This window comes from Streptomyces sp. NPDC014733, from assembly GCF_043083385.1.
Classification (GTDB): domain Bacteria; phylum Actinomycetota; class Actinomycetes; order Streptomycetales; family Streptomycetaceae; genus Streptomyces.
Window position 1 is genome coordinate 680,793 of record NZ_JBIBYO010000001.1, and the last position, 228,450, is coordinate 909,242.

Consider the following 228,450-nt stretch of genomic DNA (forward strand, 5'->3'; position numbering starts at 1 on the left):
GGCCGCTGCCGCCGACGCACCGCACCTCCCAGCCGCCCTGCTCCCGCTCGCGCGCGGCACAGAAGACCGGGCCGCCCGTGCCCAGGATCTCCGGGTAGCGCTCCCGCGCCCGCCACGCCTCCTCCTCGGACAGCTCCGCCACCGGGCCGTCCTGCGCGGTGACCCTGATGGTGCGGTACGCGGGGACTTCCTCACCGTCTTCCGTCATGCCCGCAGTGTGGGCAGCGGCCCGCCCGCGGGGCGCCGGGTCGGCGGACAAACCACCTGTGGGGGTGGTGCCGGTGCCCGGCCGGAAAGCGTCCGCCGTCCGTGCGCCCGTCGCCGCCCCGGCGCGTACCACGTCGGCGTGGTGCCGCCCGGCGACGGCGGGCCCGGGACGACAATCCGGGCATGGCTGACACCGAGACGAAGGCAGTGCTGAGCGGCGGACCCGCCGACTTCCCGGAGCGGATCGTGCCGATCGAGCCACCGGGACCGGAGATCAAGATCGCCTGGCGCAACGGCTACGAACACTTCCGCGCCAGCGGCCGGCACGAGGACACGGAGGAGGGGCGGCTGCCGGTCTACGAGTGGTGGGAGCGGACCGAACTCCCGGGGTGAGGGGCCGTCCGCCGGCAGCCGGGGGGCCGGGGCGACCCGGCCCCCCGCCGGGCCCGCCGGACGGCGGACGGGCCCTCAGGTGTGCGGCGCGGGCGCCTGCGGGCCGCGCCCCTCACGCATGCGGCACGAACGCGTTCAGCGCGGCGCCGAGCGTCGTCTCCTGCTGCGGCCAGTCGGTGGCGGGGCCGCGGACCAGGACCGCGAACTGCCGTCCGTCGTCGGTGCTGAACGCGCAGTCCACCACCTGCACCCGCTCGCCCAGCTGTGCGCTGTCGTACGCGTAGATCAGCTTGGCGGCGTCCGGGGAGGGCGCGCCGGGGCCGAAGTCACCGCGCTCGATCTCGGTGTAGCCGGGGTTGCCCGCCAGGTTCTTCGCGGCGGTCGCGAGGGAGTGGCGGGGCGTCTCGTCCGGCTCGCGTATCTCGAAGACCTGCACCAGCCCGCGCTCGTCCGGCGAGGTGTAGAACTCGCCGTCCGTACGGGAGTCGTGCTGCCAGTCCTCCGGTACGGCGAGGGTGAAGTCCTTCTCGGCGTTGTGGACGAGGTGGAAGCCCTCGGGCAGGCCGGTGCCGGTCGGCGTCGGCTCCGTGGGTTCCGCGGGCAGCTCCGGGTACGACGTCCGGGTGCTCGCCGCCGTGGTGGGCGTGGCGGGCTTCGCGGCGGGCGCGCCGGCCCGGCCCCACAGCAGCCAGCCGCCGCCGAAGCCGAGCCCGATGACGGCGACCGCGGCGCCCGCCGCCAGCGCGGCGGTCCGGCGCGAGGAGCGGCGCCCGGCGACCGTCGGCCGCTCGTCCCAGGCCACGCTCCCCGGGAGCGCGTCCAGCGCGGCCTGACCCGCGTACGGAGCGGGGTCCGGGGCAGCCGGCGGCGGGGCGGCGGGCGCCTCCGGGGTGGCCGCGGGCGCGGCGGCCGGGGCCGCGGGCGTCCCGGCGCCCGGGGCGTCGCCGCCCGCCGGCGCGGACGGCGACGTGGCCGGAGCCGCCGACGGGGTCCGGGCCGGGCGGGGCGGCGGCGGTCCGGTGTACGGCGCGGGCGGCGGCGCGCCGTCGTCCCACTGCTGCGTCTCGCTGTTCCAGCGGGCGGCGCCACCGCCGTGTGCGGTCATCCGCCCACCAGCGCGGCGACGGCCTCAACGGCGGCCGCCCCGGAGCCCAGCAGTCCGACGACGGAACTGGCGTCGGCGAGCGCGGCCCGCAGCCGGGCCAGGCGCCCGGGGCTCGCCGCGCCCTGTGCCGCGATCTCCGTCTCGGTGTCGTCCAACTGCCCGCCCAACTCTTCGACCTGCGGGGTCGCCACCATGCGGGCGAGGTCCTGACGCAGTTCCCGGACGGCGCGCAGCAGTTCCTCGTGCGCCGGGTCGATGGCCGGGCCCGCGCCGCCGCTGTTCTGGATGACGGTGTTGTGGTCTCCGACGGAGATGACCCCACTGTTTGTGCCGATCCGGATGTTCCTGCCCTGGCCGTCAGCGGTTGCCACGTGTGGCTCCTTCCGTGGGCGCGCCACCGCGCCGGTCGTTGTGGGTGACGGTGTTGTGGTCGCCGATGCCCACCGCGCCCTGGGCGGACTCGATGTAGACGCCGCCCTCGGCGACGTTGACCACGCGCTGTTCGAACTCCTCGGTGACGTACCCGGCCTCCCGCAGCGCGGTGGTCACCCCGGCGGTGACCCGCTGCTGGACGGTCTTGAGGTACCGGGCGGCGTCCATGCCCTGGAAGAGCGACGCGTCACCGTACGAACCCAGCTCCCGGACCGCGAGGCCGGGGCCCTCGGGCAGCGCGGCCGCATGGCCGCCGGTGGCCAGCCGCCACACGGAGCGCAGCCCCCGCGCGAGGGTGGCGACCGCACGCCCCCCGGCGCGCGGGGTGTCGACCAGCGCCCGGAGCCCCCGGACGACCGGGTGGAGGTGCGCCTCCTGGTGGGCGAAGCGGTCGGCGTCCTGGAACTGCTGCCGCACCGGCCACAGCACATGCGGCGCGACCTCCAGCATCAGCATGCCGCCCTGGGTGTGGACCCGCACGAAGACCGTGGTCACCACGCCCTCGTGCCAGCCGCCGATCCGTATGCGCAGGAAGTGCCGACGGGTCTCGCCGCCCTCCTCGACCGCCTCGGCGCGGTGCCGAGCCAGCTCCACGGGGGCGTACGGGGCCGCGGCGCGCGCCGGGATGCCGTCCGCCGGGAGGAAGACGCACTCGTCGGTCTCCAGCTCCCGCAGCCGGTCCCGGACCACGGCCCTGGCCTGCGGTGTGCGGTGCGCCGAGGGCACCCGGAGCGCCTCGACCAGCGGGACGATGCGCTCCAGGAACGCGGCGTTGTCGAGCGGCCGGACCTCGGTGTCCTTACGGGGCCGCAACTCCACCGAGAGCGACCAGGTGCCGTACGCCTCCCCGGCGCCGCGGAACGGGTCACCGGGCCGGTACATCACCAGCTGACCGTGCTGTTCGGTACGGATCCGCTCGCGCAGCCGCTGGAAGCGTTCGCCGGTGTGCGCCTCGGCCGGGTCGCGGTGCAGGTCCGGGAAGCGGGGGCGGGACAGCTCCTCCTGGAGGACGCGGGCGGTCCGGCGGCGCTGGAGGGCGACGAGCGCGGTGACCGCGATCGGCAGCACCAGCGTGACCCATGCGTGGAAGAGGTTCGGGCCCGAGGAGGAACTGCCGTCGAAGGCGCCGGAGTCGGTCCAGCCGCTCGCCTCGGCGCCCTCGGCCCCGAAGCTGGAGTAGCTGCTGCCGGACGACCACGGCAGCAGCCATTCCACCAGGGACGCGGTCGCGCCGAACGCCGCGACCACCAGGAACACCACGATCACGGCCGCGCACATCCGTCCGTACCAGCGGAGCAGGAAGGCGGCGCCGGCCGCCAGCCAGTACGGCAGCGGCAGCCGCCGGACCAACCGGGCGAGGCCGAGGAAGATCACGGGCCAGGCGTAGAGCATGGTCATCCCGTACGAGAGCGGGAGGGAGACGATCCACAGGCCCAGGAGGGCGGCGGCAAAGCCCAGTTCCATGCGGCGGGCGCGGAGCGCGTGGGCGAGGACGCGGGCCGCGTCGATGCCCAGGGACGGCGCCGCGAACCGCTCCTCGTGGACGTACAGCTCCTCGATGACGGCGTCGCGGTAGGCGCCGTCGAGGTAGGTGCCGGCGCACAGCAGGCGGGTGGCCTCGCTGGCGGCGGGCGGGACGGAGGCGGGTGGCGGCGCCCCCGGGGGCGGAGGCGGCGCGGCCGGCCCCTTGTCGAAGGATGTCCGGTCACTGCTGTCGCCCGGCTGGGCAGGCACGTTCGTCTGACTCACCGCTCTTCCCCCCAAGCGCGGTCCGGAGCCGAGGCCCGGGCCCTGGACAGCCCCTCCGCCGCGCGGTCTACGGAGCGGCAGCATAGGGGAGGTGGCTCGTTCCCGGCCAGCGTGTTCACCGGGCGCGGACGGCGCAACGGCCGGGCCCGCGCGATCCCTTGGGACCGCGCGGGCCCGTGGCCGTGCGCCGGGTGCGTACGCCGGGGCGGTCGGCCGCCGGCGGCGCGGATCAGAGCAGGCCGAGACCGCGGACGGCGTCGCGCTCCTCCGACAGCTCCTTGACGGAGGCGTCGATGCGCTCGCGGGAGAAGTCGTTGATCTCCAGGCCCTGGACGATCTCGTACGCGCCGTCCTTGGTGGTGACGGGGAACGACGAGATGAGGCCCTCGGGGACGCCGTAGGAGCCGTCCGAGGGGATACCCATGGAGGTCCAGTCGCCGTCGGCGGTGCCGTTGACCCAGGTGTGGACGTGGTCGATGGCGGCGTTGGCGGCGGAGGCGGCGGAGGACGCGCCGCGGGCCTCGATGATCGCCGCACCGCGCTTGGCGACGGTCGGGATGAACTCGTCGGCCAGCCACGCCTGGTCGTTCACGGCCTCGGCGGCGTTCTTGCCGGCCACCTCGGCGTGGAAGATGTCGGGGTACTGGGTGGCGGAGTGGTTGCCCCAGATCGTGAGCTTGCGGATCTCGGAGACCGGGGCGCCGGTCTTCTTCGAGAGCTGCGAGAGCGCACGGTTGTGGTCGAGGCGGGTCATCGCGGTGAAGCGCTCCCGCGGCACGTCCGGCGCGGCGGCCTGGGCGATGAGGGCGTTGGTGTTGGCCGGGTTGCCGACGACGAGGACCTTGATGTCGTCCGCGGCGTGGTCGTTGATGGCCTTGCCCTGCGGCTTGAAGATGCCGCCGTTGGCCTCCAGCAGGTCGCCGCGCTCCATGCCCTTGGTACGGGGGCGGGCGCCGACGAGGAGGGCGACGTTGGCGCCGTCGAAGGCGACGTTCGGGTCGTCCGAGATGTCGATGCCCCGGAGCAGCGGGAAGGCACAGTCGTCCAGCTCCATGGCGGTGCCCTCGGCGGCCTTCAGGCCCTGGGGGATCTCCAGGAGGCGCAGCTTGACCGGCACGTCCGCGCCGAGCAGGTGACCGGAGGCGATGCGGAAGAGGAGGGCGTAACCGATCTGGCCGGCGGCGCCGGTGACGGTGACATTGACGGGAGTGCGGGTCATGGCGATCTCCTGCGCGATGTGTTCCGGGGGCAAGCCCCGGTCCACCTTGGGTGGCGGTGGGTGTCTGCCCGTTTTCGGGTCTCATCGACGACTCTCGACGAGTCTCTTGGTATCGAGAGACCTGTCCGCCAGGCTATCGGACCCCGCCCCGGCCCCGACGACGGGCCGGTGTGGCGCGGCTCACCGGGGCCGCCGGGGCCGGCCTCGGCGGCGTTCCCCGTGAGGGCGGCGAGGGGGCTCCGGGGCGTCCCGTGCGGGCTGCCCGTAGGGGGCGGCGCGGGGCGCGTGGTGCCTTGTGTGCCGCGCCCCGGCCGTACGACGCGGCGGCCGCCCGCTGGTGGAGGGGCGCGGGCAGCCGCCGGGTCGGACACACCCGTGGGGGGTTGCTGTCCGCCTGCCCTGGATGGGCGGTGACATGCCCCGCGGTACGCGCCACCAGGGGCCCGTCGGCGATTACCGGCCAGTTCACCGGGCGCCCGCCCCGCCCCCGCTCACGGCCGCGCACCGCCGGTACCTGGGGGACCGTCACGGAGCCGCGGGTTCCTGGTGTGTTGCCAGGGGTGCGTGGGTCGGCTGGGATACGGCGGCCTCCGGCGGCGCCGGGTGCGCACCGTACGGCGGCGGGTATCGGCGGGCGCCCCGTGAGGCGTGTCGCGCGGGAACGCCGTACGGGGTGGGCCCTGGGAGGGCGGGCGCCCCGTACGGCGAACCCGGAGCGAGACGTACGGGCGCGTCGGTGCGCCCCTGGGGGACGAGCCCCCGCCCCCCTACGCCCCGGCCCCCGGCGACCCCACCGGCACCGGTGTGGCGAGCGGCTGTGCGCATCCCTGGGCGCCCCGGGCGGTGGTGCCGCACGCGGTGGCCGTCCCGGGGGTGCCCGGGACCGTGACCATCGGGGTGGTGGCGCCGCCGCCGCGCCCCGTGGTGGCGCGGGCGCTGTGGCCGTGCGCGCTGACGCTGACCTGGCTACCGGGGTCGGCGCCCACCATCCAGGCCCAGGCGGCCCGGCAGTCCGCGCTGTAGCGGACCTCGATCAGGACGTCGCCCGCCGTGCCCCGGGCGGTGGTGACCGCCTTCGCCGCGCAGCCGGCCGTCTCCGGGTCGCGCCCCATGCAGCCGTCGGCCGTGCACCGGACGCCCGGTGGCGGGGCGGGGCGGGCGCTCCGCCCCGCCGACCGCGCGGACGCGGACGTCCGGGGCGCCGCGTCGCTGCTGCCGGGCCGGGCCAGCAGTACCGCGGCGGCCACCAGCAGCAGCGCACCGCCCGCGCCCGCCGCCAGCACGGCCCGGCGACGGCGGCCGGACCGCGCGCCGTCGCCGGGCGTCCCGGGCGGACCGTCGCCGCGCTCCGCCCGGTGCGCCCAGGCCGCGGCGGCGCCGTCCCCCATGGCGGTCAGGTGCGCGGCGGACACTCCGGCGGCCCGGGCGAGCGCGGCGACCGCGGCGCGCGGCGGCGGCTGCCGTCCGTCGAGATAGCGCACCCAGTCCGCGCGGGGCGTGCCGGTCCGCTCCGCGACGTCGGACACGCTCAGCCCGCCGCGGTCCACCACCCCGCGCAACTGCCGGACGAACTCCCTGATCTCCGGCTCCAGTTCCTCCGGAAGCGCCCGCCAGCGCGGCATGCCTTCCCCTCTCCCCCGTACGCTGCGTCGCGCCGTACGGTCGCCGTCCGTCCCCGGGCCGCCCACCGGCACCGGCCACCCATCAGATCCCCCGGCCCCATCGAACCAGGCGCCCCCGCTCGCCACGCACGCCCCCGGCGCGCACGGCCCCCGCGTGCGCCGCTCCCCTGCGGGATCCTGAGGGATCGGGCCGCTCCCCAACTCGGCTGCGGGGCACGCCGTTTCGGGCCCTTACGGGTTCCGTCCCCGGCTCCGGACGGCTGCGGGCCGGCCGCGCCCGCCACGACCGGCACCGGGACCGCGCCGGTCCCGCCGAGGGGTCCGGCGCCGCACCGGACGCGGCGCCGGACCCCTCTCCTGACGCACCGCCGGACGGCGCGCCGCAGGCGCCTCCCGCCGGTACGCCGTCCTCGGGCGCCGCCCCGCTCCGGCGCGCCCGTCGGCCGCCGTCCGGTGCGGAGGGCGGCCCCTGGCTCACCGGCGCAACGCCCCCCAGGTGTCCGGTCCGACGACGCCGTCCGGGGTCAGCCCCGACGCCCGCTGGAAGGCGCGGGCCGCCCGCTTGGTCCGCGGGCCGTAGACGCCGTCGGTGGCGCCCGGTTCGTAGCCGCGGTGGCGCAGCAGGCACTGCGCCTCGACGACCTCCCAGCCGGTGCTGCCGACATCCAGCAGCCGGACCTCGGTACGGCTGTGCCCGGCGTGCAGGAAGCCGCCGCTGCGGGTCACCGCGCAGCCGCGCTCCTGGCCGCGGCGGACGGTGAACACGCCCTGAGCCACATCGGCCGGCTCCGGGCCCAGCCAGGGGCGGCCCGCCAGCAGCCCGGCGACGAACGTGGCCAGCACCACGCCGCCCAGCACCCCGACCACCTTGGGCCGGACGCCGCCGTCGCCGCCGTCCACCCCGCCGTGGACCGGCTGCGGCGCCCCGGGGCGGGGCAGTTGGGCGGGCACCCTGGGGCGGTCCGGCGCCCCGTGGCGGGCGACCGGCCGGGCACGCCGCTCCTCCCACGCCTCGGCGGCCGCCCGCCACAGGACCAACAGCCCGGCGGGATCGGCCCCGCACACCCGGGCCAGCGCCTCGACGGCACCACGCGGCGGCAGCTGCTCGGCGCCGAGGTAGCTCTCCCAGGACGCGCGGCTGTACGGGGTGCGCGCCGCGAGCGCGGTGAGGCTCAGCCCGCTGCGGTCCTTGAGCGTCCTCAGGCGTACCGCGAGTTGTCGCACCCGATGGTCCGGAGGGACGGGCAGTTCCTGCCAACGCGCCATGTTCACCCCACAGGCATGCGGTGTCTCCCGGCAAGGAGGCGCCTCCATCTGCCTACAAATACCAAGATTTCCATGCCGGGTGAGCGGCGGAAACGGGGGTGGTGAGGGCCTTCCCGGCGCGTTCGGGGCCCCACGCGCCCGCGCTCCGCGCTCCCTCCCCCGGCCCGCGCCCGCACCTCCCGCGGGCCCGCGCAGCAAAACGGCGGGGCGCCCTTCCCGAGGGAAGAACGCCCCGCCGAGCGCGGCACGGCAACGCCACAGCTCCGCACGGCCGGCCCGGAGGCCGGCCCCGCCTACCGCACCGTCAGATGGACCAGATCGTCGAGGAACGGCAGATGGAGCCACGGCTTGGGCTGCACCATCAGGGCCAGGATCACGATCACGAAGCCCAGGACGCCGTAGGTCAGCATGTCCGTGAAGCGTGAGCGGACCGCCAGCATCCCGACCTCGGGCAGCGCCCAGCGCAGTGCGGCGCCGCCCAGCAGGGCCAGCCCGATCACGATCGCGCCGAGCCGGAACACGTCCACCGCGACCAGCAGCAGCCCGAGGCCGACGCCGCCCATGACCGAGAGCAGCGGCCACTGGCGGGCCGGTGCCGGGGAGCCGCCCGGTGCCGCCCGGCCGCCGCCCTGCGGGCGTGCGGTGTCCCTCGTCAGCTGCGGGAAGCGGCGCGTCAGGCGCCGGGGCCCGGACGCGCCGTCCGGATGTGCTGCATCGCCCATGGCCGCCTGTGCCTCCGTGTTCATCGTCGTGCCGTCTTCATCGTCGTGCGGTCCTCGGTCGTGGGTGTCAGCCGGCCGCGCGCTCGGCCGCCTCGACGACGTTGACCAGCAGCTGCGCGCGGGTCATCGGGCCGACGCCGCCCGGGTTCGGGGCGACCCAGCCGGCGACCTCGGCGACGCCGGGGTGCACATCGCCGACGATCTTGCCGTTCTCGTCCCGGCTGACGCCGACGTCGAGGACGGCCGCGCCCGGCTTGACGTCCTCGGGCTTGACCAGGTGCGGCACACCGGCGGCGGCGACGATGATGTCCGCCTGCTTGAGGTGCGCGGACAGGTCACGGGTGCCGGTGTGGCACTGCGTGACCGTGGCGTTCTCCGACTTGCGGGTCAGCACCAGCGGCATCGGGCGCCCGATGGTGATGCCGCGGCCGACCACGACGACGTGCGCGCCGTTGATCTGCACGCCGTGGCGGCGCAGCAGCTCCACGATGCCGTACGGGGTGCAGGGCAGCGGGCCGGTCTCGCCGAGGACGAGCTTGCCCAGGCTCATCGGGTGCAGGCCGTCGGCGTCCTTGGCCGGGTCCATCAGCGCGAGGATGCGGTTGGTGTCGATGCCCTTGGGGAGCGGCAGCTGGACGATGTAGCCGGTGCACTCGGGGTTGTCGTTGAGCTCCTGGACGACCGCCTCGATCTCCTCCTGCGTGGCCGTCTCCGGCAGCTCGCGCTGGAGGGAGGCGATGCCGACCTGCGCGCAGTCGCGGTGCTTGCCGTTGACGTACCAGCGGCTGCCGGGGTCGTCGCCGACCAGGACGGTGCCGAGGCCGGGCTGCACGCCCTTGGCCTTCAGCGCTTCCACCCGCGCGGACAGTTCGGACTTGATCGCGGCGGCGGTGGCCTTGCCATCGAGAATCTGGGCGCTCATACCCCCATCCTCCCGGATGGAGGCGGTCGCGTTCCAATCAGGGCCCGCCGCTCCCGGTCGGTGCGGGCCGATGCCCGAAAAACGGAATTTGATCATTGCACTTGCACAACACCTTCCCTCCGCGACTGGACAACGTTCATCGACAGCTAGAAGGATTGTCGGCCAGTGCCGCAGGCACCATCGGGGGCAAGCCAAGTGAAACAACCTGTATTCCTCCGAGGTCGCACCGCGTCCCCCACTGACCCAACGGAGGAAAACACCACATGAGCTTCGGCGACCCGAACAACCCGTACGGCCAGCAGCAGCCCCCGCAGGCCCCGTACGGCCAGCAGCCGCCGGTCCCGCCGCAGGGCGGCCAGCCCGGTTACGGCTACCCGCAGCAGCCCGCCGCTCCCCAGCAGCAGCCCTACGGCTACCCGCAGCAGCAGGCCGCGCCGCAGCCGGGCTACGGCTACCCGCAGCAGGGCGGCTACCCCGGCCAGCCCGGGATGCCCGGCATGCCCACGGGCTACGCGAGCTGGGGCGCCCGCGTCGGCGCGTACCTGATCGACGGCCTGATCGTCTGCGTCGTGCCGTTCGTGCTCTACATCATCGCGATCATCGTCGCCGCCTCGTCCGCCAGTTCGGTCCAGTCGGACATCAGCAGCTGTGCGCCGGGCGACACCCAGTGCGCCGACGACGCCATCAACTCCGCCTCCACCGGCATGCCGATCTTCGCGATCCTGCTGATCGTCCTGGCGATCCTGGCCGGGGCCGCCGGTGGCATCTTCCTGATCGCCAAGGAAGGCAGCACCGGTCAGACGCCCGGCAAGAAGGCGCTGAACATCAGGCTCGTCAGCGAGGCGACCGGCCAGCCGCTGGGCTTCGGCATGGCCTTCCTCCGGAAGATCTGCCACGCCCTGGACAGCATGCTGTGCAGCCTGGGCTACCTGTGGCCGCTCTGGGACGAGAAGTCCCAGACCTTCGCCGACAAGATCGTCAGCTCGGTCGTCGTCAAGACCCAGTGAGCGGGTGCGGGGCCGCTCCCCGCGTCGCCCCGAAGGCCCTCGCCGCCCCGCGGACGGGGGCCTTCGCAGCGCCATGCGGCCCGGCCCCCGCGCCCCGGACCATCCGGCCACCCCGCCTGAAGGACAGCGCTCGTGAGTTACCCGAACCAGAACCCCTACAGCCAGCCGCCCGCCTCCCAGCCGGGCTACGGCTTCCCCCAGCAGCAGCCCGCCCCGTACGGGCCCTACCCGGGCGGCGGGATGCCGCCGGGCGGGATACCGGGTCCGCCCACCGGGATGCCCGGCGGGCTGAAGGCCGCCCGGGTCCTGCTGTTCGTGCTCACCGGGCTGAACCTCATCGGCCTGCTCCTGGCGGTGACCGGCCTCGGCGCGGCCAACAAGGCATCGCACCGGGCCGTCAAGGAGGACGACCTCCTCGCCGCCAACATCGGCAAGGGCCTGGCGATCGCCCTGATCGTGTTCATCGCGATCTTCACCGTGCTGGCCGTCGTGCTGGCGCTCCAGTTCACGAGCGGCGGCAACGGCGTCCGGGTCGGTGTCACCGTCTTCGGTGCGGCGACACTGATCGTCAGCTTCCTCGTCTTCCCGTTCGGCCTGGCCCACACCGTGATGGCCATCATGGTCATCGCCTTCAGCTCGAAGGCGGAAGCCAGGGCGTGGTTCAACCGGCCGCGGTACTGACCCGGCACCGCTCCCCGCAGGCCCCCTCCCACCGGTACGGGAGGGGGCCTGCGGGCTGTCCGGCTCGACAACGCCGGCTCCGGCCGGGGCCGGACGTGCGCGGGCCGCGCATCCCACGGGGGATGCGCGGCCCGTACCGGTCCCGGATCAGTGGAAGAAGTGCCGCGTCCCGGTGAAGTACATCGTCACGCCCGCCTTCTCGGCGGCCGCGACGACCAGCTCGTCGCGGATCGAACCGCCGGGCTGCGCCACGGCCTTGACGCCCGCCTCGGCCAGCACCTCGAACCCGTCGGGGAAGGGGAAGAAGGCGTCGGAGGAGGCGTACGCGCCGCGCGCCCGCTCCTCGCCGGCGCGCTGCACGGCGAGCTTGGCGGAGTCGACGCGGTTGACCTGGCCCATGCCGACGCCGACGGTGGCGCCGTCCTTGGCGAGCAGGATCGCGTTGGACTTCACCGCCCGGCCGGCGCGCCAGGCGAAGGCCAGCTCGGCCAGCTCGGCCTCGGACAGCGCCGCGCCGGCGGCCAGCGTCCAGGTGGCCGGGTCGTCGCCGTCGGCCTGGAGGCGGTCGGTGACCTGGAGGAGCGCGCCGCCGTCGATCGGCTTGACCTCGACGGGCGCCGCCGGGGCGCCGGGCACCCGCAGCACCCGGATGTTCTTCTTCCTGGTGAGCGCCTCCAGCGCCCCGTCCTCGTAGCCGGGCGCCACGATGACCTCGGTGAAGATCTCCGCGACCTGCTCGGCCATCGCCTTGCTGACCGGGCGGTTGACGGCGATGACGCCGCCGAAGGCGGAGAGCGGGTCGCACTCGTGGGCCTTGCGGTGCGCCTCGGCGACGTCCGCGCCGACCGCGATGCCGCAGGGGTTGGCGTGCTTGATGATCGCCACGCACGGCGCCTCGTGGTCGTACGCGGCACGGCGCGCGGCATCCGTGTCGGTGAAGTTGTTGTACGACATCTCCTTGCCGTGCAGCTGCTCGGCGTCGGCGAGGCCGCCCGGCGCGGCCGGGTCGAGGTAGAGCGCGGCGCCCTGGTGCGGGTTCTCGCCGTAGCGCAGGACGTTCTTGCGCTCCAGGGCCGAGCCGAGGAAGTCGGGGAAGCCGGAGTCGTCGGCGGCGGCGTAGTCGGCGGCGAACCAGGAGGCGACGGCCACGTCGTAGGCGGCGGTGTGCTGGAACGCCTCGGCGGCGAGCCGCTTGCGGGCGGTGAGGTCGAACCCGCCCTCGGCGGCGGCCGTCAGGACCTCGCCGTAGCGGGCGGGGTTGACGACGACGGCGACCGACGGGTGGTTCTTGGCGGCGGCGCGGACCATCGAGGGGCCGCCGATGTCGATCTGCTCGACGCACTCGTCGGGGGTGGCGCCGGAGGCGACGGTCTCCCGGAACGGGTAGAGGTTGACGATCACCAGGTCGAACGGCTCGACGCCGAGGTCGGCCAGCTGCTTCTGGTGCTCGGTCAGCCGCAGGTCGGCGAGGATGCCCGCGTGCACCTTGGGGTGCAGCGTCTTGACCCGGCCGTCCAGGCACTCGGGGAAGCCGGTCAGCTCCTCGACCTTGGTGACCGGCACCCCGGCGGCGGCGATCCTCCCGGCGGTCGAGCCGGTCGACACCAGCTGGACACCGGCCGCGTGCAGCCCCTGCGCCAGCTCCTCCAGGCCGGACTTGTCGTAGACGCTGACCAGAGCCCGGCGGATCGGTCGCTTGCTGTCTTCGGCGGTGGCGGTCAAGAGATACGTACCTTTCGTCCCTCAATGCGGTAGCCGTGACGGGCCAGACGCCCCACGACCTCGACGAGCAGAGTGCGCTCGACTTCCTTGATGCGCTCGTGCAGCGCGGCTTCGTCGTCCTCGCTACGGACCTCCACCACGCCCTGCGCGATGATCGGCCCGGTGTCGACGCCTTCGTCGACGAAGTGGACGGTGCACCCGGTGACCTTCGCGCCGTACGCGAGTGCGTCGCGGACGCCGTGGGCCCCGGGAAAACTGGGCAGCAGGGCGGGGTGGGTGTTGACCACCCGGCCGCCGAAGCGGGCCAGGAACTCCGGGCCGAGGATCTTCATGAACCCGGCGGAGACGATCAGGTCCGGCGCGTACGCGGCGGTGGCGGCGGTGAGCGCGGCGTCCCACTCGGCGCGGGAGGCGTGGTCGCGGACCTTGCAGACGAAGGTCGGCAGCCCGGCGCGCCCGGCGCGCTCCAGACCGGCGATGGCCTCACGGTCGGCGCCGACGGCGACGATCTGCGCGCCGTACGCGGCGGGTCCGGCCTCCTCGATGGCGTCCAGCAGCGCCTGGAGATTGGTGCCGGAGCCGGAGACGAGAACGACGAGCCGGGCCGGGGACGCCGGGGCGTCCGGGCGGCGCGGGGGGAGAAGGGGATCCACGATGGGGGTCTTTCTCGCGTGGTGCTGCTGCGGTGCGGTGGGCGTGCGGTGCTGCGGGCCGGTGCCCGCACCGCCGCCCGACGGCTCGTCCGGCGTTTGTGCGGTCGTACGAAGCCATGGGTCGCGTGAATACGGGGAACCCTACGAAGGCGCCGACCGTCAGCAACGATACCGGCACACCGTGCGGCCCCCACGGGACGGGGGCGGGCACGGGAGGTAGCGTCAGGCGCAGGAACGCACGCAGTTCGTGGTGCTCGTCCCCCCGGCCCCGGGCCGGAAGGGCGGCCGAGACAAAGGGAAGACTCACTCCAGATGCCGGACCGACGCCGCCGCGCGGCCCCCCTCCTCCCGCTGGCCGCGACGTCCCCCGGGGCGGCCCGCCTGCCGGGAGAGGGCGTCCTCTCCTCCGCCGCCGTTGCCTCCTCCGCTCCCCTCCCCCTGCGATTCCCGGCCGCCTCCGCCCCCGGTCTCGCGCTGCGGTCGGGAGAGCCCGGGGGGTCCGGATCAGGTACGGGGCCGGGGTCAGGCTCGGGTGCCGACGACGGCTCCGGTGCGGGCGCGGGCTCCGGTACGGAATCGGACTCCGGCTCCGGCTCCGGCCAGGAGGAGCGCAACCCCTTCGCACCGCCGCCCGAGGGCGCTCCGGACCAGGAGTGGCGGCCGCGCCGACGGGCCGGGCAGGACGGCTCCCAGGGCTCGCAGCCCGAGGGCGGTCAGGGCGAGGACACCCCGCCGACCTGGGGCAGCCAGTGGAGCAGCCGGCAGCCGGGGCGGCAGAGCGGCGGCTTCGGCAACCGCCCCGGGCGCCCCACCGGCCAGGGCGGTCCCGAGGGACGCCCCGGCGGGCTGCGCTGGGACCCGACCGACCCGGCGCAGCGGCGCGCCCGCTACGCACTGCTCGCCGGTATGTGGGCGTTCTTCTTCGCCCTCTTCAGCCTTCCGGAGGTGGCGCTGCTGCTCGGTGCGCTCGCCCTCTACTGGGGAATCAGCTCGCTGCGCGCCAAGCCGCGCGCCGCGAAGCCGTCCGCCGCGGCGACGACGGCGGCCATGGAGGGCCGCCCGGCGCCGTCCGCCGCCCCCGCCGGTACCGGCCCGGCCGCACCGGTCCCCGGCCGGCGGCCGCAGACCACGGCGGCGATCAGCGGTGTGGTCGCGGCGTCCTTGGCCCTGCTGATGGTGGCGGCGACGTTCTTCGTGAAGCTCGCCTACCGCGACTACTTCACCTGCGTCGACGACGCCCTGACCCGCGCCTCCGCCAAGTCCTGCGAGAAGCTGCTCCCCAAGGAGTTCCGCCCGCTGCTGGGCTCCCAGGAGGAGTGACCGCCGCGCGGTGACCTGCTCGCCCCGGTGACCCGGGAGCGTGCCGAGCCCCCTGAGGCGGCCGGATCCCCGGTCGCCTCAGGGGGCTCGCCGGTGCTCCGCCGCCGGGGCGACCGGTACCCCGGCGGTCGCGGGGCCCTCCGCCGGACCGTTCTCCCCGGCGCGGTCCGCCGGCTGCCCGTCCGAGCAGACCCGTGGCTCCGCCCACCGCGCCGACCGGCTGTCCGCCTCGTGCCAGGGGTCGAACCTGTTGAGGAGGATGTCGAGCCCGTAGGAGTCGTCTGCGGGAGCCCGGTCACGGGCCTGGCGCCCGGCACCCGCCCTCGCCGCCCCGGCCGCCTTACGGTCGGCCCGCGCCGCCTTACGGTCGGCCTTGGCCGCCTTGCGCTCCGCCCGCGCGGACTTCCGGTCCGGCGCCGCGACGGACTTCCGGTCCGGCTCGGCGGCCCTCCGCCCCGGCGTGACGGTCGCGAGCCCCGGCGGCGGCGCCGCGGCCTCCGGCTCGGCGGCCTCGCGCTCCGCGCGCCGGGCCTTCCGTGCCGGGCGGCGCTCCGCCCCGTCCCGCGCCCGGCCCCGCTTCCGCCGGGCGTGCAGTCGGCAGGCGCGCAGCAGGAGGGCGACGGGGAGACCGGTCAGGGCGGTCCAGGCGGTGGCGGCGAGACCGGTGAGCCACCAGGACGGGCCGAAGAGCGCGAGGCTCCCGGTGCCCAGGGCGCCGCCCGCCAGCGCGGCCAGTGCCGCCGTGAGAGCGCCGCACGCCCCGGCCGCGAGGACGGCCACGCCCAGGGTGGTCCGGCGCCGCCAGGGGCGCCCGGCGTCCGGGCGCACCGCGGCGTGGGCCACGTACCGGCCGAGCAGCACCCCCGCGAGGACCGGACCGGCGGCGACGGACCAGGTCAGCGGGGTGCCGGGGCCGGGTGCGGGGAGGGCGGCGAGGAGCGGGAAGTGCGGGAGGACGGCCGGTGCCGTGGTGCCCAGCGGGGCGGCGAGGGTGCCCGCGCCCGCGGTGAAGCCCGGCCCCAGGGCGTAGGCGGCGCCCCAGACGGCCGCGTTGGGGAGGAGGGCGAGGCAGAGCAGCAGCACGGTGCCGCGGCCGACCCAGTCGGGGGCGAGGACGAGGAGGTCACGCCGGGCGGCTCCGGCGTGCAGGACCAGACCGGCGAGGGTGAGCACCGCCCCGGAGCCGAGCAGTGTGAGGGTGGCGGCGGTCGCCGCCCGGCGCACGGCCGTCCCCCGCGCGCCGCACAGGCGGCCGCGCGCGCCCGGCGGCCGCGCCGCGTCCCCTCCGGGCTCCCCGTGCCCGTACCACACGCTGAGGGCGAGCGTGCCGGCGACGACGGCGGGGATCCAGAGTGCGGCGCCGATCGGGTCGACGCGCAGCGGGCCCGCCGAGGCGTAGCCGACGGCACCGGCGGTGACCAGCAGATATCCGGCGAACAGCGCCGCCAGCCGGACGGCGGGCGACGGGTGGGGGGAGGCGGACGGGGCGGTGCCGAAGCCGTCGTCCGGGGCGCGGAGGAGGTGGCGGGCGGACCGGTGGAGCAGCCAGACGGGCAGCGCGGCGAACAGCAGCGGGGTGAGCGCCACCGGGACGGGTGCACCGGTGAGCGCGACGGTGCGGACCAGGCCGGCGCCGTGCGCCAGGAGCCACAGATCGGCGGCGAGGTGCAGGGCCTCCGCGGGATCGCCGCCGGGGTAGGGCGAGGCGACCCAGACCAGGAGCACCGCGACGGTGACCGCGCCGAGGCCGAGCCCGGCGGCCGTCATCCCGCCGAAGAGGGCCGCGCCGAGCGCGGAAGGGCCCCGCGCGGCGGGGCCGAGCGCGGCGGGGCGGCCGTGCGGGAACGTTCCGGTGCCCCGGTCGGTCAGCTGGCTCACGGCGCCATGCTGCCAACAACACCCGTTTCATCCGCGTAGTGACCAAATGACCGACGTGTCGCACATGATCCGCTTATCTGGTTTTTCACACTGTTCTTGTGTCCGGATATCCCCGATCCCCCGACCCCCTGACCGCCCCCGGGGCCCCTTCGCCCGGCGGCCCCCTTGTGCACCACGTACCGCGTACCGCCGGAGCGCCGGGACGCGTGGAGAGGACGGCATGAGTCACCGCAGACGACAGCAACCGGACCGACGGGCCCCCGAAAGCCACCCGCGGCGCCCCCCGGCCCGGCGGAACCCCGACCCGGCGGCGCCCCCCGGTCCCCCGCCCGGCGCCGAGCCGGAGGAACGGCGCCCGCGTCCCGCCCCGGACCGCCCGGCCCCGGAGCCCCACGCCACCCGACCGGCCCCCGCCGCCGACCGCCCCCGCCCCGAGCCCGACCCCGCTCTCGACGACACCGCCGAGCTGCCGATCCTCACCGGCGACCCGGCGGACACCATGGAGTTCCCGGTCGTCACCATCACCCCGCCCCGGCCCGGCGTCCGGACCGGTCCGGGCCCGGGCCCCGCGCAGGACCCCGGCGCCGCCGCCGTCGCCGCGTTCGACACCCTCTACGCACGCCATGCGGAGCCCCTGGTCCGGCAGGCGTATCTGCTCACCGGGCGGCCCCGGCGCGCACAGGAGGCGGTCGAGCGGGCGTTCCGGCTGGCGTGGCAGCGCTGGCCCGAGGTGGCCGTCGACCGCGACCCGGTCAGCTGGGTACGGGCCGCCGCCCACGAGTACGCGCTGTCGCCGTGGCACGGGCTGCGGACCGGCACCCGGACGGCGGAGCGCCCCACGCCCACCGCGCCCGCGCCACCACCCGCCGACCCCGCCGACCGGGCGCTCCTCGGCGCCCTGCTGGAGCTGCCCGCCCCCTACCGGCGGGCCCTGGTCCTGCACGACGGCGTCGGGCTCGGGCTCCGCGCGACCGCCGCCGAGGTCGAGGCGAGCATCCGGGCGGCGGCAGGCCGGCTGACGCACGCCCGGTCGACGGTCGCGGAGCGGGTGCCCGAACTGGAGCTGTCCGGCCGGTCGCCGGACCGGCAGGGCGCGATCCTGCACGACCGGCTCACCGCGCTCGCCGCCACCCAGCCGGTGGCCCCGCCCGCCCCCGAAGCGGTACGCGACGGCAGTGATCTGAGCGTGCGCCGACTGACCTACGGTGCGCTCGGGCTGACCGGTCTGCTCGCCGCCACCACCGTTTTCGCGCTGGTCACCGCCGTATGGCACGAACAGCCCGCGCCGCCACCGCACCCCCGGGCGTCCGCCCCCGCCCGGCCCGCCTCGGCCCCGGGCACCCACCGGCCGCCCCAGGACGCCGCCCAGGCCCCGCCCGGCAGCCCGGCGCCCGACGCCGGTGCGGACGGACCCGGGGACGACCCGGCCGCCCGGGACGACGGGTCCGACGCGGCGGACGACGGCGACGGCAAGCCCGTCCGCCCCTCCCCGCCGCCCGGCGGCCACCCCGGCCCCCGGCCGGCCCCGGGCACCGTCCCGTCCGCCGCCGCGCGGAAGGGCGCCACACCCCGCGCGGCCCCACCGCCCGGACCGGCCCCATCCGGACCGGCCGCGCCGCCGTCGCCCGCGGCGGCCACGCCGAAAGCGGCCGCGCCACCGGCCGTCCCCGGGCCCGCCACGCCCCGGGCCGTCCCCCCGCCGGCGGCCCAACCGTCCCCGCCGTCGCCCCGCTGACGGGGAAACGACACCGGGCCCGCACCCCCCGGAGGGGTACGGGCCCGGTGTCACCGGAAGGCTGCCGTCAGCCGACGAGGATCTCGCGGGCCAGGCGGGCGGTCTCCGAGGGGGTCTTGCCGACCTTGACGCCGGCGGCCTCCAGGGCCTCCTTCTTCGCCTGGGCGGTGCCGGAGGAGCCGGAGACGATGGCGCCGGCGTGGCCCATGGTCTTGCCCTCGGGCGCGGTGAAGCCCGCGACGTAGCCGACGACCGGCTTGGTGACGTTGGCCTTGATGAAGTCGGCCGCACGCTCCTCGGCGTCGCCGCCGATCTCACCGATCATGACGATCAGCTCGGTCTCCGGGTCGGCCTCGAATGCCTCCAGAGCGTCGATGTGGGTGGTGCCGATGACCGGGTCGCCACCGATGCCGACGGCCGAGGTGAAGCCGATGTCACGCAGCTCGTACATCATCTGGTAGGTCAGCGTGCCGGACTTCGACACCAGACCGATCTTGCCGGGCTTGGTGATGTCGCCCGGGATGATGCCGGCGTTGGACTGGCCGGGGGTGATCAGACCGGGGCAGTTCGGACCGATGATCCGGGTCTTGTTGCCCTTGGTCTTGGCGTGCGCCCAGAAGGCGGCGGAGTCGTGGACCGCGATGCCCTCGGTGATCACGACGGCGAGACCGATCTCGGCGTCGATCGCCTCGACGACGGCGGCCTTCGCGAACTTCGGCGGCACGAAGATGACGGAGACGTCGGCGCCGGTCTTCTCCATCGCCTCGGCGACGGAGCCGAAGACGGGCACCTCGGTGCCGTCGAAGTCGACCTTCTCGCCGGCCTTGCGGGGGTTCACGCCGCCGACGATGTTGGTGCCGTCACCGAGCATGAGCTTGGTGTGCTTCATGCCGGTGGCGCCGGTCATCCCCTGGACGATGACCTTGCTGTCCTTGGTGAGGAAGATAGCCATGGTGGTGTCTGACCTCGTCCCTTACTTCGCAGCCGCGAGCTCGGCGGCCTTGTCGGCCGCGCCGTCCATGGTGTCCACGCGCTGCACCAGCGGGTGGTTGGCGTCGCTGAGGATCTTGCGACCCAGCTCCGCGTTGTTGCCGTCGAGGCGCACGACCAGCGGCTTGCTGACGTTCTCACCCTTGGACTTCAGAAGCTCCAGGGCCTGGACGATGCCGTTGGCGACCTCGTCACAGGCGGTGATGCCGCCGAAGACGTTGACGAAGACGGACTTGACGTCCGGGTCGCCGAGGATGATCTCCAGGCCGTTCGCCATGACCTCGGCGGAGGCGCCGCCACCGATGTCGAGGAAGTTGGCGGGCTTGACGCCACCGTGGTTCTCACCGGCGTAGGCGACGACGTCCAGGGTCGACATGACCAGACCGGCACCGTTACCGATGATGCCGACCTCGCCCTCGAGCTTGACGTAGTTCAGGCCCTTGGCCTTGGCGGCGGCCTCCAGCGGGTTCGCCGCGGCCTTGTCCTCCAGGGCGTCGTGCTCCGGCTGGCGGAACTCGGCGTTGGCGTCCAGGGACACCTTGCCGTCGAGGGCGAGCACGTCACCGGAGGCGACCTTGGCCAGCGGGTTGACCTCGACGAGGAGCGCGTCCTCGGCGACGAAGGTCTTCCAGAGGGTGACCAGGACGTCGGCGACCTTGTCGGCGACCTCGGCCGGGAACTGCGCCGCGGCGACGATCTCCTGGGCCTTCTCCTTGGTGACGCCCTCGTTGGCGTCGACCGGGATCTTGGCGAGCTTCTCGGGCGTGGTCGCCGCGACCTCTTCGATGTCCATGCCACCGGCGACGGAGGCCATGGCCAGGAAGGTGCGGTTGGTCCGGTCAAGGAGGTACGAGACGTAGTACTCCTCGGCGATCTCGGGAGCGGTCTCCGCGATCATCACCTTGTGGACCGTGTGGCCCTTGATGTCCATGCCGAGGATGTTGGTCGCGTGCTCGACCGCCTCGTCGGGGGTGGCGGCCAGCTTGACGCCACCGGCCTTGCCGCGGCCGCCGACCTTCACCTGCGCCTTGACGACCGACTTGCCGCCCAGACGCTCGGTCGCCTCGCGGGCTGCCTCAGGCGTGTCGATGACTTCACCGGCCAGCACCGGTACACCGTGCTTGGCGAAGAGGTCCCTCGCCTGGTACTCGAACAGGTCCACGCGCGTCCGTCCCTTGTCTTCTCAGAATCGCCGTAGTGATCGCGGGTCGTTCTCTGCGATGGGCGTGCCGCGAAGGGCAACGTGACGGCGCTGTCACAGGGGAGGCGTACACGGTGACCGAATACGCGGCATGTCCGTCTCGCAGGTTATCGCCGCAGGCCGTGCGGCCCTAAATCACAGCTCACGCTGGAGCGGTGATTACGGTCACAGAATCCCAGGCAGCACCCGTACGGAGCCCTTGGACCGGCGGTTTCCCGGCGCCCGGCCACGTCGCTGTGGAACGCCTCACGTCACCGCCCGAACGGCCCCCGCCACGAAATCCGCACCCGATTCCGGCCACCTGCGCCTTCCTGGGGGGCAGGTCCACAGGGACGGGCCCGTACGGCGTCCGGCGCCCGGCCCGGTGCGGACGGCGCACAACCGTCCGGTGCACTACCCACCGCCCGCCTGGGTACAAGGGGAGTGCCCGGCCCGGGGCCGGGTGCCCGCGCCGTCCGGCCGCTTCTCCGAGTGGCCGACGCGCGGCCGCCGGAACCGGCCGCCGCACCTCGCTGCGACGGCCACATCCACTGCATGGGGGAGATCGATGGCGACACCGCTGACCGCGTCCGGCCTGCTCAAGGCGTTGCGCGACGAGGGGCTCACCGTCCACGAGGTGCGCGACTGGCGCACTCACAACCGCAACGCGAAGGGCGCCTGGGGGCCGCTGAACGGCGTGATGATCCATCACACCGCCACGGAGGGCACCGACGACTCCGTCGCCCTCTGCTACGAGGGCCGGCCGGATCTGCCCGGTCCGCTGTGCCACGGGGTGATCGACAAGAAGGGGGAGGTCCACCTCGTCGGCAACGGCCGCGCCAACCACGCCGGGCTCGGCGACGGCGACGTGCTGCGCGCCGTCGTCCGCGAGAGCGACCTGCCGCACGACAACGCGTCCGACACCGACGGCAACCCGCACTTCTACGGCTTCGAGTGCATCAACCTCGGTGACGGCGACGACCCGTGGCCCGAGGCGCAGATCCGGGCGATCGTCCGGGCGTCGGCGGCGCTCTGCCGCGCCCACGGCTGGGGCGAGGGCTCCGTCATCGGCCATCTGGAGTGGCAGCCGGGCAAGGTCGACCCGCGCGGCTTCTCCATGGACACCCTGCGCGCCCGCATCCGCGCCCGTCTCGCCCGGCCGGCCCACGCCGACGAGACGGAGGACGGCGGGGAGACCGAGGGCGGCGGGCGGCCCGCGTCCCACGCGCCGTTCCCCGGGGCGGACTTCTTCCGGTCCGGCACCAGCAGCCCGGTCGTCACGGCGATGGGCGAACGGCTGGTGGCCGAGGGCTGCGGTCACTACCAGCAGGGCCCGGGCCCGGAGTGGACCGACGCCGACCGCGACTCGTACGCGGCCTGGCAGCGGAAGCTCGGCTTCAGCGGCGGTGACGCGGACGGCGTCCCGGGGCCGGTGAGCTGGGAACGGCTGCGGGTCCCCGCTTCGTAACACCGGTCGCGCGGGCCCGGACGCAGGGCCTGGCTCCGGCCCCGGGTCCGCGCGTGGCTCCGGGGCCGGGGCACCGCCGTCGGCCCGGCCCTGGACATGACGATGCCGGGTGGCCCTCCCCCACAGAGGGCCACCCGGCTGTTCATGGCGCGATGTCACCCGCGCAGGGGCGGCATCGCGGTGTTACCGCCGTCAGACGCCCTGGGCCGGGAGCGCGGGCACACCCGGGAGCGAGGGCACGGCGTCACCGGTGGGCACACCGGGGACCGACGGCACACCGGCCGGGACACCCGGGACCGAGGGAACCGAGGGGACGCCCGGGACGGAGGGAACGGCCGGGACGCCCGGCAGCGCCGGGATGGCGGCCGGGTCGGTCAGGTCGGCGGGCACGGTGCCGGCGGGCAGCAGCGTCACGATGATGTTCTGCACAGCGGCCGGGTTCACCCCGTCGACGGTCCGCTCGGCGGCCGGGAGGACGAGGACCGACGCACGGTCGAGGACGGCACCGGAGGCACCGGGGAGCACGGACGTGCCCGGCAGCACGGACTTACCGGGCAGCGCGGGCTTGCCCGGCAGCGCCGGCACGGACGGCACGGACGGCACGGTCGAGGTGGCCGGAACGGCCGGGACCGAGGGAACGGCCGGGACCGAGGGGACGCCGGGGACCTTGGGCAGGCCCGGCTTCGCGGGCAGCGCCGGAACGGACGGCACCTGACCGGTCAGCCGGGTCAGGTCGGCCACGTCGGTCAGACGGGTCAGGTCGGCGGCGCCGGCCACCCGGGTGAGCTGCGCCGGGTCGGCCAGGTTCGTGAGCTGCGCCGGGTCGGCCAGGTCGGCGCCGGGGAGGGCGCGGGTCAGGTCCTCCTGGAGACGGCCGTACTGGTCGCCCTTGGCGATCGTGGCGTGGATACCGCCCAGGGCGTTGAGCACCGGGCCCAGACCGTCGGTGGCGGGCAGCGCCGGGACGCCCGGAACGGTGGGCAGGTCAGGGGTGGCCGGCACGCCCGGGGTCGCGGGGAGGGAGCCCGTGGTCTTCTTCGCCGCCTTCGACAGGTCGGCCGGGACACCGTGCACCGCGGGGACGGAGCGCGGCGCCTTCTTCGCGGCGTCCGACAGCTCGGCCGGAACGCCGGGGGTCGCGGGCAGGGTGTGCCGGACCTTCTTCGCCGTCTTCGACAGACCGGCGGGGAGGTCCTTCCCGGCGGGAACGGCCGGAACGGTGTCCGACACCTTCTTCCCCGCGTCGGTCAGCGAGCCGACGGCGGGCAGCTCCGAAGTGGCGGGCAGTTCGGCGGCGTTGGCGGAGACGGCACCGAGGGCCAGCAGACCGGTGGCGGTGGCGGCGACGGCGATGGAACGACGGATGGCGATACGCATGGAAGGGTCCTTCGAATTCAGGGGTGTACGGGCAGACCTGTGCCGCCCCCGCGCGGCAGGTCGGAAGAGACGCGGAACGGTCTGCCCTAGCCCGGGAATTCGAGGATGTCGTGGGGACGGTGACGCGTCGGCGCGCCCTCCGCCCGGTGCGCACCGCCGGGCATCCGCCCGGTGTACGCGGTCTCCGCCACGCATGCGGCATGCTGATCGCCACGGGGACCGTGACCGTCGCCCATGCTCGACGAGGAGGGGACGAACGCCCCTCTGGAAAGCGGCGCCACGGCACCGTCCCGGCTCGGCGCACCCGGCGCACGAGCGGCGCTGCGCGCCCCCTCGGCGCCCTTCGCCCACACCTCGTCGGCGCCTGAAGCGTTCGCCTTCTTCGCAGGTCCGACGCGATGCGCCGGGCTCTGCGGGATGCCGTGCGGAGCGCCGCCGTGCTGCGGCCGGCCGCCGTCCCCGGGGTGCCCCGGGTGCGTACCGGACGGCTGCGGCAGCACGGCACCCGCCGCACCGCCCACCTGCCGTACGAGGCCGGTCACCGGGTCGACGACGTGGACGGCGCGCTCGGCGGCGGGCCGTACGGCGTCGGCGAGTTCACCTGCCGCGGCCCGTGCCTGATGTTCGGTCGCCGCGCCCGCCTGGGCCCCCTGCCGCTCGACGGCGGCTTCGGAGGGCTCCAGCCGGTCCGGCGACGCGGTCCGGGTGGCGGCCCGGACCGGTGCCGCCGCCTCGGCCGTGGCCTTGGCGGGCGAGACCGTCGTCCGGTCCGCGGGCACGGCCCGGACCTGCGACGACGGCTGGTCGACGGTCGCTCCGGCAGCCGCCGGGGAGAGCGCCCCCGGCAGGCCCGCCGTGCGGTCGTCCGCGTGGGCGCCGGGGCCGAAGGCGAAGCCGAGGGCCACGAAACCCACCAGGAAGAGCCCCGCCAGCAGCGCACGCCGCACGGCCACGGTGCGCGGCAGGCGCACGGCGGCAGGCAGGACGAACGCAGCAGACAAGGGAGAAGACCTTCCCAGAAGGACGGAGACACCGGGCAGGGGCCACGGCGTCGCTCTCGTCACGGGTGATCAAGCGATGAACTGATCCTTGCACGAGAGGCCAGGGCCCCCGCAAGTCCCCTCGGCACTCCTGTCGCGTTCCTCCGCCATGTCCGGTATGACGTGCGAACGGCTTTCGATTTACCGGTGAATTGGCGTCGACGCGGGGAAGGGGCCAGGGGTGACGCTCCCTCACCTGTGCCACGGAGTGCGGGTCGCAACCGTCGGGCGCCGGGGAGCTTCCGGACCGGGGTCACCCAGCTCCGGACACACCGAAGCCGGGTGATCCTCCCCCACAGAGGACCACCCGGCGGTTCGGGGCACCGGTGCGCTCAGACGCACCGGCGGCAGGGCGGCACGGCGTCACCGGCGTACCGTGGTGGTGCCGCTGCCGGCACCGTCGGCGACGAAACGCCGCCGTGCGGGCTCAGCTGTGCCGGGCGGGGATGCCCGGGATGCTGGGGACCGTGGGGTCGAGACTGCCTGCCTCGCAGTTACCGTACTGGTCGCAGAGGACGGGGCCGCTGCCCTCTTCGGCGGGGATACGGGGAATGAGCTCCCCCTCGTCACCGGAGCGGGGCGACGCCTGCTGCGTCACGAAGAAACCGGTCGGCTCCTCCGGGTCCGTACGGCAGACCTCGCCGGGGGCGGGGTCGCAGTCGTCGCTCGACGGCAGGGCCGCACGGCCGCCGTCGGTGGCGGTGGCGACGGAGCTCCAGACACCCCGGTTGGTCTTCTCCGCGGGGGTCAGGTCGCTGTCGGCGTGGGCGGCGGTCGCGCCGAAGGCGACCAGGCCGGCAGCGGCGGCGGTGAGGGCCAGGGAACGGCGGACGGGGTGACGCATGGTGACGTTCCTTCACTTCTGAAGCTGACGGGGCGCCCTGCCCGTCCCGTGCGCCGGATCGCCGGCGAGCGGGTGGTACAGGCACACAACCGGCCTCCCCCAGCAGCCCGTTGGCGACGGCCACCGACGAAGTCGGACGTGCGTGGTGCGGGTGCGCCGTATCCGTCGGACACCGATCGCCCTTGCACCGTGCGCACACGGGCAGGGGTGACGGAGGTGACGGAGACGGGGAGTGCTTCCCAGCGGGACGGGGGCGGTCACGGTCCGGAACCGTGGTGCCGCTCCCGTCGTGGGCGATACGGCGACCTTGCCCGCCCCGGCAGCCGCGCCGCAAGGACCCGTGGGACGACCCGTCACCGTTGCTCCGGCATGTCCGGTATGAATAGGGGGCGCTTTTCGATTGCGGCGGCCATGACATCGGGGAAGCGATCAGGTGTGCAGGCGAAGGCCGGTGCGCCCAGGGCCGCCAACGCCGCCGCATGCTCCCGGTCGTAGGCGGGCGCGCCCTCGTCGGACAGTGCCAGCAGACAGATGAACTGGACCCCCGACGCCTTCATCGCCGCCACCCGCCTGAGCATCCCGTCGCGGATACCGCCCTCGTAGAGATCGCTGATGAGGACGACGACGGTGTCGGCGGGGCGGGTGATGCGGGACTGGCAGTAGGCGAGCGCGCGGTTGATGTCCGTACCGCCGCCGAGTTGGGTGCCGAAGAGGACGTCGACCGGGTCGTCGAGCTGGTCGGTGAGGTCGACGACGGACGTGTCGAAGACGACCAGCCGGGTGTCGAGGGTCCGCATCGAGGCGAGCACCGCGCCGAAGACCGAGGCGTGGACGACGGATGCGGCCATGGAGCCGGACTGGTCGACGCAGAGCACCACGTCCTTCCGCACGGACCGCGCGGCACGGCCGTAACCGATCAGCCGCTCGGGGACGACCGTGCGGTGCTCGGGCAGATAGTGCTTGAGGTTGGCGCGGAGGGTGCGGTTCCAGTCGATGTCGTGGTGGCGGGGGCGGGCGGTCCGGGCGGAGCGGTCCAGTGCGCCGGTGAGGGTGGCGCGGGTCCGCGTCGCCAGCCGCTGCTCCAGCTGCGCGACGACCTTGCGGACGACGGCCCGCGCGGTCTCCCTCGTCGTCTCGGGCAGGGCCTTGCGGAGCGTGAGCAGGGTGCCGACCAGGTGGACATCCGCCTCGACCGCCTCCAGCATCTCCGGCTCCAGCAGCAGCCCGGCCAGACCGAGGCGGTCGATGGCGTCGCGCTGCATGATCTGGACGACCGGGGAGGGGAAGTACGTACGGATGTCGCCGAGCCAGCGCGCCACTCCGGGGGCGGACGCGCCGAGCCCGGCGGCGCGGCGGCCCCCGGCGGCCCGGTCTGCGCCGTCCCGCGCGGCACCGTCCCGTCCGTAGAGCGCACCGAGCGCCTCGTCCATCGCCCGGTCCCGGCCGCGGAGTTCGCGTCCGGTGCCGTCCGCCGCTCCCCCGCCGAGCACCATCCGCCAGCGCCGCAGCCGCTCATCGGCGGGGAGGGTGGGAGAGGTGCCGGTGGAGACGGCATCTGTGGGCGGCGTCGCGGGGGCAGGGTGCGGGTCCGTGCGGTCGGTGGCGTTCAACATGCCTTCCCCAAGGGATCGTTGACGTGCAGGGCGGGGTCGAGCAGCAGGTGGAGGGTGGGCAGGACGGCGGCGGCGCGGTCACGGTCGAGACCGGGGCCGAAGCCCGGTACCGGCACGGCGTCGTCCGGTCCCGCGGTCCGGCCGGACCCCGGCGCCTGCGGTACGAGGGCGGGGCCGCGGCGTATCTGCTCGCCGAGGGCGCGGCGCACCCCGGGCCCGTACGCGGCGAACGTCCGGCGCAGCAACGGGAGTACGTCCGTGAACGCCTCGGGCGATACCCGGGTCAGCCACCCGTCGACGAGCGCCAGCAGCCGCTCGTCGTGGACCAGCACCATGCCGTCGCCGTCCCTGCCCCCGGCGAACCCCTCGATCCAGCCGGCCGCGTCCGCGGGCGGGGCGGCGGACGACAGGGCGAGGCCCATCAGCCGCTCCGCGCCACCGTCCCCGAGCCGCCCGTCGTCGCGCAGCAACCGCACGGCCCGCCCCCGGAGCAGCCCCGGGACGCGCTCCCGTTCGGCGACGGCGCGCAGCGCCCCCGCCCAGCGGTCCGCGGCGGTGGGGGCGGAGCCGGCGGCGGAGTCCCCCGTTTCCTCTTCGGTCCCGGCTCCCTCGGCGGGCTCCGGGCGGCTCAGCAGGGTGACCGCCCGATGGGTGGCGTCGAGGTGGTCGCGCATCTCGGTGGCGGCGCCGGCGTCGAGACCGGCGCAGGCGGGTGGCAGGCCGACGAAGATCCGCTCGGCCAGGCCCGCGGCCACCTCGCGCAGCGCCGCGCCGTCCGTGCCGCGTACGTCGCCGTACCGGACGGCGCGGACGAGGGCGGGGAGCGCCCCGGCCAGCCGGCCGACGTCCGTGTCCAGTGCGGCGCGGTCCGCCAGTGCCCGCATGACGTGCGGCAATGCCTCCGGTAGCGCGGCGAGCAGACAGCGCTCGGCGACGTCGGTGACCTCGGCGAGCGCGGTGGCGGACGCCGCGTCCGCTGCGGCCTTCGCGGTGGCCGCCGACCGCACCGTCGTCCCCCAGATCCCGGCCTCGGCGACCTTCACCGACAGTTCGGGCTCCCAGCGCAGCCGCCAGGTCTCGCGGAACGTACCGGTGGTGGCGCGGGACCGGACCGGCTCACCCCAGGGGATGCCGAGGAGCCGCAGCCGGTGCAGCAGGCGGCTGCGCCCGGCGTCGGTCTCCTTGCGCAGATCGAGCTCCACCTCGCGCTCGGCCGCCGCCGGTTTGAGGCGCAGGGTGCGGGCGGTGCGGTCCAGATCGCGTTGCAGGGGGACGGCGGGTGCGTCGTCGGGCACCTCGCCGAGGGCGTCCCCGATCACGAGCCGGTCGTGGATCAGCGCGGTGGGGACGTCGGAGCCGTCGCCCAGCACGGCGCGGATCGCGTCGGTGGTCTCGGCGAGCCCGGGGAGCGGCCGGCCGCGGACCGCGGCGAGCCCTTCGGCGAGGCGTACGGCCTCGATGACATGGGCCGGGGAGACGGCGTAGTCCTCCTCGCGGAGCAGCCCGGCGGCCCGGGTCAGCCAGCGCTCGACGGGCCGGTCGGGCACCCGGAAGAGGTGGCCGTACCAGCCGGGCGAGGCGATTCCGGCGCCGTATCCGCTGTGCCGGGAGAGGCGGCGGTGGGTCCAGGGCACCCAGGTCAGCTCGGTCTTGACCTTGGGCAGGCCGGACAGGAGCCGGCGGTCGGCGGCCACCGTCGTACGGCGGGTCAGCGCCGGGACGTGCCAGGCGCCGCAGACGACGGCGACGCGGTCCCCGAACTCCCGCCGGGCGGCCCGGACCCGCAGCCGCATATGGGCCTCGCGGACCGGGTCGTGCGGGTGCCCGCCGTCGCCGTACGTCTCGCGCAGGGCGGCCATCGCCTCGGCGACCGCCGCGAACGGCGCCAGGGCGTCCGCCGCCCCGGACCCGCCCGCCGTACGGTGCTCGACGACGTCCTCCCACCACGCCTCGGCGTCGTCGTACCCGGCGGCCCGGGCGAGCGCCCCCAGCGGGTCGGTCCGCAGCGCGGCATCCGGCGCGGCGGGGGCGGGCGCGCCGCCGAGCGCCTCCTCGGGACCGGGCTCCGGCTCCTGGCCGGGCACTTGGCCGGCCTCCTGGCCAAGCTCCGGCTCCGGGCCGGGACCTGGCTCCTGGCCGGGATCTGGCTCGGCCATCGCCAGGGAGTGGGCGGCCGGGAGGTCGATGAAGCGGACCGGGACCTCCCGCTCCAGGGCCCAGCGCAGCGCCACCCACTCCGGGGAGAACTCCGCCAGCGGCCAGAACGCCGACCGCCCCGGGGCGTCCCGGACATGGGCGAGCAGGGCGACCGGCGGGCGCATCCCGGGGTGCCCGGCGAGCGGCACCAGGGCGTCCGCCTCCGGCGGCCCCTCGATGAGCACCGCGCACGGGTCGCTCTGCTCCAGGGCGGCGCGCACCGCCCGCGCCGAGCCGGGGCCGTGGTGCCGCACGCCGAGCAGCACCGGCTCCGCGGGCGCGGTCCCGCGTCCGCCGCCGGGCCCACCCGCGCCACCGGGCCCGTTCATCCCGCCGGACCCGCTCATGCCGTCACCTCCCGGCAGGCGCGGTAGAAGTCCTTCCAGCCGTCCCGCTCGCGGACGACCGTCTCCAGATACTCCTGCCAGACGACCCGGTCCGTGGCCGGATCGCGGACGACGGCACCCAGCAGACCGGCGGCCACATCACCGGGGCGCAGCACCCCGTCCCCGAAGTGCGCCGCCAGCGCCAGGCCGTTGGTCACCACGGAGATCGCCTCGGCCGTGGACAGCGTCCCGGACGGCGACTTGACCTTGGTGCGTCCGTCCTCCGTCACCCCGTCGCGCAGCTCGCGGAAGACGGTGACGACCCGCCGTATCTCGTCCAACCCCTCGGGGACGGCCGGGAGATCCAGCGAACGGCCCAGCTGCCCGACCCGGCGGGAGACGATCTCCACCTCGGCGTCGGGCGTCCCGGGCAGCGGCAGGACGACGGTGTTGAAGCGGCGGCGCAGGGCGCTGGAGAGGTCGTTGACCCCGCGGTCGCGGTCGTTGGCCGTCGCGATCAGGTTGAAGCCGCGGACCGCCTGCACCTCCTCGCCCAACTCGGGGATGGGCAGGGTCTTCTCGGACAGGATCGTGATGAGGGTGTCCTGGACGTCGGCCGGGATACGGGTCAGCTCCTCGATGCGGGCGGTCGCACCGCACGCCATCGCCCGCATCACCGGACTGGGCACCAATGCCTCCCGGCCGGGGCCGTCGGCGAGGAGGCGGGCGTAGTTCCAGCCGTAGCGGATCGCCTCCTCGGGGGTACCGGCGGTGCCCTGGACGAGCAGCGTGGAATCGCCGCTGACCGCGGCGGCCAGATGCTCCGACACCCAGGTCTTCGCGGTCCCCGGCACCCCCAGCAGGAGCAGCGCGCGGTCCGTGGCCAGCGTCGTCACCGCCACCTCGACGATGCGGCGCGGCCCGACGTACTTCGGCGTGACGACCGTGCCGTCCGGGAGCGTGCCGCCGAGGAGGTAGGTCGCCACCGCCCACGGCGACAGGCGCCAGCGCTCCGGCCGCGGCCGGTCGTCGGCGGCGGCCAGCGCGGCGAGTTCGTCCGCGAACGTCTCCTCGGCATGTGGACGCAGCACCGCTCCCCCGGCGCCGCCGTCCGCCCCCTTCGGCATCCGCTCGCGCGGCTCCTGACGCGCTCCGCCCGGCGTCTGCGCCGCCGCCTCTTCCGTCGTCTTCCACCCGTCCGCGGACATGGCTCCCCCTCATCGAACGAACTGCCGCCGACGCCCGGCAGGCGGTCGGCCGCTTGCGGATCCCACTCTGCACCCGACCACTGACAACGCCTCCGAAACCGCCTCCGACCTGCGCCTTCTCTCCGCGCCGGGGCGATTGTCAGTGGCGGGTCGTAGCGTCGGTGACATGAATCCGCAGGGGGAACGCTGGACGACGGATCAGGTGCTCGCGCTCGCGCCTGACGAGGCATCACGCACGGCGGGCGGCAGGCTCGCCGGGCCCGAGCCGTGGTCGCGGGCGGGCGCGGACGGCGACGCCGTGTGGGGGCTGTGCGAGGGCAGCGGCCGGACGCCGTACCACACCGTCGTCGACCTCACCGGCCCCGCGTACCGGTGCAGTTGCCCGAGCCGGAAGTTTCCGTGCAAGCACGCGTTGGGGTTGCTGCTGCTCTGGTCCGGCGGCGACGCGGTTCCCGCCGGTGCGCCGCCGCCCTGGGCGGACGAGTGGCTGACGGGCCGCCGGGAGCGGGCCGCCGGCGGCGCGGCCGCACCACCTGACGGCGGAACGTCCGCCCGCCCCACCGCCGGCACGGAGCCCGCGGCCCGCCGCGCGGCGCGGCGGGCGGCCCGGATCGGCGCGGGCGCGGCGGAGCTGGAGCAGCGGTTGGAGGACCTGCTGCGCACCGGGCTCGCCGCGGCGGAGGGCGCCGGTTACGCCTCCTGGGACGAAACGGCCGCCCGCATGGTGGACGCCCAGGCCCCCGGACTCGCCTCCCGAGTCCGCGAGTTGGGTGCCCTGTCCGCTGCGGGCGGCGACCGGCCCGCCCGCCTGCTGGAGGAATGCGCTCTGCTCCACCTCCTCGACCAGGGCTTTCTCGCCGTCGAACGGCTGCCGCCCCCGCTCGCCGCGACGGTCCGCGCCCGGGTGGGCCTGACGACGGACACCGCCGAGCTGCTGACCGGCCCCGAGGCGTCACCGGTCCGGGACCGCTGGCTGGTGCTGTCCCAACATGACAGCGACGAGGGCAGGTTGACCGCCCGGCGCATCCACCTGCGGGGTGAGCGGACCGGCCGGATGGCGCTCCATCTCTCCTACTCCGGCGGCGGCCGCCCCCTGGAGCCGACGCTGCCGCCCGGCCTGCTGCTCGACGCCGACCTCGCCTTCTACCCGGGGGCCCGGCCGCTGCGGGCCGCCCTGGGCACGCACCACGCACCGCCGGTCCAGGGTCCGACGCCGTCCGGGTGCGGCATCGACGCGGCGTTGCGTGCTTACGGCGAGGCGCTGTGCGACGACCCCTGGCTGGACTCGTGGCCGGTGGTGCTGGCGGACGTCACGCCCACACCGGGAGACGGCGACTCCGGCTGGCAGCTGGCCGACGCGGACGGCGAGTCCGCGCTGCCGCTCGACCCGCGCGCCCTGGCCCGACCGGGCCTGTGGCAGCTGATCGCGATATCGGGCGGCCGCCCCGTCACGGTCTTCGGCACCTGCGGCCACCGCGGCTTCCTCCCCTTGACCACCTGGGACCCGGAGCCGGTTTCCCTGTGAGGCGGGGCCTGGAGACGGTCCCCCTCGTGAGCGGGGAGCCTGCGCCCGTCACCGCGCAGGACGAGGCGGCCCCGCGCCCGTACCGGAGCGCACCCGAAGCGCCCCGGGCCGCCGCCCCGCCCTCCCTCTCCTCTCCCCACCCGCCCGACGGCTCCGGCCCCACGCCCCGCCCGATGCCCTGGAGTACGGCATGACATCCGCAGATTCCCCTTCTTCGACCGGCTCGGCCGACACCGTCACTCCCCCGCCCGTCCCCTGGTCCGCCCTGGTGAGTGCGGCGTTGCTGGGGACGGAACGGCGGACGCCGCCCGTGATGGTGCGGCCCGGGCGGAGTGCCGCCGCCGCGCTGCTGGACGCGGCCGCCGTCAGCACGGTGCGCCGCCGCGCCGCGCTGCGGCCCGCGCTCGCCGCCGACCGCCCGGCGCCCGCCCCGGACGACCCTCGGCCGGTGATACCTCCGGCCGCCCGCCGCCGGCTGTCGCTGCTGCTCGCGGACCGCGGCGGAGCGGGCGGGAGCAGCCGTCGCGGCACCGCGCCCGACCTCACCGAACTGCTGCCCCAGTGGCTGGCCGCCGCCCAGGCGCACGGCTACCGCGCCCCCGAGGCGCTGCTGCCCGCCCTGCTCGACGCCGCCCGCGCCCGGACCGACCTGCGCCCGGCGGCGCTGGCGCTGGCCGGCCCGCGGGCCCTCTGGCTGGCGCGGTTCCACGCCGACTGGAAGTTCGCCCTGCGCGCCACCGGCAGCGGGGCGGCACCGGGCGCCGAGGACCCGGAGGCGGTGCGGCGCCTGTGGGACGAGGGGCTGTTCGCCGAGCGGGTGGCCCTGCTGACCGCGGTACGGCGGAGCGCACCGGACGCCGGGCGGGAGCTGCTGGCCGGCAGCTGGTCGGCCGAGCACGCCGAGGACCGTCTGCTCTTCCTCGACACGCTGCGCGAGGGCCTGGCAGCGGCCGACGAGGCTTTCCTGGAGCGGGCGTTGGCCGACCGGAGCCGCACGGTCCGCGCCACCGCCGCCGAACTCCTCTCCACGCTCCCGGAGTCCGCCTTCGCCGCGCGGATGGCGGCCCGCGCCCACGCCTGCGTCAGCCTCGCCCCCGGTGCGGCCGGTCCCGCCGACCCGGGCATCGGGGTGACGCCACCGCGCACCTGTGACGAGGGGATGCGGCGCGACGGCGTGGCCGCCAAGGCCCCCTCGGGGCGGGGCGAACGCACCTGGTGGTTGGCTCAGTTGGTGGAGGCGGCGCCGCTCCACCGCTGGTCCGAGCGGTTCGGTGGCCGTGCTCCGGAGGACATCGTCGCCCTCCCCGTGGCGGACGGCTGGCGCACCGAGCTGCACGACGCCTGGTGCCGTGCGGCGATCCGGCAGCGGGATCCCGCCTGGGCGCGGGCCCTGCTGGGCGCCCCCGGTGCGGCATCCGAGGACGCCGAGGGCGGCTCGGGCGGCTCGTCGCGTGACACGGCGAAGCTGCTGACCGTCCTGCCCGCCGGGGAACGCGCCGCGTGGGTGGCGGGGTTCATCGCGGCGCACGGTCTGGCCGATGCGTTCCGGATGCTGGGGGTCTGCGCCGTGCCGTGGGCCGAACCGCTGGGCCGGTCGGTGGTCGACGCGTTGGACATCGCACGGGACGCCGGCAGCTACCCCTGGAGCTTCAGCGGCGTGATGGGCCTGGCCGAACGTTGCCTGGACCCGGCCGCGGCGGACCGTCTGGACATGCTGACGGCGGTCACCGACGAGCCGGAGGGCGCGTCCCCGGGCTCCGGGGGCTACTGGGCCGAGGCGTTCCAACGCCTCGTCGGCACCCTCCGCCTCCGCGCCACCATGCTCGCCGAACTCGCCGACGCCCCTGCTGCGGGGAAGCCCGACGGTGCCTCGGCCCCCGACGGCCGTCCCGCAGCCGGAACGGGGTGAGCAGCCGTGCCCGACACCCCGCGGTGTCCCGTCCGGCGGCGGTCGTACCGCCCACCCCAGCCGGGACGCGTCGCCTCACCTGCCGGGAGGCCGGGCCCGCGCGCGGCCTCAGGCAGAGAGGGACCGCACGTTCGCGGTCACCCACTCCACGATCGCGGTGGTGGTGGCGCCGGGGGTGAAGATCTCCGCGACGCCCTGTTCCTTCAGCGGCGCGATGTCCGCCTCCGGGATGATGCCGCCGCCGAAGACCTTGATGTCGTCCGCGTCGCGCTCCTTGAGCAGCGCGATCACCTTGGCGAAGAGGGTGTTGTGGGCGCCGGAGAGGATCGACAGGCCGATGGCGTCGGCGTCCTCCTGGATCGCGGTGTCGACGATCTGCTCCGGAGTCTGGTGCAGACCGGTGTAGATGACCTCCATACCGGCGTCGCGCAACGCCCGTGCGATGACCTTGGCGCCCCGGTCGTGTCCGTCCAGCCCCGGCTTGGCCACCACGACGCGGATCGGCCCCGCCGTACCGGCCGTGCCGCGGGCGTCCGCCTGCGCCTCGTCATGCCGTGCCACACCCATAACCGCCTCCAAGTCATGCACGGCACGTCGTGTGTGCCGCCGAGCCGACAACCGATCGCGCGGCCGTCCGGTCCGGTGGCCGCAAGTGAACGAACGTTATCGCCAGCATCGCGCACCCGGCGGTCCCGTGACATGCGGGGAGGGGGAAATCACACGCGAACACCCCTGCCGCGGCCCGATGTCCGGCCCCCCGCGCGGAACGGGCGCGCCGCGCGGCCCCCGCACGCCGTCCGCACCCGCCCGCGGCGCCGACACGGCACCCCGGCGGAATGCACCCGGCATTCACGGAACCCTTCGCCCGCACCGTTCCCGGAGCACCATCGCCACCAAAAGATCGATATCAAGCCATCCCTTGCCATTCCGTGGCGCGATATCCGCATTCGATATCGCCACGAACGGCATGCCCGGAACGCGCCGGATACGGCAAGGGAATTCCGGCCCCGCCGGCCCGGTCACCGCACGTGCGCCGGGTTCCACGCCCGTGCGCTCTCGAACGGGACACCAAGAGAAGGCATGGATGCCCCCGAAAGGCGACCAAATGCCCACCCCGGTCCCACCCGAAACCTGAGGAAGATTGTCGGCGTCGCGTACCGCCGGGTACAGTCGCCGCTAATTCTCCTGCTGCCGAGGCGAAAGAGAAGCTGGTGGTGAACGACCGTCACCCGTCGGAGGGTCCGCTCCCGACAGGCCCCGCTCCCGACGCCTCGTACGGGCACTCCGCCGCGTACGACTCATACGGGCAGCAGCATCCCGCGGCCGGTTATGCCGGTTACGACGGCGGTGATCCGCTCTTCGGTTCCCTGCCCGCCGACTACGGCACCGGGCCGTATCCGACGGCCGGTTACGGCGGCGAGCCGTACGGCACCGGCGCCTACGACACCGGTTCCTACGCCGCGTCCTCGTACGGCACCGGCACGCACGACACGGGCGCCTACCCCACCGTCGGGTACGACACGACCGGTTACGACACCGGCGCGCACCACACCGTGAGCTACGGGAACGGCTACGGCACGGACGCGCAGGCCGGCGGTTACGACCCGTACGCCCACACCGGCCACGAGACGCCCGGCGCCGGCACCTCTGCGTACGGCTACGACGACGGGTACGGCACCCACACCGGCGCCTACGCGACCGGCACGCACCACGCCGGCTACGGAACCGGCACCTACGACACCGCCGGACCCGTCGCGGACGCACCCGGCACCGGCACGTACGACTACGCCGGTGACCCCCTCGGCAGCGGCGGCTTCTCCATCGGCGCCGGCCGTTACGACACCACCGGGTACGACGACCGGACGGCCTACGGCACCGGCGGCTACGAGGCGACCGCCACGGCCGCGCAGCCCGTCCTCACCGAGGACATCGGGCACGGCGCGGCCGGGCACGACGCCACCGCCGTGTGGCCGGTCCTCACCGAGGACGCCGGGCACGACGTCGCCGGGCACGACGCCACCGCCGTGTGGCCGACGATCGACCAGGCGGCCACCGCGATCATCCCGGCGCAGAGCGGCCCCCCGGCCGTCGACGCACTGCCGCACGAGCCCGCCGAACCGCCGCGGCCCGAGGCCGGGTCCCCGGGGTCCGGTTCGGGGGCGCGCGCCGCCGCGGTCGCCGACGCGATGACCCAGGCGGTCCCGGTCGTCCCGTCCGACCTCACCGACGACGCCCCCGACCACGGCCGGGCCGCCGCCCCCTCCGGGCGCAGCCGCAGCCGCCGCCGGACGGCGAAGCGCTCGGCGCTGCTGACCATCGCGGTGCCCTCGGTCGCCGCCCTCGGTGTCTGCGCCGCCGCGGCGGCCACCGTCGGCAGCTTCGGCGGGGACGAGAAGGACGAGGCGGCGCAGGCGGCGCCGGAGGCCGGGGGCGTCAAGCCGTCGACGGCCAACAGCAAGCTCGACACCCAGCTCGCCGGACTCAGCGCCGGGGCCGACGACTTCGCCGACCGGGCGAGCCGCACCCAGGAGCGCATCGACCTCAAGGCCCGGCAGGTCGCCGAGAAGAAGCGCAAGGAGGATGAGGCGCGGCGCAAGGAGGCCCTGCGCCCGAAGTTCCTGCTGCCGGTCTCGCAGCACGGGCTGAGCGCGCTCTTCGGTCAGGCGGGCGTCAACTGGATGTCCGTCCACACCGGCATCGATTTCCCCGTCCAGTACGGCACCCCCGTGATGGCCGCGACCGACGGCACCGTCCGCACCCAGTGGAACTCCGCCTACGGCAACATGGCGATCGTGACGTCACCCGACGGTACGGAGACGTGGTACTGCCACCTCAGCAGCACCAAGATCCGCTCCGGCTCGGTCAAGGCCGGGGACCAGATCGCGTACTCGGGCAGCTCCGGCAACTCCACCGGCCCGCATCTGCACTTCGAGGTGCGGCCGGGCGGCGGCTCGCCGATCAACCCGCTGCCGTGGCTGCAGAGCCACGGGCTCAACCCCAACTGACGTCCGGCGCCCGCCGGTCACTCCGGCAGGCGCCCGCGTGGTGGCCCGGCCCCCTGAGGGCCGGGCCTTTTTCACAGCTTCTCGACCGGGGCGTACCGCAGCAGCAGCCGCTTGGGCTTCTCACCGCCGAAGTCGATCGTCGCCTCGGCGTTGTCCCCGCTGCCCTTGACGCCGGTGACCGTGCCGAGGCCGAAGCTGTCGTGGGTGACGCGGTCGCCGACGGTGAGCGCCACCGCCGGGCGGTCGTTGCCCCGCCGGGTGGCGAACCCGCTGGGGCCGCTCTTGGCCCGCGGTGTACCGAAACCGGAGCTGAGACCGCCGCCGCCCCCGCTGCCGCCGGAGCGCATACCGCCCATCGTCGCGGACGGGGTCGCCGGGCCGGTGCGCCGCCAGTCGACGAACGACGCGGGGATCTCCTCCAGGAACCGCGACGGCGGGTTGTACGACGGCTGTCCCCAGGCGCTGCGCATCGTGGAGCGGGTGAGGTAGAGGCGCTCGCGGGCGCGGGTGATGCCGACGTAGGCGAGGCGGCGCTCCTCCTCCAGCTCCTTGGTCTGGCCGAGGGCGCGCATGTGCGGGAAGACGCCGTCCTCCATGCCGGTGAGGAAGACGACCGGGAACTCCAGCCCCTTGGCGGTGTGCAGGGTCATGAGCGTGACGACGCCGCTGCCGTCCTCGTCCTCGTCGGGGATCTGGTCGGAGTCGGCGACCAGTGCGACCTGCTCCAGGAAGTCGGCGAGCGTGCCACCGGATACGGGCTCCTCCGCATCGGCGTCCGCGCCCTCCGCGGCGGGGCCGGCCACGCGGTCCTGCTCGAACTCCAGGGCCACGGCGGCGAGTTCCTGGAGGTTCTCGATCCGGGTCTCGTCCTGCGGGTCGGTGGAGGACTGCAGCTCGGCCAGGTATCCGGTGCGCTCCAGGACCGCTTCGAGGACGGTGGCCGGTCCGGCGCCGGACTCGACGATGGTGCGCAGCTCTTCCATCAGGGTGTTGAAGCGCCGGACGGCGTTGGCGGAGCGGGCGGCCATGCCGTACGCCTCGTCGACGCGGCGCAGCGCCTGGGGGAAGCTGATCTTCTCGCGGAGTGCCAGGGCGTCGATCATCGCCTCGGCGCGGTCACCGATGCCGCGCTTGGGGACATTGAGGATCCGGCGGAGCGGGACGGTGTCCTCCGGGTTGGCGAGCACCCGCAGGTACGCGAGGATGTCGCGGACCTCCTTGCGCTCGTAGAAGCGGACGCCGCCGACGACCTTGTAGGGCAGTCCGACGCGGATGAGGATTTCCTCGAAGACGCGGGACTGGGCGTTGGTGCGGTAGAAGATCGCGACGTCTCCGGCGCGGGCGTCCTTCGCGTCGGTGAGGCGGTCGATCTCCTCGGCGACGAACTGGGCCTCGTCGTGCTCGGTGTCGGCGACGTACCCCGTGATGCGGGGGCCCTCGCCGGCTTCGGTCCAGAGGTTCTTGGGGCGGCGGTTCTCGTTCCGCTCGATGACGGCGTTGGCGGCGGAGAGGATGGTCTGGGTGGAGCGGTAGTTCTGCTCCAGCAGGATCGTCGTGGCGTCCGGGTAGTCCTCCTCGAACTGGAGGATGTTGCGGATCGTGGCGCCGCGGAAGGCGTAGATCGACTGGTCGGCGTCGCCGACGACGCACAGCTCGGCGGCGGATTCGGCCGGACCGACCAGCTCGCGCACGAGGGTGTACTGCGCGTGGTTGGTGTCCTGGTACTCGTCGACCATGACGTGGCGGAAGCGGCGGCGGTAGTGGGCCGCGACGTCCGGGAACGCCTGGAGGAGGTTGACGGTCGTCATGATGATGTCGTCGAAGTCCAGGGCGTTGGCCTCGCGCAGCCGCGCCTGGTAGAGCGCGTACGCCTGGGCCAGCGTCTTCTCGAAGCCGTCGGCCGCCTGTCCGGCGAAGGTCTCCTCGTCGATGAGCTCGTTCTTGAGGTTGGAGACCTTGGCGCTGAAGGACTTGGGCGGGAACCGCTTGGGGTCGAGATCGAGATCGCGGCAGACCAGGGCCATCAGGCGCTTGGAGTCGGCGGCGTCGTAGATCGAGAACGACGAGGTGAAGCCGAGGTGCTTGGACTCGCGGCGCAGGATGCGGACGCAGGCGCTGTGGAAGGTGGAGACCCACATGGCGTTGGCCCGGGGGCCGACCAGCTCCTCGACGCGCTCCTTCATCTCACCGGCGGCCTTGTTGGTGAAGGTGATCGCGAGGATCTGGCCGGGGTGGACGCCGCGGGCGGCGAGCAGGTGCGCGATGCGGTGGGTGAGCACCCGGGTCTTGCCGGAACCGGCTCCGGCGACGATCAGCAGCGGGCCGCCGGAGTGCACCACGGCGGCCTTCTGGGCGTCGTTGAGCCCTTCCAGGAGCGTGGCCGGGTCGACCGCGGGGCGGGCGGCGCCGTCGCGGTAGTGCGCGTCCCGGGGTACGGGGGCGTCGAACTTCCCGCTGAAGAGGTCGTGCGGGACCTCCTCCGGGGCCGGGCCGTGCTCGTCCTCGGGGGGCGGCGGGGGCTCCTCGTCCTTGGGGGCGAGGTCCGCCAGGAAGCTGTCGTCAAAGAGGCTGCTCATCGCCCACCGAGTCTAGGCCGCCCCACTGACAGTCGGGGCCGGAGCCGGGGAAAGGCCGGAAGTCCGGGGCGTTCCGCTCCGCGTCGCCCCGGGAACCCGGCATTCCACGCAGAAGCCTCGCCCTGCCCACACGAACGTCACCTCATGCACACAGGCCACGAAAAGGTTTCGGGCAAATCGAACATCTGCCTTCACAGGAGCCACACGAGTTGGCTAGGTTCACGCTCGGGCTGCCCGCATCCCGTGGACGACAGCGTCCGCACGGGCCGCCTCCGCCGAGTCCGGCCCTGCCCCACGGCACCCGGAGCCGGGGACCCATCAGCACCACCGGGGTGAATCGGTCGGTACGGCCGCGCGCGTGCGCACGTACGGACCGTAGGGCAAGCCTTCCGTCTGCGACACCGCCCGAACCCGACAGCTAACCCGGTAGGCGGTCCACGGAAGGAGTCGTCGGCCTTGCCGTCGCACCGCAAGCCGCGTACCCGCGTCCTCATCTCGCCCGGCAGCCGCCGGACGGCCGCCGGCCTGACGACCGCGGCCCTCGCCACGGTCACCCTGCTCTCGCAGTCTGCCGAGGCGTCCCCCCGCTCCCCGAAGCCGACCGTCGAAGAGGTCAAGAAGAAGGTCGACACCCTCTACCGCCAGGCCGAGGTCGCGACCCAGAAGTACAACGCCGTCAAGGAGCGCGTCGACGCGCGGCGGTCCGAGGTCAGCGACCTCCAGGACGCCGCGGCGCGCCGCACCGGCAAGCTCAACGAGGCCCGCCGGGAGCTGGGCACCTTCGCCGCCGCGCAGTACCGCAGCGGCGGGGTGAGCACCACCGCGCAGCTGATGTTCTCCAAGGACCCGCAGCAGTTCGCCGACCGCAGCCATCTGATGGAGCGGCTGACCGGGCGGCAGCAGCAGGCCGTCGACGCCTACCAGGAGCAACAGGCCGCCGCCGCCCACCAGCGGGCCGAGGCGACCCGCAGCCTGGACCGCCTCCAGGAGTCGCGGTCCGAGCTGGCCGGCTCCAAGCGGACGGTCCAGGGCAAGCTGGCCGAGGCCCGCCAGCTGCTCTCCGAGCTGACCGCCCAGGAGAAGGCGCGGCTGGCGGAGCTGGAGCGCCAGAAGGAGGAGGCGGCCCGCCGCAAGGCCGAGGAGGAGGAGCGCAAGCAGCACGAGCAGCCCGGCGGCGGCGCGGACACCGGCTCCCCCGGTACGGGCACGACCGACCCGGGCCAGGGCGGCGGCCCGGCCGACGGCTCGTACCGCACCAAGGCCGAGAAGGCGCTCGCGTTCGCCCGCGCCCAGATGGGCAAGCCGTACGTCTGGGGCGCCACCGGCCCCAACTCCTACGACTGCTCCGGGCTGACGCAGGCCGCGTGGAAGGCGGCCGGGGTGAGCCTGCCGCGTACGACGTGGGACCAGGTCAAGGTCGGCCAGCGCGTCGCCACCAAGGACCTCGCCCCCGGTGACCTGGTGTTCTTCTACAACGACATCAGCCACGTCGGGATGTACATCGGCGACGGCAAGATGATCCACGCCCCGAAGCCGGGCGCCAGCGTCCGCATCGAGTCGATCTACTACATGCCGATCTACGGCAGCGTCCGCCCCGCGTGACGCCCCTCGGGGAGGCCGTCGCACCGCGCGCCTCCCCGGTTGCACGGCTCCGGCCCGGTCCCTCGGTGAGGGGCCGGGCCGGAGGCGTACGCGGAGTGTGCCGGGGGCGCGGGGGATGCGGCCGCGCGCCCCGGTCGGGCTCAGGTCCAGAGCACCGCGATGAAGATGTTGACCATGGTGAGCAGGCCGACCGTGCCGAACAGCGGCTTGGCGATGCTCTCCTCGTCCCGCTTGACGTAGACCAGCCCCAGGATGACGACCAGGACGGCCAGCTTGACGCCGATCTTGATGTTGTCGACGGAGCTGCCCTGGGCCTGGTTCAGGCCGACCAGCGCGACGCCGGTGACCAGCATCGTCAGCGCACCGTGCAGCATCGCCGGCACGAACCGGGCGGTGCCCGCGCCCATCGCCTTCATCTGCGTGAGAAAGCCCCCCAGCAGGGAGGCGATACCAATGATGTGCAGACCGACGAAGACATTGATTACTACGTCCATACGACGGATCGTAACGGTCTCCCCCATAACACCTTCGGGGGGCCTCGTCGCGGCTGTTCCTGGCCTGTTCGTGGCCTGTCCGCGCCGTGGGGCCGGTTCTAGGCTGCGGCGCATGGAGCTGGGGAACGGCAAGGGCGCCGGTTCAGGGGGCTCGGTGGGCATCGCCGACCGGGCCGGTCTCGTACGGGTCATCGAGGTCTGGGCACACGGGTGGGCGCGGGCCCGCACCCACCCGGCGCCGCGGGCGGTCCCGGGCGGCTTCCGCATCGAGCTGGGATCTCCGCGGGACGCCGTGCGGTACATCGTCCCGGCCCCCGACCCCGGGGCGCTGCGCGACCTGGCCCGTACGGTGGCGGCGCCGCACACCTGGCTCAAGATCTTCGCGCCCCGTGCCGAGGTCGCGCCGCTGCTCTCCGACGCCTGGCGCCTCCACGGGCCGCAGTACCTCATGACGGCCCCGCCGCCACCGTCCGACCAGGTCACGCCCGCTCCGCCCGGCTACCGCCTCGACACCGAGGAGTGCGACGGGATCCTGGACGTACGGGTGTGGGCCACGGGCGACGCGGCCGGCGTACCCGCCGCGAGCGGCCGGACCGCGCTCACCGGCGGCACGGGCGGCGCCCCGGTCTCCGCCGTCTACGACATGATCACCACCGAACCGGCACACCGCCGCCGGGGCCTGGGCCGCCTGGTGATGACGACGCTCGGCGTCCACGCCGCCCGGCGGGGCGCCACCGAGGGCGTACTCGTCGCCACCCCCTCCGGCCGGGAGCTGTACACCGCCCTGGGCTGGTGCCTGCGCTCCCCGGTGACGGAGATGGTCTGCGAGGGGTGAGGGGCGTGGGGCGCGGGAGGCTCACGGGGCGTGGGCGGTCCGCGGGGCGCGGGCGGCGGGGCGGCACGGCAGGCCCGGGTGCGCGGCGCGGGCGCTCCGCGGGCCCGGTGCGTCAGCTCCGGACCTGGTGGCTCAGCCAGCGGAAGATCTCGGGGACCTGTTCGCGCCACACCGCGCTCGTGTGACCACCGGCGTCCTTGCCGATGTGCTGCACGGTCACCGTGGTGGGGCGCCGGGCCTCCCGCTGCAGTCCGAGACCGGCTTCGTAGCCGTCGCCGGAGGCGCCGGAGAGGAAGAGCGCGGTGCGCGGCGGGCGGCCGGCCAGGTTGGCCTCCCGCAGCTCGTGCAGCGGGTTGCTCTCGATCCGCAGCTTCGGGTCCTTGCCGGCGAGCGAGGTGGCCTCGCCCGCCGGGTCGTTGTACCCGGACATGCCGACCGCCGCGTGGTAGCGGTCGGGGTGGGCCAGCGCGAGCCGGGTCGCGCAGTGCGCCCCGGCGGAGTAACCGGCCAGCGCCCAGGAATCGGCGCGGTCCTCGGCCCGGAAGGTGTCGATGATCATCTGGCGTACGTCGACGGTCAGCCAGCTGTCGGCGTTGACCTTCCCGGGGATGTTGACGCAGCCCGTGTCGGCGCCCTGGTAGATGTTGGTACGCGGTGCGACCAGGATGAACGGCTTGATCTCCCCGCGCTCCATCAGCGGTTGCAGCTGCCGGCCGGCCGCCAGCGTGCCCAGCCAGGACTTGGCCGAGCCGGGATAGCCGGGCAGCAGCTCGACCACCGGGAACTTCTTGGTCCGGTACGCCGGGTCGTGGTACTGCGGCGGCAGCCAGACATACACCTCACCGCTGACACCGGAGATACGGCCCTGGAGCTCCGTCACCTGCACACCGGGGCCGACCACCGGATCGTCCGCGGGGCGGAACGCCTGGGCCCGGCGCGGCTCGGCGGAGATCTGGCGGCCGCCCAGCCCGTCGGGCCCGAGATCGTGGGCCGCCTCGATGTGGCTCCCGGTGCCGAGCAGGTCGTCCCAGGTGTCGTAGAGGTTGTTGGCGTTGTTGACCAGTACGAAGACCAGGGTGATGGCGGTGGCCTGGGCGAACAGCAGCATCGCCAGACGGACGGCGCCGCGTACCGGACGCGGCCCGGCTATCCGGCTCCACAGCGCCAGCGGCAGGACGATCGCGACGACCAGCAGCAGAAGCGAGGTGAGGAAGAAGGGCGTGCCCGTCAGGCTCATCGGGATCTCGCTTCCAGGACATGTACGACGTGTACGCGATCGACGGGGTGGTGGCCGCGCCGACGGCAGCGAGCCTTTCCGCGCCGTTAGACGGCGTTCCACGACGTCCTGGTTGCCCCTCTTCGCGAGCTTCTTTCCTCCTGTCGCCGGACGGATCTCCGGAGCGGCACCCGGGCCCCGGCCCCGGTGGGCCGGGATCGCCCTCCTCGGCGGGCCTGGCGCCCCTCCGGCGTGCTCCGGGGCGGCCCGGCCCGGAGCACGGCCCCGTGTCAGACCAGGCGGCGGGCGGCGGCCCAGCGGGTCAGTTCGTGGCGGTTGGAGAGCTGGAGCTTGCGCAGCACCGCGGAGACATGCGACTCCACCGTCTTGACGGAGATGAAGAGCTGCTTGGCGATCTCCTTGTACGCATAGCCGCGGGCGATCAGCCGCAGGACCTCGCGCTCCCGCTGGGTGAGGCGGTCCAGGTCCTCGTCCACCGGCGGGGCGTCCGTCGAGGCGAACGCGTCGAGGACGAACCCGGCCAGCCGGGGGGAGAACACCGCGTCGCCGTCGGCCACCCGGAAGATCGCGTCGATCAGGTCCTTACCGGTGATCGTCTTGGTGACGTAGCCGCGGGCGCCGCCCCGGATGACGCCGATGACGTCCTCGGCCGCATCGGAGACCGACAGCGCCAGGAAACGGACCGGCCGCTCCGGGTCGGCCATCTGCGTCACGCTGCGGCGCAGCACCTCCACACCGCCGCCACCGGGCAGATGGACGTCCAGGAGCACGACCTCGGGACGGGTGGCGGTGATGACCGTGATCGCCTGGTCGACATCGGCCGCCTCGCCGACCACCTCGACACCGGTCCGCTCCGTCACCCCGATCTCCGCCTGGACGCCGGTACGGAACATCCGGTGGTCGTCGACGAGCACCACCCGTACGGTGCGCTGCTCCTCGCCCGCCCCGTCACCGACCGGGGAGCCGTCCACCGGCCCCAGCGTCGCGGGCCCGTCGGGTGCCGTGGCGGCGTCGGGGGCCGGTGTGCCGGTGCCGACCGGTGTGCTCAGGGGGGCGTCGCCGCCGCTCGTGCCCTGCTGTGCGCCGTCGCTGTTCATCTCTTCCGTCCGTCCCTCGTGGTCTGCGTCGTCATCATCGCGCGGTGCGGCGGGCCGTGTCGCCGCCGCGGCGTATGCGGCGCCCGGTGGGCGCGGTGCCGGTCATGGGGGTGCCGGTCATGGGGGTGCCGGTCATATGGGTGCCGGTCGCCCGGGTGCTCGTCGGGGCGTTCGCGGGGAGGGCGTTGGGGGCGGCCGTGGTGGCGGGGAGGGACGGGGCGTGGGGCGAGCCGGGGGACGGCGTCATTCGGCGCGCTCCATCTCCAGCTCGACCTCGGTGCCGCCGCCGGGCACGGACCGCAGCCGGGCGGTGCCGCCGTTGCGTTCCATCCGGCCGATGATGGACTCGCGGACGCCCATCCGGTCGTCGGGGACGGCGTCCAGATCGAAGCCCGGCCCCCGGTCGCGTACCGAGACGAAGACCGTGCGGCCCTCCACCTCCGCGAAGACCTGCACCGGCCCGCCGTCGCCGCCGTACTTCGCGGCATTGACCATCGCCTCGCGGGCGGCCTTCATCTGCGCGCCCAGCGCCTCGTCCAGCGGGCAGTCGCCGACGACCACGACCTCGATCGGTACGCCGTGGTGGTCCTCCACCTCGGCCGCCGCCTGACGCACCGCGTCGGCGAGGGTCGCCGGCTCCTCGCCCTCCTCCTGGGTGCGGCCCTCGGGCCGGTACAGCCAGGCCCGCAGCTCCCGCTCCTGGGCGCGGGCGAGCCGGGCGACCTCGCGGGAGTCGTCGGCGCTGCGCTGGATGAGGGTGAGGGTGTGCAGTACGGAGTCGTGGACGTGGGCGGCCACCTCGGCCCGCTCCTGGGCGCGGATGCGCATCAGCCGCTCCTCGGAGAGGTCCTGTATCAGGCGGACGAGATAGGGGCCGACGAGCAGGGCGATACCGACGACGACGGCGAGCGCGGCCTGGAGCACCGAGCTGAGGTGACCCACCGAGCCCTGGAGCACGACGATGCCGGTCACTCCGACGCAGACGAGCACCACCCCGGCCGCACCGCGCAGCGCCGGGAGGACGCCCTTGCGGCGGCCCAGCTCCAGCCACTGTGCGCGGCGGGCGTTGTCGGCCTGCCGCCAGACGAGGGCGACACCCGCGGCTATCAGCAGCACCGGCCACAGATAGCCGCTGCCGAGGCCCAACTGGAACCGGGAGGCGACGAAGGCGGACCCGGCCAGCAGCGCGATCAACGCGATGACCTGGCCCGTGTCCGGTCTGCGGAACCCGGCGCGGCGGGCCCCGTCGGCCGTGGCCCGGCGGTCCTCCACCCCGCCGACGCCGAGCGGGACGAAGAACCAGAACGCGGCGTAGAGCAGCGCGCCCATGCCTTCGGCGAGGAACAGCGCGACGAAGACGACCCGGACCCAGGAGACGGGGAGTCCCAGATGCCCCGCGAGTCCGCGCGCGACGCCGCCGAGCAACCGCCCGTCGGCGCTGCGGTAGAGCTTGCGCACGGGCGGCTCGTCGGATTCCTGCGCGGACGCGTGGTGCGCTCCGGCGCGGGGCGGGGCTGTGGTCATGCACTGATCGTCACACGCGGCGGGCCGGGGGACATCAGGGTGGACCCTGACTCGGTCCCTGAGATTTACGGATGCCGCCGACGGCATCCTGCGCCGGTGCGGGTGCCGTGCGACCGCGCCTCGGCGGTCCCGGCGCGGGCGGGCGCGGGGTTCAGCTCGCGTCCCCGCTCTTGCGGAAGCCGTCCTTCACCTTGGAGAAGAGGTCGCTGAACCTGGCCCAGTCGGCGCTCGGCGCGGAGACGTAGATCGCGTACTCCTTCTCTCCCTCACGGCCGAACCCGAGGTCGATGCCGTGGTACTCCCGCACCTTTCCCTGGAAGGTGAACTCCCAGATGGCGGCCGGGTCGTTCTGGTACATCGTGTCCTGCAGCCGCTTGCGCGAGTAGCTCGGATACTGCTTCTGCAGGTCCGCCTCGACCTGCTTGAAGTGCGCCACCTGGTCGCCGGAGGAGAAGTCCAGCACGCTGATCGTCAGCTGGGCCAGCGAGGCCTGGGAGATGTAGACGATCTGCCGGCCGCCGTCCTTCACCTGCCGCGTCCAGCCGTCCGGCACCGGGTAGGAGACCCCGAGCTGCCGCTCCTCGACACGGTGCATACCGTCCGGGGTGCGCGGGGGCGGCCCGATGGGGTGCTCGGACACGGGAGGCTGTGCGGGGGTGCTGCTCTTCGCCGGTTGCCCCAAGCCGCCGCCCGTCCCGTGGAGCGCGTACCAGGCGCCGCCCGCGCCGCCGCCGGTCGCCAGCACGCCGAGCGCACACCAGAGGGCGACCCGTCCGCGCCGCTTACGGGGCGGTGGGGTCAGCGCGACCGGGCCCGTCTCGTCGGTCCCCGCCAAGGCCGCTCCCCCGGCGGCCGGGAGGAGCGCGCCGCCCAGGGAGCCGGTATCCGCCTCGGCGACCCGTCTGGCCTCCGCCTCCGTCTCGGTGAGGCCACGCGTGTCCGCCACCGCTCCGGTGACCCGGCCGGTGGTCGCGGAATCGGCGGTCGCGGTGTCGGTGACCGCGGCGGCGGTGCCCGGAGAGGGGGCTACCCGGGGGTCGGTGAACGCTCCGGTGCCGCCCGCTCCTCCGGTGAGGCCGGTGGTGGCGCCCGTACTGCTGCGTGCCTGGTCGGACCGTCCGCCGCCCGCGGTGTCCGACGGTACGACCGGCCGGGTCGGCGCCTCGGAGCCGCTCGCCGTGTCGGAGCCGCCGCGCCCGACGGTGCCCAGGGCCAGCGTCGGCCAGCCGATCAGCGCGGTGTCCACCTCCGCCTCGGCGGTGCGCAGCGCCTGCTCGACGACCTCGGCCGTCGGCCGGTCGCCGGGCTCCTTCTCCAGCAGCGCCTCGATCAGCGGCGCCAACGGCCCGGCGTGCGCCGGGGGCTCCAACGGGTCGACGGCGATGGCGTACGCGCTCTCGACCGCCGTGGTCTTACGGAACGGGGGCCGCCCCTCCACGGCCTGATAGAGCGTCGCCCCCAGCGCCCACAGGTCGGACGCGGGACCGGGGGTGCCGCCCTTGACCCGCTCGGGCGCCAGGTAGTCGATGGATCCGACCAGTTCGCCGGTCTTGGTGAGGGTGGACGTGCCGGAGGCGACGGCGATCCCGAAGTCGGTCAGGACGACGCGGCCCTCGTTGCCGAGGAGGACGTTTCCCGGCTTGACGTCACGGTGCAGTACCCCGGCGGCGTGCGCGGCGCGCAGCGCGGCGATCATGCCGCGGCCGATCCGGGCCGCCTCCCGGGGGTCCACGAAGCGGTTCTCCCGCGCCGCCTGCTTGATGAGGTCACCGAGCGTCCCGGCCGGGACGTACTCCATGACGATGCACGGCAGCCCGTCGTCGAGGACCACGTCGTGGACGCTGACCACGTTGGGGTGGTTGATCCGTGCCGCGGCCTGCGCCTCGCGGGTGGTCCGCTCATGGCGGAGGGCCAGCTCTTCCGCGTCCAACTGGGGCGAGACGTGCAGACGCTTGACGGCCACTTGGCGTGCGAGGACCTCGTCCCGGGCCCGCCATACGGTGCCCATACCGCCGCGGCCTATCCGCTCGATCAGGCGATATCGCCCGGCGACCAGTCGCCCCTCGTCCACCGACGCCGCCTCCGTCACCGCACGCCCCTCCGGAAACCCGTACGTATCCAGGGCGCAACGATAGTCTCCGACCCGGCCGATCCGGCCCTCGCCTGCCGCGCGGGTGCACGGTCCGTCCACCGCGCCGAGGCATCTCGGGGGGATATGCGAACCCGCGGGTGATATCGGGGTTGCTCGAGGTCGATCTCAGGGTTCGACCAGGGTTTCCACGGATGCCGGGACTCCGTCGCGCTTGTCACCATGGGTTCATGAACGAAGCAGCCCCCGCCGAGGAATCGGCAGCGCCCGACGGCACCGCCCCGCCGCGCCCGCCGCTGCGCCGCAGCCGACGGCACAAAGTCGTCGCGGGCGTCTGCGGCGGCCTGGGCCGGCAGTGGGACCTCGATCCGGTGATCTTCCGGATCGTCCTCGCCGTGCTCTCCGTCACCGGCGGCCTGGGGCTGATCTTCTACGGCTTCGCCTGGCTGATCATCCCGCTCCACGGCGAGGAGGAGAACGAGGGCCGTCGGCTGCTCTCCGGCCGGGTCGAGGGATCGGCGCTGACGGCGCTGCTGTTCGCGCTGGTCGGCTGCGGGCTGTTCCTCACCACGCTGGGCAAGGGCAGCGTCATGTCCTTCGCCGTCCTGCTGACGCTGGCGGTGGCCGGCGCCGCGTACTGGTCGCGCCGTCACCGGGGCGGCGGCATCGAGGGCCCCGGCCCCCGGGACGCGGCCACCGCGCAGGCCGTCGCCGACGCGCCGCCGGAGACCAAGGCGCCGCCCGGCCCGCAGGCGCTGTCGTGGTGGCGGGGGCCGCTCGGCAAGGAGCCGGCCGGGCTGATGTATCTGTGGGGGCCGGAGCATGCCGACCTCACCTATGAGGGCGGCCACGGTGTACCCGGTGGCCCCGTGTGGCCGCCCGGTTTCCGCCCCGGCGGAGCGGCGGCCCGTCCGGACGGTGCGGCTGCGGCGCCACGGCGCCGGGCGCGGTCCGGGCCGCAGATCGGTGGCCTGGTCTTCCTGCTGGCCGCGCTCGGCGGCGCCGGTACGACGTTCGGCGTCGAGCGGCACGCGCCGTTCTCGCACGCGCTGCAGGCGGGTCTGGCGTGTGCGCTGGTGGTGTTCGGGCTGGGGCTGGTGGTCAGCGCCTGGCTGGGGCGGACGGGCGGCGGCACCGTCTTCATGATGGTGCTGACCGCCGCGCTCCTCGCGGTGTCCACGGTGTTGCCGGACAACCTCAGCGCCGAGTGGCAGAACCGTCATTGGACCCCCACCGAAGTCGCCGCCGTCCAGCGGCATTACGAACTCGGCTCCGGAGAAGGCAGGTTGGACCTCGGAGAGCTGTCCGTCAAGGACGGTCGCACGATCCGTACCGGCGCCGAGGTGGGCGCGGGCCGCCTGGAGGTGACGCTTCCGCCGGGTGTGGAGACGACGGTGCATCTGTCGCTGGGGCTCGGCGATGTGCGGCTGCCCGGCGAGCCCGCCGACGACGTACGGATCTCCGCGGGCGGCCGGCCCCGCACGGTCACGCTGCCCGCCAAGGGGTTGGGGAAGGGGGAGAAGCCGCGCGGCTTCCTCGACCTGACGCTCCGGGTGGGCGCCGGGCAGATCGACGTCCGTCACGCTCCGCCGCCTTCGCCCGCGGAGCCCTCGCCCCCGCCGTCGTCCGGCGCGGCTTCCCCGCCGTCGGCCGGTTCGCGGACCGGGGCGCTCCCCGCTGCCGCGGCCCTACCGGTCGCCGCGCTCGCTCCGGTCGGCCCGCCGGTGCCGGCCGACGAGCGCATACCCTCCGCTCCCCGCGCCGTCACGCTCGTTCCCGGCCCCCGGCCGTCCCAGGGAGGCACCTCATGAAGCGTCACCCCTTCGAACCGGCACGGTTGATCTGCGGGCTGGCCGCGGTGACCGTCGGTGTCGGTTACGCCCTCGACGCCCTCGATGTCTGGCGCGCCCCCGGGCCCTGGCTCTTCCTGGCGATACCGGCCGGTCTGCTGGTCTCCGGTGTCACCGCCGTGATCTGGGCGGTCGCCCGCCGGGGGCGCCCGGGCGCGGAGCGGTAGCGACGAGCCGGCGCCACGACCACGGCGCAGCCACGGCGCGAGGGGGCGGGCACAAGACGGGACGGGGACACGGGGCACAGCCCGATGCCCCGCCTCCTGGGAGGCGTCGGGCCGTTGCCTACTCCCCCACCTCCACGACCCGGACCGCCGACTCCGCGCCGGAGGCGGTGATCACCCGGATCTCGGTGGGGCCCGGGTCGATGTCGGCCGGTACGGGGACGGTCAGGGCGGCGTCCGCCGGGCTGGCGAAGCCGCCCGGTCCGGGCACCAGGGGCACCGGCACATGCACCGTTCCGATGCGTACGACGATGCGGGACAGCAGGTCAGGGGTGCGGGCGCCCGGCGGGACGAAGCCCGTGCCGCGGATCTCGATGTCATCGCCCGGGCGGATCGGCGCGGGCAGATCGCCCGGCTCCCGGGCGCGGACCACCGACAGGATGACGGGCCGGCCGCCCTCGTCGCACTTGGCGGCCAGGTAACCGGCGGCCGACACCACGACGAGCGCGGCGACGGCCCAGCCCGCGGACGGCCGGACAAGTCCGGGCGGCCCGCTCACCACGGTCAGGGCGAGCGCCGCCACCACCACGTTCACCAGCAGATACTGCGTGGCGGCGAGGTCGGCGCGGCCCGCGTCGTCGGCGAAGAGGTCGACGGCCCGGGGGCGTTCGGCCGCCGGCTTCTGGAGCCGGCCGGTCCGGACCCGTGCGGCCACCACGGCGCGCGCCGCCACCGCCGTACCGCCCACCGTCAGCAGGACGAGCAGCATCGGCGGGGCCAGTGCGGCCCGCCCGGACAGCGCGCCGTCCGCCGCCACCGGGGGCGGTACGGCCCCGCCGGGCAGCACGTTCCCGGTCACGGCCGTCAGTACCGCGAAGACCGCCACGCCGAACCAACCGGCCGCGACCGTACGGGAGGTGGACAGCCGCTGGTCCTCGCCGGTGAGCGGCGCCAGTACGCCGCCGTGCCCGCGGTGCCGCCATGCCGTCACGGTGCCGCCGAGCGCCAGGGCGACGGCGGCGGTCAGCGTGGCCGTACGGTGCGCGGTCCAGCCGCCGCCGACCGCGGTCAGCGCCTGGCCGAGGAGGAGCGCGGCGACCGCGCCCCACAGCGTCCGCAGGGTGGAGCGGTGCACGGCGTCGAGCCAGGCCGTGCGGGTGGCGGCGGCGTGTGCCGTCAGGCCCCGGGCGGAGAGGGTGAGTTCGTCGGAGATCCACTGACGGGCGGCCCCGGCGGAGCGGGTCAGTCCGGCCGGTATGCCGCGCCCGGCGGCGTACTCCTCGCGCAGCGCCACGAACGCCGCGACCGCCTTCCGGTGGGCGGCGCGCGCCCCGTGCCCGCACCGGCCACAGCGGCACCCCTCCCCTCCGGCGCCGTCACTCGTCCCCGGAGTCATTCCCGCACCGGGCGCCCCCATCGCCCCGTCTGCCGCTTCCACCGCTACGTCACCGCCGCTCGCCATGACCCCGCGCCGCCCTCGGGCCGCGTTCGGTGTCAACTTCCTTCCCCCGTAAGGGATTACGTCCGGAGGCAGTGTGCCGCAGGTGTCGGGTGGTGCGGGGAAACGTCCAGATGGCGGCGGGTGAAGGCACCGTGTCCGGGTTGACGCCCCGGCGCGCGCCCGGGGCGGCCGGGTATCCGCCGGCGTACCGGCTCTTCATTAGTCGGGCCGCGCGGCCGATACTGCCGCCCTGTCCCCGCACGGTGGAGGTGGCCGGTGCCGAAGGATCCGCTGATGTATCTCGCGCGGCGGGACGCGTACGCCGCGTTCCTCACCGCGAGCGACGCCGAGGGCGCGGTGATCTGGCGCCGCCTGGAGGGCGGTTACGGCTCCCTCGACGCCGCCCTCGCGGCGACCCGGGAGAGTTACGCGGCGACGCAGGCCGCGTTCAACATGCTCGACGTGGAGGGCGTGGGCCCGGTCGAGCAGGCCCGGGAGCTGATGGACCGGCTCCGGGCGCTGCACCGCGTCGATGCGGCGCCGGACGGCGCGTGGGAGACGTACACGGCGGCGCGCACCGCGTTCGTCACGGCGGCCCGGGGATTCCTCGCACGCAACTGACCACGGAGGGAGCCCCCTCGACCAGGCCGGCCGGCGGAGCCGGACCGGAACTCCGCCCCCGAGGCCGACCCTGGACGACGCCCGGGAGCGGGCGGTGCGCCATCGGCTGGAGGGCGCCCACCTGGACGGCGAGCCGGTCGGCTGCTCCACCGTCCGTCCGCCGGTGGACGGCGTGACGACGGTGATCGCGCCGGTCCTCGCCGCGTACCGGCGCCGGGGGTACGGCGCGGAGCTGTACGCCCGCGGGCTGGACCGGGCGCGGCAGCTGGGCGCCGAGGCCGTCGAGACGGTGGTGCTGTCGTCCAACGAGGACGGCTTGCGGTTCACCCTGTGGAACGGCTTCACCGAGACCGAGCGCTATCTGCTGCCGGGCGACACCGTCCCCTGGATCGCCCTGCGGCTGACCTGACGGACGGGGCGCGGGCGCGGGCCGGGCGCCCGCCACGGACACGGACCGGGCGGCGGGGCCCGGCGCGCACACCCCGACGGCCCGCGGACCCGACCCGCCCCGCCTCACCACCACAGCTACACCAGTGGCCCGCGCCCCCTCGCCCCTTCGCCCCCTACCGCCCGCTGAGCAGCTCCACCCCCCGCAGCAGCCCGGAGTGGTCGAGCCCGCCGTCCCCCCGGGCGACCGCCGACGCGATCAGCTGTGCGGCGACCGCGCCCACCGGGAGCGGCACCCCCGCGGCCCGGGCCGCGTCCGTGACGATGCCCATGTCCTTGTGGTGGAGCTCCAGCTTGAAGCCGGGGGTGAAGTCGCGGTCGCGGAAGTTGGCCCGCTTCCTGGCCAGCACCGTGGAGCCGGCCAGGCCGCCACCCAGCACCTCCAGGGCCGCGTCCAGGTCGACGCCGGACTTCTCCAGGAAGACCACGGCCTCGGCGACGGCCTGGAGGTTGACGGCGACGATCAGCTGGTTGGCGGCCTTGACCGTCTGCCCGGCGCCGTGCGGGCCGCAGTGGACCACCGTGGTGCCGACCGCGTCGAAGAGCGGCCGGGCCGCCTCGAAGTCCTCCGCCGTCCCGCCCACCATGATCGACAGCACGCCCTCCACGGCGCCCGCCTCACCGCCGGAGACCGGCGCGTCCAGGACCCGTACGCCCTTGTCCGCGGCGGCCGCCGCGAGGTCGGCCGAGGTCTGCGGGGTGATCGAGGAGTGGTCGATGAACAGGGTGCCGGGCGCCGCATGCGCCAGGACGCCGTCCGGTCCGTAGGCGACCGCCTCGACCTGCGGGGACGCCGGGACCATGATGATCACCACATCCGCCCCGCGCACCGCGTCGGCGATCGACGCCGCCTCCTGCCCGCCGGCCGCCACCAGCGCAGCCGCCCGGCCGGGGCTGCGGTTCCAGCCGCGGACGGTGTGCCCGGCCCGGGCGAGGTTCACCGCCATCGGGCTGCCCATGATGCCGAGTCCGATGAATCCGATCGTGCTCATCGCGCGCCGCTCCTCACTGCTCCACCGGTGCGCCACCGCCCCGCGGCCCGCACCGCCACCTTCGATTCACATTCCGCATCACGGAGATTCAATACCGTCATACGAAATCTTCGCCGCCATCATGCGAGCCGGAGCCTCCGACGTCAACGCCCGCGTCGCCACGTACCGGGGAGCCCACGGCACGTACACCGCCCAGAAACGCGCCGACGCCGCCGCTCACGAGGAGCGACGGCGTCGGCGTCGGGCGTGCGGGAGGACCGGCGGACCGGTCAGCGGGTCACTCCCACTCGATGGTGCCCGGGGGCTTGCTGGTGACGTCGAGGACGACGCGGTTGACGTCCGCGACCTCGTTGGTGATCCGGGTCGAGATCCGCGCCAGGACGTCGTACGGCATACGCGTCCAGTCCGCGGTCATGGCGTCCTCGGAGGAGACCGGGCGGAGCACGATCGGGTGGCCGTAGGTGCGGCCGTCGCCCTGGACGCCGACCGAGCGGACGTCGGCGAGCAGCACGACCGGGCACTGCCAGATCTCGGCGTCGAGACCGGCCGCGGTCAGCTCCTGGCGGGCGATGGCGTCGGCCTCGCGGAGCAGGTCGAGACGCTCCTTGGTGATCTCGCCGACGATGCGGATGCCCAGGCCCGGGCCGGGGAACGGCTGGCGCTGGACGATCTCGTCCGGCAGGCCCAGCTCGGAGCCGACGAGGCGGACCTCGTCCTTGAAGAGCTGCCGCAACGGCTCGACCAGCTCGAACTCGATGTCGTCGGGGAGACCGCCGACGTTGTGGTGCGACTTGATGTTCGCGGTGCCCTCGCCGCCGCCGGACTCGACGACGTCCGGGTACAGGGTGCCCTGCACGAGGAACGCGACCTCGGGGCCCTCTTCCTGGAGGATCTCCAGCTGGGCCTGCTCGAAGACCCGGATGAACTCCCGGCCGATGATCTTCCGCTTCTCCTCGGGGTCGGAGACCCCGGCGAGAGCGGCCAGGAAGCGCTCGGAGGCGTCGACGACCCGCAGCTGAACGCCGGTGGCGGCCACGAAGTCCTTCTCGACCTGCTCGGTCTCGCCCTTGCGCATCAGGCCGTGGTCGACGTACACGCAGGTCAGCTGGGAGCCGATGGCCTTCTGGACCAGGGCGCCGGCGACCGCGGAGTCCACACCGCCGGAGAGCGCGCAGATGGCGCGCTTGTCGCCGACCTGGGCGCGGATGGCCGCGACCTGCTCCTCGACGATGTTGCCGGGCGTCCAGTTGGGCTCGATGCCCGCGCCGCGGTAGAGGAAGTGCTCCAGCACCTGCTGGCCGTGCGTGGAGTGCATGACCTCGGGGTGGTACTGGACGCCGTAGAGCTTCTTCTCGTCGTTCTCGAAGGCGGCGACCGGGACGACGTCCGTGGACGCGGTGACGGTGAAGCCCTCGGGCGCGGCGGAGCAGGCGTCGCCGTGCGACATCCAGACGGACTGCTCGGCGGGGGTGCCCTCGAAGAGGGTGGAGCCGGGCCGGGAGACGGCGAGCGGGGTGCGGCCGTACTCACGGGCGCCGGTGTTGTCGACCGTGCCGCCCAGAGTGGTGGCCATGAGCTGGAAGCCGTAGCACATGCCGAAGACCGGGACGCCGGCCTCGAACAGGGCGCGGTCGACGCTGGGCGCGCCGTCGGCGTAGACCGACGAGGGTCCGCCGGAGAGGATGATCGCCTTGGGGTTCTTGGCGAGCATCTCGGCCACCGGCATGGTGGACGGGACGACCTCGCTGTAGACCCGGGCCTCGCGAACGCGGCGGGCGATGAGCTGGGCATACTGCGCGCCGAAGTCGACTACGAGGACGACGTCCGGGGCGGCGGCAGGGGGCGCTGATGGCACTTCGGCGGCCTTCCGGCGGTGTGGAGCAGGGGTTGGACTTTCGATTCTAACGGGCTCATACTGAGCGCCATGTCCAAGCAGCTGACCTTCGAGTTTACCTATGGCACCGGCCCGGCCGGCTGCCATGGACGTGCTGCTTGATCAACTGACCAGCGACTTCCCAGGCGCCCCGGGCCGACAAGGCCCGGGGCGCCTGTGTCGTTCCCGGTCCGCCCGTCGGCTCCGGGGGCCACCGGCCCTCAGGAGAGAAACCGAACATGAGCAGCGACACCACCACCACTCCCGCCCCGACCGCCCCCGCCGCCGGCACCGGGGCGCGCACCCCGGAGGCGGTCGGGGTGATCACCGACGCGCGCGGACGGATCGACGATCTCGACGGCCGGATCATCGGCCTCGTCCAGGAGCGGATGGCGGTCTCCGCCGTGATCCAGCGCGAGCGCATCGCGTCCGGCGGGCGCCGGGTGAACCTCTCCCGCGAGATGGAGATCCTCGACCACTACCGCGGGCAGCTCGGCCGGTCCGGGACCGCGCTGGCGATGACCCTGCTGGAGCTGTCCCGCGGCCGCGTCTGAGGGGCCGGACGGCGGGTGCGGACGGCGTGCGGGCGGACCGCGTGCGCCGGGCGCAGCGGGCGGATCTGAGTTCGGTCGGACTCTCACCCGTACGGCGCGTGACCGGCCGCGGAACCGCTTCGTTGTGCCGTGTGCCGCGTCAGCCAGGCGCGGGAGGCAGGAATACGCGTAGACGCCGCCCCCGGGGCGGAACGCCGGAGGGATGAGACGCCGGCCGCTCGGCGGCCCGCGTCGTGGGACCTCACTCCGGTGAGGTGGCCGGTCAGCAGGGGACAGCAGCCCGGTCACGTCGATGGGTGGCCGGTCCTGGGGACGCCCGGGACCGGCCGCATCCGGCTCGCACGCGTCCCATCCGGCACTCCCGCCCCCGGCAGCCCCGTTGCCCAGTCGCTCAACTTCTCCGTACCGCTCCACCGAACCCGCGGCGCATCCCCCCGGCGCCGCTCCCCGGTGCCCGCGCCGCCCTGACGCCGGCACCGGCGGCAAGGGCCCCGTCGCCGTCCGCCCTCCCCTCTTGCGGACGGCGCCGCGGGGCCCTTCGCACGCCCGCGGTCAGTCGCCGTCCGGCTCCGGGCGCGCGCCGTCGGTGCGCTTCGGCGGGACGACCGGGACGGCGAGCAGCGGCAGCTTCAGGGCGCCGAAGGCCGACGGCGGGACGGCGGGGGCGACCGGCTCGACGGGCGTCAGCCGCCGGTACGCCTCGCTCTGGCGGGGCCGTGGGTCCTCCTCACCGTTGTTGGGCCAGAACGCCATCGCCCGCTCGGCCTGGGCGGTGATCGTCAGCGAGGGGTTGACGCCGAGGTTGGCGGAGACCGCGGCGCCGTCGACGACGGAGATGCCGGGGTGGCCGTAGAGGCGGTGGTACGGGTCGATGACGCCGTGGTCGGCGTCCTCGCCGATGGGGCAGCCGCCGAGGAAGTGCGCGGTCAGCGGGGTGCCCATCAGCTCGCCGACGTTGCTGCCGGGGAAGCCGTTGATCGCCTTCGCGAGGTGCCCGGCCGCCTCGTACGCCTCGGGGATCTGCTCCGGGTTGGGGGCGCCGTGGCCCTGGCGGGCGGTGAGCAGGCCCTTTCCGGGGCCGGAGGGCTTGCGGTACGTGGTCAGGGAGTTGTCCAGGGACTGCATGACGAGGCCGATGATGGTCTTCTCCGACCAGCGGCGGTTGGAGAGCGACTGCGCGGTCTGCACCGGGTGGCGCAGGCTGCGCGCCGCCCAGGCCAGGGCGCGCCGGCCGCGGCGGGCGGCGAGCGGCACCTGCACGATGGAGAGCGACCCCATGGCGTTGGAGCCCTTGCCGTAGCGGACCGGTTCGATGTGGGTGTGCTCGTCCGGGTGGATGGACGAGGTGATCGCGACGCCGCGGGTGAAGTCGGGCCGGGTGCCGTACTTCTTGCGGTAGCGGCGGTCGCTGGTCTGCGAGCCGACCAGGGCCTCGGAGTTGGTGCGGGTCAGCTCGCCCAGCCGCGGAGAGATGCCGGACAGCAGACCGCTGTCCTTCATGCGGTGCAGCAGCGTCTGGGTGCCGTACGTGCCGGCGGCGAGGACGACGCGGCGGGCGGTGAAGACCCGGCCGCGGCCACGGCGTTTGTCGTCGGTGGGCAGGGTGCCGAGGGCGTAGCCGCCGCGGGAGTCCTCGGTGACGGTGACGACGGAGGTCATCGGGTGGATGACGGCTCCGGCCTGTTCGGCGAGGTGGAGGTAGTTCTCGTTGAGGGTGTTCTTGGCGCCGTGGCGGCAGCCGGTCATGCACTCGCCGCACTCGGTGCAGGCGGTGCGGGCCGGGCCCTTGCCGCCGAAGTACGGGTCGTGGACCTGCCCGCCGGGCTCCGCGCGGGTGGCGCCGTCCGCGTCCTCGCCGTCGCCGAAGAAGACGCCGACGGGCGCGAGGTGGAAGGAGTCGCCGACGCCCATCTTCTCGGCGGCTTCCTTGAGGTGGACGTCGGACGGGGTGGTCGTCGGGTTGAGCCGGACGCCCAGCATCCGCTTGGCCTGGTCGTAGTAGGGCGCCAACTCCTCCTGCCAGTCGGTGAGATGACCCCACTGCTGGTCGCGGAAGAACTGCGGCGGCGGGACGTAGAGGGTGTTGGCGTAGTTGAGGGAGCCGCCGCCGACCCCGGCGCCGGCCAGCACCATGACGTTGCCGAGGAGGTGGACGCGCTGGATGCCGTAGCAGCCGAGGGCCGGGGCCCACAGGTAGTTGCGCAGGTCCCAGGAGTTCTTGGGGAGTGTCTGGCGGCTGAAGCGGCGTCCGGCCTCCAGGACGCCGACGCGGTAGCCCTTCTCGGTCAGCCGCAGGGCCGAGACCGCGCCGCCGAAGCCGGAGCCCACGACGAGCACGTCGTAGTCGTAGGGGCGGTCGGACTCCCGGCGCTGCCCGGGGAGCGGGTGGTGGGCGGAGTTCTTCTGCGGCACGGGCTCTCCTGGGGGGTGGGCCGGGCGGGCCGCGTGCGCCGCGGCCCGCCCGGAGGATCAGCGCAGCCGGAGCGCCTTCATCGCCTTGAGGCTGCGGGTCATCAGGTCGGCGTACTTCTCGTCGGTCAGGCCGAAGGACGGACCGAGCGGCATCACCCGCTGCTGGGCGATGGTCTGCGCCTCGGTGTACTTCAGGACGCCCTCGGAGCCGTGGCGGCGGCCGAGACCGGAGTCGCCCATCCCGCCCATGGGCGACTGGGCGCTGCCGTACCCGGCGGCGTACGCCTCGTTGACGTTGACCGTGCCGGCGCGCAGCCGGGCGGCGACGGCGCGGCCACGGCGGGCGTCCCGGGTCCAGACGCTGGCGTTGAGGCCGTACGGCGTGCCGTTGGCCAGGCCGATGACCTCGTCGTCGTCCTCGAAGCGGTAGATCGAGACGACCGGGCCGAAGGTCTCCTCGGCGCAGACGGTCATCGCCTCGCCGACGCCGTCGAGGATGGTCGGCTCGTAGAAGTACGGGCCGATGTCGGGGCGGGCGCGGCCGCCGGTGACGACCCGGGCGCCCTGGGCGACGGCCTCGTCGACGTGGCGGGTGACGGTCTCCAGCTGGCGGGGCCCGGCCAGCGAGCCCATGTCGGCGCCGTAGGCGAGCTGGGTGCCCAGCCGCATGGCGCGGGTGCGGGCGGCGAAGCTCTCCAGGAAGGCGTCGGCGACGGAGGCGTGGACGTAGAGCCGCTCGATGGAGATGCAGAGCTGGCCGGCGGAGGAGTAGCAGCCGCGGACGGCGCCGGCGGCGGCCTTCTCCACGTCGGCGTCGTCCAGCACCAGCATGGCGTTCTTGCCGCCGAGTTCGAGGGAGACGCCGACGAGACGGGCCGCGGCGCCCTGGGCGACCTCACGGCCGGTGCGGGTGGAGCCGGTGAAGGAGACGTAGTCGGCGTGGCGCACGACGGCGGGGCCGACGACCGGGCCCTCGCCGATGACGACCTGCCAGACGTCCTCCGGCAGCCCCGCCTCGATCATCTGCCGGCGGGCCCACAGGGCGGTCAGCGCGGTCTCCGTGTCCGGCTTCATGACGAGCGCGTTGCCCGCGACGAAGGCGGGCAGGGCGTCGCCGACGGACAGCTCCAGCGGGTAGTTCCAGGGGGCGATCTGGCCGACGACGCCGCGCGGCTGGCGCAGCTCGCTGACCTTCGTCAGGACCGGGACGACACCGGTGTGCCCCTTGGGGCGCAGATACGCGGGTCCCTTGCGGCCGTAGTGGCGGGCGGCGACGGCGACCGCCTGCACCTCTTCGTGGGCGTGCAGCCGGGCCTTGCCGGTCTCCAGCTGGATGAGGTCGAGGACCTCCGCCTGGCGCCGCAGCACCAGGTCGTGGAAGCGGAGCAGGACGGCGGCACGCTGCTTGAGCGGGACCTCGGCCCAGCGCTCCTGGGCGGCGCGGGCGCGCTCGAAGGCGGCGGCGACGTCCTCGGGGGTGGACTCCGGCAGATCGGCGAGCTTCTCGCCGGTGAACGGCGTGTGGTTGGCGGTGCAGCCGCTGCCGCTGACGCCTCTGACCAGCTGGGCGACGCTCTCCGGGGTGACGACGTCGGCCGCGGTGCGCGCACCGGGCACGGTGGCGGCGACGGGGTTGCCGCCCTCGGGTGCGGCGGGCGCGGGCGCCTCCGTCGCGGGCGCGGGCGCCTGCACGGCGGGTGCGGCCGTCCCGGGGGCGGCGTCGACTGTTCCGGTGTCCTGCGAGTCCGTCATGCGGGCGAGCGTAATGCGGCCGCGGCCGCTTTGTGTACCCGGCGGTAATACCTTTTCGGCGTCCTCACAACGTGCCAGTGGTTGCTGGCTGCAACGCTGCTGTTCAGCGGTGACGCGGGGGGCGGGGCCGGGCCCACGTCCGTCAGGCACCGTCGATACGGAGCCGGTCGCGGGCGCCCTGGAACACCGCGCGGCCGATGTGCTCGGCGGCCGGGACCCGGGGCATCTCCACGTACAGGTCGTAGGAGCGGCCGCCCGCCGTAGTGGTCAGCAGCTGGAGCCGACGGGTCCTGGTGGGCGTCTGCGGCGAGAAGGTGTAGGTGGCGTCCAGGAGGAGCGCGGGGCGGTCGCGGAAGTGGACCGGCTCGGTGTGCACCTCGGCGTCCGGCCAGTACTCCCGCAGCCGCGCCGCCTCCCGGGCGCCCCAGGCGCTGAGCGACCGGGGGCGGTGGGCGTAGGTGGTGAGCCGCAGCCGGTTGCTGTCGTCGCCCGGTACGACGTACTCGACGATCCGGCTGCCCCGGCGGCGGTACGAGGCGTCGCCGTCGTCGTGCACGACCGTGGCGTACGTGGTGGGGACGGCCGGCCAGGCGCGGAGCTTGCGCTCGTGGTGGACCTCCCAGTCGAGGACGACGGGGGTGGTGGGCGAGGGTGTGGGGGTGGCGCGCGGCGGACGGGACACGCCGGGGGCGGCCCGGCGTGCGCCCTCCGTGCCGAACGGATCCACCGCGCTGACCAACACCGCGGCGAGCGCCGCCGCGACGCCTGCGGCGAGCGTGCCCACGGCGATCCGGCCGCGCCGGGTGAGGCGGACGCCGTCGCGGTACGCGCCCCGGCCGCCCGGTGCCTCCCCCGTTTCCGTCATGGCCGCATCATGCCAGCCCGCGGCCGGAGTTCGCCGTCCGCGGCGGCTGCGGACACCGGCCCCCGGGAAGCGGTGCCCGCGCCCCGACACGGCAGGGAACCTCCCCCGCCGCTCCTGCCGTCCTTGGCACAGTGAGGCTGCGGTACGGGACGGTCCGGTTATCGCGGCCGGCGGGCGGAGCGGGGGGTCTGGGGCATGGCGATGCAGGACGACGGCGCGGTGGACGTCCGCCCGGATCCCGAGCCGGGCCGGGCCGATCCGGCGCACCGGGGCCGGTACCGCGCCGCGGGGGTGTGCCTGGGGCTCCTGGGGCTGGCGCTGGCGGGCTGGACGGTACGGGGCATCGCCCAAGGGGGCGGCGGCCTCTGGGACTTCGTCGAGGAGCTGTTCCACCCGGCGCTCCCCGGGGCGGTGACCGTGCTCGGGCCGTACGAGTGGGCGTTCGCGGTGGCGTTCCTGGGCGTCGCCGGCCAGGCGCTGGCCGGGCGGCGGGCGGCGCGGGCGGCGGCGCTGCTGCTCGGCTGGGTGCTGCTGGCGGCCGCGCTGCGGGAGGCCGTCGGGCTCTGCGACGAGGCCTACCGCGCCCGGTACGTGACCGCCCCCGAGTGGGGCTGGCTGCTGGCCACCCGGTGTCTGGGGCTGGTGACCGCCCTGGTGGTGCTGGGGGCGCTGCTGCCGACCGGGGACGGGCGCCGGGGGGCGTACGACGGTCCGGACACGCCCCCGGGCGCCTGGCGGCGCCGCTCCTCGCGGATCTGCGGGGTGCTGTTCCTGGTGATGGGCGTGGTCCAGCTGGCCTGGACGGTGCAGGGGCCGCTGCTCGGCTCCGGACACCCGGGGCAGTTCCTGCGCGCGGTCGTGGACGCGTCCGCGACGGGGACGGTGGGGCTCGCGGCGCCCCCGGAGTTCACCGCGGCGGGCGCGGCGCTGGTCCTGCTGGTCCTGGGGGCGCTGGCCTGGTGCGGCCGGTGCGACGTGCGCAGCGCGCTGCTGGCGTACGGGGCGGTGCAGCTCTATCTGACGGTGCGGTCGGTGGTGCAGCTGGCCGTGACCGACTACTTCAACCGGTCGCTGGAGACGCCGCAGGGCGTGCTGTGGCTGGCGACGACGGCGTACGGCCTGGCGGCGATGACGTCGGTGGTGGTGCTCTCCTCGGGGCGGCCGGGCGGGCCGTACGGGGCGCGGGGCGAGAGCCTGCGGGCGGCGGCCGCGGAGCGTTGAGAGGCGCGCGGGCGGGCGCCGGGGCGGACGGCGGCCCGCGCAGAGGCGGCCGCCGCGTGTGGGGGCCGCGGCGGCCGTCGCTGTGAGCTGCACCGCCTCCGGTGCCGGTGGCCCGGTCGGTGGTGCAGCATGAAGGCACTCTGCCGGTGTAGGCCCCGGTGAGGCATCGTCCCGAGGTCCCGGGCACACCCCCGCCGGTCGGCGGGGGTACGGGCCCACCGCGGGGCGGCCTCCCCGGGGTGGGCGCGCCCGGTGGGAACGCACGAGGAGAAAGGGGCGTCCGGTGATCCGTGTCGCTGTGGTGGACGACGAGCGGCTCGTCAGGTCGGGGCTGCGGATGATTCTGGGCACCGCCCCGGACATCGAGATGGTCGCCGACTGCGGCGGCGGCGAGGCGGTCGGGACGGTGCTGGGCAGTGGCGCCGAGGTCGTCCTGCTGGACATCCGGATGCCGGACGTGGACGGGCTGACGGTGCTGCGGCAGCTGCGCGCCGCCCCGGAGCCGCCGGTGGTCGCGATGCTGACCACCTTCGACGCCCAGGAGTACCTCACCGCGGCGCTGCGCGAGGGCGCCGCCGGATTCCTGCTCAAGGACTCCGAGCCGGAGCAACTGGTGCGCGCGGTGCGGACGCTGGCGGCGGGCGGCAGCGTCCTGGACCCCGGGGTGACCCGGGCGGTGATCGGCGGCTATCTGACGGCCGAGGACCAGGCCGCCGCGGCGCGGGCCGTCCAGGGCCTGACGCCACGGGAGTCGGAGGTGCTGGCGCTGCTCGGCGAGGGGCTGGCCAACGCCCAGATCGCGGACCGGATTGGCCTCGCGCCCAGCACCGTCAAGGACCATGTCCGGACACTGCTCGGCAAGTTGGGCGGCCTCAACCGCATCCAGGCGGCGATCGTCGCCGACCGCGCGGGCCTCGTCGCCCGTATACCCCGCGGGACGTGCTGACGGTGGCGGGGGACGCCCGGCGGACGCCGGGGGCGCGCGAGGACGACGGCGCTCCGGGGGCGCCCGGCGACCGGCTTCCGGCGGCGCCCGGGGCGCGGGCGCACGAACCGGCACCGGGGACGCGGGCCGGGACCGTCGCGCCGGGGGCGCGCGGGGGGCCGTTCACGCGGGTGCCGCGGTGGCTGCGCCGGGTCGCCCCGCTGGTCGTCCCGGCGCTGCTGGGGGTCGCCGACGCGTTCCTCGTCAACGGGCTCCACATGCCCCTGGAGCTGGCCGTGTCGCTGGTCGCGGCCGCCGCGCTGCTGCTGCGCCGCCGCTTCCCGCTGCTGGTCTTCCTCTTCACGCTCCCCGGGCTCTACATCGGCTACATCTGGTTCGCGCCGATGATCGCGCTCTACACGGTGGCGGCGCGGCGCCCCGGGCGGCTCCGGCTGGGGATCTGCGCGGCGCTGCTGATCGCCGCGCACTTCTTCCCGTATCCGCTCTCGGACCTGGAGCTGACCGCGTACCGGGAGAACACCCTGGTGCTGATCGACGCGTGCGTCACCTCGGCGGCGCCGATCACCCTGGGGCTGCTGGTGCGCACCCGGGGCGAGCTGGCCGCGCGGGTCGAGGAGCTGACCCGCAGCCTGCACCGCGAGGACCGGCTGCTGGCCGACCGGGTGCAGGCCACCGAACGCGCCCGGCTCGCCCGGGAGATGCACGACGTCGTCGCCCACCAGGTCAGCCTGATCAGCCTCCAGGCGGGCGCGGTGCAGGTCAGCACGGGCGACGAGGCGGCCCGGGACGGGGCACGCACCATACGGGAGCTGTCGGTGCGCACCCTGGAGGAGCTGCGGCACATGGTCGGCGTGCTGCGGGCGGCCGGCGGCCCGGAGGAGGCCCGCCGCCCGGCACCGCAGCCGGACCTCGCGGAGCTGCCCCGGCTGATCGGGATGAGCGGCCTCGACGTGACGTACGAGCCGGGTGTGGTGGCGGGCGGCCGGGGCACGCAGACCGTGGAGCGGGCGGCGTTCCGTACCGTCCAGGAGGCGCTGACCAACGTCCGCAAGCACGCCCCGGGGGCGCGGGTGCTGGTCCGGATCGAACCACTGGAGACGCCGGACGCCGGGCGGGCCACGGACGCGTCGGCCACCGGCGGACTACGGGTGGAGATCCGCAACGGGCCGCCGGACGCCTCGGCGGCGGCTCCGGCACTGCCGGGCGGCGGTCACGGGCTGGTCGGGCTGCGCGAGCGGGCGCAGAGCCTCGGCGGGACGCTGGAGACGCGGCACACCTCCGAGGGCGGCTTCCTCGTCCGCGCACGCTTCCCGTACCGGGCGGAGTCCCCTTACGGGGCGGATTCCCCGTAGGGGTCGGGGCGGCGGTCCCTGGGGCGTGTCGGCCCAGGGGTGCCGGGCTCAGGCCGACAGCGGGGCGGCGGTCTCGTCGACGGCGGTGTGCAGGTCCGGGTAGACCTCGAAGAGGCGGCGGACGCCGAGGGCGGCCAGGACGCGATTGACGTGCGAACCGTCGACCGCTCCCTGGGCGGGGAGGATCAGCCGGAGACGGCCCTGGCAGGAGCGCATCAGCCGGCGGGCGGCGATGAGCACGCCGACGCCGCTGGAGTCGCAGAACCGGACCTCGGACAGGTCGAGGACGACGCTCCGCCGGCCGTCGGCGACCGCGTCGTGGACGTGCTGGCGTACTGCGGGCGAGGTCACCAGGTCCATTTCGCCGGACACCTGGAGGACGGCCCACCGGCCCTGTTCGTCTTCTGCGACCTTCAACGACACGCGCTCGAAGCCTTTCGCTCGCTTGCGGACCGGTTGCTCCCGGACATATCCGGAACACACCCTTCCCCGGCTCGACTGCCCGGCCTCTCTCCCCTGAAACACTGCGGAATGCGTGGCGCACTGGGCCGTTCCCGTCCAAGGCTATGCCCAGCGCGCGGTCACTCTTTGCCGAATTTCGGTCACACCCCGGTAACGCATTCACCTAACAGGGCGGGAACGATCTCCTGCGAACCCACCCGACCGGGCATTCCCACCCCAAAGTGACGACTCCTTTACCATCCGCACCCTTGTTCCGGGGTGGTTTGCCGCAAAGAAGCGTGCACTGTCGGACCCCCCGACTAGATTCGGTGGCGCGTCCCGTCCGCGTGGGCAGGACGCGGGCAAGGAGTTGACCGCACGACGGCGCGTCCGGCCGCGCCTCGGGCGGTCCGTACGACGGGACGGGGCAGAGGCCGATGGCGAGCGACGCACCACCACGCTGGGACAGACGGATGCAGCAGCGGCTCGCCCGCGGTGAGGCCGCCGCGCTCGGCGAGCTGTACGACCGCTTCGCCTCGCTCGTGCACAGCCTCGCCCACCGCGTCCTCGGCGACGAGGACGCCGCCGACCGCGTCACCCGCGAGGTCTTCGGCTACATCTGGGAGAACCCGGACGCCTACGACCCCAAGCAGGGCTCGCTGCGCTCCTGGGTCGCCACCCTCACCCAGCGCCAGGCCGTCCACCGGCTGCGCCTGACCGAAGCCGCCCTCGCCGCCGACGCCGACGGGGCGGCGCCCGCCGAGGTCGAGCGGAAGATCCGCGACGCCTCCACCGCCGCCCGCGCCGACTACATCGTCACCTCCATGCCCGCCCCGCTGCGCGACGCCCTGGAGCTGGCCTACTTCCAGCGGCGCGACTACCGCCAGACCGCCGCCGACCTGGGCGTCACCGCGGACGAGGCCCGCCGCCGGCTCCGCCTCGGCCTGCAGCTGCTGTCCACCGCCCACCACCAGAAGCCGCCGTCCGACGGACCCGGCGCCGGAAACGGAGGGCCCCGGTGAACGGCCCGGAGGAGTGGGAGGGGTACGACTACGGGGACCCCCACCCGCCGCACCACGACGGCCCCGGCGAGCCGCCCGGCGCCGCCCCGGGACCGCCCGCGGCCCGGCCCCGGATACCGTCACCGCGCGCCGCCGCCGAGGACGACGGCCCGCTGCCCGACGGCCCGGAGAACGCCGCGCCGGAGCCGGACCGCAGACCCGCGCCCGCCCACGCCCCTCCCCCGGGCGCGTCCGGTGACACCTCCCGCCCCGGGGACCGACGGCCCGGCGACGCACGGCCCGAGCTGCCGCACCGGGTGCTGACGTCGCTGCTCGGCGCCTGGGCGCTGGCCGCCTGCTCGCCCGAGGAGACCGCCGCCGTCGAGGCGCACCTCACCGACTGCGCGCCCTGCGCCGACGAGGCGCTGCGACTGCGGGACGCCGTCGGCCTGCTCCACCCCGCCGACAGCCTCGACCTCGACCCATTGCTGCGCTCCCGCGTCCTGGAGGGCTGCCTGGGCCGCCGCCCGGCCCGTATCCCGGTGCCCGAGTGGGCCGCGCCGTACGACGCGGAGACCGCCAAGCTGGACGCCCTGCTGCGTGACATGGGCGACGCCGAGTGGCGCGCCCCGGTGCGGCTACGGTGGTTCGACGGCGAGCGGCCGGTGCACCGCGAGACCACCGCCGCCGGGGTGCTCGGCCATCTGCTCGCGGTCGACGGGCTGGTCGCCACGGCCCTGGGCCTGCCCGATCCGCTCGGCGACGCCGCGCCCACCGGGCGGGCCGGGCCCGGCGCCCGCACCCGCGCACTGTGGCGCACCGTCGGCGAGGCACCCCGGACGCCGGCCCTCCACCGGCCGTGGCGGGAACAGAGCCACACACTGATCCGTACGGCCGCGTTCGCCGGTGGCGGGGTGGGCGATCTGGCGGTGCCGTACGGCCCGGTCCAGCTGCCGCTGCGCGACGCCTTCCTCGACCGCGCCTTCGGCTGCTGGCTGCACGCGGGTGACATCGCGGACGCGGTCGCCTATCCGCACGAGGGCCCGGCCGCCGACCATCTCCACAGCCTGGTGGATCTCGCCGCCCGGCTGCTGCCGCGGGCGCTCGCCCACCTCCGGCAGTCCGGCCTCGCCGGGCCGCCCCGGCAGCTGGTGGCGGCCGGCGCCCCGGGCCGCACGCTCCATCTGGAGATCGAGGGTGACGGCGGCGGCCACTGGTACATAGCCCTGGACTCCCCGGCGGCGGTCGGCTCGCCGGAGCACACGGTGGCGCACATCGCGCTGGACGGCGAGGAGTTCTGCCAGCTGGCGGCCGGTCACATCGTCCCGGACGAGGCCGCCGCCGGTTCGGACGGCGAACGCGAGGCGATCCGCGACGTCCTCCACGCCACCGCCTCCCTCTCCCGGCTCTGAGCGGAGACCCGCGGGGACGGAAGGGGAGGCGGTGGGGTGCCGACGGGCCCGGCGGTCAGGCGAAGACGACCGTCCGGGCGCCGTTGAGCAGCACGCGGCGTTCGCTGTGCCACTTCACCGCGCGGGCCAGCGCCTGGCACTCCACGTCCCGGCCGATGGCGACCAGCTGGTCGGGGGTGACCTCGTGGCCGACCCGCTCGACCTCCTGCTCGATGATCGGGCCCTCGTCGAGGTCGGCGGTGACGTAGTGGGCGGTGGCGCCGATGAGCTTCACGCCGCGGGCGTGCGCCTGGTGGTAGGGCTTGGCGCCCTTGAAGCTCGGCAGGAAGGAGTGGTGGATGTTGATGATCCGGCCGGACAGCGCCGTGCACAGGTCGTCGGAGAGCACCTGCATGTAGCGCGCCAGCACCACCAGCTCGACCTGCTCGGCCCGCACCAGCTCCAGCAGCTCCGCCTCGGCCTGCGCCTTGGTCGCCTTCGTCACCGGGATGTGGTGGAAGGTGATGCCGTACGACGCGACCAGCTCGGCGAAGTCGGTGTGGTTGGAGACGACGGCGACGATCTCGACCGGCAGCGCCCCGATGCGGGCGCGGAAGAGCAGGTCGTTCAGGCAGTGGCCGAACTTCGACACCATCAGGACGATGCGCATCTTCTCGTCGGCGCGGTGGATCTGCCAGTCCATCCGGAACGAGTCGCCGACCGCGGCGAAGCTGGCGCGCAGCTTGTCCACGTTGTCCGGGGCGTCCGCGGTGAAGTGCACCCGCATGAAGAACAGCCCGGTGTCGCGGTCGCCGAACTGCTGGCTGTCCTCGATGTTGCAGCCCGTCATGAACAGGAAGCTGGACACGGCGTGCACGATGCCCTGCTTGTCCGGGCAGGACAGCGTCAGGACGTACTGGTCGGTGGGACGGCCCTGACCGGAACCGCCGGTGGCGGACCCGTCGTTCGGGCCGGGCGTGGAGGACTGCGACTCGCTCATGACCTCATAGGGTCGCATACCCGGACACCGCACGGACGCGGGCCTCGGTGTCGCGTCGGCTCAGGCGCCGGCCGAGGCACCGCCGGTCACCTGCGCCAGCGCCTCCAGCGACAGCGGCGGGGCGTCCGGATCGTCGCCGTCCGCCCGGGCCAGCCAGACATGCGCCTCGCGCGCCGCCTGCACCGCCTCGGGCCAGCCGGGGTGCTCGACGTACGCGGTGACGGGTGAGTCCGCGCCGACCTGGTGCATGATCCGCAGCACCCGCAGCACGGTGGCGTCGACGAGCGCCGCCTCCTGGGTGTCCCGGAAGATCGTGCCGACGTACTTCTCCGCGGACCAGTTGTCCAGCCAGGTGTCCTCGACGAGCCGGTAGACGGCGTCGGTCACGTCTCCGTACCCGGGACGGCCGGCCAGCCAGGTCTCCCGGTGGAATCCGGGGTCGGAGAGCATGTGCAGCGCGGAGCGCACATTGCTGCGCCAGCGCCACCACGGCATGTCGTTGTGTGGCATGCCGTCCATGGTGGTCGAGCGGCGGCCGCGACGGGAAGACTTCTCCGAACCTTGCACAGCAATCGATCGTACGTTCCTCGCTCCCGATCACCTATCGCCCCCCGGAGTTCACCCCGTCGTCACCCTCCGCTGACCTGGAATCACTCACGTGTTTCGGGCGGGCCGCGAGGCTCACGGACCATGACCGGACGGCGCCGCCCCTCTTCCCGCCTCTTCCCGACCGCCTCCGCACGGACCACCGCACGGTGGGCAGCCGGTACGGCGGTGATGGCGTCGCTGCTCAGCGGCTGCGGCTCGCTGCCGGGCACCGGGGCCGCGCAGAAGGCACCGATCACGGTGATGACCTGGGCCCCGGAGGGCACCGGCGCCACCAACATGCCGGGCATGCCGGCCATGGCGCAGACGTACGCGCGCTGGACCAACGCCACAGGTGGCCTCGCCGGTCATCCGCTCAAGGTTCTGACCTGCAACGATCACAACGATTCGGTGGGCGCGACGCGCTGTGCGCAGCGCGCGGTCGAGGCGGGCGCGGTCGCGGTCGTCGGCTCGTACAGCCAGTTCGGCCGGTCGTTCATGTCCCCGCTGGAGGTCGAGGGCATCCCCTACATAGGTGGCTACGGCGCCTCCGACGAGGAGTTCGAGAGCCCGCTGTCGTACCCGGTGAACGGCGGTCAGGCGTCGCTGCTCGCCGGGAACGGCCGCCAGCTGGCGCGCGACTGCGACCGCGTCGCTCTGGTGCGGCCCGACACCATCCAGGGCGACCAGATGCCCTCCCTCCTCGACTCCGGTCTCCAGCAGGGCCACCGGTCGCCGGTCACCGACATCCGGGCGCCCGAGGACGGCACGGACTACTCCACCGAGGTGCGCCGGGCGCTGGACGCCGTCGGCGCCGATCCCGCGCGCTACGGGACGGCGGCATACGGCGGTGAGGCGCCGGGCTCCTGTGTGACGGCGTCGCTGGGCGACCACACCGACGCCTTCTTCGACTCCTTCCGGCGCCTCCAGCAGCAGAGCCCGAAGGTGCATGTCGCCTCGGTGCTGGGCAGCGTCGGGCAGGCGCTGGTCAACCGCACCGGCGGCCGGTCCGGGCCGCTGGAGGGCGCGCTGGTCACCGGCTGGTACCCGGCGGCGGGCGATCCGCGGTGGAACCCGATGCGCCGGGTCGTCAACGAGCACGCCTTCGGCGACAACCGCGTCGACCCGGCCGACCAGGGCGTGCAGACGACGTGGATCGCGTACACGGTGCTGCGCGCGATGGTCGAGCAGCTCGACGCGGACGGGGTGGACGAGATCACTCCCTACGCGCTCCAGAAGGTGCTGGACCGGGGGAAGCACCCGGTGGACACCGGCGGGCTGACACCGAAGCTGCGGTGGCGCGCGGAGGACATGCTCGCCGTGCAGGACTTCCCGCGGATCGTGAACGGGATGGTGATGTACCAGACGGTCGCGGACGGCCAGGTCCTCGCCGCGTCCGACGGATTCGTGAACGTCGCCGGGACGCTGGAGCGACGGCGCGCGGACATGTGAGGGGGCGCGGCGGCGGGCGCCGGGGCGTACGGAGCTGTCGCGGGCGCTCCCCGGAGCCGCGGCCGGGCGGGCCCCGCCGCGCCCCACCGCTACGCATCGGCGTCCGGCGGGCCGCCCGGCCGGTGGCTCAGAGGTCGCCGGCCTGGTGCGTCCGCAGGCCGTACTTCTGGGCGATCGGGTTCCAGAGACCGGCCGCCCGCTCCTTGGCCTTGGTGGCCGCGCCGCTGGCCGAAGTGGCCTGGCCAACCTGGCCGGTGTTGCGGGCGTGGCCCTTGTGGCAGCCGTGCTTCCCAGCGACCTGCCCGGCCCAGGCGGCGTAGTGGTTGTCGGCGGCGGCCGACGACTTCCACGCGGTGGTCAGGGCCGCGGTCAGCTCCGCATGCTGCGGGAGCTTGTCCAGCGGCAGCCCCTGGAGGCGGCTGACCAGCTGGTTGCGCTGGTTGGCGGCGTCCTTGAGGTCCTTCGCGGCGCCCGGGAGGTTGTCGCAGTTGCGGATGGACCCGACGGCGTTGACCACGGCCGAGCGGCTGTTGTTGCTGTCGCCGAGCAGCGCGTCCAGCTTCTTGGCCTGCTCCTCGGCCGGGTCGGCGGTCGGCGACGGCGGCGCGGTGTCCTTGGGCGCCGTCCCGGCCGCATTGGCCTTGGGCGCCTCCTTCTTCGTGTCGTCGCCACCGCTGAGCGCCCAGCCCAGACCGAGCCCGGCGCCCGCGAGCACCACCACGGCGATGCCGATGATCACGGGCGGGCTCAGGCGACGGCGGCCGGCCGGCGCGTCGTCGTACCCCGGCTGCGCCGGGTGGCCACCGGACGCGAAGCCCTGCTGACCGCCCCCGGGGCCGTACGGCGGCGGGGCCTGGTCGTCGAAGCGCGGCAGCTGGGCGGTGGCGTCGGGCGCCGGGGGCGGGGCGGCGCCGGAATCGGCGCGGAACAGGCCCTCGAACTCGGCCGGGGTGGACCGCTCCGCACCACCGGGCTGCGCACCGAACGGCGCACCACCGGGCTGCGGCGCGGGGGTCCCGGCGCCGACCGGCGGGAGGTACTGGGTCGCCTCGGAGTCCCCGGCGGTGGGCGGCGCTGCGGCGGGCGGCGCGGCGGCGCGGTTACGGGGCGGCTTGATACTGCGGAGCATCTGGGTCGACTCGCCGGGCGTCTCGGGACGCCCCGCGGTCTCGGGCGGCAGCGGGGCGGCGCCGACCGGCGGCAGCACGGTGGTGGCGTCCGCCTCACCCGAGACGGGCGGCAGCGGCGCGGCCGGCTGCGGGGCAGCCTTCACCAGCTGTCCGGTCGGCGGCTGCGGTGCGGCGCCCTCGGGCGGCAGCGCACCGGGCGACCCGAAGGGCGGGATCAGCGCCGTCGCCTCGGCGTCCGGGGCGGCGGGCGGCAGGTGGCCGGAGCCCTGGTGCGCGGCGGGCGGCATCGGCGGGACCGGTGGCTGCCCCTGTGGCGGAGCCGGGAACGGCGGGGGCTGCTGAGGCTGTGCGTACGGCTGCGGCTGCGGGGACGCCTGGCCCGGTCCGTAGCCCGGGGAGTGCTGCCCCTGCTGCGGAGGCAGCCCCTGACCGTGCGTCGGGGCCTGCCCCTGACCGAAGCCCTGGGGCGCACCCGGGTACTGCCCGGACATCTGCCCCTGAGACTGCTCGGGGGGCTGCCCGTACGTCTGCGGGCTCTGCTGGTCGGGGCCCCAGGGCTGGCCCCAGGGTTGCCCGGCCGGGGGCGCGGTCTGCTGGGCGGGCGCCCATGACTCGCCGCCCGAGGGCAGCACCACACCCTCTCGCGCGGGACCACCCGCAGAATTCTGCGGGTCGTGGCCCTGTCCGCTCTGCGTCACCGGGACTCCTACCTCTGCAGACCTACGGAATCGTCGGCTCACGCTACCGGGTCGCCGAGGCGTTCGACCACGTCCCCCGGTCAGGCCCACCGCCCGCCCCACCGGCGGCGGCCGGACCGGCGCTCCCGGGGGACGCACCGCGCGCCCCAGGACGCCGGCACCACGGAACCGCACATTCACCGCATTCCTCCGGCCCGTTGACCCGTACACGGAACGGGCCCGCGACACCACGCACCAGGCGCGGCGCCACGGGCCCGTCCCGGGACCGGCGTTCTCACACCGCGACGCGCAACTCCAGCCGCGCGCCGAACTCCCGCACCACCGGCTCGTCCCGGTACGGCTCGACGCGCTGCCGGAAGTCGTCGAGGTACTCCACGCCCCGGTGCGAGCGGAGTTCACCGAGCAACTCCGCGGCCTCCGTGGCCGTGTGACAGCCCTGTTCGACCTCGCGCTGCTGCACCTGCGCCCCGGCCAGCAGCACCATGCCGATGGCGCGGCGGCGCACCTTGCCGCGCGGCAGCCCCTGGAGCGCCAGCCGGGCCTGCTCCTCGGCGGCGGCGGCCTGCCCCAGATCGCGGTGGCAGTGGGCGAGTTCGTCGGCCAGGTAGGCCCGGTCGAAGTGGCTGATCCAGTCCGGGTCGTCGCCCGCGTCGCCCTCCGCCTCGGCGCGTTCCATGGCGGTCAGCGCGCGGGCGGCCACCGACTGGAAGGCCCGGCCGTCCCCCATGAGCGCATGGCCGCGCGCCTCCGCGGCGCAGAACATCGCCTCGGCCCGCGGGGTGATCCGGCCCCGCGCGCCCTCCTGCGCGGCCCGCGCGAGCTGGGCGATCTCGCGGGGGGTGCCCAGCTCGGCGGCGAGGTGGCTCATGCTCGCGGCGAGGACGTAGCCGCCGTACGCGCGGTCGTCGGCGGCCTGCGCGAGGCGGAGTGCCTGGATGTAGTAGCGCTGGGCGAGGCCGGGCTGCCCGGTGTCGACGGCCATGTAGCCGCCGAGTTCGGTCAACCGCGCGACGGCGGCGAAGAGTTCCCGCCCCACCGACTCCCGGTAGGACCCGGCGAGCAGCCCGGAGACGACGCTGTTGAGGTAGTGCACGACGACCGGCCGGACATGGCCGCCGCCGAAGCGGTGGTCGAGGTCGCCGAGCGCCGTGGTCATGGCGCGCACCGCCTCCACGTCGGCGCGTCCCACCCGGGCGCCCGCACTGCGCGCCACCTGGGGGTCCGCCCCGGTGATCAGCCAGTCGCGGCTGGGCTCGACCAGCGCGGAGGCGGCGACGGAGGAGCCGTTCAGGAAGTCCCGCCGCCCGACGTCACTCCGCCACAACTCGCTGACCTGCTCGATCGCGCCGAGCACGGTCGGGGAGAACTGCAGCCCCACGCCGGATGCGAGGTTCTTGCCGTCCGCCATGCCGATCTCGTCGATGGTGACCGTGCGGCCGAGCTTGCGCCCCAGGGACTCCGCGATGATGGCGGGCGCCCGGCCGCGCGGCTGCTGTCCGCGCAGCCACCGGGCCACCGAGGTCTTGTCGTAGCGCAGATCGAGGCCGTGTTCGGCGCCGCACATGTTGACGCGGCGGGCCAGACCCGCGTTGGAGCAGGCGGCCTCCTGGATCAGCGCCTGAAGCCGCTCGTTGGGCTGACGAGCGACGAGTGGCCTTGCGGCCATGTTTGTACCCCCTGTTGCGGCTGGGTGCGTTCACCGGTGAACGCCGTCCGGAGCGATTGGTTGCGATCAATTCCCCGTATATTCCCGGATATCCAGGAGATTCCGGATATCGGCGATACGAGTGAGGTGTGCCGTGCGGCGGGTGCGTCGGTACGCGGGGCCCGGGTGACGGCGGTGTCCGCACGGGGCGCCGTGGCGCCGGTGCGTCCCGGTGCTCTCCACGGCCCTTCGCCCCCACGGTCCGTATGCCGCGATCCTGCTTGCCCGGGAGGGCGGGTCGCTACCCCGCACCCGGCTCACCACCGCTACGCGCCCCCGCCGATGCCTCGATGCGCCCCAGGTGCCGGTAGGTGCGCCCGGGACACGCGTTTCCGCCGTCCCTCGTTCCGGTCCCTCCGGGCGGTATGGGTCGCCCTCGGGCCGTTCCTGAGGCAGGGCCGGGGCGGCGGGGCGTTCGTCACCGCGGGCGAGCCCGGCCCTTTGTCGGTCCGGGTCCGTATTGTGAAGAAGGACGGGGGCGATCGGCCCTACGCGGACATGGAGGGGTTGACCGGTGGCGGACACAACGGGGAAGAGCGGGGAGCCGACCGAGCACGGCGGCGGGGAGACGGTGGCCGCGCCGTCGCGGGCGGGGGCCCCCGACGGCGTACCGGCGGTACAGCTGCGCGGGTTGACCAAACGCTTCGGGGAGCAGACCGCGGTGGCCGGCATCGATCTGACGCTGCCCGCGGGCCGCTTCATAGGGCTGGTGGGGCCCAACGGCGCGGGCAAGACCACCACCCTGTCGATGATCACCGGGCTGCTGCGGCCGGATTCCGGCGAGGTCCTCATCGGCGGGCACGACGTGTGGCGCGACCCGGTCGCCGTCAAGGCGCGGATCGGGGTGCTGCCCGAGGGGCTGCGGCTCTTCGAGCGCCTGTCGGGCCGCGAACTCCTCGGCTACATGGGCCGGCTGCGCGGGCTGAGCGGCGCCGAGACCGACAAGCGCGCCGATCAGCTGCTGGACGTCCTCGGCCTGTCCGGATCCCAGCACAAGCTGGTCGTCGACTACTCCACCGGGATGCGCAAGAAGATCGGCCTGGCCGCGGCGCTGCTGCACAACCCCGAAATCCTCTTCCTGGACGAGCCCTTCGAGGGCGTCGACCCGGTGTCGGCGCAGACCATCCGCGGCGTCCTGGAGCGGTACACCTCCTCCGGGGCGACGGTGATCTTCTCCAGCCATGTGATGGAGCTGGTCGAGTCCCTCTGCGACTGGGTCGCGGTGATCGCCGCCGGACGCATCCGGGCGGACGGCCCGCTCGCCGAGGTGCGGGGCGCCGCGCCGTCGCTCCAGGAGGCGTTCCTGGAGCTGGTCGGCGCCGGGCACCGCACCCGCGCCGGGCAGGACCTCGACTGGCTGGGGGGCGGCTCCCGATGAGTGCCGGATTCGCACCGGGCGCCCCGGGGCGGACGGCGTCGCCCGCGCTGACCCCGCTCTTCGTCCGCCTGAAGCTCTCCCTGCTCCGCAACGGGCTGCGCCGCTCGCCCGGCCGGGCCGTCGCCTACATCGCCTCGATCCTGGTGGGCCTGGTGTGCGCCGCCGGGGCGACCACGGGGCTGGTGCTGCTGCGCGGGGTGGCGCACATCGATGCGCTGGTGGTGCTGCTCACCGGGCTGCTCACGCTCGGCTGGGCGGTCATGCCGCTGTTCTTCCCGTCCGGCGACGAGACGCTGGACCCGACGCGGCTGGTGATGCTGCCGCTGCGGCCCCGCCCGCTGATCGTGGCGCTGCTGACCGCGTCGCTGGTGGGCATCGGCCCGTTCGTCACCCTCGCGCTGGCCACCGGCGCGGCCGTCGCGGTCGCCGACGGCCCGGCCGCCACGGTGGTCGCGGTGTGCGCAGTGCCCCTGACGGTGCTGGTCTGCGTCGCGCTGGCGCGGACCGTCGCCACCGCGTCGATACGGCTGCTGACGAGCCGCCGGGGCCGGGATCTCGCGGTGCTCGGCGGTCTGTTCGTCGCCCTCGGCGGGCAGCTCGTCAACCTCGCCGCACAGAAGCTGGGCCGGCCCGACGGGCTGTCCGTCCTGGAGCCGGTCGGCGAGGTGCTGCGCTGGGTGCCGCCGGCGTCGGCGATGAGCGCCGTGGCGGACGCGGGCCGCGGCGCCTGGGTCCCGGCCTCCGTCGGCCTGGGGCTGACGGTGCTGGCCCTGGTGCTGCTGCTGTGGTGGTGGCAGCGGATGCTGACCACCCTGATGACGTCGCCCGACGGCTCGACGCTCCAGGCGGCGGAGAAGGACGGCGGACGCGCGGCGAAGGACGGCGCGCGGGGCCTGGCCCGGCTGCTGCCGGACGGCCGGACCGGCGCGGTCATGCTGCGCACGCTCCGCTACGCCTGGCGCGACCCGAAGTCGAAGATGAGCTGGGCAACGTCCCTGGGCGTGGGCCTGCTGATCCCGATCGTCTACGCGGCGCAGGGCAACGGCACGGTCTACACCGCGTTCGTGGGGCCCGCGCTGATCGGCATGCAGATGTACAACCAGTTCGGACAGGACACCTCCGCGTTCTGGATGGTCGCCTCGACCCTCGCCACGCCCCGGGACGCCTACCGCGAACTGCGGGCGCGCGCACTGGCGCTGTGCCTGGTGGCGGTGCCGTACGTCACGCTGGTGGTGGTCGGCACCGTCGCGTTCCTGGATGCCTGGTCGTCGCTGGTGGAGATCTACGGGCTGTCGCTGGCGCTGCTCGGCGCGCTGGTGGCGACGGGCGCGCTCACCTCGACGCTCTTCCCGTACTCCGTCCCGTCCGACGGCAACAAGAACATCGCGCCGGGCCAGGCGTCCATCGCCTGGTTCAGTCTCTTCGGCGGGATGCTGGTGGGCCTGGTCCTGAGCGCACCGCTGGTGGCCCTGACCCTCTGGCTGCACCTGGCGGGCCACCACGCCATGCTCTGGACGCTCCTGCCGGCCGGCGTGGTCTACGGCGCGGCGATGGCCCAGCTCGGTCTGCGGATCGCGGCGCCGCTGGTGGTGCGCCGGGTGCCGGAGATCCTGGCGGCGGTGCGCAAGGGGTGAGGACGCGGGCGCCGGGTTTCCCCGCCCGGCGCCCCGTTCCGGCGCACCCCGCCGCCGTGCCCGCGCCGCGGTGCGCCGATAGTTGTCCACAGGCTCCGGCGGCGTCCGCGCACGGGAGGTAGCGTCGGGGCGTCATACCGAACGAGGGGGTGGGGGCGGTGCGTCGAGGCGCGCTGATGCTGGTCACGGGGTGGTTGGCGGTGCTGCTGAGCGGCGCCCCCGCGGTGGCGCGGCCCTCGCCCGCGGCGCCCGCGCACCCGGCCTCCGCGCAACCGGCCGCCGCGCAACCGGCCGCCGGGCACGCCGCCTTGACCCGCGCGGCCGGGGCGACCGCCGCCAAGGCCCCCGCGCCCGCCGCCTCCGGCCCGGACGCCCCCCGCAGCGGCCGGGCGTACATCGCCGAGCAGCTGCGCCGCGATCCGGTGTACATCAGCGACCAGGTGCCGCGCGAGGCCCCCCGCTCCAGCGCCCCGGTCTTCGCCGCCCAGGCCGCGCGGCTCCGGGTGCCCGTCTACGTCATGGTCCTGCCCGACACCGCGCTGGGCTCCGACGGCGCCGGCTTCCTCGCCGGCGTCCACGACCGGCTCGGCCGCAAGGGGCTGTACGTCGCGCTCAGCGGCCCCGGAATGCCCGAGGTACAGACCTACGGCGTGGCGTTGCCCGGCGCCCGGGACGCGGCCACCGCCACGCTCTACGAGATGCCGTACGACGCGACGGCCCGCGAACTCTTCCAGCACTTCGTCGACGTCCTCCTCTCCGGGCGGGCCCATGAGCGCGCCGAGGCGGGCCGTACCGCGTCCGGGCACGGCGCCGAGGTGCCGCAGCTGCACCCCGACTTCGTCGACCGGGAGAACCAGAGCTTCGTCACGGGCATCGCGGTCGCCGGAATCCCGCTCTCCGTCGTGCTGCTGGGCCTCTACACTCGCCGCCGGCTCCGGCTGCGCCGGGCGCGCGGCGGGGCGCCGGTCCCGGGCCCGCGCGCCGCTCCCGCGCTCTCCCTCCGTAAGTCCGGCGACGCACCGGAGAAGCAGGTCCGGACGGCGGAACGCACCCCGCGGCGCGGCGCGCCGGGCGGCGAGCGGAAGGGCGCCGCCGCCCCGCCCGGGCGCTTCGCCGGGCTGCGGCGTCCGCCCCGGACCGTGACGGTGCTGCTGGCCGTGGCGGTGGTCCTCGCGGGCGGGCTCGCCGTCACCGCCGCGCGCCTCTTCGACGACCGCTCCTACGGCGATGACGCCATCCCGACCCCGGCGGACATGCGCGCCCGCATCGAGCGGGTGGCCGCCGGGCTGCGCCACGACCCCCTCTACACCGACCCGGAGAGCGAGCCGGTCCTCACCTCCGCCGAGCGCACCCGGCTGCACGAACGCCTCGCCGCGCTTCACGTACCGGTGCTGGTCGTCGCGGTCCCCAGCCTCAGCGACGACGAATCGGGCGGCGATGACGACATCTTCGTCCGGACGCTCCACCAACGCCTGCACCGCGACGCGCTGTTCGTCCTCGCCGACCCGCTGTCGGACACCCTCTCCGTCGTCAACCACGGCGCGCCGATCAATGCGTACGCCCTGCCGAACAGCCTCTTCACGCTCCCCGAGCGGGGCGACACCCGCACGCTCGGCGACCGGCTCGACGCGGTGCTCCGCGATGTCGCCCGCGCCCCGCGGGACACGACGGTCTCCCGGCCGTACGACCCCGGGGCCGCGGACGACCCGGTCGCGGAGAAGGTACTGCCCAGCGTGTTCGCGGCGGATTTCGCGCCGGGGCTGATGATCGGCACGTTCCTCGCGGCGCTGCTGCTCGGACTGGTCGCGACGGTACGGGCCCTGGTCGCCGCGGTACTGCGGCGCCGGACGGCCGACGGCCGGGCCGCCGGCGACATGGCGGTCGAGGCCCCTGCCGAACCGTCCCTCACATGGCTGCGGCGCACCGCCCGGCAGGAGGCCGACGCCCTGGCCGCCGCGCTGGACGCCCACGACTCCCTGCCGGAGCCGGCACACCGCCGGGCCTGGGAGTGCCTGGACGCCGCCGCCCTGCTCATCGACGGTGACGGCGACGGCCGGGTCGACGCGGACGCCACCCCCTCCTCCCTGGCGTGCGCCGTCGCACTGGCCCGCGCCGGTCGGGCGGCCGTCGCGGAGGCCGCCGCGCCGGAGCGGCTGTGCCACCGCAATCCGCTGCACGGTCCGGCGCACGGCACCCGGCGTATCGCTCCGCCGGGCGGCGGCCGCGCCCGGTCGCTGCCGGTCTGCAAGCGGTGCCGCGCGGTTCCGGCGCCGGTGCTGCGGCTGGGCCCGGCGGCGGACAGCGGCCGGGCGGAGCGCGTGCCGTACCCCGAGCTGCCCGGGCCGCTGGCCGCGCTCAGCACCGGCACCCGGATCGACCAACTCACCCGCGACGTACGGGAGTACTTCGGTGTTCACTGACCTCCACCCCCGCCGCCCGCGCCGCGCCGGGGCCCGCCGCCGGATGCCCGCCGTGGCCGCCGCCGTGGTCTCGGCGCTGGCCCTGGTGTGGTGTACCGCGTCGCCGGGGGCCGCCGCCGGGAGTCCCGGGCAGAAGATCGCCGATGCGCTGCGCCGCTCCCCCGTCTACGTCGATCCGTCGCTGGACTCGGCGGTCGGCGCGGCCGACCGGAAGCGGCTGGCCGAGCAGATCCGCACGACGCGGCTGCCGATCCGGGTGGTGCTGGTGCCGCTGGTCGAGGGCGACAGCTGGGGCGGCGACCCCGCGCAGCTCGCGGAGGTGGTCCACGACCGGCTGGGCAGCGATCCGTCGATCATCATCACGCTCGGCGAGTTCCACGACGACATCGCCGCCCGCGAATGGCCCACCGACGCGCATCAGGCGCAGCATGCCGCGGCGGCCGTCTTCCACCAGGGCGACATGGACGGCGCGGGGACGGCCCGCCGCATCGAGCGGGCCATCGACATCATCGCGGCGGGCGACGGCGACAAGGAGTACGAGAAGGCCACCGCGGACCTCAACGCGCCGCCATCATCGGAGAGTTCGAAGGATTCCGAAGGAGCGTCCAAGCCCTCGGCCCCCGTGAAGTCCTCCGGCTCTCCCGTGATCCGGGCGCTCACGCTGGTGGCCGGTCCGTTGCTGCTGCTCGGCGCGGTGGGGTTGCTGTGGCGGCGGCGGGCCCGGGTGCGGGATCTGGACACGCCGTTCGCGTTGCCGCGTTCCGTCTTCGCCGCCGCCCGGCGGGCCGACGAGGCGGAGCTGCGTGACCGCGCGGCGGAAGAAGTGGTGCGGCTGGGCGAGGAGGCACGCGCCGCACAGGGCGATCCGCAGGCCGTCGGGCGGGCCCTCGACGCGTACGCCGCGGCCGGTTCGGTGCTGGACCGCGCCCGGGGACTGCCGGATCTGGCGGGCGTGTTCGCGCTGATAGCCGAGGGCCGCGCGGCGCTCGGCCCGGAGGACACCGCGCTGCCCCTGTGCTTCTTCCATCCGCTGCACGGACCGGCCGCCCGCGTCCTGCCGTGGCGTCCGCTCGGCCGCCGCGAGGAGCTGCGGGTCGCGGCCTGTGAGTCCTGCATCCGCGCGATACGGTCCCGCCGGGCTCCCGAGGTCCTCACCGACCGGCAGGACGACCGACCGGTCCCGTACTTCGAGGTGGACGCCGCACACAGCCTCTGGGCCGCCACCGGTTACGGCTCCCTGACCTCCGGGGAGCCCGGTGACTCCCTCACCGCACGCGTCCGACGCGGCGACTTCACCCGCACGTTGGACGCTTCCTAGCGCGGCGGCGGGCGCCCGGCTCCGGGCCGGGCGCCCCGGGTCAGACCGCGGGCAGCGCGTAGATCTCGTCGCCGTGGGTGGCCAGCAGGCGGCGGCCGGCGGCGGTGACGTGCCACTGGTCCAGGCTTCCGGTGTTGTCGTTGTAGTGCCAGCGGACCTTGCCGGTCGCCGGGTCGAGGGCGAAGACGCCGCCGGCGTCGTCGTAGGAGGCGCCGTAGAGCGTGCCGCGGACGGCGAGGAATTCGGTCGGCGCCCGGCGCGCGCCCGGGTCCTCGCAGAGCCACAGTTTGCGGCCGCGCGCCGGGTCCACCGCCCAGACGCCACCGCTGTGATCGGCGGCGTACACCACGCCGTTGACGACCATCGGCTGGTAGAAGCTGAGGCGCCCGGCGGAGGAGAGCGACCAGTCCGCCTCACCGGTGTCGAGGCGGACGGCGCGCAGCTGGGGGCCGCCGAGGAAGATCCGCCCGGCGTGCACGGCGGGCCGCCAGGCGATGTCGTCGCCGAGCTTGCGGCTCCACAGTTGCCGGCCGTCGGCGATGTCGCGCACCGTGACGTTGCTCCGGCCGTCGGTGTAGACGAGCCGGTCGCCGGAGACGGTGCCTTCGAGTTCGAAGTCCATCGTTCCCTTGTCGCGCGGCTTGCTCCACTCCATACGGCCGGTACGGATGGTGATCGCCGCGACGGCGGTCAGCCGCTCGGTGGTGTCCTCGGTGCGGACCGACGCGACGACGTAGAGGCGTTCCCCGTCGGCCGCGAGGATGCGCTGGACGGTGAGGTCACCGCCGAGGCGGCTGCGCCACACCTCCTTGCCGGTGTCCGGGTCGAGGCCGATGACATCGCCGTTGTACTCGGTGCTGACGAGGAAGAGCTTGCCGTCGGCGAGGATCAGCGGGGCGCCGGCGGTGGCGACGCCCTTGCGGCTCCAGACGGTGGCGCCGGTCGTCGCACGGCGCGCGACCAGCGGATCGCCGCTGATCAGCAGCAGCCCGTTGTGGACGGCGAGCGGCCGGTCGCCGTTGAGGCTGTCGGTCTCGGCGGTGCGGTGCCACAGGACGGCGGGCGGGGTGCCGGGCGGCGGGGTGGTGAAGTCGTCGGTCTCCGGGGCGTTGCCGCCGCGCCCGCCGTCGTCGTTCCTGCCGCCCGTCCGGTTGCTCAGCGCCCAGACCCCGGCGCCACCGAGGGCGGCCACCCCCACCGCGCCTCCGGCGGCCAGCCCGAGGAACCGCCGCCGGGAGGGTGCCGGGACGTCACCGGACGCGAGCGGGGCGGTCGTTCCCCCCGGCCCGGACGGCGCGCTCGCTCCGGCGCCGGCCGGTGCGTACGGCTGGACGGCAGCGGGCCCGGCGGGCGCGGGTACGCCGCCCTCGGACCGGCCGGTGCCGGGTGCGGCGTCCTTGCCGGCGCCGAGGAGATACGTCGGCGCGGTGCCGAACCTCTGCTCCACACGGGGATCTCGGGGTGCGCCGGGCGGGCCGGCGTCCGGCGCCGCGGGGTTCCCGAGGGGCGGCGTGCCGGTGCCGGGCGACGGCGGGCCGGTGGGGGTCTCCAGGTCGAGGAGGCGGGCGGCGTGGGTGGCGATGGTCGAGGCGACCGCGCCGGGCAGCCAGTTGGCGAAGGCGGTGGCGGTGCCATCCGGGGCGAGCGCGGCCAGCACCTCGGCGGGGGCGGGCCGCCGGTCCGGGTCGCGGTGCAGACAGGAGGTGATCAGCCCGAGAAGCCTGTCGGGCACCCCGCCGAGATCCGGTTCGCCGTGGACGACCTGGTAGAGCACCGCGGCGGGCGTGGCCTCGGCGTACGCGCCGTGGCCGGTGGCGGCGTAGGTGAGGACCGCGCCGAGCGCGAAGACGTCCCCGGCTGTGCCGACGCGTTGGCCGAGCACCTGCTCGGGCGGGATGTAGCCGGGCGAGCCGACGACCACACCGGTCTGGGTCATGCGGTTCCCGTCGACGGCGCGCGCGATGCCGAAGTCGATGACGCGGGGGCCGTCGGCGGCGAGCAGGACGTTGGACGGTTTGAGGTCGCGGTGGACCAGCCCGACGGCGTGGATCTCGGTCAGTGCGGCGGCCAGCCCGGCGCCCAGGGCGCGGACGCTGTGTTCGGGCAGCGGACCGTGTTCCTCGACGACTTCGGTCAGCGACGGCCCGAGGACGAAGGCGGTCGCGAGCCAGGGCAGCGAGGCGTCGGTGTCCGCGTCGACGACGGGTGCGGTGTACCGCCCGGAGACGGCGCGGGCTATCTCGACCTCCTGCCGGAACCGCCCCCGGAACCCGGTGTCCTGCGCCAGATCGGGCCGTACCACCTTCACCGCGACGGTGCGTCCCCCGGCGGACCGCGCGAGATAGACGCGTCCCATCCCACCGGCGCCTATCCGGCCCAACAGGCGGTACGGCCCGAGGGCTTGCGGGTCGTCCGAAAGCAAGGGGTCCATCGCGGGCCTTCCACGTCTGTCGGGAGTTACGGGGAACACGTCGCGCGGGGCGCCACCCCACGGGTTCCCCACGCGGACGACGGCCGACGCGGCACGGCAGTGATCGTAGCGTTGGCCGAAATCCGGCACCTTCCGGATCTCACGACGAGCCGGGCCACGGGCCTGCCCCGGGTACGGAGGCACTCATGGGGCGTCGGCCCGCCGCGCTCCCCCTCCCCCTCTCCGCTGTCGGCCCGGCCTCCGGCATCGCGCGACGCGCATCACGCAACGCCCGGCACCCGACCTTCAACGGGGCAGCACTCAACGCGCGCCCCCGAACAGGACCCGGCTCAGGGCCCGCTCAGGGATCGAAGACCACCGGCCGGATCTCCGGTCACGAAGCGTCAGCCGACCACGGCCCACGGCGCCCATCCCCACCCGGGCGCACAGGAGCGCCCGTCACCCGGCGTCCCTCACCCCGGTATCGCGGTCCGCAGGAACGGTTCGACGGCGCGTTGCCAGGCGTCGGGGTGTTCCCAGGGCAGCAGATGGCCCGCGTCGGGGATCTCGGCGTAGCTGCCGCCCGGGAGGACGCGGACCATCTCCTGTGCCTCGGCGCGGCCCAGCTCGCCGTCCTGGCCCCGGACGACGAGGGCGGGGCAGCGGACCTCGGCCAGCTCCTCCCAGTGGGCGTCGGTCACCCACGTCTCGCGGGCGGTGAGCATCTGGCGGCGGGAGAAGACCGGGCGCCAGCCGTCGGCACGCTCGGCCATCACCTCGGCGAAGAACGCGCCGCGCGCCGGGCGGGGGCGCTCCAGCGACGGGTCCTCCTCGCCGAACCAGCGGCGGACGTCCGCGAGGGTGGCGAAGGGCAGCGGCCAGGTGGCGAACCACTCGGCCCATTCCCGCTGCGAGGCGGCGCCCAGCGCGGATGCCCGCATGTCACAGATGACCAGCGCGCCGACCAGGTCCGGGCGGCGGGCGGCGAGCTGCCAGGCGGTCAGCGCGCCCATGGCGTGGCCGATGACGGTCACCGGGGCGAGGCCGAGCTGCTCGATGGCGGCTATCGCGTCCTCGACGTAGGAGGCGCGGTCGAAGGGGCCGTCGGCGGGCTTCTCGCTGCGGCCGTGGCCCCGCTGATCGAGGGCGACGGCGCGGTGGCGTGCGCCGAGCCAGCGGGCGGTGTCGGCCCAATGGGACGCGCGCCCCATCAGGCCGTGGAGCAGCAGGACGCCGGGGCGCCGCTCGCCGTCCTCCGGCCCGCCGTCGCCCTTGGGCGGGTCGGTGAATTCCCAGGCCGCGAGCCGTACCCCGCCGGCCCCCGTCACCTCGATGCGCCGCACCATGTGCCCTGGCACCCCCACTCGTCCCTTGACCCACTCCACACTATCGAATCTTCATTCGAATACGGCGGTCTCGTACGGAAGTCCCCTCGTTCGGGTGACAGTGCGTAGGGATAGCCGGGGATCCGTACGGGGAGACAGCTACCGGGGGACGGACCCCGCCGGACCGGGGATCCGTAACGCAGGACCTTGAGAGCTCGGGGCTCCAGGTCCTGACGGGGGAGTTGGGGGAGGCGGGGCCCCGGATGCTCGCAGCGCCGGGGCCCCGAAGCACCGCAGGGCCCGCGCCGGGTCGCCGGGCGCCGTGGCTCGTGGGTTCCGCGCCCCGCCACCGGGCGCCTCGTTCGGTCCGGTTCCGCTGCCCCCACCCGCGCCTCCTCCCCCGGAAGCCGCCCGTCCACGGCTCCCCCGTACCGCTCCACACCGGGCCGCCGCAGCCCGGACCGGGCTCGTCCGCATGCCGGTCGGCACCACGGCGAGCATCCGTGTGGGCGCCAAGGGTGACACGTCCCCGGCCGTTCCGCACCGGTTCGTGCAATGCCTCATCCCGTGCCCGCCCCGTCCGGGAGGCGCCACGGCGCACGGCTCCCCGCTTCTGCGCAGCTCAGAGTGGGGAAACGGGCACGGAGGGAGTTCCGCGGAGGAAGCGGGTCCGGCCGGAGGAAGCGGCGCCGCCCGCGCCTGCGCCGCCGTACGACGGCCGTCAGGCGGCCGGACCGGGCAGGCCGGGAGAGGCGGCCACCGGAGCAGCCCCCGCATACACAGCGGCGCCCCGTGCCGGCCGGCACGGGGCGCAAGCCTTCCGCCGTACGCACCGGCAACCCGGCGCCCGGCGCGATACACCGGTCCGCCGCGACGCACGCCTCACCGCGCACTGCGACGGACCGTCAACGCCTCACGGCGAGCCCGTCAGCGCTTCGCGACGAACACGTGCGCGGCGATCTCCGACTCCAGCTCCGCCGCCTCGCCGCTGCTGCCGACGAGGACGCCGGCGGGCGCCTCGGTCACGCTGACGACCGCGCCCGGCTGGACCCCGGCCCGCCGCAGCGTGTACATCAGCTGGGCGTCGGCCTGGATGGGCTCGCCGATGCGGCGGACCACGACGGTCTTGCCGTCCGGACCGGCGTCCAGCTCGGTGAGGCTGACCATGCCGGTCTCCAGGAACGGATCGGCCTCCGCCTTCTCACCCAACTCCTCCAGGCCCGGGATGGGGTTGCCGTACGGCGACTCCGTCGGGTGGCGCAGCAGCTCGACGACGCGGCGCTCGACCGCCTCGCTCATCACGTGCTCCCAGCGGCACGCCTCGGCGTGCACCTGCTCCCACTCCAGCCCGATGACGTCGACGAGCAGGCACTCGGCGAGGCGGTGCTTGCGCATCACGCGCGTCGCCAGCCGGCGGCCCTCCTCCGTCAGCTCCAGATGGCGGTCGCCCGCGACGGACAGCAGGCCGTCGCGCTCCATGCGGGCGACGGTCTGGCTGACCGTGGGGCCGCTCTGTTCGAGCCGCTCCGCGATCCGGGCGCGCATCGGGACCACACCTTCCTCTTCGAGTTCGAGGATGGTGCGGAGATACATCTCCGTGGTGTCGATCAGTCCGGACATGCGTGCCCCTAGCTGTGTCGTGCGGGTGGCCCTGGATTCAATTCTGACGCATCCCACCGACAACGGCGCCGTCTCCGCTCGCGGCGGTTGCCGCCCGGGGGCGCGCACAAGCCGTCCGGGGGCCGTCGCGTCAGCCGTATTGACAGCGCGCTGGTCCAGACCGCAACGTGATCCGCGCCACGGCCGCCCGCCGACCGGTGCGTCCGCACCCGGGCCGGGGCGGGGGGAATCCATGAGCTGCGACGAGGGAGACCGCGGGAATGGCTGAGAGCGACCGGCTTGCCGGGCAGTACTTCGATGCCGCGATCGAGCTGCTGCGGCAGGCTCGCGACGACGGGGGTCCCGCCATCGCCGCCGCCGGACGGCTGATCGCCGACACCGTCGAGGCGGGCGGACGCGTCTTCTCCTTCGGCGCCGGACACTCCTCGCTGCCCGCGCAGGACACCGTCTACCGGGCGGGCGGTCTCGCGATCATGAACCTGCTGTCGGTGCCGGGGGTGGTGGGCGTGGACGTCCGGCCCGCGACGCTCGGCAGCGCGCTGGAGCGGGTCGACGGGCTGGCCGCCGCGGTGCTGGACACCAGCCCGCTGCGGGCCGGTGACGTGCTGGTGATCATCTCGCTCTCCGGACGGAACGCGCTGCCCGTCGAGATGGCGATGAACGCCCGGGCGCTCGGCATAAAGGTCATCGGCCTGACCTCGGTCGCCTACGCGGACGCCACCTCCTCCCGGCACGTCTCGGGCACCTTCCTCAAGGACCACTGCGACCTGGTGCTCGACAGCCGGATCCCGGTGGGCGACGCGGAGCTGCGGCTCCCCGGGATCGACGCGCCGTTCGCGCCCGCCTCCACGGTCGTCACCAGCGCGATCATGCAGGCGGTGGTGGCGACCGCCGCGGGTGCGCTGGCCGAGCGGGGCGTCGAACCGCCGTTGCTGCGCTCCGGCAACGTCGACGGCGGCCACGAGTGGAACGGCCGGGTGATGCGGGAGTACGCGGACCGGATCTTCTACCGGCAGTGAACCGGAGCCGCCGGGGACGGCCCGTGCCCGGCGGCGGCCCCGCGCCCGGCCCGCCACCGGGTGCGGGAACCGTTCAGCCGCCGGTCCGGCCGTCCGGCGCCGCCGCCAGGTCCAGGGCGGCGGCGATCCGGGCGGCGACCTCCTCCGCGTAGGCGGCGTCGGCGCGGTCGAAGGGGCGGCGGGCCGGGGTGCGCAGGAAGGTGGCGACGCCGAGGGTGCGGGCGCGGCTGCGCAGCACCACACAGAGTCCGTGGACCGTGCCGTCCGGCCACCGCCGGGCCGCCGCCCAGCCGTCCTCGCCGGCCGCGCCCACGCTCGTACGCACCGAGCCGCCGCGCGCGTACGCCTGCCGGGCCGGATGTCCGGCGGCGTACGCGACGGGGACGGCGGACGGCTGCGGCGCCGCGCAGGAGCCGGGGGATCCGGCGGGCGAGGCGAGGGCCCGCCGCAGCCGGACGGCGGCGCCGTCGCCCGCTCCCCCGTCGTCGCCGTCCCGGGCGGGCGCGGGCGCGACGACATCGACGAGGGCGTGGTCGGCGAAGCCCGCGAGGGCGTAGTCGAGGTGGACGGCGGCGGCCTCCCGCGGGTCGGGGCAGTCGGCGGCGGCGCGGCTCGCGCGGTGCAGCTGCTGGGTGCGGAAGCGGAGCAGCGCGCCGTCCTGTTCGGCCTGTTTGGCGTCGGTGACGTCCTGGAAGAGCCAGGCGACGCCGAGCGGCGCCGGCTCCTCGGAGAGCGGGGAGGCCAGGCGGACGAAGCCACTGCGCCAGCAGCGGCGGGGGCGTTCGGCGTCGGGGGCGCGCAGCGTCACCCACAGGTCGATCGACCCGGGCGGCTCGCCCTCCGCGAGGACGTGCTGGAGCGCCGCCTCCACCTCCTCGGCGCCCTGGTCGAGCAGGTCGCCGAGGGGGCGGCCGAGGAGGGCGTCACGGCCGGATTCCAGGGCGCGGGCGGCGGGGGTGTTGACGACGGCGGGCCGCAGGTCGGCGTCGACGAGGAGGACGCCCCAGGGGGCGTCGTCGCAGAGCGCCTCGCTCAGGGCGAGGGAGCGCTCCAGGCCGATCTGGTCGTGCACGGCGGTGAAGACGCAGTAGACGCCGGTGGCCCGGCCGTCGGGTCCGCGGACGGCGGAGGTCTGGCCGCGGACCAGGACGCGGCGGCCGTCCTTGGTGAGCAGGGCGTAGTCGCGCACCTGATGGCCGGGCGCGTGCAGGGCGGCGAGAAGGGCGGACTCGGTGGCGTCCGCGTCCTCGCCGCGGACCGCCCAGCCGGTCAGCCCGCGGCGGCCGACGGCCTCGGCGGCGGGCCACCCCAGGAGCTGTTCGGCCTCGTGGTTCCAGTGGGTGAGCGTGCCGTCCGCGGCAAGGGCGAGGAGCGCGGTGTCCATGCCGTCGAGGAGGGCGGCGAGCAGCCCGGTGTCGTCGGCGGGCCCGACCGCGCCGGGCGGTGCGGCGGCCGTGGCCGGGGTGTGTTCCGCCGAGGAACCGTACGAAGCGGAGCCGTACGAAGCGGTCACTGGAACCCCCTACGGACGCGGTGGCGCGTGCTGGACCTGGGCACATTCAACTCGAACGTGACGCAGCACACACCCCCTTCGCGGAAATCCCGGGGCCGTTAGCGCGGTCGGGGCGCCCCGGACGACGCGGGTGCCCCGGGGGCCGCAGCCGCCCCGCGCGTCGCGGGAAATTAATTCGCTTGTGCGGGTCCGGGCCCGTTCCTAGGGTGAGATGCACACGAGAAGGGAGGTGGTTCGGCCAATGATTTCTCACCGGACGCGTGAGGTGGCTGCGGCCTAGGGCCGTCGCTTCACACCCAGTGCGGTAAGGCCCGCGCATACTGCAGATGCGTCGTAGGCCAATTCCCAGCAGTCACCCGACCCGTGGGCCCCGGTCCGTCCGACCGGCCGCCGCGCCACCCGGCGCGGCGGAAGCGGCCCACGGGTCGTCTGCGTTTCCGGGCCCCGCGCGGGCCGCTCCCCCTGATCCCCGGGCCCTTCGCAGGGCCCGTCCGTCGTTTCCGGGCGCCGCCCGGGGATCAGGCCGTCCGGGTCACGGTGCGAGGCGCTCCACGGTCCAGCCGGTGGCGGCGCGGACGTAGCGGAGGCGGTCGTGGAGACGGTTCTCCCGGCCCTGCCAGAACTCGACGGTCTCGGCGGTGACGCGGTAGCCGCCCCAGTGCGGCGGTGCGGGGACCTGCTCGCCCTCGGGGTAGCGGGCCGCCAACGCGTCGTAGGCGCCTTCCAGTTCGGCGCGGGAGGCGATCGGCGCGGACTGGTCGCTGGCCCAGGCGCCGAGTTGGGAGCCGTGCGGGCGGGAGCGGAAGTAGGCGGCGGTCTCGTCGCGGCCGATGCGGGCGGCGGTGCCGGTGACGATGACCTGACGGGCCAGCGGGTGCCAGGGGAAGAGCAGCGCCAGGTGCGGGTTCTCGGCGAGGTCGCGGCCCTTGCGGCTGGTGTAGTTGGTGAAGAACACGAAGCCGCGGCCGTCGAACGCCTTCAGCAGCACCGTGCGGGAGCTGGGGCGGCCCGCGGCGTCGGCGGTCGAGACGACCATGGCGTTGGGCTCGTGGATCCCGGACGCGGCGGCTTCCTTGAACCAGCGCGCGAACTGTGCGTACGGCTCGGCCGCCAGCTCGGTCTCGGTCAGCCCCTCGGCGCGGTAATGGGCGCGCATCGACGAGGGATCGAGGGTTTCGTGGGCATCGGGGGAAGGCGCGTCGGCGGAGTGCACGGCCTCATCTTGCAGCATCGTTCCGCGCGGGGGCAGGGCGCGGGCCGGAAGTCTGCCCGTCGTCGCCCGCGCGTAACCCTCTCGTAGGCGAATCGACCAGTGTGCCGGACGTCACGCTTCCTTGCAGGTGGGGAAAGCGCCAAACTTGCGGGTCGGTGCTGTGTGGACTCCGTACATCGGCGACCATCGTGACCGGACCGGCGGGCACCCGCCGTCCCTCGCCGGGGCCGCGCGTCCCGTGGACCACGCAGCGCACCGTCCGAACCGCGCCCGAGGGCCGTCCACCCCGGGCAGGGGATCGCGTCACCGCCTCAGCGAGGCATCCGGTGACCGGCGCGGACCGCGAGCTGCCGGGCGCAGCCGCGGAACCGTTCCGGCGCCGCACACCGAGCCGACCACGGCAACCGGTCACCGACCGTGGGCCGTCCGTACCTTGAGGAGTCGCCAGATGTCCGCATTCGTACCAGGACTTGAAGGTGTCGTCGCGTTCGAGACGGAGATCGCCGAACCGGACAAGGAGGGCGGCGCGCTGCGCTACCGCGGCGTCGACATCGAGGACCTCGTCGGCAGCGTGTCGTTCGGCAAGGTGTGGGGGCTGCTGGTGGACGGGGCGTTCGACCCCGGGCTGCCGCCGGCCGAACCGTTCCCGATCCCGGTGCACTCCGGGGACATCCGCGTCGACGTGCAGTCGGCGCTGGCGATGCTGGCGCCGGTGTGGGGCCTCAAACCGCTGCTGGACATCGACGAGCGGACGGCGCGCGACGACCTGGCGCGCGCCGCGGTGATGGCGCTGTCGTACGTGGCGCAGTCGGCGCGCGGGCAGGGGCTGCCGATGGTGCCGCAGCGGGAGATCGACAAGGCGGAGACCGTCGTGGAGCGGTTCATGCGGCGCTGGCGCGGGGAGCCGGACCCCAAGCATGTGGCGGCGGTGGACGCGTACTGGACGTCGGCGGCGGAGCACGGCATGAACGCGTCGACGTTCACCGCCCGGGTCATCGCCTCGACCGGCGCGGATGTGGCGGCGGCGCTGTCCGGGGCGGTCGGCGCGATGTCGGGGCCGCTGCACGGCGGGGCGCCGTCGCGGGTGCTCGGCATGATCGAGGAGATCGAGCGGACCGGCGACGCGGCGGCGTACGTCCGTAAGACGCTGGACAAGGGTGAGCGGCTGATGGGCTTCGGGCACCGGGTCTACCGGGCCGAGGACCCGCGGGCGCGGGTGCTGCGGCGGACCGCGAAGGAACTGGGCGCGCCCCGCTTCGAGGTGGCCGAGGCGCTGGAGAAGGCGGCGCTGGAGGAGCTGCACAACCGGCGTCCGGACCGGGTGCTGGCGACGAACGTGGAGTTCTGGGCGGCGATCACGCTGGACTTCGCGGAGGTCCCGTCGCACATGTTCACCTCGATGTTCACCTGCGCCCGTACGGCCGGGTGGAGCGCGCACATCCTGGAGCAGAAGCGGACCGGGCGGCTGGTGCGGCCGTCGGCCCGGTACGTGGGTCCGGCGGCGCGCGCCCCGCGGGAGATCCCGGGGTTCGACACGGCGGCGCACTGAGGCCGACGGGCCGCGCACCGGGGCGTCTCCCGGTGCGCGGCCCGTCCGCCGTGCGGGGCCGCCTCAGCCCAGCGCCTCGTCCAGCAGCCCGGCCCACTGGTCGACGACGCGTTCCCGGCGGGGCGAGTCGTCGCTGAGCAGGGTGGCCAGGCCCAGGCCGCGGGCCATGTCCAGGAGGCCCTGGACGGTTTCGCGGACGCCGGGGAGGGATTCGTCGACGCCGAGCAGATCGACGGCGGTGCGGTGGCACTCCCGGCCGACCCGGGCCTCCAGTTCGGTGACGCGGGTGCGCAGCTGGTCCTCGGAGGTGGCGGCGACCCAGAGGTGGAGGGCGGCGCGGAAGAGCGGGCCGGTGTAGAGGTCGACGATCGCGGCGACGACGGCGCGGCGGTCGGTGGCGGCACCGGCGGCCGCCGGGAAGAGGTCGCGCAGCGCCTGCGAGCGTTCCTCGGCGACATGCTCGACGGCGGCGGTGAACAGGTCCTCGCGGGTGGGGAAATGGTGCTGGGCGGCGCCGCGGGAGACCCCGGCGCGTTCGGCGACGACGGCGACGGTGGAGCCCGCCCAGCCGTGTTCGGCCAGGCAGGCCAGCGCCGCCTCCAGCAGACCGCGGCGGGTGGCCCGGCTGCGTTCCTGCTGGGGCGCCTTGGCGGCGCGGGTGGTGTTCAGCGTGCCCATCGCGGAGCCCTTCGCTCCAGGAAGGCGGTCATGCCCTCGCGTGCCTCGGCGGAGGCGAAGAGCCGCGCGGACTCGGCGGCCAGCCGCTCGGTGTCGCGGTCGAAGGTGCGCAGCACCTCGGCGGTGACCAGCGCCTTCGAGGCGGCCAGGCCCTGCGGGGAGCCCTGGCGCAGCCCGTCGAGTATCGGGGCGAGGGCGGTGTCGACGTCGTCGGCGGCGACGGTGACCAGGCCGATGCGGGCGGCCTCGGCGGCGTCGAACCGCTCGCCGGTGAGGTAGTAGCGGCCGGCCGCGCGTGCGTCGAGGCGGGGCAGCAGCGGCATCGAGATGACGGCCGGGGCGAGTCCGAGGCGCGCCTCCGTGAAGGCGAAGGTGGCGCCGGGCCCGGCCACCGCTATGTCACAGGCGCCGAGCAGCCCGGTGCCCCCGGCGCGGACGTGCCCGGTGACCCGGGCGACGACCGGTTTGGGCAGCTCCACCACCGCGCGCAGCAGCCGGGTCAGGCCCAGCGGCGCGTCGGTGGGCGCGCCGCCGGCCGCCTCGGTGAGGTCGGCGCCGGCGCAGAAGGTGGTGCCGGTGTGGGTGAGGACGACGGCGCGCACGGCGTCGTCGGCGCCGGCCGCGGCGAGGGCGGTGTGCAGCTCGCCGACGAGGCGGGCGGAGAGCGCGTTGCGGCGGCGCGGGGAGTCCAGCGTGAGGGTGGTGACGCCCTGGTCGTGGACGGTGCGGACGAGCGGATCGGCGTCGTCCGGGGCGGCGGCGGTTGCCGTGGTGTCGGTCATCGGGCCGTGGAACTCCTTTCCCTGGCGCGGAGTTCGCGACGCAGGATCTTGCCGGTCACCGCGCGCGGCACCGTGTCGGTGAACTCCACGCGGCGCACCCGCTTGTACGGGGCGACTCGTCCGGCAACGTACGTGAGAACGTCGTCGGCGCGCAGCGCCGCCCCCGGGCGGCGGACGACGTACGCCTTGGGGATCTCGTTGCCGTCGGTGTCGGTGACGCCGATGACGGCGGCGTCGGCGATGTCGTCGTGGGCGAGCAGCAGCGCCTCCAGATCGGCGGGGGCGACCTGGTACCCCTTGTACTTGATCAGCTCCTTGACGCGGTCGACGACGTAGAGCCAGCCGTCGGCGTCCATCCGGCCGATGTCGCCGGTGTGGAGCCAGCCGTCGGCGTCGATCATCGCGTCGGTGGCCTCGGGGCGGCCGAGGTAGCCCTTCATCACCTGTGGGCCGCGCAGCACGATCTCGCCGTCCTCGCCGGGCGGCAGGTCCTCGCCGGTGGCGAGCGACACCAGCCGCATCTCGGTGCCGGGCAGCAGCCGGCCGACGGTGCCGGGCGGGGCGTCCGCGCCCGGCGGCACGAGGTGGCTGGCGGGCGAGAGTTCGGTCATGCCGTACGCCTGGAGGACGGACGTGAGGCCCAGGCGGCGGGCGCAGGCGTCGGCGAGCTGGGCGTCCAGCGGGGCCGCGGCGCAGACCAGGTACTTCAGGGACGAGAGGTCGTAGCGGTCCACCAGGGGGTGTTTGGCGAGGGCGAGGACCATCGGGGGTGCGGCGTAGACGGCGGTGATGCGGTGGCGCTGGATCGTGTCGAGGAACTGTTCCAGGTCGAAGCGGGGCAGGACGACGACGGTGGCGCCGGCGCGCAGCGGAGCGTTCATCAGGGCGGTGAGGCCGTACATGTGGAAGAACGGCAGCACGGCGAGGATGCGGTCGTCGGGTCCGCCGGTGAGGAACGCGTCGAGTTGGGCGAGGTTGGTGGCGACCGAGCGGTGGGTGAGCATCACGCCCTTGGGGGAGCCGGTGGTGCCGGAGGAGTACGGCAGGACCGCGAGGTCGGCGGCGGGGTCGAGGGCGACGTCCGGTTCCGGGTCGGTGGTGTCGGCGAGGTCGAGGACGGAGCGGTGGCCGTCGGCGCGGTCGCAGACCAGGATCTCGACGACGTGTCCGGCCCGCCGGGCGGCGTCCCGGGCGGTGCCGAGGAGGGCGGCGACGGTGATGATGCGGCGCGCCCCGGAGTCGGCGAGCTGCCCGGCGAACTCCTCGGCGGTGGCGAGCGGGTGGACGGTGGTGACGGCCGCCCCGCAGCGCCAGGCGGCGAAGCAGACGACGGGGAAGAGCACGCTGTTCGGGCTGTGCAAGGCGAGTACGTCGCCCTTGGCGAGACCGGCCGCGGCGAGCCCGGCGGCGAGGCGGCGGCTGAGGTGGTCGAGGCGGGCGTAGCCGAGGGCGGTGCCGTCGGTGGCGTCGATCAGCGCGGGGTGGTCTCCGCGGGCGGCGGCACCGGCCAGCACGTAGGAGTGGACCGGCTCGGTGACGGGGGCGAGCGGGGGGTGGTCGCTGTGGAACAGGTGGGTTGCCATGCCGGGGTTCCTTCCGTGGCAGGAGCACGGCGCGGAGGCGGGGACGCCGCGCCGCGCTCGGGGAGGGTGGTTCCTGCGGCCCCCGTTCGCGCTGCCTCAGTACGACTTGGGGAGGCCCAGCGTCTGGTGGGAGATGTAGTTCAGGATCATCTCTCGGCTGACGGGGGCGATCCGCGCGACGCGGGCGGCGGTGACGAGGGACGCGAGGCCGTACTCGTGGGTGAGGCCGTTGCCGCCGAGGGTGTGGACGGCCTGGTCGACGGCGCGGACGGCGGCCTCCCCGGCAGCGTACTTCGCCATGTTGGCGGCTTCTCCGGCGCCGATGTCGTCCCCGGCGTCGTAGAGGTGGGCGGCCTTCCCCATCATCAGGCGGGCGCATTCCAGGTCGATATGGGCCTGGGCGAGCGGATGGGCGATGGCCTGGTGGGCGCCGATGGGGTCCTTCCAGACCTGCCGGGTGCGGGCGTAATCGACGGCGCGTTCGAGGGCGTAGCGGCCCATACCGAGGGCGAACGCGGCGGTCATGATGCGTTCGGGGTTGAGCCCGGCGAAGAGTTGGAGGAGTCCGGCGTCCTCGTCGCCGACGAGTGCGTCGGCGGGCAGCCGGACGTCGTCGAGGACCAGCTCGAACTGCTTCTCGGGGGCGGCGAGTTCCATCGGGATGGGGCTGCGGCCGAAGCCGGGCGCGTCGCGTGGGACGAGGAAGAGACAGGGCTTGAGGCGGCCGGTGCGGGCGTCCTCGGTGCGGCCGACGACGAGGGTGACCTCGGCGATGTCGACGCCGGAGACGAAGACCTTGCGGCCGGTGAGTATCCAGTCCGCGCCGTCGCGGCGGGCGGTGGTGGTGATCTTGTGGGAGTTGGAGCCGGCGTCCGGTTCGGTGATGCCGAAGGCCATGGTGCGGCTGCCGTCGGCGAGCCCCGGCAGCCAGGTGCGCTTCTGTTCCTCGGTGCCGAAGCGGGCGATGACGGTGCCGCAGATGGCCGGGGAGACCACCATCATCAGCAGCGGGCAGCCGGCGGCCCCCAACTCTTCGAGGACGAGGGAAAGTTCGACGATGCCGCCGCCTCCGCCGCCGTACTCCTCGGGGAGGTTGACGCCGAGGTAGCCGAGCCCGGCGGCCTCCGCCCAGAGTTCGTCGGTGTGGCGCCCCTCGGCGACGACGCGGGTGAAGTACTCCCGGCCGTACCGCTTGCCGAGCGCCGCGACGGCGGCGCGCAGATCACGCTGTTCCTCGGTCTCGATCACGGAGTTGCGCAGGGCGGTGCTCATGAGGGCTCCCTCTGTGCGGCAGGTGAGACGGGTGAGCGGGGTGAGTGGGGTGAGTGGGGTGAGGCATGGGATACGGGGGCGGGGGCCGGCCGTCGGGGCCCGGCCGGGCGCGGCGCACGGCCGTCAGTCGCCCACCACCGCCAACAGGGCACCGACCTCCACCTGCGTCCCGACGCGGACCGGCAGGCTGGTCAGCGTGCCGGCGGCGGGGGCGGTGACGGTGTGCTCCATCTTCATCGCCTCCATCCAGAGCAGCGGCGCCCCGGCCTCGACCCGGTCGCCCTCGGCGAGTCCGGGGGCGAGGCGGACGACGGTGCCGGGCATCGGGGCGAGCAGCGAGCCGGGGCGGGTGCGGTCGGCGGGGTCGGGGAAGCGGGACAGCGCGGTGAAGGCGTGGCCGCCGGTGGCGGTGTCGACATGGACCCGGTCGCCGTAGCGCGCCACCGCGAACTCCCGCCGCACCCCGTCGACGTCGAGGACGACGCCGTCCGCCGTGTGCGCCAGCAGCCGTACGCCGGGGAAGTCCTCGGCGTGCAGCGCGCCGCGCACCAGGCGGTAGCGGATCCCGTACGTCTCCCCGTCGGCGGCGTACGTCTTGACCTGCGGCTGGGAGGGCAGGTTGCGGAAGCCGCCGAAGCGGGAGCGGCCGTGGGCGTCGGCGAGGGCGGCGGCCAGCGCGGCGAGCCGGGTGCGGGCCGGGTGCGCCGCGTCGTGGCCGGTCAGCTCGGTGAGATGGCGGTCGTAGAAGCCGGTGTCGAGGCCGTCGGTGGTGGTGAAGGCGGGGTGGCGCAGGGAGCGGACCAGCAGGTCGCGGTTGGTGACCGGGCCGTGGATGCGGGCGCGTTCGAGGGCGTGGGCGAGGCGGCGGACGGCCTCGGCGCGGGTCGGGGCCCAGGCGATGACCTTGGCAAGCATCGGGTCGTAGTGCGCGGTGATCACCGAGCCGTCGGTGACGCCGGAGTCGAGGCGGACGGCGCCGGGCACGGCGAGGCGGTGCAGCGGGCCGGTGCCGGGCCGCCAGTCGGCCGCCGGGTCCTCGGCGTAGAGCCGCGCCTCGACGGCGTGACCGCGGGGCAGCGGCGGGGCGGCGTCCAGCGGGTGCCCCTCGGCGACGGAGAGTTGGAGGGCTACGAGGTCGAGGCGGTAGATCTCCTCGGTGACGGGGTGCTCGACCTGGAGGCGGGTGTTCATCTCCAGGAAGAAGGCGCGGCCGTCGGCGGCGACGAGGAATTCGACGGTGCCGGCGCCGCGGTAGCCGATGGCCCGGGCGGCGCGGGCGGCGGCCTCGTGCAGCGTGGTGCGGAGCCCGTCGGGGAGTCCGGGGGCGGGCGCCTCCTCGATGACCTTCTGGTGGCGGCGCTGGAGGGAGCAGTCGCGGGTGCCGAGCGTCCAGACGCCGCCGTGCGCGTCGGCGAGGATCTGCACCTCGACGTGGCGGCCACCGGTGACGTACGGCTCGACGAAGACCTCGCCGTCCCCGAACGCGGCGGCGGCCTCGGCCCGGGCGGCCGCCAACTCTCCGTCGAGTGCGGAGAGTTCGGTGACGATCCGCATCCCGCGGCCGCCACCGCCGGATGCGGCCTTGACCAGCAGCGGGAGGTCGGCGGCGGTGGCGGTGGCCGGGTCGACGGGCGCGAGCAGCGGGACCCCGGCAGCCGCCATCAGCTCCTTCGCGCGGGTCTTGGACGCCATCGCCTCGATCGCCTCGGGCGGCGGGCCGATCCAGGTCAGCCCGGCGCCGGTGACGGCGGTGGCGAAGGCGGCGTTCTCGGAGAGGAAGCCGTAGCCGGGGTGGACGGCGTCGGCGCCGGCGGCGAGCGCGGCTTTCACGATCAGGTCGCCGCGGAGGTAGGTGTCGGCGGGCGCGTCGCCCGGCAGCCGGACGGCGGCGTCGGCCTCGCGGACGTGCGGGGCACCGGCGTCCGCGTCGGAGTGGACGGCGACGGTGGCGAGGCCCAGCTCCCGGCAGGTGCGGAAGACCCGGCGTGCGATCTCCCCGCGGTTGGCGACAAGAACACTCGAAAGAGTGAGGGGGGAAGGGGTCGTCGGTGTCCGATCGGTCATTGCTGCCTCACATCCGGAAGACGCCGAAGCCGCCGCGCGCGCCCTCGACGGGCGCGGTGTGCACGGCGGACAGGCACAGGCCGAGAACGGTGCGGGTGTCGCGGGGGTCGATGACGCCGTCGTCGTAGAGCCGCCCGGAGAGGAAGAGCGGCAGCGACTCCGACTCGATCTGCTGCTCGACCATCGCCCGCAGCCCGGCGTCCGCCTCCTCGTCGTACGGCTGCCCCTTCGCGGCGGCCGAGGCGCGGGCGACGATCGACAGGACCCCGGCCAGTTGCTGCGGGCCCATGACGGCGGATTTGGCGGTCGGCCAGCTGAAGAGGAAGCGGGGGTCGTAGGCGCGGCCGCACATGCCGTAGTGGCCGGCGCCGTAGGAGGCGCCCATCAGGACGGAGAGGTGCGGGACCTTCGAGTTGGAGACCGCGTTGATCATCATCGCGCCGTGCTTGATGATGCCGCCCTGCTCGTACTCCTTGCCGACCATGTAGCCGGTGGTGTTGTGCAGGAAGAGCAGCGGGATGTCGCGCTGGTTGGCCAACTGGATGAACTGCGCGGCCTTCTGGGACTCCTCGCTGAACAGCACCCCGCGGGCGTTGGCGAGGATGCCGACGGGATAGCCGTGCAGGGTGGCCCAGCCGCAGGTCAGGCTGGTGCCGTAGAGCGGCTTGAAGGCGTCGAAGTCGGAGCCGTCGACGATCCGGGCGATCACCTCGGCGGGATCGAAGGGCGCCTTGAGGTCGCCGGGGACGATGCCGAGCAGCTCCTCGGCGTCGTACTCCGGCGGCGGCGCGGGCGCCGGATCGGGGTGTGCCTTGCGCCAGTTGAGGCGGGCGACGACCCGGCGGGCCCGGCGCAGCGCGTCCGGCTCGTCGAGCGCGAGGTGGTCGGCGAGTCCGGAGGTGCGGGCGTGCATCTCGGCGCCGCCCAGCGATTCGTCGTCGCTCTCCTCGCCGGTGGCCATCTTGACCAGCGGCGGACCGCCGAGGAAGACCTTGGCGCGCTCCTTGACCATGATCACGTGGTCGGACATCCCGGGGACGTACGCGCCGCCCGCGGTGGAGTTGCCGAAGACCACGGCGACGGTCGGGATCCCGGCGGCGGAGAGCTGGGTGAGGTCCTTGAAGAGCGCCCCGCCCGGGATGAAGATCTCCTTCTGGCTCGGCAGATCCGCGCCGCCGGACTCGACGAGCGAGATCACCGGCAGCCGGTTGGCGTACGCGATCTCGTTGGCCCGCAGCGCCTTCTTCAGCGTCCACGGGTTGGAGGCGCCGCCGCGGACCGTCGGATCGTTGGCGGTGATCAGGCACTCCACGCCCTCGACCACGCCGATACCGGTGACCAGCGCGGCGCCCGTCGCGTAGTCGCTTCCCCAGGCGGCGAGCGGCGACAGCTCCAGGAACGGTGTGTCCGGGTCGAGCAGCAGCTCGATGCGCTCGCGGGCGGGCAGCTTGCCGCGCTTCCGGTGGCGGGCGAGGTACTTCTCGCCGCCGCCCGCCAGCGCCTGCCCGTGGGCCTCCTCGACCTCCGCGAGCTTGGCCAGCATCTCCGTACGCCGCTGCGCGTACGCCTCGTCCGTGGTGTCGAGCGCGGTCGCCAGGACGGTCACAGCAGTACCTCCGGTATCTCCAGGTGCCGGGAGCGCAGCCACTCCCCCACCGCCTTGGCCTGCGGATCGAAACGCGCCTGTGCGGCGACGCCCTCCCCCAGCAGCCCCTCGACCACGAAGTTCACCGACCGGAGACCGGGCAGCAGATGCCGGTCGACGGTCAACCCGTCCGTCTCCGGCAGCAGTTCACGGAATTTCCGCACGGTCAGCGTGTGGGCGAGCCACCGCCACGCCGGCTCCGTCCGGGCCCATACGCCGACGTTGGCGGAGCCGCCCTTGTCGCCGCTGCGGGCGCCGCAGACCGCGCCGAGCGGGGCCCGGCGGACCGGCAGCCCGGCGGCCGGCGGTGCCGGCGGCTCCGGGTCGGGCAGCCGGACCAGCTCCCGGGTGGCGGCGGGCGGCGCCACCGGGTGGCGGGTGCCGTCGGGCAGCACCGCCGTGTGCGTCACCTCCGCGCGCGCCACCGGCACCGCCTCGAAGACGCCGTACGGGGCGCCCTTGCCGGGCGGCGCGGTGAGGTGGAAGCCGGGGTAGCTGCCCAGCGCCAGTTCGACGGCGGCGCCGCTGACCGCCCGGCCGACGGCCGCCTCGTCCCGGTCGCGGACGACGAGCCGCAGCAGCGCGCTCGCCTCCTCCTGGACCGACGCGTCGGCGTGGTCGGTGCGCGCCAGCGTCCACCGCACCTCGGCGGGGCGGGCGCCCGCCGCCTCGAACGCCGCCGCCATCTGCTCCCGGACCAGCGCCGCCTTGGCCTCGATGTCCAGCCCGGTCAGCACGAACGTGACCTCGTTGCGCCAGCCGCCGAGCCGGGTCAGCCCCGCCTTCAGCGCGGGCGGCGGCGCCTCGCCGCGCACCCCGTCGATCCGGACCCGGTCGGGCCCGTCCTGGTGCAGCCGGACGGTGTCGAGCCGGGCGGTGACGTCCGGTCCGGCGTAGCGGGCGCCGTCGGTCTCGTAGAGGAGCTGGGCGGTGACGGTGCCGGTGGTGACGGCGCCGCCGGTGCCGGGGTGTTTGGTGATCACGGCGGTGCCGTCGGCGGCGATCTCGGCGAGCGGGAAGCCGGGGCGGCGTACGTCGTGGTCACCGAAGAAGCTGTAGTTGCCGCCGGTGGCCTGGGTGCCGCACTCCAGGACGTGCCCGGCGACGACCGCCCCGGCCAGCGCGTCCAGGTCGTCCGGGCCCCACCCGAAGTGGGCTGCCGCGGCGCCGCTGACCAGCGCGGCGTCGGTGACCCGCCCGGTGACCACGACGTCGGCCCCGGCCCGCAGACAGGCGGCGATGCCGTCGCCGCCGAGGTAGGCGTTGGCGGTGAGCACCCCGTCGCCCCAGCGGGCGCGGTCCCCGGTGGCCAGCAGGTCGTCGCCCTCGACATGGGCGACCCGTACGGGCACGCCGACCTTGTCCGCCAACTCCCGTACGGCGTCGGCGAGCCCGGCGGGGTTGAGTCCGCCCGCGTTGGTGACGATTTTGACGCCGCGCTCGGCGGCGAGCCCGAGGCCGTCCTCCAACTGCCGCAGGAAGGTCCTGGCGTAGCCGCGCCTCGGGTCCTTGAGCCGGTCGCGGCCGAGGATCAGCATGGTCAGCTCGGCCAGATAGTCGCCGGTCAGCACGTTGAGCGGGCCGCCGGTGAGCATTGTGCGCAGGGCGTCGAAGCGGTCGCCGTAGAAGCCGGAGGCGTTGCCGATCCGCAGCGCCTCGCCGCTCATCCGGCCGCTCCCCCGCCCGTGCCGGACGGCGCCCGGCCCGGCCCCGGCGGGCCCGCGAACGCCTGGGCGATGGACAGCCAGCGGTCGGCGTCGGCGCCCTCGGCGCGCAGGCTCGGCAGGTCGTCGCGGTGCGCCCGCTGGGTCACCAGCAGGCAGAACTCCAGCGCCTCACCGGTGACCCGCTGCCGGGCGCCCGCCGGCCCGTACGTCCACACCGCCCCGTCGGGCGCCCGCAGCTCGACGCGGAACTCCTCGTCCGGGGGCGGGAGGTGGCGTGCGGTGTAGGCGAAGTTCCGGGCCCGGACGCCGATCCGGGCGACGTGGCGCAGCCGGGCGGTGGGCGTCCGGACGGCGCCGAGCGCGTCGGCGACGTCCTGGCCGTGCGCCCAGGTCTCCATCAGCCGCCCGGTGGCCATCGACGCGACGCTCATCGGCGGGCCGAACCACGGCAGCTTCGTCCCGTCCGGCACCGCACGCAACGCGGTGAGCAGCGCCTCACGCCCGGCCCGCCACCCGGCGAGCAGCGCGGCGGGCTCCTGCCGCGCCCCCTCCTCGGCGCCCTCGTCGACGAAGGTGTCCGGCGCCGCGAGGGCGTGCGCGACGGCGCGGGCGAAGGCGTCCGGGTCGGTCGCGGCGGCGAGCGCCTGCCGGTCGGTCCAGGCGAGGTGGGCGATCTGGTGCGCGACGCGCCACCCGGGGGCGGGCGTCGGCTCCGCCCACCGCCCGGCCGGCACCGCGGCGACCAGCGCGTCCAGCTCCTCGCTCTCGTCCCTGAGATCCGCCAGTACGGCGCCGGGATCGGCCACGCGACACTCCCTCCCGGACCCGCCGTGGACGGACCCGGATCAGCTGCCCTGCCTGTTCGGTGTGCGATTTGCTGACTGCTGACTGCTACGTGCTCGGCGTACGCACCCGGGAAGCGCTCGGCCGCCCGTTCGCGGCGGCGGGCCCGTGGTGCGGTCCGAGCGTGGCAGCCCCCAGAGAAACAATCAAGCACGCCTGCATGATTTTCGGCCGGACGGGCGGGCGCACCGGAGCGCGCAGGCGGCCGCACACGACAACGGGGCGCGAGCCGACCGGCCCGCGCCCCGCACCTCGTCGAGGAAGCGGCTCAGCCGTGCCCCTCCCCCGCGCTCCGTACCGCGCCCACGCTCGCGACCACGACCAGGCCGATGGCGACGATCTCCGCCCAGCCCAGCGCCTGATGGAGGACGAGGAACCCGGCGGTGGCCGCGGCGGCCGGCTCCAGGCTCATCATCACGGCGAAGCCGGAGGCCGGGAGCTTGCGCAGGGCGAGGAGTTCGAGGGTGTACGGCAGCACCGACGACATCAGGGCGACGGCGGCGCCCAGCCCGAGAGTGACGGGATCCAGCAGCGCCCGTCCGGCGGAGGCGATGCCCAGCGGCAGGCTGAGCAGCGCCGCGACGGTCATCGCCAGCGCCAGCCCGTCGGCCTGCGGGAAACGCTGTCCGGCCCGCGCCGACAGCAGGATGTACGCGGCCCACAGCCCGCCCGCGGCCAGCGCGAAGGCCGCGCCGGTGAGGTTCAGCCCGTCGAAGCCCTCCCGCCCCAGCAGCACCACACCGCCCAGCGCCAGCGCCGCCCACAGCAGGCTCAGCACCCGGCGGGAGGTGGCGACCGACAGGATCAGCGGGCCCAGGAACTCCAGGGTGACCGCCGCGCCCAGCGGGATGCGGTCGATCGCCTGGTAGAAGAGGGAGTTCATACCGGCCAGGGCGATACCGAAGCCGACGACGGTGGCCCAGTCGCCGCGCCCGTAGCCGCGCAGCTTCGGGCGGCAGGCGATCAGCAGCACCAGCGACGCCACCACCAGCCGCAGCGTGACCACGCCCAGCGCCCCGGCGCGCGGGAAGAGCAGCACCGCGACCGACGAGCCGAACTGCAGCGAGACGATCCCGCCGATCACCAGCGCCACCGACGCCAGCCGGCCGCGCCGCCCGCCCGCACCGCCCGCCGCCTCGGCCGCGGCGACCTCCGGGGAGGGCGGGACGGGATGCGGGACGCCCACCGGGTCCGGGGCCGCCGGGTCGGTGCGCGACGCGGCGGCGGAGCGGGCGGAGGCGGGCGCGGCGGCGCCGTCGGGACCGGGGGACGAGGAGTTCACGCCACCACGCTAAGGCCCGCCGATCCGGTCCGTGAAATGCCGTTTTTCCTGTTGTTATGCTCCGCGCGTATGAGCATCGAGCTGCGTCACTTCCGCTGCTTCCTCGCCATCGCCGACACCCTCAGCGTCACCCGCGCCGCCGAGCGGCTGCATCTGACGCAGCCCGCCGTCTCGCGCACCCTGCGCCAGCTGGAGCAGGAACTGGGCGTCCGGCTCGTCGACCGCTCCACCCACCATCTGGCGCTCACCGCCGAGGGGCTGCGCTTCCGCGACCAGGCGGCGCTCGCCACCGCCGCCTTCGACCGGGCGCTCCGCCTCGCCCGCGGCGCCGCCTGGCCGCTGCGGCTGGGCCACGCCTGGTCGGCGGCGGGTCCGTACACCCCGCGGCTGCTGCGCCGCTGGCACCGGGAGCATCCGGACACCCCGCTGGAGCTGCTGCGGATCGACGACCGTACGGCGGGGCTGGCGCGCGGCGACGTGGACGCGGCGCTGCTGCGCGGTGAGGTCCGCACGCCGGGGCTCGTCACCGAACTGCTGCTCACCGAGGAGCGGGTGGCGGGGCTCGCCGCCGACGACCCGCTCGCCACCCGCCCGCACCTCTCCCTCACCGACCTCGCGGACCGCACCCTCGCCCTGAACACCGTCTCCGGCACCACCACCCTCGACATGTGGCCGCCGGACGCCCGCCCCACCTCCACGGTGACCATCGGCAACACCGACGACTGGCTGGCCGCGATCACCGGCGGCCGGGCGGTCGGCGTCACGACCACCGCGACCGCCCGGATGCACCCGCTGCCGACCATGGCGTACGTCCCGCTGACCGACGCCCCGCCGGTCCCGGTCGTCCTCGCCTGGCGCGACGAGCCGGGGCATCCGGCGCTGGCGGATCTGCGGCGGCTGGCGCGGGAGGTGCTGCGGGAGGGGTGACCGGCCTACGCGGGCGGTGCACCCCCGTCCAGCGCCTCGGCCAGCACCTCCGCGAGATGGCGGCCGGGCCGCTCCCCCAGCTGGGCGAGCTGGGTCCGGCAGGAGAACCCGTCGGCGACGACCTCCGCGCCGTCCGGGGCGTTCCGTACGGCGGGCAGCAGCTGTTCCTCCGCGCAGGCGACGGAGACGTCCCAGTGGCCGTCCTCGAAGCCGAAGTTCCCGGCGAGGCCGCAGCAGCCGCCGCTGAGCGTCCCGGTCAGGCCCGCCTTCTCACGCAGCCGCCGGTCGGCCGCGTCGCCGAGGACGGCGTGCTGGTGGCAGTGGGTCTGCCCGACGACCGGCCGGTCGAGGCGCGGCGGCCGCCAGTCGGGGGCCCGCTCCTCCAGCACCTCGGCGAAGGTCCGTACGGACGCGGCGAGCGCGGCGGCCCGCGGATCGTCCGGCAGCAGCTCCGGCAGATCGGTGCGGAGGGTGGCGGCACAGCTCGGTTCGAGGACGACGAGCGGGTGGCCGTCCGCGCGTGCCATCCGGTCCAGGGTGCGGCGCATGACCTTCCGCGCGGTGCCGAGCTGCCCGGTCGAGACATACGTCAGCCCGCAGCAGACGCCGGGCCCCGGCATCGCGATCTGCTGCCCGGCGGCCTCCAGCACCCGGACGGCGGCCCGGCCGACCCGCGGCGCGAGGTAGGTGGTGAAGGTGTCGGGCCACAGGACGACGGTCCGCGCCGCGTCCAGCGGCGCCGTCCGCCCCCGGCTGCGGCGGGCGAACCACCGGGTGAACGGTTCCGTCGCCAGTTCGGGGATCTCTCGCTGCGGGGCGATGCCGCCGAGGCGTTTGCCGAGGGCGGCGAGCGGGGTCCGCGCCGCCGCGTTGAACAGCGGCGCGAGCGGCGCCGCGGCCCGCAGCCAGCCCGGCAGCCGCCCCATGCTGTAGTGCGCGGCGGGCCGCACCCGCCCCGCGTAGTGGTGGTGCAGGAACTCCGCCTTGTACGTGGCCATGTCCACGCCGACCGGGCAGTCGCTGCGGCACCCCTTGCACGACAGACACAGATCGAGCGCGTCGCGCACCTCCGGCGACCGCCAGCCGTCCGTCACGACCTCCCCGGCCAGCATCTCGTGCAGCAACCGCGCCCGCCCCCGGGTCGAGTGCCGTTCCTCCCGGGTCGCCCGGAACGACGGGCACATCACCTCGGACGAGCCCGGGGCGACGTGCTCCGTACGGCACCGGGCGACGCCCACGCACCGGCGCACGGCGGCCGAGAAGTCCCCGCCGTCGTGCGGGTATCCGAACTCCACCGGCACCGGCTCCCGCGGCAACACCGCGAACCGCAGGTTCTCGTCCAGCCGCGCGGGCCGCACCAGCATCCCCGGGTTGAGCCCGTCCGCCGGGTCCCACAACGCCTTGAACTCCTCGAAGACGCCGATGAGTTCCCGCCCGTACATCCGCGGCAGCAGCTCGGCGCGGGCCTGCCCGTCCCCGTGCTCGCCGGAGAGCGACCCGCCGTGCGCGACGACGAGGTCCGCGAGATCGACGGAGAACTCCCGGAAGCGCCGCACCCCCGCCGCGCTCAGCAGATCGAAATCGATCCGGACGTGGATGCATCCGTCCCCGAAGTGCCCGTACGGGGTGCCGCGCAGCCCGTGCCGGGCGAGGAGCGCACGGAATTCCCGCAGGTAGGGCCCGAGCCGGGCGGGCGGCACCGCGCAGTCCTCCCACCCGGGCCACGCTTCAGTGCCATCCGGCATCCGCGTGGCGGTCCCCGCCGCGTCCTCCCGCACCCGCCACAGGGCGCGCTGCCCGGCCGGGTCGGCGACGACGGTGTGCCCGGTGGTCTCCCCGCCCGCCGCCCGGCAGATCTCCTCGGCCCGCGCGGCGGCCTCGGCGGCGCTCCCGCCCCCCGTCTCGACGAAGAGCCACGCGCCGCCCCTGGGCAGCCCTGCGGCGTCCCGCACCAGGTCGGCGGCCATCCCCTCGACGGTCAACGGCCCGTACGGCAACAGCGTGTGGGCGGCCTCGGCGGCCCCGGACTCGTCCGCGTACCCGAGGACCGCCAGCGCCCGCGCGGCCGGCGCCTCGACCAGCCGCACGGTCGCCTCGGTCAGCACCCCGAGCGTGCCCTCGCTGCCGGTCAGCGCCCGCGCCAGATCGGTCCCGTTCTCGGGCAGCAGCGCATCGAGCGCATAGCCGGAGATCCGCCGCGGCAGCTCCGGGTAGCCGGTCCGCAGCAGCGCCAACTCCCGTCCGACGAGGCCCCGTACGCCGTCCGCGAGGCGGGCCGGCAGCCCGGTCGGCCCGCCACCGGTGCCCGCACCACGCCCGGCGCGCACCTCCTCCCCCGCGTACGTCAGCAGCCGCAACTCCTCGACGTTGTCGGCGGTGGTGCCCCAGGCGACCGAGTGCGATCCGCACGCGTTGTTGCCGATCATGCCGCCGAGGGTGCACCGGCTGTGGGTGGAGGGGTCCGGGCCGAAGGTCAGCCCGTGCCGGGCGGCCGCGGCCCGCAGGTCGTCGCAGATCACCCCCGGCTCGACGGTGGCGGTCCGCGCCTCCGGGTCGAGGTCCGCGATACCCCGCAGATGCCGGGTGAAGTCGAGAACGACGCCGGTGCCGGTGGCCTGCCCGGCGATGCTCGTCCCGCCGCCCCGCGGCACGACCGGCACGCCCCGCTCCTGGCAGATCCGCAACGCCTCCGCCACGTCCCCCGCATCCCGCGGCGCCACCACCGCCTCCGGGACGCGCCGGTAGTTCGACGCGTCCATCGTCACCAGCGCCCGCTCGGCGGACCCCCCGGAAACCTCCCCCCGCACCGCCGCCGCCAACTCCCGCACCAAGTCCTGCCGCTGCTTCTCCACACGTTCAGCCATGGGGGCAGCCTGCCCACGGGACACCCGATTCCCGCGTTACGGCGTGGCCGGGCGCGGCGGATGGGGAGCGGGTGGCGTAGTGGGGGTCCTGTGGCCGGGCGGCGAGTCGCCCGCTCGCTCAGGTGGCGCGGAGCAGGGCGGGATCGATCCGTCGATGACGGGGGTCAGACACGCGAAGCTCCTGGCAGAAACGGGCGATACCGGTCGAAAACCCGTGCACCAGGAGCTTCGCCGTCGCGCAGGTGCGCCCGCCTCACGGTCAGCACCGCGAGATCGGAAAGCGCTCGCTCAATGGATCACCGCCGGAGCTTCGAGCGGAGCGATCTCCCGGTTGAAGAACGTCATGAAATCCTCGCCGCGAGAGTAAAGCTCATCGAACCCGGAGGAAGTTTCCTCGACGGCCTTCTTGTCCGCGATGCGATGGGCCCCCGCGGCATTCCCGTCATCGTCGTAGACCACCTCGTACATCACGTCATCGCCAAGGATGACGACCTCCGGCGCAAGGTGTTCTTCTTCGATGTCCGCCAGCTTGCGTGCATCGATGGCCCGAATGTTGTCACCCAGTTCAACCCTCAGGCGCAGCACATGCATTTCCCACTGGACGTACGGGGTGATCGGGAACTCCACCACGCGGAGCCGGCGCTCCAGAATCCCGAGTCCGGCAGCCTTCTGGAACTGCGCACCATAGACCGAGCGCTTTTCCTCGATGAGAGAGAGTGCACTTTCCCAGTCCCCGATGGCGAAGGACTCCCAACTCGGGAATCCGCGCTCCTTGAAATTCTGCCCACGTTCGAGTTTCCGCAGGGAGCGGATTCCGCCCTCGTAGTGGCGGCGGAAATCGGCGTGGTAGTTCGGTCGATCCAGACGCTCTGAGGTGCTGTGCCGGAACGAATCAAACACTGGGGATGTCCGGCTTTGCTGCGATCATCATGCTTCGGGGGATGACGACGAGGCGCTCATCCGCCCCGACTGATACGCCGTCGGGAAGGCGCTTTCCGAGCGAACCGGTCAGATCCCTGCCGATGACGGCCACGTCCCCGTTCTCAAGTTCCCAGATATCGGGGCAGTCGGGATTGTCGGTTGTGGTCCCCAACTCTTGAGGGGATTTCCCGATCCGCCTTTTGAAGTGTGTTTCCGGATCGGCTTCCCATGGCCTGGCCATAATGACTCCTCCTCTGCCTCCCGTTGGACCCGAGGAGCATAGCGGCCGACCACCGCACCCGCCAGGGCGATATTTAGATTATTGTAGGTAAACAGACAAAGGCATATGCCATCACCCCGGCGGACCCTTGTCCGCTCGGGCCCGGCGGTGCCAGGATGCCGATCTTGCGCGTCGACAGCTCAGCGCGGACACGCCATTCCGACATAAGTCATATAGGCGGAATTAAATCTTTTAAAGCGGGTCAGGGGGAGTGATGAACAGAGAGTCATCATCGTTCACACCAAGCACCGGAGCAACTTCAGTCGCTCTGTCGGCGAATCGAATATACCAACGTGACGCCACGGACCCGGATAATACCGGGAAGTTTATTTTCATCGTTCGGCGAGGCGCAGCACATGACCAGGTCCGGCCGTACCGCGACGACCAAAAGCCCTATATGGTCGAGCAATGAGAGAAGCCATGGGGGGCCATGCTGAAGACGGCGGCCGTGTCTATCAATCGACGCGGGATCAGCACATCAACGAGTACCACTACCACCGGGGTGAAAACCCTGAGCCGAACGGCCCCGACTCGGTTCGGCGGCCGGCCGTGGGAAGAGCGCCCGTGGTGCTACGCGACCGCGCCGACGTGCTGGAGCGATTACGGCTGAGCACGGTCGGCGGAGGAGGCGGCCAGGCATTCGTTCTCCACGGAATGGGAGGCTGCGGCAAGACCGCCGTCGCATACTCCTTCTTTCAGCTCGTCACGGAAAACAACGACCGTGTCGGCCTGTGGGTGAACGCGTCCGACCGCGCAAGCCTGCGCTCAGGCATGCTCGCCGTCGCCTCCGATCGCGGCGCCACGGACGGCGAACTGCTGGCCGCCCGTAACGGATTGCGCCCCGGGGCCGACCTGGTGTGGGAGTACCTCAATTCCTCGGCCGAGCCATGGCTGCTGGTGCTCGACAACGCCGACGATCCCGAGATCTTGCGGGACGGCAGCTGGCTGCGCACCAGCCCTGCGGGCATCGTCGTGGTCACCACACGTCGCGCGGCCGCCCGATGGTGGCCGGGAGCGGAGTTGCAGCACATCGGGGTGCTGCCACGCGAAGATGCCGCGCAGGTGCTGTGCGACCTGGCGCCGGACAGTGGCACGCTCGATCAAGCCGCCGAGATCGCCGACCGGTTGGGGCGGTTGCCGCTCGCGTTGACGCTGGCGGGCGGCTTCCTGTCGCACCAGGTACTCGACCCATGGACGATGGACGCCTACAGGCTCCACCTTGAGGCGGGAGAACGTGTCGAACTCATCGATCAGGGAGCTGACATCTTGTCGGATGAAGATCCACGCCATCTCGTGGGGCGTACCTGGCAACTGACACTCGATGCATTCGAAGAACGAGGCATTCCCGAAGCGGTGACGCTGCTCCGCCTGCTTGCCCGTTTCGCCCCGGAGCCGCTACCACTCTCTCTGCTGAATCAAGCCGAGATCGCGGGCGTACTGCCCCGCGCCCGGACCGAATCCGCACTTCGGGCGCTGCTCGACCAGTCACTCACCGAGCTGGTGGACGTCAGTGGCGTGCGGTGCGTTCAAGGCCACGGAGTTCTGCTCGACAGCGTCGCTTCCGCTACACCGCCGGAATCGCTTGCCGGGCTGAATTCCACGGCCACGAGATTGCTGAATGCGGCAATTCCCGAAATGCCGGACGCCGGTCCGGAAGAACCGCGGCTGAGACTGCTCGGTCCGCACGCCGTCGCTCTGCTCCGACGCGGGGTGGCACACGAAACCACGGAAGACCTGGTGGGCATCGCCAACCGCTTGGCCACGGCCCTGCACCGCACGGGTGACTACCTGTCCGCCTGGGAAAATTCCCGTAGCATCGTTGAGCTTTCCGAGTCGGTCCTCGGGACGGAGAACCGCTCGGTGTTGGCTGCGCGCTCAAGGGGCGGCCGGGGGCTGTTCCGGCTGGGGAGATATGACGAGGCCGAGACGCTGCTGTGCGAGGTCCGGAGCCGCCAGGAGCAACTGTTCGGAGCCTGTGACCCGGACACCTTGGACAGCGGTCACGGCCTTCAAATGGTCCTGGGGAACCTCGGCAAGCGCAACGAAGCCCTCTCACTGCTGCGCACCGTGACTGCGGGCCGACGGTCGGCGCTGGGGGAGGCACACCCGTTGACGCTCCGTTCTCAATCCAGCCTCCTGGCGATGCTTTCGGCATCCGAATTGGAGGCGGAAGAAAACTCCGCACTCCTTTCCCTCCCCCTGATCTGCGAAAGGCATCTCGGCCCGGACCACACGGTCACGCTAGGCGCGAAGCACAACCATTCCTGGGCACTGTACGTACTCGGACGCTTCTCAGCGGCCAACGAGCAGATTCAACAGGTCGCCGCGACATACGAGCGGCGCTTCGGTCCCGATTACCCCAACGCCATTTCAGCGCAACAGGTATACGCTCGCATTCAACACAAACTGGGCAACTACGAAGTGGCTGTCGAGCTGATGCGCGATGTGCTGGAAAGGCGCCGGAACAGCCTGGGCGCGAACCATCCCTTCACAGCCGCAAGCAGAAAACTGCTGACCGAACTCGAAACCCGAGGAAATGCGCGGTGACCCCAACGCCGGGGCCTCGCCCTCCTGCCCGTTGCCGCGCGGCACGACCGGGGCGGCGGGGGTGATCACTGCCGCCCAGCCGAGGTACGGCCTCGGCCGCACAGCGCGGCGCCCCCTACGCGGCCGAGGCCGTACAGGGGGCGCCGCGCTGCGTCCGCCTGGTCGGCGGCCGGCGCATCATCCAGGGCTAGCCACATCGGTCTCCAGGTCCGCGATGAAGGCCGACCAGAAGCCTCTGATCAACTCCGCCGACGCCTCAACCGCCTCGGCGGCGGACGAAATCCGTTGGTAGGCATCGCGGTGCACGGCGACCTTGTCGCTGTCTTCGATGTAGAGCGATGAGGTCAATCCCTCCGTGTGGACGACATCAAGGTCCGCATGAGGCCCGAACCTCAGGATGGTGAACGTGCCTGGCTGCCCCATGCAGCAGAGCGCCGGAACGCAGCGCCCGTTCCGAGATGATCGCCCACAGCACCAGTGGATCACTGTCACGGGTAAGGATCGCTTGGCGAGCAAGCCGGATCTCGACCAAGGCGCCGGCCTGGGCCTCGACAGCCTCAGACATCGCCGTCGCCCGGATGATCTCGCGTGCGTACTCAGCTTTTGAAGCAGCCCGGGAATCAGGCCGAGCTGCCACGTACACACCGACTCCGCCTCGGCTTCCAGGCTGATCAAGTCCTCGTACACGGGTGTGAGAACGCCCCGGCACGAGTGCCACCAGCCGCGCTGGGCGCCTTCTTTCGTCAAGACGAACAAGGCTGCGCGCAACTCGTCGCTCACATCCCGGCCGAGCTTGGCGTACAGGTCAAGCAGTTGCTCGATGTCCTTCGCCTTCGCCCCCCCGAGGAGGCCGACGACATCGCCTCGAAGCTCAACCACGCGTTGGACCTTCTCGACGCGTACCGCAGGCAGGCGCCCGGACCGTCAGGGTTCCGGCGGGCCCGGCGGTGGCGTCGGCCCCGACGGTCCCGACGCTCCGGGCGGTCCCGGCGGCGTCCCGCGGAGCGTGGTCAGCCGTCGCCGGTACTCCTCCTCGTCGATCTCCCCACGGGCATAGCGCTCGGCGAGGATCTGCTCGGCGCGGGGCTCGCGGCCGGGGGTGCCGGGCTCATGGCCGGAGGTGCCGGGCGGGGGCGGGGTGCCCCAGGTGGGGTGGCCGCCGCCGGGTGGGCCGGGGCGCCGGGTGAAGGCGCGGTAGAGCAGGACGGCGACGACGATGATCACTATCCAGAACAGGAGGTGGCCGACCAGCATCCACGGCCACAGCCACGCTCCGCCGTGTCCGTACCAGTACCCCATGACGGTTCACTTCCCCACGTCAGTGGCTGCTCACAGGGGGCGCCCGTAGGTGTGCTCCCTTCCATGGTCCCTCCGGGCGGCGGGGGCGGAAAGCGCCGACCTCGCACCCGGCCGCGCAGGCGCCCGGCCCTCACCCGTCGAAGCCGCGGCGGGCGGCGTCCGCCGGGTGACGCCACCCACGGTCACGGCCGCGGCGGGCAGGCGCGGGGCCGGGTCAGGGCCGCTTCGCGGCGGCCCGTTTCCCCGGCCGGTCGTCGTGGTCCGCGTCCCCCTCCGGGTCGTCGCCGCCGGTGGCGGCGCTCTCGCGGCGCGGCGGGGTGTCCTCCGCCTCGTCCTCGTCCTCCGATCGGGGGTCGTCGTGGGGCACCGACTTCTGCCGGACGCCCTGTCCGTTCTCCACACGCTGGTCGATCGCGCCACCGCCCCCGTCGTGGTCGCTGCCGGCCGTGCCCTTGCTCAGGGGGGCCAGGATGTTGAGGGTGCGGTCGACCTCCAGCCAGGAGTCGGCGTTGGAGTTGTCGATCGTGATGAGGGAAGGGCCGTGGTGGGTCTCCATGCCGCCGGCGGGGGCGTCGGCGGCGGCCGGGGCGGTGGCCCACGGTGCCCCGCAGCAGGCGCCGACCGCGACGGCCACGGCCGCACCCGCCTTCCGGAGCGGGCCCGTGCCCGGTGACTTCCGCCGCCTGCGGCCCGTCGTTGCTGCCATGTCCGTTCTCCGTCCGCTGATGTCGTTCACTCCGCTGCCCGGCCGGCGGCGAGGGGCGCGGCGGGCGGCCGCGGCCACCGGGTCCGGCGCCCCGGTTCCTCAGACGTGCGCGGCCCGCCGTCGCGGAGGGTGATGGCGGCTGATGTTCTTCTCCAGCAATTCCGTCGAGCGCTGTACGCCGACCGCCCGGGCTCCGGAGCATTCCGGCAATCTGCCGTCGGAATTCTGAATGCCTTCGAGGGCGGCATCGATGGCGCTGTGCGCGGCGAAAAGGCAGGGCGTGCTGTAGATGGCGACCTGACAGTCCAGATCGGCGAGTTCGGAGAGGGAGAGGCGGGGGGACTTTCCGCCGGCGATCTGGTTGAAGAGCAGCGGTTTGCCGCCGATGACCTTACGGATACGGCGGATCCATTCGACGCTGCGGACGCCGTCGACGAGGACCACGTCCGCGTCGGTCTCGGCGAGCGCGGCGGCGCGGCGCAGGATGTCGGACTCCTCCGTCGCGTCGGTCCGGGCGACGACCAGCATGTCCTGCCTGCTCTCCAGCACCAGGTTCAGCTTCTCCAGGTACGTGTCGAGCGGGAGGACCAGCTTGCCGTCGGCGTGCCCGCAGCGGCGCGGGCGCATCTGGTCCTCCAGGATGACGCCGGAGGCGCCGCCGCGCTCCAGGCGCTGCACCACGTGGCAGGCGACTTCGGGGTCGACGTACCCGTCGTCGATGTCGACCAGCAGATGGTGGGACGGGAAGGCCAGCCGCAGCCTTTCGACGAAGGCTGCCATGTCGGGCCAGGCGATGAACCCGATGTCGGGCAGCCCGTAGTGCGAGGCGGCGAAGCCGAATCCGGAGACGAAGAAACCGTTGAACCGGGTCGCCGCGATGGACGCCGAGTACATGTCGTAGACGCCGATGAGCGGGGTCGTTCCGGGGGAGCGGATTTCCTCACGCAGTGCGCTTCCGTACGTCATGTGGTCCTCATTTCGGGGAGGCGGGAATACCACCCTTCCCTCGGCGCCCGGTGTTCCGCGGGCACGCCAAAGGGAGGCGTCACAGCGAAAGGAAGGGGGAGCCGAAGGGGGAGCCCTCGCTCCGTGCGGGGCGTACAGAACTTTGCAAACTTTGCCCGTTGATTGCCTTGCGACACGCGAATCGAAGCGCCATTCCGCCCTCCTGGGCGAAGGATTTCCGACCAGGTCAACACGGGCGCGCATGGCCGCCCCCACGCGCCGGGGGCACCCGTTGGGCACTCTCCGGGAAACCAGCCCCCCACGGAATTCCTTGCGATCCTTTTACCTGTTCATTGCCGACGGTCCGGGCCGCGCCCACCCACACGCGGGACGGCCCATCTCACCGGGTGGACGGGGCGTCGGGCCCGCATCGGGGACGGATTAGGCTGCCTGCGTGGCTGATATCCAGATTCCCGCTGACATCAAGCCCGCCGACGGACGCTTCGGCGCGGGCCCCTCCAAGGTGCGGACGGAGGCGCTGGCCGCGCTGGCCGCCACCGGTTCCTCCCTGCTCGGTACCTCCCACCGCCAGGCCCCGGTCAAGAACCTGGTCGGTTCGGTGCGCGACGGCGTACGCGACCTCTTCCAGCTCCCCGAGGGCTACGAGGTCGTCCTCGGCAACGGCGGCTCCACCGCCTTCTGGGACATCGCGACCCACGGCCTGATCGAGAACAAGTCGCAGCACCTCACCTTCGGCGAGTTCTCCTCGAAGTTCGCCAAGGCCGCCAAGCTGGCGCCGTGGCTCGCGGAGCCCACCGTCGTCGCGTCCGACCCCGGCACCCACCCCGAGCCGCACGCCGAGGCGGGCACCGACGTCTACGCGCTGACCCACAACGAGACCTCCACCGGTGTCGCCGCCCCGGTCAAGCGGGTCGCCGGCGCCGACGAGGGCGCGCTGGTCCTGGTCGACGCCACCTCCGGCGCGGGCGGTCTGCCCGTAGACATCGCCGAGAGCGACGTCTACTACTTCGCGCCGCAGAAGTCGTTCGCCTCCGACGGCGGCCTGTGGCTCGCGGTCTTCTCCCCCGCCGCGCTGGAGCGCGCCCGCGCCGTTCACGCCTCGGGCCGCCACATCCCGGAGTTCTTCTCGCTGCCGACGGCGATCGACAACTCCCTGAAGAACCAGACGTACAACACCCCGGCGCTGGCCACCCTCTTCCTGCTCGACGAGCAGCTGAAGTGGATCAACGGCCAGGGCGGACTGGCGTGGTCCACGAGCCGCACCGCCGCCTCCTCCGCGGCGCTCTACGGCTGGGCCGAGAAGTCGTCGTACGCCACCCCGTTCGTCACCGACCCGGCGAAGCGTTCGCAGGTCATCGGCACCATCGACTTCGACGAGTCGGTCGACGCCGCCGCGGTCGCCAAGGCGCTGCGTGCCAACGGCATCGTCGACACCGAGCCGTACCGCAAGCTCGGCCGCAACCAGCTGCGGATCGCGATGTTCCCGGCCGTCGACCCGGCGGACGTCGAGGCGCTGACGGTCTGCATCGACCACGTCATCGGCAAGCTCTGACCCTCCCGGGGCGCGGCCGTACGGCGGCCGGCCCCGGAGCGGCACGGCACCGCGGCCCCCGGATCCCGCCCGGATCCGGGGGCCGCGCCGTGTCCGCGTCACCGGGCGGGGCGGCCGCCCGAACGGCCCCGTCCCCACGGCCGAACGCCGCCGCCTGTGCCTCCATGGGAGGTATGAGCACTCCCCCCACCGACCCCGACCTCGCCTCCTTCGTCCGCCAGGGCGCGGTGCTGCTCACCACCTTCAAGCGGGACGGCACCGGTGTCGGCACCCCGGTCAACCTCTCCGTCGACGGGGACCACGCCTACTTCCGTACGTACGGCAAGGCGGCGAAGGTCAAGCGGATGCGGAACTTCCCCGATGTGGAGATCTGCTGCTCCACCTGGCGCGGCCGCCCCACCGGCCCCACCTACCGGGCGCGGGTGCGGCTGCTCGATCCGGCGACTCGCGAGTACCGCCGCGCCGGCCGCAGCCTGACCCGCAAGTACCCGCTGCTGCACGGCCTGTTCGTCCCCCTCGCCCACCGCATCATGCGCGACACCACACTCCACTACGAACTGCGCCTGACCGGCCTGAAGGAGCCCGGGGCCGGGAATGCCGACGCCGCGGCGGAGCGGCGCTGGGACAACGAGGGCGGGGCGCTGTAGCGCACGGACCCGGCTGCGGCCCGGGCCGCGGCCGGCGGTGAACGCGCCGGATGCCGGCACCGACGGGGGGCGGTGCCGGCATCCGGCAGAGAGGGCCCCGGTCGCCACCCGCCACCGGAACCGGGAAGGGGAGGTCCGGTGCCGGGGCGGGTGGCCCGGGGCCGCAGGTCGGCTCAAGGGGGCAGGCACTCCCCTGAGCCGAGTCCGTGGACCGGGCCCGAAGGCCCGGGGCGGGGCCCGGTCGGGGCCCCGGGGTCAGCTGCCGCTGCCCGACGCGAGGGCGGAGACCAGGAACTCGTTGCCGCAGACCCGCAGACCGTCGGCGGCACGGGCGGTCATCTTGATCTTCGAGCCCGGCGCGTACACCTGGACCAGCGCCGCGTCCTTCCAGCACCCGCCGTCCTTGAGGCCCTCGTTGACGGTGTGCAGCACGGTGTGCGCGGACCCGCCCGGGGCCAGCGTCACGGAGCTGCCCGCGCCGCCCTCGCGGTCGGCGGGGTGCCCGATGGACGAGCCGTCCTTGGCGAGCAGGGCGACGCCCGGGTAACCGCGCAGGGTGCAGCTCTTCTTACCGGTGTTGGTGAACGACAGCGGGTAGCGGATGTTGCCGGCGCCCGTGTCGCTCTGCCCCAGCTCCAGCCGCAGGACATCGGCCTCGCAACGGTCGCTCGCGTTGTCCTGCGAGGCGGCCGCCGCGGCCCCCCGGGCCCTCGCCGCACCGGAACCACCGGCCGAGCCGCCGGAGGAGCCCGAGCCGCCGGTGGTGGCCGAGGCGCCGGTGGTGGCCGAGGCGCCGGACTTCGCGTCGTCGGAGCCCTGACCGTCCGCGGCGGACGCCTGGCCGCCCGAGGAGTCGGACGCCTGGGACGAGGAGGACTTACCGGCCGCGTCGGCACCGCCGTCCGAGTTGTCGCACGCGGTCAGGCCGAAGGCGGCGACCGCGGCGAGCGCGAGAGCGGCGGTGGTACGGACCGGACGGAGAGGAGTGCGGTGCGACATCGTGACGGGTCCTTTGCCATGGGGGGAGCGGCCTGCCCGGAGCCCCGGGCCGTGGGGTTCGACTCCTTCACGGTGCGCCCCCGCGCTGGCGTCCCGCTAACGCACCGCTAACACCTCCCGAAGCCGCTGCCGGTGACCGCCCGGAAGCCCCGGACCTGCGCTTCCGCCCCCGCCACCCGGCTCCACCCCGTCCGCCGCACCAACCACCGCGGCCACCCAACCACCGTCACCGCAAGCCGAGTTGCTGCACACCCGCCCCGATTCCCCGCCACCGTCCCCACGAACGCTCAGCACATACGATCGGCCCCATGGCACTGCGACTGGTGAACGTGAACCTCAAGGCACGCGATGACGCGGCGCTCGGCCGCTTCTGGGCAAATGCCCTCGGCTGGGACCTGTCCAGCGAGGGCCCCGGGGTGACCAACGTGGCGCCCCACGGCTTCAACTGGCCCGCCCCCGAAGCGGTCTGCGTCGATGTCGTCAAGGTCCCCGACCCCGGAACGGTGCGGTACCGCGTACACATCGACCTCGCCACCACCTCCGCAGACCATCAGCGGGAGCTGATCGCACGCCTGAAGGAACTCGGCGCCACCCCCGCCGACATCGGCCAGGGCGACGTCCCGTGGGCAGTCCTCGCCGACCCCGAAGGCAATGTGTTCTGCGTGCTGGAACCGCGCGAGATCTACCGGGACGCCGGCCCGATCGCCGCGCTGGTGGTCGACTGCGCGGACCCGCGCGCCCTGGCCCGGTTCTGGGACGAGGCGCTGGACTGGACCCTGCACGAAGTGACCGACGACCGCGCGGTGTTGCGCTCCGCGCAGGGCGTCGGCCCCTACCTGGAACTCATCCGCCGGCCCGGCACGACGTCCGCGCCGAGCCGCGCCCATCTCGACGTGATGCCGTACCGCGGCGACGACCAGGAGGCAGAGGCCGCCCGCCTCCGGGCCCTGGGCGCCACCCCCGCCGACATCGGCCAGGGCGACGCGCCGTGGAAGGTCCTGGCCGACCCCAACACCTCTAACTACCGGTTCTGAAGCGTACGCGCACGTCAGCACCAACGACAGGGCCCCGCACGGCACTTGGCCGAACGGGGCGTTTTGCTGTCTGTGCGCCCGACTACGGGGCGCGTAGTACGTTCTCGGGGGTCGAGCCCGCGCCTTGCTTCACCGCGCGTTCGGGACACATGTAGAGGGTCACCCCGGGGCCGCTAGCGCTCTGAATCCAGCGGGCGGGGATGGGCGCGCAGGTCAGTTTGCGACAGTCGATGCAGAGCGCCATGCGCCCCGCGGGGACTTCCGGTAACAGCTCGTCGGCGGTCACGCTGCCATCTCCTGACGGGCGCTCCGAGCGCCCGTGATGTTGATGGTGGGGAAGTCGTAGTCAACGCCGATTTCGGAGAACGCGGCGGCCCACCACCGTTCACGCTGTTCCGGGGTGAGCGAGCGGGTTTCCTCGGCGTGAAAGATGGCGCGGGCGTCCTCGGCGCTCGGCCCTCGCCACGGACGGGACCAGACGGCCTGAGATTCGGCGCGGGGCGCAGTTGCGGTCACCGGAGGAACGGCGGGGGTGGCTCGGCGCTTTCCTCGGGCGGGCAGCAGTAACCGCAGCGTGCACACCAGGGCACGGGCGATAGCATCGCGCATGGTCGTTCAGCTCCTATGCAAGCTGGTCGGCTGAGCCCCGGCGGACCGCGTAGGACCGGCCTTCCGGGGCGTTTTCGCGTTTGACGGTAGCGGGGTTCATACAGAGCTGTCTATGTGCAGGTATATACAGGGGTCTCTATGCAGCCACTGGAGGCAATGGGTAGGTTCCGCGCGTGTTTGAGTTCGACCCCACCCGGCCCAAGTGGCACCAGATCGTCGAAGTAGTGCGCCGACGCATTCACAGTGGTGAGTACCCGGCGCGACACCTCGTCTCTGAAGTTCAGCTGGAGAACGAGTTCGGCGTGACCCGGACCACGGTCCGCAAGGCAACTGCCGCACTGCGCGAGGAGGGGCTGATCACCACCACGCCCGGCATGGGGTCGTTCGTTCGGGACCGCAGCGGCGAGGGCGGGCGCCAGGGCAGCAAGTAACCCCGCCCGCACGCCACAGGGACGACACGGACGGGGTCACAGCGGCTACGCCCTCACCGCGGAGCGGCACCCCCAATCAAGGGGCGGACCGGGGCGAGAGCCTGAGCACGTCAACTCAGACGGGACACGGCCTGTCCCTGCTCAAGGCTGATCCGGTCGGGAGCGTCGCCGTCCGAACCGCGGGACTGCCCTACCGGGCATCACTCAGCGGGTCGGAGTCTGTGTCGGTGCGGACCACGACTGCCGGCGAGGCGAGCCACTCGCGCCCCCCGCCCTCGGGGCTCAGGAAGGCCGTTGCCCGTTTGCGTCGTTCCCCGGGAGGGTCGGCCGGGTCTTCGTAATCCGGGATCAGGTCAACGAGGACGCCGATGCGACCGGCCCCGTCCCGAACTCGCTGCCCGACATCAGCATGCGTGATCATCGGCGGCGGCCCTCCGCGGGAAGAGGGGACTCCTCATCACCTTCGCCGTCTCCGTCGTCCGGCGCCGGAATGCGAGCGCCCCGGCTCTCCGCGATCCGGAGGACCTCGCGCAGGGACTCGGTCAGGCGAATGGCCATGTATCTCACCTCGGCATGCGGCGACATGGGGTCGGTGAGCACCCGGTCGGCCGCCTCCTGCACGTCTCCGGCCCTCTCAAGCTGGACGCCCTCCAGGTCGTCTGCGAGACGGGAGACGAAGCTGAACGGCCCGCCGTCGGTGCTCAGGAAGCACGCCTTGCCATCCCTCGACCACGGGAGCAATCGGGGCGGAACCCCCAATGCCGCATCAGCAAGGTCACGCCGCCGCTTGCGGTCACTCTCGGTCCTGTCTGTCACCTCGGCCCCCTCGGTCCGTCGCGTTCACACAGCGACCGTATGGAGATCCAGGAGGCCAATCCACGTGCGCAAAGCGGTAGTTCGGCGGCGTCGTGGAACGATGTACCACGTAGCGTGATAGCTACTCGGCGACACTCAGGTGAGCGGCCATCTCTCGCATGTCCTGTGTCAACGTGCGTTTCCGCGACTTGAGGATGTCGCGCATGAGGTAGCGCGCCATGGACTGGTGCTTGACCCACTCGCCGGACGTGTTCTTGATCGATGTCAGCACGTCCATGGCGTCCTGGTGCGAGCCGAGCAGGACGTGTGCTCGGGCCACGTCCAGCCGGTGACGATCCCAGTTGTTCGCACTGGGCTTTCCGTAGTTGCGGACGGCTTTCTCACTCAACGGCCCGTCGTCCGTGCGCCGGATCACCCCTCGTGCGTCGCCCATGAGGGAGAGGTCCTCCACGGCCTTGAGTTCCGCGGTGACGGGACCGAAGGTCGTCCAGTGCGACCGGTAGTCGATGTGCTCCTGGTCCAGCGCACTGGCAGCCGTCGCCGCCATCCTGCGGGCCTCCCGCGCCACGTCCGGGCGGTTGTTCCGTACGGCCGCCGACGCGACCCTGAGCGACAGCTCACCCCACACGGCGAGCGCACCCGGCGACGCCTGCGAGAACCTGGGCTCCATCTCGTCGGCGGTCATCGCCGCCAGTTGCTCGCTCTCGTCGAACCGGTCCTGCCTGAGCAGCAACCAGCACAGACCCACGACGCCTGTGGCAGCGGTGAGCGTCTGGCCGGATTCCCGAGCCAGGCGGATTCCCTCCGCCAGGGCGTAGTACGCCATGTCGTACTGCCGTACCTGCGTGAGGTATTTGCCAGCCAGCAGCAGGGCGTACGAGCGCGCGATCAACGCCTGCTGCCGCTCGTCGTCCTCAAGGGCGGCAACGGCGGCTTCGGTCGAACGCAGCAACCCCGGCAACTTCTTCGCAACGGAGCTATACCGGTCCGCCTGGTAGAGCGCGTGCCCGTCCTCGATCTCACGTCGCATCGTGGAGAGTGCGCCTGCCTCTGCCTGTTCGGTCAGCACGGCAGTGAGCCCGATCGGCGGCATGAGCGCCCGACGCAGCTCGGCGAGGTAGCGACGGTTCGCCCCGTCATCGACCACCGGCCGGGGCACCTCGGTCGCGAACAGAGCCGACGTGGTGACCCCCAAGGCGCGAGCGAGGGCGTGCAGCGTTTCCACACGGGCGTCGCCACCCTGCTCCACCTTGCGCACCGTGCTCAGGGACAAGTCCGCCACCTCGGCGAGACCCTCCTGGCTCAGACCGGCTGTCCGCCGGTACTTCCTCACGTTGTCGGCAAGCCCAGTGGACATGGGATCACTGCTCCTCTCCCTCTCCAGCGTATGCCCCGCGTCCTGGCCCGGGTACGCAAAAGGCCCCCGCGCTCGCAGCCCAACTGGGCTAACGAGCACGGGGGATGAGTGGACCACTATGCGACGAGAACGTTCGTCAGACGGGCAGCTGCCTTGCCACCGAACAGCGCGAGACCGCAGTAGAAGTCGATGCGGGTCCGGTAGACGGGCTTGTCGTGCGCCTCGCCCAGGTCGGCCACCTGGACCCCTCCGTTGGTCAGTCCGGAGACACCGGCGTCAGCTTCGCTGGTACCGAAGCGCACCGCGTAGATGTCACTGGTCTGCCCCCCGCCCGTGCCCGCCATGAGCGGCAGCACGTCGGCTCCGTCGAGCTTCTGCCCGGCGTCCAGGAGGGGGACGCCCTTCCACGTGACGGTGCTCTTCCCTGCAATGACCTCCCTGAGCAGTTCGCCGCCGCCGAGCCGACGGAACCCGGACTCGATCTTCGCCCGGACGGCAGCGTTCATGTACAGCGCTCCGTTGGAGCCATTGACGCCACGCACCTGTGCGATCAGTGCGTCCAAGGTGTCGAAGAAGTCGTGGCCGTTGGCTACAGGATCGGTCTCCTTCGCATCCAACACCTGAGCACCGAGCAACCGCTTGCGCAGCCCGTCGAAACCCTTCGGGTTGACTTCCGTGTCGCCGTTGAAGAATTGGTCAGCGAAGTGAATCGACGCCGCCTTGACCTTGAGCATGGTCTGAATGGCTCGCTGGTCGTTCAGGTGGCCCCGGGTCTGCACGATGAACTTGTCCAGGTCGGCATCCCCGCCGAGGATGGCGAGGGTCTCGATGTGCTGGTTCAGCGTGCCCGTGCTCTCCGGGTAAGCCTCATTCACAGCCCGGAAGGAAACGCCGGGAAGACTGGACTCCTCGTTGTTCTTGTATGCGTTCCCGGTCACCTGAATCAGCGGAAGCCGGTCCAGGATCGGGGACTCCTGCACGAAAGTCTCGATCACGCCACGCTGCAACTGGTCAAGCGAAAGCTTCGCGGATTCGGCAAGGGTGAGAGCCATAAAATTCTCCTTTGAAGGAAGTAAGGGCGAACGAATGTTCGCCCCTCGTCGGTGGCTGGCGGGTGGACCATCCCGCAGAAATGAATTAATTAGCCATGCGAAAGAAATGCCTCCCTGCCGCTCAGCGCGCGGGAGGGGAGGGGTACCCGCCTGGTCAGAACGGCGGACGCTCGCCCGACTCGCGACGAGAAACAGCTTCAGCAGCGAATCCACCGCGCTGAAGCCTCGCCGTTTCGCGGTTATGACAAGCGATACACAAAGGCCGAAGATGCTTCACCGCATCCGGATTCGAATCACCCTTTGCGATCAACTCACGTCGGCTCAAAGGGAAATGGTCCGCAACCTTCGCCGCTGAACCGCACAGCACACACCACGGATGCGCGTACAGGTACGCACGCCGGATGCGCTGCCACAGGGACGAGTAGACGGCGCCACCCCTCGATGCACGGTCCGCGTTCGCCTCACTCTCGTGCCGTGGACAGCGCCCACCCGCGGGAGTCAGCTCGGGGCACCCGGGGACAGAGCACGGTGGGCGAGATCTACGGGGCACGGGGCACCTCCTCGGCGGGGACCAACCGGGGTAACCCCCATCGTGGGGCCCCCATGGTGCGGGTTACCGGGCCGCGAAAGTTCGTGTGCACTGACCGCATGGCACGCAGCAACAACCATCCCGACCAGCCCACACAACCCGAACGTACGTTTGCATTTTGCGGGTTTTGCGGCATCCGCGGTTCGAAACGGTTGCCCACCGCTCCCCAGCACCAGTGGGATGGAGTCAGGGGGCAAGCAACCGGGCGGGGTCGATCTGGTTGACACACCACTAGATGCGATGAACAGCAACGAGCGAAATCTCTTACCCACTAAACACAGCAATCATGCGTGTTTCAGCTCGGAATTCTTCCCCTATCGGGTTGAACTTTCGCTGATGGGCGGCACCACGTGTCGGCGGCAGCCGCATCATTGAAGAACTCCCGGCACCCACTTGAGAGAGGGCACCGCCATGCCCAAGGAACCCACCACGCCGACCAAGGCGCCGCCCCCGGCATTCGAACTCCGCTACAGGGGACTGCACTTGACCATCCAGCGAGTGCCTCGCCTACGCATCCCCGCGTGGCTCGCGAGCATCGGCACGGCTGCGGTCGTCACGGCGGTGTCGTCGTGGTGGGCGAACCGCTAGACCGCCGGCCCGGTTCGGCTCGGGGCGCCCGAGGACAGAGCACGGTGGGCGGGGCCCGCGGGGCACAGGGAAATCTAAGCCTTGGCGTCTCTACCTGCGCCATTCCGGCACGCCCCGGCCAAAGCGTCCAAGTTCGCCAGAGTGTTTTATACACACACAGCACTTCGTCAAATGCGCCGTGTGAGTGCAAAGCTGTCCGGCATGACCTCGAACACAAGCGGCACCAAGCAACGCCCGCAGTTCGAACTTCGCTGCGGTGGACTGCACTTGACTATCCAGCGCTTCCCCGGGTGGCTAGTGGCAGCACTCGCTACGACCACGGGTAGCGGGCTCGCGGCATGGTTCACATCGCGCTAGCCCCGAACTCCGTACGCGTCTTGAGCCCATGACACCCCCGGCACAAGACCTGAACGTTGCCGTCCACGTCCTCACCACCGAGCGACAGCGGACGTACGTGATCGACGTCAACGGCGTCCGCCGGGAAGTCGCCCAAGCACCAGTCACACCAGGCCGAGCCCCGTTCCTGCACGCGCCGTCGGAGCCGTGCCGCAGCATCGGACCGCTTCGCACGGCGCCGCCCCTGAGCCCGCCGGGAACGGACACTCGGACGCCCCTCGTACGCCCCGTGGTGCGTCTTGCAGCGGCCCCGATGGGTCGCGGGCTCGGTGCAGTCGATACAGCGCATGGCGCCCCCTTGTAGTCGTCGTCGTTGAGTGCCCGCCCCCGGACTCGAACCGGGGAACTCTGCGGGTTGCGTACGGATCTCCCCTCGCGGGGGCCGGTACCGCGCACCTCTGCCGTTGGGTCAGCGGGCGTGCACGTCCTCGCCGGCGGGGGCCGGTGCGGACGCCGTGGGGACCACACCCGCCCGTGAGCTTGTGTGGTCCCCGCGCTCTGCCTGCATGACCCCTGCGGCCACCCTGAGCGGGTGCGTGGTGCACGGGCAGAGCTGGTGGTGAGGGTCGGGCACTCGGTCCGCCGTATCGCGGGTCAGCGGGGTGCGCGGTAGTCCCGCCCTCACTCTGTTGTGGGGACCGAGGAATTCCCGGCGTCCGCTCGTCGCAGCCATGGGGTCTCTGCTCGGTCCCTCACTCTGCTGTGGGGGCCGGGAAGTTCCCGGCACCCGCTCGCGGCGTGCTCGGCACCTTCGTATGCCCCCTCACTCTGGTGTGGGGGACGAGAGATTCCCGGGCCGATGACGAAATGACGGACCGGATGCCGTTTTGGGTTTCTCTCTTATTTTTTATGTGTAATCAAAAAACACCTCTAAACCGTCACTCCGTCATCCCCTCCCGCTGTTCGTTCCGCTGTGGGCGCACGAAAGCCCCGGCAGGCGCAGGGCCCACCGGGGCAGTACGCGGCTACGCAGCGGCGACCAGTTCGGGGGCAGGATCGGCGAGCCGTGCAACGCTGCCCGGGGCCGGGGGTGCATCGCCGCGCCTCTCGGCCGCATCGTCCGCAGCGGCGACGCTCACGGCGTCCGCGGCGGGGTTCAGCTCTCCGGACATCGTGAAGTCCACGCGGCGCGTGTCCAGCTTCCGCCACCCGCCACGGACGCCCCGCCGTACGTTCAACCGAACCCCGGCTTCAATCAGCATCGCTCGCCGTCCCGCTGTGTCCTTCTCCGCCCACTCGTCCGCGAACGTGCGGCCCGTGGGGGTCACTATGCGCTCTGCCTCGCGCTTCTCTCGGGTCTCAAGGTCGGCGATGCGTGCGTCCAGTGCATCCGCGCGTTCCTGCCATGCCTGCCGTGCGTGCCGGGACTTCTGGCGTCCCTTCTGTTCCTGGTGCTCGTTGAACTCGGCGAGGGTGGCGCGCAGTTCGGGTTCGGGGTCGTAGCCGGGAATCTCGACTACGTGTGTCGTCTGGATGGAGCCGACCAGCCGCAGGAACTCGGTGGTTACGTACTCATCCGCCCAGTCACCCCGGATGTTCGCGGACTGGTCGCACTTGAACCCTCGCGAGTAGGGGTTGCATTTGTACGTGGGGTGCTGCTTGTTGTCTTGCTTGTTCAGGTACATGCGTCCCCCGCACGCGTCGCAGTGGATCACGCGCAACAGCAGTGCGTCCGTGTCCGACCGTTCCCGGTTGTCGATGCTGCGGGCGTCGAGAACGGCGCCGATCCGGTCGAACTCTTCGCGGGTCATGATCGGCTGTTCCGTCTGCATGACCGGGTTGCCCTCGGCGTCCCGGACGGGCTTGCCCTTGTGCATCTTCCAGCCGATGAGCGAGGGGTTCCGGAGCATCCGCGTAATGACCGCGGGGTTCCAGAGGAACGCGTCTTTGGCTTTGCCCTTGACTCCGCCGGTCTTGCCGCCGGTCTTGCGTCCGTTCTTCACTGCCCAGTGATCGCGCGGGCTCGGCACCTGGTCGGCATTGAGCCCCACAGCGATAGCCGAGACCGTTTTGCCTTCCAGCAACTCACGAACGATGCGCTCAATGACCTTGACGGCATCGGGTCCGGTACCAGCGTCCAGCCGACTCCGCCGTGTTCCTTGGGCGTGGGGGCCGGCATGTAGCCGTACGGGGGCTTCCCCCCGCCGCGCCACCTCAGCGCCATGTTTCGGAGCGCAGCCATGGCACCGGTGACGCGGTCGCTGATGCTCTGCGCCTCCACCTGCGCGGCAAAGGCGAACATCGTCATCTGGAGTTCCGCCATGGGGTCCATGGGGTTCCGGAAGTCAAAGACGATGCGCCCGCCGCCGATGCCCTCGGCGAACACGAGAACCTTTCGGTGCTCGCGGGCCCACTTCGCAAGCTCGTGCATGTCGGCCATGGACCGGATCGCGCGGTCAAAGCGCCACCACACCAGGGCGTCGAACTCGTCGGGACGGGCGAGCCACCGGCCGAGAGCGGGACGGTCGAACGGGCTGATCTTGGAAGCGGAAACGTCAAGGTCCACCGCTTCGCGGAGCTGGTCGCCCTCGCCGAAACTGATGTTGTGCGCGGCTGCCGCTATGTCGTCGGCTTCGCGCTGCCGGTCGGGGCTGGTGGTCTCGTTGGTGAGCACGGACAGACGGACACACCGCACGCCCCGCAGGGTCTCGGTGTAGACCGTCCCCGCGAGGGGGTTTCGTGATGTGTTGCCCATGCCCCCGGTAGGGGCCGAAGGATTCCCATTACCGGGCCTGACCAGGATCGATGCCACCATGCCGACACTCCAGAACCACTAGTTCTGAGTGTTGGGAGACCCGGAAGGCAACGAGTTCTGCGTGCTGGGGGCCCCGCGGTGAGGCGGGGCGCTTCGGGTACGGCCGCGGAAGGGTGCGCGACGACCACCTCCGCCACCTCGGCGAGAGGGCTCGCGGGCGGGCCCGGCCCGCCCCTCACCCCTTCCGCCGGAACACCCTCCGCAACCCCGTCACCACCACCGTCGCCAGGACCAGCACCAGGCCCGCCTTGACCAGTCCGGGGCTGAGCGTCGTCTCGTCCCCGGTGCTGCCGGAGCCGTCCTTGCCGGTGTCCGGGCCCTGGCCCGCCGCCGATTCGGGGAGCTGTTCGCCGCTCAGGCCGACCGGTTCCACGGGGCTGTTCTCGCCCTCCGAGCCGAACATCAGGGTGCGGCCGTCGGGGGTGAAGCTCACCGATTCGCCCTGTTGCTGGACGGGGACGCCGACGCTGCCGAGGTCCTTGGGGCGGCCGTCCCGCCAGGCGTACATGCGGGCGCCGAAGTAGCTGCGGAGGATCAGCCGGGTGCCGTCGGGGGAGAACGAGCCGTCGGTGACCCACAGGTCGATCGGGGCGACCTTGCGGAAGACGTTGGTGCCGGAGGTCGACAGCTGCTCGGGTGCGGCGTAGAGCGCACCGCCGCCGCCCTGCTTCTTGCTGGCGATGTAGACCCGGCCGGTCTTCGGGTGGACCATCAGCGCCTCGGCGTCGCGGGGCCCGTCGTCATACTTCACGTCGAACTGCGTGGCGGTGACGGTCTGGTCGCGGAGCTGCTTCGGTTCCGGGAAGCGGTAGATCCAGACGTGGTCCCACTTACCGCCGAGGTTGTCGCCGATGTCGCCGACGTAGATGTTGCCGTCCGGGCCGAGCGAGATCGCCTCGACGTCGCGGGGGTCGCCTATGCCGCGCAGGGTGACGGTGGCGACGGTGCGGCCGGTGCGGGAGTCGACGGCGTAGACGTACGGGCCGTCGTCGCTGTCGTTGTGGGTCCAGTAGACGCCGGGGTGTGTGCGGCTGGCGATCAGGCCGCTGGACTCGGTGATCCGGTGGTCGCTGATCCGGAAGCCGTCCGGCTCGTCGGCGGCCGCGGGTGCGACGGCCGTACTCATCAAAAGCCCCGCGGCACCGGCCGCGCACAGAAGCGAACGCATGCGCTCAGGGTGCCATCCCGCGGTCCGGCAGGGGACGGGAGCGCGGGGGCGGGCGCGGGGCGCGGCACGGCGTTCCGGGCCCGCCGCCCGCGCACCACCGCACCGTCCCCACGGCACCGTGCCCGCCGCCCGCGCCCCGCCCCGGCGCGCGCCGCCCCGCCCGGGAGCGCGTCCGGCGTGGGCAGGGTCACGTACCGCCCGGTAACGGCGTCGGAGATCATTGCGGGATGAGGATCATGCCCGTCGGTGACTCGATGACCATCGGCAGCTGCGGTGACTTCACCTGGCGTTACCGCCTGTGGCAGCACCTGCACGCCACCCACGACGGGCCGTTCCGGCTGGTCGGCCCGCGCGCGGCGCTGCACGACACCGCCGCCGACGCCGCCACCTCACAGCGCTACGGCGACCCGGCCTTCCCGCCGGACGCCCGCCGCCACCTCGCCGGGTGGGGCGAGGGCTGGCTGCACATGGCGCCGCTGATCGGCGACGCCGTCCGCGCCCACCGCGCCGACACCCTGCTGGTCTCGCTCGGCCTGATAGACCTCGGCTTCTACACCGACGCGGCCCAGACCGCCGCGAACGTGCGGGAGTTCCTGGCCGCCGCCCGCCGCGCGAACCCGCACGTCCGGGCCGTGCTGCTGCCCGTCCTCGCCAACTCCCGCGCCGCCGACGACCCGGAGTTCGCCGCCGAGTGCGCCCGCTTCAACGCGCTCCTCGCCGAGGCCGCCGCCGGTCTCACCACCCCCGCCTCCCCCTTCCTCCTCGCCCCGGCCCCCGCCCCCTGGGACCTCGCCCACCACACCCACGACGGCACCCACCCCTCCCCCGCCGGTGAGCACGCCCTCGCGGCGGCGTTCGCGGGGACGCTGCACACGGCGTGGGGCGTCGGCGGACCGTACGCGGCGGCGCCGGTCCCGGAGTACGCGGCGGGCTGAGCCGCCACGGCCCGCCCGTCCTTGCTTCGAGCGCCCTCGAAGGCGTTGGCTGCCTCCATGGAGTACACACAGCTCGGACGTACCGGACTCAAGGTCAGCCGTCTCGTCCTCGGCACGATGAACTTCGGCCCGCAGACCGACGAGGCCGGCAGCCACGCCCTGATGGACGCCGCCCTGGACGCGGGGGTCAACTTCTTCGACACCGCCAACGTCTACGGCTGGGGCGAGAACAAGGGCCGTACGGAGGAGATCATCGGCTCGTGGTTCGCCCGGGGCGGCGGGCGCCGGGACAAGGTGGTGCTGGCCACCAAGGTCTACGGAAACATGGCCCCCGACGGCGCGCCCGCCTGGCCCAACCACGACAAGCTCTCCGCGGTGAACATCCGCCGCGCCGTCGACGCCTCGCTGCGCCGTCTGGGCACCGACCACATCGACCTGTACCAGTTCCACCACGTCGACCGGGCGACGCCCTGGGACGAGATCTGGCAGGCGATCGACGTCCTCGTCCAGCAGGGCAAGATCCTCTACGCCGGGTCCTCCAACCACGCCGGCTGGCATCTCGCCCAGGCCAACGAGGCGGCCCGGCGCCGCGGCTCGCTGGGGCTGGTCAGCGAGCAGTGCCTCTACAACCTCGCGGAGCGGCGCGCCGAGATGGAGGTGATCCCGGCGGCGGAGAGCTACGGTCTCGGCGTCATCGCGTGGTCGCCGCTGCACGGCGGGCTGCTGGGCGGCGCGCTGCGCAAGGAGCGGGAGGGCGGCGCGGCCCGCACCACCTCAGGACGGGCCGCCGACGCGCTCGCCGACCCCGTGGTCCGCGCGCAGCTGGCGCGGTACGAGGACCTGCTCGCCGAGCACGGTCTGGAGCCCGGTGAGGTGGCGCTGGCCTGGCTGCTGACCCGCCCGGGCGTGACCGGCCCGATCGTCGGCCCGCGCACTCCGGAACACCTCGCCTCGGCGCTCCGCGCCGTCGCCCTGGAGCTGCCGGAGGGGCTGCTGACCGCCCTGGACGAGATCTTCCCGGGGCCGGGTGCCTCGCCGGAGGCGTTCGCCTGGTGAGCGTGGGGCGCCGAGCCGGCGGTCCGGCAGGCCGGCCCTCCGACGGGCCGCCGTACCCGGGGGCGGCTCAGCGCAGGGCGGCCGCCACGATGACGACGACGAGCAGCAGCGCGAGCAGACCGGACATGATCCGGTTCCGGGTTTTGGGATCCACCCTGTGAGCGTACCGGGCGCGATCCGAACGTTTCAGCGACCGGGGTGGCCGAGCGGCCACGCCTCCACCGTCTCGTAGCGGGGATGGGCGCCCGCGACGCCCGGGGCGGGCGGGCGGCTGCGGATGAGGGCGAACGACGCGGCGGTCCAGGGGCCGCAGCCGAAGGGCTCCAGCGCGGCGGCGAACGGCGCCAGGCCGACCCTCGGGTCGCGGTTGCGGGCCAGGGTGACGTGCGGGGTGAAGCCGCGGCGCCCGTCGGCGTCGGGTCCGGTGAGCCCGGCCCGGCGCCCGGCGGCCGCGGCGGTGGCGGCCAGCTTCCGCATCGCCGCCAGCTCGCCGTCCGCACCCGCCCACAGCACCCGGTCGGCGAACCGTCCGCCCCCGACGATCCGCAGCCCGTACGGGGCGTGCCGCCGGGCGCCGCGGCCCAGGCGTTCGCGCAGCTCGGGAAGGGTTTCGTCGGGGACCTCGCCGTAGAAGGCGAGGGTGAAGTGCCAGCCGTCGCTCCCGGCCCAGCGCAGCCGTCCGGCGTCCGGCAGCGCACGCAGCGCCTCGACCTGCCGCGCCAGCTCGGCGACGGCGGACCCGGGGGGCAGCACCGCGGCGAAGAGTCTCACCCCTCCAGTGTCGCGCGGACGGGGCGCTTCGGTACGAGGTCACGCGGAAACGGCCCCGGCCCCCGCCTCGGGAGGCGGGGGCCGGGGAACGAGCGGCCGGGTCAGGCGACCGGCAGCGGCTTGTCCGGGGAGGCGGCCGGTTCCGCGCCGTCCTCCGGGAGGGCGACGCGGGGCACGAAGGCGACGTGCCGGTGGCCGCGGCGGAGATCTATCTTCAGCCGCAGTCCGCCCGTACGGGCCAGGATCAGGCCGATGAGGACGGCGGCGAGCAGCGAGACCAGACCGCCGGAGAGGAAGCCGATCCGGGGGCCGAAGGTGTCGGTGACCCAGCCGACGAGCGGTGCGCCCAGCGGCGTACCGCCGACGAAGACCATCATGAACAGCGCCATCACCCGGCCGCGCATCAGCGGGTCGGTGGCCAGCTGGACGCTGGAGTTGGCGGTGACGTTGATCGTCAGGCCGACCACGCCGATCGGCGCGAGCAGCACCGCGAAGATCCAGAACGACGGGGCGAGCGCGGCGGCCATCTCCAGGGCGCCGAAGAGGACCGCGGCGCCGACCAGCAGCCGCAGCCGGGACGACGAGCGCCGCGCGGCGAGCAGCGCGCCGGCCAGCGAACCGGCCGCCATCAGCGAGTTGAACAGCGCGTAGGTGCCCGGGCCCTGGTGGTAGACGTGGTAGGTGAAGGCGGTCAGCCAGATCGGGAAGTTGAAGCCGAAGGTGCCGATGAAGCCGACGAGGACGATCGTCCAGATCAGCTCGGGCCGCCCGGAGACGTAGCGCAGCCCCTCGCGGAGCTGGCCCTTGCTGCGCGGCACCCGGTCGACCTTGTGCAGCTCGGCGGTGCGCATCAGCAGCAGTCCGGCGATCGGCGCGGCGAACGACAGGCCGTTGAGCAGGAACGCCCAACCGCTGCCGAACGCGCTGATCAGCGCACCGGCGACGGCCGGACCGACGAGGCGGGCGGACTGGAAGTTGGCGGAGTTGAGGCTGACGGCGTTGCGCAGGTCCTCCTTGCCGACCATCTCGACGACGAACGCCTGCCGCGAGGGGTTGTCGACGACGGTGACCAGCCCGAGGACGAACGCGGTCAGATAGACGTGCCAGACCTGGACGGTGCCGGAGAGGGTCAGCGCGGCCAGCGCGAGACCCGTGCCGCCCATCGCGGACTGGGTGACCAGCAGCAGCTTCCGCTTGGAGAAGCGGTCGGTGAGCACGCCGCCGTACAGCCCGAACAGGAGCATCGGCAGGAACTGGAGGGCGGTGGTGATGCCGACCGCCGCGGAGGAGCCGGTGAGGCTGAGCACCAGCCAGTCCTGGGCGATGCGCTGCATCCAGGTGCCGGTGTTGGAGACCACCTGGCCGGTGGCGAAGAGGCGGTAGTTGCGTACGCGCAGCGAGCTGAACATGCCCGTGCGCGGGGCGGCGGGTGCGCCCGGGGGCGCCCCGTCCCCGGTGGCCTCGGGCGGGGTGCCGGGGGCCGTCTCGTGCGGGGTGTGCGGTGCGGGGACGGAGTCTGATCCGGATCCCGTACTCAACGTCGGTTCGCCTCCTCGGCTCGGTGTCGCTACAGCTGGGCGAGCTTCTCCAGGACCGGCGCGGCGGCGCGCAGCTTCGCCCACTCGTCGTCGTCCAGCCCGGTGGCCAGCTCGGCGAGCCAGGCGTCGCGTTTGTGGCGGCTCTCGGCGAGCATCGCCTCGGCCTGCTCGGTCTGAGTGACGACCTTCTGCCGGCGGTCGTCGGGGTGCGGCTCCAGCCGGACGAGCCCCTTTGCCTCCAGCATGGCCACGATGCGCGTCATCGACGGCGGTTGCACATGCTCCTTGCGGGCCAGCTCCCCGGGGGTCGCGTGACCGCAGCGGGCGAGGGTGCCGAGCACCGACATCTCGGTAGGGCTCAGCGACTCGTCGACCCTCTGGTGCTTGAGGCGGCGGGAGAGGCGCATCACGGCGCCCCGCAGGGCGCTCACGGCGGCAGCGTCGTCGCCGCGGGACAGGTCCGGCATGTTCGTTAGCGTAACTCATTACCCTTTCTAAGGACAGTCGCGGGAGACGGACGTATCCATATCACCCATACGAGTGAGTACCCGCGGGAAAACGACGCATCTGACGGGTGTCTGCGGGGACGGTGTCCTCATGGGATCGCGAGTGCTCAGCCTGCGTCTGGACGACGAACTGCTGGAGCGCATCCGGCAGCACGCGGCGAAACGCGGCATGAGCGTCCAGGACTACGTCGCCCGGACGCTCGTCCGCGAGGATTTCGACGAACGCTTCCAGACCTCGGTCGATGCGACGGAACGTCTCGGCGGCTGGGGCGTCACTGCTGCGGAGGCGGCCGACGGATCCCCCGCGGCGCGCGGCTGACGACGCCGGGCGGGCCGCCCCGGTGACCGCGGCGCGCCGCCGGCCGGCCACCGCACCGCGCCCCGTCAATCGGTTTGCCCTCGCGGCCGCGGCCCGCTAACTTCGGCCGGTCCGCGCGCGAGGTGCGGCCGCAAGGCGAGGAGAGCGCGGGCGTGACGGGTTCCAGGGAGCCGCTCGGGCGGCGGTTCAACCGGCTGTGGGCGGCGTACACCGTCAGCGCCTTCGGTACCCGGCTCGCGTTCAACGCGCTGCCGCTCACCGCCCTCCTGCTGCTGCACGCCGGGCCCACGCAGGTGGCGGCGTTGTCGGCGGCGGGCGCCGCGGTCGGGGCGCTCGCCGCGGTACCGCTCGGGCCCTGGGTGGAGCGGCGCCGCAAACGGCCCGTGATGATCGCGACGGACCTGGTGCGGTGCGCGGCGATGCTGAGCGTCCCCGTCGCCTACGCGCTGGGCCTCCTCGGTTTCGCGCAGCTCCTGGTGGTCTCCGTCGTGGTCGGCGCCGCCGACATCGCCTTCGCCGCGGCGAGCGGCGCCTTCCTGAAGTCGCTGCTGCCGCCGGAGCACCTGCTGCGCGCCAACGGGCGGATGGAGGCCACCACCTGGACCACCACCATGCTCGGCCCGCCGCTCGGCGGCGCCGCGGTCGGCGTGCTGGGCCCGATGCTGACGGTGACGGTGGACGCGGTCAGCTATCTGCTGTCGGCGCTGGGGCTGCGGGCGATCGGGAGCGGCGAGGCCCGGCCCGGCGCCGTCCCGGGGCCGCGTACGGAGGGGGCGCCCGGCGGGGACGCGGGGCGGCGGCAGGCGGACGGGGAGGGGGCGGGCGCCCCCGCGCCCGGGCCCGCCGGGGCCCCGGCCCGGGCCCGGGCGCGCGCCGCCGATCTGCTCACCGGCTGGCGGTTCCTGCTGGCCGACCCGGCGCTGCGGCCGCTCTTCCTCAACTCCATGCTGGTCAACGGACTGATCATGACGACCGATCCGCTGCTGACCGTGCTCCTCGTCGACCGGCTGGGCTTCGCGCCCTGGGCGTACGGGCTGGCCTTCGCGCTGCCCTGTGCGGGCGGACTGCTCGGCTCCCGGCTGGCCCGGCCGCTCGTGGCGCGGTACGGACGCCGGAAGGTGCTGCTCACCACGGGGGTGCTGCGGGTGTGCTGGCTGCCGTGGCTGGCGCTGACCGGGCCCGGGGTGGGCGGCTTCGCGCTGGTCGTCGCCGTCGAGCTGGCCATGATCTGCTGCATCGGGGTCTACAGCCCGGTGCTCGTCACGTACCGGCTCGAACGGATTCCGGCGGACCGGGTGGCGCGGGTGCTGGCGGCGTGGTCGGTGACGTCCCGGGCGTCCATCGCGGCGCTGACCGCGCTGGGCGGTCTGCTCGCCGCCGTCACCGGGCCGCGGACCGCGCTGCTCGCCGCCGGACTGCTGGTCCTCACCACCCCGCTGCTGCTGATCGGCGCCGCCCGCACGGTGCGCGACGCGGCCCCGGAAACACCGGAGGTGCCGGCCCGCTGACGCGCGGCCGGCACCTCCGTGAAGCGGTGCGGGGTCACTTCCCGAGGAGCTGCTCGATCGGGTTGAGCAGGAAGTACACCAGGAAGCACAGGCCCACGGCGTTGAGCAGCCAGGGGATCTCCTTGAAGCGGCCGGTGACGGAGCGCAGCAGGATGAAGGCGAGCACGCCGATGCCGATGCCGTTGGTGATGCTGTAGGTGAACGGCATCGAGATCATGGTGAGGAACGCCGGGATGGCGACGGTGAAGTCGCCCCAGTCGATGTGCCGGACGTTGGACGCCATGATCAGGAAGCCGACGACGATCAGCGCGGGCGTCGCCGCCTGGGCGGGCACCACGGTCGCCAGCGGCGTGAAGACCAGCGCGAGCAGGAAGAGCCCGCCGGTGACGATGTTCGCCAGTCCGGTGCGGGCGCCCTCGCCGACACCGGCGGTGGACTCGACGAAGCAGGTGTTGGCGGAGGCGGAGCCGACGCCGCCCGCCGCAACGGCGATGCCGTCGACCATCAGGATGCGGCCCATGCCGGGCAGGTTGCCGTTCTCGTCGGTCAGCCCGGCCTCCTCGCCGACGCCGATGATGGTGCCCATCGCGTCGAAGAAGCCGGAGAGCAGCACGGTGAAGACGAAGAGGCTGCCGGTCAGCCAGCCGACCTCCTTGAACCCGCCGAAGAGGCTGATGTGGCCGATGAGCCCGAAGTCCGGCGTGTCGACGATCTTGTCGGGGACGTTCGGGACGGCGAGGCCCCAGGCGGCGTCCGGGATGGTGGCGATGGCGTTGATGATGATCGCGACGACCGCCATGACGACCATGCCGATGAGGATCGCGCCCTTGGTCTTGCGGACCACCAGCATGAACATCAGCACCAGACCCAGCACGAAGACCAGCACCGGCCAGCCCTTGAGCTGACCGCCCTGGCCCAGGCCCATCGGCACGGTGGTGTGCGCGGCGTCCGGGTTGCGGCTGACGAACCCGGCGTCGACCAGGCCGATCAGCGAGATGAACATGCCGATGCCGATCGCGATGGCGCGCCGCAGCCCCGGCGGGATGGCGTCCATGACGCGCTGCCGCAGACCGGAGGCGACGAGGATCATCAGCACCAGACCGGCGAGGACGACCATGCCCATCGCGTCCGGCCAGCTCATCTTGGGGGCGAGCTGGAGGGAGACGACGGCGTTGATGCCCAGGCCCGCGGCGATGGCGATCGGGACGTTGCCGACGACACCCATCAGGACGGTGGACAGACCGGCCATCAGGGCGGTGGCGGTGACCAGCTGCCCGTTGTCGAGGTGGTGGCCGTATTTGTCCACGCCCGCGCCGAGGATGATCGGGTTCAGCACGATGATGTAGGCCATCGCGAAGAAGGTCGCCAGGCCGCCGCGGAGTTCGCGGCCCACCGTCGAGCCCCGCTGGGAGATCTTGAAGAAGCGGTCGAGCCCGTTCTTGGGCGGGTGACCTGGGCTCCGGAGAGCATTTTCGACCGGTGTGGTGGCCGAGGACGACATGGGCGGGACCTCAGTGGTACGGGCCTGGGGAAGGCGCGGGGGATCGGCCCGGGTGATCCCGGGACGGGGGCACGGACAGCAACTTTCCCGATCAGTTTGGAGCAATCAACGATTCAAACCAGTCAGATCCGGAAGAGTTCAGTATGAATAAACAATTCGTTGATCGCTATCTTCGCGCGTAGACCTTTGCGTCACACGACCGCCCCGCACCCCCCGGGGACCGGCCACGGCCGGGCGCGGGCCCGCCGGACGGCCCCCGTAAGCTGGGGGCCATGTGGAAGAAGTCCGAACTGCGCGCGGCTCCGGCGCCTCTTGAGGGGCCGGTCGTCGGCACGATCACCGGCGGCACCATCATCTGGTTCGTCCTCTTCCTCGGCCAGTTGCCCTTCTATCCGCTCTTCGCCCGGAACGGTCACGCCTGGTGGGTGTGGACCTGCCTGGCCGGCGGCGCCCTCGGCTGCCTCGGCATCTGGTACGTCCGCAAGCGGGACGCCGCCATCAAGCGCGCCGCCGAGGCGGCCACCGAGGCCACCCCCGACGCCGTCTGATCCACCGCACCACCGCCCCCCGGCGGGTGCGCCGGGCGCCGCCCCCGTACCGTCGAACCATGACGCAGTGGGCGAAACCCGGCGGTGGTCCGGAGTCGGACAGCGGCAGCTCCGGAGGGCCGGAGGGCGGGAGCGACGGCGGGCCGCCCGCGTATCCGGGGCTGAGCGCCGCCGAGGTCGCCGAGCGGGTCGCCCGTGGCGAGGTCAACGACGTACCGGTGCGCTCCTCGCGCTCGGTGCCGGACATCGTGCGGGCCAACGTCTTCACCCGCTTCAACGCCATCATCGGCGTCCTCTTCGTGATCATCCTGATCGTCGGGCCGATCCAGGACGGGCTGTTCGGCTTCGTCATCATCGCCAACACCGGCATCGGCATCTTCCAGGAGCTGCGCGCCAAGCGGACGCTCGACAACCTCGCGGTCGTCGGGGAGGCGAAGCCGACCGTCCGGCGAGGCGGGCGGTCCGCCCCGCTCTCCACCTCCGCGGTGGTCCTCGACGACGTCATCGAGCTGGGGCCCGGTGACAAGGTCGTCGTGGACGGCACCGTCCTGGAGGCGGACGGGATGGAGGTCGACGAATCGCTGCTGACCGGCGAGGCGGATCCGGTGCTGAAGCGGCCCGGGGAGCCGATGATGTCCGGCAGCTTCGTGGTGGCCGGCGGCGGGGCGTTCCGCGCGACGCGGGTCGGCCGGGAGGCGTACGCGGCGCAGCTCGCCGAGGAGGCCAGCCGCTTCACCCTCGTCCACTCCGAACTGCGCTCCGGCATCAGCACGATCCTCCGCTACGTGACGTGGATGATGGTCCCGACCGCGCTCGGACTGATCCTCAGCCACCTCTTCACCCTGCACATGGCGGGCGACGACGCGGTGCGCCGGATGGTCGCCGGGATCGTGCCGATGGTGCCCGAGGGGCTGGTGCTGCTGACGTCGGTGGCGTTCGCGATCGGGGTGATCCGGCTGGGCCGTCAGCAGTGCCTGGTGCAGGAGCTGCCGGCGATCGAGGGGCTGGCCCGGGTCGACGTCGTCTGTCTGGACAAGACCGGGACACTCACCGAAGGCGGTATGGACGTCAGCGCGCTGCGGCCGCTGAACGGCGCCGACGAGGGGCGGCTGCGGCAGATTCTCGGCGCGCTCGGCGGCGCCGACCCGCGGCCGAACGCCTCGCTGCTCGCCATCATCGAGGCGTTCCCCGAACAGGACGGCTGGCGGTGCGCCGCCGCGCTGCCGTTCTCGTCCGCCCGGAAGTACAGCGGCGCGGTCCTCGACGACCCCGCGGGCGGCCGTACGACCTGGCTGCTGGGCGCGCCCGACGTCCTGCTGCCCCCCGGCGACCCGGCGCTCGCCGAGACCGAGGAGCTGAACGCCGAGGGGCTGCGGGTGCTGCTGCTGGCCCGCAGTGCGCGGGGGCTGGACGATCCGGCGCTCGCCCGGGACGTGGAGGCGGCGGCGCTGGTGGCGCTGGAGCAGCGGGTGCGGCCGGATGCCGGGGCGACGCTGGCGTACTTCGCGGAGCAGGAGGTGGCCGCCAAGGTCATCTCGGGCGACAACGCGGTGTCGGTGGGCGCGGTCGCCGGGCGGCTGGGGCTGCCGGGGGCGGCGGCGCCGGTGGACGCGCGGGAGCTGCCCGACGCGCCGGAGTCGATGGCCACGACGGTCGAGGACGGCACGGTCTTCGGCCGGGTCACCCCGCGGCAGAAGCGGGACATGGTGGCCGCCCTCCAGTCGCGCGGCCACCATGTCGCGATGACCGGCGACGGCGTCAACGACGTCCTGGCGCTGAAGGACGCGGACATCGGCGTCGCGATGGGCGCAGGCTCCGAGGCGACGCGGGCGGTCGCGCAGATCGTGCTGCTCGACAACAGCTTCGCCACGCTGCCGTCGGTGGTCGCCGAGGGCCGCCGGGTGATCGGCAACATCACCCGCGTCGCCACCCTCTTCCTGACGAAGACGGTGTACTCGGTGCTGCTGGCGCTCCTGGTGGCCTGCTGGCAGATCCCGTACCCGTTCCTGCCGCGCCATCTGACGCTGCTGTCGACGCTGACCATCGGCGTCCCGGCGTTCTTCCTGGCGCTGGCGCCCAACAAGGAGCGGGCCCGGCCGCACTTCGTCCGCCGGGTGATGCGGTACGCGGTGCCGTCCGGGCTGATCGCCGGGGTCGCCGCGTTCGTGACGTATCTGCTGGCGCGCCACCACTACACCGGGCCGGACGCGCTGCCCGCCGAGACCAGCGCGGCGACGCTGACGCTCTTCCTCACCGCGATGTGGGTGCTGGCGATCATCGCCCGCCCCTACACCTGGTGGCGGATCGCGCTGGTCACGGCGATGAGCGCGGCCTTCCTGGTCGTGCTGGCGGTGCCGTGGCTCCAGCGCTTCTTCGCGCTGCGGCTGGTGGGGACGACGATGCCGTGGACGGCGGTGGGGGTGGCGGTGGTCGCGGGGCTCACGCTGGAGCTCGTCTGGCGGCGGCTGCGGCGGACGATGCCGTGAGGGCCGGGGCGGGCGCCGGACCCGCCCCGCTCCCCCGCCGTCCGCCGTCCGCCGTCCGTCGCCTGCTCAGTCCTGCTCAGTCCTGCTCAGTCCTGCTCAGTCCTGCTGTACGACGTCGTCGCCGGGGCCGCCCGAGAGCGTGTCGTTGCCCGGGCCGCCGTACAGATGGTCGTTGCCGCTGTTGCCGTACAGGATGTCGTCGCCCGCGCCGCCGTTGAGGATGTCGTCGCCGGGGCCGCCGTAGAGCCTGTCGTCGCCGTCGTCGCCGGAGAGGGTCTGGTCGCCGGGGCCGCCCTTGAGGACGTCGTCGCCGGGGCCGCCCTCGGCGAACGCGGAGTCGCCGTTCACCTCGATCGTGTCGCGGCCCTCGCCGCCGAGGGCGCCGGCCGCCTCCCCCACCGTGATCCGGTCGTCGCCCGCGCCGCCGACGACCGTACTGCCGTCGGCGGGACCGGAGGTGGTCAGGGTGTCGTCGCCGTCGCCCAGCAGGATGCGGTTGAAGTAGTACGTCTCCCCCACGGTGTTGGCCAGCGTGACGCGGTCGTCGCGGTCGCCGAGGTCCATCGTCAGCGCGGCGTACGGGTCCTGGCTCTCGACGGTGGCGACCGTGCAGCGGACCGTGGTGGCGTCGGAGGCGTCCGGGTGGGTGCAGCCGTGACCTGCGGTGACGGGCACCCGGTCGTCGATCAGATAGGCGAGGCGGGTGCGGTCGTCGCCGTCGTACGTCTCGGTGACGGTGACGTCGTCGGCCCGGCCCGGGGCGGCGGTGTAGGTGAGTTCCCGGCCGTTGCCGGCGACGGCGGCGGTGGTCTGCGGCGCGGCGGCGACGGCGCTCGGGGCGGCGGCCCCGGCGGTCAGGACGAGGGCGAGTGCGGCCGCGGCGCGGAGCGCGGGGCGGCCGGGGAGGGAAGAGCGCATGGCGGACACCTTCGTGAGGCGGTGGCGGGCCCACCGCGGGCATGTCCGCAGATGTATCCGGCAGGGTTGGCGGAAGCGTGAACTCCCGTGCGCCGTATACCCGTTGTGCGTCACAGACGTGCCACGGCGGCCGGGCGCGCGGGCGGCGCCCCGGGGCGCCGTATCAAGCGGGTCACGGTGCCCGCACGCGGCTGGCGCCCCGCCACCGCGCCGCCTAGGGTCCCTGCCCATGGCTTTCTCCGCGGGGGACCTCACCCACGAGGTACTGGCACGGTCGCATCACTACCACCACACCTACCACTCGTCGCACGGCGGCAGCTCCGGGCCGATCCAGTGGTGGGGCTGGCTCCTCCTCGCGGTCGGCGCGGGTGCGCTGATCTGGGGAGTGGCCAAGAAGTTCACCGGGTGAGGCACCCGGGACCGGACGGATGACGCGGGGCGGCTCCCGGCTGTACCCGGGAGCCGCCCCGCACCGTGTCCGTCAGTCGAACCAGCGGGCCCGCGCCAGCTCCTCGCCCCGGTCCGGCTCCTCCAGGAGGGCGGCGACCTCGAAGCGGCGGGGCCACTGGCCGGCCGCCCAGGCCAGTCCGGCGGCCACGCCCTCCAGCGTCGCCGCGTGCAGCGCGCCGTCCGGCGTCAGCCGCCAGTCCAGCTCGCTCTCGCCGTCACCGTCTCCGACCAGCAGTTCCTCGTGCTCGGTGTACGCCTCGGGGGTGGCGGGCCCCAGCAGCGCCCGGACCTCGTCCGGCACCTCGTGGCGGACGCCCCCGGACCGCACCTCGGCCGCCACCGCCTCGCTCAGCCGGGGCACCTGGAGGAGTTCGGCGAGCGCCGCGGCGCGGTCCGGGGCGACGGGCAGCAGCGCCTGTCCGGCCACCAGCGGCATCAGGTCCGGCGCGTCGGCGACCAGCGCATCGGCCGCGTCGACCACCCGCACCTCGCCGCCGGGCCCGCCGTCGGCGTCCGGGACGACCGCCCGCAGCGCGTCCGGCAGCGTCACCACCTCCGGGTCGAGCAGCGCCAACTCACCGTGGATCGCGTGGAGTTGGGCGGAGGTGACCGGCAGGTCCGGGTCGGCGAGGCGGCCCAGCAGCTCGGCGGCGCCGCCCGGTTCGTCCAGCAGTGCGGCGAGCGAGGTCCGCACGCCGAGGGACCGCAGCACCTGCGGATCGATGTCCCCGGCGTCGGCCGCCTCGTACAACCCGGCGAGCAGCGGATCGCCGCCCGCGGCGCGCAGGCCGGCCGGGTGCCGGCCGTCGAGGACGGGGTGGCCGCGCAGCCACCAGGCGGTGTAGGGGCGGACGGATTCGGTGGTGCCGTCGGGCAGCAGGACCCGTACGGGGCTGGTCAGCGCGTCGCGCAGCGGCGGCCGGGAGAGGAGGGCGAGCGCCTGCGGCCAGGCGTCGTCGTCGACGAGGTCGAGGTCGCGGACGGCGATCAGCTCGGTGACGACCGGCGGGACGGGGGTGTCGGGCAGGGCGTCGAGGATGTCCTCGCACCAGACGTCGACGGCGTCGAGCAGCCCGGCGTCGTCCGGTTCGGCGAAGTCGCCGTCGCGCGGCTCCAGTTCGTCCGGGTCGAGGACCACATCGGTGGCGCGGACCAGCGCGAAGGCGGCCAGCACACCGACGGCGGTCAGCGGCTGCTCACCCCAGCGGTCCACCAACTCCGCGTCACAGGCGGCGAGTTCACCCGCACGGAGGACCTGCTCGAAGGCGCTGCCGGGGTAGACCAGCTCACCGGCGGGGGCCAGTTCGCCGTCCTCGTCGGGGAGGGCGAGCGCGGCCAGCCACGGTTCGTCGCCGGGCGCGAGGCGGGCGTCGCGGACCAGGCCGAGGACGGTCTCGGCGATCTCGTCGGCGCCGGGCGGCGCGCCCGGCCCGTCCGGGTCGGCGAGCAGGTCCCAGGCGTCCTCGTCGGCGTCGAGGGAGCCCGCGACCGCCGCCCTGACCTGCGGTGTCGTCAGCACCGCGCGCGGCGAGGCGGGCAGCGCGCCGAGCTTCTCCAGCAGCGGGTGGACCGCGTCGGGGTGCGCGACCTTCAGCCCGAGGCGGGTCAGCGTGGCGTACCGGGCCGCCGCGCCGTCCGCCGCGTCGTCACCGGACACCGGCAGCAGCACCTGCCGCGGACCGAGCGTCGTGCGGACGGCGCCGGGGCGGCCGTCCGGGGCGGCCAGCGGGACGGGCAGTCCGGAGAGCCGGTCCGGGTCGGTACCGGCCAGCGCGTCGTACAGCCGCCACCACCAGGACGGGTCGCGCTCGACGCCCGCCAACCGGTCGATCATCTCGCCGAGCGGGACCCGGGCGACGCCCAGCGCCCGCAGCTCCGGGCGGCGTTCGAGCCCGGCGGGGAGCAGCGTGGGGAAGAGTTCGGCGAGGACGGCGACGGTGGCGGCGCCGCCGCCCTCCAGGACCTCCGCGTCGACGGGGCGCAGCCCGTCGCGGGCCGCGCCGCCGGGCTCGTCCCAGGCGGCGTCGTCGGGTGCGGCGGGCGGCGCGGTGGCCGGGGCGGCGGCGGGCAGGAACCGCGTCCGGGGCAGCAACTCCAGGATCTTTCCGCGGAGCGCGCCGTCGATACCGCCCTTGCCGAGCGGACCCGGCACCAGGTCCAGGGCGGCGGTGGTCAGCGGGCGCCAGGCGCCGAGCAGGGCGGCGTAGGCGGTGGCGGCGCGCGTCACCAGGAAGTCGGCGAGCGGGCCGGGCGCGACATGACGGCGGGTCGGCTCCAGCGGGAACGACGCGATGAGCAGCGCCGGGAGGCCCATCGGCTCGTCCGTCGGGGTCGGGGCGTGCACCACGGGCGCGGTGCCGGGTACCGCCGGGTCGCCGTCGGCGTCCACGGGCACCGCCCAGGTCACCGACCACACCGGGCGCAGCCGTTCCTCGACCGGCCGGTCGGCGAGGAGCGCGGGCTCCAGCGGGCCACCGTCGGTCACCACCCGCCAGCGGGTGTCGCCGCGCCCGCTGTCCTCGATCCGGACCAGCTCGCCGTCGCTCGCGCGCCGCAACTCCCGTACGCCGTCCGGGGTTTCGACGACGATCTCGGCGAGGCCGGGGAGGGTCAGCAGCAGGGCGGCGTCGATGCCGGCGAGCAGCCGCTCGGCGAGGTCCAGCGCGGCGCCGTCGCGCAGCGGCAGCACCACGGCGGTGTCGTACCCCTCGGGCGCGGTGCCCTCGGCGGGCAGCGGCAGGCGCAGCAGCGGGACATGGCCGTCGCGGCGGCGCAGTTCGCCGCCGAGGCCGGGGCTGTGGGCGGCGACCTGGCGGGTCAGCTCGCGCGCCTCGGCCAGCGACCAGCGGACGCCGCCGGTGCGGCCGATCAGCGCCGGTTCGTCGGAGACCGACAGCACGGCGGCGAACCCGACACCGAACCGGCCGACCGCGCCGCTCTCCACACCGGCCTCGCGCTTCGCGGAGGCGCGGAGGGTGGCGAGCGATTCGACGCCGGTGGCGTCCAGCGGGGCGCCGGTGTTGGACGCGACGAGGACGGCGGGGTCGTCGCCGTCGGCCGGGTGCAGGGTGAGCCGCAGGCGGCCGGGGACACCGGCGCGGGCGGCGGCGTCGGCGGCGTTCTGGGCCAGCTCCACGGCGAGGCGGTCGCGGTAGCCGCCGAGGGCGAGGTCCTCCTCGGCGTTGGCGTCCTCACGGAAGCGGGCGGGGGAGGCTGCCCATGCCTCCAGCACTCCGCGCCGCAGCCGGGAGGTGCCGAAGGGGTCTGCGCCCTCGGGCTCCCCGCGGACCAATGGCGTACCGGTCACTTGCGTCTCCGCTCTTGCAGGTCTTTGTTCTGACCGTAGCGTGGGGGGCCTGCGGGGTGGGGCGGAGGGCGCGGTCCACGGTGCGTGGTGGGTGCGGTGGCGGGGTCGGGGGTGGCTTTACGGACTGATCCGCACGTCCGTACCCCCCGACCCCGCCACCTCCCGTCGTTCTTCCGGTGCGGCCCTGCCCTCGGAAAAGAGAAAGAAAAAGCCGGGTGCGGGCTCTGGGTCAGCTGTGGCCCAGTTCTTCCATGGGGGTGGTGTCCTCCACGGAGCCGCCGGTGGGTTCGGGGCGGAGGGTGAGGGGTTCGATGACGGTTTCGTCCACCACGGGGGCCGCCGGGCGGGGCGGGGCGGGCATGACGGCGGCTTCGGAGTGGCCGCCGCAGCCATAGGAGAGGGAGACGACGCGGCCGTCGGCGGGGGAGAACTCGTTGGCGCAGACGCCGAAGGCCTGGCGCAGGGAGCCGGCGAGCGGGGTGAGGAAGCCGCAGGAGGCACAGCTGGCGGGGGCCGCCTGGGCCATCGCGGTGTGGGCGCCGAAGGACTCGTCCCAGCGGTCGGCGGCCTCGCGCAGGCCGTAGCGGGACAGGACGCGGGCGCGGCGCATGCCCAGTTCGTCGGCGAGGGAGGCGAGGTCGCCGCGGGCGGGGGCGGGCTGCACGGCGGGCGAGCCGGGGACGACGTCGGCGTCCTCGGTGTCGGCGATCTGCGCGATCTCCGCGGTCTCGGCAGGCAGGTCCGCGGTGAGGACGGAGTTGGGCGGCGGGGCGTCCTCACCGGTGTAGCCGGGCTCCAGGCGCAGGTCCTCGGCGTCGGTGGGCAGCAGGTCGCCGGGGCCCATGTCGCCGGGGCGCAGCCGCTCGCTCCACGGCACCCACTCGGGGGCGAGGACGGCGTCCGGGCCGGGCAGCAGCACCGACTCGTCCAGCGTGACGATCTTGGCGCGGGAGGCGCGGGCGACGGTGACGGCCCAGCGCCAGCCGCGGTAGCCGGGCTCCTTGCAGGCGAAGAGGTGGGTGACGACGCGGTCGCCGTCGGCGACGGCCTCCAGGTGCTCGCCGACCATGCCCGGCAGCGCGGTCTCCTCGGCCGCCGCACGGGCGAGGTCGACCGCCTCGGCGCACAAGCGGTCCGGGGTACGGCTTCGCATCGCAGCACTCACAAGAATCGATTCTCTCTTCCACGCCGTCTCACGGGTGCGCCAGCCGGAGCTGTCCTGTCCTTGTCCGGACGACCGGCGGGGCGGGGCGGGCGGAGCGGACCTGGGGACCGCGTCGACGTCCGCGCCCGATCGCTTGGGTCGAGCGCACCTCTCACGACCCATTCTGAGGGATCGCGCAAAGGCGCGCGGCCATGGACGACCGCCGGTGGCGCGCTACACACGCTACCCCTTCGTTCGCGGACGATCCCTCGGCGGGAGCGGCAAATGTGATCACCGGGGTCCGCCGGTGGGGGCGGGAGGCACGCGGACAGCCGTCGCCTCGCACAACAAGCCCAGGAAACCATCCGATATCTCGCCAATTCGGGCAGTATGGCCGGGTGGCTGCCGCACGGGCGTCGAAGGGGCCGAGGGGCCCGCGGTTCTCGCGCGCGTCGACCCGGAGCGGGGCGGGGCGCGACCGGGTCCGGCGGGCGGGGCGGTCCGCCGGGCGGGCGCTGCACCGTCCGGTCACCGGCGCGGCCCGCGGCGTACGGCGCGCCACCCATGCGCACGGGGCGGGCGAATCCGGCCTGGGCAAGCTCATCGAACTGCACGCGGTGAACTCCGCGGGCGACATGCTGATCACTGTCGCACTGGCCTCGACGGTGTTCTTCTCGGTCCCGACCGACCAGGCACGGGGCCGGGTGGCGCTGTATCTCGCGGTGACGATGGCGCCCTTCGCGCTGCTGGCGCCGGTGGTCGGGCCGTTGCTGGACCGGGTGCCGCACGGCCGGCGGGCCGCGATGGCCGCCGCGATGCTGGCGCGGGCGCTGCTGGCGCTGACGATGTCGGGCGCGGTCGCCACCGGGGGCCTGGAGCTGTATCCGGCGGCCCTGGGCGTACTGGTCGCGTCGAAGGCGTACGGGGTGGTGCGCAGCGCGGTGGTGCCGCGACTGTTGCCGCCACGGTTCTCGCTGGTCAAGGCCAATTCGCGGGTGACGCTCGCCGGGCTGCTGACGACCGCGGTGGCCGCGCCGCTGGGGGCCGGGCTGCATCTGATCGGGCCGATGTGGCCGCTCTTCGGGGCCTTCCTGGTGTTCTGCGGCGGCACCTTCCTCTCGTTCACGCTGCCGCACACGGTCGACTCGGCGAAGGGCGAGGCCCGCGCGCGGCTGGCGTCCGGCGGGCCGGGGCGGCGGCCGGGGCTGCGGACCGTCGGCCCGTCGGTGCTGCACGGCATCCAGGCCAACGCGGCGCTCCGCGCCCTGTCGGGGCTGCTGACGTTCTTCCTCGCGTTCCTGCTGCGCGAGTACCCGCTGGACGGGCTGGGCGCCGCCACCTCGCTGGGGCTGGTCGCGGTCGCGGCGGGCGGCGGCAACGCGCTGGGCACCACCGTCGGCGCCTGGCTGCGGGCGCGCGGCCCGGAGCGGATCGTCGCCGGGGTGCTGGGCATCGCGCTGGCCGCGACGGTGGCCGCGGTGATCGGGTACGTGCCGCTGGCGCTGGTGGTCGTGCCGGTCGCGGCGGCCACCGCGGGGCTCTGCCAGGCGCTGGGGAAACTGTCGCTGGACGCGATGATCCAAAGGGACGTCCCGGAGACGGTGCGCACCTCCGCGTTCGCCCGGTCCGAGACGGTGCTCCAGCTGTCGTGGGTGGTCGGCGGCGCGATCGGCATCGCGCTGCCGCTCTCCGGTGAGGTCGGCATGGTCGTCGCGGCGGCGCTGGTGGCGCTGGGCGCGCTGGTGTCCGTACGGGGTCTGCTGGGCGCGGCCCGGCGCGGTGGGCGGGCCGCGGCGCGGGTGCGGTGACCGGGCGGACGGCGGCCGCCCCCGGGCGCGGGCGGCCTCCGGCGGCGGGCCCGGGTGCCGGGTGCGGGCGCTGCGCATGTGGGCGGCGCGGGGCGGCACGCCGCACCCGGGCGTGGTGCGCGCCGGGGCGCCAGATAGCCTGCCCGTCATGACCGCTGCGATGATCTCCTGGGGCAAGGGCCGCCGCGCCGCTGCCGCCATCGGTGCCGTGTCCCTGGGCCTCGTCACCCTCTCCGCCTGCTCGAAGCCGACCGACCTGGCGACCGTGACCGTCGGCTCCACGACCGTCACCGCCGAGGCCACGCCCGGCTGCGACGGCAACGGCAAGCTGCTGAGCAAGAAGCAGGTCGAGACCTGCATCTCCAAGAACGGTGGCAAGACCATCACCGTCCAGCCCGGTGAGCGGGTCCGCGTCGGCGTGACGCCGGAGGTCGCCAAGTCCGGCTGGATCGTCATCGGCGGTGGCCCCGTGATGCGTGAGGCCAGCACCCAGACGTACCGCTCCTTCGACGCGGACACCCTCTTCATGCAGCAGAACCCGCAGACCGGCCAGACCACCTACAGCCGGTCGGTCACGCTCCAGGTCGCGGAGCTGGGCAAGGGCGAGGGCCCCAAGACCATGTGGCACTTCAACCTGAAGCAGAAGGACTGAGCCCGCTGACCCGGGTGGGCGCGGGGCGGGCCGTCTGATGCGGGTGCTCGTCGTCACGGCGGTGGCCGCCGAACGCGACGCGGTGTGCGCCGCGGGCGGTCCGTACACCCCGCGCGCCCTGCCCGGCGGCCTCGCGCTGCACACCGCCGTCGCGGCCTCGGGCCCCGCCGTCGACGTGCTCGCCGCCGGTGTCGGCCCGGCGGCCGCCGCTGCCGGGACGGCCACCGCGCTGACCGCCGCCGCGCTGAAGGGCGCGCCGTACGCCCTGGTGATCTCCGCCGGGATCGGCGGCGGCTTCGCGCCCGCCGCCCCGCTCGGCTCGGTGGTCGTCGCGGACGCGCTCACCGCCGCCGATCTGGGCGCCGAGACGCCCGAGGGCTTTCTGCCGGTGACGGAGCTGGGCTTCGGGACGGTCACGCACCACCCGGACCCGGCGCTGGTCCGGGCCGTCGCCACCGCCTGCGGGGCGCGCATCGGCCCGGTGCTGACGGTGTCGACGGTGACGGGCTCCGCGGCGCGCGCGGCGGAGCTGACGGCGCGCCATCCCGGTGCGCTGGCGGAGGCCATGGAGGGCTTCGGCGTGGCCGAGGCGGCCGTGGCGCACGGCGCGGGCGTGCTGGAGATCCGTACGGTCTCCAACACGGTCGGGCCACGCGACCGGGCGGCTTGGCGCATCGGCCCGGCGCTCACCGCGCTGACCGGCGCGTTCGCGGCGCTGCCCGCCGCACTGCGCGCCCTGTGACACCCCGGCCCGGCCACCGTGCCGGGCCCTTCTGCGAGGAGGACCCGTGACCCGGCCGCTGGACATCGCCTATTCGCCGTGCCCCAACGACACCTTCGTCTTCGACGCCTGGGCGCACGGCCGCGTCCCCGGCGCGCCGGAGCTGTCGGTGACCTTCGCGGACATCGACCTCACCAACGGCATGGCCGAGCGCGGTGAGTTCGATGTGCTGAAGGTGTCGTACGCGGTGCTGCCGTGGGTGCTGGAGGAGTACGCGCTGCTGCCGTGCGGCGGGGCGCTGGGCCGCGGCTGCGGGCCGCTGGTGCTGACCCGCCAGGGCGGCGGTGCGGCGGGGCTCGCCGGGAAGACGGTGGCGGTGCCCAGCGAGCGCTCCACCGCGTATCTGCTGTTCCGGCTGTGGGCGGCGGCCGAGGTGCCGGGCGGTGTCGGGGAGATCGTGGTGCTGCCGTTCCACGAGATCATGCCGGCGGTCCGCGACGGCAAGGTCGATGCGGGTCTGGTCATCCACGAGGCCCGTTTCACCTATGGCACCTACGGCCTGACCTGCCTGGCCGACATGGGCGAGCACTGGGAGCGCACCACCGGGCTGCCGATCCCGCTGGGCGCGATCATCGCCAAGCGGTCGCTGGGTGAGGAGACGCTGCGGCGCCTCGCGGACGCGGCGCGGACATCGGTGCGGATGGCGTGGGACGACCCGGAGGCGTCCCGTCCGTACGTCCTCGGGCACGCCCAGGAGATGGACCCGGCCGTCGCCGACCAGCACATCGGGCTCTACGTGAACGAGTTCACCGCCGACCTCGGCGAGCACGGCTATGCGGCGGTGCGGGGACTGCTGACGCGTGCGGCGGCCGAGGGGCTGGTGCCGCCCCTCGGCCCGGACGCGCTGGCGTTCGTCTGATCCGGACGCTCCGGCCGGGCGCGGCCCCTTCGGGCGCGCGCCCGGCGGGGCGGGTCAGACGTCGAGCTGGTCGGCGACCGCGCGGAGCATGCCGGCGATCTTGGCGCCGTGCGCCTTCTCGGGGTAGCGGCCGCGCTCCAGCTGCTGGGTGACGTTCTCCAGCAGCGTGGTCAGGTCCTGCACGATCGAGGCGAGTTCATCAGGCTTGCGGCGCTGGGCCGCGGCCACCGACGGCGCCGGGTCGAGAATCGTCACGGACAGTGCCTGGTCGCCGCGCTGACCGGCGACGACGCCGAATTCGACGCGCTGGCCCGGCTTGAGTGCGTCCACGCCGTCGGGCAGCACCGACGAGTGCACGAAGACGTCACCGCCGTCGTCGCGGGAGAGAAAGCCGAAGCCCTTCTCGCTGTTGAACCACTTGACCTTGCCGGTAGGCACGTCTGTCCTCGTCCTCGTACTCGTGGGAAAATGCGGGCTGACTGCTCGGAAATGCCGAATGTGCGGAAATTACGGAAACGCTGCCGGAAAAACGGGTCTGGATAGCAGTGCAGCGGGTCACCCGGACCCGCCGTCACCAAGGCTAATGCTCCCGCGCGCGGTGACAAGACGTACCGGGCGGTTCCTCGATGTCTGTGGCCCGGACTTACCCTGGTCAGGTGTCTGACGAAACGCCCCGCGACGGGGATCTCCTGGTCCGAATCGGCGCGATCGTGTTCCTCATTGGCGCGCTGGCCACTCTGGCCACGATGACCCCACTGTTCATCGGCGCCGAGCCACTGCCGTCGGTCTTCTACTGGGTGTGCATGCTGATGGGCGTGGGCTTCCTGATCGCCGGGGCGGGAGTGGTCCGCTCCGTCCTGGGCCAGCGCCGGCAGGCTCAGACGGAGGCGGCATCCTCCGCGACGTAACCGGCCAGCCAGCCCGGGAACCCGGTGAGGTCGTCGAGGACGACATCGGCGCCGGCCGCGCGCAGCTCCGCCGCGCCGCACGGCCCGGAGGCCACCGCGACGGACAGCGCGTCCGCGGCCCGTGCGCCGCGGACGTCGCCGGTGTGGTCGCCGACGTAGACCGTGGCGCCGTGCGCGCGCAGCGCCTCGGCCTTGGCCTCCGCCCACAGCGAGCCGACGAGGATGTCGACGTCCAGGCCCAGGTAATCGAGGTGCAGCTTGGCGCTGGGCTCGAACTTCGCCGTGACGACGAGCGTGCGGCCGCCGGCGGCGTGCACCGCCTTCAGCGCCTCGCGGGCCCCGGGCATCGCGGGCGTCGGCGCGACCGCGTACAGCGGGTACAGCTCCCGGTACAGCTCACTGGCCTCGTCGACCCGCTCCTCCGGGAACCACTCGCGTATCTCCTGCTCCAGCGGCGGGCCCAGCCGCGTGACCGCGAGGTCGGCGTCGACGTGCACGCCGGTGCGGGCGGTCAGCTCCAGGTAGGTGGCCCTGATGCCGGGGCGGGAGTCGATCAGCGTCATGTCGAGATCGAAGCCCACGGTCAGGACGGGGGCGGTCGGGTCGGTCGGAGCAGCCATGTCACCCATTGTGCCGGGCACCACCGACAGCGCGGCGGGGCGCCCGGCCCGCCCTGCTACGGCCCCGGGTCGTACCCTTAGCCTTGCCTTACCTAAGAACGTGCTCCCAGGGGGCGTCACGGACCCGTGAAGAGCGGGAAGACGCCCCCAGGGCCCGGGTGGTCCGCCACCCGGGATCCGGGGGCACGTGCTGCGCCCGGATATCTCGAAATGGACCCGATGTCAGCCGACCAGGCAAGCCCCCGGAGCGCCGCCGCGCGCCCCGGCGCATCCGGCCCGGGAGGGCGCGCGATGAGCCGGATGCGCGGGCGGCGGCTCGTTCTGACGCTGGCGGCGGTGGCGGCGCTGCTGCTGGCCGTCCTCCTGTCACTCGCCGTCGGCAGCCGCGCGTTCGCCCCGTCCGAGGTGATCGGCGCGCTGGTGCACGGCGGGGACGGCGACGCCGCGCAGGTGGTGCGCTATCTGCGGCTGCCGCGCACGCTGATCGGCCTGATGGTCGGGGCGGCGCTGGCGATGGCCGGGACGGTGCTCCAGGGCATCACCCGCAACCCGATCGCCGACCCCGGCATCCTCGGCATCAGCCAGGGCTCGTCGGTCGGCGTGGTGCTGGCGATCTCGCTGTTCGGGGTGCACACGCTCACCGGGTACGTCTGGTTCGCGTTCGCGGGTGCCGCCATCGCCTCCGTCGTGGTGTACGCCATCGCCACCCGGGGCCGGGGCGGGGCGACGCCGGTGAAGCTGGCGCTGGCCGGGGCGGCGATCAACGCGCTGCTGGTGTCGGTGACGATGGCGGTGCTGACGACGCAGGCGGCGGCGCTGGACGAGTTCCGGTTCTGGCAGGTCGGTTCGCTGACCGGCCGGGACAGCGACGTCGCCGCCCAGATCTGGCCGTTCCTGCTGGTCGGCGCGGTGCTGGTGCTGTCGGTCGCCCGCGGTCTGGATGCGCTGGCGCTGGGCGAGGACGTCGCCCGGGGGCTGGGCCAGAAGGTCGCCGTCGTCCGGATCGTCGGCGGGCTCGGCGCGACGGTGCTGACCGGCGCGGGGGTCGCGGCGGCCGGTCCGATCGCGTTCGTCGGGCTCGCGGTGCCGCATCTGGCGCGCGCCGTGGTCGGCGGCGACCACCGCTGGGTGCTGCCGATGGCGGCGCTGCTCGGCCCGGTGATCGTGCTGGTCTCGGACACCGTCGGGCGGGTCGTCTTCCCGCCGTCGGAGGTGCCCGCGGGCGTGATGACGGCGCTGATCGGCGTGCCGTTCCTGGTGACCCTCGTCCGTCGGAAGGCGGTGGCCGCATGACCGCCCCCGGAACGCGTACGGCGGTGGCCGCCCCGGCGCCGCGGCCGGCCGCCGGGCACCGGCCGGCCGGTTACGCCGTCGTCGGCGCCGGGCGGGTCTCGTTCCTGCTGCACCGCCGCGCGACGGTCGTCGCCGTTCTGCTGGCGGGAGTGCTGGCCGCGGTGTGTCTGGCGTATCTCTGTGTCGGCGAGGACTTCGTCGCGCCGTCCGACGTGCTCGACGTGCTCCTGGGGCGGCCGTCGTCGCAGGAGCTGGTGGTCGGGACGCTGCGGCTGCCCCGGATGGCCGTGGGGCTGCTGGTCGGCGCGGCGTTCGGCGTCGCGGGCGGGCTGATCCAGACGGTCGCCCGCAACCCGCTGGCCAGCCCGGACATCATCGGCGTCACCCAGGGCGCGGGCGCGCTGACGGTCGGCGCGATGACGCTCGGGGTCACCTCGTACGCGGTGCTGCCGTATCTGTCGGTCGTCGGCGGGCTGCTGGCGGCGGGGCTGGTGTACGTCTTCGCGTGGCGCGGCGGGCTGCACGCGACCCGCTTCGTCCTCATCGGCATCGGCTTCGCGGTGGCGCTGCGCTCGGTGATCCAGCTGTTCCTGACGAAGGGCGACTACCTGGTCGCGCAGCAGGCGCAGGTGTGGATGACCGGGTCGCTGAACGGGCGCGGCTGGGCCGAGGCGGCGCCGCTGGGCTGGGCGCTGCTGGCGCTGCTGCCCGCGGTGCTGTGGGCGGCGCGGGCGCAGCGGACCGTGTCGATGGACGACGACACCGCGACGGCGCTGGGCGTCCGGCTGGGCCGCACCCGGCTGGGGCTGGTGGCGCTGGGCGTGGTGCTGGCGTCGATGGCGACGGGGGCGGCGGGCCCGGTGGACTTCGTGGCCCTGCTGGCGCCGCAGATCGCCCGGCGGCTGACCCGTACCGCGCAGATCCCGCTGCTGTGCTCGGCGCTGCTGGGCGCGGCGATCGTGGTGGGCGGCGATCTGCTGGCCCGCAAGCTGTTCGCGCCGACGGAGCTGCCGGTCGGCGTGCTGACCGCCGCCGTCGGCGCGCCGTATCTGATCTGGCTGATCATCCGGGGCCACCGCACCCGCAGCCGGGCGGCGGGCCGTGGCCGCGCCGCCGGTCCCCGTAGTCGTGCCAGCCGTGCCGCAGGAGGAGAAGCGTGACCGAGACCGGCGCACCCACCGTCCCCACGACCGGCGGGCCCGCCCCGAGCCGGCTGACGGCGCGGGAGCTGACGCTGGCGTACGAGGACCGCACGGTCGTCGACGCGTTGGATCTGGACGTGCCGCAGGGCGCGGTCACCGTCGTCGTCGGGCCGAACGCCTGCGGCAAGTCGACGCTGCTGCGCGCCCTGGGGCGGCTGCTGCGGCCGCGGCGTGGGGCGGTGTTCCTGGACGGCGCGGATCTGGCCCGCATCCCGACGAAGCAGATCGCCCGGTCGCTGGGGCTGCTGCCGCAGACCCCCGTCGCACCGGAGGCGATCACCGTCGCCGACCTCGTCGCCCGCGGCCGCCAGCCGCATCAGCACTGGTGGCAGCAGTGGTCGGCGGAGGACGAGCGGGCCGTGACGGAGGCGATGGAGCGCACGGACGTCGCCGAGCTGGCCGAGCGCGCCGTCGACGAACTCTCCGGCGGCCAGCGGCAGCGGGTGTGGATCGCGATGGCGCTGGCCCAGGAGACCGATCTGCTCCTCCTGGACGAGCCGACGACGTATCTGGACATCGCCCACCAGGTGGAGGTCCTCGACCTGGTGCGCCAGCTCAACCACGAGCGGGGCCGCACGGTCGTCGCCGTCCTGCACGACCTGAACCAGGCCGCCCGCTACGCCGACCATCTGGTCGCGATGCGCGCGGGCCGCGTCCTCGCCGAGGGCCCGCCCGCCGAGGTGGTCACCGCGGAGCTGGTGCACGAGGTCTTCGGCCTGGAGGCGGTCGTCATCCCGGACCCGGTGACGGGCTCCCCGCTGGTGGTACCGGGGCGGCCGTGGGCCGGGGCGGGCGTCTAGGAGACGGAGCCCTCGGTCCGGTCGGCCGCGCGCGGGCCCACCCGGCGGGGCAGGAGCCGGGCCCGGGGCCAGGCGGCCCGTACGGGTTTCCGGCCCGTACGTCCGCCCCCTACGGGTACCTCTACGGGTACGCACCACCGCCCGTTTTCCCACCCGAGCCGAAAGGGCACTTCATGACCCGCCGTACCGCCCGTCGTGCCGCCACCCTCCGTAGCAGCCGCCGTGTGCGGCCGCGTTCCGTCCGCCGTGCCGGGGTCGCCGTGGCCGGGACGCTCGCCGCCGCCCTTGCCCTCGCCGCCTGCGGAAGCGGGGCCGACGCCGGGGACGGCGGGCCCCTGAAGGCGGCCGGCTGCCCGAAGCAGCCGGTGACGCACTGGGCGCAGCCGTCCCCGGGCGGCGGGCCGCACAAGGTCGCGACGGCGATGGGCGAGGTGACGGTCCCGGCCGCGCCGAAGCGGGTGGTGGTCCTGGACACCGCGGAACTGGACTCCGCCCTCACCCTCGGCGTCAAGCCGGTCGGCGCCACCCGCTCCGACGTCGACACGGGCTTCCTCGACTACCTGCCGAAGGACGACACCGCGGGCATCAAGGACGTCGGAAGGATCGGCGCCCCGAACCTGGAGGCCGTCGCCGCCCTCGAACCGGATCTGATCCTCACCAACAAGGTCCGCGACGGGCGCAGCTACCGGCAACTCACCCGCATCGCACCGACGGTGATGACCGAGACCACCGGCTACCCCTGGAAGCAGAACTTCGCCACCCACGCGGCGGCGCTGGGCCGGATCCCGCAGGCCAGGAAGGTCGTCGCGGGGTACGAGACGCACGTCCGGCAGGTCACCGCGGCGCTCGGCGGCCCGGCGAAGGCGAAGGCCCTGCGGACCAACGTCGTCCGCTTCGTCGAGGGCGCCGACACCCGGGTCTACGGCTGCCGGAGCTACATCGGCACCGTCCTCGACGACCTCGGCACCGGCCCGACGGACGTCGTCAACGGCGCCGAGGACGGCCTGATGACGGAGCTGAGCGCCGAGCAGATGCACCGCGCCGACGCCGACGCGGTCTTCTACGCGAGCTACGGCTCCCCCGAGAAGTCGAAGGAGGCGCAGGTCACCAGCGGTCCGCTGTGGAAGAACCTGCGCGCGGTCAAGAACGGCCGCTCCTTCCGCGTCGACGACCAGCTGTGGATCCAGGGCATCGGCTACACGGCCGCCGACAAGATCCTCGACGAGGTGCGGGAGCGGTTGGCCAAGAGGTGAGGAGGCCGTGGGTGTGCCCTCGGGGTGCGCGTTCGGGGGCGCTTCGGGGGGCGTTCCGCGTGGGGGCGGGCGGGCCCGTGAGGGAGACCCGGCCCGCCCAGTAAGGGTGGACGTCCCCTGGGGGGCGGGCCCGTGACCGTCAGTCAGCCGGTGAAGGGCCGCTCCGGGAAGGGCGCGTTCGGGAGGGCTCGGGCCGTCAACGGGCCCAGCGTCGCATCCGCCACACCAGGAACACCGCCGAGGCGACGGCGGCGACGCGGACCAGGAGCGGCAGACCGTCGAGGAGTACGGCGCCCATCTTCCCGGAGGCGATCGGGTCGCCCCACCGGCCCGTGGCGCGGCCCCACATCCACACGGCGGCGCCGCCCGCCAGCAGCCCGGGCACGCCGAGCGCGGCGAACTTCGCCTCGGTGTGGGTGAGACGGCGCGAGAGGAACGTCACCGCCCAGCCCGCGGCCAGCGCGAACCAGCTCCCGAGCACCGCACCGGCGAGCAGCAGCACCACGGCGAGCGTCACCACGGGGCTGAGCCGGATCCGGGCGGCCGGTGTCTTCTCGGCGGCCGGTTCCGGGGCGGGTGGTTCCGCTGCGGGCGCCGCCTTCTTCCGGCCGAGGGTGCGGCGGAGCAGCCCCGGGAGCGGACGGCCCGCTTCCGTACCGGCGGCGCCCGCCCCCGGCGTACCGTCCTGCGCCTTCTCCTTCTCCTGCGCCTTCTCCCGGTCGTCGTCCTCGCCGGGCCGCTTCCAGATCTCCGGGATCTCGATACCGCCGACGAAGCCGGGCACCGTCTCGCCCACGCCGGTCGCCTCCGGCCGCGCCAGCCACCAGTCCGCGTCGCCGTCGCCGTCGCCCAGTTCGTCCGCCCCGGCGAGATGCGGCGGGGCCGAGGCCCCGGGCGGCAGCGTGAACCGGGGCCCCGCCGCCTCCGCCTCACCGGCCTCGGCGCCCTTCTTCTTGAACAGCCCGGACCACTGCCCGGACCGCGCCCCGTCCCGCGGCCCCGGGACCTTCCCCGCCGCCCCGGCCTGCCCGGGCTCCCCCGCCGCCCCCGGCTTCCCCAACGAGAGGGGCCGGTGCGGCTCTTCCCGCGCGAGGCCGGACGGCTCCGCCGGGCGGAACGCATCGGGTGGCTCGGGCGCGTCGGTGGGCCCGGGCGCGTCGTCGGTGCCGGGCCGAGCTGACGGTACGTCCAAGGCCGACGGCCCGGTCGAGGGCGACGGCGGGGCCGGAGCCGGAGCCGGAGCCGGAGCCGGAGGAGTGTCCGGCGCCGACGGCGCGGCCGGGGACACCGGCACATCCGGGGGCGCCGGCACCGCAGGAGCCGTCGGCATCACCGGAGCTGACGGCGCCGCAGAAGCTGACGAGGCATCCGGCACCGAGGCTCCGGCGGCCGGCGACGACCGCGTCGGCTCCCGCCCGGCCCCCGGTCCCGGCCGTCCGCTCGTCCCGGCGGCCGCCTCTGCCGCCGACACCACCGCCTCCGGGGTGCCCAGCCGGGACAGCACCCGCTTCACCTGGGAGGCCGACGGCGACTTCTGCGCCGCGATCCGGGCCGTGACCTCGGTCCGCAGATCGGCCACCAGCCGCATCCGCGCCGACGAGGGCAGGCCCCGCTGCTGGGCCAGGTCGCCGACCCGGCTCAGATAGTCAAAAACGAGCTGATCGTTCTCGATGCCCACGAAATCCCCTGCGGCGTCCGCTGGTTACTCCCCCGACCGTACCGTCTCGCCTCCCCGGCGCACCGAGGACGGCCGATCCGCCCCTGACCGGACGCCAGAACCCTTACGGGCCACGGCCCTGACGCCCAGCGAGGGACGTGTGTCCGTGAGCGGGAGGCACCCTTGGGCCCGTCCGCCCGTTCCAACCTCGGACGGCCCCGGCCCTCCTGGCCCGTACGGGTTCCCCGGAGGCGCCCGCCCGGCCCCTACGGGAAACCCCTAAGACCGGCCCCGCCCCGCCTCTGCGACCGACGCGCCGCCGCCCCGCCCCTACGGGCTCCCCCGATCCCGGAGTCCGGGGCGTGCGGCGGGTGCGCCCGGGCCCTGGTGCGCGCCGTCACAGCGGGATCCCGTTACGGCGGCCACCTGCCCGGCTAACGTAGGGCGGATGACGGATACCCCCCGCACCCTGGCCGAGGAGCTACGGACCCGCACCGACGGCGGGCTCGTCGACCTGCTGCGGGCCCGCCCTGACCTGCTCAATCCGGTGCCGGGCGATGTCACCCAGCTCGCCACCCGGGCCGGGACCCGGGCCTCGGTGGTGCGGGCCGTCGAGCGCCTGGACCGGTTCGCGCTGCAGACCGCCGAGGCGCTGGCGGTGGCGCCCGACCCCTGCCCGTACGCCACGCTCGCCTCCCTGATGACCGGCGCCCCGGCAGCGCCCCCTGGGGGCGCGGCGCCGGACGCGCCCTCCTTGGACGCGGCGGTCCTGACCGCGCTGCCCGGTGCCGTCGCGGCGCTGCGGGCGCAGGCCCTGGTGTGGGGGCCCGACGACCGGCTGCGGCTGGTGCGGACCGCCCGTGAGCTGCTGGCCCCGAGCGCGGCGCACCCGTCGCCGACCGGCCTCGGCCCGACCGTCGCGGAGGCCGCGGCCGGGATGTCGCCGGGACGGCTCCAGGAGATCATCGCCACCGCCGGGCTGCCGCCGACGCCCGACCCGGTGACCGCCGTAGCGGCGCTGACCTCGCTGTTCACCGACGGCGAGCGGATGGCGGCGCTGCTGGACGAGGCGCCCGCCGAGTCCGTCGCCGTCCTCGACAGGCTGCTGTGGGGCCCGCCGTACGGCAGCGTCACCGAGCAGCCGGCGCCGCATCTGCGCTGGCTGCTGGACCGCGGACTGCTGCTGCCCGCCGGCGCCCGGAACGTCGTACTCCCCCGGGAGGCGGCGCTGCATCTGCGGGCGGGGCGCGCGCACCGTAGCCCCGCGCCGGTGCCGCCCGCTCTCGCGCCGGTCACCGCGCGCGATCCACAGGCTGTGGACGCGGCCGCCGCCGGGCAGGCGTTCACGGCGCTGGCAACCGTCGAGGAGCTGCTGAAGGAGTGGGATCTGGGCGGTCCCGCGGTGCTGCGCGCCGGGGGCCTGAGCGTCCGCGACCTCAAGCGCACCGCGACCGCCCTGGACACCACCGAGCAGACCGCCGCCTTCTGGCTGGAGCTGGCCCACGGGGCGGGCCTGATCGCCTCCGACGGCGAGGCCGACGAGCGGTTCGCCCCGACGCCCGCCGCCGAGGAGTGGCGGCAGCTGCCCGACGAGCGGCGCTGGGCGGAGCTGGTGGCGGCCTGGCTGGACGCCACCCGCACCCCGGGCGTGGTCGGCACCGCCGACGCCAAGGGCCGGGCCGCCGCCGCCCTCGGCCCGCACCTCGACCGCTCCCCCGCACCCGAGGTCCGCCGCCGCACCCTCGCCCTCCTCGCCGAGCTGCCGCCGGGCTCCGCCGTGCCCGAGGCTGCCGTCCTCGACCGTCTCCACTGGGAGCGCCCGCTGCGCGCCGCCGCCCCGGAGGGCGCGCCCGCCGCGCCCTCCGCGCCCGGTGGCGCCACCCCGCCGCCCGGGGAGGACCTCCGTACCCGCCTCGCCCGGTGGACGCTGGCCGAGGCCGAGCTGCTGGGCGTCACCGGGCGCGGCGCCCTGTCCGCACCCGGCCGCGCGCTCCTGGGGGACGCCGAGGGTTCCGCGGGGGCGGCGCCCCGTACCACCCCGACGGCCGCAGCGACCCGGGAGGCCGCGGCCCGCGCCGCGGCGCTCCTGGCGCCGCTGCTGCCCGAACCGCTCGACCACGTGCTGCTCCAGGCCGACCTCACCGCGGTCGCGCCAGGGCCGCTGCGGCGTCCGCTCGCGGACACCCTGGGCGTCCTCGCCGAGATCGAGTCCAAGGGCGGCGCGACGGTCTACCGCTTCACGCCCGCCTCGGTGCGCCGCGCCCTGGACACCGGCCGTACAGCCGCCGAGCTGCAGGAATTCCTCACCACCCACGCACGGACGCCGGTCCCGCAGCCGCTGGCGTACCTGATCGACGACGTGGCCCGCCGGCACGGGCGGCTGCGGATCGGCGCGGCCTCCGCGTACGTCCGCTGCGACGACGACGCGCTGCTCGCGGAGATCCTCGCCGACCGCCGCGCCGCCCCGCTCCGGCTGCGCCGCCTCGCCCCGACGGTCCTCGCCGCGCAGACCGCCCCGGATCTCCTCCTGGACGGCCTGCGGGCGATGGGCTACGCGCCCGCCGCCGAGTCCCCGGAGGGTGACGTGGTGGTCGCCCGGCCGGACGCGTACCGTACGGGGCCGCGCCGTGCGCCCGTCCCGGTGCCCGAGGGGCCGCCGGTCCCCGACGCGCCCCTCCTGGAGGCGGCGGTCCGCGCCATCAGGGCCGGCGATCTGGCCGCCACCGCCGCCCGCAAACCCGTCGCCGCCGCCACCCCGGCCCCCGGTGCGCCACCCCGGACCACCTCCGCCGAGACCCTCGCCACGATGCAGGCGGCCGTCCTCACCAACGCCGCCGTCTGGATCGGCTACGTCAACGCCGACGGCGCCGCCAGCCAGCGCGTCATCGCCCCCGTCCGCGTCGAGGGCGGCTTCGTCACCGCCTACGACCACACCGCCGACGAGGTCCGCACCTACCCTCTGCACCGCATCACCGGCGTGGCCGACCTGGCGGACGACACGGTCTGAGGGCCCCGGCCCCGGCGCCGCCCTTACGGGACTGCTCCCCACGGGCCGAGCCCGGTCCCGTCCCTGACCCGGACCACCACCGGACATACCGGCCCGTAGCAGGAGCCGCCGCGGTCCGTCCCGGCGATGCGGCACACTGGACGTTTGGCCACCCGCCCGGCCTCGGGCCGTGGTCGGTGACCGGGCGGCTACGGGGTCGGCCGGGCGGCACTCACGTAGGAAGGCGAGGCGCGTGAACGGACCTCTCATCGTCCAGAGCGACAAGACGCTGCTGCTGGAGGTGGACCACGAGGCGGCGGACGCCTGCCGGCGGGCCATCGCGCCGTTCGCGGAGCTGGAGCGGGCGCCCGAGCACATCCACACGTACCGGGTGACGCCGCTCGGGCTGTGGAACGCGCGGGCGGCCGGGCACGACGCCGAGCAGGTCGTGGACGCGCTGGTGCAGTTCTCCCGCTATCCGGTGCCGCACGCGCTGCTCGTCGACATCGCCGAGACCATGTCGCGGTACGGGCGGCTGACGCTGGTCAAGCACCCCGCGCACGGGCTCGTGCTGACGACCACCGACCGGCCGGTGCTGGAGGAGGTGCTGCGGTCGAAGAAGATCCAGCCGCTGGTCGGCGCGCGGCTCGACCCCGACAACGTCGTGGTGCACCCCTCCGAGCGCGGACAGATCAAGCAGACGCTGCTGAAGCTCGGCTGGCCCGCCGAGGACCTCGCCGGGTACGTCGACGGCGAGGCGCACCCGATCGCGCTCGCCGAGGACGGCTGGGCGCTGCGGCCGTACCAGCAGCAGGCCGTCGAGGGCTTCTGGCACGGCGGTTCGGGTGTCGTCGTACTGCCCTGTGGTGCGGGAAAGACGCTGGTCGGAGCCGGTGCGATGGCGCAGGCGCAGGCCACCACGCTGATCCTGGTCACCAACACCGTCTCGGCCCGGCAGTGGAAGCACGAGCTGGTGAAGCGGACCACGCTGACCGAGGACGAGATCGGCGAGTACAGCGGGACGAAGAAGGAGATCCGGCCCGTCACCATCGCCACGTACCAGGTGCTGACGACGAAGCGGAAGGGCGTCTACCCGCACCTGGAGCTGTTCGACTCCCGGGACTGGGGCCTGATCGTCTACGACGAGGTCCATCTGCTGCCCGCGCCGGTCTTCAAGTTCACCGCCGACCTCCAGGCCCGGCGCCGCCTCGGCCTGACCGCGACGCTGGTGCGCGAGGACGGCCGGGAGTCGGACGTCTTCTCGCTGATCGGCCCGAAGCGGTTCGACGCGCCGTGGAAGGAGATCGAGGCGCAGGGGTACATCGCGCCCGCGGACTGCGTCGAGGTGCGGGTCAGCCTCTCCGACTCGGAACGGCTGGCGTACGCGACGGCGGAGACCGAGGAGAAGTACCGCTTCTGCGCGACGACCGGCAGCAAGCAGCGGGTCACCGAGGCGCTGGTCCGGCGCCACCAGGGCGAGCAGACGCTGGTCATCGGGCAGTACATCGACCAGTTGGACGAGCTGGGCGCGCATCTGGACGCCCCGGTGATCAAGGGCGAGACGACCAACGCGCAGCGCGAGAAGCTCTTCGACGCCTTCCGGGAGGGCGAGATCTCGGTGCTCGTCGTCTCCAAGGTGGCGAACTTCTCGATCGACCTGCCGGAGGCGACCGTCGCGATCCAGGTCTCCGGGACGTTCGGCTCCCGCCAGGAGGAGGCCCAGCGGCTGGGCCGGGTGCTGCGGCCGAAGGCGGACGGGCACGAGGCGCGTTTCTACTCCGTCGTCGCCCGCGACACCGTCGACCAGGACTTCGCCGCCCACCGGCAGCGCTTCCTCGCCGAGCAGGGCTACGCCTACCGGATCGTGGACGCGACCGAGCTGCTGTCGGCGGAGGAGGACGCCTGAGCCCCGGGGATGACGCCCGGCGGGCTCAGCCCGCGTCCTTCGCCGTCTCCCTGGCGCCGTCCCGTACGGCGGATGCCGGGGCCGGTATGCGGACCGCGCCGGTGGCAACGCTCCGGGGGTGCGGGACGGGGGCGCCGGTGGGCGCGCCCGGTGCCCCGGGAGCGGTGCGGGTGTGCCACACCACGGCGGCCAGCAGGGCCAGGCCGAGCAGCGGGTAGGGCGAGGTCAGGGGCTGTTGCCACCAGCTGAAGTGCAGATCGCGGTCACCGGCGTGCGGGACGATCCACAGGGTGCGGGCGGTGAACGCGACGGTGACGGCGGCGAGCAGCGCCCGGCGCCACGGGATGCGGTAGGTGTGCGCGGCGAGCGCGATGAGCAGCGGGACGCACCAGACCCAGTGGTGGGACCAGCTGATCGGCGAGACCAGCAGCGCGGTGACGGCGGTGCACAGCACGCCCCAGAGGTCCGATCTGCGGCGCCGGTGGACGCGGTACGCGGCCCAGAGTCCGCCGACTGCGGTGAGCAGCGCGGCGACCGCCCAGACGGCGCCGGGCTCGGGGGTGTGCAGCACGCGGGCGAGCAGGCCCTGGAGCGCTTGGTTGTCGACGATCCAGACCTTGCCGACCCGGTCCGTCTCGAACATCCGCCGGGTCCAGAAGTCGATGCTGGCGTCCGGCAGCACCAGGAAGCCGAGCACGACCGATCCGACGAAGCCGGCCAGCGCGGTGCAGGCGGCCTTCACCCGGCCGGTGACCAGCAGATAGACCGCGAAGATCGCCGGGGTCAGCTTCACCCCGGCGGCGATGCCGACGGCGAGCCCCTTGAGGCGGGCGCCGTCCGGGCGGCTCAGGTCCCACAGGACGAGGCAGGTGAGGGCGAGGTTGACCTGGCCGAAGACGAGGGTCTGGAACACCGGCTCCAGCCAGATGCCGAGCGCCGTGGCGCCCAGGACGGTGGGCGCGGTGTAGGCGGAGCGGCGTACCCCGGCGGCCTTGCAGGAGAGCTGGATCAGCGCGGCGAGCAGTGCGGCGTTGGCGGTGAAGCAGGCGACCTTGAGGGTGGCGAGGGAGATCCAGGTGGTGGGGATGAAGAGCAGGGCCGCGAAGGGCGGGTAGGTGGCCGGGAGGTTCCACTTGGTGGTGGTGAAGCCGTAGAGATCGCTGCCGGAGGCGGCGGCCTGTCCCTCGGCGCGGTAGACCTCTATGTCGGGCATCGCCAACGGGTGGACGGTGTAGAGCACGCCCAGTCCGATGAGGGATGCCGCGAGCAGCGCCCCGGCGATGACCATGCGGTGCGGGTGCGCGACGCTCTGCGCCCACGTACGCCGCCATGTCCACGTCCGCGTCCCGTCGGCGGCAGACACTCGTTCCCCTCCCCGTCGTCCCGCACGCTCTCAGCGGCGACGCTAACCGATCCGGGCCGACGGCCCGTAACCCTTTCCGGTCAACCAGATGTCCGGTGAGGAACGCGCCCGGACGCGCGGTGGCGGAGGCGGGCGGTGGCCCGCTGCCGGCTGTCCGCGGTCCTGCCGCGGACGCGGCCGGTCAGGGACGTATCCCGGCGGTGTCGCGGGTGCGGGGCGCGCGGCGGTCGGCTCCCTCCTCTCCGTACTCGCCGAGGAGGACGACGCTGAGGGCGGCCGAGGCGAAGACCTTCACGGCGCGCAGGGCGCTGCCGACCGGGTGGCGGCCACTGTGGGCGGGGCCGAGGGCCGTGGCGCCCTTCATCGGGTGCAGGGATGCCGGGTGTCCGGCTGCTGGGGTGATCGTTGCGCTGCTCATGACTCCATCATGGTTTTCACGCGAATGCCGCACATCGGCCCATGGACCCATTCCGGGACCGATGGACCTCTGACTGCGGTATCACCCGTACCCCCTACCGGAGATGTACGGGCCCCCTACGGGAGGGGGACGGTCCGGCGGGGGGCGCAGGTCGGCGGGTGGTACCGCCACGGCGCCCGCCGGTCGGCCCGGACGGCCCGGGCGGCGCGCCGGTCGGACCGCCCCGGGGCGGCCGCGGCCGCGCCCCGTCCGGCCCGCAGAAAATGCGTTGGCGCCCCGCCCGGCCCCTGACTAGAATCGCGCGTCTCCCTGCCTCCCGTCGGCTTCCGTCGAGGAGCGCCGCCGACCGGACGGAAACCGGCCGGTCCTTCGCCCCACGCCGATGACCGCCCCACGTCCCGCGGGCGCGGCGCCATCAGGCGTCCGTTCCGAACGACGGCCCGCCGTGCCCGCCCGCCGTGGCGCACGCCCGCCGCAGTGAGAGTCCACCGGAGGCAACGCCCGTGCCCGCGCACGCCCAGCACCCCGTACCCGATCCGCACGCCCCGGCCGCCGGTGAGGGCGCCGATCCGCTCGGCAGCGAACGGGCCCATCTCGCCGCCTCCCGGGCCGCGCTGCGCGCGATGCGCGCCGACGCCGAGGCGCTGAACATCGCCGACGTCACCGCGAACTGGGTCAACGCCGAGGTCCTCCAGGGCGAGATCGACGCCCGGATCAAGGCGCTCGCCGACCTCGCCCACACCCCGCTGTTCTTCGGCCGCCTCGACTACCTGCACGCACCGGGCCTCGACCCGTCCGAGAGCGACGAGGGCGGCCACGGCGGCGAGAACTTCTACATCGGGCGGCGCCACGTCCACGACGCGCACGGCGACCCGATGGTCATCGACTGGCGCGCGCCGGTCTCCCAGGCGTTCTACCGGGCGTCCAAGAAGGACCCGATGGACCTCCGGATGCGCCGCAGGTTCGGCTACACCGGTGGCGAGCTGACCGCGTACGAGGACGAGCACCTGAGCGATCCGGCGGAGGCCGAGCGGACGAGTCAGCTGCTCCAGGCGGAGATCGAGCGGCCGCGCGTCGGCCCGATGCGGGACATCGTCGCGACGATCCAGCCCGAGCAGGACGAGATCGTCCGTGCCGGGATCAGCGGTTCGGTGTGTGTCCAGGGGGCGCCGGGCACCGGGAAGACGGCGGTGGGCCTGCACCGGGTCGCGTATCTGCTGTACGCGCACCGGGAGCGGCTGGCCCGTTCGGGCACCCTCGTCATCGGGCCGAACGATTCGTTCCTGCACTACATCGAGCAGGTCCTGCCGGCCCTGGGGGAGCTGGAGGTCAAGCAGGCCACCGTCGACTCCCTGGTGGGCCATGTGGAGGTGCGCGCCAAGGACGACGCGTCGGCCGCGTCGGTCAAGGGGGACGCGCGGATGGCGGAGGTGCTGCGGCGGGCGGTGTGGTCACACATCACGCCGCCCGAGGAGGCGTGCGTGGTGGTGCGCGGCTCGCGGCGCTGGCGCATTCCGGCCTACGAACTCCAGGAGATCGTCGAGGAGTTGCGGAAGCGGGACATCCGCTACGGCGCGGCGCGCGAGGCGCTGCCGCAGCGGATCGCGCACGCCGTGCTGGTGCGGATGGAGCAGGCGGGCGAGGCGCCGGACGACCGGGTGCAGGACGCGGTGGCGCGGAACGCCGCGGTGAAGGCCATGGTCAAGGCGGTCTGGCCCCCGGTGGATCCGGCGAAGCTGGTGCTGCGGCTGCTGGGCGACGCGGAGTTCCTGGCCGCGCACGCCGAGGGGCTGCTGACACCCGAGGAGCAGAAGGCGGTCCTGTGGACGAAGCCGGCGCGGAGCGTGAAGAGCGCCAAGTGGTCGTCGGCGGACGCGGTGTTGATCGACGAGACGATGGATCTGGTGGCGCGGACGCCGTCGCTGGGCCATGTGGTGCTGGACGAGGCGCAGGACCTGTCGCCGATGCAGTACCGCGCGGTGGGCCGCCGCTGCACGACGGGGTCGGTGACGGTCCTCGGGGACATCGCCCAGGGGACCACGCCGTGGGCGACCGACACCTGGGAGGAGGCGCTGCACCACATGGGGAAGCCGGGTTCGGTGGTCGAGGAGCTGACGCAGGGGTTCCGGGTGCCGCGCGAGGTCATCGCGTACGCCTCCCGGCTGCTGCCGGCCATCGCGCCGGATCTGCGGGAGGCCACGTCGATCCGTGAGGCGGCGGGCGATTTCGAGATCCGTACGGTGCGGCCGGAGGCGTTGGACGCCTCGGTGCTGGCGGCGTGCCACGACGCGCTGGCCAAGGAGGGATCGATCGGTCTGATCGCGGCGGACGCCCGGGTGCCAGGGCTGCGCGCCGCCCTGGAGGAGGACGGGCTGCGGTGCCTCGCACCGGGTGAGGAGACGTCCGCGGAGGCGCGGCTGACGCTGGTCCCGGCGACGCTCGCCAAGGGTCTGGAGTACGACTACGTGGTGCTGGACGAGCCCGCCGCGATCGTCGACGGCGAGCCGGACGAGCGCACCGGTCTGCGCCGTCTCTACGTCTGTCTGACCCGTCCGGTGTCGGGGCTGACGGTCGTCCACGCGGCGGGGCTGCCGGAGCAGTTGGCGGACGGCGGCGAGGGCGCGTAGCCCCGCCGGGGCCGTGTGCCCCGGGGCGCGGGCAGGTGCGGCGCGCGCCCCGGGTCGGTCACCCCTCCGCGCCGTCCAGAGCGGTGCGCCAGCGCCGTACGGCAGCCGGGTCGACGGGGGCGGACCAGCCGGACGGGCGGGCGGCGCCGCCGATGTGGAAGGCGTCGACGCCGGCCGCGCGCAGGGCGGGGAGGTGCTCCAGGGTGAGGCCGCCGCCCACCAGGACCTGCGGGGCGTAGCCGGGCTCGCCGGCGGTGGTGCGGGCGTGTTCGGCGAGGAGGACGGCCAGGCCGTCGGCGACGCCGGTGGCGGCTCCGGCGGTGAGGAAGGTGTCCGGGCCGCCGGTCAGCGCGGCGAGCGCGGTGCGCAGCGCGGTGCGGTCGGCGGCGTGGTCGAGGGCGCGGTGGAAGGTCCAGCGGCAGCCGTCGATGACCTCGGTGAGCGCCTGTACGGCGGCGAGGTCGGGGCGGCCGTCGGGGGTGAGGAAGCCGAGGACGAATTCGTCGGCGCCCTCCGCCCGGAGCGCGGCGGCATCGGCGCAGAGGGCGTCCACGTCGCCCGCGGCGAAGCCGCCGCTGTGGCGGAGCATCACCCGGAGGGGGATGTCGACGGCGGCGCGGATCGCGGCGAAGACGGCGCGGGGCGGGGTGAGCCCGTCGGCGGCCATGTCGGTGACGAGTTCGAGGCGGTCGGCCCCGCCGGTCTGCGCCGCGACCGCGTCCTGCGGGTCGAGCGCGATCACCTCCAGCAGTGCGCGGTTACTCATGGGACCCCAATCGGTGGTGGGTGTGGCGGACGGGCGTCGTACGGGTGGCGACGCCCGGGGAGCCGCCGCGATAGGTCTAGTCCAATCACGGCCCAGCGTAATCGGTGCCCGCCACTCCACGGCACACCGCGCCGGGCGCGGCCCGCACCCACGCCGCGGGCCTGCGCGCTCTGGAGCGGGCCCTGGACCGCGCGCCGCGCACCACCACGCCGACCGCTGCAGGAGCCCGTGGCGCGCTGCACATGCGGGCCGCCGTCCTTGCTGCCCGGCGCGGCGACCGCGCCGCCGTGCGCCTGCACCTCGACGATGCCCGCTCTCTCGGCGAACGGGTCCGCGAAGGGACCTACCAGGTCCACGGAACGGGGGCGGGGCCGCCGGAACGCGTCGGTGACCCCGCGGGCCGTCTTCCCGCCTGTCTCCGCCTGGATCAGCGGCACAGTGCCGTGTCGACGGCGGCCTCCACCCGCTGGGAGGCCGCGCCCGTCGGGGTGGTGGTCACCGCGACGTCGGCGGCACGTCCGTCCTCTGTGACGCCTCCTCGTGTCCGGTACCCCAGGGCGGTTCCGCCGTGACCCCAGTAGACGCCGCCGCATGACAGCGGTGTGCTGGTCAGGCCCAGTCCGTAGCGGACGCCGGGGCCGCGTGCCTCCGCGGGGACGGTGGTGCGCATCTGGGCGAGCTGGGCCGGGGGCAGGAGCCTGCCACCGAGGAGGGCGGTGTAGAAGCGGTTGAGGTCGCTGTTGGTGGAAACCACAGCACCCGCAGACCACGCCATGGACATGTCCATGGTGGTGTAGTCGATCAGAGGTCCGTCGTCCGTCTCCCGTTCGTAGCCCTTGGGGTGGGGCTCACGGATGGTCGTCTCTCCGGGGGTGGGGAAGTAGGTGTGGCGCAGCCCGATGCGGTCGATGATGCGCCGGTTGATCTCCTCGCCCAGCGGGCGGCCGGTGACCTTCTGGATGATCAGTCCCGCGACCAGGTAGTTGGTGTTGCTGTACTCCCACTTCGCGCCCGGGGAGAAGTGGGCCTTCTGCGCGAGGGCGCCGTCAATCAGGTCACGTGGTTCGAAGTACCGGTACCGGACGGCGGGGAAGTCCGCGAAGACGGGGGACTCCAGGTATTCGGGCAGGCCGCTGGTGTGCTGGAGGAGCTGGCGGATGGTGATGTGGCGTCCGTCGATGCCTTCACCGCGCAACAGGCCGGGCAGGTAGGTGTCGACGGGGGCGTCCAGGGCGAGCTTCTTCTCGGCGACCAGCTGCAGGGCGACCGTGGCCGTGAATGCCTTGGTGTTGCTGCCCGCCCGCACCTGCCCGTCCTCGGGTACCTTCGCCCCGGTCCTGAGGTCGCCGACACCCGCGGTGTAGTGACGCATCCGGCCCTCGCGGTCCGTGACGCTCGCCAGCGCGGCAGGCATCTTGTCGTCGGCCACCAGGCTGTTCAGGCTGCTTTGAACGGTGTCCGGTCCGGCGGCGGAGGCCGTGGACGGGGACAGTGCACCGGTGGTCATGACGGCTCCGGTGAGCACGGTCACGGCGAGCAGGGCCTTACGCCGGCCGCCTCGCGAAAGAGTGGGGCGGAACCTCGGCGATACACGTGCGTGCATGGAACAACTCCTGTCGTGACAGTGGAGAGCAAGCGAAGAGGGAGCCGGTGCGCGCCCTCGGTGACGGTGGCCTGGCGACGCTCGTGGGCACAGGCCCGCGGGGGTACCGGTCGCCGTTCCCGCGAGGGGGAGCGGCGGCCGATACCGTCAAGCGCCGGTGGCGGCGGGGGCCCGCCCACCGGCCCGACCCGCCCTCTTCGGGCATCTGCGGCCGCGGTGCGGGAGCGGCGGCTTTCCGGTCGGGTCAGTGAGGCTGTCAGCGGCACAGCGCCGTGTCGACGGCGGTCTGCACGTGCTGTCCGGTGGCGCTGTCGCCCGGCAAGGCGGTCAGTGCGATGTTGACCGCACGGCCGTCCTTCGTGACGCCTCCGAAGGTGAAGTATCCGGGAATGGTGCCGCCATGGCCCCAGTAGACGCCGCCGCATGACAGCGGCGTGCTGCTCAGGCCGAGTCCATAACGGACACCCCGGCCGAGGGACTCTGCGGGAACGGTGGTGCGCATCTGGGCGAGCTGGGCCGGGGGCAGGAGCCTGCCACCGAGGAGGGCGGTGTAGAAGCGGTTGAGGTCGCTGTTGGTGGAGATCACCGCACCCGCGGCCCAGCCCCAGGAAGGGTCGAGTTCGGTGACCGCGCGCCAGGGCGAGTCGGCTGTGGCCCGGTGGTAGCCCTTGGGGTGGGGCTCACGGATGGTCATGTCTCCGGGGGTGGGGAAGTAGGTGTGGCGCAGCCCGATGCGGTCGACGATGCGCCGGTTGATCTCCTCGCCCAGCGGGCGGCCGGTGACCTTCTGGATGATCAGTCCCGCGACCAGGTAGTTGGTGTTGCTGTACTCCCACTTCGCGCCCGGGGAGAAGTGGGCCTTCTGTGCGAGGGCGCTGTCGAGGAGTTCGCGCGGCTCGTAGTACCTCTGCGGATCCTGGAGGATCGCGCGCTTGTCCACGTATTCGGGCAGGCCGCTGGTGTGCTGGAGGAGCTGGCGGATGGTGATGTGGCGTCCGTCGATGCCTTCACCGCGCAACAGGCCGGGCAGGTAGGTGTCGACGGGGGCGTCCAGGGCGAGCTTCTTCTCGGCGACCAGCTGCAGCGTGACCACGGCTGTGAAGGCCTTGGTGTTGCTGGCCGCCCGTACCTGCCCGTCCTTGGGTACCTTCGCCCCGGTCCTGAGGTCGCCGACACCCGCGGTGTAGTGACGCATCCGGCCCTCGCGGTCCGTGACGCTCGCCAGCGCAGCGGGCGTCCCGTCGTTGTGCACCAAGACGTTCAGGCTGTTTTGAAGGGTGTCCGGCCTGGCGGCGGAGGCCGCGGGCGGGAACAGTGCACCGGTGGTCATGACGGCTCCGGTGAGCACGGTCACGGCGAGCAGGGCCTTACGCCGGCCGCCTCGCGAAAGAGTGGGGCGGAACCTCGGCGATACACGTGCGTGCATGGAACAACTCCTGTCGATATAGGGGAACAACGTCAGTGGGTCAGGGAGAGGTGGCCGTGGTGCGACGGGCCTGCCGGTGGCTCGGCCTGGGCCTGTGATGGTCGCGGGGGCACGAACGGCCCTCCGCCCGTGCCCCCGCCCGAGGACGGGGAGTATGGGAGAGGCGGGACCTGGTACCGCTACGTGATGCGAGGAGACCTTCGGCGGCGCAGCAGCCGGCGGGCGGGCAGCATGACGGCTGCCGTGCCGGACAGGAACACCGTGCCGAGAACGGCCGCGCAGACCGAGGGGGACACCGACAGCGCGGACAGACCGGTCACCGCGCCGCCGAAGGTCAGCAGCGTCACCGCCGCGACCAGGGAGCCGACGGCGGCCCCCGTACCGAGTACGAGGCAGGTCTCCAGGCGCAGCATCGCCAGAACCTGGCCGCGGGTTGCGCCGATGAGCCGGAGCAGAGCCAGTTCTCGACGGCGGGATGCGGTGGCGACGGCCAGCGTGGTCACCACGCCGATCAGGGTGAACAGGGAGATCGCCGCGACGGCGAGCAGTCCGGGCAGGGCCTGCTGGCGTGCCTTCTCGGTGAGGGCCGCACTGTACTGTCCGGCGGACGTGGCATGGGTCCCGGGGAAGCGGTCGAGCACTGGTCGCAGGTCGGCTTCTCCCTTCACCAGGAGGTAGTCGTCGTGGCCCGCGTCGGTGACGTGGGCGGCGACCACATCGTGAGGCAGCAGGACATCCCCGAAGCCCTGTCCCCGGTCGTAGACGGCCACCACCTCGGGGCGGATCACGGTGCCGTCCCCGAGCCAGAGAGATGCGGTCGAACCGACCTTGGCCGCGCTGGCCACGTTCGAACTGAGCGCGACCGTGTTCTTGCCGCGCAGATCCTTCAGTGAGCCCGCCTTCACGCCCGGGTCCAGATTGGACAGTGCGCCCTGCACGCCTTGGGTGGGCAGGGACTGGAGCTGGCCCGCGACCGACATCACCACGGTGGTGCGTTTCACCGCGGTCACGGTGCCCGGCCCGGCCGTCTCCTTCACTTCCTGGTACATGGCCCGGGGCACGCCCGGCCCGGTCGAGACGAGGACGTGGTCCGCGCGCAGCCCCGCGGCCGCCTGCGTCCGGGTGGCGTTGACCGCGGTGGTCTGCACGAACAGCTGGCTGGCGCCGAAGGAGAGCGCGAGCGCGATCGGTGTGATCACCGACGCGAGTCGCACGGCCGCGGCGGTGGCCGTGTCGGTGGCGAGCCGGCCCGGGACCGGGAACAGGAGGCGCATGACGGGGCTGAGGACGACGATTCCCCCTCGGGCGATCGAGGGACCCAGGAGGGCCGCCGCCCAGATGAGGGAGAGCACGAGTCCGCCCATGGCCGCGGTCGCCACCTGCCCGCCGAACGCGAACGCGGTGCCGGCCGAAGCGAGACCGACGACCAGGAGCACCAGGCCGGTGATCATGCGCCAGCGCGGGAGCCGCGTCGGTTCGGCGGAGGTCTCGCTCACGGCCTGGGCCGGCCGGATCCGGGATACACGTCGTGCCGCGAGCCAGGCGGAACCGACCGCGGTGAGCACCGTGAGCGCCAGGGCACCGACGACAGGAAACGGTCCCAGAGCGAGCCCAAGGCCCGGGGGCAGGACCCCCTGCCCGGCCATGAAGCGGTGCAGCAGGGTGCCGAGCCCGAGCGACAGCAGACCGCCAACGAGTGACGCCGGTACCGCGACCTTGAGTGTTTCGCGGACGATCACCCGGCGGACCTGCCGGGGGGTGGCGCCGATGGCGCGCAGGACGGCGAGCTCGCGGGTCCGGTCCCGTACGGACGTGTCCAGGAGACCGGTCAGGATCAGCAGCACCACCAGGAGGGCGACTCCGCCGATCGATGCACAGACGCCGATCAGGTCGATTCGGGCCGCCGCCACCTCCGGGTTCTCGACGTCGCCACGGTCCGCGCCGGTCGCGACGACGAGACCGGGAGCGGCTGCCCGCAGGGTCTGGGCGGACATCTCCTTCGTGCCGAGCACGACCAGCGCGTCCGCGCGTTCGGGGTGACCGCTGAGAGCCTGTGCCGCGTGCTGGCCGAACCAGACATCGTGGCCTGCGCCGGACCCGCCGGCCACCAGACCGCTGACGCGGTAGGGTTCCGGCGCCTTGCCGCCGGTCTGGAGACGGACGGTGTCGCCGACGGCCCTGCCGCTGCCGGAGTCCACCGCGACTTCGTGTTCCGCCTGCGGGGCCCGGCCGGCGCGCAGTTCGACAGCGGTGAGCACGGTCGCGTCCCAGCCGCGGCCGGTCCGCACGGCCCCGTCCGCGGTGGCCACCGGCAAAGAGACGTCCGCGACCACCTCGGTGACCCCCGGCACTGTGCGTACCCGGTCCGCCACCGATACCGGTACCCGGGGCCGTTCCACCAGCGGCCTGACATCGGTCTGGTCGTCCTTGACGACCTCGACGCGCTGGCTCGCGGCGACGACGGCCCCGGCGCGCTCATAGCGGTCGACCGATCCGTGCGCCCGTAGCGCGGACTCCAGCAGGACCCCGAACGCGCCCGTCAACGCGGCCGCGCACAACAGTGCCGCCGCCACTCCGGCGGCGATCCCACGCCTCACAGCGTGCCCCAACGGGCCAGGACGGCTGCGGCGGAGGGAGCCGTGAGCTCGTCGACGATGCTGCCCCCGCTCAGGAAGACGACGCTGTCGGCCCAGGCCGCGGCCATCGGGTCGTGGGTGACCAGCACGACCGTCTGTCCCATCTCGTCGACCGCGTCACGCAGCAGTTTCAGGACGTGCTCGGCCGACTTCGGATCGAGCGCGGCTGTCGGCTCGTCGGCGAAGACGATCTCCGGGCGGGTGACGAGAGCTCGGGCGACCGCCACCCGTTGCTGCTGGCCGCCGGACAGACGTGCCGGGAGCCGGTCCAGGTGGTCGGCCATTCCCACCCGGTGGACGACTTCGTCCAGCCAATGCCTGTCCGCCTGGCGGCCGCCGAGGGACAGCGGGAGGGTGATGTTGCGCTCGACATCCATCGAGGGCATGAGGTTGTAGCCCTGGAAGACGAACCCGATCCGTTCACGGCGAAGCCGGGTCAGCTCCGTCTCGCCGAGGCCGCCCATGTCCAGATCACCGAGTCGTACCGTTCCGCTGCTGGGCCGGTCGAGGCCGGAGGCGCAGTGCAGGAAGGTGCTCTTGCCCGATCCGGACGGGCCCATGATCGCGGTGAGACTGCCCTTGCGGAACCCCCAGCTGACCCGGTCCAGCGCGGTCACCTCGCCGTAGGACTGGGAGACCTCCTCCAGGGACACGGCGAACGGTGTGGCCCGGGTCGTCGTCATCGGTTGCATGGTGGGTCCTTCGGTTCCCTCGATCGGTCAGAACGAGTACCGAAAGTAATCGCGCAAGCCGAGCGGACGGCAGCGGTCTCTCTCCCGAACCGGGGGTGTAGCGGGCTCCACCTGTCAGGTGTAGCGCACACCTGTGAGATGGGAAGACACGTGAAGTACCGTCTTGCTCCATGGACCTGAAGGTAAGAGCACTCCACAGCCTGCGATCCACGCGGTACCTGCTGGGTGGCCTGACTACCGCGCTGCCTTCGCTGGCTGGTTACTGTCTGTTGCCACTGGTCTGCTTCGCCTTGCTCTTCGCGCCGATCCTGCCGTGGGCGGTCCAGCCGTTGCGCGCCTTGACCGATGCCGAACGCCGACGCGCCGAACGCATTCTCGGCCGCCCCGTGCGCCGGCCCTACGCGGCGCCCGAAGGCAATGCCTACCAGCGGACGCTCCAACTGCTGCGGTTCCCGGGTACCCGCAGGGACGTGGCGTGGATGCTGGTCCACGGCACCGTGGGGCTCGTCCTTCCCGTCCTCGTCCTGGGAGTGCTGTCCAGCCTGCTGCTGACGATCTCCATCCCGCTGTGGTGGTGGACCCTTCCCGGCGGAACCCTCACCCTCCTCGCGGCCCCCCTCACCACCTGGATGCAGGCGATCGTCCTGTCCGCGGTGTGTACCTGGCTCCTCGCTGCCCTCTTCTTCTGGCTGGCCCCTGCCACCGTGAAGCTGGAGACATGGATCGCCGAGATCATGCTCGGCACCTGGACCGGCGCCGGCCGGCGGGTCGAGGAACTGACCGCCTCGCGTGCGGGAGCCCTCCAGGCCCACGAGGCGGAACTCCGCCGGATCGAGCGCGACCTCCACGACGGCACCCAGGCCCAACTCGTGGCGGTGGCCATGCGCCTGGCCCTGGCCGACCGCCGCTTCGACAAGGACCCCCGGAGTTCCAGGAAAATGATGCTCGAGGCCAGGACCACCGTGGACGAAGCACTTGTCCAACTGCGCACCGTCATCCGCGGCATCCACCCGCCGATCCTCTCCGACCGGGGACTCAACGGAGCCATCCGCTCCCTGGCCGCAGGCCGGCCGATCCCCACCACCCTGGATCTGCCCGAGACCGACCGCCGTCCCCCCGCCGCCGTCGAGGCGGCCGCCTACTTCGTCGTCGCCGAGGCGCTGACCAACATCGCCCGGCACAGCAACGCGAGCCGTGCTCAGGTGTCGCTCCGGTACGACGGCCCCACGCTGCGCGTCGTCGTGCGGGACGACGGGTGCGGCGGGGCCGCACCCGGCTCCGCCTCGGGCAGCGGACTTGCCGGGATACGTCGACGGGTCGCCGCCCTGGACGGTACAACGAGGATCGACAGCCCTGTCGGTTCCGGAACGACAATTGAGGTGGTACTGCCGTGCGGATCGTGATCGCGGAGGACAACGTCCTTCTCCGCGAAGGCCTGATTCTGCTCCTGGAGGACATCGGGCACGAGATCGTGGCCGTCGTGGGAAGCGGGCCCGAGATTGTCCCCACCCTGCTGGAACACCGGCCGGACGTGGCCGTTCTGGACGTCCGGCTACCGCCCGGATTCCGCGACGAGGGGCTGCGTGCCGCCATAGAGGCCCGCAAACTCATTCCCGGCCTGCCGCTCCTGGTGCTCTCCCAGTACGTCGAGGAGAGCTACGCCGCCGAACTGCTCGGACAGGGCGCCTCGGGGATCGGCTACCTGCTGAAGGACCGTGTGGGCCATATCGAAGAGTTCCAGGACGCGCTGGAGCGCATTGCCGCGGGCGGAACGGCGCTGGACCCCGAGGTCGTCTCCCAGCTGATGAGCCGGAAGGATCCGCTCGACACGCTGTCCCCCCGGGAACGGGAAGTCCTCGGGTTGATGGCGCAGGGACTGGACAATCCCACGATCGCCACGACCCTGTTCATCACCGAACGTTCCGTCAGCAAGCACATCGGCAGCATCCTCGCCAAGCTGAATCTGCCGCCGAGCGACAGCGGCAGCCGCCGGGTCCGCGCGGTGCTGGCCTACCTGAACGCCTGACCTGCGTCGCGCACGGGTGTAGCTGGCTACACCTCAGGTTCGGGGGGACGGTCCGATGTGCCGACCGGGGGCGCAGGGAGAAGGTGGACGGCGTAAGAGATCCCACCCCCTGCCGCCCATCGGGCCGCCGGGGCGCACAACAGGAGGAACCCCTGATGAAGCCCGTGCTCTGGCTGCTGCTCTTCGTCTCCACGGTGGCGGCGGTCTACGTCAGCACCTTCGCCCACTACACCGGGACCATGAGGGTCCTGGCCGGAGTAGGTACCGGCGTCGTCTTCGTCGGATCGGCGCTGGGACTGTGGCTGACCAGCGGCAAGAAGTGACCTGTAGCGGGTGCGAGGGCGGCGGTGCCGATGCCGTCGCTGAGCAGAAGGTTGCCGCCGATGCCCTGGTTGACCACACAGCGGGTCCGGCTGCCGTGCGCGTGCAGGCGTTCGGCGAGCAGGTCGGTCCGGCGCCGGTCGGTGCCGGGGGTGGATCCGATGCCGTCGACGCGGGAGTCGCCGAGCACGGCGATGGCCCGGGCAGGAGTGTCGGGCTGCACTTCCACCGCGGTGATCAGGGCTTGCGTCGGCAGCGGAGCGGCTTCCGTGGTCAGCGAGGCGCGCGTGGTCGCGTCGCCGGGTATGAGCCAGCCGAGTGTGTGGAAGGTGCCGTGGCACGTGGCGGTGTCCACGCGGCCAGGAAGATAAAGGCTGATGGCCAGCCGTGACAGCGCGGGGCAGTCAGGTCGAAGGGGTCACTGAGGGCCGGCGCGCCCGCCGGTACGGTGACGGTCGACCGGCCGCCGAACGTGATCGCGCGGCTGCTGCTGTCCTGGATCGCGCCGCCGGCGTCCGCAGATCGCTGCTCCGGCGCACACGAGGCCGATGAGGAACGGGTGGACGGCACCGCGTTCGATGAGGCCGATGATCCCGATGACGTGGTCGCCAGAAGTGATGATCACGGCGAGGTAGAGCAGCATCGAGATCAGACCGATCACGCCGACCGTGACCAACGCTCGGCCCATGCGGGCGGAGACGCCGATGCGCTGCCAGCGGCGTCCGAGGACGATGGCCAGCACGTTGCCGCCGGTGAACCCGGCGAAGGCACCCATGCTGTGGTACTCACCGGTGCCGTCCTTGAGGGCCTCGCCCGATCCGGGATACAGCGCGAGCAGCACGCCGCCGACAGCCAGCAGTGCGGCGGGGCCGAGCACGGCCCACCGGCGCCCGTGTGCCAGGTCCCGCAAAGTGGCCACCCCGGCCAGGATGGTGATCCCGAAGAGGAAGAACCCGGCGTTCATCACCCAGGCCAGCGGCGAGTGCATGTACTGGCCGAACAGGGTCGACGGCCCGTGGACGCCCAGGTTGCTGATGAAGTTGTAGGTGTAGCTGTAGGCGGGATGGGTCCAGGCGGCGGCGGAAATGAACTCCCCCAGCAGGAAAATCACTGGTCCGGCGATCAGCAGCGCTCCCGCCACGCGGCGCTGAGGTTGGGGTCCGTCCGCGTTGCCGTGCTCCTGCGCGTTCGTCGGTGGCTTCGCGCGCCGCACAGTGGAGCGCACCGTCGTGTCTTCGGTCATCGGCGTCGTCTTTCTGGTGAAGGGCTGGGCGCGCGCTCGTGCCTGCTGACGGCAGGCGGACGCTCCGGCCTCGGGGATGACGGGCGGCGGCACAGAGGTCTGCCGTCGGAACGCCCACTTCCGAGCTACTTGCTTCATCCGGACTCTAGCTAACCCGAGTGTAGTTTTACAACCGGTGAAGATAGTGATCGAGGGTAGAGTGAGAGCATGATGGATTCAGTGCCCGTGGGGCGTCGTGAGCGCAAGAAGGCCGCTACGAGGACGGCGATCCTGGATGCGGCGACGGCACTCTTCCTCGACCGCGGCTTCGACGCCGTGACGGTGCGTGAGATCGCCGACAAGGCGGATGTAACACCCAAGACGGTCTTCACGCACTTCCCGCACAAGGAAGCGCTCGTCTTCAGCGACGAGGGTGAACGGCACGAGCGGCTCATCGCCGCGGTGCGGGACCGCACACCGGGGACCTCGGTCTCCGAAGCGCTGAAGGCGCATTACCTCGCCGAGATCACCGCGCTGAAGACCGAGCCGCAGAGCCGGATCCTTGCACTGATGGACGGCACGCCATCCCTGATCGACTACGCGGAGAAGATGTGGCTGCGTCACGAGGACGCGCTGATCGCCACACTCACCGAGGAGTTCGGGCTCGACGAGCCGAGTGAGGAGATCCGCTTCTACGTACGTTTCGCGCTGCAGATCCAGCTCATGGCTGTGCGTGAGGCGGACCCGGAATCGTCCGTGGCTGCTGGATTCCGGTTCCTCGACCAGGGCTGGGCGCACCACAACGAGGGCCGGCGCTAGCTGGTCGGCTGCCGCAGTGGGCGCGGGGCCCTGTGACCGGCAGTCGGCCCGCCCCGGGTGGGGGAGGACGGGGCCGGGGCGGTCCGTCCCGACGGCGGGGCGTCGTGATCAAAGTGGCGGGGAGACGCGAGGACGGCGTGGCAGGGTGGGGTCATGTGCGGCAGATACGTCTCCACCCGCCGTCCGCAGGACCTGGCCCCCCTCTTCGGCGTCACACGGTGGGACCCCGATCCTGACCACGCGGTGGGCCCGAGCTGGAACGTGGCGCCCACCGACGCGGTGTGGTCGGTCCTCGAGCGGCTCGACCGTGACACGGGCGAGGTGGTCCGGCAGTTGCGGCCGCTGCGCTGGGGTCTGGTGCCGTCCTGGGCGAAGAGCCTTGCCGTCGGCGCCAGGATGATCAACGCGAGGGTGGAGACCGTCGCGGAGAAGCCGGCCTACCGCCGGGCGTTCGCCAAGCGCCGCTGCCTGCTGCCGGCGGACGGCTTCTACGAATGGCAGCGCATCGAGGCGACCGGGACGGCCAAGGCGCGCAAGCAGCCGTACTTCATCAGCCCCGAGGACGGCCAGGTGATGGCGATGGCGGGCCTGTACGAGTTCTGGCGCGACCCGGCCGCTGCCGACGACGCCCCGGATGCGTGGTGGGCGACCTGCACGATCATCACCACCGAGGCCACCGACGCCGCCGGACGCATCCACCCCCGCATGCCTCTGGCCATCGCCCCCGACGACTGGAGCACCTGGCTCGACCCCGCCCACCAGGACCCGGGCGAACTCCGCGCCCTGCTCGCCGCCCCCGCGGCCGGACACCTGGACGCCCGAGCGGTCTCCACCGCCGTCAACAACGTCCGCAACAACGGCCCCCATCTACTGGACCAGGGCGCCGACGGACAGTCGGGCAGCTGAGAAACAGCCCAGGCTGCCTCAGCCGAGTCCCGGAGGCCGGCCGAGGCCGGCTGCCGCGAGGCGCAGCGGCGCCGCAGCCGGCAGGGCGGCCGCCGCGCCCCGCAGGTTCGGTGCCCGCATCAAGCCGGCGCCGCGACCTGCTGCCGATCGTCCGCGCCAGCTCCGGTCGCGCTGATTGATCTCCATGTCGACGCCGGCACCGGGCTGATCTGCGAGGCGCTCGGGTTCTGGTCGGCGACGCTCGCGGACGAGGAGGCACTCACTGGGTGGCTGGCCGCGGAGGTGTGCCCGGTGGAGCTGGTGGAGGACCGGCAGCGCGATGCCCTGCTGGTCGAGTACCGGGCGCGGAAGATCGAGCCCCCGGGCCGGACCCGCGTCGCGAAGATGCCAGTCCGGCCCGGGGCCGGTGGGAGGTGACGTTCTGAACCCGAGCCATCGAGTGTTTGGGCGAGGTGGGCATGGTCCGGTTGCTGTCCTGGTCGCGGAGGACAACGAGGCGGGCACTGCCCTGCTGGCCCGGCCGACCGGCGCGGGCTCGCAGCGTTGTTCTGGCACCACTCGGCGATCACCTGCGTATCGGTGCCGCCGAGCAGCCGGGCTCCTGCGGGAACTGGAGGTCCCCGTAGTACGCGCTGAGAAAGTAACTGAGTAGCCCATAGCCTGGACCATTGGCGAGGTGAACGACGCCGCACCCGTGCGACCACGGGTGCGGCCGTGCCGTGCAGTGGTCCGGGCTACCAGACGACCAGGACCAGTCCGTCGCCGCCGTCCTGGCCCGCATCCGCCGCGTCGCTGGGGGTTCCGGGCTGGCTCTTGCTCTTGACCGCGTCGGAGCCGCCGGAGCCGCCCCGGCGGCCGTCCGTGCCGTCACCGCCGCGGCCCCCGGCCCCGGTTCCCACCGGGACGGTGTAGGTGCCCCCGCCAGGGAGGGTGACGCGGGTCGGCGCCGTCACTGGGCCTGCTGCGCCGCCGACTCCCTTCTCACCGCCGTAGGAGGGCCACTTGTCGCTGCCGTCGTGGTCGACGGCGCTTCCGCCCAGGCCGCCCGGCCTGCCCGCAGTGCCCTCGATGTTCTGCTTGCTGTCACACGCTCGCTCGGCGTCGAACACGCTGCCGGGGTGGCCTCCGGTTGCCTGGAGCGAGGACGCGGTTCCACCGCGTGCGCCCTCCTCACTGCCGCCCCCGCCGCCTGATCCAGCGCGACCGGGCTGCGCGTCACCGGCTGCCGTGACCGCGCCCTGCAGTTCGGGGCGCCAGCCGCCCATCAGTTGGACCTCGGACGCCTCGCTGTCCGAATCCGAACTGGACGCCTGGCCGTCGTTACCGTGCCAGCCGTTGCCCCCGTCACCGCCCCAGAAGTTCGTGCCGCCGGCCCCGCCGTATGCCGACCCGCCGCCGGCCCCGCCCTTGCCGCCGCGTCCGGCTTTAAGGAGGAAGCTGGTCCCGTAGGAGTTGGTGTTGAAGTGGCAGACCATGAAGCCGCCCGCAGCGCCCCCGCCACCTCCGCCGCCCCCGGCGCCGCCCGCACCCCCGGCGCCGTTCTCGTCACTGTTCCAGCCGGACTTGCTGCCTTCGCCGCCTCCGCCTCCGCCTCCGGAGGCTCCGCCACCACCCGCACCGCCCCGGCCCCACACGTAGATGGTGACCTCCTTGACCCCTTCAGGCGGGATCCACTGCTGGGCCTGGGACGCGGTGATGACCTTGTGGCCGTGGGTGGGTTCGCCGTTTGGCACGGCCCACGCCGCGGGGCCGACGAGGCTCAGGGCGAGGGCACAGCTGAGGGGCGGCAGAAACCTCCGTGAAATCGTCATGCCTTCGATCCTCAAGGCCCATCCCCTGGCGATTCCGGCGGATCGTGAACGCACACCCAAACGGATGATTGCTTTCGAACACAGGGCTCAGCGACCGCGTCACCGAGCAGGCGGGCACGCCGGTGAACGCCTCGAAGGGAGTGTCGGGCACGGGGCGGGTTGGTTCGCGATGCCTCCGCGGCAGGCGAGCCCTCTGCCGCAGCCAGGGCTACTCGGCGCGCATCACCGCCCCGCTTGCCTTCCACCAGGCCGCACTGGAGCAGTAGATGACAACGAGCCTCGACAAGCTGCGCCAACGCGAACGTCCTGAGCCTCGTTCATCTATCGACTGTTCGCCGAACACACGCCCCGTAGCGACCACTTCCTACAAGAACAGGGCGGCCCGTACCGCTCGACCGGGCTCGTACGACGCGATCAGCTGATCCAGACCGCACCGGTCCGACGCCACCATGCCCCCAGTAACTGTGCTCACCGCCCCAGCACAGCACCCACCGAGAGGCCATGAGGTCACAGCACCGGTTCCGATCGGAACTCGGCGGTCCGGGAGGGAGCTGAGCAAGAGGCTGGCCAGCTAACAATCGACATGGCCATCTATCGGTCGACATCACAACGGCGGGGCGCCGCGATCACCCCCCTCCATTAGAACGTTTTATCGAATAAGCGTGACGGTGGAATCAGGCCGATATGGCTGAAATCTGTTGCCTGCATGTGGGAGGTGCCGTGGTGGTGCACCTGCACGTCGCCTCGGGCTTCTCCATGCGCTTCGGCGCCTCGCACCCCCAGGCCCTGGTGCGCCGGGCGGCGGATCTCGGGATGGAGGCGCTCGCGCTGACCGACCGGGATACCGTGGCCGGCCCATCCCGGCGGAGCGCCACCGCCCGGCACCCGCGGCGAACACCGTCCCACTCGCCGGACGCCCCTCCTCACGGCCCCCTCTCCGGGCGGCGCGTTTCCTGCCCGGAGGCGCACCCTCCCGGCCGTCGCGGGCCCGGTTGAGAAGATGGTGTGAAACCCGGCGGATATGGGTAACACGCCTTCCCTGTAAGGGCGTTGCGGCACCCCGCAGACGCCCCGCCGACGGGGGGAGAGACACATGTCAGACCTGGCCACGGTGTCCGCCGAGATCGCTCCGTATCTCGCGATGGCGGCGAGCAGTCTCGGTACGTCCGTGCTCACCGCAGCCCAGCAGCGGATCACGGAACGCACGGTCGACGCCGGGGAGGGGTTCTTCCGGCGGCTGCTCGGGCACGGCGCCGACCGCATCGGGGGCGGCACGGAGCCCGTGCTCGATGCCGACCGCGCGACCGCGCTGGACGGCAGTCTGGCCCGGCTGGACGGCACCGAGCGGCAGGCGCTGGCGGAGGCCGTCGCCGCCTGGCTGGCCGGCCCCGTCACCGCGCGGGACGCCGCCGGATTCCTCTCCCACATGGCCCCGCATCTCTCCGGCACCACGATCAACTCCCCCACCGCGTACGGGGACCACTCCGCCGCGATCGGCGTGGTGAACGGCACCGTCCATCTGGGCGGCGGCTCGGGCACCGGGGCCGCCTCATGAGCCGCGGGAAGCCGCCGCGCCGCTCCCGCGGTGCGAGACCGCCGGGGAGCGCAGGCACCGGAAAACCGCGGGGCCGGACCCGCCCCGAGGACAACGACGCAGGTCAGCGCCGCGCTGCCACCGAGAAGCCGGGGGCCGCCGGGAAGCCGGAGCGGCCCGGAGGCGGTGCCGCGCCCGGCACCGGCACGCCGCGCCCGGCCGACGCCGCCGCGCCTCCCTCCGGGGAGGACCGCCGCCCGGCCGAAACCGCCCCGTCCCCCGCCCCCGAGGTCCACCACCACGACGTCCGGCACAACAACCCCGTCACCACCGGCCCGCACTCCATCGCCGCCAACGACATCAAGAACGTGATCATCCGCTGGGTGATGCACCCCAGCGCCCGCTGGCTGCCGCTGCTGCTGGCCTGCGCCGCCCTGGTGATCGCCCAGACGACCGAGCCGCGCGGCCCGACGGAGCAGTACACGCTCTGCATCACGCTCGCCGTCCTCGCCGTCGCCGCGGGGGCGGTGCGGGTCCTGATCCGCAAGACGCCGAGCGTGGCGGCGGTGGGCGCGCTGTCGCTGGTCTCCGTGCTGGCCACGGTCGGCGGCTGGCTGTCGTTCCAGTACGCCGCCGCCCACGCCGACATCGACGTGACGGGCCAGGTGCGGACCACCGGCGACCTGCCGCTGACGGGCCGGAACCACACCGTCACCTTCACGCTGGGCCCCGCCGAGCTGCGTGAGCCCCGGGAGCGGCTGCGGCTGACCCTGACCGTGTCGGACTGGGACCCGAGCGCCCCGGCCTGCTCGTACCGCACCTCGGCGACCGCGTATCTGACGGCCGGCGGCGCCCCCACGCAGGCATCGATCCGCTCCGGCCGTCCCCTGGATTTCGTCCTGAACTCCGGCGCCACCTCCGTCCGGGTCCAGGTGACGCTGGCGGAGAAGGATCCCGGGCGGAACTGCCGGACGGACGTCCGGGCCGTCGCCGCCGTACTGCACGACTCCTGACCCCGGCCGTACGCGGCGGCCGCGCCCGTCCGCCGCGTACGCCCGCACGGGCGCCGCCACGTACCACCTGTCACACCACGCACCACGGGGAGATTCCATGACTTCAGCCGCACCGCGGCGCCGCGCCTCCCTCGGCGCCGCGCTGCTCGTCCTGACCGCGCTGACCGCGTCCGCCTGCGCGGACGACCGGCCGCCGACCCTCCTCGACCAGCGGTCGGTGTCGGTCGGGGTGAAGAACGACCAGCCGGGCACCGGCGAGGAGGCCGCCTACAAGTTCGCCGGGTTCGACGTCACCGTGGCCCGGCATCTGCTCGAAGAGGTCGGCGCCAAGGGGCACTTCAGCAGCGTGCCGTCGGAGAACCGCAGCCAGGTGATCGTCGACGGGGACCAGGACCTGGTCGCCGCGACGTTCTCGATCACCCCGACGCGGATGAAGGACATCGACTTCATCGGCCCCTACGCCACGACGTCCCAGGGCGTCATGATCCGGAACAAGGACGCCGGCCGCATCAAGAAGCTGGAGGATCTCAAGGGCCGGGCCGTCTGCACCTGGAAGGGCGCCATCTCCTTCGACGAGCTGAACAAGGAGGCGTACCGCAACATCAGCGTCTATCAGGTGGCCGACGCCTCGCGCTGCATCGACGACCTCCGGGCGGGCCGGGCCACGGCGGTCTCCACCGACCAGATGATCCTCTACGGCTTCACCCAGAAGTACCCCGAGCTGCACGTGGTGCCCGGGATCGTCGTCGGCTCCCCCAACGACTACGGCATCGCCATCGCGAAGAAGTACCGCGCCGACTGCCGCAAACTCAGCGACAAACTGCGCGACTACCTCAACGGCACCGACTGGGAGCGGGACTTCGCCCTCTCACTGCCGGCCATCGCCAACCACGTGCAGAACTGGCAGACGGAGTTCAAACCGTCCGCCGAATCCGTGGGCCAGCTCTCCTGCCGGGACGCGCCCGCCGCCTGACCGCCCCTGGCCCGGCGGGCGGCCCGGCGCGCGGTCCGGCGGGCGGCCCGGCGGGCCACAATGGCGGTATGACTTCCGATTCCCGAGCGGAGCCCGGCGGCCCGGCGGCGGAGCTGCGCCGCCGCTGGGCGGCGACCGTGGCCCGCACCCGAGGCGCGGCGGGCCCCGATCCGGCCCCGTACGCGGAGAATCTGCTGGCCCGCTGGGCGGAGCCGCAGCGCCGCTATCACACGGTCGCGCATCTGGCGGCGGTCCTGGAGCGGATCGACGAACTCGCTGCGTACGCCGCCGATCCGGGCACCGTCGAGCTGGCGGCGTGGTTCCACGACGCGGTCTACCGCCCGGACCGTTCGGAGAACGAGGAGCGCAGCGCGGCCCTGGCCGAACGTGCCCTGCCGGAGCTGGGCCTCGACGCCGACCGCACGGCGCAGGTCGCGCGCCTGGTCCGGCTCACCGTCACCCACGATCCGGAGCCCGGCGACCGCGACGGCGAGGTGCTGTGCGACGCCGATCTGGCGGTGCTCGCCGGGACACCGGACGCCTACGCGGCGTATGCGGCGGCCGTCCGCGAGGAGTACGCGTTCGTGCCGGATCCGGACTTCACCGCGGGCCGCGCGGCGGTGCTGCGGCAACTCCTCGGCCTGCCCCGGCTGTTCCGCACCCCGCTCGGGCGGGAGCGCTGGGAGGGCGTGGCCCGGCACAACCTGGCGACGGAGCTGGCACTGCTGAACGGCTGACCTGCGAGGACCCGTCGATGTCCGGTGGGCGGCCGGTCCGCCCGCCGCCGCGCGGCCGATGTCCGGGCGGCGGCCCCGTACTGCCCTCGGGGACGGCCGGCGTTGCCCTTACGCCTCTGCCCCCGGCGCCGGGGGACGGGTATCCAGGGAGGGTCGCGTCATCTGCGGGAAGAGGACCCATGCGAGCCCAGGACGAAGCCGGACGACCGGACGCCGCGAAGAGCCGCCGGGCACCGGCACCGCGCCCCGCGGCCGGGCCGGTCACCGGCGCCGGTGCGCCGTCGCACCCGCTCCTCGCCCTCCAGAACAGCGCGGGCAACGCCGCCGTCGTCCAACTGCTCCGGCAGGCGGGGCTCGCGGGGTCCGAGGAGCACCGGCACGGCGCCGGGTGCGGCCATGAGCAGGGCGGTGGCCCCCAGGTGCAGCGGTCCCGCGTCCACGAGGTGCTGCGGACCTCCGGGCGCCCGCTGGACGAAGTGACCCGCGGGGACATGGAGGCGCGCCTCGGCGCCGACTTCTCCGACGTCCGGGTGCACGACGACGGCGCGGCCAAGGCGTCGGCGGCGGAGGTGGGCGCCCGCGCCTACACCTCCGGCAGCCATGTCGTCCTGGGGGCGGGCGGCGGCGATCCGCACACCCTCGCACACGAGTTGACCCATGTGATCCAGCAGCGTCAGGGCCCGGTCGCCGGGACGGACCACGGCGACGGGCTGCGGGTCTCCGACCCGTCCGACCGCTTCGAGCGGGAGGCGGAGGCCAACGCCACCCGGGTGATGCGGGGCCCGGCGCCGGCGGCTCCGGTGGCCGCACAGCGGTCGGTGGCGGCGCCCGCCGGTCCGCCGGCGATCCAGCGGCGGGGAGAGAATCCGCATGCCAAATCCGCCGACCACCAGGGGTGGACCACGACGGCGCACCACATCGTGGCGCACTCCACGCTGACGGAATCCCTGGGGCGGCTGGGCGACGCCGAACAGCTCGATGTGCTCACCACCGCGATTCCCAAGGAGATCTCCAGGGAGATGCTGGCCAATCTCAAGATCGGAGTTCCGGAGGAGAAGAACACCCCGGAATACCTCAGGAATCTGCGGAAGCGGCTGGCCGACAAGTCCGTCCCGAACTCCGCACAGGAATACGGCGTTCCCTTCGGGGACATCCGTCATTCCTTCTTCGAATGGCAGGCGGGGAACCAGTTCATCGGCCCCAACACCAGCATTCGCGCGGAGCCGACGGAGCACGGCCACGACATCGACACCGACGGCAGGTACCTCTCCCCGCTGGGCGACAAGAAGTTCACGAGCCTCACCGAGCTGGGCGAGAAACTGAAGGATCCCCGGATCAAGGACGACGAGACCGTCAAGGCGCTGAAGGAGATGCTGCACCTCACCAAGAACGCACAGGTCGCCGACTTCGACCCCCGGCAGTGGGACGAGATCACCGACTGGCAGGAGGTGGAGAAGCAGGCCGGCGATCTGGGGCGCGCGCATCTGGAGAAGTACACCTTCTTCAAATTCACCGTCGACGAGCTGAAAACGAACGGGTATCTCAAGCCCGCGAAGAGCGGCGGCGGTTACGAGTACTACGACACACCGGTGAAGGGCGCCGCCACCCTGGGAAAGTACGTCTACATCCCGTACACGACGCAGATGGTTCCGCCCCCGAAGGAGGGCAAGGCGGCCGGAAAGCGGGAGTCGCTCGCCGAATTCTGCAAGGCCAGGGCGGCCACCTCCACCTTCCTCCCGAAGGGCCTGCCCAGGAGGAGGTAGCGGACGTCACACCCCGGCCGCTCCGCATATCTGGACATATGGATCGGCGTCCGCGGCGCGGGAATGCGACGCCTCCGGGCACTGTTGGTGGCGGACATGCCTGTCCCCTCCTCACGCACCCGTATGCCCGCCGCTGTCTACGTACTGGGCCTCTCCGTCTTCGCTCTCGGTACGAGCGAATTCATGTTGTCCGGCATCCTTCAACCGCTCGCCCACGACCTGGGCGTCTCCATTCCGCAAGCAGGTCTGCTGGTCTCCGCGTTCGCGATCGGGATGGTGGTGGGTGCTCCCGTCCTCGCCGCCGCGACGCTGCGGCTGCCGCGCCGCACCACGCTGATAGCCCTGCTCGCCGTCTTCGCACTGGGGCAGGTGGCGGGCGCGCTGGCGCCGACGTACGGCGTGCTCTTCGCCTCGCGGGTGGTGAGCGCGCTGGCGTGCGCCGGGTTCTGGGCGGTCGGCGCCGCCGTGGCGGTGTCGCTGGTGCCGGTCACCGCGCGGGCCAAGGCGATGGCGATCATGGTCGGCGGGCTGAGCATCGCCAACATCGCGGGCGTTCCGGCCGGCGCCCTGCTGGGGCAGCACGCGGGCTGGCGCTCGGCGTTCTGGGCGGTGGCCGTGCTGGCGGTGATCGGCCTGGTGGGCGTGGTCTTCGTGGTGCCGCGTACGGAGGTGCCGACGGGCGAGGAGCGGCCGCAGCTCCGCCGTGAGCTGGCCATCTACAAGGACAGGCAGGTCTGGCTGGCGCTGTCCGCCACGGCGCTGAACGCCGCCGCGGTCTTCTCCCTCTTCTCGTACCTCTCGCCGCTGCTCACCAAGACCGCCGGGCTGGCGGAGAGCTGGGTGCCGACGGTGCTGGCGCTGTTCGGGATCGGCGCGCTGATCGGCACGTTCATCGGTGGCCGGGTCGCCGATGCGCATCTCTTCCCGACGCTGTTCGCCGGGATCTCCGCGTCGACGCTGGTACTGGCCACGCTGGCGCTGACGGCGCACAGTCCGGTCGCCGCCGTCGGCCTCTCGCTGATGCTGGGCGTCACGGCGTTCGCCACCGCTCCGGCGCTGAACGCCCGGATGTTCAACGTCGCGAACGCCGCCCCGACCCTGGCCGGCGCGACGACCACCGCGTCGTTCAACATCGGCAACACCCTCGGTCCCTGGCTCGGCGGCCTGGCCATCAGCGCGAAGTGGGGCTACGAATCCACCGCCTGGCTGGGCGCGGGGCTGGCCGCCGTGGCGGTCGCCCTCACCTTCGTCGCCTTCCGCCTGCACCGGGCGCCGCACCGCTCGCGGGTGGTCGCCACCTCGGTGCCGGACACGGCGCCGGGCGCGGAGTCGGGCACCGTGCCGGACACGGAGTCCGGCGTCGCACCGGCGAAGGACGGCGCGGCGACGCCCGCAGGCAGCTGACCGCCGCTCCGACCCGACCTCCGGCCGGAGGAACCGCTCGCGCGGATCCTCCGGCCGTTCGCCGTTCCAGCGCTCCTGACCTGCGGGAACACCGGCGGGAGCGAGCGCCGTCGGGAGGGCATCGGCGCCGCGCCCGCCGGGTGGCGGTGGTGCCGCTCCTGACGGGCCGGGCCCTACGCCCCCGGCTCACCGGGCAGGCTCGGCCCGATGACGGGCCAGGTGACCGCGCCGGTGACCGGCCAGGTGTCCGGCGGGCGGTGCTTGGGGCGGCGGAGACCGGCGGCGGTCAGGCGGCGGAGCAGCTCCTTGCTGCCGACCTCGACCGCCCCGGCGAGCACCGCGGCGTCGTAGCGCTCCCGGGGCAGGTCGTAGTGGTCGCGCTCGAACGCCTTCGGGGGGACGCCGATCCCGGAGGCGAAGAGGTGCAGTTCCTCGAACGACACGTCACTGACCAGGTGCGACCACATACGGCCGTGCCCGGGCCAGATGGGCGGGTCGATGTAGAGGGTCACCTCAGTGCTCCGCGGGCGCGCCGAGCCTGCCGACCCGGGCCACCGCGACCGCCGTCTTGGGGCAGACCCAGTGCGGGTCGGGGCCCAACTCCGGCTCCACGTCGAGGGCGTGCGGATCGCCGGACTCCGTGCACACCGGGCACAGCGGCCAGCGGCCGTACCGCTCCAGCAGGGCGTCCTGGACGTCCTGGGCTATCAGCCCGGCGACGAACTCCACCCCGGCCGGCCACTGCTCCACCCACCAGCGGCGGTGGACGACCGCGTCCTCGACGAGGGAGACGATGTCGGCGTCGGCGACGTCGTTCGCCACCAGATCGGCGAGGACCAGCGCCCGCGCGGCGTGCAATGCCTGTTCCAGCTCCATGCCGTCCATTGTCGCGCGGACCGGTGACGGTCCGCTCCGCCGTCCACAGCCCCGCGGCGGGTCCGGCGGAGGTTGTCCACAGGCCATGACGAGGTATTGACGCCCCCTGGCGTTGAAATTACTTTTCAGTCGTGAGCAGCAGCGTGAAGGAAACTTTCAGCGAGGTGGCCGTCGAGTCCCGACCGGCCCCGACCCCGCCCGCCCCCGCGGCGCTGGCGGCCAAGGTCCGCACCCTCGGTCCGTCGATGACCCGCTCCATGCAGCGGGTCGCCGAGGCCGTCGCGGGCGATCCGGCCGGCTGCGCCGCCCTCACCGTCACCGGCCTGGCCGAGCGCACCCGCACCAGCGAGGCCACCGTCGTGCGCACCTCCCGGCTGCTGGGCTATCCCGGCTACCGTGACCTGCGGCTCGCGCTCGCCGCGCTCGCCGCGCAGCAGGCCGCGGGCGGCGCCCCCGCCGTCACGGCCGACATAGCGGTCGACGACTCCCTGATCGACGTCGTGGCGAAGCTGGCGCAGGAGGAGCAGCAGTGTCTCGCCGACACCGCCGCCGGACTGGACGTCACCCAGCTGGAGGCGGCCGTCTCCGCGCTGGCCTCGGCCCGCCGCATCGATGTGTACGGCATAGGGGCGTCGAGCCTGGTCGGCCAGGACCTGGTGCAGAAGCTGCTGCGGATCGGCCTGATCGCGCACGCCCACGCCGATCCGCATCTCGCGGTGACCAACGCGGTGCAGATGCGGGCGGGTGACGTCGCCCTCGCCATCACCCATTCGGGCCGGACGACGGACGTCATAGAGCCGCTGCGGGTCGCCTTCGACCACGGCGCGACGACGATCGCGATCACCGGCCGCCCGGACGGCGAGATCGCCTCGTACGCCGATCACATCCTGACCACCTCCACGGCCCGCGAGAGCGAGCTGCGACCGGCCGCGATGTCCTCGCGGACCAGCCAACTCCTCGTCGTGGACTGCCTGTTCATAGGTGTGGCGCAGCGCACGTACGACACCGCCGCGCCCGCCCTGTCCGCCTCCTACGAAGCGCTCGCCCACCGCCACTCCCCCCGCTCGCACCGCTGAGCCCGCCGTGCGTCGCCCCGCCCGGCGGCGCCCGCCCGGCCGTCACCGACCCGCCGGCCCGTCCCGGCACGCCGCACCGCTCCACGCCCCGCCGATCTCCCCCGCACCCGCACCACAGCACGTGTCGTACAGATCCGTCCGTACGAGCCGGAAAAGAGCCGCCACATGACTTCGACAGCCGATCACGCACATCTGCGGGCCCAGTTGGACACGCTCACCACCGAGGCGTTCCGCCCCGAGCTGGCCGAGATCGACCGGCGCTCCACCCTGGAGATCGCCCGGACGATGAACGACGAGGACGCGCGGGTGCCCGGCGCGGTCGCCACGCAGCTGCCCCGGATCGCCGCGGCCATCGACGCGCTCACCGCCCGGATGGCGGAAGGCGGCCGGTTGATCTACGCCGGCGCCGGGACGGCCGGACGGCTGGGGGTACTGGACGCCAGTGAGTGTCCGCCGACGTTCAACACCGACCCGTCCGAGGTGCTGGGGCTGATAGCCGGCGGCCCGTCGGCGATGGTCACGGCGGTGGAGGGCGCGGAGGACAGCAAGGCGCTGGCCGCCGCGGACCTGACGGCGCTGGGCCTGAGCGAGCGGGACACCGTCGTCGGGATATCCGCCTCCGGCCGCACCCCGTACGCGGTCGGCGCGGTGGAGCACGCGCGGAGCGTCGGGGCGCTGACGGTCGGGCTGTCCTGCAACGCCGGTTCGGCGCTGGGCGCGGCGGCGGAGCACGGCATCGAGATCGTCGTCGGTCCGGAGCTGCTGACGGGCTCGACGCGCCTCAAGGCGGGCACCGCGCAGAAGCTGGTGCTCAACATGTTCTCGACGATCACGATGATCCGGCTCGGCAAGACCTACGGCAATCTGATGGTCGACGTCCGGGCGTCCAACGACAAGCTCCAGGCCCGTTCGCGGCGGATCGTGGCGCTCGCCACCGGCGCCTCCGACGCGGAGATAGAAGCCGCCCTCGCGGCGGCGGACGGCGAGGTGAAGAACGCGATCCTGATCGTGCTCGGCGAGGTCGACGCCCCGTCGGCCGCCCGCCTTCTCGACGCCTCCCGCGGCCATCTGCGAGAAGCCCTGGAGGCGGCCCGCACGGCCTGACCCGCACCACCTGCCCCCGGTTCGGCGCCCCGGACGGTCCCGCACTGTCGCGGTCCCATGCCATCGCGCCCACCGGCCACCCGATTCATCCTGATACGAACTGTTCCTCCCTCCCCTCGTTGTCCGCACAGCAAGGCTCCGCACATGTCCGAAGACAAGAACCGCGCCACCGCCGCCGCGATCCTCCCGCTCGTCGGCGGCGCCCGGAACATCACCTCCCTCGCACACTGCATGACCCGGCTACGGCTCGGGCTCCGGGACCGTTCGCTGGTCCGGGACGAGGCGCTCAAGGCGCTGCCCGCGGTCCTGGGCGTCGTGGAGGACGACACGTACCAGATCGTGCTGGGCCCGGGGGCGGTCGCCCGCGTCACCCCGGAGTTCGAGCGGCTGGTGGAGGAGGAACGGGCCGCCGGACCGGAGGCGGCGCAGGCGCCGCGGACTCCCGCCACCAGGCCCGACGCCCCGGCCGCGGCCGGCGCCGTCGCCCCGGCCGCGGCGGACGCGGCGGGCACCTCCGCCCCGATCGCGGCCACGGCGGGGACCTCCTCCGGGGCCTCCTCCGGGGCCACGCCCGCCCACCCCGCTCATGGCACCACCGCCGCCGACCTCGCCGCCCAGGGTGCCGCGCTCAAGGCGCGGCAGAAGGCGCGGAACGCCACGCCGTTCAAGCTGTTCCTGCGCCGGGTCGCGAACATCTTCGTGCCGCTGATCCCCGCGCTGATCGGCTGCGGCATCGTCGCCGGTATCAACGGCCTGCTGACCAACCTCGGCTGGCTGCCGTCCGTCGTCCCGGCGCTGGCGGCGGTCGCCTCCGGCTTCATGTCGCTGATCGCCGTGTTCGTCGGCTACAACACCGCGAAGGAGTTCGGCGGGACACCGGTGCTGGGCGGCGCGGTCGCCGCCGTCATCGTCTTCCCCGGCATAGCGAACATCACGGCGTTCGGCCAGAAGCTCTCCCCGGGGCAGGGCGGTGTCCTCGGCGCGCTCGCCGCCGCGCTGCTCGCCGTCCAGGTGGAGAAGTGGTGCCGCCGCCATGTCCCGGAGGCGCTGGACGTCCTCGTCACCCCGACGCTGACGGTGCTGGTCACGGGCCTGGTGACGATCTACGGCCTGATGTTCGCGGCGGGCGGGGTGTCCCACGGCATCGGCACGGCCGCCACCTGGCTGCTGGCGCACGGCGGGGCGCTCGCCGGTTTCGTTCTCGGCGGGCTCTTCCTGCCGCTGGTCATGCTCGGCCTGCATCAGGCGCTCATCCCGATCCACACCACCCTGATCGAGCAGCAGGGGTACACCGTGCTGCTGCCGATCCTCGCGATGGCCGGTGCGGGGCAGGTCGGCGCCGCCGTCGCGGTCTATCTGCGGCTGCCGCGGAACACCTCGGTCCGCCGGACCGTCAAGTCCGCCCTCCCGGCCGGTTTCCTGGGCGTGGGCGAACCGCTGATCTACGGCGTCTCGCTGCCGCTGGGCCGCCCGTTCATCACGGCGTGCGTCGGCGGCGCGTTCGGCGGCGGCTTCATCGGGCTGTGCAACCAACTCGGCGACGCGGTCGGCTCCACCGCCATCGGCCCGTCCGGCTGGGCCTTGTTCCCGCTGGTCAAGGGCAACACCGGCCTCGGTACGACACTCGCCGTCTACGGCCTCGGGCTGGTCGTCGGCTATGTCACCGGCTTCCTCGCCACATACTTCTTCGGCTTCAGCCGCCAGATGCTCACGGAGCTGAACGCGGCGCCGGAAGCCCCGGAAGCCACCGGGAGCGGACCGTCCCCGGACACCACGCCGGAAGCCGCTCAGGCCGCACAGGCCGCACAGGCCGCACAAGCCGCACAGGCCGCGCCGATCACGCAGGCCGCGCAGACTGCCCAGGCCGCGGAGGCCACGACGGACCGACCCGCCAAGGAGTCCGCCACCGCCTGACGGTGCCGAGGCGCGGAGGTGCGCGCCGCCTGCCCGGGGGAGACCGGGGCCCCGCCTGCCCCGGTCTCCCCCGCCCCTACCCCTTGGCGATCATCAAGAACGCCACTCCCACGAACACGATGCTGCCCATGAGCGGCCCCAGGATGTTCCCGACCCGGTGCCGGCTGTCGTCGATCCGGGCGGTCTTCGGCGCCCCGGGGACGTACCACACCGGGGCCCGGCCGCCCACCGGATAGCCCCTGACCCCGGACATGTGGGCGCGGAACTCGTGCGCGCGGCCCTGGGCGTCGACGAATCCGATCACCGGGGTGGAGACGTTGCCGCTCCCCCTCCCGCCGCTGCTCACGTCGTGGCGGACCACCCAGCCCTCGATATGCACGCCGTCGCGCCGGAGGCGGCGCTGGTTCACGGTTTCATGAACCAAGAAGCCGACCAGGACGAGACCGGCCATCAGCGACAGCGCAATCCACATGTCGCCTCCCCTTCCCCTGCGGTGCGCGGGTCTTCGGGTATCTCGTGTTCGCAGAACAGGACGTGACGGCGAGGGCCCGCGGTTCCTGGCGCACACCCCCGGCCACGCGCCCGGCCGCCCCCACACCCCGCCTCCACCCAGTACGCTCCCCTCCCTAAGAGGGCCGACCTGACGGGGAGTTGGGAACATGACGCGCGACCTCATCCAGCCACCACCGGACCAGAACCCACCGGACCCGGTTCCCGCGCCGGATCCCACACCGGACCCGGCCCCGGACCCGAGCCCCGGCGCCCCCGCGCCCGCCCCGCCCCATCGCCTACGACGCCTCCGCCGCCTCCGCCACTGGTTCACCGGGCTCACCACCGACCGGAAGATCGCCGTGGTGGGCCTCGTCATCGCCGTCGTGCCGCTCGCCACACCCCTGGTCACCGCCGCCTACGACGCCGCCTTCGGCGACCCGGCGCTCGTCCTCTCAGCTGCCCAGAACGACGACACCTGTTCCACGGCGTGGCGCGTCGCCCCAGGTCAGGAAGGTCTTCGCACGGCGCTGCCGAACGCGGACGGGCACGCCCTCACCCGCTGGGAGCACGACCGGAAGATCACCCACCTGGGGACCACCGAGTCCTCCGTGAGCATCCGCGGCAACCTCGGCAAGGCCGTGCAGCTCCGCGACCTCTCGATCACCGTGCTGAAGCGCGGCGCCCCGCTCCCGGGCACCACCCAGCCCACCGTCGACTGCGGCGGCGACGGACCGCCCGAGCTGTTCTACGTCGATCTCGACACGCTGCCCGTCAACCACCCGGTCTCCGCGAGCTACTTGGCGACCAGCCCGCACCAGGCGGCGGCCCGTGAGGCGGCCGCGCGGTACAGCCGGGACCGCAAGCCGATGCGGCTGCCCGTGACCGTCTCCACCTCCAGCGTCTACGACCTGAAGCTCGTCGGCCGCAGCCAGGCGCATTACGTCGAGTGGCAGGCCACCTTGACCTGGTGGGACGGCGAGGAGACGCACACCACGACGCTCGACAACGACGGCCAACCGTTCCGGGTCACCGCGGAGCCCCGATGACCGGCCCGACGCCCGCGCCCGCGCGGGGCCGCCGCCTCCGCGCCCCGCGCTCACCCGTCACCTACGCCGCTCTCGCCGTCGCCCTCGTCCACCTCACCGGCGCGCTCCCCTTCCAGCTCGACTGGGCGAGCCGCGCCGCCGCGGGCGCCACCCACGGGGGCGCCCTCGACGCGCTCCGCCTCCTCACCGTCTCCCCGGTCCGCCGCTTCAGCACCGCGACGGGTCCGGGCGCCCTCGGCCTCGAAGCGCTGTGGACCGGCTGCTTCCTCTTCCTGCTGACAGCCGCGGCGCGCGCCCTCACCGCCCGTACGACGCTCCCGCCCCGCGCCCCGGAAGCGGCCGTGACCAGGGCGTACGCGCATATCGCCGCCTGGCCGGTGCTCGCCCCCGTCGCGCATCTGCTCGCGCTCGCCCTCACCCGGCTGCCCGAGCTGTCCTTCGATCCGACGCTGCGCGGGACCACCGCGTACACCCTGTTCCTCGATGTCCACGCCGGGCTCGGGCACACCGTCCTCCTCGGGCTGATCGGCGGTTTCACCACCGCGACGGTGCTGGTCACCCGCGCTCCCGAGGTCGCGGCCGACCCGCCGCCGTCCGGCCCGCGCGATCAACTGCGGCGGCTCCGCGGCCCGCTGGACACCCTCTGGCCCCGTCTCGGCGCCACGCTGCTCGCCACCGCCGCCGGGGCGCTCGTCCTCCTCCTCGTCGCGAGCGGCCTCCCGGGGCACCTCCTCGACCCGGCGTTCCGCTTCTGGTGCGCGCCCGCCGACGCCGCTCTGACCTGCGGCGACGACCTCGTCCGCCTGGCCGGCCCGGACTTCCCGACCTTCCCCGGCGGCGAACCGCTGCTCGCCCGCTTCACCCGGATCTACGCCTGGCAGGCATTTCTGCTGCTCTTCGCCGTCACGCACTTCACCGTCGCCTCGCTCACCCGCGCCCTGCCGCGCACCGTCCGCGCACTGCTGGCCGGTTGGTGCGGCTACACCACGGGCGCGATCGGCTTCGCCGCCGTGACGCAGGCGGTCGTCACCCTCTGGGACTCCCCCACCCGCAGCCTCACGTCCGACCAGCTCCTCGGCCTGCTCCTGCCGCCCGAGGGCCTCAACCACGCCCTCTACGCCGCCCCGTTCGCCGCCCTCCTCTGCGCCGCCCTGACCCGCGTACGGCCCCGGCGCCGCGGGAAGGCCGACGCGTCCGAAGCCGCCGCGTCCGACGAGGACGCGGCGGCCCCCGCTCACGGCAACCGGCTCGCCTGATTCACCTCCGCGACCCGCGCCCACAGCTCCTCCCGCAGCACCGGCTCGCGCAGCTGTTCCGGCGGGCAGTCCCACTCACGGCCGCCACCCGCGGGCCTGAGCTGCACATACGGCCCCTCGCGGCCCATGATCCGGCCGAGCCGCTCGTCCCGTACGTCGACCGCGTACCCGCCGGGCCGCAGCCACAGCGGCTCCCCGGCGGTCCGCCGCCACGCCTCGGCCCGCGGCGCTCCGTACGGCTCCTCCGGCCGTCGTCCGCCGCTCACTTCGGGCACCGGTCCAGCAGCTCCACGAGCTGCCGCGCGGTGGCGACGTTGCACCGGCCCAGCTCGACGAGCGGACGCGGGTCGACCATCGCGCACGACAACGGGTCCACGCCCAGCGACGGCAGTGCGATGCCGTGCCCCCGCAGCCCCTCGTCCAGCGCCCGGACGACGTCGTCCGCCTCGCCGAGCGCCTCGGCCGTCCGCCGCCGCCGTTCGCTCATCGCCATCGTTCTCCACCTTCCACGCTGTGTATGACGTTCGCCACACAGCGTGGCTGGACTCGGCTAGCCTGGAAAAGGGGCGCAGACCCAACAACATCCCCTGTACGACCTGGAGTTCTTCATGGCAGGACCCAAGCGTCTCGATCCATCCTCCTCACCCCGCGCGATGCTCGGCGCGGAGCTGAGGCACCAGCGGGAGAAGGCGAATCTCTCCCAGGAAGATCTGGGCACCCAGCTCTTCGTCAGCGGTTCGTTCATCGGCCAGCTCGAAGCCGGTACGCGCCGGATGCTGCCGGAGTACGCGCAGAAGATAGACGAAATCCTCAAGACCGACGGGTACTTCAAGCGGAACTGCGGTGCCGCGATGAAGTCCAAGTATCCGGATCACTTCGCGGAGGCTGCGGAGGCGGAAGCCCAGGCGTCGTCGATCAAGGAGTACTCGCCCAGCCTGATCCCTGGACTGTTGCAGACGGAGGCGTATGCGCGGGCTATGTTCCGCGCAGGCCACCCGACGGCGCTCGAATCGGTCATCGACGAGCTGGTCGCGGCCCGACTCGAACGAGCCCGAATCCTCGACGACGCAACAACCCCCCTGTTGTGGGTCGTTCTGGATGAGGCTGCGATCAGGCGCCCCGTCGGCGGACCGGCAGCGATGGCTGAGGTGCTGCGCCACATCGCCGCGCTGGGCCGCCGCCACCGGATCATCGTCCAGGTGCTGCCGTTCGATGTCGGAGGTCACGCCGCGCTTGAAGGTTCTCTCAAGCTCATGGCATTCACCGACGCCCCTGCCCTCGCGTACCTTGACGGTCTGGGCACAGGGCGGTTGGTGGACGATCCGGCAACGGTGAGCCGGTACGAACTGTCCTACGATCTCCTCGCGGCCAGCGCACTGTCACCGGAGGCGTCTCTGGCCCTGATCGAAACGGCAGCGGAGGCATTCACCGATGAAGTCGAGCAAGAGTGAGTACGACCTGAGCGCTGCGACCTGGCACAAGTCGAGCTACAGCGGCGCCAGCGGCGGCAACTGCCTTGAGGTGGCTCGGGACTTCCCCGGCGCCGCCACCTGGCGAAAGTCCAGCTACAGCGACGCCAGCGGCGGCAACTGCCTCGAAGTCGCCGACGGCATCCCCGGGATCGTCCCCGTACGGGATTCCAAGCGGCCCGAGGGCCCGGCGCTGACGTTCCAGGCGGCGTCCTGGGCGCGGTTCGTGGGCGGCGTCAACGGCGGGACGTTCGGCGACGCCTGAGCGGTAGGCGCGAACGCCGCGGCCCCGGTTCCCCGTTGGGGAGCCGGGGCCGCGGCGTCCCTCACCGCAACACCAACCCCAACCCCCGCTCCAGCGCCGTCGCCTGCTCCGGTGTGACGAGGGCGACGATCGTGTCGTAGACGCCGTGCTTCTCGCGCGGGAAATCGACGTAGCGGAACGTCCGGGCGTCGTCGCCGCCGGGGTTCAGGGCATCGATCGCCTCGGTGGCGGCCAGGTGGTCGTAGTACTCGTCCGAGAAGTGCTCGGCGGGGACCGCGACCGCGATGCCGTTGCGCTCGAACTCCAGGGTGTCGTCCCGGGAGGCACCGTCCGGGGAGCGGTCGCCCTCCACGAGACGGACCTTGCCGACGGTGACCGCGCCGCCGGTCAGCTCCGCGGCGCGCTCCAGCAGGTAGGTGTAGCCGGGCTCCAGGTAGTCGACGTCGTCGGCGTGGATCGAGAGGGCTATCCCGAAGGACTCCAGCGCGCAGGCGACCTCGTACGGGCGCAACGGATCGTTCGCCCACTGCGCGTACTCCGCGAGCACCTGCCGGACCTTCTCCGGCGCCACCACACCGGCCTCCTCCAGGACCGCTCCGACCCGCACATACGTCATCGTCTGCGTGTTCGACATACCGGCATCCTGCCAGAGGGGTATGACAGCAGGAGGCCCGACGAAGCGGGGAGTTGGGGAGCCGGGGGCCGCTCCGGGCTCAGGCGGCGCGGGCGGCGACCTCGTCGGTCAGGGCGGCCAGCAGCCAGTCGTGCGCGGCACCCGGGGTCGGCACGGGAAGGCCCTCGCGCGGGCCCAGCACTTCGGCGGTGAGCGCCCAGTACGGGTCGATCCGCGGGTCCGCGGCGAGACGGCCGGCGAGCTGACGGCGGAATTCCGGGGTGTCCCGGGCACCGCCGGCGGAGGCGGCGTACGCGGCGACGAAGCAGTCCAGCGCCTCCCCCGGATGCGGCGCCCGCGCCCGCCGCAGCGGCGCCGCCGCCAGTTCGTACGCCTCGCCCAGCCCGGCGTAGAGGACCTCCGGGCGGAAGCCGGGACCGGAGCGGTGCGCGGCGGGCTGCGGGCGGGCGGAGCCGTCGCACGGCCGGGTCACCAGGGCGTGCAGCCGGGCGAAGGCGAGGACCTGCGCGGGCGTCGGATCGTCCGGCGGTACGGGCACCGCCTGCTCCAGGAAGGCGGCGACCGCGCGGGCCGGCATCCGCGGCGGCAGCCAACCCCGCCAGAACCGGGCGAGCGGCGCCGTGCTGGGCGGCGCCGCCACCGCGCCGATGAGCCGCAGCCGGTCGGCGCGCTCCGAGGGCGGACACTCCTGCACGAGCCGCAGCCCGGCCTCCCGCCACCGCAACGCCGCCATGTGGCCGCCCAGTTGCCGCAGCTGCCCGGCGACGGCGTCCTCCAGCACGCCGCCCGCGCCCGCCTCGTCGTCGACGATCCGCCGCACCTGGGGCACGGGCAGATCCAGGGCCCGCAGGGAGCGGATCAGCCGCAGCCGGTCGAGGGCGCCGGGGTCGTACCGCCGGTGCCCGCCCGCACTGCGCGACCGCTCCGGGAGCAGCCCACGGTCCGAGTAGAACCGCACGGTCTTGACCGTGACGCCGCCGCGTTCGGCCAGCTCACCGATGCTCCACAGCCCGTCGGATGCCGTCACTTGAACCTCCCTCAGGGGGAGTTCCTACCGTACCGGCGGGCTCGGACGGACGGGCCGATCGGGGGACGGTCCGTCCGGCCACCCCCGACGTCGGGGGGCGCGCCGCGGTACGCCGGGCGCCCCCTCCGCACCCGGTGGTGCCCTGACAGCTACGGACGGAACGAGGAGCGAACGATGAACGACACGGAACACAACAGGGCTCATGACGGGCACACCAGGCCCCACTTCCTCCTGGTCCCCGGCGCCTTCACCGGCGGATGGGTGTGGGAGGAGACGGCGGCGCGGCTGAGGGCGGCGGGCGCGGGGGCGTACGCCGTGACGCTCGTCGGCCCCGAGGGAGCGCGCGACGGCGGGAGCGCGCCGGACCTGGAGGCACATGTCGAAGAGGTGGTGCGGGCCGTCGATGCCATGGCGGACACCGGCCGGGACCTCGTCCTCGTCGGCCACGGTTACGGCCTGCACCCGGTGCTCGGCGCCGCCGACCGGCGCCCGGACCGCGTGGCGCGGATCGTCGCCCTGGACACCGCCCCCGCCCGGAACGGCCAACCCGCCTGGGCCACCGTGCCCGACCAGGGCGTACAGGAGGAGCTGGCGGCACGGGCGGAGTCCGCCGAGCCCGGCGGCGAGCCGCTCCCGCCCCCGGACTCGGCGGCGGCCTGGCGCCGCTGGGGCAGCACCGACGGCCTGCCCGGCGCGGCGCTGGAGCGGCTGGTCCGGGACGCCGTCCCGCAGCCGCTCGGCACCCTCGTCCAGCCGCTCCACCTGACCGGCGCCGCCGCCGGCATCCCCACCACCGGCGTCCTCTGCACCGCCAACGGCGCGAGCATCGAGCTGGTCCAGATGCGGGTCAGCCTCGGCGACCCCGCGTTCCAGCCGCTCGCCACACCCGGTGTCAGCTTCCTCGAACTGCCCACCGGGCACTGGCCGATGCTCTCCTCCCCGGACGCCCTCGCCGACATCCTGCTGCGCGCGGCGGCCGGCGAGGGCCGCCGCCTCACCCCGGCGGGCAGCCAACCGCCGCCGCATCTGCGTCCCTTCCTCCTCGACGTACCCGAGGTGCCGCACGAGCGGAACGAGACCCTCGATCTGTACCTCCCCGGGGGCGACGGGCCGCATCCGGCGGTGATCGTCGTCCACGGCGGGCCGATCCCCGAAGGCATCCGGCCGACGCCCCGCGAGTGGCCGACACTCACCGGCTACGCCCGCCTCGCCGCGGCCCACGGCGCGATCGGCGTCACCTTCGACCACAGGCTGTACGACATCGACCGCTACCCGCACGCCGCGGAGGACGTCGCGGCGGCCGTGGCGCGGGTCCGCGCCGACCCGCGGGTGGACGGCGACCGGATCGCGCTGTGGTTCTTCTCCGGCGGCGGGCTGCTCGCCGCCGACTGGCTGAGCGCCCCGCCGCCGTGGCTGCGCTGCATCGCCGCGAGCTACGCGGTCCTCGCGCCGATGCCCAACTGGGGGCTGGACGGCGACCGGTTCCGCCCGGCGGCGGCGGTCCGCGGCGCGGGCGACCTGCCGCTCGTCGTGGTCCGGGCCGGCCGCGAACTACCCGAGATCGCCGCCACGGTCACAGAGTTCCTGACCGCGGCCGAGGCGCACGGCGCCGCGCTGGAGGTGATCGACGTACCCGACGGCCACCACGGCTTCGAGACCGCGGATCCCCACTCCGACACCGACCTCGAAGCGCTCCGCACCGCCGTCCGCGCGGCGCTCGGCGCCGTCCTGGGCCATCTGACGGAACGGTAGGCCGCACCCGCGGGCGCGCGGTCCTACTGCTCCCCCACGGGCTCCTCGAAGGTCAGCCCGAGGTGGCGGCCGAGGGCCGCGCGCTGGTCGGCCGTGGCGAGGACCATGATCGCATCCCATCCCTGGTACGGGCCCTCGGGACCGTAGTCGACGCAGCGGAAGTCGCGCGGATCGTCCACCGGGCTCAGCGCCTCGATGGCCGCCTGCGCCGCGCCGATGTCGAAGTAGTCGTTGGACTCCTGCTCCACACCGAAGAAGTGCCGCTTCCCCTGGGCCGTGAAGTACAGGACGCCCTCGCCGGACTCGGGATCGTCCTCGTCGTCCCTCTCGAAGCGGTAGTCCGTCACCTCGACCGCGCCGCCGGTGAGCGCCGCCGCCTCCTCCAGCAGCTCGCCGTACGCGACATCGGCGAAGTCGACGTCCTCGGCGTGGATGCTGACGGCCGCGCCGAAGTCCTCCAGCGCGTAGGCGACATGGTGGAGCGGGGTGATCTCCTCGTACGCGACGTCCCCGAAGGACTCGACGGCCTCGCGGCCCTTCTCCGCCGTGATCAGGCCGAGCGCGGTGAGCACCTCGGCGATCCGGGCGTAGGTGATCGGCCCTGCGGGCGCGGCGTCGTCGAGGGACGACGCCGCGCGTGTGGTCGGCTCTGCTGGTGACATGAGCACACCCTCTCAAGGGCGGGCAGGCCGGTGGGGCGGTTCCGATCCATTCGTCCGGCCCCGGACACGCCGCAGGGGCGGCACCCCTCCGAAGAAGGGTGCCGCCCCTGCGGACCAGCGGACGGTGATCCGCCCGTCCCGCCGCGTGCGACAGGACGGGGCAGGGATCAGAAGTCCATGTCACCGCCGGGCATGCCGCCCGGAGCGCCCGCCGCGGCGGCCTTCTCCGGCTTGTCGGCGATGACGGCCTCGGTGGTGAGGAACAGCGCGGCGATGGAGGCGGCGTTCTGCAGCGCGGAACGGGTCACCTTCGCCGGGTCGATGATGCCCTCGGCGATCATGTCGACGTACTCGCCGGTGGCGGCGTTCAGACCGTGGCCGACGGCCAGGTTGCGCACCTTCTCCACCACAACGCCGCCCTCGAGGCCGCCGTTGACGGAGATCTGCTTCAGCGGGGCCTCCAGGGCCAGCTTCACAGCGGCGGCACCGGTGGCCTCGTCGCCCTCCAGCTCCAGCTTCTCGAAGACGCTGGAAGCCTGCAGCAGGGCGACGCCACCGCCGGCGACGATGCCCTCCTCGACGGCCGCCTTCGCGTTGCGAACGGCGTCCTCGATGCGGTGCTTGCGCTCCTTCAGCTCGACCTCGGTCGCGGCACCGGCCTTGATGACCGCAACACCGCCGGCGAGCTTCGCCAGGCGCTCCTGCAGCTTCTCGCGGTCGTAGTCGCTGTCCGAGTTCTCGATCTCGGCGCGGATCTGGTTGACGCGGCCCTGGACCTGGTCGCTGTCGCCGGCACCGTCGACGATGGTGGTCTCGTCCTTGGTGATGACGACCTTGCGGGCGCGGCCCAGCAGGTCGAGACCGGCGTTCTCCAGCTTGAGGCCGACCTCCTCGGAGATGACGGTGCCACCGGTGAGGATGGCGATGTCGCCGAGCATGGCCTTGCGGCGGTCACCGAAGCCCGGGGCCTTGACGGCGACGGACTTGAAGGTGCCACGGATCTTGTTGACGACCAGGGTCGACAGGGCCTCGCCCTCGACGTCCTCGGCGATGATCAGCAGCGGCTTGCCGGACTGCATGACCTTCTCCAGGAGCGGCAGCAGGTCCTTCACGTTGCCGATCTTGGAGTTGACGATCAGGATGTACGGGTCGTCGAGCGACGCCTCCATACGCTCCATGTCGGTGGCGAAGTACGCCGAGATGTAGCCCTTGTCGAAGCGCATACCCTCGGTGAGCTCCAGCTCCAGACCGAAGGTCTGGGACTCCTCGACGGTGATGACGCCTTCCTTGCCGACCTTGTCCATGGCCTCGGCGATCAGCTCGCCGATCTGGGTGTCAGCGGCGGAGATGGAGGCGGTCGAAGCGATCTGCTCCTTGGTCTCCACGTCCTTGGCCTGCTCCAGCAGGGCGGCGGAGACGGCCTCGACGGCGGTCTCGATGCCGCGCTTGAGGGCCATCGGGTTGGCGCCGGCGGCGACGTTGCGCAGACCCTCACGGACCAGCGCCTGGGCCAGGACGGTCGCGGTCGTCGTGCCGTCACCGGCGACGTCGTCCGTCTTCTTCGCGACCTCCTTGACCAGCTCGGCGCCGATCTTCTCGTACGGGTCCTCCAGCTCGATCTCCTTGGCGATGGACACACCATCGTTGGTGATCGTGGGGGCGCCCCACTTCTTCTCCAGGACGACGTTGCGACCCTTGGGGCCGAGGGTCACCTTGACGGCGTCGGCGAGCTGGTTCATACCGCGCTCAAGGCCGCGCCGCGCCTCCTCGTCGAACGCGATGATCTTGGCCATGTGAAGTGGTCCTCCCAGGACGAAGGGGGCACCTCCCGCGCCTTTGGGGCGTGGAGGCTCTTTCCTCCGGACCGCGCTGGCGCCCGCGACGGACGGCCCACCGTTGGAGCGGTTCCTTCCCGCCCCGCCTGCGGACCTCACCGACGGTCCAAAACTGTCACTCTCACTCGGAGAGTGCTAACGCAATGATTAGCACTCGACCCCCTCGAGTGCAAGCGCCCTCCGAAGGTGGGCTCATTGAGGGGCGGTGGTCGGGCGACGGGTGGGCGCAAGCGCCCTCCGAAGGTGGGCTCGTTGAGGGGCGGTGGTCGGGCGACGGGTGGGCGCAAGCGCCCTCCGAAGGTGGGCTCGTTGAGGGGCGGTGGTCGGGCGACGCCCCGGGCACAGCAGGAGGCCCGCACCCCCCTGCGGGGTGCGGGCCTCCTTGACGCGCAGTCGGTCGGCGCTCAGCCGGCCGCCAACTTGACCATGTCGGCCTGCGGCCCCTTCTGGCCCTGCGAGATCTCGAAATCGACCCGCTGGCCCTCCTCGAGGGTGCGGTAGCCGTCCATCTGGATCGCGCTGTAGTGGACGAAAACATCCGCACCACCGTCGACCGCGATGAAGCCGTACCCCTTCTCCGCGTTGAACCACTTGACGGTGCCCTGAGCCATGCCTAACTCCCCTATTACTGGCCCTTCGCAGGACCGCACTCCGCGGACCCGGGTCAGACCTCACCCCGCGAATGGCCCGTGGGGTGTGCGCCGGAACGCGTCGACCGCCGCCGAATGTATCCGCACCGGCGCCCAGCGCAACAGGTCAATCGGACGAGAATTCTGACGGCGTGAGAAGTAGCGATATGCGCAGAACTGGCCTTATTCCCGGGCAACTCGGGCCGGGCATAAGGAACTTAGGACGCAAACTCCGCACACACTTTGCACACAACTCATCGCGATCCCGGGGCGTTCAGAAGGCCGCCACACCGCGCTCGACGAGCAGAAGAAGGGGATCGACGAAATGGTATCGCGTTTTGCAGGACCCTTTCACAACGCGGAATCGCCCCGTCCGGATATCCGGACGGGGCGATTATCGGTCAGTAGAGGAAAGGAATGGCGAGAACCATTCGCCACTCGGGCGGGCGGCTCCCCGCTCCGGTGCGGGCGTCAGCAGCCGCCGGCCACCGCGGGGATGATCGAGACGCCCGCGCCCTCCGGCGTCGGCGTCTCCAGGCCCTGCTCGAAGCGGACGTCGTCGTCGTTGACGTAGACGTTCACGAAGCGCCGCAGCTTGCCCGCGTCGTCCAGCACCCGGGCGGCGATGCCCTGGTGGTTCTTCTCCAGGTCGGTGATGACCTCGGACAGCGTCGCGCCCTCGGCGCTGACTTCGGACGCGCCGCCGGTGTACGTACGGAGGATGGTGGGGATGCGGACCTTGACGCTCATGGGTTCTGCCTTCCAAACGACTGCGGATACGTCTGCGGAACCGGCCGCCGCGCCCCGGGCGGGACGGCGGCGGGCGGACCGGATCGGCCGGCTTCCGGCCGGGGGAGCGACCGGGGTTCAGCCGGCCAGACCGGCCGAGCGGAACGCGTCCAGGCTCGGGCGGATGGTGGCCGTGGGGCCTGAGGTCGGAGCGACGGCGTCAAGCGTCTTGAGGCCGTCGCCGGTGTTGAGGATGACGGTGGACAGGGCCGGGTCGAGCAGGCCCGCTTCGAGGAGCTTCTTGGTGACGCCGACGGTCACCCCGCCCGCGGTCTCCGCGAAGATCCCCTCCGTCCGCGCCAGCAGCTTGATCGCGTCCACGACCTGCTCGTCGTCGACATCCTCCACCGCGCCGCCCGTACGGCGTGCGATGTCGAGGACGTACGGCCCGTCGGCCGGGTTGCCGATCGCCAGGGACTTGGCGATGGTGTCCGGCTTCTGCGGGCGGACCACGTCGTGGCCGGCCTTGAACGCGGTCGAGACCGGGGAGCAGCCCTCGGCCTGGGCGCCGTAGATCTTGTAGGGCCGGTCCTCGACGAGGCCGAGGGCGATCAGCTCCTTCAGCCCCTTGTCGATCTTGGTGAGCTGGGAGCCGGAGGCCACCGGGATGACGATCTGGTCCGGCAGCCGCCAGCCGAGCTGTTCGCAGATCTCGTACGCCAGCGTCTTGGAGCCCTCGCCGTAATAGGGGCGGAGGTTGACGTTGACGAAGCCCCAGCCCTCGCCGAGCGGGTCGCCGATCAGCTCGGAGCAGAAGCGGTTGACGTCGTCGTAGTTGCCCTCGATGCCGACGAGGTCGCCGCCGTAGACCGCGGCCATGACGACCTTGCCCGCCTCCAGGTCGTGCGGGATGAAGACGCAGGAGCGGAAGCCGGCGCGGCGGGCGGCGGCGCCGACGGCACCGGCGAGGTTGCCGGTCGAGGAGCAGGAGAGGGTGGTGAAACCGAAGGCGCGCGCCGCCTCGACCGCGATGGCGACGACCCGGTCCTTGAAGGAGTGCGTCGGGTTGCCGGAGTCGTCCTTGACGTAGAGGCCGCCGGTGACGCCCAGCTCACGGGCGAGGTTGTCGGCCTTGACGAGCTTGGTGAAGCCGGGGTTGAGGTTCGGCTTCTCGGCCACGTCCGCGGGGACGGGCAGCAGCGGTGCGTACCGCCAGATGTTGTGGGGACCGGCCTCGATCTGCTTCCTCAACGCCTCCGGGTCACCGCTCGGCAGGTCGTAGGCCACCTCCAGCGGACCGAAGCAGGTCGCGCAGGCGAAGATCGGGCCGAGCGGGAAGCGCTCGCCGCATTCGCGACAGGAGAGACCGACGGCGGCACCGAGAGTGACGGAGGGAGCGTTTTCGGTGACTTCAACAGTTTGCGCAGCCATGGAGGCGAGGCCCTTTCTCCTCATCTTCCTCGCGGCGCGTTTCGCCACGAGACGGATTTGGCACCTTCCCTAGCCGGGAGCCTCGCGCCGCGAGATGCGGTCGAGACCGGCTGGAGGGTTGCCGGGGCTTCAACGGGCCGTGTCCCTCTGCCCCTCTGGATGAGCGGTATGGCGCTGGGAAAACCCAGGCGTTTGTGGTGCGGTGACCCCGACATGCGACGGTCATCCGCGTTGTTCAAGACTGTAACCGACGGCACTGACAGGAGAGATAGCCGTCCGAACCGCGAGATGGATCACATGCGCCGCCGAGACGGCGCACACCGAGGAGTCGTAGACGTGCTGGAAGAGGTGGAGCGCTGGCTGGGACGTCGCTCCTGGTCCGCGGCCGACCGACCGCTGCCGGAGCTGCTGGAGGCCAAGCGGCTCAGCGGGCGCACGGTCAGCGTCGTACTGCCCGCGCTCGACGAGGAGGCCACGGTCGGCACGATCGTCGCGGCCATCCGCGCCGCCCTGATGACCGAGGAGGTGCCGCTCGTCGATGAACTGGTGGTGCTCGATTCCGGGTCCACGGACCGGACGGCCGAGGTCGCGGCGGCGGCGGGGGCGCGCGTGGTGGCGCGCGACAGCGTCCTGCCGCGGCTGCCGGCGGTGCCCGGCAAGGGCGAGGTGCTGTGGCGGTCGCTGCTGGTCACCCGCGGCGACATCGTCTGCTTCGTCGACGCGGACCTGCGGGAGTTCTCGCCGGCGTTCGTCTCCGGGATCGTCGGGCCGCTGCTGACCGACCCGGACGTGCAGTTCGTCAAGGCGATGTACGACCGGCCGCTGGAGACCGGCGGCGCGCCCGGGGGCGGTCCGGGCCAGGGCGGCCGGGTCACCGAACTGGTCGCCCGTCCGCTGCTCAACCTCCACTGGCCGCAGCTGGCCGGGTTCGTGCAGCCGCTGGGCGGGGAGTACGCGGCGCGCCGTTCGCTGCTGGAGCGGCTGCCGTTCCCGGTCGGCTACGGCGTGGAGCTGGGGCTGCTGGTCGACGCGTTGCACACGGTCGGTCTGGACGCGCTCGCCCAGGTGGACGTAGGGGTCCGCAAGCACCGCCACCAGGACGGTCAGGCGCTGGGCCGGATGGCCGCGGCGATCTACCGCACCGCTCAACTCCGTCTGGCGCGCGGCCACTTGGTGCGTCCGAGGCTGACGCAGTTCGTGCGCGGCGAGAACGGTTTCATCCCCCGGACGAGCGATGTCGACACCGAGGAGCGGCCCCCCATGGCGGACGTCCCGGAGTACACGGCGAGCCGGGCGGCCTGAGAAAAATCCGGCACGCTCACCCGGTGGAGCGGCGGGCGTCCCTCCCTTGGCCTCATTCGTACGTGTGCGCCGATCCGGTGCGGGCTAGGGTCGCGGCATGGCCTCCGAACACAGCGGTACCACCCCTGCCCGGACGCCCGCCGCGGGGCGCGGCGCCGAGGTGCTCGTCGCGTCCAACCGCGGCCCGGTCTCGTACGCCGTCGGCGCGGACGGTGCGCTGAGCGCGAAGCGGGGCGGTGGCGGGCTGGTCTCGGGGCTGTCGGCGATCGGTCCGGAGACGGACGCGGTGTGGGTGTGCGCGGCGCTCGGTGACGGTGACCGGGAGGCGGCGCGGCGGGCGGACGGGGAGCTTCCGGCGGCCGACACCGGCGGACAGCGCGTCCGGATGCTGGACATCCCGGCGGAGGTGCACGCCGCCGCCTACAACGGCATCGCCAATTCGGTGCTCTGGTTCGTCCACCACATGCTCTACCAGACACCGCTGGAGCCGTCGTTCGACACCGCGTTCCGGAAGCAGTGGGCGGCGTACGAGGCGTACAACGCGGCGTTCGCGGGGGCGCTGGACCGGGCCGCGGCGCCGGGTGCGGCGGTGCTGATCCAGGACTACCACCTGGCGCTGGTCCCGGGGATGCTCCGCGAGCGCCGCCCCGACCTGCGGATCGGGCACTTCTCGCACACCCCGTGGGCGCCGCCGGAGTACTTCGCGCTGCTGCCCGACGACATCCGGGAGCGGCTGATCCGGGGGATGCTCGGCGCGGACCGGGCGGGTTTCCTGACGCAGCGGTGGGCGGCGGCGTTCGTGGCGTGCTGCACGGCCACCCTGGAGAGGCGGTGCGCCGTCCACCATGCGGACGGCGAGGCGTCGCATGTGGTCATCGCACCCCCCGGCCGGGAGCCGCACACCACCCGGATCGGGGTGCACGGGCTGGGCGCCGACGCGGAGTTCCTGCGGGAGCGGGCGCACCGCCCGGACGTCGACGAGCGGCTGACGGCGCTGCGCGCGCAGATCGGCGGCGGGGTCGGTCCGGAGCGGCGCCGCACGATCGTGCGGGTGGACCGCACCGAGCTGTCGAAGAACATCGTGCGCGGGCTGCACGCCTACCGGCGGCTGCTGGCGGACCGCCCGGAGTGGCGCGAGCGCGTCGTCCACCTCGCGTTCGCCTACCCCTCGCGCCAGGATCTGGCCGTCTACCGCGACTACACAGCGGAGGTGCGGCGGGTCGCCGAAGAGATCAACTCCACGTACGGCACGCCGGGTTGGCAGCCCGTGGTGCTGCATGTCAAGGATGATTTCGCGCGTTCGCTGGCCGCGTACCGCCTCGCGGACGTGGCCCTCGTCAACCCCATCCGGGACGGGATGAACCTCGTCGCCAAGGAGGTCCCGGTGGTCTCCGACGCCGGGTGCGCGCTGGTGCTGTCGCGGGAGGCGGGCGCCCACGAGGAGTTGGGCGAGGACGCGTTGAGCGTCAATCCGTACGACATCAACGCGACGGCGGAGGCGCTGCACGCGGCGCTGTCGATGCCGGAGGCGGAACGCGCGGACCGCTGCGCCCGGTTGGCCGCGGCGGCCACCGCGCTGCCACCGGCCCGGTGGTTCACGGAGCAGCTGGCGGCGCTGCGGGGGTGAGGGCGGGCCGGGCCCGGCGGGTCCCGGGGATCATGAGGGGCCGCCGACCGGCGTGCGTCCACCGGCCCCGAGGAGTCCGATGTCCGCCGAACGCCCTGCCGTCGCCCCGCCGTTCCTGCCCGACGGTGCCGTACCGCCGCCGCGCCGCGGGCGGATCGTCTTCCTCAACGGGACGTCCAGCTCCGGTAAGTCGAGCATCGCGCGGGAGCTGCTGGAGATCCTGGACGAGCCGGCGTTCCATCTGCCCGTGGACGCCTTCCACGCCATGCGCGCACGCCGCGAGGTCGCCCCGGAGGCGCTGGGGACGGTGCTCCGGCGCACCTGGATGGGCTTCCACCGGGCCGTCGCGGGAATGGCGGCGGGTGGCAACGACGTGGTCGTCGACCATGTGCTGAGCGAGGAGTGGCGGCTGCGGGACTGTCTGGCGCTGTTCCCCGCCGAGGATGTCGTCCTGGTCGGCGTGCACTGTGAGCCGGCGGAGCTGGAGCGTCGCGAGCAGGCCCGCGGCGACCGCCCGGCGGGCCTCGCCGCCCGCCAGTTGCACCAGGTCCACGCGCATGGGATCTACGACCTGAGCTGCGACACGACGGCCACCCCGGCGGCGGAGTGCGCCCGGTTGATCAAGGAGTTCCTGCCGGTGCGGCCGACTCCGACGGCGTTCCAGCGGCTGGCGGCGGGGATCTGACAGCCCGGGCGGCGGGCCGGGAAACCCGCCGCCCGCTCAGCTTCTGACCACGCGCGCCCGCCCCCTGGTGCGAAAACCGAGCGCATGACGATAGATCTCCGGCAAGCGGTACCTACCGTCGACATCCCGTTGCAGGGCGCCTGCCTCCTCCAGGACACTGATGCCGTTGGCGTCCAGACCGACGTCCTCCGCGTCGAACGGCATCACCACCTCGTCCGCGAACCCGCCAACGGAACGGAGGAGTTCACCGAGTGAGGGGTTCTCCTGGCCCAGTTCCTGCAGCTTCTCCTTGCTACAGGCCACCAGCGCCGCTCTGAGCGCCGAGGGGACGAGCAGCCGGTCCGGCCAGTCGCCGTCTCTCCGGGAACGTTCGGCGGCGTCCCGGAGGAAGCGCACCACATCACGCGCCTGAACCTGCTCGTTGTAGTCGGCGAGTGCCGCGGGCACCCAGCGCTCCGACCACGCCTCGCGAGAGTTGTCCCGCCCCAGCTTGGCGCCCCAGACAGGGGTGAGTTCCTGGGCGATCCGCTCCCATGACAGTGTGGTCAGCTCGTCCGTGGGCGACGGAACCGCATGCGACGTCACCGCGACCCACAGTGCCAGACGCAACGCTTCCTGCGCGTCCCAGTGGAGCGCGTAGGGTTCGTAGCGGTCCAGGAACTGGCCAAGGTTCTGCCTTACGGCGGCGCGCACCAAGTCCCGCCTGACGAAGATCACGGCACCCAGCGGGCGCCCGCGCAACATCCGCAGCCAATCCGGTACCTCGGTGAACAAGGTGCGCAGCGCCACCCGCTTGGCGTCCGAATCGATGTCCTGGAAGAAGTCCTCCAAGCCGTCGAAGACGAACAGCACCGGGGAGCGTCGCCCGCGCTCCAACAGTACGGCTTCGGGGTCGTCGTCCATGACACCCGGACCGTCCGCCGCCACCGCCATGCAGCGCAGCCACACCTGCCGCCAGTGGTCGCCGTCCTCGCAGGCATCACCGTGCAGCGCATCGTTCAGCAGCCTGTGGATGTCGTCCGGTCGGGCGCCCTCGCCGCCGGCCGAGCCGTCGCGCAGGTCCTGGGGACCGCGGGAGGTCTCCGTGCCGTACTGGTCCATGTTGCCCGGATCGAGGACCGGCACAACCGGTGCGTCGACGCCGACCGGCTCGCCCGCTCCACCCGCGAACTCCGCCCATCGCCCCGCAGCGCACATCCGTGCATAGGTGAAGGTCTTGCCCGCGCCCTTCGCTCCCACCACGACGGTGATCGGCAGTGAGGTCCGGTGATCGCCCGCCAGACGCCGCAGCGGCTCTGTCGAGAGAAACCCCAGACCGCTGTCCAGACCTGTCTTCTCGGCGAAGACGAGGGACCGTGCCCGCTCCATGAGGCCGGTCCGGCGCTCCTCGATGCCCACGCCGAGGGGCTCCACGGCATCAGGCTGGGCTACGACCTCCGGCACCAGGGCCCCGACGAGTTCCCCGACCCCACAGCGTCTCACCACCTCGATGACGTCATCCCACGTCCGGGGCAGTGCCAGGAGTTCCTCCCGGAACCGGCTCAGCAACGGCGCCGTCAGAACACGGGCGTCCACCTCGGCCGTGTCGGGGGCGTCGTCACCCATAGCCGGGCGGGCCGTGAAGCCCTCAATCTGGGCAGCGAGCTGGGCGCGGGCAGACTCAGCCTTGGCGGAGTGCGCGTCGGTGCGGTACTGCGTGATCACGACGGCGGGCACCGGGTCCTCACCGGCCATCGCGGGTGCTTTGTTCCCGAGCTGACGCAGCATTCGCTCGGTGCCTTCCAGCGACTGGCTGCTCAACGTGGTCACGAAGACTCGCTGCACCCTGGGGTCGAGGAGTACCGGTGCGGAGAGTTCCGAGGCACCTGCCCGCAGGTCGATGATGACCGCGTCCAGCCCTGCCGCCTCTGCGAGCTGCGCCAGCGAGTCCGTGAGGAAATACGGAGAGCGATCGGCGGTGGCCAGATGCGTGGGCTCGATCCGAGGCGGGCCGAGGCGGCTCCGTCGGCCCGCCGGAAGGATGGTGACAGACCCACCGTTCTGGTGTCGGAGCACTTCTTGACTGGTCAGGTAGCGCTCGGCCACTGCAACGGCATGGGACACGTCATCGCCCGGCGAGCCGTGCAGGAGAGCGAGGAAATCCTCGTATCCGATGTCGCTCACACCTCCTTGCGCCTGGTGCATCCAGGTGATGCCGGGCGCTTCGAGGTCACCGTCGACAAGCAGGACGCGGCGCCCCCTCCGGGCCAGTTCATCGGCGAGCCCGACGGCATGGACGGTGCGCCCCGACCCGCCTTTGAAGGAGTGGAAGGCGAAGAGCTGTACACCGCCGGCGCACACGTCAGCGATCGGGCGAGGAAGGAAGCGACCGAGCCCGGCGTCGACATGCCGCTCCAGCAGGCGAAGCTCACGGCGGTGTGGCGACGGCGCTTCCTGAAAAATCAGCGAGATCGGCAGGCTCTCCGGGGTCAGCCCCTGCGGCCTGTCCAGCATCAGGTGCGGCTCGCCCGGATCGCCCGCTACCGAACCGGCGCCGAATACGGTGTCCAGCCAGCCACGGACAGCGCCCTCATCCGTTTCAGGAGACGCCGTCAACTCCAGACCGTCCCACCACGCGTCGGCCTGGAACAGCCAACCGGGCCACTCTCCGGCCTCGGCGAGAGCACCCAGCCGCTCGTCGACATCAACCCATGTATAGAGGTTTCCGGGCTCCTCGCCACCGAACGGCTCCACCGCTGCTCCTCCTTCGTTCCTCACCGTCGTGTCTCCGCGATCAAAGTACGCAGCGCGGTCAACGCCCGCTGCTCGTCGCCGGGCTCCAGATCAGCGCCGTACCGCCATGCCTGGTGGAGGTCGTCCGGGCCCACCCAGGCGGGTACGGCCTGTCGACTACCGGAAGGGGGCCCGTATCGCGTGCGCTTGCAACGATCGAGTGCGGCGTGTGCCGAGCCCGGCAGGTTCAGCTCCTTGGCCAAGGCACGAAGGTCGTGGTTGCGCAGGCGTTTGGGGAGCTGCGAAGTGTCACGCGCCCGGAACTTCTGGTGCAGTACCTCGGCTTTCAACCCGCACTCCGCGCTGTAGAAGAGCAGCAGTCCCGCAGTCGGACTGTCCCCCTCATTCGCGGCCTGATCCCCGCGCAGCTCCAGTCGATCACGACTTCTGCGCAACTGCCCCACCCTGACATCCACCATGCGCCTGATCGTAGGGCGGGGGTCTGACAAGCCGGACCGTTCCGGCCACCGCCCGTCACCGCGTCAGCCGGTCCGCCAGCGCGTCGAGGAGGGCGACCACTCCGGCCGGTCCGTCGACCACCAGGTCGGCGCGGGCGGCGAGTTCGGGCACCTCGGCGCTGCCGCTGCACACCAGCAGGCCGGTGCGGCGAGGCGCCTCGGGGTCCGTGCGGAGGCGGTCGACGGCGTCGAAGGCGGCGAGGTCCCCCAGATCGTCACCGGCGTAGACGACGGTACGGGCGCCGGTCCCGCGGAGCCAGGCGGTGAGCGCCACGCCCTTGTCGACGCCGGGCGGGCGCAGCTCCAGGACGTAGCGGCCCGGTTCGACGAGGAGACCGTGGCGGGTGGCGAGGGCGGTCAGGGGGGCGCGCAGGGCGTCGAGTGCGCCCTGCGGGTCGGGGGCGCGCCGGGTGTGGACGGCGAGGGCGCGGCCGCCCTTGTGCTCGACGGCGGTGGCGGTCCAGGGGCCGTGCCAGACGCCGGACGCGGCGAGGGTGCCGGGGAGTTCGGCGCCGGCGGCGGCGACGGCGGGCGGCGGCCCGTCGGCGTGCAGGGCGCCGGTCGCCGCCTCCCAGCGCTCGGCGCCGTAGTGGCCGAGGACGGTGAGATGGTCCAGGCCCGGGGCGCCGTCGACACCGGCCAGCCGGACGGCGACGGCGGCCGGCCGCCCGGTGATCACCGCGGCGGCGCGCAACCGGGGCACCAGCCGCCCCAGCGCCCGCGCGGCCCCGGGGTGCGCGCGGGCCGCCTCCGGGTCGTCGACGATCTCCGCGAGCGTCCCGTCGAAGTCGACCGCGAGCGCGGCGTCCCCCGGCGCGGCCAGCAGCGCGGCCAGCGCGTCACGGCCCGCCGCGGTACGGGGTACGGGGAGGCCGGGGCGCGGCGGCGGACCGGCGCCGGGCGTGCGGCGGCCCGTGACGGGGCCGGTGGCGGGTGGGTGACCGGCGCCCGGTTCCGGGCCCGGCGAGGATGCGGCGTCCGGGGAACTGCCCATGGGGCGAGGGTACCGGGGCGGGGGCACGGCGCACGGAGAAGAGCGCGCCGGCGTCCGGTACCCGCCCCTCAGCGCCGGCCCCGGCGGGCCTCCCGCCGCCGCAGCAGCCGGTTGACGGTGCCCGCGTCGTGGCGCAGCGCGCGCGGGTCGTCGAGCAGGGCGTTGAGGAGTTGGTAGTAGCGCGTCGGGGAGAGGCCGAGGCGCTCGCGGATGTGGCGCTCCTTGGGGCCGGAGGCGGGCCAGGACCGGCGCTCCACGGCGAGCACCGCCTTGTCCAGCGCGGAGAGTTCACCGGCGGCACCGGCCCCGGGACCAGCGTCCGGGGAGGCGGGAGCCCCGGGACCGCCGTCCGGGGCGGGAGCCTCCGGGCCGCCGTCCGCGGGAGCGGAGGCCGGGCCGCCGTCGGCCGGGGGGATCGCCTCCGTACCGCCGTCCGTCCCCGGGCCCCTGCCGTCCTCGCGCGTCGTCACGTCTCCACGATAAGCCCCTGGTCGGACAAGCAGGCGGGGCCGGAGCCGGGCCGGGAGGCGGCACCGGGCCGGGCCCCGCCGCGGGCTCAGCCGCCGGCCGTGTCCGCCGCGTCGGCCGTGTTCTGGAGGTCGGACAGGATGCTCGACGGGTCGCCCTTGGGGCCGACCGCCGCGCCCATCTGCGACTTGACGGACTTGGCGACCTCCGGCCACGACGTCTTGTTCGCCGGGTAGAACTGCGCGTCGCGCAGCGGGCCGACGAAGTCCTGGAGCCGGCCGAAGCGGCGGTCGCCGGCCATCTTCTGGGCGCCCGAGGTGGTGACCGGCAGCAGACCGAAGTCGTGGGAGAAGGTCAGCACGTTGGCGTCGCTGTAGACGTAGTCGAGGAACTTCCCCGCCTGCGCGCGGTGGCCGTTGTGCTTGAACGCCATCATCCAGTCGGAGACGCCCAGCGTCGACGTGGCCGGGCCGTTCCTGCCGGGCAGGTCGGCGGTGCCGTAGTCGATGCCCTTGGCCTCCGCCTGCTTGATCAGCGCCGGGTGGCCGTTGAGCATCCCGACGTCGCCGTCGGCGAACCCGGCGAAGGCGTCCGCGCGGTTGAGGGTGGCCGGGTCGCCGCCGGTCAGCCCCTTGCCGACGAGATCGTCGCGCAGCCAGGTGAGGGTCTTGACGTTGGCGGGCGAGTCGATGGCGTACTTGCCGATCTCGTCGGTGTAGCCGCCGCCCCCGCTGATCAGCCAGTTCAACGTCTCGGCCTGCGTCTCCTCGGGGCCGAGCGGCAACGCGTACGGCGTCTTCACGCCCTGCTTCTTCAGCAGTTCGGCGTCCTTGGCGACGTCGTCCCAGGTCTTCGGTGCCTCGGTGATGCCCGCCTCGGCGAAGAGCTTCTTGTTGTAGAAGAGGCGGCGGGTGCTGGCGGCGAAGGGGATGCCGTACTGCACCCGGCCCACCTCGCCCGCCTCGGCGAGCGGGGGCTGGAGGTTGGCCTGGACGGGTATGGAGAGCAGTTCGTCGGCGCTGTAGAGCTTGCCGTCGGCGGCGTAGTCGACGTAGGCGCCGATCTGCGCGAGGTCGGGCGCCTGGCCCTTGCGGACCAGGTCGGCGACCTTCTTGTCGACGTCCTTCCAGCTGTAGACGTCGACGTCGATCCTGATGTCGGGGTGCTTCTTCTCGAACGCGCGGGTCAGCTGGTCCCAGTACTGCCGGGAGCCGGGGCCGGTGCCGTCGCCGTAGTCCGCGGCGACGAGCTTGAGGGTGACATGGCCCTGGCCCGCGCCGCAGCCGCTCAACGTGAGGGTCAGGGCGGTGGCGATTCCCGCCGCCGCCAGGCTCGTGTACCGCCGCTGCACTGCTGTTACCGCCCTTGTCCGGATAGATGGTGGTACCGGGTCCGCGTGCGGCATCGGGGGTCGCCCTGCGCCGCCACGGCGGTACGCGCCCGGGGCACGCACCGTATGAGGTCTGCACCACAGCCTCCACCGATCCCCGTGTACTGCGGATCTCCGCAGGTCACCACGGGGTTACGGCGTAAGAACCATGGGGTGGCACCAAGGATAAGGGCAGGCCGTACCGCGAGTGGACTAGACCTTTAGGTCCGGGTCGCGCGAAACTGTTCCCCGTGAGACACGTCATCGCCCTTGATGTGGGCGGCACCGGAATGAAGGCCGCCCTCGCGGGGGCGGACGGGACCCTGCTCCACGAGGCGCGCCGCCCCACCGGCCGCGAGCGTGGCACCGACGCCGTGGTCGAGGCCGTCCTCGGCTTCGCCGCGGAGCTGCGCGACATCGGCCTGGCCCGCTTCGGCACGCCCGCGGCCGCCGCGGGCGTCGCGGTCCCCGGCATCGTCGACGAACGGACCGGCATCGCCGCCTACTCCGCCAACCTCGGCTGGCGCGACCTGCCGCTGCGGGATCTGCTCTCGCGGCGGCTGGGCGGCGTCCCGGTCGCCCTCGGCCACGACGTCCGCACCGGCGGACTCGCCGAGGGCCGGATCGGCGCCGGACGCGACGCCGGACGCTTCCTCTTCGTCCCCCTGGGCACCGGCATCGCGGGCGCCATCGGCATCGAGGGCCGCATCGAGACCGGCGCGCACGGCAGCGCCGGCGAGATCGGCCACATCGTCGTACGGCCCGGCGGGCGGCTCTGCGGCTGCGGGCAGCGCGGCTGTCTGGAGACGGTGGCGTCCGCCGCCGCGGTCGGCCGCGCCTGGGCCGAGGCGTGCGGCGATCCGTCGGCGGGCGCGGCGGACGCGGCGAAGGCCGTGGCGTCCGGCGATCCCCGCGCCGCCGCGGTGTGGCAGGACGCGGTGGACGCCCTCGCCGACGGTCTGGTCACCGGCCTCACCCTGCTCGACCCGCAGACCCTGATCATCGGCGGCGGGCTCGCGGAGGCCGGCGACACGCTCTTCGTGCCGCTGCGCGAGGCGGTCGCCGCGCGGGTGACGTTCCAGCGGCTGCCCTCGATCGTCCCGGCGGCTCTGGGGGACGCCGCCGGCTGCCTGGGCGCGGGTCTCCTCGCCTGGGATCTTCTCTCCACGGAGGTTTCCGCCTGATGGCACAGCAACAATCCGCGGGCCGTACCGGCGACCGGCGCACCGTCCTGACCGGCGCCCGGGTCGCCACTCCGTCCGGCGTCGTCGAGGACGGCCGGATCACCGTCGCGGACGGCCGTATCGCCGAGGTGTCCGGCGGCCCCGCCCCGGACGGCACCGGGGATGCCACGGCGGACCACACCGATCTGACGGGCCATCTCGTCGTGCCCGGCTTCATCGACATGCATGTGCACGGCGGGGGCGGCGGCTCCTTCTCGTCCGCGGACCCCGAGGAGTGCCTGCGGGTCGTCGAGGCGCACCGCCGCCACGGCACCACCTCGATGATCGGCTCCACCGTCACCGGCGACCTCGACGACCTCGCCCGGCAGGCCGCGGTCCTCGCCGACCTGGCCGAACAGGGCGACCTGGCCGGCATCCACTTCGAGGGCCCGTTCATCTCCCCGCACCGCTGCGGCGCCCACCAGCCCGAGCTGCTGCGCGACCCGGACCCGGCCGACGTCCGCAAGCTCGTCGCCGCCGGCCGCGGTCGCGCGAAGATGATGACCCTCGCCCCCGAACTCCCCGGCGGCCTGGAGTCCGTACGGCTGCTCGCCGACTCCGGTGTGCTCGCCGCCGTCGGCCACACCGACTCGACGTACGACGCGACCCGCGACGCCGTCGACGCGGGCGCCACCGTCGCCACCCATCTCTTCAACGCGATGCCCACGCTGGCCCACCGCGCGCCGGGGCCGGTCCTGGCGCTGCTGGAGGACGAGCGGGTCACCGTCGAGCTGATCAACGACGGCACCCATCTGCACCCGGCCGTCCTCCGGATGGCCTTCCGGGACGCGGGCGCCGGGCGGGTCGCGTTCATCACCGACGCGATGGGCGCGGCGGGCATGTCCGACGGGATGTACCGCCTCGGGCCGATGGCCGTGGACGTCACCGACGGCGTCGCCCGGATCGCCGACGGCCCCACCGCGGGCTCCATCGCCGGCTCCACCCTCACCCTCGACCGCGCGTTCCGCCGCGCCCTGACCGTCGACGGCCTGACGGTCGGCCAGGCCGTACAGGCCCTTTCGGCCAATCCCGCACGGCTGCTGGGCATCGACGACCGGACCGGTTCGCTGGCCGCCGGGAAAGACGCCGACCTGGTCGTCCTGGACGCCGGGTACGAGGTCGTGGGCGTGATGCGGCACGGTGCGTGGGTGGTCCGCCCGGCCGGCGTCTGACCCGCCGCGGGCCCGGGCCGCCGCCACGATCCGGCCTCCGGACGGCGGCCCGGCGACGGGCGGGCGGCGGCCCGGCGACGGCCCCGGGTCTGGGCCAACCGCCGCCGTCGATGGCATGATCGCTCGCGCACTTGTCCGTACGCGGCCGCCCGGGGGCGGTTGCCGGCCCGGTGGCCGCCGCGGCGGCCGCCCGGCCCACCACCGCCCGGCGACCGGCCGACCGGGCCCGGCGCGGGAGGGAAACATGATCCTCACGGTCACGCTCAACGCCGCCCTCGACCTGACCTACCGGGTGCCGCGTCTGACCCCGCACACCACCCACCGCGTCACCGACGTGGCCGAACGCCCCGGCGGCAAAGGGCTGAACGTGTCGCGGGTGCTGGCCGCGCTCGGCCACCGCACCGTCGCCACCGGATTCGCCGGGGGCGGCACCGGGGACGCGCTGCGCGCCCTGCTGACCCAGGAGAGCGAGGTCACCGACGCGCTGGTGCCGGTGGGCGGCGCCACCCGCCGCACCGTCGCCGTCGTCGACGCCGCCTCCGGGGACACCACGCAGCTCAACGAACCGGGCCCGGTCGTCTCCCCCGCCGAGTGGCACACCTTCCTCGGCACCTACCGGGAGCTGCTGGCCGAGGCGCGGGCGGTGGCGCTCTGCGGCAGCCTGCCGCCGGGCGTCCCGGTCGACGTCTACGCCCGGCTGGCCCGTACCGCCCGTACCGCCGGGGTGCCGGTCGTGCTGGACACCAGCGGCGAACCGCTCCGCCGCGGGCTCGCCGCCCGCCCCGACCTCGCCAAGCCCAACGCCGACGAACTCGCCGCGCTCACCGGCACCACCGAGCCGCTGCGCGCCGCCCGCGAGGCGCGCCGCCGCGGCGCCCACTCCGTCGTCGCGTCGCTGGGCGCGGACGGGATGCTCGCGGTCACCGCCGACGGCGCCTGGCAGGCCGCCCCGCCGCGCCGGATCGCCGGGAACCCGACGGGCGCCGGTGACTCCGCGGTGGCGGGCCTGCTCTCCGGCCTCGTCGAAGGGTTGTCATGGCCCGAACGGCTCGCCCGCGCGGTCGCGCTGTCCGCGGCGACGGTACGGGCCGCGGCCGCCGGGGAGTTCGACGCGGCGACCTACACGGAGCTGCTGCCGGAGGTGGCGGTGACGGAACTTCCCGTCCCGTCGGCGCCCGGGCGCTGACCGGCCCGGGCCCGGGGAAGCGCGCCGGTCAGGCGATCTTCTTCTCCAGCCAGAGCTGGTCGATGTTGACGTCGCACTTGTTGCCGTCTTCACAGGAGAGCGTGACGGTGTTGGTGCCCTTGTTGAGGGGCACCCGCTGCCAGGTCCTCTGCCAGCCCTTCTCCCAGTTGCCTTCCTCGGAGCCCGCGAAGTTCTTCATGTTGAGCGGGCGCTCTTCCCGCTTGCCGTTGACCGTCAGCGTGAGGTCCCGGTCCTGACCGGGAATGCCGAAGCCGACCCACATCTTGTACGCGCCCTCCTCCTCGACGTTCAGCGTCCACGTCGCCGACGCGCCGGGGGTGTTCATCCCGGTCACGTAGACGCCGCCGGCCGAGCGCGCACCGGGGATGTCCTTGGAGGTGGTGGCACCGCCACCGAGCTTCAGGCTGCCCGCGTCGTCCTTGGGCAGCGGCGCCTTGCTGGGCTTCTCGGCGGGCTTGTGCTCCGGCTCCTCGGACGTGCTGACCGTCTCGCTCGGCTTCGCCTCGTCGGTCGATTCCTTGTCGGAGTTGTTCAGCATCGCGACGCCGATCGCTATGCACACCACGCCCACCACGGCGACCGCGCCGATCAGCAGGCCCTTGTGGCTGCGCTGCGGCGGCGCGGGCGGTCCGGCCTGCGGCGCGCGGGCCCGGTCACCGCCGGGCAGCGTCTCCGGCGCCGCGTAGGAGGCGTTCTGCCGGCCGTAGCCGGGCTGCTGGGACGCGCCGCCGTACTGCCGCTCGCCGACCGCGCGGACCTGGTTGTACGAGGTCCGTGGCACGCCCTGCTGCCGGGTCGCGCCGTCGCCGCCCGCGCCCTCCTCGCCGCCCTCCGAGCGGTAGAGGTACCCGAACGGGTCGTCGTTACCCGGCGTGTCCGAGCCCGTGTTGCCGGCCGTCATTGCGTGTCACTCCCCAGCGATCTGTATCGCGTCCGGATGCCCGCGCGGTCCCCCGCGCGCATCTGCACTTTGAGCCCCCGGCGGCGCCGCGCCGCATCGGCGCAGCCTACCCCGTCCGCACCACGGCACGCCGGGCCTGTTCAGGGCACAAGATCGCTACGGATCGGTGAACGGCGGGTACGCCCACCCGGCGCCCGGCAGCGGCGGCCCCGGGGCGCCGCCGTGCCCCGGCGGTCACCCGGCGCGGCGGTTCGCCTTCGCCCGTGACCGCTTCTCGACATACATCCGCTGGTCGGCGGATTGCAGCACCTCTTCGGCGGTCATCCCGCACCCGGCCCAGCTGATCCCGAAGCTGGCGCCGACCCGTACCGCGCGGCCGTCCACCCGGATCGGCGGGATGATGGCGTTCCGCAGCCGGACGGCCAGATCCTGGGCGTCGGCGGTGCCCAGACCGTCGGCGAGGACCACGAACTCGTCGCCACCGAGCCGGGCGACCGTGTCGCCGTCCCGGACGCCGCTGGTCAGCCGCCGGGCGACCTCGATGAGCACCGCGTCGCCCGTGTGATGACCGAACCGGTCGTTGATCGACTTGAAGCCGTCGAGGTCGCAGAAGAGCACCGCGAGCCCCTTGGAGCCGTCGTCCGCCGGCCCGTCCGAGGGCGCGACGGTGTGCACATGGTGGTCGTACGGCAGCGCCCCGCCGACGCTCCGCTCCATGCCCTCGAGCCCCTCGTACGGCTCCGGTCCTTCCGCCGGATACGCGGTCGGATCGCCGACCGCGGCGAAGACGGCGGCGGAGACCGCGTAGGCGTCGGCGGCGTCGCCGGGCGCCCGCCCGCACAGCCGGGCGCTGAGGCGGGCCCGCAGCTCGGCGCTGTTGGGCAGGCCGGTCAGCGCGTCGTGGCTGGCGCGGTGGGCGAGCTGGAGCTCGTGCCGCTTGCGCTCCTCGATGTCCTCGACGTGGGTGAGCAGGAACCGCGGCCCGTCGGCGGTGTCCGCGACGACGGAGTTGCGCAGCGAGACCCAGATGTACGAACCGTCCCGCCGGGCCAGCCGCAGCTCGGCGCGGCCCCCTTCGGCGGAGGTGCGCAGCAGGGTGCCGATGTCGTCGGGGTGGACGAGGTCGGAGAAGGAGTAGCGGCGCATCGCGGACGCCGGGCGGCCGAGCAGCCGGCAGAGCGCGTCGTTGGTGCGCAGCAGCCGTCCGTGCTGGTCACCGCCCATCTCGGCGACGGCCATCCCGCTCGGCGCGTACTCGAAGGCCTGCCGGAAGGACTCCTCGCTGGCCCGCAGCGCCTGCTGCTCACGCTCCAGCCGGACCAGCGCCCGCTGCATGTTGGCCCGCAGCCGGGAGTTGCTGATCGCTATGGCGGACTGGAACGCGTACATCTGGAGCGCCTCACGGCTCCAGGAATTGGGGCGGCGGCCGTTGCGCGGCCGGTCGACGGAGATCACGCCGAGCAGTTCGCCCTTGCCGTCGGGCGAGGTGTGCATGGGGGCGAAGAGGCGGTCCCTGGGGTGCCAGTCGTCGGTGAAGCTGGGGTCGGGCCCGGCGGAGTGCCACTGCGGGACGTCGTCGTCGTCCAGCACCCAGCCCTCGGTGTACGGCACGAAGCAGAGCGTGCCCCAGCGCTCCCCCATGGAGAGCCGCCGCTCCCAGGAGTCACGCGAGCCGACCCGCCCGGCCATCAGCGCCTCGGCGCCCGCACTCCCGGCGACCGCGGCCACCACGAGATCACCGTCCGGCCGTACGAGATTGACCGCCGCCAGCTCGAAACCGAGCCCGTTGATCACTCCGTCCGCGACGCTCTGCAAGGTGTCCGCCAGGCTACGAGCGGTGTTCAGCTCGGCGACCACCTTGTGCAGCTGCCGCAAGGTCGTCAGGCGGACGTACGGCTCCGACTCGGCCTCCATCGCTCGCTCTCCCTGAGACCTCGACAGCAACTCCACACTTCTTTGTCGTCCGTTTCCACGGCCACTGAATCACAGTGAGCTGCCCACTCGGTACACAGGGTCAACAATTACCGGGCGCTGTGACTCAAGTCACAGACTGTGACGTGTAGTTGAGGTCCGCCGAGGGAAACGGGGAATCACTTCTTCCAGGCTTTCTGAACGCAAATTCCGCGAAGCCCTTTCGAACGGGCCTCCTCGGCCGCCGGACCTAGGCCGCGGGTGGTTCCGGGGCCCGATGCGCGACCGTACCGGGCGGCGCTAGCGTTCATGGCGTGTTCACGAAAAGCCCCACCGCCGCAGCTGCCGACCTCTCCGCCCCCACCGCTCCCGCCCCCACCGTCAGCCTCGCATCCGCGCCGGAGGGCGCTCCGGTCCCGCATTCTGGTGGGGTGAGCAACGACGAGTTCCGCGCCGCCCTGTCCCGCCTCGCCGCCGGCGTGGTGCTCATCACCGCACACGATCCGGACAGCGGCGCCCACGGCGAGGCCGTCGGGATGACCGCCACCGCGTTCGTCTCGGTGTCCCTGGATCCGCCGCTGGTGATGGTGAGCGTTCGCAACGACTCCCGGATGGACGACCTGTTGGCGCAACAGCCCCTCTGGGCCGTTTCGGTCCTGTCGGAGGCGCAGCGCCACATTGCGGGACGGTTCGCAATGAAGGGCCGCATCAGTGACCGACTGCTCTTCGAGGACATTCCCCACACAACCGGCGAAGCGACCGGTGCACCGCTCATCGGCGGCGCCCTGGCGAACCTGGAGTGCCGCACCGAGCAGCGCGTCACGGCGGGCGACCACACCCTCGTCATCGGCCGCGTGCTGACCGCCGCCACGCCCACCGAGGACGACGGCCCGCTGACCTACTTCCGCGGGAAGTACCGGCACCTGGGCTGAGCCGCCGGGCGCGGTCCGGGCGGTCAGTCCCAGCCGCGCCCGGAACGCCCCTTCTTGACGTCGCCGCGCTGCTTCTTCTCCCGCAGCCGCCGTTCGTTGACGCCCCGGGGGACGCGCGCCTTCCTCCGCTGCTTGGGCGGCGGCGCGGTCGCCTCGGCGAGCAGCGAGGCGAGCCGTACGGCCGCGGTCTCGCGGTTGCGCCACTGGGAGCGGTGGTCGGAGGCGCGCACGGAGAGCACGCCGTCGGCCAGCCGGTGCGCCAGCCGCTCCAGGGCGCGCTCCTTCCACACCTCGGGCAGCGCCTGCGTCCGGCCGAGGTCGAAGCGCAGCTCGACCTGGCTGTCGCTGGTGTTGACGTGCTGGCCGCCCGGACCCGAGGACCGCGAGAAACGCCAGACGAGTTCGGCTTCGGGGAGAACGACCGCACCGCGGATGACATGGGGCCCGGACATGCCCCCATGGTCCCGCGTTCCACGCCACCGGTCACCCGCATTTCGCCACAGGCCGCACCGGCCGGCCTCCGGCGCCGCGCCCGGACCTGCCGAAAACCAACCGCAAAGAAAGTAAAGAGAGCTGGAACCTCGCGGCCCCTTGCTTGCGTTGAGTGAGGAAACGGTAGCTTCGTGCGCAGTACGGAGCCCGATGCATTCACGAGGGAACACGAGGGAAAGGGACATCCCATGGCTGTAAGCCTGTCCAAGGGCGGCAACGTCTCGCTCACCAAGGAGGCGCCCGGTCTCACCGCCGTCACGGTCGGCCTCGGCTGGGACGTCCGCACCACCACCGGCACCGACTTCGACCTCGACGCCAGCGCCATCGCGGTCAACCCGACCGGCAAGGTCTACTCGGACTCCCACTTCGTCTTCTTCAACAACAAGGCGACGCCGGACCAGTCCATCGTCCACACCGGCGACAACACCACCGGCCAGGGCGAGGGCGACGACGAGGCCATCAACGTCAACCTCGCCGCGCTGCCCGCCGACATCGACAAGATCGTTTTCCCGGTCTCGATCTACGACGCCGAGAGCCGCAGCCAGAACTTCGGCCAGGTGCGCAACGCCTACATCCGCATCGTCAACCAGGCCGGCGGTGCCGAGGTCGCCCGCTACGACCTGAGCGAGGACGCCGCCACCGAGACCGCCATGGTCTTCGGCGAGCTGTACCGCAACGGCGCCGACTGGAAGTTCCGCGCCGTGGGCCAGGGCTACGCCTCGGGCCTGGCCGGTATCGCCCAGGACTTCGGCGTCAACGTCTGACATGCCGAAAGCCGGCGGGCCGGGACCGCAGGGATCCGGCCCGCCGCGCCCGGCTCCCGGGGGCCCGGCTCCCGGGAGTCCGGCCGACGGGCCCGGGGCGCCCGTTCCCGTCCTCGGCCCGGCTCGCCCCGAGGACGCCGCGGCGCTCGCCCGGATGCAGTTCGCGGCCTGGCTGGAGACGTATCCGGGGACGGCCCCCGGGATCGACGAACAGTGGATCCGGGAACAACGCGGCGACCTCCTGAGGGAGGAAGGGGCCGCCGGATGGCGCGCCTTCCTCGACAAGGCGTCACACCGCCCGCACCGCGCCTTCTGCCATGTCGCCCGCGCGCCCGAGGGCGCCGTGACCGCCGTGCTGTGCGGGCTGCGCGAAGCGGCCGCCCCCGCGACCGGAACGACGGCGCACGCGCCCCCGCCCGACCCGCCGCCGGAGACCGTCACGCTCGGGCCGATGTACGTCCTGCGCCGGGCGCAGGGCCTGGGGATCGGCAGCCGGCTGATGGACACCTTCCTCGCCTGGGCCGGTAGGGCGCCGGTACGCCTCTGGGTGACGTCCTCCAACGAAGGCGCCGTCCGCTTCTACCGCCGCCACGGCTTCACCCCGACCGGCGAACGCCATCTCTGGCGCGACCGCCTGCCCAACATCCGGATGGTCCGGGACGGCGGCGAGGGCTGACCGCCTCCCGCACCGGACCCGCCGCCCTTTCTTCCGCCCGCCCTACGCGGCCGCGGGCCCGCGCTGCGCGACCGTCCGCGCGGGCGGCGCCGGCGCCGTTCCGCCGTCCGGGGCGCCTTCGGGGGTGGCCGCGCGGACGACGGCCTCCATCGACAGGCCGAGCGTGTCGGCCAGTGCGGCGATCGTGAAGAACGCGGGCGTCGGCACCCGCCCGGTCTCGATCTTCCGCAGCGTCTCGGCCGACAGTCCGGCCACCGCCGCGACCTCGACCATGCTGCGGTCGCCGCGTGCCGCACGCAGCAACGCACCGAGCCGCTCGCCGCGCTCGCGTTCCCAGGGAGTCAGTGGAGTCCGCACCATGGACGTGATACTAATACCGGTAAACCAATACCGGTAAAGAAATACCGCCCCGGTATCGTTCGGCTGCCTGCCGCCCCGTTCGGGGCCCGGCCCCGCCTCTCGCCCCTCGGACCTCGTCCCAGGTGCGTCCGGCATGCCGCGACGACGGCCCCGGCGCACGAATTTCCCTGAAAGGCCTCACACCATGGTCGAGCTCAAATCCGACGCGGCACTGGACGCGATGCGCGTGGCCGGGCGGGTCGTCGCCGATGCGCTGGCCGCCGCCCGCGCGGCCGCCGCCCCCGGCGTACGGGTGCGGGAACTGGACGAGGCGGCCCGCACCGTCCTGCACGAGGCCGGGGCCACCTCCCCCTTCCTCGGCTACCGGCCCTCCTTCGCGCCGACCCCGTTCCCCGCCGTCATCTGCGCCTCCGTCAACGACGCGATCGTGCACGGCATCCCGGACGACACCCGCCTGCGCGACGGCGATGTGGTCGGCATCGACTGCGGCGCCCTCGTCGACGGCTGGGCGGGCGACGCCGCCGTCAGCTTCGCCGTAGGCACGGCGCGCCCCGAGGACCAGCGTCTGCTCGACACCACCCGCCAGGCACTCGAAGCGGGCATCGCCGCCGCCGTGACCGGCGCCCGGATCGGTGACATCTCCCACGCCATCGGCAGCGTCGGCCGGGCCGCCGGTTACGGCATCCTGGACGGCTTCGGTGGCCACGGCATCGGCCGCCGGATGCACGAGGACCCGGGCGTCCCCAACGAGGGCCGCCCCGGCCGCGGCTTCCCCCTCCGCCACGGTCTGGTCCTCGCCATCGAGCCGATGTTCCACGCCGGCGGCAAGGACACCTTCGTCACCGACCCCGACGGCTGGACCCTCCGCACCGAGGACGGCAGCCGCGCCGCCCACTTCGAGCACACCGTGGCCATCACGGAGGACGGCCCGCGCATCCTGACCCTGCCGTAGCCCGCGCACCGGCTCCCGCCGCGGGCGCCCGCCCCCTCCGGCCATGACACCATCGACAGCGTGATCGACCTCGGCTACTCGCTCTCCCGCCGCTTCCCGGACCCGCCCCAGACGGACTACCGGACGGCGGACGTCCACGCCCTGCGGCACGACCTCTTCTGCGGTGACGTCTACCTCGCCGACACCCGGGAGGACCGTGAGGTGTCCACGGCCTGGGGCTGGGTGCCGGTGCTCGACTTCGCCTGGGCGCTGTGCGACATCGTCGAGCAGCTGGACTCCGACCCGCGGGGCAGCAGGTCGGCCCGGCCGGTCCACGCCGAGCTGGACTTCACGGAGTCCGCGGACCGGATGCTCTTCGAGCGGCGCTTCGGCTGGGTGGAGGTCACCGCCGACTGGATGACGACGGACGAACCGCCGCTCGTCCTCAACCACGGCGCGCTGCGCCGCGAGGCCCGCGACTTCCTGCACGACCTGATCGCCGACCTCGGCGACATGCACGACGGCCTCGCCGACAACCCCGCCATCTGGGCCCTCCAGGCCCGCTTCCCCCGGGTCTGACCGGGGCCGGGCTCCCGTACGGGTGGCCGGTACGTTCCTCACTCCGTGAGACGCGCGGCCCACGGGTGCGGCAGCCCGTACGTCCGGGTGATCGCGGCGGTGAGCCAGCGCCGCTGCGGGGCGGTGAGGACGGGCAGGACGGCCCGGAAGTCCGCCTCGTCCTTGGGGCGCGGGGCCTGGGACTTGTAGTAGAGCTGCACCTCGGGCGTGAGGAACGGGACGCCGCCCGCGAGTGACGGGGCACCGGTCAGCGCATCCAGGGGGCGGCGGACGCCGGGGTCGCGCCGGGAGGTCCATTCCGCCCCGCGGGACTCGTCCAGCATCACCTGGAGACGCCAGGGTGCCCGCGGGCCCGGGCGGCACCAGATGTCGTGCACGGCGGCGGGCAAGGTCTCGCCGGGCCGCCACGGGCGCAGCCGTCCCGGCGGGTCGGCGGCCCACCACTCCCAGTCCGGCAGGGCCCGCTGCACCACGAGCTGATCGCGCCGCAGCAGCAGCACATCGAGGTCGGCGTGGTCGCGGAAGCGGCGGCCCACCGCCCGCTCGATCGCGAACCCGCCGGCCACCCACCAGCGGCAGCCGTGCCCGCCGAACGCGGCGGCCGCCTCGGCGGGGGAGGCGGGGTCCCAGCGGGTCAGGTCGGTGGGGGTGGGGGGAAGTTCGTCGTTGTCGATGTCTCTCTCCCCTCCCCCCCCGCGCCCGCCCGCCCCGCACCGCCTCACCCGGCTTCCCGCCCCCCGCCGCTCCTCACTCCACCCGGACCCCCAGGTGGGCGGCGAACGACGGGGAGAGGTCGAGGAGTTGGGCGGGGCTGATGACCGCGCCGGAGAGGCCGTCGATGCCGCGGGCCACGTCGAGGGCGGCCGCGCCCCGCAGGTCGACGTCCTTCATCCGGGCGCCGGTGAAGTCGGCCCGTGCGACCGTGCAGTCCTCGAAGGTGACGCGCTCCAGCTGCGCGCCGGAGAAGTCCGCCTCGACCAGGACGCAACCCTCGAAGACCACGTCCCGCAGCTTCGCTGTACGCAGATTCGGGAAGTCGATCTTTCCGCCGCGCACCACGACCCGCTCCAGCACCGCACCGTGCAACTGCGCACCGCCCAGCCGGGCGTCGGTGACCTCCACATCGCGCAGCGACGCCTGTGAGAGGTCCGTGCCGACGCCGCGTATGCCGCTCAGGACGGTGTCGATGAACCGCGCGCGGCTCAGCTCCGTCTCGTCGAGCGCGCAGCGGCGGAGTGCGCAGTCCATGAACCGGGCGCCGCGCGCCGACTGGCCCGCC

General features: G+C 73.6%; 193 protein-coding genes, 3 pseudogenes and 2 riboswitches (2 of these 198 running past the window's edge). Of the genes and pseudogenes, 84 read left to right on the top strand and 112 right to left on the bottom strand.

Annotated elements, in window-relative coordinates:
* Positions 1-208: the start of a DUF5954 family protein gene (locus ACF1BH_RS03045; protein ID WP_391640625.1), read on the bottom strand. 803 nt of this gene lie to the left of the window's left edge; the window shows 208 of its 1,011 coding nt (coding positions 1-208); it begins with the start codon at positions 206-208; its stop codon lies beyond the left edge, outside the window.
* Between the two features lie 182 nt (positions 209-390).
* On the opposite strand from ACF1BH_RS03045, the gene ACF1BH_RS03050 reads away from it, so the two are divergent.
* The gene (locus ACF1BH_RS03050; RefSeq protein WP_391640626.1) at positions 391-600 is read left to right on the top strand and encodes a DUF5988 family protein; all 210 of its coding nucleotides are present in this window, start codon (positions 391-393) and stop codon (positions 598-600) included.
* Between the two features lie 112 nt (positions 601-712).
* On the opposite strand, the gene ACF1BH_RS03055 is transcribed toward ACF1BH_RS03050, so the two are convergent.
* The 8 genes from ACF1BH_RS03055 to ACF1BH_RS03090 all read right to left on the bottom strand — a co-directional run bounded on the left by ACF1BH_RS03055 (position 713) and on the right by ACF1BH_RS03090 (position 9,637).
* The gene (locus ACF1BH_RS03055; protein WP_391640627.1) at positions 713-1,705 is read right to left on the bottom strand and encodes a hypothetical protein; all 993 of its coding nucleotides are present in this window, start codon (positions 1,703-1,705) and stop codon (positions 713-715) included.
* Positions 1,702-2,076 (bottom strand): hypothetical protein, encoded by a 375-nt coding sequence (locus ACF1BH_RS03060; RefSeq protein ID WP_391640628.1) that lies wholly within the window; start codon positions 2,074-2,076, stop codon positions 1,702-1,704. Before ACF1BH_RS03060 ends, ACF1BH_RS03055 begins: the two co-directional genes overlap by 4 nt.
* Positions 2,063-3,886, bottom strand: a complete 1,824-nt coding sequence (locus ACF1BH_RS03065) for a hypothetical protein (protein WP_391640629.1) — start codon at positions 3,884-3,886, stop codon at positions 2,063-2,065. Before ACF1BH_RS03065 ends, ACF1BH_RS03060 begins: the two co-directional genes overlap by 14 nt.
* A gap of 229 nt (positions 3,887-4,115) precedes the next feature.
* Positions 4,116-5,105 carry a malate dehydrogenase gene (locus ACF1BH_RS03070; protein ID WP_391640630.1) on the bottom strand — a complete coding sequence of 330 codons (990 nt, stop codon included), beginning with the start codon at positions 5,103-5,105 and terminating at the stop codon, positions 4,116-4,118.
* A 767-nt stretch (positions 5,106-5,872) separates the two neighbouring features.
* Complete coding sequence (locus ACF1BH_RS03075; protein WP_391640631.1) at positions 5,873-6,727, bottom strand: DUF2690 domain-containing protein; 855 nt, start codon at positions 6,725-6,727, stop codon at positions 5,873-5,875.
* A 474-nt stretch (positions 6,728-7,201) separates the two neighbouring features.
* Positions 7,202-7,993: a peptidoglycan-binding protein gene (locus tag ACF1BH_RS03080; protein WP_391640632.1), complete on the bottom strand. Its 792-nt coding sequence runs from the start codon at positions 7,991-7,993 to the stop codon at positions 7,202-7,204.
* Between the two features lie 293 nt (positions 7,994-8,286).
* Positions 8,287-8,739 (bottom strand): DUF3017 domain-containing protein, encoded by a 453-nt coding sequence (locus tag ACF1BH_RS03085; RefSeq protein ID WP_391640633.1) that lies wholly within the window; start codon positions 8,737-8,739, stop codon positions 8,287-8,289.
* Between the two features lie 43 nt (positions 8,740-8,782).
* Positions 8,783-9,637, bottom strand: coding sequence for a bifunctional methylenetetrahydrofolate dehydrogenase/methenyltetrahydrofolate cyclohydrolase (locus ACF1BH_RS03090; RefSeq protein ID WP_391640634.1), 855 nt, complete (start codon positions 9,635-9,637; stop codon positions 8,783-8,785).
* A gap of 263 nt (positions 9,638-9,900) precedes the next feature.
* On the opposite strand from ACF1BH_RS03090, the gene ACF1BH_RS03095 reads away from it, so the two are divergent.
* Together ACF1BH_RS03095 and ACF1BH_RS03100 are read left to right on the top strand one after the other, a co-directional pair.
* The gene (locus ACF1BH_RS03095) at positions 9,901-10,644 is read left to right on the top strand and encodes an RDD family protein (RefSeq protein WP_391640635.1); all 744 of its coding nucleotides are present in this window, start codon (positions 9,901-9,903) and stop codon (positions 10,642-10,644) included.
* A 132-nt stretch (positions 10,645-10,776) separates the two neighbouring features.
* Positions 10,777-11,325 carry a hypothetical protein gene (locus ACF1BH_RS03100; protein WP_391640636.1) on the top strand — a complete coding sequence of 183 codons (549 nt, stop codon included), beginning with the start codon at positions 10,777-10,779 and terminating at the stop codon, positions 11,323-11,325.
* A gap of 147 nt (positions 11,326-11,472) precedes the next feature.
* On the opposite strand, the gene purH is transcribed toward ACF1BH_RS03100, so the two are convergent.
* Together purH and purN are read right to left on the bottom strand one after the other, a co-directional pair.
* Positions 11,473-13,047 carry a bifunctional phosphoribosylaminoimidazolecarboxamide formyltransferase/IMP cyclohydrolase gene (gene purH / locus ACF1BH_RS03105; RefSeq protein WP_391640637.1) on the bottom strand — a complete coding sequence of 525 codons (1,575 nt, stop codon included), beginning with the start codon at positions 13,045-13,047 and terminating at the stop codon, positions 11,473-11,475.
* A complete protein-coding gene (gene purN / locus ACF1BH_RS03110) occupies positions 13,044-13,700 on the bottom strand; it encodes a phosphoribosylglycinamide formyltransferase (protein WP_391640638.1) in 657 nt (218 codons plus the stop codon). Before purN ends, purH begins: the two co-directional genes overlap by 4 nt.
* A gap of 312 nt (positions 13,701-14,012) precedes the next feature.
* On the opposite strand from purN, the gene ACF1BH_RS03115 reads away from it, so the two are divergent.
* Positions 14,013-15,020, top strand: a complete 1,008-nt coding sequence (locus tag ACF1BH_RS03115; protein WP_391640639.1) for a hypothetical protein — start codon at positions 14,013-14,015, stop codon at positions 15,018-15,020.
* Between the two features lie 78 nt (positions 15,021-15,098).
* On the opposite strand, the gene ACF1BH_RS03120 is transcribed toward ACF1BH_RS03115, so the two are convergent.
* Positions 15,099-16,898 (bottom strand): DUF6350 family protein, encoded by a 1,800-nt coding sequence (locus tag ACF1BH_RS03120; RefSeq protein WP_391640640.1) that lies wholly within the window; start codon positions 16,896-16,898, stop codon positions 15,099-15,101.
* A gap of 220 nt (positions 16,899-17,118) precedes the next feature.
* On the opposite strand from ACF1BH_RS03120, the gene ACF1BH_RS03125 reads away from it, so the two are divergent.
* Positions 17,119-18,633 (top strand): RNA polymerase sigma factor, encoded by a 1,515-nt coding sequence (locus ACF1BH_RS03125; protein WP_391640641.1) that lies wholly within the window; start codon positions 17,119-17,121, stop codon positions 18,631-18,633.
* A 67-nt stretch (positions 18,634-18,700) separates the two neighbouring features.
* Here ACF1BH_RS03125 and sucD read toward each other — a convergent pair whose 3' ends face one another.
* Both sucD and sucC read right to left on the bottom strand, forming a co-directional pair.
* On the bottom strand, positions 18,701-19,585 hold the full coding sequence (gene sucD / locus ACF1BH_RS03130; RefSeq protein WP_391640642.1) for a succinate--CoA ligase subunit alpha: 885 nt from the start codon (positions 19,583-19,585) through the stop codon (positions 18,701-18,703).
* Between the two features lie 21 nt (positions 19,586-19,606).
* Positions 19,607-20,785, bottom strand: coding sequence for an ADP-forming succinate--CoA ligase subunit beta (gene sucC, locus ACF1BH_RS03135; RefSeq protein WP_391640643.1), 1,179 nt, complete (start codon positions 20,783-20,785; stop codon positions 19,607-19,609).
* A 586-nt stretch (positions 20,786-21,371) separates the two neighbouring features.
* On the opposite strand from sucC, the gene ACF1BH_RS03140 reads away from it, so the two are divergent.
* Positions 21,372-22,271 carry a peptidoglycan-binding protein gene (locus tag ACF1BH_RS03140; protein WP_391640644.1) on the top strand — a complete coding sequence of 300 codons (900 nt, stop codon included), beginning with the start codon at positions 21,372-21,374 and terminating at the stop codon, positions 22,269-22,271.
* Between the two features lie 192 nt (positions 22,272-22,463).
* Here ACF1BH_RS03140 and ACF1BH_RS03145 read toward each other — a convergent pair whose 3' ends face one another.
* The 6 genes from ACF1BH_RS03145 to ACF1BH_RS03170 form a co-directional block, all read right to left on the bottom strand.
* Entirely contained in the window at positions 22,464-23,648 is a 1,185-nt protein-coding gene (locus ACF1BH_RS03145) for a hypothetical protein (protein WP_391640645.1), read from the bottom strand.
* 86 nt (positions 23,649-23,734) lie between these two features.
* A complete protein-coding gene (locus ACF1BH_RS03150) occupies positions 23,735-24,649 on the bottom strand; it encodes a hypothetical protein (protein ID WP_391640646.1) in 915 nt (304 codons plus the stop codon).
* A gap of 466 nt (positions 24,650-25,115) precedes the next feature.
* Complete coding sequence (locus ACF1BH_RS03155; RefSeq protein ID WP_391640647.1) at positions 25,116-25,532, bottom strand: hypothetical protein; 417 nt, start codon at positions 25,530-25,532, stop codon at positions 25,116-25,118.
* Positions 25,533-25,885: 353 nt separating this feature from the next.
* Entirely contained in the window at positions 25,886-27,025 is a 1,140-nt protein-coding gene (locus tag ACF1BH_RS03160) for a VWA domain-containing protein (RefSeq protein ID WP_391640997.1), read from the bottom strand.
* 113 nt (positions 27,026-27,138) lie between these two features.
* Entirely contained in the window at positions 27,139-29,670 is a 2,532-nt protein-coding gene (locus ACF1BH_RS03165) for a DUF5682 family protein (RefSeq protein ID WP_391640998.1), read from the bottom strand.
* 14 nt (positions 29,671-29,684) lie between these two features.
* A complete protein-coding gene (locus ACF1BH_RS03170) occupies positions 29,685-30,794 on the bottom strand; it encodes an AAA family ATPase (RefSeq protein ID WP_391640999.1) in 1,110 nt (369 codons plus the stop codon).
* Between the two features lie 247 nt (positions 30,795-31,041).
* Between ACF1BH_RS03170 and ACF1BH_RS03175 the strand changes: the two genes are divergently transcribed.
* Positions 31,042-32,400, top strand: a complete 1,359-nt coding sequence (locus ACF1BH_RS03175) for an SWIM zinc finger family protein (protein ID WP_391640648.1) — start codon at positions 31,042-31,044, stop codon at positions 32,398-32,400.
* A gap of 190 nt (positions 32,401-32,590) precedes the next feature.
* Entirely contained in the window at positions 32,591-34,309 is a 1,719-nt protein-coding gene (locus ACF1BH_RS03180) for a DUF5691 domain-containing protein (RefSeq protein ID WP_391640649.1), read from the top strand.
* 108 nt (positions 34,310-34,417) lie between these two features.
* On the opposite strand, the gene ACF1BH_RS03185 is transcribed toward ACF1BH_RS03180, so the two are convergent.
* Positions 34,418-34,876, bottom strand: coding sequence for a cobalamin B12-binding domain-containing protein (locus tag ACF1BH_RS03185; RefSeq protein WP_391640650.1), 459 nt, complete (start codon positions 34,874-34,876; stop codon positions 34,418-34,420).
* A 647-nt stretch (positions 34,877-35,523) separates the two neighbouring features.
* Between ACF1BH_RS03185 and ACF1BH_RS03190 the strand changes: the two genes are divergently transcribed.
* Positions 35,524-37,314, top strand: coding sequence for a peptidoglycan DD-metalloendopeptidase family protein (locus tag ACF1BH_RS03190; protein ID WP_391641000.1), 1,791 nt, complete (start codon positions 35,524-35,526; stop codon positions 37,312-37,314).
* 71 nt (positions 37,315-37,385) lie between these two features.
* On the opposite strand, the gene pcrA is transcribed toward ACF1BH_RS03190, so the two are convergent.
* Positions 37,386-39,890 carry a DNA helicase PcrA gene (pcrA, locus tag ACF1BH_RS03195; protein ID WP_391640651.1) on the bottom strand — a complete coding sequence of 835 codons (2,505 nt, stop codon included), beginning with the start codon at positions 39,888-39,890 and terminating at the stop codon, positions 37,386-37,388.
* A 263-nt stretch (positions 39,891-40,153) separates the two neighbouring features.
* A riboswitch (cyclic di-AMP (ydaO/yuaA leader) is annotated at positions 40,154-40,339 on the top strand.
* 7 nt (positions 40,340-40,346) lie between these two features.
* Here pcrA and ACF1BH_RS03200 point away from each other — a divergent pair.
* Positions 40,347-41,492 carry an NlpC/P60 family protein gene (locus ACF1BH_RS03200; RefSeq protein ID WP_391640652.1) on the top strand — a complete coding sequence of 382 codons (1,146 nt, stop codon included), beginning with the start codon at positions 40,347-40,349 and terminating at the stop codon, positions 41,490-41,492.
* 140 nt (positions 41,493-41,632) lie between these two features.
* On the opposite strand, the gene ACF1BH_RS03205 is transcribed toward ACF1BH_RS03200, so the two are convergent.
* On the bottom strand, positions 41,633-41,986 hold the full coding sequence (locus ACF1BH_RS03205; RefSeq protein ID WP_391640653.1) for a hypothetical protein: 354 nt from the start codon (positions 41,984-41,986) through the stop codon (positions 41,633-41,635).
* 112 nt (positions 41,987-42,098) lie between these two features.
* On the opposite strand from ACF1BH_RS03205, the gene ACF1BH_RS03210 reads away from it, so the two are divergent.
* Positions 42,099-42,821, top strand: coding sequence for a GNAT family N-acetyltransferase (locus ACF1BH_RS03210; protein WP_391640654.1), 723 nt, complete (start codon positions 42,099-42,101; stop codon positions 42,819-42,821).
* Between the two features lie 112 nt (positions 42,822-42,933).
* Here ACF1BH_RS03210 and ACF1BH_RS03215 read toward each other — a convergent pair whose 3' ends face one another.
* The 5 genes from ACF1BH_RS03215 to ACF1BH_RS03235 form a co-directional block, all read right to left on the bottom strand.
* Complete coding sequence (locus ACF1BH_RS03215; protein WP_391640655.1) at positions 42,934-44,058, bottom strand: alpha/beta hydrolase; 1,125 nt, start codon at positions 44,056-44,058, stop codon at positions 42,934-42,936.
* 269 nt (positions 44,059-44,327) lie between these two features.
* A complete protein-coding gene (locus ACF1BH_RS03220) occupies positions 44,328-45,155 on the bottom strand; it encodes a LuxR C-terminal-related transcriptional regulator (RefSeq protein WP_391640656.1) in 828 nt (275 codons plus the stop codon).
* A gap of 34 nt (positions 45,156-45,189) precedes the next feature.
* Complete coding sequence (locus ACF1BH_RS03225; RefSeq protein ID WP_391640657.1) at positions 45,190-45,402, bottom strand: hypothetical protein; 213 nt, start codon at positions 45,400-45,402, stop codon at positions 45,190-45,192.
* Entirely contained in the window at positions 45,399-46,679 is a 1,281-nt protein-coding gene (locus tag ACF1BH_RS03230; protein ID WP_391640658.1) for a PspC domain-containing protein, read from the bottom strand. The genes ACF1BH_RS03225 and ACF1BH_RS03230 overlap by 4 nt, the downstream gene beginning before the upstream one ends.
* Before the next feature lie 151 nt (positions 46,680-46,830).
* Positions 46,831-48,687 carry a serine/threonine-protein kinase gene (locus tag ACF1BH_RS03235; protein WP_391641001.1) on the bottom strand — a complete coding sequence of 619 codons (1,857 nt, stop codon included), beginning with the start codon at positions 48,685-48,687 and terminating at the stop codon, positions 46,831-46,833.
* A gap of 311 nt (positions 48,688-48,998) precedes the next feature.
* Here ACF1BH_RS03235 and ACF1BH_RS03240 point away from each other — a divergent pair, with 311 nt between their 5' ends.
* Positions 48,999-50,579: a PspC domain-containing protein gene (locus ACF1BH_RS03240; RefSeq protein ID WP_391640659.1), complete on the top strand. Its 1,581-nt coding sequence runs from the start codon at positions 48,999-49,001 to the stop codon at positions 50,577-50,579.
* Positions 50,576-50,785 (top strand): hypothetical protein, encoded by a 210-nt coding sequence (locus ACF1BH_RS03245; RefSeq protein WP_391640660.1) that lies wholly within the window; start codon positions 50,576-50,578, stop codon positions 50,783-50,785. The genes ACF1BH_RS03240 and ACF1BH_RS03245 overlap by 4 nt, the downstream gene beginning before the upstream one ends.
* A gap of 118 nt (positions 50,786-50,903) precedes the next feature.
* Here ACF1BH_RS03245 and ACF1BH_RS03250 read toward each other — a convergent pair whose 3' ends face one another.
* On the bottom strand, positions 50,904-52,199 hold the full coding sequence (locus tag ACF1BH_RS03250; RefSeq protein WP_391641002.1) for a hypothetical protein: 1,296 nt from the start codon (positions 52,197-52,199) through the stop codon (positions 50,904-50,906).
* 300 nt (positions 52,200-52,499) lie between these two features.
* Here ACF1BH_RS03250 and ACF1BH_RS03255 point away from each other — a divergent pair, with 300 nt between their 5' ends.
* Positions 52,500-52,844 carry a hypothetical protein gene (locus tag ACF1BH_RS03255; protein WP_391640661.1) on the top strand — a complete coding sequence of 115 codons (345 nt, stop codon included), beginning with the start codon at positions 52,500-52,502 and terminating at the stop codon, positions 52,842-52,844.
* 67 nt (positions 52,845-52,911) lie between these two features.
* Positions 52,912-53,253: pseudogene (locus tag ACF1BH_RS03260) on the top strand (GNAT family N-acetyltransferase); the annotation flags it as partial.
* A gap of 154 nt (positions 53,254-53,407) precedes the next feature.
* Here the strand turns inward: ACF1BH_RS03260 and ACF1BH_RS03265 are convergent.
* On the bottom strand, positions 53,408-54,319 hold the full coding sequence (locus tag ACF1BH_RS03265; RefSeq protein WP_391640662.1) for a 2-hydroxy-3-oxopropionate reductase: 912 nt from the start codon (positions 54,317-54,319) through the stop codon (positions 53,408-53,410).
* Positions 54,320-54,560: 241 nt separating this feature from the next.
* The gene (guaA, locus tag ACF1BH_RS03270) at positions 54,561-56,138 is read right to left on the bottom strand and encodes a glutamine-hydrolyzing GMP synthase (RefSeq protein WP_391640663.1); all 1,578 of its coding nucleotides are present in this window, start codon (positions 56,136-56,138) and stop codon (positions 54,561-54,563) included.
* A gap of 257 nt (positions 56,139-56,395) precedes the next feature.
* Between guaA and ACF1BH_RS03275 the strand changes: the two genes are divergently transcribed.
* Positions 56,396-56,710 (top strand): chorismate mutase, encoded by a 315-nt coding sequence (locus ACF1BH_RS03275; RefSeq protein ID WP_391640664.1) that lies wholly within the window; start codon positions 56,396-56,398, stop codon positions 56,708-56,710.
* Between the two features lie 552 nt (positions 56,711-57,262).
* Here the strand turns inward: ACF1BH_RS03275 and ACF1BH_RS03280 are convergent.
* The 3 genes from ACF1BH_RS03280 to ACF1BH_RS03290 all read right to left on the bottom strand — a co-directional run bounded on the left by ACF1BH_RS03280 (position 57,263) and on the right by ACF1BH_RS03290 (position 61,739).
* A complete protein-coding gene (locus ACF1BH_RS03280; protein WP_391640665.1) occupies positions 57,263-59,122 on the bottom strand; it encodes a GMC family oxidoreductase N-terminal domain-containing protein in 1,860 nt (619 codons plus the stop codon).
* A gap of 57 nt (positions 59,123-59,179) precedes the next feature.
* Positions 59,180-60,874, bottom strand: coding sequence for a succinic semialdehyde dehydrogenase (locus ACF1BH_RS03285; RefSeq protein WP_391640666.1), 1,695 nt, complete (start codon positions 60,872-60,874; stop codon positions 59,180-59,182).
* A 142-nt stretch (positions 60,875-61,016) separates the two neighbouring features.
* Positions 61,017-61,739 carry a hypothetical protein gene (locus tag ACF1BH_RS03290; RefSeq protein ID WP_391640667.1) on the bottom strand — a complete coding sequence of 241 codons (723 nt, stop codon included), beginning with the start codon at positions 61,737-61,739 and terminating at the stop codon, positions 61,017-61,019.
* A 195-nt stretch (positions 61,740-61,934) separates the two neighbouring features.
* Here ACF1BH_RS03290 and ACF1BH_RS03295 point away from each other — a divergent pair, with 195 nt between their 5' ends.
* From ACF1BH_RS03295 to ACF1BH_RS03305, 3 genes are all read left to right on the top strand, one after another.
* Positions 61,935-62,960 (top strand): hypothetical protein, encoded by a 1,026-nt coding sequence (locus tag ACF1BH_RS03295; RefSeq protein WP_391640668.1) that lies wholly within the window; start codon positions 61,935-61,937, stop codon positions 62,958-62,960.
* 283 nt (positions 62,961-63,243) lie between these two features.
* On the top strand, positions 63,244-63,906 hold the full coding sequence (locus ACF1BH_RS03300; protein WP_391640669.1) for a response regulator: 663 nt from the start codon (positions 63,244-63,246) through the stop codon (positions 63,904-63,906).
* A gap of 170 nt (positions 63,907-64,076) precedes the next feature.
* On the top strand, positions 64,077-65,258 hold the full coding sequence (locus ACF1BH_RS03305) for a sensor histidine kinase (protein WP_391641003.1): 1,182 nt from the start codon (positions 64,077-64,079) through the stop codon (positions 65,256-65,258).
* A gap of 48 nt (positions 65,259-65,306) precedes the next feature.
* Here ACF1BH_RS03305 and ACF1BH_RS03310 read toward each other — a convergent pair whose 3' ends face one another.
* Positions 65,307-65,681 (bottom strand): STAS domain-containing protein, encoded by a 375-nt coding sequence (locus ACF1BH_RS03310; protein ID WP_391640670.1) that lies wholly within the window; start codon positions 65,679-65,681, stop codon positions 65,307-65,309.
* A gap of 455 nt (positions 65,682-66,136) precedes the next feature.
* Here ACF1BH_RS03310 and ACF1BH_RS03315 point away from each other — a divergent pair, with 455 nt between their 5' ends.
* Positions 66,137-66,721, top strand: coding sequence for a sigma-70 family RNA polymerase sigma factor (locus ACF1BH_RS03315; RefSeq protein ID WP_391640671.1), 585 nt, complete (start codon positions 66,137-66,139; stop codon positions 66,719-66,721).
* A complete protein-coding gene (locus ACF1BH_RS03320; RefSeq protein ID WP_391640672.1) occupies positions 66,718-68,112 on the top strand; it encodes a zf-HC2 domain-containing protein in 1,395 nt (464 codons plus the stop codon). Before ACF1BH_RS03315 ends, ACF1BH_RS03320 begins: the two co-directional genes overlap by 4 nt.
* A gap of 55 nt (positions 68,113-68,167) precedes the next feature.
* Here the strand turns inward: ACF1BH_RS03320 and purU are convergent, their stop codons facing one another.
* A complete protein-coding gene (gene purU / locus ACF1BH_RS03325) occupies positions 68,168-69,091 on the bottom strand; it encodes a formyltetrahydrofolate deformylase (RefSeq protein ID WP_391640673.1) in 924 nt (307 codons plus the stop codon).
* Between the two features lie 60 nt (positions 69,092-69,151).
* Positions 69,152-69,664: a hypothetical protein gene (locus ACF1BH_RS03330; protein ID WP_391641004.1), complete on the bottom strand. Its 513-nt coding sequence runs from the start codon at positions 69,662-69,664 to the stop codon at positions 69,152-69,154.
* A 117-nt stretch (positions 69,665-69,781) separates the two neighbouring features.
* Between ACF1BH_RS03330 and ACF1BH_RS03335 the strand changes: the two genes are divergently transcribed.
* Positions 69,782-71,128 (top strand): ABC transporter substrate-binding protein, encoded by a 1,347-nt coding sequence (locus ACF1BH_RS03335; RefSeq protein ID WP_391640674.1) that lies wholly within the window; start codon positions 69,782-69,784, stop codon positions 71,126-71,128.
* Positions 71,129-71,255: 127 nt separating this feature from the next.
* On the opposite strand, the gene ACF1BH_RS03340 is transcribed toward ACF1BH_RS03335, so the two are convergent.
* Positions 71,256-72,956 (bottom strand): hypothetical protein, encoded by a 1,701-nt coding sequence (locus tag ACF1BH_RS03340; protein ID WP_391640675.1) that lies wholly within the window; start codon positions 72,954-72,956, stop codon positions 71,256-71,258.
* A 274-nt stretch (positions 72,957-73,230) separates the two neighbouring features.
* Positions 73,231-74,622 carry a transcriptional regulator gene (locus ACF1BH_RS03345; RefSeq protein WP_391640676.1) on the bottom strand — a complete coding sequence of 464 codons (1,392 nt, stop codon included), beginning with the start codon at positions 74,620-74,622 and terminating at the stop codon, positions 73,231-73,233.
* A gap of 610 nt (positions 74,623-75,232) precedes the next feature.
* Here ACF1BH_RS03345 and ACF1BH_RS03350 point away from each other — a divergent pair.
* The 4 genes from ACF1BH_RS03350 to ACF1BH_RS03365 all read left to right on the top strand — a co-directional run bounded on the left by ACF1BH_RS03350 (position 75,233) and on the right by ACF1BH_RS03365 (position 81,411).
* Positions 75,233-76,039 (top strand): ABC transporter ATP-binding protein, encoded by an 807-nt coding sequence (locus ACF1BH_RS03350; protein ID WP_391641005.1) that lies wholly within the window; start codon positions 75,233-75,235, stop codon positions 76,037-76,039.
* Positions 76,036-77,673: a transporter gene (locus ACF1BH_RS03355; RefSeq protein WP_391640677.1), complete on the top strand. Its 1,638-nt coding sequence runs from the start codon at positions 76,036-76,038 to the stop codon at positions 77,671-77,673. Before ACF1BH_RS03350 ends, ACF1BH_RS03355 begins: the two co-directional genes overlap by 4 nt.
* Positions 77,674-77,849: 176 nt before the next feature.
* Complete coding sequence (locus ACF1BH_RS03360; RefSeq protein WP_391640678.1) at positions 77,850-80,093, top strand: hypothetical protein; 2,244 nt, start codon at positions 77,850-77,852, stop codon at positions 80,091-80,093.
* Positions 80,083-81,411: a hypothetical protein gene (locus ACF1BH_RS03365; protein WP_391640679.1), complete on the top strand. Its 1,329-nt coding sequence runs from the start codon at positions 80,083-80,085 to the stop codon at positions 81,409-81,411. The genes ACF1BH_RS03360 and ACF1BH_RS03365 overlap by 11 nt, the downstream gene beginning before the upstream one ends.
* A 40-nt stretch (positions 81,412-81,451) precedes the next feature.
* Here ACF1BH_RS03365 and ACF1BH_RS03370 read toward each other — a convergent pair whose 3' ends face one another.
* The 3 genes from ACF1BH_RS03370 to ACF1BH_RS03380 all read right to left on the bottom strand — a co-directional run bounded on the left by ACF1BH_RS03370 (position 81,452) and on the right by ACF1BH_RS03380 (position 86,766).
* Positions 81,452-83,842, bottom strand: coding sequence for a PQQ-binding-like beta-propeller repeat protein (locus ACF1BH_RS03370; RefSeq protein ID WP_391640680.1), 2,391 nt, complete (start codon positions 83,840-83,842; stop codon positions 81,452-81,454).
* A gap of 452 nt (positions 83,843-84,294) precedes the next feature.
* Positions 84,295-85,167, bottom strand: a complete 873-nt coding sequence (locus ACF1BH_RS03375; RefSeq protein WP_391641006.1) for an alpha/beta fold hydrolase — start codon at positions 85,165-85,167, stop codon at positions 84,295-84,297.
* Positions 85,168-86,073: 906 nt separating this feature from the next.
* The gene (locus tag ACF1BH_RS03380; protein ID WP_030288323.1) at positions 86,074-86,766 is read right to left on the bottom strand and encodes a metal-dependent transcriptional regulator; all 693 of its coding nucleotides are present in this window, start codon (positions 86,764-86,766) and stop codon (positions 86,074-86,076) included.
* Between the two features lie 260 nt (positions 86,767-87,026).
* Between ACF1BH_RS03380 and ACF1BH_RS03385 the strand changes: the two genes are divergently transcribed.
* On the top strand, positions 87,027-87,785 hold the full coding sequence (locus tag ACF1BH_RS03385; RefSeq protein ID WP_391640681.1) for an SIS domain-containing protein: 759 nt from the start codon (positions 87,027-87,029) through the stop codon (positions 87,783-87,785).
* A gap of 73 nt (positions 87,786-87,858) precedes the next feature.
* Here ACF1BH_RS03385 and ACF1BH_RS03390 read toward each other — a convergent pair whose 3' ends face one another.
* On the bottom strand, positions 87,859-89,298 hold the full coding sequence (locus ACF1BH_RS03390; RefSeq protein WP_391640682.1) for a PAS domain-containing protein: 1,440 nt from the start codon (positions 89,296-89,298) through the stop codon (positions 87,859-87,861).
* A 532-nt stretch (positions 89,299-89,830) separates the two neighbouring features.
* Complete coding sequence (gene pdxH, locus ACF1BH_RS03395) at positions 89,831-90,454, bottom strand: pyridoxamine 5'-phosphate oxidase (RefSeq protein WP_391641007.1); 624 nt, start codon at positions 90,452-90,454, stop codon at positions 89,831-89,833.
* A gap of 505 nt (positions 90,455-90,959) precedes the next feature.
* Between pdxH and ACF1BH_RS03400 the strand changes: the two genes are divergently transcribed.
* Positions 90,960-92,060 (top strand): citrate synthase 2, encoded by a 1,101-nt coding sequence (locus ACF1BH_RS03400; RefSeq protein WP_391640683.1) that lies wholly within the window; start codon positions 90,960-90,962, stop codon positions 92,058-92,060.
* Positions 92,061-92,123: 63 nt separating this feature from the next.
* Here ACF1BH_RS03400 and ACF1BH_RS03405 read toward each other — a convergent pair whose 3' ends face one another.
* The 9 genes from ACF1BH_RS03405 to ACF1BH_RS03445 form a co-directional block, all read right to left on the bottom strand.
* Entirely contained in the window at positions 92,124-92,738 is a 615-nt protein-coding gene (locus tag ACF1BH_RS03405; RefSeq protein WP_391640684.1) for a TetR/AcrR family transcriptional regulator, read from the bottom strand.
* On the bottom strand, positions 92,726-93,520 hold the full coding sequence (locus tag ACF1BH_RS03410; protein ID WP_391640685.1) for an enoyl-CoA hydratase family protein: 795 nt from the start codon (positions 93,518-93,520) through the stop codon (positions 92,726-92,728). Before ACF1BH_RS03410 ends, ACF1BH_RS03405 begins: the two co-directional genes overlap by 13 nt.
* The gene (locus ACF1BH_RS03415) at positions 93,517-95,103 is read right to left on the bottom strand and encodes a 4-coumarate--CoA ligase family protein (protein WP_391640686.1); all 1,587 of its coding nucleotides are present in this window, start codon (positions 95,101-95,103) and stop codon (positions 93,517-93,519) included. The genes ACF1BH_RS03410 and ACF1BH_RS03415 overlap by 4 nt, the downstream gene beginning before the upstream one ends.
* A 96-nt stretch (positions 95,104-95,199) precedes the next feature.
* Entirely contained in the window at positions 95,200-96,375 is a 1,176-nt protein-coding gene (locus tag ACF1BH_RS03420) for an acyl-CoA dehydrogenase family protein (protein WP_391640687.1), read from the bottom strand.
* A 123-nt stretch (positions 96,376-96,498) separates the two neighbouring features.
* Positions 96,499-98,439 (bottom strand): biotin carboxylase N-terminal domain-containing protein, encoded by a 1,941-nt coding sequence (locus ACF1BH_RS03425; protein WP_391640688.1) that lies wholly within the window; start codon positions 98,437-98,439, stop codon positions 96,499-96,501.
* A 7-nt stretch (positions 98,440-98,446) separates the two neighbouring features.
* The gene (locus ACF1BH_RS03430; protein WP_391640689.1) at positions 98,447-100,045 is read right to left on the bottom strand and encodes an acyl-CoA carboxylase subunit beta; all 1,599 of its coding nucleotides are present in this window, start codon (positions 100,043-100,045) and stop codon (positions 98,447-98,449) included.
* The gene (locus tag ACF1BH_RS03435) at positions 100,042-101,751 is read right to left on the bottom strand and encodes an acyclic terpene utilization AtuA family protein (RefSeq protein ID WP_391640690.1); all 1,710 of its coding nucleotides are present in this window, start codon (positions 101,749-101,751) and stop codon (positions 100,042-100,044) included. Before ACF1BH_RS03435 ends, ACF1BH_RS03430 begins: the two co-directional genes overlap by 4 nt.
* Positions 101,748-102,557: a TIGR03084 family metal-binding protein gene (locus ACF1BH_RS03440; RefSeq protein ID WP_391640691.1), complete on the bottom strand. Its 810-nt coding sequence runs from the start codon at positions 102,555-102,557 to the stop codon at positions 101,748-101,750. Before ACF1BH_RS03440 ends, ACF1BH_RS03435 begins: the two co-directional genes overlap by 4 nt.
* A gap of 305 nt (positions 102,558-102,862) precedes the next feature.
* Positions 102,863-103,876: a DMT family transporter gene (locus ACF1BH_RS03445; RefSeq protein WP_391640692.1), complete on the bottom strand. Its 1,014-nt coding sequence runs from the start codon at positions 103,874-103,876 to the stop codon at positions 102,863-102,865.
* Between the two features lie 69 nt (positions 103,877-103,945).
* Here ACF1BH_RS03445 and ACF1BH_RS03450 point away from each other — a divergent pair, with 69 nt between their 5' ends.
* Positions 103,946-104,803 carry a LysR family transcriptional regulator gene (locus ACF1BH_RS03450; RefSeq protein WP_391640693.1) on the top strand — a complete coding sequence of 286 codons (858 nt, stop codon included), beginning with the start codon at positions 103,946-103,948 and terminating at the stop codon, positions 104,801-104,803.
* 5 nt (positions 104,804-104,808) lie between these two features.
* Here the strand turns inward: ACF1BH_RS03450 and ACF1BH_RS03455 are convergent, their stop codons facing one another.
* From ACF1BH_RS03455 to ACF1BH_RS03465, 3 genes are all read right to left on the bottom strand, one after another.
* Positions 104,809-107,667 carry an FAD-binding and (Fe-S)-binding domain-containing protein gene (locus ACF1BH_RS03455; protein ID WP_391640694.1) on the bottom strand — a complete coding sequence of 953 codons (2,859 nt, stop codon included), beginning with the start codon at positions 107,665-107,667 and terminating at the stop codon, positions 104,809-104,811.
* A gap of 288 nt (positions 107,668-107,955) precedes the next feature.
* Positions 107,956-108,567 (bottom strand): DUF6879 family protein, encoded by a 612-nt coding sequence (locus ACF1BH_RS03460; protein ID WP_391640695.1) that lies wholly within the window; start codon positions 108,565-108,567, stop codon positions 107,956-107,958.
* A complete protein-coding gene (locus ACF1BH_RS03465) occupies positions 108,560-108,829 on the bottom strand; it encodes a hypothetical protein (RefSeq protein WP_391640696.1) in 270 nt (89 codons plus the stop codon). Before ACF1BH_RS03465 ends, ACF1BH_RS03460 begins: the two co-directional genes overlap by 8 nt.
* Before the next feature lie 459 nt (positions 108,830-109,288).
* Between ACF1BH_RS03465 and ACF1BH_RS03470 the strand changes: the two genes are divergently transcribed.
* Positions 109,289-111,415 (top strand): tetratricopeptide repeat protein, encoded by a 2,127-nt coding sequence (locus tag ACF1BH_RS03470; protein WP_391641008.1) that lies wholly within the window; start codon positions 109,289-109,291, stop codon positions 111,413-111,415.
* A 177-nt stretch (positions 111,416-111,592) separates the two neighbouring features.
* Here ACF1BH_RS03470 and ACF1BH_RS03475 read toward each other — a convergent pair whose 3' ends face one another.
* The 5 genes from ACF1BH_RS03475 to ACF1BH_RS03495 form a co-directional block, all read right to left on the bottom strand.
* Positions 111,593-111,838: a Scr1 family TA system antitoxin-like transcriptional regulator gene (locus tag ACF1BH_RS03475; RefSeq protein WP_391640697.1), complete on the bottom strand. Its 246-nt coding sequence runs from the start codon at positions 111,836-111,838 to the stop codon at positions 111,593-111,595.
* The gene (locus tag ACF1BH_RS03480) at positions 111,783-111,980 is read right to left on the bottom strand and encodes a Scr1 family TA system antitoxin-like transcriptional regulator (RefSeq protein WP_391640698.1); all 198 of its coding nucleotides are present in this window, start codon (positions 111,978-111,980) and stop codon (positions 111,783-111,785) included. Before ACF1BH_RS03480 ends, ACF1BH_RS03475 begins: the two co-directional genes overlap by 56 nt.
* A gap of 359 nt (positions 111,981-112,339) precedes the next feature.
* Positions 112,340-112,714 (bottom strand): SHOCT domain-containing protein, encoded by a 375-nt coding sequence (locus ACF1BH_RS03485; RefSeq protein ID WP_391640699.1) that lies wholly within the window; start codon positions 112,712-112,714, stop codon positions 112,340-112,342.
* 214 nt (positions 112,715-112,928) lie between these two features.
* Positions 112,929-113,420, bottom strand: a complete 492-nt coding sequence (locus ACF1BH_RS03490; protein WP_391640700.1) for a hypothetical protein — start codon at positions 113,418-113,420, stop codon at positions 112,929-112,931.
* Between the two features lie 99 nt (positions 113,421-113,519).
* Positions 113,520-114,386, bottom strand: coding sequence for an oxaloacetate decarboxylase (locus tag ACF1BH_RS03495; protein WP_391640701.1), 867 nt, complete (start codon positions 114,384-114,386; stop codon positions 113,520-113,522).
* A gap of 433 nt (positions 114,387-114,819) precedes the next feature.
* On the opposite strand from ACF1BH_RS03495, the gene serC reads away from it, so the two are divergent.
* Together serC and ACF1BH_RS03505 are read left to right on the top strand one after the other, a co-directional pair.
* Positions 114,820-115,938 (top strand): phosphoserine transaminase, encoded by a 1,119-nt coding sequence (serC, locus tag ACF1BH_RS03500; RefSeq protein WP_391640702.1) that lies wholly within the window; start codon positions 114,820-114,822, stop codon positions 115,936-115,938.
* A gap of 173 nt (positions 115,939-116,111) precedes the next feature.
* Positions 116,112-116,585 carry a PPOX class F420-dependent oxidoreductase gene (locus ACF1BH_RS03505; RefSeq protein WP_391640703.1) on the top strand — a complete coding sequence of 158 codons (474 nt, stop codon included), beginning with the start codon at positions 116,112-116,114 and terminating at the stop codon, positions 116,583-116,585.
* A 255-nt stretch (positions 116,586-116,840) separates the two neighbouring features.
* Here the strand turns inward: ACF1BH_RS03505 and ACF1BH_RS03510 are convergent, their stop codons facing one another.
* On the bottom strand, positions 116,841-117,584 hold the full coding sequence (locus ACF1BH_RS03510) for a DUF4232 domain-containing protein (RefSeq protein WP_391640704.1): 744 nt from the start codon (positions 117,582-117,584) through the stop codon (positions 116,841-116,843).
* 308 nt (positions 117,585-117,892) lie between these two features.
* On the opposite strand from ACF1BH_RS03510, the gene ACF1BH_RS03515 reads away from it, so the two are divergent.
* Positions 117,893-118,618, top strand: coding sequence for a VOC family protein (locus ACF1BH_RS03515; protein WP_391640705.1), 726 nt, complete (start codon positions 117,893-117,895; stop codon positions 118,616-118,618).
* Positions 118,619-118,900: 282 nt separating this feature from the next.
* Here the strand turns inward: ACF1BH_RS03515 and ACF1BH_RS03520 are convergent, their stop codons facing one another.
* Entirely contained in the window at positions 118,901-119,227 is a 327-nt protein-coding gene (locus ACF1BH_RS03520) for a hypothetical protein (RefSeq protein ID WP_391640706.1), read from the bottom strand.
* A gap of 173 nt (positions 119,228-119,400) precedes the next feature.
* Between ACF1BH_RS03520 and ACF1BH_RS03525 the strand changes: the two genes are divergently transcribed.
* Positions 119,401-119,658 carry a GntR family transcriptional regulator gene (locus ACF1BH_RS03525; protein WP_391640707.1) on the top strand — a complete coding sequence of 86 codons (258 nt, stop codon included), beginning with the start codon at positions 119,401-119,403 and terminating at the stop codon, positions 119,656-119,658.
* Positions 119,659-120,075: 417 nt separating this feature from the next.
* Here ACF1BH_RS03525 and ACF1BH_RS03530 read toward each other — a convergent pair whose 3' ends face one another.
* The 6 genes and pseudogenes from ACF1BH_RS03530 to ACF1BH_RS03555 all read right to left on the bottom strand — a co-directional run bounded on the left by ACF1BH_RS03530 (position 120,076) and on the right by ACF1BH_RS03555 (position 128,379).
* Positions 120,076-120,474 (bottom strand): hypothetical protein, encoded by a 399-nt coding sequence (locus tag ACF1BH_RS03530; protein ID WP_391640708.1) that lies wholly within the window; start codon positions 120,472-120,474, stop codon positions 120,076-120,078.
* Between the two features lie 121 nt (positions 120,475-120,595).
* Positions 120,596-121,831, bottom strand: a complete 1,236-nt coding sequence (locus ACF1BH_RS03535; RefSeq protein ID WP_391640709.1) for a helix-turn-helix transcriptional regulator — start codon at positions 121,829-121,831, stop codon at positions 120,596-120,598.
* 116 nt (positions 121,832-121,947) lie between these two features.
* Positions 121,948-122,883, bottom strand: coding sequence for a major capsid protein (locus ACF1BH_RS03540; RefSeq protein WP_391640710.1), 936 nt, complete (start codon positions 122,881-122,883; stop codon positions 121,948-121,950).
* 1,520 nt (positions 122,884-124,403) lie between these two features.
* Positions 124,404-124,745 carry an HNH endonuclease gene (locus ACF1BH_RS03545; protein ID WP_391640711.1) on the bottom strand — a complete coding sequence of 114 codons (342 nt, stop codon included), beginning with the start codon at positions 124,743-124,745 and terminating at the stop codon, positions 124,404-124,406.
* Positions 124,746-125,421: 676 nt separating this feature from the next.
* A pseudogene (locus tag ACF1BH_RS03550) lies at positions 125,422-127,151 on the bottom strand (recombinase family protein).
* Between the two features lie 235 nt (positions 127,152-127,386).
* Entirely contained in the window at positions 127,387-128,379 is a 993-nt protein-coding gene (locus ACF1BH_RS03555; protein ID WP_391640712.1) for a hypothetical protein, read from the bottom strand.
* Between the two features lie 236 nt (positions 128,380-128,615).
* On the opposite strand from ACF1BH_RS03555, the gene ACF1BH_RS03560 reads away from it, so the two are divergent.
* Positions 128,616-129,314, top strand: a complete 699-nt coding sequence (locus tag ACF1BH_RS03560; RefSeq protein ID WP_391641009.1) for a GDSL-type esterase/lipase family protein — start codon at positions 128,616-128,618, stop codon at positions 129,312-129,314.
* A gap of 57 nt (positions 129,315-129,371) precedes the next feature.
* Positions 129,372-130,370 carry an aldo/keto reductase gene (locus tag ACF1BH_RS03565; protein WP_391640713.1) on the top strand — a complete coding sequence of 333 codons (999 nt, stop codon included), beginning with the start codon at positions 129,372-129,374 and terminating at the stop codon, positions 130,368-130,370.
* Between the two features lie 186 nt (positions 130,371-130,556).
* On the opposite strand, the gene thpR is transcribed toward ACF1BH_RS03565, so the two are convergent.
* The 3 genes from thpR to ACF1BH_RS03580 form a co-directional block, all read right to left on the bottom strand.
* Positions 130,557-131,141, bottom strand: a complete 585-nt coding sequence (gene thpR / locus ACF1BH_RS03570) for an RNA 2',3'-cyclic phosphodiesterase (RefSeq protein WP_391640714.1) — start codon at positions 131,139-131,141, stop codon at positions 130,557-130,559.
* A gap of 101 nt (positions 131,142-131,242) precedes the next feature.
* Positions 131,243-132,679, bottom strand: coding sequence for an MFS transporter (locus ACF1BH_RS03575; protein WP_391640715.1), 1,437 nt, complete (start codon positions 132,677-132,679; stop codon positions 131,243-131,245).
* Between the two features lie 29 nt (positions 132,680-132,708).
* On the bottom strand, positions 132,709-133,146 hold the full coding sequence (locus ACF1BH_RS03580; RefSeq protein ID WP_030285761.1) for a MarR family winged helix-turn-helix transcriptional regulator: 438 nt from the start codon (positions 133,144-133,146) through the stop codon (positions 132,709-132,711).
* A gap of 130 nt (positions 133,147-133,276) precedes the next feature.
* On the opposite strand from ACF1BH_RS03580, the gene ACF1BH_RS03585 reads away from it, so the two are divergent.
* Both ACF1BH_RS03585 and ACF1BH_RS03590 read left to right on the top strand, forming a co-directional pair.
* Positions 133,277-133,504, top strand: a complete 228-nt coding sequence (locus tag ACF1BH_RS03585; RefSeq protein ID WP_391640716.1) for a CopG family antitoxin — start codon at positions 133,277-133,279, stop codon at positions 133,502-133,504.
* Positions 133,505-133,656: 152 nt separating this feature from the next.
* Positions 133,657-135,012, top strand: coding sequence for an MFS transporter (locus ACF1BH_RS03590; RefSeq protein ID WP_391640717.1), 1,356 nt, complete (start codon positions 133,657-133,659; stop codon positions 135,010-135,012).
* 34 nt (positions 135,013-135,046) lie between these two features.
* Here ACF1BH_RS03590 and ACF1BH_RS03595 read toward each other — a convergent pair whose 3' ends face one another.
* Positions 135,047-136,513 carry an NCS2 family permease gene (locus tag ACF1BH_RS03595; RefSeq protein WP_391640718.1) on the bottom strand — a complete coding sequence of 489 codons (1,467 nt, stop codon included), beginning with the start codon at positions 136,511-136,513 and terminating at the stop codon, positions 135,047-135,049.
* Positions 136,514-136,785: 272 nt separating this feature from the next.
* On the opposite strand from ACF1BH_RS03595, the gene ACF1BH_RS03600 reads away from it, so the two are divergent.
* Positions 136,786-137,061, top strand: a complete 276-nt coding sequence (locus tag ACF1BH_RS03600; RefSeq protein WP_391640719.1) for a DUF2530 domain-containing protein — start codon at positions 136,786-136,788, stop codon at positions 137,059-137,061.
* A gap of 59 nt (positions 137,062-137,120) precedes the next feature.
* The gene (locus ACF1BH_RS03605; protein ID WP_391640720.1) at positions 137,121-139,547 is read left to right on the top strand and encodes an HAD-IC family P-type ATPase; all 2,427 of its coding nucleotides are present in this window, start codon (positions 137,121-137,123) and stop codon (positions 139,545-139,547) included.
* A 96-nt stretch (positions 139,548-139,643) separates the two neighbouring features.
* On the opposite strand, the gene ACF1BH_RS03610 is transcribed toward ACF1BH_RS03605, so the two are convergent.
* Entirely contained in the window at positions 139,644-140,465 is an 822-nt protein-coding gene (locus ACF1BH_RS03610; protein ID WP_391640721.1) for a calcium-binding protein, read from the bottom strand.
* Positions 140,466-140,694: 229 nt separating this feature from the next.
* On the opposite strand from ACF1BH_RS03610, the gene ACF1BH_RS03615 reads away from it, so the two are divergent.
* Positions 140,695-140,874, top strand: coding sequence for a hypothetical protein (locus ACF1BH_RS03615; protein WP_391640722.1), 180 nt, complete (start codon positions 140,695-140,697; stop codon positions 140,872-140,874).
* Between the two features lie 72 nt (positions 140,875-140,946).
* Here ACF1BH_RS03615 and ACF1BH_RS03620 read toward each other — a convergent pair whose 3' ends face one another.
* Complete coding sequence (locus ACF1BH_RS03620) at positions 140,947-144,222, bottom strand: sacsin N-terminal ATP-binding-like domain-containing protein (protein ID WP_391640723.1); 3,276 nt, start codon at positions 144,220-144,222, stop codon at positions 140,947-140,949.
* 229 nt (positions 144,223-144,451) lie between these two features.
* Positions 144,452-145,375 carry a DUF3027 domain-containing protein gene (locus tag ACF1BH_RS03625; protein ID WP_391640724.1) on the bottom strand — a complete coding sequence of 308 codons (924 nt, stop codon included), beginning with the start codon at positions 145,373-145,375 and terminating at the stop codon, positions 144,452-144,454.
* A 389-nt stretch (positions 145,376-145,764) separates the two neighbouring features.
* Here ACF1BH_RS03625 and ACF1BH_RS03630 point away from each other — a divergent pair, with 389 nt between their 5' ends.
* The 4 genes from ACF1BH_RS03630 (at position 145,765) to ACF1BH_RS03645 (ending at position 149,466) form a co-directional block, all read left to right on the top strand.
* The gene (locus tag ACF1BH_RS03630; protein WP_391640725.1) at positions 145,765-147,174 is read left to right on the top strand and encodes an MFS transporter; all 1,410 of its coding nucleotides are present in this window, start codon (positions 145,765-145,767) and stop codon (positions 147,172-147,174) included.
* 148 nt (positions 147,175-147,322) lie between these two features.
* Complete coding sequence (locus ACF1BH_RS03635; RefSeq protein WP_391640726.1) at positions 147,323-147,826, top strand: hypothetical protein; 504 nt, start codon at positions 147,323-147,325, stop codon at positions 147,824-147,826.
* A gap of 37 nt (positions 147,827-147,863) precedes the next feature.
* A complete protein-coding gene (locus ACF1BH_RS03640) occupies positions 147,864-148,568 on the top strand; it encodes a futalosine hydrolase (protein WP_391640727.1) in 705 nt (234 codons plus the stop codon).
* A gap of 46 nt (positions 148,569-148,614) precedes the next feature.
* Positions 148,615-149,466, top strand: coding sequence for a 1,4-dihydroxy-6-naphthoate synthase (locus ACF1BH_RS03645; protein ID WP_391640728.1), 852 nt, complete (start codon positions 148,615-148,617; stop codon positions 149,464-149,466).
* A 54-nt stretch (positions 149,467-149,520) separates the two neighbouring features.
* Here the strand turns inward: ACF1BH_RS03645 and ACF1BH_RS03650 are convergent, their stop codons facing one another.
* Entirely contained in the window at positions 149,521-149,904 is a 384-nt protein-coding gene (locus tag ACF1BH_RS03650; protein ID WP_143942785.1) for a cold-shock protein, read from the bottom strand.
* A gap of 218 nt (positions 149,905-150,122) precedes the next feature.
* Here ACF1BH_RS03650 and ACF1BH_RS03655 point away from each other — a divergent pair, with 218 nt between their 5' ends.
* The gene (locus ACF1BH_RS03655) at positions 150,123-150,374 is read left to right on the top strand and encodes a hypothetical protein (RefSeq protein ID WP_391640729.1); all 252 of its coding nucleotides are present in this window, start codon (positions 150,123-150,125) and stop codon (positions 150,372-150,374) included.
* Here the strand turns inward: ACF1BH_RS03655 and ACF1BH_RS03660 are convergent.
* On the bottom strand, positions 150,344-150,994 hold the full coding sequence (locus ACF1BH_RS03660) for an HAD family hydrolase (RefSeq protein WP_391640730.1): 651 nt from the start codon (positions 150,992-150,994) through the stop codon (positions 150,344-150,346). The two genes, ACF1BH_RS03655 and ACF1BH_RS03660, sit on opposite strands and share 31 nt — an antisense overlap.
* Positions 150,995-151,285: 291 nt before the next feature.
* On the opposite strand from ACF1BH_RS03660, the gene ACF1BH_RS03665 reads away from it, so the two are divergent.
* From ACF1BH_RS03665 to ACF1BH_RS03680, 4 genes are all read left to right on the top strand, one after another.
* A complete protein-coding gene (locus ACF1BH_RS03665; RefSeq protein WP_391640731.1) occupies positions 151,286-152,287 on the top strand; it encodes a FecCD family ABC transporter permease in 1,002 nt (333 codons plus the stop codon).
* Positions 152,284-153,447 carry a FecCD family ABC transporter permease gene (locus tag ACF1BH_RS03670; RefSeq protein ID WP_391640732.1) on the top strand — a complete coding sequence of 388 codons (1,164 nt, stop codon included), beginning with the start codon at positions 152,284-152,286 and terminating at the stop codon, positions 153,445-153,447. Before ACF1BH_RS03665 ends, ACF1BH_RS03670 begins: the two co-directional genes overlap by 4 nt.
* On the top strand, positions 153,444-154,289 hold the full coding sequence (locus ACF1BH_RS03675) for an ABC transporter ATP-binding protein (RefSeq protein ID WP_391640733.1): 846 nt from the start codon (positions 153,444-153,446) through the stop codon (positions 154,287-154,289). Before ACF1BH_RS03670 ends, ACF1BH_RS03675 begins: the two co-directional genes overlap by 4 nt.
* A gap of 173 nt (positions 154,290-154,462) precedes the next feature.
* Positions 154,463-155,542: an ABC transporter substrate-binding protein gene (locus tag ACF1BH_RS03680; RefSeq protein WP_391640734.1), complete on the top strand. Its 1,080-nt coding sequence runs from the start codon at positions 154,463-154,465 to the stop codon at positions 155,540-155,542.
* Positions 155,543-155,738: 196 nt separating this feature from the next.
* Here ACF1BH_RS03680 and ACF1BH_RS03685 read toward each other — a convergent pair whose 3' ends face one another.
* A complete protein-coding gene (locus ACF1BH_RS03685) occupies positions 155,739-157,220 on the bottom strand; it encodes a hypothetical protein (protein WP_391640735.1) in 1,482 nt (493 codons plus the stop codon).
* Positions 157,221-157,647: 427 nt separating this feature from the next.
* Here ACF1BH_RS03685 and ACF1BH_RS03690 point away from each other — a divergent pair, with 427 nt between their 5' ends.
* Positions 157,648-160,206, top strand: a complete 2,559-nt coding sequence (locus ACF1BH_RS03690; RefSeq protein ID WP_391640736.1) for a helicase-associated domain-containing protein — start codon at positions 157,648-157,650, stop codon at positions 160,204-160,206.
* 232 nt (positions 160,207-160,438) lie between these two features.
* On the top strand, positions 160,439-162,091 hold the full coding sequence (locus ACF1BH_RS03695; protein ID WP_391640737.1) for a DNA repair helicase XPB: 1,653 nt from the start codon (positions 160,439-160,441) through the stop codon (positions 162,089-162,091).
* Positions 162,092-162,116: 25 nt separating this feature from the next.
* Here ACF1BH_RS03695 and ACF1BH_RS03700 read toward each other — a convergent pair whose 3' ends face one another.
* Positions 162,117-163,454: a glycosyltransferase 87 family protein gene (locus ACF1BH_RS03700; RefSeq protein WP_391640738.1), complete on the bottom strand. Its 1,338-nt coding sequence runs from the start codon at positions 163,452-163,454 to the stop codon at positions 162,117-162,119.
* A gap of 181 nt (positions 163,455-163,635) precedes the next feature.
* Complete coding sequence (locus tag ACF1BH_RS03705; protein ID WP_391640739.1) at positions 163,636-163,872, bottom strand: hypothetical protein; 237 nt, start codon at positions 163,870-163,872, stop codon at positions 163,636-163,638.
* Positions 163,873-164,375: 503 nt separating this feature from the next.
* Between ACF1BH_RS03705 and ACF1BH_RS03710 the strand changes: the two genes are divergently transcribed.
* The gene (locus ACF1BH_RS03710) at positions 164,376-166,499 is read left to right on the top strand and encodes a HelD family protein (RefSeq protein ID WP_391640740.1); all 2,124 of its coding nucleotides are present in this window, start codon (positions 164,376-164,378) and stop codon (positions 166,497-166,499) included.
* A 58-nt stretch (positions 166,500-166,557) separates the two neighbouring features.
* Here ACF1BH_RS03710 and ACF1BH_RS03715 read toward each other — a convergent pair whose 3' ends face one another.
* From ACF1BH_RS03715 to ACF1BH_RS03735, 5 genes are all read right to left on the bottom strand, one after another.
* On the bottom strand, positions 166,558-167,265 hold the full coding sequence (locus ACF1BH_RS03715) for a copper homeostasis protein CutC (protein WP_391640741.1): 708 nt from the start codon (positions 167,263-167,265) through the stop codon (positions 166,558-166,560).
* A gap of 427 nt (positions 167,266-167,692) precedes the next feature.
* Positions 167,693-168,772, bottom strand: a complete 1,080-nt coding sequence (locus ACF1BH_RS03720) for a serine hydrolase domain-containing protein (RefSeq protein WP_391640742.1) — start codon at positions 168,770-168,772, stop codon at positions 167,693-167,695.
* Positions 168,773-169,124: 352 nt separating this feature from the next.
* Complete coding sequence (locus ACF1BH_RS03725; protein ID WP_391640743.1) at positions 169,125-170,198, bottom strand: serine hydrolase domain-containing protein; 1,074 nt, start codon at positions 170,196-170,198, stop codon at positions 169,125-169,127.
* Positions 170,199-170,473: 275 nt separating this feature from the next.
* Complete coding sequence (locus ACF1BH_RS03730; RefSeq protein WP_391640744.1) at positions 170,474-172,891, bottom strand: FtsX-like permease family protein; 2,418 nt, start codon at positions 172,889-172,891, stop codon at positions 170,474-170,476.
* Positions 172,888-173,613, bottom strand: a complete 726-nt coding sequence (locus tag ACF1BH_RS03735; protein ID WP_391640745.1) for an ABC transporter ATP-binding protein — start codon at positions 173,611-173,613, stop codon at positions 172,888-172,890. The genes ACF1BH_RS03730 and ACF1BH_RS03735 overlap by 4 nt, the downstream gene beginning before the upstream one ends.
* A 179-nt stretch (positions 173,614-173,792) precedes the next feature.
* Here ACF1BH_RS03735 and ACF1BH_RS03740 point away from each other — a divergent pair, with 179 nt between their 5' ends.
* Together ACF1BH_RS03740 and ACF1BH_RS03745 are read left to right on the top strand one after the other, a co-directional pair.
* Entirely contained in the window at positions 173,793-175,025 is a 1,233-nt protein-coding gene (locus ACF1BH_RS03740; RefSeq protein WP_391640746.1) for a sensor histidine kinase, read from the top strand.
* Complete coding sequence (locus tag ACF1BH_RS03745; RefSeq protein ID WP_391640747.1) at positions 175,013-175,648, top strand: LuxR C-terminal-related transcriptional regulator; 636 nt, start codon at positions 175,013-175,015, stop codon at positions 175,646-175,648. The genes ACF1BH_RS03740 and ACF1BH_RS03745 overlap by 13 nt, the downstream gene beginning before the upstream one ends.
* 226 nt (positions 175,649-175,874) lie before the next feature.
* Here the strand turns inward: ACF1BH_RS03745 and ACF1BH_RS03750 are convergent, their stop codons facing one another.
* The gene (locus tag ACF1BH_RS03750) at positions 175,875-176,324 is read right to left on the bottom strand and encodes a hypothetical protein (RefSeq protein WP_391640748.1); all 450 of its coding nucleotides are present in this window, start codon (positions 176,322-176,324) and stop codon (positions 175,875-175,877) included.
* Between the two features lie 63 nt (positions 176,325-176,387).
* Positions 176,388-177,212, bottom strand: a complete 825-nt coding sequence (locus tag ACF1BH_RS03755; RefSeq protein WP_391640749.1) for a DUF998 domain-containing protein — start codon at positions 177,210-177,212, stop codon at positions 176,388-176,390.
* Positions 177,213-177,419: 207 nt separating this feature from the next.
* On the opposite strand from ACF1BH_RS03755, the gene ACF1BH_RS03760 reads away from it, so the two are divergent.
* From ACF1BH_RS03760 to ACF1BH_RS03770, 3 genes are all read left to right on the top strand, one after another.
* Positions 177,420-178,010, top strand: a complete 591-nt coding sequence (locus tag ACF1BH_RS03760; protein WP_391640750.1) for a TetR/AcrR family transcriptional regulator — start codon at positions 177,420-177,422, stop codon at positions 178,008-178,010.
* A 153-nt stretch (positions 178,011-178,163) separates the two neighbouring features.
* Positions 178,164-178,916, top strand: a complete 753-nt coding sequence (locus ACF1BH_RS03765; protein ID WP_391640751.1) for an SOS response-associated peptidase — start codon at positions 178,164-178,166, stop codon at positions 178,914-178,916.
* Positions 178,917-179,207: 291 nt separating this feature from the next.
* On the top strand, positions 179,208-179,333 hold the full coding sequence (locus ACF1BH_RS03770) for a hypothetical protein (RefSeq protein ID WP_391640752.1): 126 nt from the start codon (positions 179,208-179,210) through the stop codon (positions 179,331-179,333).
* Between the two features lie 317 nt (positions 179,334-179,650).
* Here ACF1BH_RS03770 and ACF1BH_RS03775 read toward each other — a convergent pair whose 3' ends face one another.
* On the bottom strand, positions 179,651-180,727 hold the full coding sequence (locus ACF1BH_RS03775; protein ID WP_391640753.1) for a hypothetical protein: 1,077 nt from the start codon (positions 180,725-180,727) through the stop codon (positions 179,651-179,653).
* A gap of 684 nt (positions 180,728-181,411) precedes the next feature.
* Here ACF1BH_RS03775 and ACF1BH_RS03780 point away from each other — a divergent pair.
* The 7 genes and pseudogenes from ACF1BH_RS03780 to ACF1BH_RS03810 all read left to right on the top strand — a co-directional run.
* Positions 181,412-181,592 (top strand): annotated as a pseudogene (locus ACF1BH_RS03780) (PHP domain-containing protein); the annotation flags it as partial.
* A 228-nt stretch (positions 181,593-181,820) separates the two neighbouring features.
* Positions 181,821-182,282 carry a hypothetical protein gene (locus ACF1BH_RS03785; protein WP_391640754.1) on the top strand — a complete coding sequence of 154 codons (462 nt, stop codon included), beginning with the start codon at positions 181,821-181,823 and terminating at the stop codon, positions 182,280-182,282.
* Positions 182,279-183,274 (top strand): hypothetical protein, encoded by a 996-nt coding sequence (locus ACF1BH_RS03790; protein ID WP_391640755.1) that lies wholly within the window; start codon positions 182,279-182,281, stop codon positions 183,272-183,274. The genes ACF1BH_RS03785 and ACF1BH_RS03790 overlap by 4 nt, the downstream gene beginning before the upstream one ends.
* Before the next feature lie 97 nt (positions 183,275-183,371).
* The gene (locus ACF1BH_RS03795; RefSeq protein ID WP_391640756.1) at positions 183,372-184,247 is read left to right on the top strand and encodes a transporter substrate-binding domain-containing protein; all 876 of its coding nucleotides are present in this window, start codon (positions 183,372-183,374) and stop codon (positions 184,245-184,247) included.
* Positions 184,248-184,315: 68 nt separating this feature from the next.
* Positions 184,316-184,984: a hypothetical protein gene (locus ACF1BH_RS03800; protein ID WP_391640757.1), complete on the top strand. Its 669-nt coding sequence runs from the start codon at positions 184,316-184,318 to the stop codon at positions 184,982-184,984.
* Between the two features lie 179 nt (positions 184,985-185,163).
* A complete protein-coding gene (locus tag ACF1BH_RS03805; RefSeq protein WP_391640758.1) occupies positions 185,164-186,747 on the top strand; it encodes a DUF4157 domain-containing protein in 1,584 nt (527 codons plus the stop codon).
* A 96-nt stretch (positions 186,748-186,843) separates the two neighbouring features.
* Positions 186,844-188,151: a Cmx/CmrA family chloramphenicol efflux MFS transporter gene (locus ACF1BH_RS03810; RefSeq protein ID WP_391640759.1), complete on the top strand. Its 1,308-nt coding sequence runs from the start codon at positions 186,844-186,846 to the stop codon at positions 188,149-188,151.
* Positions 188,152-188,324: 173 nt separating this feature from the next.
* On the opposite strand, the gene ACF1BH_RS03815 is transcribed toward ACF1BH_RS03810, so the two are convergent.
* Both ACF1BH_RS03815 and ACF1BH_RS03820 read right to left on the bottom strand, forming a co-directional pair.
* Complete coding sequence (locus ACF1BH_RS03815; RefSeq protein ID WP_391640760.1) at positions 188,325-188,663, bottom strand: DUF4031 domain-containing protein; 339 nt, start codon at positions 188,661-188,663, stop codon at positions 188,325-188,327.
* Between the two features lies 1 nt (position 188,664).
* A complete protein-coding gene (locus ACF1BH_RS03820) occupies positions 188,665-189,027 on the bottom strand; it encodes a hypothetical protein (protein ID WP_391640761.1) in 363 nt (120 codons plus the stop codon).
* 131 nt (positions 189,028-189,158) lie between these two features.
* Between ACF1BH_RS03820 and ACF1BH_RS03825 the strand changes: the two genes are divergently transcribed.
* The 3 genes from ACF1BH_RS03825 (at position 189,159) to ACF1BH_RS03835 (ending at position 193,121) form a co-directional block, all read left to right on the top strand.
* Positions 189,159-190,103 (top strand): MurR/RpiR family transcriptional regulator, encoded by a 945-nt coding sequence (locus tag ACF1BH_RS03825; RefSeq protein WP_391640762.1) that lies wholly within the window; start codon positions 189,159-189,161, stop codon positions 190,101-190,103.
* Positions 190,104-190,268: 165 nt separating this feature from the next.
* The gene (gene murQ, locus ACF1BH_RS03830) at positions 190,269-191,207 is read left to right on the top strand and encodes an N-acetylmuramic acid 6-phosphate etherase (RefSeq protein WP_391640763.1); all 939 of its coding nucleotides are present in this window, start codon (positions 190,269-190,271) and stop codon (positions 191,205-191,207) included.
* A 144-nt stretch (positions 191,208-191,351) separates the two neighbouring features.
* Positions 191,352-193,121 (top strand): PTS transporter subunit EIIC, encoded by a 1,770-nt coding sequence (locus ACF1BH_RS03835; protein WP_391640764.1) that lies wholly within the window; start codon positions 191,352-191,354, stop codon positions 193,119-193,121.
* Positions 193,122-193,197: 76 nt separating this feature from the next.
* Here the strand turns inward: ACF1BH_RS03835 and ACF1BH_RS03840 are convergent, their stop codons facing one another.
* Positions 193,198-193,593, bottom strand: coding sequence for a DUF3592 domain-containing protein (locus ACF1BH_RS03840; RefSeq protein ID WP_391640765.1), 396 nt, complete (start codon positions 193,591-193,593; stop codon positions 193,198-193,200).
* Between the two features lie 187 nt (positions 193,594-193,780).
* Here ACF1BH_RS03840 and ACF1BH_RS03845 point away from each other — a divergent pair, with 187 nt between their 5' ends.
* Together ACF1BH_RS03845 and ACF1BH_RS03850 are read left to right on the top strand one after the other, a co-directional pair.
* On the top strand, positions 193,781-194,659 hold the full coding sequence (locus tag ACF1BH_RS03845; RefSeq protein WP_391640766.1) for a hypothetical protein: 879 nt from the start codon (positions 193,781-193,783) through the stop codon (positions 194,657-194,659).
* Positions 194,656-195,915 (top strand): hypothetical protein, encoded by a 1,260-nt coding sequence (locus tag ACF1BH_RS03850; protein WP_391640767.1) that lies wholly within the window; start codon positions 194,656-194,658, stop codon positions 195,913-195,915. The genes ACF1BH_RS03845 and ACF1BH_RS03850 overlap by 4 nt, the downstream gene beginning before the upstream one ends.
* Here the strand turns inward: ACF1BH_RS03850 and ACF1BH_RS03855 are convergent.
* The gene (locus ACF1BH_RS03855) at positions 195,894-196,190 is read right to left on the bottom strand and encodes a hypothetical protein (RefSeq protein ID WP_391640768.1); all 297 of its coding nucleotides are present in this window, start codon (positions 196,188-196,190) and stop codon (positions 195,894-195,896) included. The two genes, ACF1BH_RS03850 and ACF1BH_RS03855, sit on opposite strands and share 22 nt — an antisense overlap.
* A complete protein-coding gene (locus ACF1BH_RS03860) occupies positions 196,178-196,408 on the bottom strand; it encodes a hypothetical protein (protein WP_391640769.1) in 231 nt (76 codons plus the stop codon). Before ACF1BH_RS03860 ends, ACF1BH_RS03855 begins: the two co-directional genes overlap by 13 nt.
* 115 nt (positions 196,409-196,523) lie before the next feature.
* Here ACF1BH_RS03860 and ACF1BH_RS03865 point away from each other — a divergent pair, with 115 nt between their 5' ends.
* Entirely contained in the window at positions 196,524-197,366 is an 843-nt protein-coding gene (locus ACF1BH_RS03865; protein ID WP_391640770.1) for a helix-turn-helix domain-containing protein, read from the top strand.
* Positions 197,347-197,649 (top strand): DUF397 domain-containing protein, encoded by a 303-nt coding sequence (locus tag ACF1BH_RS03870; RefSeq protein ID WP_391640771.1) that lies wholly within the window; start codon positions 197,347-197,349, stop codon positions 197,647-197,649. Before ACF1BH_RS03865 ends, ACF1BH_RS03870 begins: the two co-directional genes overlap by 20 nt.
* Before the next feature lie 61 nt (positions 197,650-197,710).
* Here the strand turns inward: ACF1BH_RS03870 and ACF1BH_RS03875 are convergent, their stop codons facing one another.
* A complete protein-coding gene (locus ACF1BH_RS03875) occupies positions 197,711-198,283 on the bottom strand; it encodes a hypothetical protein (RefSeq protein ID WP_391640772.1) in 573 nt (190 codons plus the stop codon).
* Positions 198,284-198,362: 79 nt separating this feature from the next.
* Complete coding sequence (locus tag ACF1BH_RS03880) at positions 198,363-199,310, bottom strand: MerR family transcriptional regulator (RefSeq protein WP_391640773.1); 948 nt, start codon at positions 199,308-199,310, stop codon at positions 198,363-198,365.
* A gap of 174 nt (positions 199,311-199,484) precedes the next feature.
* Between ACF1BH_RS03880 and ACF1BH_RS03885 the strand changes: the two genes are divergently transcribed.
* Positions 199,485-201,062, top strand: coding sequence for an alpha/beta fold hydrolase (locus ACF1BH_RS03885; RefSeq protein WP_391640774.1), 1,578 nt, complete (start codon positions 199,485-199,487; stop codon positions 201,060-201,062).
* Positions 201,063-201,085: 23 nt separating this feature from the next.
* On the opposite strand, the gene ACF1BH_RS03890 is transcribed toward ACF1BH_RS03885, so the two are convergent.
* The 5 genes from ACF1BH_RS03890 to thrC all read right to left on the bottom strand — a co-directional run bounded on the left by ACF1BH_RS03890 (position 201,086) and on the right by thrC (position 206,348).
* Complete coding sequence (locus tag ACF1BH_RS03890; protein WP_391640775.1) at positions 201,086-201,724, bottom strand: hypothetical protein; 639 nt, start codon at positions 201,722-201,724, stop codon at positions 201,086-201,088.
* A 167-nt stretch (positions 201,725-201,891) separates the two neighbouring features.
* On the bottom strand, positions 201,892-203,517 hold the full coding sequence (gene groL, locus ACF1BH_RS03895; RefSeq protein ID WP_345079278.1) for a chaperonin GroEL: 1,626 nt from the start codon (positions 203,515-203,517) through the stop codon (positions 201,892-201,894).
* A 446-nt stretch (positions 203,518-203,963) separates the two neighbouring features.
* Positions 203,964-204,170 carry a cold-shock protein gene (locus tag ACF1BH_RS03900; RefSeq protein WP_030285851.1) on the bottom strand — a complete coding sequence of 69 codons (207 nt, stop codon included), beginning with the start codon at positions 204,168-204,170 and terminating at the stop codon, positions 203,964-203,966.
* Positions 204,171-204,659: 489 nt separating this feature from the next.
* Positions 204,660-204,938 carry a MoaD/ThiS family protein gene (locus ACF1BH_RS03905; RefSeq protein ID WP_391640776.1) on the bottom strand — a complete coding sequence of 93 codons (279 nt, stop codon included), beginning with the start codon at positions 204,936-204,938 and terminating at the stop codon, positions 204,660-204,662.
* Between the two features lie 117 nt (positions 204,939-205,055).
* Complete coding sequence (gene thrC / locus ACF1BH_RS03910) at positions 205,056-206,348, bottom strand: threonine synthase (RefSeq protein ID WP_391640777.1); 1,293 nt, start codon at positions 206,346-206,348, stop codon at positions 205,056-205,058.
* Positions 206,349-206,365: 17 nt separating this feature from the next.
* Positions 206,366-206,514: riboswitch (SAM riboswitch) on the bottom strand.
* Positions 206,515-206,684: 170 nt separating this feature from the next.
* Between thrC and ACF1BH_RS03915 the strand changes: the two genes are divergently transcribed.
* The 3 genes from ACF1BH_RS03915 (at position 206,685) to ACF1BH_RS03925 (ending at position 209,962) form a co-directional block, all read left to right on the top strand.
* On the top strand, positions 206,685-207,650 hold the full coding sequence (locus tag ACF1BH_RS03915; RefSeq protein WP_391640778.1) for a glucosyl-3-phosphoglycerate synthase: 966 nt from the start codon (positions 206,685-206,687) through the stop codon (positions 207,648-207,650).
* Between the two features lie 97 nt (positions 207,651-207,747).
* Positions 207,748-209,277, top strand: coding sequence for a trehalose-6-phosphate synthase (locus ACF1BH_RS03920; RefSeq protein ID WP_391640779.1), 1,530 nt, complete (start codon positions 207,748-207,750; stop codon positions 209,275-209,277).
* Positions 209,278-209,356: 79 nt separating this feature from the next.
* Entirely contained in the window at positions 209,357-209,962 is a 606-nt protein-coding gene (locus tag ACF1BH_RS03925) for a chloramphenicol phosphotransferase CPT family protein (protein WP_391640780.1), read from the top strand.
* 36 nt (positions 209,963-209,998) lie between these two features.
* Here ACF1BH_RS03925 and ACF1BH_RS03930 read toward each other — a convergent pair whose 3' ends face one another.
* The 5 genes from ACF1BH_RS03930 to ACF1BH_RS03950 form a co-directional block, all read right to left on the bottom strand.
* Positions 209,999-212,695 (bottom strand): KGGVGR-motif variant AAA ATPase, encoded by a 2,697-nt coding sequence (locus tag ACF1BH_RS03930; RefSeq protein ID WP_391640781.1) that lies wholly within the window; start codon positions 212,693-212,695, stop codon positions 209,999-210,001.
* 20 nt (positions 212,696-212,715) lie between these two features.
* Complete coding sequence (locus ACF1BH_RS03935; RefSeq protein WP_391640782.1) at positions 212,716-213,153, bottom strand: hypothetical protein; 438 nt, start codon at positions 213,151-213,153, stop codon at positions 212,716-212,718.
* A gap of 55 nt (positions 213,154-213,208) precedes the next feature.
* Entirely contained in the window at positions 213,209-214,186 is a 978-nt protein-coding gene (gene otsB / locus ACF1BH_RS03940) for a trehalose-phosphatase (RefSeq protein ID WP_391640783.1), read from the bottom strand.
* A 68-nt stretch (positions 214,187-214,254) separates the two neighbouring features.
* The gene (locus ACF1BH_RS03945) at positions 214,255-214,464 is read right to left on the bottom strand and encodes a DUF3263 domain-containing protein (protein WP_391641010.1); all 210 of its coding nucleotides are present in this window, start codon (positions 214,462-214,464) and stop codon (positions 214,255-214,257) included.
* A gap of 278 nt (positions 214,465-214,742) precedes the next feature.
* Positions 214,743-216,005 carry an extracellular solute-binding protein gene (locus tag ACF1BH_RS03950; protein WP_391640784.1) on the bottom strand — a complete coding sequence of 421 codons (1,263 nt, stop codon included), beginning with the start codon at positions 216,003-216,005 and terminating at the stop codon, positions 214,743-214,745.
* A 269-nt stretch (positions 216,006-216,274) separates the two neighbouring features.
* On the opposite strand from ACF1BH_RS03950, the gene ACF1BH_RS03955 reads away from it, so the two are divergent.
* From ACF1BH_RS03955 to pfkB, 3 genes are all read left to right on the top strand, one after another.
* Entirely contained in the window at positions 216,275-217,207 is a 933-nt protein-coding gene (locus ACF1BH_RS03955) for an ROK family protein (protein WP_391640785.1), read from the top strand.
* Entirely contained in the window at positions 217,207-218,418 is a 1,212-nt protein-coding gene (gene nagA / locus ACF1BH_RS03960; RefSeq protein ID WP_391640786.1) for an N-acetylglucosamine-6-phosphate deacetylase, read from the top strand. Before ACF1BH_RS03955 ends, nagA begins: the two co-directional genes overlap by 1 nt.
* A gap of 244 nt (positions 218,419-218,662) precedes the next feature.
* Positions 218,663-219,604: a 1-phosphofructokinase gene (pfkB, locus tag ACF1BH_RS03965; protein ID WP_391640787.1), complete on the top strand. Its 942-nt coding sequence runs from the start codon at positions 218,663-218,665 to the stop codon at positions 219,602-219,604.
* 28 nt (positions 219,605-219,632) lie between these two features.
* Here the strand turns inward: pfkB and ACF1BH_RS03970 are convergent, their stop codons facing one another.
* Both ACF1BH_RS03970 and cdgB read right to left on the bottom strand, forming a co-directional pair.
* Positions 219,633-220,526 carry a carbohydrate-binding protein gene (locus ACF1BH_RS03970; RefSeq protein WP_391640788.1) on the bottom strand — a complete coding sequence of 298 codons (894 nt, stop codon included), beginning with the start codon at positions 220,524-220,526 and terminating at the stop codon, positions 219,633-219,635.
* A 234-nt stretch (positions 220,527-220,760) separates the two neighbouring features.
* Entirely contained in the window at positions 220,761-222,440 is a 1,680-nt protein-coding gene (cdgB, locus tag ACF1BH_RS03975) for a diguanylate cyclase CdgB (RefSeq protein ID WP_391640789.1), read from the bottom strand.
* Positions 222,441-222,751: 311 nt separating this feature from the next.
* Between cdgB and ACF1BH_RS03980 the strand changes: the two genes are divergently transcribed.
* The gene (locus tag ACF1BH_RS03980) at positions 222,752-223,369 is read left to right on the top strand and encodes a flavin reductase family protein (RefSeq protein WP_391640790.1); all 618 of its coding nucleotides are present in this window, start codon (positions 222,752-222,754) and stop codon (positions 223,367-223,369) included.
* 23 nt (positions 223,370-223,392) lie between these two features.
* Here the strand turns inward: ACF1BH_RS03980 and arfB are convergent, their stop codons facing one another.
* On the bottom strand, positions 223,393-223,821 hold the full coding sequence (gene arfB, locus ACF1BH_RS03985) for an alternative ribosome rescue aminoacyl-tRNA hydrolase ArfB (RefSeq protein ID WP_391640791.1): 429 nt from the start codon (positions 223,819-223,821) through the stop codon (positions 223,393-223,395).
* 228 nt (positions 223,822-224,049) lie between these two features.
* On the opposite strand from arfB, the gene ACF1BH_RS03990 reads away from it, so the two are divergent.
* Both ACF1BH_RS03990 and ACF1BH_RS03995 read left to right on the top strand, forming a co-directional pair.
* Positions 224,050-224,625 (top strand): TerD family protein, encoded by a 576-nt coding sequence (locus ACF1BH_RS03990; protein ID WP_391640792.1) that lies wholly within the window; start codon positions 224,050-224,052, stop codon positions 224,623-224,625.
* A gap of 154 nt (positions 224,626-224,779) precedes the next feature.
* The gene (locus ACF1BH_RS03995) at positions 224,780-225,301 is read left to right on the top strand and encodes a GNAT family N-acetyltransferase (protein ID WP_391640793.1); all 522 of its coding nucleotides are present in this window, start codon (positions 224,780-224,782) and stop codon (positions 225,299-225,301) included.
* Between the two features lie 42 nt (positions 225,302-225,343).
* Here the strand turns inward: ACF1BH_RS03995 and ACF1BH_RS04000 are convergent, their stop codons facing one another.
* The gene (locus ACF1BH_RS04000) at positions 225,344-225,661 is read right to left on the bottom strand and encodes a helix-turn-helix domain-containing protein (RefSeq protein WP_391640794.1); all 318 of its coding nucleotides are present in this window, start codon (positions 225,659-225,661) and stop codon (positions 225,344-225,346) included.
* Positions 225,662-225,845: 184 nt separating this feature from the next.
* Between ACF1BH_RS04000 and map the strand changes: the two genes are divergently transcribed.
* Complete coding sequence (gene map / locus ACF1BH_RS04005) at positions 225,846-226,613, top strand: type I methionyl aminopeptidase (protein WP_391640795.1); 768 nt, start codon at positions 225,846-225,848, stop codon at positions 226,611-226,613.
* Positions 226,614-226,673: 60 nt separating this feature from the next.
* Positions 226,674-227,171, top strand: coding sequence for a hypothetical protein (locus ACF1BH_RS04010; protein WP_391640796.1), 498 nt, complete (start codon positions 226,674-226,676; stop codon positions 227,169-227,171).
* Positions 227,172-227,209: 38 nt separating this feature from the next.
* Here ACF1BH_RS04010 and ACF1BH_RS04015 read toward each other — a convergent pair whose 3' ends face one another.
* Together ACF1BH_RS04015 and ACF1BH_RS04020 are read right to left on the bottom strand one after the other, a co-directional pair.
* Positions 227,210-227,809, bottom strand: a complete 600-nt coding sequence (locus ACF1BH_RS04015; protein ID WP_391641011.1) for a nucleotidyltransferase domain-containing protein — start codon at positions 227,807-227,809, stop codon at positions 227,210-227,212.
* A 109-nt stretch (positions 227,810-227,918) separates the two neighbouring features.
* Positions 227,919-228,450 carry the 3' portion of a pentapeptide repeat-containing protein gene (locus ACF1BH_RS04020; RefSeq protein WP_391641012.1) on the bottom strand. 113 nt of this gene lie beyond the right edge of the window, so the window shows 532 of its 645 coding nt (coding positions 114-645); its start codon lies beyond the right edge, outside the window — the gene reads right to left on this strand; its stop codon occupies positions 227,919-227,921.

Coding starts and splice junctions, on each gene's coding strand:
- ACF1BH_RS03050 (WP_391640626.1), top strand. CDS start 391: ATGGCTGACACCGAGACGAAGGCAGTGCTGAGCGGCGGACCCGCCGAC.
- ACF1BH_RS03055 (WP_391640627.1), bottom strand. CDS start 1,705: ATGACCGCACACGGCGGTGGCGCCGCCCGCTGGAACAGCGAGACGCAG.
- ACF1BH_RS03070 (WP_391640630.1), bottom strand. CDS start 5,105: ATGACCCGCACTCCCGTCAATGTCACCGTCACCGGCGCCGCCGGCCAG.
- ACF1BH_RS03075 (WP_391640631.1), bottom strand. CDS start 6,727: ATGCCGCGCTGGCGGGCGCTTCCGGAGGAACTGGAGCCGGAGATCAGG.
- ACF1BH_RS03080 (WP_391640632.1), bottom strand. CDS start 7,993: ATGGCGCGTTGGCAGGAACTGCCCGTCCCTCCGGACCATCGGGTGCGA.
- ACF1BH_RS03085 (WP_391640633.1), bottom strand. CDS start 8,739: ATGAACACGGAGGCACAGGCGGCCATGGGCGATGCAGCACATCCGGAC.
- ACF1BH_RS03090 (WP_391640634.1), bottom strand. CDS start 9,637: ATGAGCGCCCAGATTCTCGATGGCAAGGCCACCGCCGCCGCGATCAAG.
- ACF1BH_RS03095 (WP_391640635.1), top strand. CDS start 9,901: ATGAGCTTCGGCGACCCGAACAACCCGTACGGCCAGCAGCAGCCCCCG.
- ACF1BH_RS03115 (WP_391640639.1), top strand. CDS start 14,013: ATGCCGGACCGACGCCGCCGCGCGGCCCCCCTCCTCCCGCTGGCCGCG.
- ACF1BH_RS03125 (WP_391640641.1), top strand. CDS start 17,119: ATGAGTCACCGCAGACGACAGCAACCGGACCGACGGGCCCCCGAAAGC.
- sucD (WP_391640642.1), bottom strand. CDS start 19,585: ATGGCTATCTTCCTCACCAAGGACAGCAAGGTCATCGTCCAGGGGATG.
- ACF1BH_RS03140 (WP_391640644.1), top strand. CDS start 21,372: ATGGCGACACCGCTGACCGCGTCCGGCCTGCTCAAGGCGTTGCGCGAC.
- ACF1BH_RS03145 (WP_391640645.1), bottom strand. CDS start 23,648: ATGCGTATCGCCATCCGTCGTTCCATCGCCGTCGCCGCCACCGCCACC.
- ACF1BH_RS03155 (WP_391640647.1), bottom strand. CDS start 25,532: ATGCGTCACCCCGTCCGCCGTTCCCTGGCCCTCACCGCCGCCGCTGCC.
- ACF1BH_RS03160 (WP_391640997.1), bottom strand. CDS start 27,025: ATGGTGCTCGGCGGGGGAGCGGCGGACGGCACCGGACGCGAACTCCGC.
- ACF1BH_RS03165 (WP_391640998.1), bottom strand. CDS start 29,670: ATGAACGGGCCCGGTGGCGCGGGTGGGCCCGGCGGCGGACGCGGGACC.
- ACF1BH_RS03170 (WP_391640999.1), bottom strand. CDS start 30,794: ATGCCGAAGGGGGCGGACGGCGGCGCCGGGGGAGCGGTGCTGCGTCCA.
- ACF1BH_RS03175 (WP_391640648.1), top strand. CDS start 31,042: ATGAATCCGCAGGGGGAACGCTGGACGACGGATCAGGTGCTCGCGCTC.
- ACF1BH_RS03180 (WP_391640649.1), top strand. CDS start 32,591: ATGACATCCGCAGATTCCCCTTCTTCGACCGGCTCGGCCGACACCGTC.
- ACF1BH_RS03185 (WP_391640650.1), bottom strand. CDS start 34,876: ATGGGTGTGGCACGGCATGACGAGGCGCAGGCGGACGCCCGCGGCACG.
- pcrA (WP_391640651.1), bottom strand. CDS start 39,890: ATGAGCAGCCTCTTTGACGACAGCTTCCTGGCGGACCTCGCCCCCAAG.
- ACF1BH_RS03205 (WP_391640653.1), bottom strand. CDS start 41,986: ATGGACGTAGTAATCAATGTCTTCGTCGGTCTGCACATCATTGGTATC.
- ACF1BH_RS03210 (WP_391640654.1), top strand. CDS start 42,099: ATGGAGCTGGGGAACGGCAAGGGCGCCGGTTCAGGGGGCTCGGTGGGC.
- ACF1BH_RS03215 (WP_391640655.1), bottom strand. CDS start 44,058: ATGAGCCTGACGGGCACGCCCTTCTTCCTCACCTCGCTTCTGCTGCTG.
- ACF1BH_RS03220 (WP_391640656.1), bottom strand. CDS start 45,155: ATGAACAGCGACGGCGCACAGCAGGGCACGAGCGGCGGCGACGCCCCC.
- ACF1BH_RS03225 (WP_391640657.1), bottom strand. CDS start 45,402: ATGACGCCGTCCCCCGGCTCGCCCCACGCCCCGTCCCTCCCCGCCACC.
- ACF1BH_RS03230 (WP_391640658.1), bottom strand. CDS start 46,679: ATGACCACAGCCCCGCCCCGCGCCGGAGCGCACCACGCGTCCGCGCAG.
- ACF1BH_RS03235 (WP_391641001.1), bottom strand. CDS start 48,687: ATGGGCACCGTATGGCGGGCCCGGGACGAGGTCCTCGCACGCCAAGTG.
- ACF1BH_RS03240 (WP_391640659.1), top strand. CDS start 48,999: ATGAACGAAGCAGCCCCCGCCGAGGAATCGGCAGCGCCCGACGGCACC.
- ACF1BH_RS03245 (WP_391640660.1), top strand. CDS start 50,576: ATGAAGCGTCACCCCTTCGAACCGGCACGGTTGATCTGCGGGCTGGCC.
- ACF1BH_RS03250 (WP_391641002.1), bottom strand. CDS start 52,199: ATGGGGGCGCCCGGTGCGGGAATGACTCCGGGGACGAGTGACGGCGCC.
- ACF1BH_RS03275 (WP_391640664.1), top strand. CDS start 56,396: ATGAGCAGCGACACCACCACCACTCCCGCCCCGACCGCCCCCGCCGCC.
- ACF1BH_RS03285 (WP_391640666.1), bottom strand. CDS start 60,874: ATGACGGACTCGCAGGACACCGGAACAGTCGACGCCGCCCCCGGGACG.
- ACF1BH_RS03290 (WP_391640667.1), bottom strand. CDS start 61,739: ATGACGGAAACGGGGGAGGCACCGGGCGGCCGGGGCGCGTACCGCGAC.
- ACF1BH_RS03295 (WP_391640668.1), top strand. CDS start 61,935: ATGGCGATGCAGGACGACGGCGCGGTGGACGTCCGCCCGGATCCCGAG.
- ACF1BH_RS03315 (WP_391640671.1), top strand. CDS start 66,137: ATGGCGAGCGACGCACCACCACGCTGGGACAGACGGATGCAGCAGCGG.
- purU (WP_391640673.1), bottom strand. CDS start 69,091: ATGAGCGAGTCGCAGTCCTCCACGCCCGGCCCGAACGACGGGTCCGCC.
- ACF1BH_RS03335 (WP_391640674.1), top strand. CDS start 69,782: ATGACCGGACGGCGCCGCCCCTCTTCCCGCCTCTTCCCGACCGCCTCC.
- ACF1BH_RS03345 (WP_391640676.1), bottom strand. CDS start 74,622: ATGGCCGCAAGGCCACTCGTCGCTCGTCAGCCCAACGAGCGGCTTCAG.
- ACF1BH_RS03355 (WP_391640677.1), top strand. CDS start 76,036: ATGAGTGCCGGATTCGCACCGGGCGCCCCGGGGCGGACGGCGTCGCCC.
- ACF1BH_RS03360 (WP_391640678.1), top strand. CDS start 77,850: ATGCTGGTCACGGGGTGGTTGGCGGTGCTGCTGAGCGGCGCCCCCGCG.
- ACF1BH_RS03370 (WP_391640680.1), bottom strand. CDS start 83,842: ATGGACCCCTTGCTTTCGGACGACCCGCAAGCCCTCGGGCCGTACCGC.
- ACF1BH_RS03375 (WP_391641006.1), bottom strand. CDS start 85,167: ATGGTGCGGCGCATCGAGGTGACGGGGGCCGGCGGGGTACGGCTCGCG.
- ACF1BH_RS03380 (WP_030288323.1), bottom strand. CDS start 86,766: ATGTCCGGACTGATCGACACCACGGAGATGTATCTCCGCACCATCCTC.
- ACF1BH_RS03385 (WP_391640681.1), top strand. CDS start 87,027: ATGGCTGAGAGCGACCGGCTTGCCGGGCAGTACTTCGATGCCGCGATC.
- pdxH (WP_391641007.1), bottom strand. CDS start 90,454: ATGCGCGCCCATTACCGCGCCGAGGGGCTGACCGAGACCGAGCTGGCG.
- ACF1BH_RS03400 (WP_391640683.1), top strand. CDS start 90,960: ATGTCCGCATTCGTACCAGGACTTGAAGGTGTCGTCGCGTTCGAGACG.
- ACF1BH_RS03405 (WP_391640684.1), bottom strand. CDS start 92,738: ATGGGCACGCTGAACACCACCCGCGCCGCCAAGGCGCCCCAGCAGGAA.
- ACF1BH_RS03410 (WP_391640685.1), bottom strand. CDS start 93,520: ATGACCGACACCACGGCAACCGCCGCCGCCCCGGACGACGCCGATCCG.
- ACF1BH_RS03415 (WP_391640686.1), bottom strand. CDS start 95,103: ATGGCAACCCACCTGTTCCACAGCGACCACCCCCCGCTCGCCCCCGTC.
- ACF1BH_RS03420 (WP_391640687.1), bottom strand. CDS start 96,375: ATGAGCACCGCCCTGCGCAACTCCGTGATCGAGACCGAGGAACAGCGT.
- ACF1BH_RS03425 (WP_391640688.1), bottom strand. CDS start 98,439: ATGACCGATCGGACACCGACGACCCCTTCCCCCCTCACTCTTTCGAGT.
- ACF1BH_RS03435 (WP_391640690.1), bottom strand. CDS start 101,751: ATGAGCGGCGAGGCGCTGCGGATCGGCAACGCCTCCGGCTTCTACGGC.
- ACF1BH_RS03450 (WP_391640693.1), top strand. CDS start 103,946: ATGAGCATCGAGCTGCGTCACTTCCGCTGCTTCCTCGCCATCGCCGAC.
- ACF1BH_RS03455 (WP_391640694.1), bottom strand. CDS start 107,667: ATGGCTGAACGTGTGGAGAAGCAGCGGCAGGACTTGGTGCGGGAGTTG.
- ACF1BH_RS03465 (WP_391640696.1), bottom strand. CDS start 108,829: ATGGCCAGGCCATGGGAAGCCGATCCGGAAACACACTTCAAAAGGCGG.
- ACF1BH_RS03470 (WP_391641008.1), top strand. CDS start 109,289: ATGGGGGGCCATGCTGAAGACGGCGGCCGTGTCTATCAATCGACGCGG.
- ACF1BH_RS03475 (WP_391640697.1), bottom strand. CDS start 111,838: ATGGGGCAGCCAGGCACGTTCACCATCCTGAGGTTCGGGCCTCATGCG.
- ACF1BH_RS03480 (WP_391640698.1), bottom strand. CDS start 111,980: ATGTCTGAGGCTGTCGAGGCCCAGGCCGGCGCCTTGGTCGAGATCCGG.
- ACF1BH_RS03485 (WP_391640699.1), bottom strand. CDS start 112,714: ATGGGGTACTGGTACGGACACGGCGGAGCGTGGCTGTGGCCGTGGATG.
- ACF1BH_RS03490 (WP_391640700.1), bottom strand. CDS start 113,420: ATGGCAGCAACGACGGGCCGCAGGCGGCGGAAGTCACCGGGCACGGGC.
- ACF1BH_RS03495 (WP_391640701.1), bottom strand. CDS start 114,386: ATGACGTACGGAAGCGCACTGCGTGAGGAAATCCGCTCCCCCGGAACG.
- ACF1BH_RS03505 (WP_391640703.1), top strand. CDS start 116,112: ATGAGCACTCCCCCCACCGACCCCGACCTCGCCTCCTTCGTCCGCCAG.
- ACF1BH_RS03510 (WP_391640704.1), bottom strand. CDS start 117,584: ATGTCGCACCGCACTCCTCTCCGTCCGGTCCGTACCACCGCCGCTCTC.
- ACF1BH_RS03515 (WP_391640705.1), top strand. CDS start 117,893: ATGGCACTGCGACTGGTGAACGTGAACCTCAAGGCACGCGATGACGCG.
- ACF1BH_RS03520 (WP_391640706.1), bottom strand. CDS start 119,227: ATGCGCGATGCTATCGCCCGTGCCCTGGTGTGCACGCTGCGGTTACTG.
- ACF1BH_RS03535 (WP_391640709.1), bottom strand. CDS start 121,831: ATGTCCACTGGGCTTGCCGACAACGTGAGGAAGTACCGGCGGACAGCC.
- ACF1BH_RS03540 (WP_391640710.1), bottom strand. CDS start 122,883: ATGGCTCTCACCCTTGCCGAATCCGCGAAGCTTTCGCTTGACCAGTTG.
- ACF1BH_RS03545 (WP_391640711.1), bottom strand. CDS start 124,745: ATGCGCTGTATCGACTGCACCGAGCCCGCGACCCATCGGGGCCGCTGC.
- ACF1BH_RS03555 (WP_391640712.1), bottom strand. CDS start 128,379: ATGCGTTCGCTTCTGTGCGCGGCCGGTGCCGCGGGGCTTTTGATGAGT.
- ACF1BH_RS03560 (WP_391641009.1), top strand. CDS start 128,616: ATGCCCGTCGGTGACTCGATGACCATCGGCAGCTGCGGTGACTTCACC.
- ACF1BH_RS03565 (WP_391640713.1), top strand. CDS start 129,372: ATGGAGTACACACAGCTCGGACGTACCGGACTCAAGGTCAGCCGTCTC.
- ACF1BH_RS03580 (WP_030285761.1), bottom strand. CDS start 133,146: ATGCCGGACCTGTCCCGCGGCGACGACGCTGCCGCCGTGAGCGCCCTG.
- ACF1BH_RS03585 (WP_391640716.1), top strand. CDS start 133,277: ATGGGATCGCGAGTGCTCAGCCTGCGTCTGGACGACGAACTGCTGGAG.
- ACF1BH_RS03595 (WP_391640718.1), bottom strand. CDS start 136,513: ATGTCGTCCTCGGCCACCACACCGGTCGAAAATGCTCTCCGGAGCCCA.
- ACF1BH_RS03600 (WP_391640719.1), top strand. CDS start 136,786: ATGTGGAAGAAGTCCGAACTGCGCGCGGCTCCGGCGCCTCTTGAGGGG.
- ACF1BH_RS03605 (WP_391640720.1), top strand. CDS start 137,121: ATGACGCAGTGGGCGAAACCCGGCGGTGGTCCGGAGTCGGACAGCGGC.
- ACF1BH_RS03610 (WP_391640721.1), bottom strand. CDS start 140,465: ATGCGCTCTTCCCTCCCCGGCCGCCCCGCGCTCCGCGCCGCGGCCGCA.
- ACF1BH_RS03615 (WP_391640722.1), top strand. CDS start 140,695: ATGGCTTTCTCCGCGGGGGACCTCACCCACGAGGTACTGGCACGGTCG.
- ACF1BH_RS03625 (WP_391640724.1), bottom strand. CDS start 145,375: ATGCGAAGCCGTACCCCGGACCGCTTGTGCGCCGAGGCGGTCGACCTC.
- ACF1BH_RS03635 (WP_391640726.1), top strand. CDS start 147,323: ATGACCGCTGCGATGATCTCCTGGGGCAAGGGCCGCCGCGCCGCTGCC.
- ACF1BH_RS03640 (WP_391640727.1), top strand. CDS start 147,864: ATGCGGGTGCTCGTCGTCACGGCGGTGGCCGCCGAACGCGACGCGGTG.
- ACF1BH_RS03660 (WP_391640730.1), bottom strand. CDS start 150,994: ATGGCTGCTCCGACCGACCCGACCGCCCCCGTCCTGACCGTGGGCTTC.
- ACF1BH_RS03665 (WP_391640731.1), top strand. CDS start 151,286: ATGAGCCGGATGCGCGGGCGGCGGCTCGTTCTGACGCTGGCGGCGGTG.
- ACF1BH_RS03670 (WP_391640732.1), top strand. CDS start 152,284: ATGACCGCCCCCGGAACGCGTACGGCGGTGGCCGCCCCGGCGCCGCGG.
- ACF1BH_RS03680 (WP_391640734.1), top strand. CDS start 154,463: ATGACCCGCCGTACCGCCCGTCGTGCCGCCACCCTCCGTAGCAGCCGC.
- ACF1BH_RS03690 (WP_391640736.1), top strand. CDS start 157,648: ATGACGGATACCCCCCGCACCCTGGCCGAGGAGCTACGGACCCGCACC.
- ACF1BH_RS03705 (WP_391640739.1), bottom strand. CDS start 163,872: ATGAGCAGCGCAACGATCACCCCAGCAGCCGGACACCCGGCATCCCTG.
- ACF1BH_RS03715 (WP_391640741.1), bottom strand. CDS start 167,265: ATGAGTAACCGCGCACTGCTGGAGGTGATCGCGCTCGACCCGCAGGAC.
- ACF1BH_RS03720 (WP_391640742.1), bottom strand. CDS start 168,772: ATGACCACCGGTGCACTGTCCCCGTCCACGGCCTCCGCCGCCGGACCG.
- ACF1BH_RS03725 (WP_391640743.1), bottom strand. CDS start 170,198: ATGACCACCGGTGCACTGTTCCCGCCCGCGGCCTCCGCCGCCAGGCCG.
- ACF1BH_RS03735 (WP_391640745.1), bottom strand. CDS start 173,613: ATGACGACGACCCGGGCCACACCGTTCGCCGTGTCCCTGGAGGAGGTC.
- ACF1BH_RS03740 (WP_391640746.1), top strand. CDS start 173,793: ATGGACCTGAAGGTAAGAGCACTCCACAGCCTGCGATCCACGCGGTAC.
- ACF1BH_RS03755 (WP_391640749.1), bottom strand. CDS start 177,212: ATGACCGAAGACACGACGGTGCGCTCCACTGTGCGGCGCGCGAAGCCA.
- ACF1BH_RS03760 (WP_391640750.1), top strand. CDS start 177,420: ATGATGGATTCAGTGCCCGTGGGGCGTCGTGAGCGCAAGAAGGCCGCT.
- ACF1BH_RS03765 (WP_391640751.1), top strand. CDS start 178,164: ATGTGCGGCAGATACGTCTCCACCCGCCGTCCGCAGGACCTGGCCCCC.
- ACF1BH_RS03775 (WP_391640753.1), bottom strand. CDS start 180,727: ATGACGATTTCACGGAGGTTTCTGCCGCCCCTCAGCTGTGCCCTCGCC.
- ACF1BH_RS03785 (WP_391640754.1), top strand. CDS start 181,821: ATGTCAGACCTGGCCACGGTGTCCGCCGAGATCGCTCCGTATCTCGCG.
- ACF1BH_RS03790 (WP_391640755.1), top strand. CDS start 182,279: ATGAGCCGCGGGAAGCCGCCGCGCCGCTCCCGCGGTGCGAGACCGCCG.
- ACF1BH_RS03795 (WP_391640756.1), top strand. CDS start 183,372: ATGACTTCAGCCGCACCGCGGCGCCGCGCCTCCCTCGGCGCCGCGCTG.
- ACF1BH_RS03800 (WP_391640757.1), top strand. CDS start 184,316: ATGACTTCCGATTCCCGAGCGGAGCCCGGCGGCCCGGCGGCGGAGCTG.
- ACF1BH_RS03805 (WP_391640758.1), top strand. CDS start 185,164: ATGCGAGCCCAGGACGAAGCCGGACGACCGGACGCCGCGAAGAGCCGC.
- ACF1BH_RS03810 (WP_391640759.1), top strand. CDS start 186,844: ATGCCTGTCCCCTCCTCACGCACCCGTATGCCCGCCGCTGTCTACGTA.
- ACF1BH_RS03820 (WP_391640761.1), bottom strand. CDS start 189,027: ATGGAGCTGGAACAGGCATTGCACGCCGCGCGGGCGCTGGTCCTCGCC.
- murQ (WP_391640763.1), top strand. CDS start 190,269: ATGACTTCGACAGCCGATCACGCACATCTGCGGGCCCAGTTGGACACG.
- ACF1BH_RS03835 (WP_391640764.1), top strand. CDS start 191,352: ATGTCCGAAGACAAGAACCGCGCCACCGCCGCCGCGATCCTCCCGCTC.
- ACF1BH_RS03840 (WP_391640765.1), bottom strand. CDS start 193,593: ATGTGGATTGCGCTGTCGCTGATGGCCGGTCTCGTCCTGGTCGGCTTC.
- ACF1BH_RS03845 (WP_391640766.1), top strand. CDS start 193,781: ATGACGCGCGACCTCATCCAGCCACCACCGGACCAGAACCCACCGGAC.
- ACF1BH_RS03850 (WP_391640767.1), top strand. CDS start 194,656: ATGACCGGCCCGACGCCCGCGCCCGCGCGGGGCCGCCGCCTCCGCGCC.
- ACF1BH_RS03860 (WP_391640769.1), bottom strand. CDS start 196,408: ATGGCGATGAGCGAACGGCGGCGGCGGACGGCCGAGGCGCTCGGCGAG.
- ACF1BH_RS03865 (WP_391640770.1), top strand. CDS start 196,524: ATGGCAGGACCCAAGCGTCTCGATCCATCCTCCTCACCCCGCGCGATG.
- ACF1BH_RS03870 (WP_391640771.1), top strand. CDS start 197,347: ATGAAGTCGAGCAAGAGTGAGTACGACCTGAGCGCTGCGACCTGGCAC.
- ACF1BH_RS03875 (WP_391640772.1), bottom strand. CDS start 198,283: ATGTCGAACACGCAGACGATGACGTATGTGCGGGTCGGAGCGGTCCTG.
- ACF1BH_RS03885 (WP_391640774.1), top strand. CDS start 199,485: ATGAACGACACGGAACACAACAGGGCTCATGACGGGCACACCAGGCCC.
- ACF1BH_RS03890 (WP_391640775.1), bottom strand. CDS start 201,724: ATGTCACCAGCAGAGCCGACCACACGCGCGGCGTCGTCCCTCGACGAC.
- groL (WP_345079278.1), bottom strand. CDS start 203,517: ATGGCCAAGATCATCGCGTTCGACGAGGAGGCGCGGCGCGGCCTTGAG.
- ACF1BH_RS03900 (WP_030285851.1), bottom strand. CDS start 204,170: ATGGCTCAGGGCACCGTCAAGTGGTTCAACGCGGAGAAGGGGTACGGC.
- ACF1BH_RS03905 (WP_391640776.1), bottom strand. CDS start 204,938: ATGAGCGTCAAGGTCCGCATCCCCACCATCCTCCGTACGTACACCGGC.
- thrC (WP_391640777.1), bottom strand. CDS start 206,348: ATGGCTGCGCAAACTGTTGAAGTCACCGAAAACGCTCCCTCCGTCACT.
- ACF1BH_RS03920 (WP_391640779.1), top strand. CDS start 207,748: ATGGCCTCCGAACACAGCGGTACCACCCCTGCCCGGACGCCCGCCGCG.
- ACF1BH_RS03925 (WP_391640780.1), top strand. CDS start 209,357: ATGTCCGCCGAACGCCCTGCCGTCGCCCCGCCGTTCCTGCCCGACGGT.
- ACF1BH_RS03935 (WP_391640782.1), bottom strand. CDS start 213,153: ATGGTGGATGTCAGGGTGGGGCAGTTGCGCAGAAGTCGTGATCGACTG.
- otsB (WP_391640783.1), bottom strand. CDS start 214,186: ATGGGCAGTTCCCCGGACGCCGCATCCTCGCCGGGCCCGGAACCGGGC.
- nagA (WP_391640786.1), top strand. CDS start 217,207: ATGGCACAGCAACAATCCGCGGGCCGTACCGGCGACCGGCGCACCGTC.
- pfkB (WP_391640787.1), top strand. CDS start 218,663: ATGATCCTCACGGTCACGCTCAACGCCGCCCTCGACCTGACCTACCGG.
- ACF1BH_RS03970 (WP_391640788.1), bottom strand. CDS start 220,526: ATGACGGCCGGCAACACGGGCTCGGACACGCCGGGTAACGACGACCCG.
- cdgB (WP_391640789.1), bottom strand. CDS start 222,440: ATGGAGGCCGAGTCGGAGCCGTACGTCCGCCTGACGACCTTGCGGCAG.
- arfB (WP_391640791.1), bottom strand. CDS start 223,821: ATGTCCGGGCCCCATGTCATCCGCGGTGCGGTCGTTCTCCCCGAAGCC.
- ACF1BH_RS03990 (WP_391640792.1), top strand. CDS start 224,050: ATGGCTGTAAGCCTGTCCAAGGGCGGCAACGTCTCGCTCACCAAGGAG.
- ACF1BH_RS03995 (WP_391640793.1), top strand. CDS start 224,780: ATGCAGTTCGCGGCCTGGCTGGAGACGTATCCGGGGACGGCCCCCGGG.
- ACF1BH_RS04000 (WP_391640794.1), bottom strand. CDS start 225,661: ATGGTGCGGACTCCACTGACTCCCTGGGAACGCGAGCGCGGCGAGCGG.
- map (WP_391640795.1), top strand. CDS start 225,846: ATGGTCGAGCTCAAATCCGACGCGGCACTGGACGCGATGCGCGTGGCC.